The 221542-nt window shown below is 64.0% G+C and carries 212 protein-coding genes, 1 tRNA gene and 3 pseudogenes (1 of these 216 cut by a window edge); 118 read left to right on the plus strand and 98 right to left on the minus strand.

The features are described from left to right. The first annotated feature begins 234 nt into the window (after window positions 1-234). From ACFW0H_RS06030 to ACFW0H_RS06070, 9 genes are all read left to right on the plus strand, one after another. Window positions 235-1227 (plus strand): asparaginase, encoded by a 993-nt coding sequence (locus ACFW0H_RS06030; RefSeq protein WP_422912993.1) that lies wholly within the window; start codon window positions 235-237, stop codon window positions 1225-1227. Between the two features lie 331 nt (window positions 1228-1558). After that, on the plus strand, window positions 1559-2710 hold the full coding sequence (locus tag ACFW0H_RS06035) for a hypothetical protein (protein ID WP_422912994.1): 1152 nt from the start codon (window positions 1559-1561) through the stop codon (window positions 2708-2710). Window positions 2711-2767: 57 nt separating this feature from the next. After that, complete coding sequence (locus tag ACFW0H_RS06040) at window positions 2768-3655, plus strand: serine/threonine-protein kinase (protein ID WP_422912995.1); 888 nt, start codon at window positions 2768-2770, stop codon at window positions 3653-3655. A 27-nt stretch (window positions 3656-3682) separates the two neighbouring features. Next, complete coding sequence (locus ACFW0H_RS06045) at window positions 3683-4984, plus strand: hypothetical protein (protein WP_422912996.1); 1302 nt, start codon at window positions 3683-3685, stop codon at window positions 4982-4984. 27 nt (window positions 4985-5011) lie between these two features. After that, window positions 5012-7408, plus strand: a complete 2397-nt coding sequence (locus ACFW0H_RS06050; protein ID WP_422912997.1) for a hypothetical protein — start codon at window positions 5012-5014, stop codon at window positions 7406-7408. Between the two features lie 61 nt (window positions 7409-7469). Then, window positions 7470-8570, plus strand: a complete 1101-nt coding sequence (locus ACFW0H_RS06055; protein ID WP_422912998.1) for a hypothetical protein — start codon at window positions 7470-7472, stop codon at window positions 8568-8570. Window positions 8571-8643: 73 nt separating this feature from the next. Then, a complete protein-coding gene (locus ACFW0H_RS06060; protein ID WP_422912999.1) occupies window positions 8644-9528 on the plus strand; it encodes a hypothetical protein in 885 nt (294 codons plus the stop codon). Window positions 9529-9564: 36 nt separating this feature from the next. Beyond that, window positions 9565-10581: a DUF4438 domain-containing protein gene (locus ACFW0H_RS06065; protein WP_422913000.1), complete on the plus strand. Its 1017-nt coding sequence runs from the start codon at window positions 9565-9567 to the stop codon at window positions 10579-10581. Window positions 10582-10810: 229 nt separating this feature from the next. After that, complete coding sequence (locus ACFW0H_RS06070; RefSeq protein WP_422913001.1) at window positions 10811-11182, plus strand: response regulator transcription factor; 372 nt, start codon at window positions 10811-10813, stop codon at window positions 11180-11182. Between the two features lie 29 nt (window positions 11183-11211). Here the strand turns inward: ACFW0H_RS06070 and ACFW0H_RS06075 are convergent, their stop codons facing one another. Continuing rightward, window positions 11212-11508, minus strand: a complete 297-nt coding sequence (locus ACFW0H_RS06075; protein ID WP_422913002.1) for a hypothetical protein — start codon at window positions 11506-11508, stop codon at window positions 11212-11214. Between the two features lie 468 nt (window positions 11509-11976). On the opposite strand from ACFW0H_RS06075, the gene ACFW0H_RS06080 reads away from it, so the two are divergent. Beyond that, the gene (locus ACFW0H_RS06080; RefSeq protein ID WP_422913003.1) at window positions 11977-13311 is read left to right on the plus strand and encodes a D-serine ammonia-lyase; all 1335 of its coding nucleotides are present in this window, start codon (window positions 11977-11979) and stop codon (window positions 13309-13311) included. Between the two features lie 315 nt (window positions 13312-13626). Here ACFW0H_RS06080 and ACFW0H_RS06085 read toward each other — a convergent pair whose 3' ends face one another. From ACFW0H_RS06085 to ACFW0H_RS06160, 16 genes are all read right to left on the minus strand, one after another. Continuing rightward, window positions 13627-16029 (minus strand): S8 family peptidase, encoded by a 2403-nt coding sequence (locus ACFW0H_RS06085; RefSeq protein ID WP_422913004.1) that lies wholly within the window; start codon window positions 16027-16029, stop codon window positions 13627-13629. Further along, window positions 15984-17021, minus strand: coding sequence for an AAA family ATPase (locus ACFW0H_RS06090; protein ID WP_422913005.1), 1038 nt, complete (start codon window positions 17019-17021; stop codon window positions 15984-15986). Before ACFW0H_RS06090 ends, ACFW0H_RS06085 begins: the two co-directional genes overlap by 46 nt. A gap of 442 nt (window positions 17022-17463) precedes the next feature. Next, a complete protein-coding gene (locus ACFW0H_RS06095) occupies window positions 17464-18246 on the minus strand; it encodes a hypothetical protein (RefSeq protein WP_422913006.1) in 783 nt (260 codons plus the stop codon). Between the two features lie 423 nt (window positions 18247-18669). After that, complete coding sequence (locus ACFW0H_RS06100) at window positions 18670-20463, minus strand: DUF927 domain-containing protein (RefSeq protein WP_422913007.1); 1794 nt, start codon at window positions 20461-20463, stop codon at window positions 18670-18672. After that, entirely contained in the window at window positions 20460-21467 is a 1008-nt protein-coding gene (locus ACFW0H_RS06105) for a toprim domain-containing protein (RefSeq protein WP_422913008.1), read from the minus strand. The genes ACFW0H_RS06100 and ACFW0H_RS06105 overlap by 4 nt, the downstream gene beginning before the upstream one ends. Next, complete coding sequence (locus tag ACFW0H_RS06110) at window positions 21460-22392, minus strand: hypothetical protein (protein WP_422913009.1); 933 nt, start codon at window positions 22390-22392, stop codon at window positions 21460-21462. Before ACFW0H_RS06110 ends, ACFW0H_RS06105 begins: the two co-directional genes overlap by 8 nt. Beyond that, window positions 22389-22664, minus strand: a complete 276-nt coding sequence (locus tag ACFW0H_RS06115) for a hypothetical protein (RefSeq protein ID WP_422913010.1) — start codon at window positions 22662-22664, stop codon at window positions 22389-22391. Before ACFW0H_RS06115 ends, ACFW0H_RS06110 begins: the two co-directional genes overlap by 4 nt. Further along, on the minus strand, window positions 22657-22908 hold the full coding sequence (locus tag ACFW0H_RS06120) for a hypothetical protein (protein ID WP_422913011.1): 252 nt from the start codon (window positions 22906-22908) through the stop codon (window positions 22657-22659). The genes ACFW0H_RS06115 and ACFW0H_RS06120 overlap by 8 nt, the downstream gene beginning before the upstream one ends. Before the next feature lie 68 nt (window positions 22909-22976). Then, complete coding sequence (locus tag ACFW0H_RS06125) at window positions 22977-23156, minus strand: hypothetical protein (protein WP_422913299.1); 180 nt, start codon at window positions 23154-23156, stop codon at window positions 22977-22979. Between the two features lie 517 nt (window positions 23157-23673). Further along, entirely contained in the window at window positions 23674-23922 is a 249-nt protein-coding gene (locus ACFW0H_RS06130) for a hypothetical protein (RefSeq protein WP_422913012.1), read from the minus strand. After that, window positions 23919-24209 carry a helix-turn-helix transcriptional regulator gene (locus tag ACFW0H_RS06135; protein WP_422913013.1) on the minus strand — a complete coding sequence of 97 codons (291 nt, stop codon included), beginning with the start codon at window positions 24207-24209 and terminating at the stop codon, window positions 23919-23921. Before ACFW0H_RS06135 ends, ACFW0H_RS06130 begins: the two co-directional genes overlap by 4 nt. Continuing rightward, on the minus strand, window positions 24206-24445 hold the full coding sequence (locus ACFW0H_RS06140) for a helix-turn-helix transcriptional regulator (RefSeq protein WP_422913014.1): 240 nt from the start codon (window positions 24443-24445) through the stop codon (window positions 24206-24208). Before ACFW0H_RS06140 ends, ACFW0H_RS06135 begins: the two co-directional genes overlap by 4 nt. After that, window positions 24442-24789 (minus strand): ogr/Delta-like zinc finger family protein, encoded by a 348-nt coding sequence (locus tag ACFW0H_RS06145; RefSeq protein ID WP_422913015.1) that lies wholly within the window; start codon window positions 24787-24789, stop codon window positions 24442-24444. The genes ACFW0H_RS06140 and ACFW0H_RS06145 overlap by 4 nt, the downstream gene beginning before the upstream one ends. A 165-nt stretch (window positions 24790-24954) precedes the next feature. Next, entirely contained in the window at window positions 24955-26265 is a 1311-nt protein-coding gene (locus ACFW0H_RS06150) for a hypothetical protein (protein ID WP_422913016.1), read from the minus strand. Between the two features lie 26 nt (window positions 26266-26291). After that, window positions 26292-27530, minus strand: a complete 1239-nt coding sequence (locus tag ACFW0H_RS06155; protein WP_422913017.1) for a tyrosine-type recombinase/integrase — start codon at window positions 27528-27530, stop codon at window positions 26292-26294. A gap of 168 nt (window positions 27531-27698) precedes the next feature. Then, window positions 27699-27775: transfer RNA gene (locus tag ACFW0H_RS06160), tRNA-Arg, on the minus strand. A gap of 321 nt (window positions 27776-28096) precedes the next feature. On the opposite strand from ACFW0H_RS06160, the gene gabD reads away from it, so the two are divergent. The 3 genes from gabD (at window position 28097) to ACFW0H_RS06175 (ending at window position 33137) form a co-directional block, all read left to right on the plus strand. Further along, the gene (gene gabD, locus ACFW0H_RS06165; RefSeq protein WP_422913018.1) at window positions 28097-29548 is read left to right on the plus strand and encodes an NADP-dependent succinate-semialdehyde dehydrogenase; all 1452 of its coding nucleotides are present in this window, start codon (window positions 28097-28099) and stop codon (window positions 29546-29548) included. A 170-nt stretch (window positions 29549-29718) separates the two neighbouring features. Beyond that, window positions 29719-30996, plus strand: coding sequence for a 4-aminobutyrate--2-oxoglutarate transaminase (gene gabT, locus ACFW0H_RS06170; protein ID WP_422913019.1), 1278 nt, complete (start codon window positions 29719-29721; stop codon window positions 30994-30996). A 920-nt stretch (window positions 30997-31916) separates the two neighbouring features. Continuing rightward, window positions 31917-33137, plus strand: a complete 1221-nt coding sequence (locus ACFW0H_RS06175; RefSeq protein ID WP_422913020.1) for an HDOD domain-containing protein — start codon at window positions 31917-31919, stop codon at window positions 33135-33137. Here ACFW0H_RS06175 and ACFW0H_RS06180 read toward each other — a convergent pair. Together ACFW0H_RS06180 and ACFW0H_RS06185 are read right to left on the minus strand one after the other, a co-directional pair. Then, the gene (locus ACFW0H_RS06180; protein ID WP_422913021.1) at window positions 33134-33724 is read right to left on the minus strand and encodes a 2-hydroxychromene-2-carboxylate isomerase; all 591 of its coding nucleotides are present in this window, start codon (window positions 33722-33724) and stop codon (window positions 33134-33136) included. The genes ACFW0H_RS06175 and ACFW0H_RS06180 overlap by 4 nt on opposite strands. A gap of 163 nt (window positions 33725-33887) precedes the next feature. Further along, window positions 33888-34628, minus strand: coding sequence for an SDR family oxidoreductase (locus ACFW0H_RS06185; protein WP_422913022.1), 741 nt, complete (start codon window positions 34626-34628; stop codon window positions 33888-33890). 87 nt (window positions 34629-34715) lie between these two features. On the opposite strand from ACFW0H_RS06185, the gene ACFW0H_RS06190 reads away from it, so the two are divergent. Next, entirely contained in the window at window positions 34716-35288 is a 573-nt protein-coding gene (locus ACFW0H_RS06190) for a TetR/AcrR family transcriptional regulator (protein WP_422913023.1), read from the plus strand. Here the strand turns inward: ACFW0H_RS06190 and ACFW0H_RS06195 are convergent. Together ACFW0H_RS06195 and ACFW0H_RS06200 are read right to left on the minus strand one after the other, a co-directional pair. Continuing rightward, window positions 35277-36197 (minus strand): LysR family transcriptional regulator, encoded by a 921-nt coding sequence (locus ACFW0H_RS06195; RefSeq protein ID WP_422913024.1) that lies wholly within the window; start codon window positions 36195-36197, stop codon window positions 35277-35279. The genes ACFW0H_RS06190 and ACFW0H_RS06195 overlap by 12 nt on opposite strands. A 60-nt stretch (window positions 36198-36257) precedes the next feature. After that, window positions 36258-37160, minus strand: coding sequence for an EamA family transporter (locus ACFW0H_RS06200; protein WP_422913025.1), 903 nt, complete (start codon window positions 37158-37160; stop codon window positions 36258-36260). A 145-nt stretch (window positions 37161-37305) separates the two neighbouring features. Here ACFW0H_RS06200 and ACFW0H_RS06205 point away from each other — a divergent pair, with 145 nt between their 5' ends. Then, a complete protein-coding gene (locus ACFW0H_RS06205; RefSeq protein ID WP_422913026.1) occupies window positions 37306-38229 on the plus strand; it encodes an autotransporter outer membrane beta-barrel domain-containing protein in 924 nt (307 codons plus the stop codon). A 140-nt stretch (window positions 38230-38369) separates the two neighbouring features. On the opposite strand, the gene ACFW0H_RS06210 is transcribed toward ACFW0H_RS06205, so the two are convergent. Both ACFW0H_RS06210 and ACFW0H_RS06215 read right to left on the minus strand, forming a co-directional pair. Then, on the minus strand, window positions 38370-38534 hold the full coding sequence (locus ACFW0H_RS06210) for a rubredoxin (protein ID WP_028629154.1): 165 nt from the start codon (window positions 38532-38534) through the stop codon (window positions 38370-38372). Between the two features lie 96 nt (window positions 38535-38630). Next, window positions 38631-39704 carry a fatty acid desaturase gene (locus tag ACFW0H_RS06215; RefSeq protein ID WP_422913027.1) on the minus strand — a complete coding sequence of 358 codons (1074 nt, stop codon included), beginning with the start codon at window positions 39702-39704 and terminating at the stop codon, window positions 38631-38633. A 100-nt stretch (window positions 39705-39804) separates the two neighbouring features. On the opposite strand from ACFW0H_RS06215, the gene ACFW0H_RS06220 reads away from it, so the two are divergent. Beyond that, window positions 39805-40812 (plus strand): AraC family transcriptional regulator, encoded by a 1008-nt coding sequence (locus ACFW0H_RS06220; RefSeq protein WP_422913028.1) that lies wholly within the window; start codon window positions 39805-39807, stop codon window positions 40810-40812. Between the two features lie 44 nt (window positions 40813-40856). Here the strand turns inward: ACFW0H_RS06220 and ACFW0H_RS06225 are convergent, their stop codons facing one another. Next, on the minus strand, window positions 40857-41552 hold the full coding sequence (locus tag ACFW0H_RS06225; RefSeq protein ID WP_422913029.1) for a Crp/Fnr family transcriptional regulator: 696 nt from the start codon (window positions 41550-41552) through the stop codon (window positions 40857-40859). 84 nt (window positions 41553-41636) lie between these two features. Between ACFW0H_RS06225 and ACFW0H_RS06230 the strand changes: the two genes are divergently transcribed. Beyond that, window positions 41637-42161, plus strand: coding sequence for an Mpo1 family 2-hydroxy fatty acid dioxygenase (locus ACFW0H_RS06230; protein WP_422913030.1), 525 nt, complete (start codon window positions 41637-41639; stop codon window positions 42159-42161). Between the two features lie 152 nt (window positions 42162-42313). On the opposite strand, the gene ACFW0H_RS06235 is transcribed toward ACFW0H_RS06230, so the two are convergent. The 7 genes from ACFW0H_RS06235 to dibA all read right to left on the minus strand — a co-directional run bounded on the left by ACFW0H_RS06235 (window position 42314) and on the right by dibA (window position 49550). Then, complete coding sequence (locus tag ACFW0H_RS06235; RefSeq protein ID WP_422913031.1) at window positions 42314-43072, minus strand: hypothetical protein; 759 nt, start codon at window positions 43070-43072, stop codon at window positions 42314-42316. 173 nt (window positions 43073-43245) lie between these two features. After that, window positions 43246-44235 (minus strand): sulfate/molybdate ABC transporter ATP-binding protein, encoded by a 990-nt coding sequence (locus ACFW0H_RS06240; protein ID WP_422913032.1) that lies wholly within the window; start codon window positions 44233-44235, stop codon window positions 43246-43248. A 5-nt stretch (window positions 44236-44240) separates the two neighbouring features. Continuing rightward, a complete protein-coding gene (gene cysW / locus ACFW0H_RS06245) occupies window positions 44241-45113 on the minus strand; it encodes a sulfate ABC transporter permease subunit CysW (RefSeq protein WP_422913033.1) in 873 nt (290 codons plus the stop codon). A gap of 10 nt (window positions 45114-45123) precedes the next feature. Further along, entirely contained in the window at window positions 45124-45942 is an 819-nt protein-coding gene (gene cysT, locus ACFW0H_RS06250) for a sulfate ABC transporter permease subunit CysT (protein ID WP_422913034.1), read from the minus strand. 224 nt (window positions 45943-46166) lie between these two features. Continuing rightward, window positions 46167-47165 (minus strand): sulfate ABC transporter substrate-binding protein, encoded by a 999-nt coding sequence (locus ACFW0H_RS06255; protein WP_422913035.1) that lies wholly within the window; start codon window positions 47163-47165, stop codon window positions 46167-46169. Between the two features lie 127 nt (window positions 47166-47292). Further along, window positions 47293-47475 carry a sulfur starvation response protein OscA gene (gene oscA, locus ACFW0H_RS06260; RefSeq protein ID WP_422913036.1) on the minus strand — a complete coding sequence of 61 codons (183 nt, stop codon included), beginning with the start codon at window positions 47473-47475 and terminating at the stop codon, window positions 47293-47295. A 170-nt stretch (window positions 47476-47645) separates the two neighbouring features. Further along, window positions 47646-49550: a phosphodiesterase DibA gene (dibA, locus tag ACFW0H_RS06265; protein WP_422913037.1), complete on the minus strand. Its 1905-nt coding sequence runs from the start codon at window positions 49548-49550 to the stop codon at window positions 47646-47648. A gap of 172 nt (window positions 49551-49722) precedes the next feature. On the opposite strand from dibA, the gene desA reads away from it, so the two are divergent. Beyond that, the gene (gene desA, locus ACFW0H_RS06270) at window positions 49723-50907 is read left to right on the plus strand and encodes a delta-9 fatty acid desaturase DesA (protein WP_422913038.1); all 1185 of its coding nucleotides are present in this window, start codon (window positions 49723-49725) and stop codon (window positions 50905-50907) included. Between the two features lie 171 nt (window positions 50908-51078). Here desA and ACFW0H_RS06275 read toward each other — a convergent pair whose 3' ends face one another. From ACFW0H_RS06275 to ACFW0H_RS06285, 3 genes are all read right to left on the minus strand, one after another. Next, a complete protein-coding gene (locus ACFW0H_RS06275) occupies window positions 51079-52407 on the minus strand; it encodes an OprD family porin (RefSeq protein ID WP_422913039.1) in 1329 nt (442 codons plus the stop codon). Window positions 52408-52618: 211 nt separating this feature from the next. Then, window positions 52619-52825 (minus strand): hypothetical protein, encoded by a 207-nt coding sequence (locus ACFW0H_RS06280; protein WP_422913040.1) that lies wholly within the window; start codon window positions 52823-52825, stop codon window positions 52619-52621. A gap of 89 nt (window positions 52826-52914) precedes the next feature. Beyond that, complete coding sequence (locus tag ACFW0H_RS06285; RefSeq protein WP_422913041.1) at window positions 52915-53880, minus strand: LysR family transcriptional regulator; 966 nt, start codon at window positions 53878-53880, stop codon at window positions 52915-52917. A 151-nt stretch (window positions 53881-54031) separates the two neighbouring features. Between ACFW0H_RS06285 and ACFW0H_RS06290 the strand changes: the two genes are divergently transcribed. The 12 genes from ACFW0H_RS06290 (at window position 54032) to madM (ending at window position 65047) form a co-directional block, all read left to right on the plus strand. Continuing rightward, complete coding sequence (locus tag ACFW0H_RS06290) at window positions 54032-55093, plus strand: HlyD family secretion protein (RefSeq protein WP_422913042.1); 1062 nt, start codon at window positions 54032-54034, stop codon at window positions 55091-55093. After that, entirely contained in the window at window positions 55093-56121 is a 1029-nt protein-coding gene (locus tag ACFW0H_RS06295; protein ID WP_422913043.1) for a DUF2955 domain-containing protein, read from the plus strand. The genes ACFW0H_RS06290 and ACFW0H_RS06295 overlap by 1 nt, the downstream gene beginning before the upstream one ends. Before the next feature lie 75 nt (window positions 56122-56196). Beyond that, on the plus strand, window positions 56197-57168 hold the full coding sequence (locus tag ACFW0H_RS06300) for a GGDEF domain-containing protein (RefSeq protein ID WP_422913044.1): 972 nt from the start codon (window positions 56197-56199) through the stop codon (window positions 57166-57168). A 488-nt stretch (window positions 57169-57656) separates the two neighbouring features. Next, on the plus strand, window positions 57657-59318 hold the full coding sequence (gene mdcA / locus ACFW0H_RS06305) for a malonate decarboxylase subunit alpha (RefSeq protein WP_422913045.1): 1662 nt from the start codon (window positions 57657-57659) through the stop codon (window positions 59316-59318). Further along, window positions 59318-60169: a triphosphoribosyl-dephospho-CoA synthase gene (locus tag ACFW0H_RS06310; protein ID WP_422913046.1), complete on the plus strand. Its 852-nt coding sequence runs from the start codon at window positions 59318-59320 to the stop codon at window positions 60167-60169. The genes mdcA and ACFW0H_RS06310 overlap by 1 nt, the downstream gene beginning before the upstream one ends. A gap of 2 nt (window positions 60170-60171) precedes the next feature. Beyond that, window positions 60172-60471, plus strand: coding sequence for a malonate decarboxylase subunit delta (locus ACFW0H_RS06315; RefSeq protein WP_422913047.1), 300 nt, complete (start codon window positions 60172-60174; stop codon window positions 60469-60471). Beyond that, window positions 60464-61318 (plus strand): biotin-independent malonate decarboxylase subunit beta, encoded by an 855-nt coding sequence (locus ACFW0H_RS06320; RefSeq protein WP_422913048.1) that lies wholly within the window; start codon window positions 60464-60466, stop codon window positions 61316-61318. Before ACFW0H_RS06315 ends, ACFW0H_RS06320 begins: the two co-directional genes overlap by 8 nt. Beyond that, on the plus strand, window positions 61315-62097 hold the full coding sequence (mdcE, locus tag ACFW0H_RS06325) for a biotin-independent malonate decarboxylase subunit gamma (RefSeq protein ID WP_422913049.1): 783 nt from the start codon (window positions 61315-61317) through the stop codon (window positions 62095-62097). Before ACFW0H_RS06320 ends, mdcE begins: the two co-directional genes overlap by 4 nt. 172 nt (window positions 62098-62269) lie before the next feature. After that, on the plus strand, window positions 62270-62887 hold the full coding sequence (locus ACFW0H_RS06330) for a malonate decarboxylase holo-ACP synthase (RefSeq protein WP_422913050.1): 618 nt from the start codon (window positions 62270-62272) through the stop codon (window positions 62885-62887). After that, window positions 62884-63804: a malonate decarboxylase subunit epsilon gene (mdcH, locus tag ACFW0H_RS06335; protein WP_422913051.1), complete on the plus strand. Its 921-nt coding sequence runs from the start codon at window positions 62884-62886 to the stop codon at window positions 63802-63804. Before ACFW0H_RS06330 ends, mdcH begins: the two co-directional genes overlap by 4 nt. Window positions 63805-63864: 60 nt before the next feature. Continuing rightward, complete coding sequence (madL, locus tag ACFW0H_RS06340; protein ID WP_422913052.1) at window positions 63865-64281, plus strand: malonate transporter subunit MadL; 417 nt, start codon at window positions 63865-63867, stop codon at window positions 64279-64281. Between the two features lies 1 nt (window position 64282). Then, window positions 64283-65047: a malonate transporter subunit MadM gene (gene madM, locus ACFW0H_RS06345; RefSeq protein WP_422913053.1), complete on the plus strand. Its 765-nt coding sequence runs from the start codon at window positions 64283-64285 to the stop codon at window positions 65045-65047. 53 nt (window positions 65048-65100) lie between these two features. On the opposite strand, the gene ACFW0H_RS06350 is transcribed toward madM, so the two are convergent. After that, window positions 65101-66018: a LysR family transcriptional regulator gene (locus ACFW0H_RS06350; RefSeq protein WP_422913054.1), complete on the minus strand. Its 918-nt coding sequence runs from the start codon at window positions 66016-66018 to the stop codon at window positions 65101-65103. A gap of 228 nt (window positions 66019-66246) precedes the next feature. On the opposite strand from ACFW0H_RS06350, the gene ACFW0H_RS06355 reads away from it, so the two are divergent. Both ACFW0H_RS06355 and ACFW0H_RS06360 read left to right on the plus strand, forming a co-directional pair. Next, on the plus strand, window positions 66247-66828 hold the full coding sequence (locus ACFW0H_RS06355; protein ID WP_422913055.1) for an alpha/beta hydrolase: 582 nt from the start codon (window positions 66247-66249) through the stop codon (window positions 66826-66828). 69 nt (window positions 66829-66897) lie between these two features. Continuing rightward, window positions 66898-67818, plus strand: a complete 921-nt coding sequence (locus tag ACFW0H_RS06360) for a sigma 54-interacting transcriptional regulator (protein WP_422913056.1) — start codon at window positions 66898-66900, stop codon at window positions 67816-67818. Window positions 67819-67983: 165 nt separating this feature from the next. Here the strand turns inward: ACFW0H_RS06360 and ACFW0H_RS06365 are convergent, their stop codons facing one another. From ACFW0H_RS06365 to ACFW0H_RS06390, 6 genes are all read right to left on the minus strand, one after another. Beyond that, entirely contained in the window at window positions 67984-68358 is a 375-nt protein-coding gene (locus tag ACFW0H_RS06365) for a nuclear transport factor 2 family protein (protein ID WP_422913057.1), read from the minus strand. A gap of 378 nt (window positions 68359-68736) precedes the next feature. Next, window positions 68737-69927 carry an MFS transporter gene (locus tag ACFW0H_RS06370; RefSeq protein ID WP_422913058.1) on the minus strand — a complete coding sequence of 397 codons (1191 nt, stop codon included), beginning with the start codon at window positions 69925-69927 and terminating at the stop codon, window positions 68737-68739. A gap of 211 nt (window positions 69928-70138) precedes the next feature. Beyond that, window positions 70139-70885, minus strand: coding sequence for an L-cystine ABC transporter ATP-binding protein TcyN (gene tcyN / locus ACFW0H_RS06375; RefSeq protein WP_422913059.1), 747 nt, complete (start codon window positions 70883-70885; stop codon window positions 70139-70141). After that, the gene (gene tcyL / locus ACFW0H_RS06380) at window positions 70885-71553 is read right to left on the minus strand and encodes a cystine ABC transporter permease (protein ID WP_422913060.1); all 669 of its coding nucleotides are present in this window, start codon (window positions 71551-71553) and stop codon (window positions 70885-70887) included. Before tcyL ends, tcyN begins: the two co-directional genes overlap by 1 nt. Continuing rightward, window positions 71550-72347, minus strand: coding sequence for a cystine ABC transporter substrate-binding protein (tcyJ, locus tag ACFW0H_RS06385; RefSeq protein ID WP_422913061.1), 798 nt, complete (start codon window positions 72345-72347; stop codon window positions 71550-71552). The genes tcyL and tcyJ overlap by 4 nt, the downstream gene beginning before the upstream one ends. A gap of 110 nt (window positions 72348-72457) precedes the next feature. Next, window positions 72458-73459 (minus strand): D-cysteine desulfhydrase, encoded by a 1002-nt coding sequence (locus tag ACFW0H_RS06390; RefSeq protein ID WP_422913062.1) that lies wholly within the window; start codon window positions 73457-73459, stop codon window positions 72458-72460. A gap of 286 nt (window positions 73460-73745) precedes the next feature. On the opposite strand from ACFW0H_RS06390, the gene ACFW0H_RS06395 reads away from it, so the two are divergent. From ACFW0H_RS06395 to ACFW0H_RS06440, 10 genes are all read left to right on the plus strand, one after another. Further along, entirely contained in the window at window positions 73746-74528 is a 783-nt protein-coding gene (locus tag ACFW0H_RS06395) for a MetQ/NlpA family ABC transporter substrate-binding protein (RefSeq protein WP_422913063.1), read from the plus strand. Between the two features lie 237 nt (window positions 74529-74765). After that, on the plus strand, window positions 74766-75956 hold the full coding sequence (locus ACFW0H_RS06400; RefSeq protein ID WP_422913064.1) for a trans-sulfuration enzyme family protein: 1191 nt from the start codon (window positions 74766-74768) through the stop codon (window positions 75954-75956). Between the two features lie 253 nt (window positions 75957-76209). Further along, window positions 76210-76959 (plus strand): GntR family transcriptional regulator, encoded by a 750-nt coding sequence (locus ACFW0H_RS06405; protein ID WP_422913065.1) that lies wholly within the window; start codon window positions 76210-76212, stop codon window positions 76957-76959. After that, the gene (locus ACFW0H_RS06410; RefSeq protein ID WP_422913066.1) at window positions 76956-78683 is read left to right on the plus strand and encodes a fumarate reductase/succinate dehydrogenase flavoprotein subunit; all 1728 of its coding nucleotides are present in this window, start codon (window positions 76956-76958) and stop codon (window positions 78681-78683) included. Before ACFW0H_RS06405 ends, ACFW0H_RS06410 begins: the two co-directional genes overlap by 4 nt. A 190-nt stretch (window positions 78684-78873) precedes the next feature. After that, window positions 78874-79119 carry a 4Fe-4S dicluster domain-containing protein gene (locus tag ACFW0H_RS06415; protein ID WP_028629110.1) on the plus strand — a complete coding sequence of 82 codons (246 nt, stop codon included), beginning with the start codon at window positions 78874-78876 and terminating at the stop codon, window positions 79117-79119. Window positions 79120-79331: 212 nt separating this feature from the next. Further along, complete coding sequence (locus tag ACFW0H_RS06420) at window positions 79332-80741, plus strand: ABC transporter substrate-binding protein (protein WP_422913067.1); 1410 nt, start codon at window positions 79332-79334, stop codon at window positions 80739-80741. 108 nt (window positions 80742-80849) lie between these two features. Continuing rightward, window positions 80850-81629: an ABC transporter permease gene (locus ACFW0H_RS06425; RefSeq protein WP_459077287.1), complete on the plus strand. Its 780-nt coding sequence runs from the start codon at window positions 80850-80852 to the stop codon at window positions 81627-81629. Further along, window positions 81629-82483: an ABC transporter ATP-binding protein gene (locus ACFW0H_RS06430; RefSeq protein WP_422913069.1), complete on the plus strand. Its 855-nt coding sequence runs from the start codon at window positions 81629-81631 to the stop codon at window positions 82481-82483. The genes ACFW0H_RS06425 and ACFW0H_RS06430 overlap by 1 nt, the downstream gene beginning before the upstream one ends. Then, the gene (locus ACFW0H_RS06435; RefSeq protein WP_422913070.1) at window positions 82480-83445 is read left to right on the plus strand and encodes a HEAT repeat domain-containing protein; all 966 of its coding nucleotides are present in this window, start codon (window positions 82480-82482) and stop codon (window positions 83443-83445) included. Before ACFW0H_RS06430 ends, ACFW0H_RS06435 begins: the two co-directional genes overlap by 4 nt. Next, a complete protein-coding gene (locus tag ACFW0H_RS06440; protein WP_422913071.1) occupies window positions 83445-83753 on the plus strand; it encodes a DUF971 domain-containing protein in 309 nt (102 codons plus the stop codon). Before ACFW0H_RS06435 ends, ACFW0H_RS06440 begins: the two co-directional genes overlap by 1 nt. Window positions 83754-83893: 140 nt before the next feature. Here ACFW0H_RS06440 and tauD read toward each other — a convergent pair whose 3' ends face one another. The 6 genes from tauD to ACFW0H_RS06470 all read right to left on the minus strand — a co-directional run bounded on the left by tauD (window position 83894) and on the right by ACFW0H_RS06470 (window position 89953). Next, the gene (gene tauD / locus ACFW0H_RS06445) at window positions 83894-84727 is read right to left on the minus strand and encodes a taurine dioxygenase (RefSeq protein WP_422913072.1); all 834 of its coding nucleotides are present in this window, start codon (window positions 84725-84727) and stop codon (window positions 83894-83896) included. Window positions 84728-84826: 99 nt separating this feature from the next. Beyond that, complete coding sequence (gene tauC / locus ACFW0H_RS06450; protein WP_422913073.1) at window positions 84827-85660, minus strand: taurine ABC transporter permease TauC; 834 nt, start codon at window positions 85658-85660, stop codon at window positions 84827-84829. After that, window positions 85657-86439 carry a taurine ABC transporter ATP-binding subunit gene (tauB, locus tag ACFW0H_RS06455; RefSeq protein ID WP_422913074.1) on the minus strand — a complete coding sequence of 261 codons (783 nt, stop codon included), beginning with the start codon at window positions 86437-86439 and terminating at the stop codon, window positions 85657-85659. Before tauB ends, tauC begins: the two co-directional genes overlap by 4 nt. A gap of 55 nt (window positions 86440-86494) precedes the next feature. Next, entirely contained in the window at window positions 86495-87475 is a 981-nt protein-coding gene (tauA, locus tag ACFW0H_RS06460) for a taurine ABC transporter substrate-binding protein (RefSeq protein ID WP_422913075.1), read from the minus strand. A 277-nt stretch (window positions 87476-87752) separates the two neighbouring features. After that, window positions 87753-88985 carry an acyl-CoA dehydrogenase family protein gene (locus ACFW0H_RS06465; protein WP_422913076.1) on the minus strand — a complete coding sequence of 411 codons (1233 nt, stop codon included), beginning with the start codon at window positions 88983-88985 and terminating at the stop codon, window positions 87753-87755. Next, window positions 88985-89953, minus strand: coding sequence for an aliphatic sulfonate ABC transporter substrate-binding protein (locus ACFW0H_RS06470; protein ID WP_422913077.1), 969 nt, complete (start codon window positions 89951-89953; stop codon window positions 88985-88987). The genes ACFW0H_RS06465 and ACFW0H_RS06470 overlap by 1 nt, the downstream gene beginning before the upstream one ends. A gap of 393 nt (window positions 89954-90346) precedes the next feature. Here ACFW0H_RS06470 and ACFW0H_RS06475 point away from each other — a divergent pair, with 393 nt between their 5' ends. The 7 genes from ACFW0H_RS06475 (at window position 90347) to ACFW0H_RS06505 (ending at window position 97357) form a co-directional block, all read left to right on the plus strand. Beyond that, entirely contained in the window at window positions 90347-91678 is a 1332-nt protein-coding gene (locus ACFW0H_RS06475; RefSeq protein ID WP_422913078.1) for an OprD family porin, read from the plus strand. Window positions 91679-92464: 786 nt separating this feature from the next. Further along, window positions 92465-93103, plus strand: a complete 639-nt coding sequence (locus ACFW0H_RS06480; protein ID WP_422913079.1) for a peroxiredoxin — start codon at window positions 92465-92467, stop codon at window positions 93101-93103. A 99-nt stretch (window positions 93104-93202) separates the two neighbouring features. Beyond that, window positions 93203-94165, plus strand: coding sequence for a sulfonate ABC transporter substrate-binding protein (locus ACFW0H_RS06485; protein WP_422913080.1), 963 nt, complete (start codon window positions 93203-93205; stop codon window positions 94163-94165). Between the two features lie 110 nt (window positions 94166-94275). Continuing rightward, window positions 94276-95430 (plus strand): FMNH2-dependent alkanesulfonate monooxygenase, encoded by a 1155-nt coding sequence (ssuD, locus tag ACFW0H_RS06490; protein ID WP_422913081.1) that lies wholly within the window; start codon window positions 94276-94278, stop codon window positions 95428-95430. Window positions 95431-95440: 10 nt separating this feature from the next. Next, window positions 95441-96226 carry an aliphatic sulfonate ABC transporter permease SsuC gene (ssuC, locus tag ACFW0H_RS06495; protein ID WP_422913082.1) on the plus strand — a complete coding sequence of 262 codons (786 nt, stop codon included), beginning with the start codon at window positions 95441-95443 and terminating at the stop codon, window positions 96224-96226. Beyond that, window positions 96223-97032, plus strand: coding sequence for an aliphatic sulfonates ABC transporter ATP-binding protein (ssuB, locus tag ACFW0H_RS06500; protein WP_422913083.1), 810 nt, complete (start codon window positions 96223-96225; stop codon window positions 97030-97032). Before ssuC ends, ssuB begins: the two co-directional genes overlap by 4 nt. Before the next feature lie 109 nt (window positions 97033-97141). Continuing rightward, window positions 97142-97357 (plus strand): TOBE domain-containing protein, encoded by a 216-nt coding sequence (locus tag ACFW0H_RS06505; RefSeq protein ID WP_016490167.1) that lies wholly within the window; start codon window positions 97142-97144, stop codon window positions 97355-97357. Window positions 97358-97553: 196 nt separating this feature from the next. Here the strand turns inward: ACFW0H_RS06505 and aguA are convergent, their stop codons facing one another. The 5 genes from aguA to ACFW0H_RS06530 all read right to left on the minus strand — a co-directional run bounded on the left by aguA (window position 97554) and on the right by ACFW0H_RS06530 (window position 103204). Then, window positions 97554-98660, minus strand: coding sequence for an agmatine deiminase (aguA, locus tag ACFW0H_RS06510; protein ID WP_422913084.1), 1107 nt, complete (start codon window positions 98658-98660; stop codon window positions 97554-97556). Between the two features lie 85 nt (window positions 98661-98745). After that, window positions 98746-99624 carry an N-carbamoylputrescine amidase gene (aguB, locus tag ACFW0H_RS06515; protein WP_422913085.1) on the minus strand — a complete coding sequence of 293 codons (879 nt, stop codon included), beginning with the start codon at window positions 99622-99624 and terminating at the stop codon, window positions 98746-98748. A 199-nt stretch (window positions 99625-99823) separates the two neighbouring features. Further along, window positions 99824-100468, minus strand: coding sequence for a TetR/AcrR family transcriptional regulator (locus ACFW0H_RS06520; RefSeq protein WP_422913086.1), 645 nt, complete (start codon window positions 100466-100468; stop codon window positions 99824-99826). A gap of 143 nt (window positions 100469-100611) precedes the next feature. Further along, complete coding sequence (locus tag ACFW0H_RS06525) at window positions 100612-101670, minus strand: polyamine ABC transporter substrate-binding protein (protein ID WP_422913087.1); 1059 nt, start codon at window positions 101668-101670, stop codon at window positions 100612-100614. Between the two features lie 148 nt (window positions 101671-101818). Beyond that, a complete protein-coding gene (locus tag ACFW0H_RS06530) occupies window positions 101819-103204 on the minus strand; it encodes a glutamine synthetase family protein (RefSeq protein WP_422913088.1) in 1386 nt (461 codons plus the stop codon). A 278-nt stretch (window positions 103205-103482) separates the two neighbouring features. Here ACFW0H_RS06530 and ACFW0H_RS06535 point away from each other — a divergent pair, with 278 nt between their 5' ends. The 8 genes from ACFW0H_RS06535 (at window position 103483) to ACFW0H_RS06570 (ending at window position 112812) form a co-directional block, all read left to right on the plus strand. Beyond that, the gene (locus tag ACFW0H_RS06535; RefSeq protein WP_422913089.1) at window positions 103483-104235 is read left to right on the plus strand and encodes a gamma-glutamyl-gamma-aminobutyrate hydrolase family protein; all 753 of its coding nucleotides are present in this window, start codon (window positions 103483-103485) and stop codon (window positions 104233-104235) included. Between the two features lie 134 nt (window positions 104236-104369). After that, on the plus strand, window positions 104370-105728 hold the full coding sequence (locus ACFW0H_RS06540) for a glutamine synthetase family protein (RefSeq protein WP_422913090.1): 1359 nt from the start codon (window positions 104370-104372) through the stop codon (window positions 105726-105728). Between the two features lie 61 nt (window positions 105729-105789). Continuing rightward, entirely contained in the window at window positions 105790-107157 is a 1368-nt protein-coding gene (locus tag ACFW0H_RS06545) for an aspartate aminotransferase family protein (protein WP_422913091.1), read from the plus strand. Window positions 107158-107315: 158 nt separating this feature from the next. Beyond that, a complete protein-coding gene (locus ACFW0H_RS06550) occupies window positions 107316-108416 on the plus strand; it encodes a polyamine ABC transporter substrate-binding protein (RefSeq protein ID WP_422913092.1) in 1101 nt (366 codons plus the stop codon). A gap of 160 nt (window positions 108417-108576) precedes the next feature. Beyond that, on the plus strand, window positions 108577-109650 hold the full coding sequence (locus ACFW0H_RS06555; protein WP_459077290.1) for a polyamine ABC transporter substrate-binding protein: 1074 nt from the start codon (window positions 108577-108579) through the stop codon (window positions 109648-109650). A 141-nt stretch (window positions 109651-109791) separates the two neighbouring features. Continuing rightward, window positions 109792-110934, plus strand: coding sequence for a polyamine ABC transporter ATP-binding protein (gene potA / locus ACFW0H_RS06560; protein ID WP_422913093.1), 1143 nt, complete (start codon window positions 109792-109794; stop codon window positions 110932-110934). Continuing rightward, a complete protein-coding gene (locus ACFW0H_RS06565; RefSeq protein WP_459077288.1) occupies window positions 110931-111839 on the plus strand; it encodes an ABC transporter permease subunit in 909 nt (302 codons plus the stop codon). Before potA ends, ACFW0H_RS06565 begins: the two co-directional genes overlap by 4 nt. Before the next feature lie 73 nt (window positions 111840-111912). Then, window positions 111913-112812 carry an ABC transporter permease subunit gene (locus ACFW0H_RS06570; protein WP_422913094.1) on the plus strand — a complete coding sequence of 300 codons (900 nt, stop codon included), beginning with the start codon at window positions 111913-111915 and terminating at the stop codon, window positions 112810-112812. A 208-nt stretch (window positions 112813-113020) separates the two neighbouring features. On the opposite strand, the gene ACFW0H_RS06575 is transcribed toward ACFW0H_RS06570, so the two are convergent. Further along, window positions 113021-113773 carry an NRDE family protein gene (locus ACFW0H_RS06575; protein WP_422913095.1) on the minus strand — a complete coding sequence of 251 codons (753 nt, stop codon included), beginning with the start codon at window positions 113771-113773 and terminating at the stop codon, window positions 113021-113023. A gap of 160 nt (window positions 113774-113933) precedes the next feature. Here ACFW0H_RS06575 and ACFW0H_RS06580 point away from each other — a divergent pair, with 160 nt between their 5' ends. The 12 genes and pseudogenes from ACFW0H_RS06580 (at window position 113934) to ACFW0H_RS06635 (ending at window position 126033) form a co-directional block, all read left to right on the plus strand. Then, complete coding sequence (locus ACFW0H_RS06580) at window positions 113934-114716, plus strand: sulfite exporter TauE/SafE family protein (RefSeq protein WP_422913096.1); 783 nt, start codon at window positions 113934-113936, stop codon at window positions 114714-114716. Between the two features lie 9 nt (window positions 114717-114725). After that, window positions 114726-115526: a prolipoprotein diacylglyceryl transferase gene (lgt, locus tag ACFW0H_RS06585; protein ID WP_422913097.1), complete on the plus strand. Its 801-nt coding sequence runs from the start codon at window positions 114726-114728 to the stop codon at window positions 115524-115526. After that, a pseudogene (locus ACFW0H_RS06590) lies at window positions 115526-116041 on the plus strand (thymidylate synthase); the annotation flags it as partial. The gene lgt and the pseudogene ACFW0H_RS06590, both read left to right, overlap by 1 nt. A 134-nt stretch (window positions 116042-116175) precedes the next feature. Next, window positions 116176-117423 carry a tyrosine-type recombinase/integrase gene (locus ACFW0H_RS06595; RefSeq protein WP_422913098.1) on the plus strand — a complete coding sequence of 416 codons (1248 nt, stop codon included), beginning with the start codon at window positions 116176-116178 and terminating at the stop codon, window positions 117421-117423. Beyond that, window positions 117420-119771: a tyrosine-type recombinase/integrase gene (locus ACFW0H_RS06600; protein ID WP_422913099.1), complete on the plus strand. Its 2352-nt coding sequence runs from the start codon at window positions 117420-117422 to the stop codon at window positions 119769-119771. Before ACFW0H_RS06595 ends, ACFW0H_RS06600 begins: the two co-directional genes overlap by 4 nt. Next, complete coding sequence (locus ACFW0H_RS06605) at window positions 119768-121837, plus strand: tyrosine-type recombinase/integrase (protein ID WP_422913100.1); 2070 nt, start codon at window positions 119768-119770, stop codon at window positions 121835-121837. Before ACFW0H_RS06600 ends, ACFW0H_RS06605 begins: the two co-directional genes overlap by 4 nt. Then, the gene (locus ACFW0H_RS06610; protein WP_422913101.1) at window positions 121834-122340 is read left to right on the plus strand and encodes a hypothetical protein; all 507 of its coding nucleotides are present in this window, start codon (window positions 121834-121836) and stop codon (window positions 122338-122340) included. The genes ACFW0H_RS06605 and ACFW0H_RS06610 overlap by 4 nt, the downstream gene beginning before the upstream one ends. Then, window positions 122337-123170 (plus strand): thymidylate synthase, encoded by an 834-nt coding sequence (locus ACFW0H_RS06615; protein ID WP_422913102.1) that lies wholly within the window; start codon window positions 122337-122339, stop codon window positions 123168-123170. The genes ACFW0H_RS06610 and ACFW0H_RS06615 overlap by 4 nt, the downstream gene beginning before the upstream one ends. Window positions 123171-123408: 238 nt before the next feature. Then, window positions 123409-123552, plus strand: a pseudogene (locus tag ACFW0H_RS06620) (transposase); the annotation flags it as partial. Beyond that, entirely contained in the window at window positions 123521-123751 is a 231-nt protein-coding gene (gene tnpB / locus ACFW0H_RS06625; RefSeq protein WP_422913103.1) for an IS66 family insertion sequence element accessory protein TnpB, read from the plus strand. The pseudogene ACFW0H_RS06620 and the gene tnpB, both read left to right, overlap by 32 nt. 61 nt (window positions 123752-123812) lie before the next feature. Beyond that, window positions 123813-125345: an IS66 family transposase gene (gene tnpC / locus ACFW0H_RS06630; RefSeq protein WP_422913104.1), complete on the plus strand. Its 1533-nt coding sequence runs from the start codon at window positions 123813-123815 to the stop codon at window positions 125343-125345. 100 nt (window positions 125346-125445) lie between these two features. Next, window positions 125446-126033: a DUF2199 domain-containing protein gene (locus tag ACFW0H_RS06635; RefSeq protein WP_422913105.1), complete on the plus strand. Its 588-nt coding sequence runs from the start codon at window positions 125446-125448 to the stop codon at window positions 126031-126033. A 262-nt stretch (window positions 126034-126295) separates the two neighbouring features. Here ACFW0H_RS06635 and ACFW0H_RS06640 read toward each other — a convergent pair whose 3' ends face one another. From ACFW0H_RS06640 to ACFW0H_RS06650, 3 genes are all read right to left on the minus strand, one after another. Continuing rightward, a complete protein-coding gene (locus ACFW0H_RS06640) occupies window positions 126296-126856 on the minus strand; it encodes a nucleotidyltransferase family protein (protein ID WP_422913106.1) in 561 nt (186 codons plus the stop codon). Between the two features lie 300 nt (window positions 126857-127156). Then, a complete protein-coding gene (locus ACFW0H_RS06645; protein WP_422913107.1) occupies window positions 127157-127816 on the minus strand; it encodes a P-loop NTPase family protein in 660 nt (219 codons plus the stop codon). Between the two features lie 394 nt (window positions 127817-128210). Then, window positions 128211-128843: a helix-turn-helix domain-containing protein gene (locus ACFW0H_RS06650; RefSeq protein WP_422913108.1), complete on the minus strand. Its 633-nt coding sequence runs from the start codon at window positions 128841-128843 to the stop codon at window positions 128211-128213. Window positions 128844-129042: 199 nt separating this feature from the next. On the opposite strand from ACFW0H_RS06650, the pseudogene ACFW0H_RS06655 reads away from it, so the two are divergent. Both ACFW0H_RS06655 and ACFW0H_RS06660 read left to right on the plus strand, forming a co-directional pair. After that, window positions 129043-129147: pseudogene (locus ACFW0H_RS06655) on the plus strand (transposase domain-containing protein); the annotation flags it as partial. Window positions 129148-129203: 56 nt separating this feature from the next. Continuing rightward, window positions 129204-129809, plus strand: coding sequence for a hypothetical protein (locus ACFW0H_RS06660; RefSeq protein ID WP_422913109.1), 606 nt, complete (start codon window positions 129204-129206; stop codon window positions 129807-129809). A 274-nt stretch (window positions 129810-130083) separates the two neighbouring features. Here ACFW0H_RS06660 and ACFW0H_RS06665 read toward each other — a convergent pair whose 3' ends face one another. Together ACFW0H_RS06665 and ACFW0H_RS06670 are read right to left on the minus strand one after the other, a co-directional pair. Further along, a complete protein-coding gene (locus tag ACFW0H_RS06665) occupies window positions 130084-130290 on the minus strand; it encodes a hypothetical protein (RefSeq protein ID WP_422913110.1) in 207 nt (68 codons plus the stop codon). An 11-nt stretch (window positions 130291-130301) separates the two neighbouring features. Continuing rightward, window positions 130302-130547, minus strand: coding sequence for a hypothetical protein (locus ACFW0H_RS06670; RefSeq protein ID WP_422913111.1), 246 nt, complete (start codon window positions 130545-130547; stop codon window positions 130302-130304). 673 nt (window positions 130548-131220) lie between these two features. On the opposite strand from ACFW0H_RS06670, the gene ACFW0H_RS06675 reads away from it, so the two are divergent. The 4 genes from ACFW0H_RS06675 (at window position 131221) to ACFW0H_RS06690 (ending at window position 138269) form a co-directional block, all read left to right on the plus strand. After that, window positions 131221-131916: an SOS response-associated peptidase gene (locus ACFW0H_RS06675; protein ID WP_422913112.1), complete on the plus strand. Its 696-nt coding sequence runs from the start codon at window positions 131221-131223 to the stop codon at window positions 131914-131916. 443 nt (window positions 131917-132359) lie between these two features. Further along, window positions 132360-133916, plus strand: coding sequence for a type I restriction-modification system subunit M (locus ACFW0H_RS06680; RefSeq protein WP_422913113.1), 1557 nt, complete (start codon window positions 132360-132362; stop codon window positions 133914-133916). Next, the gene (locus ACFW0H_RS06685; RefSeq protein ID WP_422913114.1) at window positions 133913-135097 is read left to right on the plus strand and encodes a restriction endonuclease subunit S; all 1185 of its coding nucleotides are present in this window, start codon (window positions 133913-133915) and stop codon (window positions 135095-135097) included. The genes ACFW0H_RS06680 and ACFW0H_RS06685 overlap by 4 nt, the downstream gene beginning before the upstream one ends. Before the next feature lies 1 nt (window position 135098). Continuing rightward, window positions 135099-138269, plus strand: a complete 3171-nt coding sequence (locus tag ACFW0H_RS06690; protein WP_422913115.1) for a type I restriction endonuclease subunit R — start codon at window positions 135099-135101, stop codon at window positions 138267-138269. A 229-nt stretch (window positions 138270-138498) separates the two neighbouring features. Here ACFW0H_RS06690 and ACFW0H_RS06695 read toward each other — a convergent pair whose 3' ends face one another. After that, window positions 138499-139521: a DUF4238 domain-containing protein gene (locus tag ACFW0H_RS06695; RefSeq protein ID WP_422913116.1), complete on the minus strand. Its 1023-nt coding sequence runs from the start codon at window positions 139519-139521 to the stop codon at window positions 138499-138501. Between the two features lie 110 nt (window positions 139522-139631). Beyond that, window positions 139632-140192 (minus strand): hypothetical protein, encoded by a 561-nt coding sequence (locus tag ACFW0H_RS06700; RefSeq protein ID WP_422913117.1) that lies wholly within the window; start codon window positions 140190-140192, stop codon window positions 139632-139634. A 925-nt stretch (window positions 140193-141117) separates the two neighbouring features. Between ACFW0H_RS06700 and ACFW0H_RS06705 the strand changes: the two genes are divergently transcribed. From ACFW0H_RS06705 to ACFW0H_RS06725, 5 genes are all read left to right on the plus strand, one after another. After that, entirely contained in the window at window positions 141118-141702 is a 585-nt protein-coding gene (locus ACFW0H_RS06705) for a hypothetical protein (RefSeq protein ID WP_422913118.1), read from the plus strand. Window positions 141703-141775: 73 nt separating this feature from the next. Continuing rightward, window positions 141776-142915 (plus strand): hypothetical protein, encoded by a 1140-nt coding sequence (locus ACFW0H_RS06710; RefSeq protein ID WP_422913119.1) that lies wholly within the window; start codon window positions 141776-141778, stop codon window positions 142913-142915. Further along, window positions 142912-144675, plus strand: a complete 1764-nt coding sequence (locus ACFW0H_RS06715; RefSeq protein ID WP_422913120.1) for an ATP-binding protein — start codon at window positions 142912-142914, stop codon at window positions 144673-144675. The genes ACFW0H_RS06710 and ACFW0H_RS06715 overlap by 4 nt, the downstream gene beginning before the upstream one ends. Window positions 144676-144696: 21 nt before the next feature. Continuing rightward, window positions 144697-145239 carry a hypothetical protein gene (locus tag ACFW0H_RS06720; RefSeq protein WP_422913121.1) on the plus strand — a complete coding sequence of 181 codons (543 nt, stop codon included), beginning with the start codon at window positions 144697-144699 and terminating at the stop codon, window positions 145237-145239. 57 nt (window positions 145240-145296) lie between these two features. Further along, the gene (locus ACFW0H_RS06725; protein ID WP_422913122.1) at window positions 145297-145653 is read left to right on the plus strand and encodes a histone-like nucleoid-structuring protein, MvaT/MvaU family; all 357 of its coding nucleotides are present in this window, start codon (window positions 145297-145299) and stop codon (window positions 145651-145653) included. A gap of 86 nt (window positions 145654-145739) precedes the next feature. On the opposite strand, the gene ACFW0H_RS06730 is transcribed toward ACFW0H_RS06725, so the two are convergent. Genes ACFW0H_RS06730 through ACFW0H_RS06740 form a run of 3 tightly spaced genes read right to left on the minus strand, consistent with a single transcriptional unit; the run spans window position 145740 to window position 147261 of the window. Continuing rightward, window positions 145740-146237, minus strand: a complete 498-nt coding sequence (locus ACFW0H_RS06730; protein WP_422913123.1) for a hypothetical protein — start codon at window positions 146235-146237, stop codon at window positions 145740-145742. A gap of 6 nt (window positions 146238-146243) precedes the next feature. Then, window positions 146244-146843 (minus strand): antitoxin Xre/MbcA/ParS toxin-binding domain-containing protein, encoded by a 600-nt coding sequence (locus tag ACFW0H_RS06735; RefSeq protein ID WP_422913124.1) that lies wholly within the window; start codon window positions 146841-146843, stop codon window positions 146244-146246. Beyond that, window positions 146836-147261, minus strand: coding sequence for a hypothetical protein (locus ACFW0H_RS06740; protein ID WP_422913125.1), 426 nt, complete (start codon window positions 147259-147261; stop codon window positions 146836-146838). The genes ACFW0H_RS06735 and ACFW0H_RS06740 overlap by 8 nt, the downstream gene beginning before the upstream one ends. A 94-nt stretch (window positions 147262-147355) precedes the next feature. Between ACFW0H_RS06740 and ACFW0H_RS06745 the strand changes: the two genes are divergently transcribed. Further along, window positions 147356-147640 carry a helix-turn-helix domain-containing protein gene (locus tag ACFW0H_RS06745; RefSeq protein ID WP_422913126.1) on the plus strand — a complete coding sequence of 95 codons (285 nt, stop codon included), beginning with the start codon at window positions 147356-147358 and terminating at the stop codon, window positions 147638-147640. 538 nt (window positions 147641-148178) lie between these two features. On the opposite strand, the gene ACFW0H_RS06750 is transcribed toward ACFW0H_RS06745, so the two are convergent. Further along, on the minus strand, window positions 148179-148370 hold the full coding sequence (locus ACFW0H_RS06750) for a hypothetical protein (RefSeq protein WP_422913127.1): 192 nt from the start codon (window positions 148368-148370) through the stop codon (window positions 148179-148181). Window positions 148371-148587: 217 nt separating this feature from the next. Here ACFW0H_RS06750 and thyA point away from each other — a divergent pair, with 217 nt between their 5' ends. Both thyA and ACFW0H_RS06760 read left to right on the plus strand, forming a co-directional pair. Further along, on the plus strand, window positions 148588-148959 hold the full coding sequence (gene thyA, locus ACFW0H_RS06755) for a thymidylate synthase (protein WP_422913128.1): 372 nt from the start codon (window positions 148588-148590) through the stop codon (window positions 148957-148959). Window positions 148960-149009: 50 nt separating this feature from the next. Then, a complete protein-coding gene (locus tag ACFW0H_RS06760; RefSeq protein WP_422913129.1) occupies window positions 149010-150008 on the plus strand; it encodes a ribonuclease T2 family protein in 999 nt (332 codons plus the stop codon). On the opposite strand, the gene ACFW0H_RS06765 is transcribed toward ACFW0H_RS06760, so the two are convergent. The 3 genes from ACFW0H_RS06765 to ACFW0H_RS06775 form a co-directional block, all read right to left on the minus strand. Further along, window positions 150009-151379 (minus strand): GTPase/DUF3482 domain-containing protein, encoded by a 1371-nt coding sequence (locus tag ACFW0H_RS06765; protein WP_422913130.1) that lies wholly within the window; start codon window positions 151377-151379, stop codon window positions 150009-150011. Next, window positions 151372-152766: a DUF2868 domain-containing protein gene (locus ACFW0H_RS06770; RefSeq protein ID WP_422913131.1), complete on the minus strand. Its 1395-nt coding sequence runs from the start codon at window positions 152764-152766 to the stop codon at window positions 151372-151374. Before ACFW0H_RS06770 ends, ACFW0H_RS06765 begins: the two co-directional genes overlap by 8 nt. 97 nt (window positions 152767-152863) lie before the next feature. Beyond that, window positions 152864-154402 carry a nucleobase:cation symporter-2 family protein gene (locus ACFW0H_RS06775; RefSeq protein WP_422913132.1) on the minus strand — a complete coding sequence of 513 codons (1539 nt, stop codon included), beginning with the start codon at window positions 154400-154402 and terminating at the stop codon, window positions 152864-152866. A 309-nt stretch (window positions 154403-154711) separates the two neighbouring features. On the opposite strand from ACFW0H_RS06775, the gene ACFW0H_RS06780 reads away from it, so the two are divergent. Then, entirely contained in the window at window positions 154712-155224 is a 513-nt protein-coding gene (locus ACFW0H_RS06780; RefSeq protein WP_422913133.1) for a dihydrofolate reductase, read from the plus strand. A 146-nt stretch (window positions 155225-155370) separates the two neighbouring features. On the opposite strand, the gene ACFW0H_RS06785 is transcribed toward ACFW0H_RS06780, so the two are convergent. From ACFW0H_RS06785 to ACFW0H_RS06800, 4 genes are all read right to left on the minus strand, one after another. After that, on the minus strand, window positions 155371-155838 hold the full coding sequence (locus ACFW0H_RS06785) for a metallophosphoesterase family protein (RefSeq protein ID WP_422913134.1): 468 nt from the start codon (window positions 155836-155838) through the stop codon (window positions 155371-155373). Between the two features lie 39 nt (window positions 155839-155877). Continuing rightward, the gene (locus tag ACFW0H_RS06790; RefSeq protein WP_422913135.1) at window positions 155878-157254 is read right to left on the minus strand and encodes a nucleobase:cation symporter-2 family protein; all 1377 of its coding nucleotides are present in this window, start codon (window positions 157252-157254) and stop codon (window positions 155878-155880) included. Between the two features lie 212 nt (window positions 157255-157466). Then, window positions 157467-159305 (minus strand): dihydroxy-acid dehydratase, encoded by a 1839-nt coding sequence (gene ilvD, locus ACFW0H_RS06795; RefSeq protein ID WP_422913136.1) that lies wholly within the window; start codon window positions 159303-159305, stop codon window positions 157467-157469. A 238-nt stretch (window positions 159306-159543) separates the two neighbouring features. Continuing rightward, on the minus strand, window positions 159544-160569 hold the full coding sequence (locus ACFW0H_RS06800; RefSeq protein ID WP_422913137.1) for an Ldh family oxidoreductase: 1026 nt from the start codon (window positions 160567-160569) through the stop codon (window positions 159544-159546). A gap of 113 nt (window positions 160570-160682) precedes the next feature. On the opposite strand from ACFW0H_RS06800, the gene ACFW0H_RS06805 reads away from it, so the two are divergent. The 6 genes from ACFW0H_RS06805 to ACFW0H_RS06830 are packed head-to-tail and all read left to right on the plus strand — an operon-like array spanning window position 160683 to window position 165952. After that, entirely contained in the window at window positions 160683-161558 is an 876-nt protein-coding gene (locus ACFW0H_RS06805) for a MurR/RpiR family transcriptional regulator (RefSeq protein WP_422913138.1), read from the plus strand. Between the two features lie 30 nt (window positions 161559-161588). Next, window positions 161589-162347 carry an ABC transporter substrate-binding protein gene (locus ACFW0H_RS06810; protein ID WP_422913139.1) on the plus strand — a complete coding sequence of 253 codons (759 nt, stop codon included), beginning with the start codon at window positions 161589-161591 and terminating at the stop codon, window positions 162345-162347. A 53-nt stretch (window positions 162348-162400) separates the two neighbouring features. Next, window positions 162401-163120 (plus strand): ABC transporter permease, encoded by a 720-nt coding sequence (locus ACFW0H_RS06815; protein WP_422913140.1) that lies wholly within the window; start codon window positions 162401-162403, stop codon window positions 163118-163120. Continuing rightward, entirely contained in the window at window positions 163117-163821 is a 705-nt protein-coding gene (locus tag ACFW0H_RS06820; RefSeq protein WP_422913141.1) for an ABC transporter permease, read from the plus strand. The genes ACFW0H_RS06815 and ACFW0H_RS06820 overlap by 4 nt, the downstream gene beginning before the upstream one ends. 49 nt (window positions 163822-163870) lie before the next feature. Beyond that, the gene (locus tag ACFW0H_RS06825; RefSeq protein WP_422913142.1) at window positions 163871-165112 is read left to right on the plus strand and encodes an NAD(P)/FAD-dependent oxidoreductase; all 1242 of its coding nucleotides are present in this window, start codon (window positions 163871-163873) and stop codon (window positions 165110-165112) included. 60 nt (window positions 165113-165172) lie between these two features. Continuing rightward, window positions 165173-165952, plus strand: a complete 780-nt coding sequence (locus tag ACFW0H_RS06830; protein ID WP_422913143.1) for an amino acid ABC transporter ATP-binding protein — start codon at window positions 165173-165175, stop codon at window positions 165950-165952. Window positions 165953-166105: 153 nt separating this feature from the next. On the opposite strand, the gene ACFW0H_RS06835 is transcribed toward ACFW0H_RS06830, so the two are convergent. Next, on the minus strand, window positions 166106-167302 hold the full coding sequence (locus ACFW0H_RS06835; RefSeq protein WP_422913144.1) for a class I SAM-dependent rRNA methyltransferase: 1197 nt from the start codon (window positions 167300-167302) through the stop codon (window positions 166106-166108). A 153-nt stretch (window positions 167303-167455) separates the two neighbouring features. On the opposite strand from ACFW0H_RS06835, the gene ACFW0H_RS06840 reads away from it, so the two are divergent. From ACFW0H_RS06840 to ACFW0H_RS06860, 5 genes are all read left to right on the plus strand, one after another. Continuing rightward, complete coding sequence (locus ACFW0H_RS06840) at window positions 167456-168322, plus strand: HDOD domain-containing protein (RefSeq protein WP_459077289.1); 867 nt, start codon at window positions 167456-167458, stop codon at window positions 168320-168322. A gap of 42 nt (window positions 168323-168364) precedes the next feature. Then, on the plus strand, window positions 168365-169177 hold the full coding sequence (mutM, locus tag ACFW0H_RS06845; protein WP_422913145.1) for a bifunctional DNA-formamidopyrimidine glycosylase/DNA-(apurinic or apyrimidinic site) lyase: 813 nt from the start codon (window positions 168365-168367) through the stop codon (window positions 169175-169177). Window positions 169178-169239: 62 nt separating this feature from the next. After that, window positions 169240-169818: a lysophospholipid acyltransferase family protein gene (locus tag ACFW0H_RS06850; RefSeq protein ID WP_422913146.1), complete on the plus strand. Its 579-nt coding sequence runs from the start codon at window positions 169240-169242 to the stop codon at window positions 169816-169818. 72 nt (window positions 169819-169890) lie between these two features. Beyond that, the gene (locus ACFW0H_RS06855; RefSeq protein WP_422913147.1) at window positions 169891-170247 is read left to right on the plus strand and encodes a multidrug transporter; all 357 of its coding nucleotides are present in this window, start codon (window positions 169891-169893) and stop codon (window positions 170245-170247) included. Between the two features lie 127 nt (window positions 170248-170374). Then, the gene (locus tag ACFW0H_RS06860) at window positions 170375-172207 is read left to right on the plus strand and encodes a Na/Pi cotransporter family protein (RefSeq protein WP_422913148.1); all 1833 of its coding nucleotides are present in this window, start codon (window positions 170375-170377) and stop codon (window positions 172205-172207) included. A gap of 209 nt (window positions 172208-172416) precedes the next feature. Here the strand turns inward: ACFW0H_RS06860 and ggt are convergent, their stop codons facing one another. From ggt to ACFW0H_RS06890, 6 genes are all read right to left on the minus strand, one after another. Then, the gene (gene ggt / locus ACFW0H_RS06865) at window positions 172417-174120 is read right to left on the minus strand and encodes a gamma-glutamyltransferase (RefSeq protein WP_422913149.1); all 1704 of its coding nucleotides are present in this window, start codon (window positions 174118-174120) and stop codon (window positions 172417-172419) included. Window positions 174121-174123: 3 nt separating this feature from the next. Then, complete coding sequence (locus ACFW0H_RS06870) at window positions 174124-174375, minus strand: YfhL family 4Fe-4S dicluster ferredoxin (RefSeq protein ID WP_003455709.1); 252 nt, start codon at window positions 174373-174375, stop codon at window positions 174124-174126. Between the two features lie 109 nt (window positions 174376-174484). Further along, a complete protein-coding gene (gene coaD / locus ACFW0H_RS06875) occupies window positions 174485-174964 on the minus strand; it encodes a pantetheine-phosphate adenylyltransferase (protein ID WP_044871006.1) in 480 nt (159 codons plus the stop codon). A gap of 171 nt (window positions 174965-175135) precedes the next feature. Then, window positions 175136-176731 carry a GMC family oxidoreductase gene (locus ACFW0H_RS06880; RefSeq protein ID WP_422913150.1) on the minus strand — a complete coding sequence of 532 codons (1596 nt, stop codon included), beginning with the start codon at window positions 176729-176731 and terminating at the stop codon, window positions 175136-175138. A 47-nt stretch (window positions 176732-176778) separates the two neighbouring features. Further along, the gene (locus ACFW0H_RS06885; RefSeq protein ID WP_422913151.1) at window positions 176779-177324 is read right to left on the minus strand and encodes a twin-arginine translocation pathway signal protein; all 546 of its coding nucleotides are present in this window, start codon (window positions 177322-177324) and stop codon (window positions 176779-176781) included. A 28-nt stretch (window positions 177325-177352) separates the two neighbouring features. Further along, window positions 177353-178783 carry a coniferyl aldehyde dehydrogenase gene (locus ACFW0H_RS06890; protein WP_422913152.1) on the minus strand — a complete coding sequence of 477 codons (1431 nt, stop codon included), beginning with the start codon at window positions 178781-178783 and terminating at the stop codon, window positions 177353-177355. A 252-nt stretch (window positions 178784-179035) separates the two neighbouring features. Here ACFW0H_RS06890 and ACFW0H_RS06895 point away from each other — a divergent pair, with 252 nt between their 5' ends. The 5 genes from ACFW0H_RS06895 (at window position 179036) to ACFW0H_RS06915 (ending at window position 185711) form a co-directional block, all read left to right on the plus strand. Continuing rightward, entirely contained in the window at window positions 179036-179725 is a 690-nt protein-coding gene (locus tag ACFW0H_RS06895) for a TetR/AcrR family transcriptional regulator (protein ID WP_422913153.1), read from the plus strand. A gap of 115 nt (window positions 179726-179840) precedes the next feature. Beyond that, window positions 179841-181235, plus strand: coding sequence for a TackOD1 domain-containing metal-binding protein (locus tag ACFW0H_RS06900; RefSeq protein WP_422913154.1), 1395 nt, complete (start codon window positions 179841-179843; stop codon window positions 181233-181235). A 9-nt stretch (window positions 181236-181244) separates the two neighbouring features. Further along, window positions 181245-182573 carry a glycosyltransferase family 2 protein gene (locus tag ACFW0H_RS06905; RefSeq protein WP_422913155.1) on the plus strand — a complete coding sequence of 443 codons (1329 nt, stop codon included), beginning with the start codon at window positions 181245-181247 and terminating at the stop codon, window positions 182571-182573. Window positions 182574-182577: 4 nt separating this feature from the next. After that, the gene (locus tag ACFW0H_RS06910) at window positions 182578-184662 is read left to right on the plus strand and encodes a TolC family protein (protein WP_422913156.1); all 2085 of its coding nucleotides are present in this window, start codon (window positions 182578-182580) and stop codon (window positions 184660-184662) included. Window positions 184663-184670: 8 nt separating this feature from the next. After that, window positions 184671-185711 carry an HlyD family secretion protein gene (locus tag ACFW0H_RS06915; protein ID WP_422913157.1) on the plus strand — a complete coding sequence of 347 codons (1041 nt, stop codon included), beginning with the start codon at window positions 184671-184673 and terminating at the stop codon, window positions 185709-185711. Window positions 185712-185763: 52 nt separating this feature from the next. On the opposite strand, the gene ACFW0H_RS06920 is transcribed toward ACFW0H_RS06915, so the two are convergent. From ACFW0H_RS06920 to ACFW0H_RS06935, 4 genes are all read right to left on the minus strand, one after another. Continuing rightward, complete coding sequence (locus ACFW0H_RS06920) at window positions 185764-186774, minus strand: hydrolase (protein ID WP_422913158.1); 1011 nt, start codon at window positions 186772-186774, stop codon at window positions 185764-185766. Between the two features lie 77 nt (window positions 186775-186851). Continuing rightward, a complete protein-coding gene (rsmD, locus tag ACFW0H_RS06925) occupies window positions 186852-187469 on the minus strand; it encodes a 16S rRNA (guanine(966)-N(2))-methyltransferase RsmD (protein WP_422913159.1) in 618 nt (205 codons plus the stop codon). Continuing rightward, complete coding sequence (locus ACFW0H_RS06930; protein ID WP_422913160.1) at window positions 187469-188956, minus strand: M16 family metallopeptidase; 1488 nt, start codon at window positions 188954-188956, stop codon at window positions 187469-187471. The genes rsmD and ACFW0H_RS06930 overlap by 1 nt, the downstream gene beginning before the upstream one ends. Beyond that, entirely contained in the window at window positions 188949-190304 is a 1356-nt protein-coding gene (locus ACFW0H_RS06935; RefSeq protein WP_422913161.1) for a M16 family metallopeptidase, read from the minus strand. Before ACFW0H_RS06935 ends, ACFW0H_RS06930 begins: the two co-directional genes overlap by 8 nt. Window positions 190305-190447: 143 nt before the next feature. Here ACFW0H_RS06935 and ftsY point away from each other — a divergent pair, with 143 nt between their 5' ends. From ftsY to ACFW0H_RS06960, 5 genes are all read left to right on the plus strand, one after another. After that, complete coding sequence (gene ftsY / locus ACFW0H_RS06940) at window positions 190448-191872, plus strand: signal recognition particle-docking protein FtsY (protein ID WP_422913162.1); 1425 nt, start codon at window positions 190448-190450, stop codon at window positions 191870-191872. Beyond that, the gene (gene ftsE, locus ACFW0H_RS06945) at window positions 191869-192537 is read left to right on the plus strand and encodes a cell division ATP-binding protein FtsE (RefSeq protein ID WP_377691688.1); all 669 of its coding nucleotides are present in this window, start codon (window positions 191869-191871) and stop codon (window positions 192535-192537) included. Before ftsY ends, ftsE begins: the two co-directional genes overlap by 4 nt. Next, window positions 192537-193556: a permease-like cell division protein FtsX gene (gene ftsX, locus ACFW0H_RS06950; RefSeq protein ID WP_422913163.1), complete on the plus strand. Its 1020-nt coding sequence runs from the start codon at window positions 192537-192539 to the stop codon at window positions 193554-193556. The genes ftsE and ftsX overlap by 1 nt, the downstream gene beginning before the upstream one ends. A 112-nt stretch (window positions 193557-193668) precedes the next feature. Then, the gene (rpoH, locus tag ACFW0H_RS06955) at window positions 193669-194523 is read left to right on the plus strand and encodes an RNA polymerase sigma factor RpoH (RefSeq protein WP_422913164.1); all 855 of its coding nucleotides are present in this window, start codon (window positions 193669-193671) and stop codon (window positions 194521-194523) included. A gap of 60 nt (window positions 194524-194583) precedes the next feature. Continuing rightward, on the plus strand, window positions 194584-195186 hold the full coding sequence (locus ACFW0H_RS06960) for a hypothetical protein (protein ID WP_422913165.1): 603 nt from the start codon (window positions 194584-194586) through the stop codon (window positions 195184-195186). Window positions 195187-195213: 27 nt separating this feature from the next. On the opposite strand, the gene mtgA is transcribed toward ACFW0H_RS06960, so the two are convergent. Beyond that, window positions 195214-195906, minus strand: coding sequence for a monofunctional biosynthetic peptidoglycan transglycosylase (gene mtgA / locus ACFW0H_RS06965; protein ID WP_422913166.1), 693 nt, complete (start codon window positions 195904-195906; stop codon window positions 195214-195216). Between the two features lie 66 nt (window positions 195907-195972). Between mtgA and ACFW0H_RS06970 the strand changes: the two genes are divergently transcribed. From ACFW0H_RS06970 to ACFW0H_RS06990, 5 genes are all read left to right on the plus strand, one after another. Next, the gene (locus tag ACFW0H_RS06970; RefSeq protein ID WP_422913167.1) at window positions 195973-196350 is read left to right on the plus strand and encodes a DUF423 domain-containing protein; all 378 of its coding nucleotides are present in this window, start codon (window positions 195973-195975) and stop codon (window positions 196348-196350) included. 106 nt (window positions 196351-196456) lie between these two features. Continuing rightward, a complete protein-coding gene (thiS, locus tag ACFW0H_RS06975) occupies window positions 196457-196657 on the plus strand; it encodes a sulfur carrier protein ThiS (RefSeq protein WP_377691694.1) in 201 nt (66 codons plus the stop codon). A gap of 88 nt (window positions 196658-196745) precedes the next feature. Then, the gene (locus tag ACFW0H_RS06980) at window positions 196746-197540 is read left to right on the plus strand and encodes a thiazole synthase (RefSeq protein ID WP_422913168.1); all 795 of its coding nucleotides are present in this window, start codon (window positions 196746-196748) and stop codon (window positions 197538-197540) included. Between the two features lie 8 nt (window positions 197541-197548). Then, a complete protein-coding gene (trmB, locus tag ACFW0H_RS06985) occupies window positions 197549-198265 on the plus strand; it encodes a tRNA (guanosine(46)-N7)-methyltransferase TrmB (protein WP_422913169.1) in 717 nt (238 codons plus the stop codon). A 154-nt stretch (window positions 198266-198419) separates the two neighbouring features. Beyond that, on the plus strand, window positions 198420-199763 hold the full coding sequence (locus tag ACFW0H_RS06990) for a DUF1329 domain-containing protein (RefSeq protein WP_422913170.1): 1344 nt from the start codon (window positions 198420-198422) through the stop codon (window positions 199761-199763). Window positions 199764-199932: 169 nt separating this feature from the next. Here ACFW0H_RS06990 and ACFW0H_RS06995 read toward each other — a convergent pair whose 3' ends face one another. The 12 genes from ACFW0H_RS06995 to ACFW0H_RS07050 all read right to left on the minus strand — a co-directional run bounded on the left by ACFW0H_RS06995 (window position 199933) and on the right by ACFW0H_RS07050 (window position 209306). Then, window positions 199933-200187, minus strand: a complete 255-nt coding sequence (locus ACFW0H_RS06995) for a hypothetical protein (RefSeq protein WP_422913171.1) — start codon at window positions 200185-200187, stop codon at window positions 199933-199935. Between the two features lie 39 nt (window positions 200188-200226). After that, window positions 200227-200550 (minus strand): DUF3392 domain-containing protein, encoded by a 324-nt coding sequence (locus ACFW0H_RS07000; protein WP_422913172.1) that lies wholly within the window; start codon window positions 200548-200550, stop codon window positions 200227-200229. 58 nt (window positions 200551-200608) lie between these two features. After that, window positions 200609-201790, minus strand: a complete 1182-nt coding sequence (hemW, locus tag ACFW0H_RS07005) for a radical SAM family heme chaperone HemW (protein ID WP_422913173.1) — start codon at window positions 201788-201790, stop codon at window positions 200609-200611. Further along, the gene (gene rdgB, locus ACFW0H_RS07010; RefSeq protein ID WP_422913174.1) at window positions 201787-202380 is read right to left on the minus strand and encodes an RdgB/HAM1 family non-canonical purine NTP pyrophosphatase; all 594 of its coding nucleotides are present in this window, start codon (window positions 202378-202380) and stop codon (window positions 201787-201789) included. Before rdgB ends, hemW begins: the two co-directional genes overlap by 4 nt. After that, a complete protein-coding gene (locus ACFW0H_RS07015; protein ID WP_422913175.1) occupies window positions 202377-202796 on the minus strand; it encodes a DUF4426 domain-containing protein in 420 nt (139 codons plus the stop codon). Before ACFW0H_RS07015 ends, rdgB begins: the two co-directional genes overlap by 4 nt. Before the next feature lie 17 nt (window positions 202797-202813). Further along, window positions 202814-203434, minus strand: a complete 621-nt coding sequence (gene metW / locus ACFW0H_RS07020; RefSeq protein ID WP_422913176.1) for a methionine biosynthesis protein MetW — start codon at window positions 203432-203434, stop codon at window positions 202814-202816. Between the two features lie 3 nt (window positions 203435-203437). After that, window positions 203438-204577 (minus strand): homoserine O-succinyltransferase MetX, encoded by a 1140-nt coding sequence (metX, locus tag ACFW0H_RS07025; protein WP_422913177.1) that lies wholly within the window; start codon window positions 204575-204577, stop codon window positions 203438-203440. A 109-nt stretch (window positions 204578-204686) separates the two neighbouring features. After that, window positions 204687-206675, minus strand: a complete 1989-nt coding sequence (locus ACFW0H_RS07030) for a dynamin family protein (protein WP_422913178.1) — start codon at window positions 206673-206675, stop codon at window positions 204687-204689. 208 nt (window positions 206676-206883) lie between these two features. Continuing rightward, a complete protein-coding gene (locus ACFW0H_RS07035) occupies window positions 206884-207180 on the minus strand; it encodes a DUF167 domain-containing protein (RefSeq protein WP_422913179.1) in 297 nt (98 codons plus the stop codon). Continuing rightward, the gene (locus ACFW0H_RS07040) at window positions 207177-207770 is read right to left on the minus strand and encodes a YggT family protein (RefSeq protein ID WP_044871035.1); all 594 of its coding nucleotides are present in this window, start codon (window positions 207768-207770) and stop codon (window positions 207177-207179) included. The genes ACFW0H_RS07035 and ACFW0H_RS07040 overlap by 4 nt, the downstream gene beginning before the upstream one ends. 10 nt (window positions 207771-207780) lie before the next feature. Further along, window positions 207781-208599, minus strand: a complete 819-nt coding sequence (proC, locus tag ACFW0H_RS07045; protein WP_422913180.1) for a pyrroline-5-carboxylate reductase — start codon at window positions 208597-208599, stop codon at window positions 207781-207783. 20 nt (window positions 208600-208619) lie between these two features. Further along, window positions 208620-209306, minus strand: a complete 687-nt coding sequence (locus ACFW0H_RS07050; RefSeq protein WP_422913181.1) for a YggS family pyridoxal phosphate-dependent enzyme — start codon at window positions 209304-209306, stop codon at window positions 208620-208622. Between the two features lie 73 nt (window positions 209307-209379). Here ACFW0H_RS07050 and pilT point away from each other — a divergent pair, with 73 nt between their 5' ends. From pilT to ACFW0H_RS07075, 5 genes are all read left to right on the plus strand, one after another. Then, a complete protein-coding gene (gene pilT, locus ACFW0H_RS07055) occupies window positions 209380-210414 on the plus strand; it encodes a type IV pilus twitching motility protein PilT (RefSeq protein WP_422913182.1) in 1035 nt (344 codons plus the stop codon). Between the two features lie 39 nt (window positions 210415-210453). Then, window positions 210454-211599 carry a PilT/PilU family type 4a pilus ATPase gene (locus ACFW0H_RS07060; protein WP_422913183.1) on the plus strand — a complete coding sequence of 382 codons (1146 nt, stop codon included), beginning with the start codon at window positions 210454-210456 and terminating at the stop codon, window positions 211597-211599. A 127-nt stretch (window positions 211600-211726) separates the two neighbouring features. After that, on the plus strand, window positions 211727-212122 hold the full coding sequence (locus ACFW0H_RS07065; protein WP_422913184.1) for an NINE protein: 396 nt from the start codon (window positions 211727-211729) through the stop codon (window positions 212120-212122). 232 nt (window positions 212123-212354) lie between these two features. Next, window positions 212355-213734, plus strand: coding sequence for a pyridoxal-phosphate dependent enzyme (locus tag ACFW0H_RS07070; RefSeq protein ID WP_422913185.1), 1380 nt, complete (start codon window positions 212355-212357; stop codon window positions 213732-213734). After that, a complete protein-coding gene (locus ACFW0H_RS07075; protein ID WP_422913186.1) occupies window positions 213731-214915 on the plus strand; it encodes a trans-sulfuration enzyme family protein in 1185 nt (394 codons plus the stop codon). Before ACFW0H_RS07070 ends, ACFW0H_RS07075 begins: the two co-directional genes overlap by 4 nt. Before the next feature lie 159 nt (window positions 214916-215074). Here ACFW0H_RS07075 and ACFW0H_RS07080 read toward each other — a convergent pair whose 3' ends face one another. Continuing rightward, on the minus strand, window positions 215075-217453 hold the full coding sequence (locus tag ACFW0H_RS07080) for a penicillin acylase family protein (protein WP_422913187.1): 2379 nt from the start codon (window positions 217451-217453) through the stop codon (window positions 215075-215077). 109 nt (window positions 217454-217562) lie between these two features. Here ACFW0H_RS07080 and ACFW0H_RS07085 point away from each other — a divergent pair, with 109 nt between their 5' ends. Further along, complete coding sequence (locus ACFW0H_RS07085) at window positions 217563-218603, plus strand: AraC family transcriptional regulator (protein ID WP_422913188.1); 1041 nt, start codon at window positions 217563-217565, stop codon at window positions 218601-218603. Here ACFW0H_RS07085 and ACFW0H_RS07090 read toward each other — a convergent pair. Beyond that, complete coding sequence (locus ACFW0H_RS07090; protein ID WP_422913189.1) at window positions 218600-219169, minus strand: DUF6436 domain-containing protein; 570 nt, start codon at window positions 219167-219169, stop codon at window positions 218600-218602. The genes ACFW0H_RS07085 and ACFW0H_RS07090 overlap by 4 nt on opposite strands. Before the next feature lie 125 nt (window positions 219170-219294). Here ACFW0H_RS07090 and bipL point away from each other — a divergent pair, with 125 nt between their 5' ends. Beyond that, complete coding sequence (gene bipL, locus ACFW0H_RS07095) at window positions 219295-220236, plus strand: phospholipase BipL (RefSeq protein WP_422913190.1); 942 nt, start codon at window positions 219295-219297, stop codon at window positions 220234-220236. Window positions 220237-220397: 161 nt separating this feature from the next. Here the strand turns inward: bipL and ACFW0H_RS07100 are convergent, their stop codons facing one another. Then, window positions 220398-221153, minus strand: coding sequence for a hypothetical protein (locus ACFW0H_RS07100; RefSeq protein WP_422913191.1), 756 nt, complete (start codon window positions 221151-221153; stop codon window positions 220398-220400). Window positions 221154-221356: 203 nt separating this feature from the next. Here ACFW0H_RS07100 and ACFW0H_RS07105 point away from each other — a divergent pair, with 203 nt between their 5' ends. Then, on the plus strand, window positions 221357-221542 hold the beginning of the coding sequence (locus ACFW0H_RS07105) for a 2OG-Fe(II) oxygenase (RefSeq protein ID WP_422913192.1). The gene runs 432 nt beyond the window's last position; 186 of the gene's 618 nt are visible here — the first part of the coding sequence; it begins with the start codon at window positions 221357-221359; its stop codon lies beyond the right edge, outside the window.

Raw genomic sequence — 221542 nt, forward strand, 5'->3', positions numbered from 1 at the left:
CCCGAACTCAGCAGTGAAACGACGCATCGCCGATGGTAGTGTGGAGCTTCTCCATGTGAGAGTAGGTCATCGTCAAGCTTCTATCCCAAACCCCCGATACGCCCAGGCGTGTCGGGGGTTTGTCTTTGCGCGCGAGAAAATTCGGTTTACGAAATAACCCCGTAACGCCGGTAGGCCGGTGCAGCGAGCGGGATTAGGATGGCTGGGACTGCCTACAACAATAACGGAGAAACCATGTCCCCCTCCCGCAAGCTCCTGGTGCTCTATACCGGCGGCACCATAGGCATGCAGATGACCGACGCCGGTCTCGCACCTGCTTCCGGCTTCGAGCCCCGGCTACGCGCCGAACAGGCCGCCCACCCCGAGCGACAAGTGCCTGATTGGATATTCCGTGAGCTGTCGCCGCCCCTGGATAGCGCCAACATGACCCAGGCCAACTGGCTGGCCATGCGCGACGCCATAGTCGAAAGCGTGGAGCGGGATGCCTGCGATGCCGTACTCGTGCTGCATGGCACCGATACCTTGGCCTACAGCGCCGCGGCGCTGTCCTTCCTGCTCCTTGGTCTGCCGGTTCCGGTTGTGCTCACCGGCTCCATGCAGCCCGCAGGCGTGGAAGGCGGCGATGCCTGGCCCAACCTGTTCGGCGCCCTGGCGCTGCTCGCAGCAGGCGTCGCCCCTGGCGTACACCTCTACTTCAACGGCAAGTTGCTCAATGGCGTGTGCGTCACCAAGCGGAGGAGCGATACCTTCGATGCCTTCGCCGAGGCTGGGCGCCCACGCAATGGCCAGCGCGTGCAAGCCTTGCCCGTAGAACTCGACTACCGCAGGCCACGCCGGCCGGTAGGCCTCGCCGTGCAGCCGCTATTTCCCGGTCTCACCTCCACGCAACTGCGTGCTGTGCTCGACAGCGGTGTCCAGGGCCTGCTGCTGGAGTGCTATGGCAGCGGCACCGGCCCCTCGGACAACGCCGACTTCCTCGCCGCCCTCACGGAGGCCCATGCCCGTGGCGTGGTGCTGGCGGCCATCAGCCAGTGCCCGGAAGGCGCGGTGAAGTTCGGTGTCTACGCCGCCGCCAGCCACCTTGCCCGTGCAGGCTTGGCGTCATGCGCTGGCATGACCCGCGAAGCGGCGCTGGGCAAGCTCTTCAGCCTGCTGGGTGCCGGCCTGCCCCAAGCGGAGGTGGAACGCTGGCTGACGCTGGATCTCTGCGGCGAGATGGCCGGCTGATCCGAGCACGATGACTAGGCCCCGGCAACAAGCCGGGGCTGTCGCTGCACAATCACAACGCCTCGCGCGAACCCGCCAACAGTGCGGGTGAACACCGCGCGCCCAACGGCACCTCTGGACCCTCCGCCCCCTTCAGCCAACCGTCCAGGTCTCCCCGCCGTCACTCATTCCGCTACCCAGAACGAGCTACCCGGTTCGTGCTAGCGCGCCCGGACTACCGCGAACCGGCGATTGTTGCCCTCCACCCCCGCGACTAGAACTGACACAGCGGCCGCGCAAGGTCCGGCGCTCGCAGCCAGGCGGCATCCGCCGCAGCTACAGGAGGTTTTCCATGAGCCAACAGTTTGATGAGGACGTGATGGACGAACTCACCGCGGACATCCCGGCCGCCGCCGACGAATTGGACGAAGGCCTGGATATGGAGGGATTCGACGAAGGCGAAGCCTACGACGAGGCAATGGGCGATGCGTTGGAAGACGAAGCCGATTTTGCCGACGAAGCCATCGATGAAGCCTTTGCCCTGGACGAGTACGACGCCGCCGACGGTTTCGACGAAGGCGCCGACGAATATGACGAAACCGAGTTGATCGACGCCTTCGAGGATGTGATGGCCGATGCCCTGGATGCCGGCGACGCCGATGAATTCTTCGGTCGCCTGCTCGGTGGGGTCAGCCGGCTGGCCGGGCTGGTCGGGCGTGGTGCCCGGGGAGCTGGCCAGGTGGCGCGTACTGTCCGTGGCGGGGCCCGGCAGGTGGGTGGCATTGCCCGCACGGTCGGCCGCGCGGCAGGGCAGGTCGGCCGGGTGGCCGGGCGGGTCGGCCAGGTCGCCAATCGTGTCGGTGGCATCGCCGGGCGGGTGGGCAACATTGCCGGCCGTGCCGGCGGCATCGCCAGCCAGGTGGGCGGGATCGCCGGCAGCGTCGGACGGATCACCGGCCGCGCCGCGCAGTCGGCCGATCCTCTCGGCAGCCTGCTGCAGCAACTGGTGCCGATCCTGCAGCAGTACCAGGCGCAGGGTGTCGATGAACTGGATGCCTTCGAGGACATGGCCGACTGGCTGGCCGAAGAGGACTTCGACGGCGCCTTGCCAGTGCTCGGCGGTCTTGCTGCGCGTGTGCTGGTGCGCCCCGTGCTGCAGCGCGCGGCCGGCGCCGGTATCGCCCAGCCGCTGCGTCGGCAATTGGTGCGTAGCGCAACCCAGGCGGCACGGACCCTGGCCCAGCGCCGTGGCCCACAGGCAGTGCGGGCATTGCCGCGCCTGGCGCAGGGCGTAGCGCGCACCGCGCAGCGCCGCCAGACGCCGGCACGGGCGCTGCCCCGGGCGATCCGCCGCACTGCCAGCCAGGTGGCGGCGCGGCCGCAACTGGTTCGCCGCCTCACGCAGATAGGGATCACCGGCGGGCCCGCGGTGGGCGGCGCTGCCGGCCCCGTGCAACGGATAAGGCTGAACGGGCCGGTCGAGCTCGTCATTCATCGTCGGTGAACAGGATCCACGGCACGTTCGCGTGCTGAAACAACAGCGCAAGCGAAGGAGAACGCCATGAGCGACTTTGATACCGATGTGATGGAGGATCTGATGGATGCCGTGGAAGGCCCCGCGCGGCAGGCCTACGACGCATTCGATGAATACGATGAAGGCGATGAGTTCGACGAATATGACGAAGGCGATGGTTTTCTCGGCGGGATCGCCGGCCGGGGGCAGGCGGCCGACGATTTCGACGAGTTCGCCGACAGCTACGCGGAGGCGGGCTTCGACTCGCTGGAAGATGCCGTGGCCGATGCCCTGGAGGCGGGAGACGGTGATGAGTTCTTCAGGCGCCTGGGCAATATCGCGCGTACCGTCGGTCGCGGCATTGGCCGGGTCGCGCGCGTCGTAGCGCCCATCGCCAGTGCGATTCCGCTGCCCCAGGCGCAACTGGTCGGGCGCATCGCCGGCATGGCCGGACGCCTTCTCGCCGATGGCGCCGATGAGTTCGAGGCGATCGACGAACTGGTGGACAGCTATGACGACGACGCCATCGATGCTGCCGCGCCGATAGTCGCCGGCCTCGCGGTACGCCGCGCGGTGCCCAATGTCGCGCGCCTGCCGCAACAGCAGCGCCGGCAACTGGTACGCAGTGCGACCCAGGCCACGCGCACCCTGGTACGCCGCCAGGGTGCCCCGGCCGCCCGTGCGGTACCGCGCATCGTCACCACCGCGCAGCGTGCCGTACGCGCCCGCCGCGTGCCGGCGCGGGCCATGCCGCAGGTGGTGCGTCGCGTGACCCAACAGGTGCTCCGGCGCCCGGCACAAGTTCGCCAGCTGGCCCGGCCGCTGACCCGCGGCGCCACGCGGGTGGCCACGCGCGCGGCGGGCGGCGTTTGTCCGCACTGCGCCCATCGTCACCTGCGGATTCGCGGCCCGGTGACCATCCATATCGGACGCTGAACCCAGCACGGCAAGGAGGCGACGGTCATGGACATGCGGAAATTCCTGCGCACCAAGGTCTTGGGTTTGTCGGCACGGCTGTCACGGCTGGCGCGCATCGACAATGCCTTCGTCGGCCTGCGTGCCCAGGACCTGCCCTATGCACCGTCGCCTGCCCATGTGCAGGTCGCGAACCATCGCCTGGCCGCTATCGAGGCGAACATCAAGCGACGCTACCGGCACCTGGCCAATACCTGGGAACAGGCGCCGGCCAATCGCGTGCTGATCGACATCGCACTGGTGGAGCGTGAGCTGGACCGGGCACGGCGCGCCTTCGGCATGTTCTTCGAAGTGTTCGCCCAGCGCGGTACCAGCTTCGGTCCGGCGCTGGCGGCCCACGATGCCATCGCTGCCGATTGCTACGACGCGATCCGCCAGCATGCGCCACGCATCTTCGACGGCCCGCTGCTCAAGCCCGTGTGCTACATGGAGCACGGCTATTCGCCGGCGACCATGCGCCGTGGCGTGCAGCTCTCGCGCCTGTTGGGCGAGGCCAATCCGTTTCCGCTGATCCGTATCCCGTGGGATCGCGATCAGCCCTGGCAGGCCGTGTTCATGCACGAGGTCGCGCACAACCTGCAGGCGGACCTCGGCATCTGGCAGGAGAATCGCCAGGCGGTGGTCCGCCGGCTGCTCGGCCAATTGCGCGACCCCGCCATCGCCTCGGTCTACGCCCGCTGGCACAAGGAGATCTTCGCCGACCTGGCGGCGATCCTGCTCGGCGGGCCGGCTGCCGCCTGGGGCATGGCGGAGTTTCTCGCCCATCCGGCGCCGCGGGTCCTGACCTACAGGCCCGGGGCCCACCCCACCGGCTACCTGCGCATCCTGATCCTGGCGGAGATGTTGCGCCGGCTCGGCTTCCAGCGCGACGCCAGCCAGCTGACCCAGCTGTGGAACACCTTCTATGACCCGAAGCGTTTCCACCGGCTGCCGCCCCGCCTGCTCGGCAGCGCCGAGCGCACCATTCCGCTGGTGGTCGACGAAATCGCTTTCCAGACTCGGCGCAACCTGGCCCAACGCGCCCTGGTGGACATCCTGCCATTCGGCCGTGCCGACCAGGAGCGCATCACCGAAGGCGCGCGGCTGCTGACGCAAGGACGGGCATTGCAACTGACGCTGCCGCCGCGCCATGTCGTCAGCGCGGCGGCCTATGCGCTGGCGTCGGGCCGCATTGCCCCACGCGTCCTCGCCGGCCAGGTCACCGCGTACCTGAATGGCGAACCCGTTCCGCGAACCGAGAAGTCACGTCCACGCGTGGCGGCGCGACGTGAGCCCGTGTCTGTCGCCTAACGCTGCATCAAGGAGATGAGGTAGACCATGGTCACTTATTCGAGCACCACCGCTTCCCCTGCCGGCAGCGGCACCAACGCCGGGACACTGGAAAACCAGCAACGCACCCTGGCACTGGACAACCTGATCCGCCGCGAGCTGAAGGTGGGCGATCCGAGCGACCCGCGGCAGATCGCCACGGCGTTGCTCGACCGCTACAAGGCCGACCCGCGCGCCCATGCGATCGCTACCGAGGCCAAGGGGTTGCCCACCCAGGCCAACGGCTACGCGCCCGCCGTTGCGGTGCCGGCCACTACCTCCACCGATGCCGAATGGCAGCAGGCGCTCGACGACATCGAGCTCGACCTGCGCGAGCTGACCAGCAACGTCCTGGTCAAGGACATCGTGCCGGAGCTGCGAGGCTGGGCGCAGGCCATCCGCTCGGCGCTGAAGGAGGGTTACCAGGCCGCCCGCTTCGCCCTCGATGCCCGCCAGCGCGACAAGGTCTTCGGCATCCGCCGGCAGTTGAACGACTATGCGCGGCTGGCCCGGCTCATCGGCGTGCTGACGCCGTCCATTGCGCAGAACTACCGCAAGTTCGCCCAGAGCCTGGATGAAGCGGCGGCCGTGCTGCTGGTGATGATGGGCGAAGTGCTCGCCCAGATCGGCTTCGGCGGTGGCCGCTTCCTGCTCCAGGCGCCTTACTCCGAGCTGCAGGGACGTCGCGACGCGGTGATCTACGCACTGCGCAACCTGATCGGCTCGACCCAGGAAGCGTACGGGCAAAGCGAGTGGCCGCGTGGTGTGGATGCCTACCGGCGCCTGTTCAAGGCCCTGGAGGATCGTGGCCATGGCGACCTGCGCGCGCTGCTGGTGGAAAACGAACTGGCGCGGGTGATGGACGAGTTGCTGCAGCGCGCCTCGCAAGGCGAAAGCGAAGGGCTGCGGGCCCTCGGCTCGACCGCGCAGATCGATCTGGCGCGCTTCCGCCACCTGGTCGCGGTCAGCCGCAGCCTGGTGTCGCCGGAGTCGCCCTCGCTGACGGCCTTCCTCGAGGCGCTGCTGCTGTTCGCCGAAGCCTTCGACTCGGCCGGCGGCTTCCGCCTGCTGCGCATCGCCCGGCCGCCGATCCTGCTCTATGGCCTGTATGGCGCCCATGGCGACAACCAGCGCGCCGAAAGCCGCCTGCTGGAGCTTATCCATCAACGCGCGCTGCTCGCCCATCGTCTGGATTGCCTGGCCAATTGCGCCTGCGAGGGGGACGGAGTGAGCCGCCAGATTGTCCTCGACAAGGTGCTGTACGACGTCGACCGCGCCATCGACCTGTACGCGCTCGGCCGTCCGGAAGCCGACTTCGGCCTGCATGAGCAACGGGCTTCCGCCTACAGCTACATCATCGATGCGGCGTTGCTGGAGTGCGGCGTGTATGGCGGCGGCTCGCTCAAGCCGCGCGCGGAGCTGTTCATTTCGAGCAACGAGAAAGGGCAGTCCTTCATCGAGGTGCAGTGCGGCAAGCGCTCGGACCTCAACACCGCGGTCACACCGATAGAGGCCGGGCTGGAGCGCCTGAGGGGCCTGCTGCGCCCGACCTTCTACAGCGACGACAGCTGGTCCACGGATGCCAGTGTGCTCGCCGAAACGGGGCCAAAGGCCGCGCGACTCCAGGAGCTCTCCGTCGCCGGCCACCTGGAATCGAGATGGAGCGAAATGGTGGCCACCATGGCGCCTGGCTGCATCAGCCATCTGCGCATCTTCAATGGCGATGGCGTGCTGGTGCGCCTGATCAAGCGCGGCATCGTGCTCAGCAACAACGACTGGATGATGCACGTGAAGAAACATGGAAAGTCGGCGGTGCGGCTGCACGTCGGCAATAGCCTGAACACCCGGTCTGCCGAATTGAACAAGGTCATCGAGGCGCTGGACTCCGCGGTCGTAGGGGCTGCCGATTACGACGTGCTGGACATCGGCATGCCGCCAACCCTGGAAACCACGGCGGAGATGTTCGTCAGGGGTATCGAGCGCAGCGGGCTCAAGCGCGACGAGGTGGCCGAAGGCCCGAACATCGTCATACAGACGGAAGATCTCTCCCCCGATCCGGGCTCCTACCTGTCGAGCACCGCCACGGAGCCGGAAGCCGCCGTCGCCCTTGTCCAGCAACTCGGCATGACGCTGATGGAGGGCGCGCGGTCCGAGCAGTTCCTGGCCGGCGCGCAGAAGCTGGAAGAGGAGCGCGAGGTCCTGCTCGCCAGCGTGCCGAACATCAACGAGGCGGAAGCGCAGCGCATCATCGGCGAGCTCGCCGGCTATGCCAGGAGCCTGCAGGGCAAGGACGCGGACGCGTACATCAAGCGCAACCGCAACAAGCTGCAGGGCCAGGTCTACCGCCTGTTCGAACTGGCCGGCGGCGACTCCAGGCTGACCGAACAGGAATCCGCTGATGCCTAGGCGGCGATGAACGTAAGAGCAGCACCAACCAAGTCCAGGTGAACCTGCCGGGAGAGCGGCCATGAGTTTTCAAACGACGGAAGTCATTCAGCGCCTGTGGGAAACCTTTCTGCGCGACCAACTGGCCAATTTGCCACCCGAACAGCGACAGCAGTTCGAGGTGCAGTTCGAACAGCGTTTCGAACACTTGCTCAAGGGCGCCGCCAACGGCAACGGGCGCGACGGCTTTCTCGATCTGATCGGGTTCGGCAGCGAGGGCCCGGTGGATTTCGAGGACATCAGCTACCCCTATGTGCAGCCGGATTTCGACGATTCGGTGGTGCCGAGTCAGCTGCATGCCGCCGCCGAGCTTTACTTCATCTACCAGCATGAGCGCATGAAAGTGTTCCAGGTGGTGGACGTGCTGCAGCGGCTGTTCCGCCTCGGCAAGATGCGCATCCAGCGCGGACCGGGCGCCCGCGGGTTGTACCTGCTGGAGAAATGGAAGCCGCTGCGCTACACGGCGCGGGACCGCATGGTGGCCTACCGGCGCGCATTCAACTACGGCAATGCGCAGGCGCCGGCCGGGGCCATCGTCAACAAGAACTTCCATCGCCAGATGGTCGGCTTCATGGTGGCGGTCTCGCATTACTTCCGCGACCTGCTCATCGGCGAAGTGATTCGCGGCGGGCAATTGATCGACCAGCGTCCCTTCGGCTCGGTGGCGACCATCCAGCGCCTGGGCATCGACCTGCGCTACGCCCTGGATCGCTCCACCTACGGCAACATCTTCTCGCTGTCCATGGAAGTCGGGCACTACCTGCGCACGGTACTGGAGCTGCTCGATTCGCCGGACATCAAGAAGTCCTTCGATGCCAATACCAAGTGGGATGTCATCGAGATCGTCTCCAACCGCTACCTGGGCGGCATCGCCGAACCCTCGCAGCGCGCCAAGATGGCCGAGTCGGGACGGCGCCTGCTGCAGTTCATCGCCGACAACGACTTCAAGACGGCGATCGATCCGATCCTCTTCCAGTCGACCATACGGCCGCTGGGGCCGCATGCCGAAGCCTGGATCGCGGCGTATCGGATGACGCCGGATGGCCGCAGCTTCGCCGGCGTCACGCCCGCCCTCAAGGAAGCCGTCGGCCAGCGGCCGCAGACCTTGCGGGTCGTCGCCTGACGACCCGCGATGTCTCGCACGTTGTAGCGGCACCGGTTGTTCGGACGGCCGATAGCGGCAAGGGGTAAGCACCATGCTACAGCCCGATCTTTCCGTGACCCTGAGCCAGCGCCGCCGCAGCTGCGTCCTGGACCCCGCCCTTGCACTGGCCACGCCGTTCGGCCCGCAACTGGTCGAACGGCTGGCGCCCTGGCTGGAGCTGTGGATGGCGCGGGCCTTCTGGCACATCCTCGACAGCAGCGAGTTCTTCCTGAGCCGCCCTGAACAGCTGTTCGCCGACCTGCATGCCGACCCGGCGCAGCAGGTGAATGCCACGCAGTCGTTGCGGCTGTGGGAGCAGCGGCGCACGCAGACCGATTGCGCGAGCCTGCCGTTCCACTGGATCGGCGATTGCACCAGCGAATCGAGCCTGCCCAGTGCCTGGCAGAACGGCGCCGGCAGCGCCCTTATCCAGCGCTATGAAACGCTGCATATCAGCCTGGTCGAGCGGGAATGGCAGCGCGACGGCGGCGGTCGCTCGGAATTGCGCCTGGCGCGGCTCGACGCGCTGGCCCTGGCCGCAGCGCTCGGGCAGGCATTCGTGCTGACGACCCGAGCGGAGCACGGCCCGCAGCTCTGCGACGATGTCGCCGCGCTGAAGCTGGCCGAGAGTGCCGAGGCGCTGTCGCGTGGCACCTCCGGCGCCGCCCTGGCTGGCACCGAGCGCGAGTGGTTGTGCCAGTTGCTGGCGCAGGCCGGTGTGGCGCCGCTGGTGCTGGCCGGGCTGCCGCTGGCGGTGGTGCATGTGCTGGCGCCGGCTGCCAGCCTTCTCGAAGTCCACCCGGCGGAGGAGCCGCTGCCGGCCCTGGCCGAAGCCGACCCGGAACTGGACGCACTGCTGGAGGATGAACTGTCGACGGCACACGAGGCCGCGCTCGACCCCTGGGGCGATGCGCGGATTTTCTGGTACCCGCTTTAAGTCTCTCCCCCGTGCGGGAGAAGGGAGTCAATGGACATGTCAGAGAGCTTGCAGGAGTACCGGGAACCCAGGACCCTCGACCGCGCCGCCGATTCGGGGCGCCGACCGCGCCTGAACGAACGCGCCCTGGTGATGGTCAGCGTGGCGGGCCAGATCGCCCATCCGGTCGGACGGGCCAACCCCTACCGCATCGGCTATGACGGGGTACCGAGGGTGCTGCCGGCCACCGGCGGCATCGTCCTCAATCACCGCATCGGCGACCCCTGCATCGGCCTGGCCGGCGATCACATCGAGCCGGGCGTGGCGCTGCACAACAACGGCCGCGAAGTGGTCGGCCCGCGCGACGGCCCGAACACCGCGCTGATGACCTATGCCTGCATCGGCAACCACGCACGGGTGATCAGCGGGCCTTGCGCGGGGCAGGCGGGGGTCGTCACCGGCAAGCACGGCGGCATCAACCACGTGCTGGTGGACTTCCCGACCAAGGTGCTCAGCCGCCTGCAGATCGGCGATCGCATCCAGATCGTCAGCCACGGCCTCGGCGCGCGGCTGCTCGACTACCCCGATATCGAGCTGCTCAACTGCGCGCCACGGCTGCTCTGGCGCTGGGGCATCCAGGAGCGCGACGGCCGGCTGCTGGTGCCGGTCAGCCACCGGGTGCCCTCGGTGCTGATGGGCTCGGGCCTGGGCAAGAACAGCACCTGGCGCGGCGACTACGACATCCAGCTCGCCGATCGTGGCCTGCGCGAGCGCTACCGGCTCGGCAGCCTGCGCTTCGGTGACCTGGTGGCCATAGTCGACGCCGACAACCGGCGCGGTCCCTTGTACCGGCCGGGGCGGGTCACCATCGGCGTGATCGTGCATGGCGACAGCACCGTCAGCGGCCACGGCCCCGGCGTGACGCCCCTGCTGACCGGGCCCACCGCCCGTCTCGTGCCGCACCTCAACCCAAGGGCCAACCTCGCCGCGGTGCTGGATATTCGCGAGCCCGCTCCCTTGCGCGACTACCGGACCCTGATCGAGGCCAGCACGACCCGAGGGCGGACGAGATGACCGCAAGATGAAATTTCTTCAGCGTCCGGCACGGCGACAGGGGCTCAACTATGCTTGCACTCCCTGTTTTGGAACTACCCGCGCTGTTCGGATGGCACGGCGAGCCGCCGTAGGCGGGAGTGTGGGCGCTCGAAACCCGCCTGCTATTCCCGTGGTATGGAGTTCATGCGCTCGCCGGGTAAGGCTGCGGGTAGTGGTGTCGGCGCAACTGAGGCCAGGGAATGTCGATATGGAAGACAAACGGGAATGGCGCGCGGCCGATCCGACCGCGCTCGCCGAAAAGCTGAACCTGCTCCACCAACCGATGCGGTCGGGCATGGAACCGGAGATTCTCGCCAGAGGCGTCGACCCGTCGGACCGACTGCTGTTGCTGCTCACCGCACGCGAACTGCAGATCGCCACGCTGGTCTGCCTCGGCCGACTCAACAAGCAGATCGCGGCGCAACTGCGCATCAGCGAACACACCGTCAACACCCACCTGCGCCGCGTCTACTCCAAGCTGGGCGTGAACAACCGGGCGGCGATGGTCTTTCGATGTGCGGCCTTTCTCGAGCACGACTGCCAAATAGGGTTGCAACGCACATCCGACCGCGCCGGTTGAGTCCGAAGGGTCTGCGCTTGCGCGGGGCTTCAGCCCATCGCTTCCCGGCGCGCCGCCTTGCGCGCTGCGGCGAGCAGGTCGCAGGCATCGGTCAGCAACAGCTGGGCCGCATCGGCGAAGTGCACCAGGTCGCGCTCATCGGCTTGCCCCGGTGCCATCGACGCCAGGCTGTGCAGCAGGCCCCTGGCCGCATTCAGGCGCATATCGGCGCACTCCTGCAGGTCGATATAGGAACAGCTGCCGTCGAGCAGCAGCACGGGCGTAGTGCCTGCGTTACCGGTGAGGGGGACGAGTTCTGCGGAGGGGGTTGGGAAATCCGTGTGCATATGAAGCTCCAACTTGAGGTGAGAGCTACCACGCTTCGCGGCCAAGCGAAGTTGGGCGGCAGCTGTACGCGGGTTGGCCGACCGGAAAGTTGGCATCCGGCACACCCGAAGGTGTCCCACGTACAGCTGCCATGACACGGCATCGCATGCACAGAAAGCGCTGCGATGGGGGAGGCGCTGTACGCCAACTTCATCGACCGGCCAAGGTCGGCCACGGGATTGACCGTGACGGGCCGGACTATAGGCGGGGCGGGCGGGAATGAAAAGGGCTCGGCTGGCGATGGGGAGAGGATGGCTGATCAGCCTGGCGTTCAGGCTTCCAGCCATAGTTGATCCCAGTTCATCCATAGGCTGACGAACCATCGTTTGCCCGCAACAGGGCGTTGAAATCTAATCCATCAAAACAACATCGCACGGACGCGAGTCGCTACCACCTTTCTCACGCACAGACCGTCGATAGGAACCTCCATGATTCACGGCAAAACGCTCGATGCCTGGTACGCCAGCCACCCACTGATCGAGGATCTGGTCGCCCTGCGGGAGACCAGTTGGTTCAATCCGGCCATCGCCCCGGTCGCCACAGCCCTGGGGGATGTGGGGCTGGGCGCGGAGGATGTCGCGCAGGCCAGCGCACGTTTGCAGCGCTTCGCGCCCTATATCGCAAAAGTCTTTCCGGAAACCGCTGCGGCGGGCGGGATCATCGAATCGGGAATCGTGCCCCTGAACAAACTGCACAGCTTGTTGCTGAGCGAAGCGGGGCTACCCGGCAGTGGCTCGCTCTGGCTCAAGTCGGATAGCGATCTGCCCATTTCCGGGTCGATCAAGGCGCGCGGGGGCATCCATGAAGTGCTCAAGCATGCGGAGGATCTTGCCCTGCAGGCTGGGCTGATCAGCATCGGCGATAACTACGAAGCCCTGGCATCCGATGCGGCTCGCCAATTCTTCGGCCAGTACAAGATCGCGGTCGGCTCCACAGGCAACCTGGGGCTCTCCATCGGCATCATGAGTGCCAAGCTCGGCTTCCAGGCGACCGTGCACATGTCATCGGACGCGCGCCAATGGAAGAAGGACCGGCTGCGAGCCAATGGAGTGACGGTCGTTGAGTACGAGTCGGACTACAGCGTCGCGGTGGAGCAGGGACGCCGACAAGCCGCAGGCGACCCCACCTGCTACTTTGTGGACGATGAGAACTCGCCCCATCTGTTCCTCGGCTACGCAGTGGCTGCAGAACGACTGGTGCGTCAGTTCGAGCAGGCTGGAGTAGTGGTCGATGTGGATCACCCGCTGTTCGTCTACCTGCCTTGTGGTGTGGGTGGCGGCCCCGGTGGAGTGGCCTTCGGCCTCAAGCTGGCCTTTGGCGATACCGTGCACTGCATCTTCGCCGAGCCTACTCACTCTCCCTGCATGCTGCTGGGTGTGTACACCGGGTTGCACGATGACGTCAGTGTCCAGGAGTTCGGCATCGACAATGTCACGGCGGCGGACGGCCTGGCGGTTGGCCGGCCATCCGGATTCGTGGGCCGCGCGATGCAGCGGTTGATCGACGGTTACTACACCGTGACGGACGAAGAACTGTATCGCCTCCTGGCAATCGCCTATCAGGAGGAGCGGGTTCGTCTGGAACCCTCCGCGCTGGCCGGCGCACCGGGGATGGTGCGCGTCCTGCGGGACCAGGCCTATCTGGAGCGCATCGGCGTCACGTCGGAGCGGTTGGCCAATGCCACGCACCTCGTCTGGGGAACGGGAGGCAGCATGGTGCCGGCCGAAGAGTTCGCCGCGTATGTCGAGAAGGGGCGCGGCTAATAGCGCCAGGGCGCCACGGATGCCGGCGATAGACCGACCTGAAAATTCCGGAGGCGCTTTGAATTGAGGCAAGCTGCTCCGGCTGTGTCGGTTAGAGGTTTCCGAATGATGGGCTTCGTGCGTAAGGCATGGCCAATGCACCAGAGATGGCACAAGCCAAAAACAAAGGCCCCAGGATTGCTCCTGGGGCCTTGTCATATATGGCGCATCCGGCGTGCTTAAAACCAAAACGATAGGTTATTGATTTATATGGGTTTTTATGATTTGCCGTATATTGGGGATACATGCGGGGATACACCCCGCTCATGAGCCCGGTCACTGACGCACTCGGCCTCGAGCCTGTTGACGCACCCTTACAATCTCCCGTATTTCAACATAGAGGTTGGCTTCCATGTTCTCTCTGTCGGTTGCAGTAACAACCAGGGCGTAGGCTTCTTTTTCCATTGATAGTGCTTTTCCCCAGTCTCTATCTTGCCTCGTTACTACTACGAACCACTTCTCGTCAGGATTTCTGCGTTGGAACTTCCAGTATGATGACTGCACTGTTCCTTTGTCACGAATCTGGCTGCTAACAGTTCTGTTGGGGGCTGCATCATCGTTGCGGGTTTCATAGTCATCTTTGGTTAGCTTGTTGAAGTGTAGTTGGACTTCTTCTAAAGAAGATCCTTTTACCAAGCGAAAATTTATCCGGGTGGCGGTGTAGTCTAGTCGAGTTGTTCTGACTGCGGGGGTGTGTGCAAGAGTTACTCTGATTTCGCGCGTTGCATTTCCTCTTCGCAAGAAGCTCGCGGGCAGAGGTAGCTCAAAAAAGTGATGGGTGTCGTCCTCTATCACGTCCTCTGAGTATATTAAGACTGTGTTGTCTGAAGATCTGTAAAGAGCATCTTCATCAATCGCCCCATATCCTGCAATTTCTCTTGGGAGCTCTCTGTTGTTATTTGACTTGCTGTACTGCTTTCTCTCGGTTTCTGTAAACGTGCTAACGCACTCATGCGGTAGATTGCAGTGGTTTACCAGCATTGCTCGGAGCAGATTTGCAGAAGCATCCGGGTATTCGTTTAGGAGCCTGCCTGCTAAATGAGTGACATATGGGGCTGCGAAACTCGTCCCTGAAATCTCCTTGAGGAGTGTGCGGCCAACAAACTCGTTGTGTAGAGTAAGGACGCCTAAACCCCGTTTGTCCTGTTTCCATTGAGAGTCCGCATGTCGCATTGGAGATGCTAAGTTTCCACCTGGAGCAACTATTTCCGGTTTGATTGCGCCCCTGACTGACGGGCCATGTCTCGTGAATGGTGACGGCTGATTTTCAGATGCAGGCGATAAGGCGTTAATTTCCGGGTAGCGTTGCTCGTCAAAGTTCGAGTTGTGCCTTGCAAGGCTACCGACTGTTAAAACATTTAGTGCTGGTGCTGGGTCAATTATCACGCTGGCGTCGTCGATTAAGTAGCCAGGGTACTCAGCTTTCCAGCTGTTGGCGGGGATTTGAGGGCTCTCAGACCCTCCAAAGTTCCCAGCCGAAACAATGAATAATACGTCGAGCTTTCTCGCTAGGTTGTCGAGTATGTAGGCAATTCCTCGGATATGCCTGCCATCATATGGTGAGTTGAGATTGCCTATTGATAGATTGAAAATTCTGCAATTGTACTCCTTGTGGAAATATTCGACTGCGTGGATGAGTGTTGTTTCAATGGTGTCTATGTCGAATACGGTCTCCCCGTGTGGATCCTTGTAGAGGATCTTTCCGCTGAGGAGCCATAATTGAGGAGACCAATAGTTGCTTGATAAGCAAGCTTCAATGTCGCCGTATAGAGCAATCCCAGCGACTGCCGTCCCATGCCCTGAGTCATCTTCATTTGGCGACGGATTTTTCAAGAAGCTTTCGCTGGTTCCAATTGAGCTTTTTAGTAGCGGGTGGTTTGTGTTGATCCCACTGTCGAGTATGCAGACTCGGGCAGCTTTATCTGGAGGGGGAGCTATATTTCTTGGTATATCCTCAATGTCTACATTAAGCTGTTGGTAAGATATTCCTGTCTTGGGTGTTAGGTCGACTAATCTAACGTCTCGATGGTTGAGTAGAAGCTCGGCTTGTACTTTTGTGGCTTCAAGCCGATAGAGCAGTAAGCTATCAAGACTGACCTTGTCTATATTTTTTACGGACTCTGATGCGAGCCAAGATTCAAATGAGTTACAAAGGGCAAGCCGCTTTGGGTGCTTGCTTGTTTCAACTGGCCATAGCTCTACATCTAAAAGAAATTTTTCCTGGTTGGGAAGTCCGATGTTTTTGATTGCCCAGCTAGAGCGATCTTCTGCCGTCCAATTGTCTATGCCTTCGAGTGCTTCAAGGATTTGCCGGTAAGTCAGTGCAGAATCTGAGAGTCCAAGCAGTTCCAAGTGGTTCATGAAAGTTGCTAGTCCCCTTTCGTCAGAGAAGACAACGCACATTTGCTTGCCTTCTTGACTAAGGAACTGAACTCCGTGGGCATGAAGATGGGCGAAATCCAAACTTCCGATGTAATTCAGCTTGAGAATAAATCCATCTGAACTAGCGTTGGGTTGATTTAGCGCGGCTTTGGCTGCAGTAGATAATCCCGACATGAGGCGCTGAGCATGAGCCTTAATATCGCCCCTGTCGGCTCGGGGCAAGGTCATGTCTCGGGGGCGTCTGTCGTTACTTAGCTCTTCACGTTCAAACGAGAGGTGCTTGTACTCTTCCTGCATTTCTCTTCCTTAATAGTACTTCTATGCGTTTCCCTGCCTAGTGCTTTGCGTAGATCCTTAATGGTCAGGAACTCCTGGTTTCTTAGGATCATTTGCTTAATTGCTCTGCGGACAACGCGTTCGCAATCGGCGCCGCTTAAACCCTTAAAGCATTCCAGGAGATCTTGGTCGTCGACTTCGAACTGTCTGCGAATACCTCGAAGTTTGAGCTTGAGTATCTTAATTAACTCTTCGCGTCCAGGAAGCGGAAACTCAATGCTCTCGTCGAACCTGCGCCATATTGCAGTGTCGAGGATTTGTTCATGATTTGTGGCGGCAAGGAGAAGGCTTTTCCCTTGGTATGCATCCATCATCTGAAGCACGGCATTTACTACGCGGTGCAGTTCGCCATGTTCTTCTCTAATGCTTCTTTCTTTGCCGATTGCATCAAATTCATCAAAAAGCGCTACGGTCTCATTTTCGGAAATGAAGTCGAATATTTTTCGAAGGTTTGCTGCCGTTTCACCAAGATAGGAAGAGATAAGCGCGTCTAGCCTGATTATTACAAAGGGGCGGTCGAGCTCGAAAGCAAGTACTTCCGCTGCCAATGTTTTTCCGCAGCCCGGTGGCCCATAGAAAAGCACTTTGCCAGATGCTCTCATTCCATAGGTTCTGAGTACATCTTCTCTGCGGTGTTCTTCAAGAAGTTCTTCTAGCGCTGTGAGGCTGGTGTTGGCAAGAATTAATTCTTCTATTGATCTTTGAGGCTGGGTAATGCTTAAAAGCGGCAGTCCGCGTTCTTTGTCAGTCGGCGGATCGAAAGAAACAGAGCGAGGCTTTCTAAGGAATGCAGCACTTTCGCCATAAAGAATCTGCTCAAGATCATTGGCAAGCAAATGATGCTGCTTTTGTCTTTCTTCATTAATAACGCTCTCTGAGGCGCGGCGGAAAGCATCCATGTCGCCAAGCGCTCCCGCTTGAATTAGCTTCCGTAGTGTTTTTCCGCTTGCCATTTTCTTTCTCTTAAATTTGCATATTAGGCAGTGTGTCTATAGCACAACTGCTCGCGGCGTCAGCTCAGTGCGCTTTCTTAGCAGCTGAGCCTAGCCAAGAATTCTGTGGACCGCTCAAGACGACCTTGACCTTTTGGTCGCTATTTTCTCATCCCAGCTTCAAGCTGCTTTCTCCTTTTGTCGGAGCGTCATTGCAGGGATTTGAAGGTCCGGATCGCCATCGTGGCGCTTCCCAACAGTGGTGTCTAGCTGGCCTTTGCGAAGTTCAATTACTGCAGAAAAACCACCCTATCTAGCCCGCAGGCGTGGCGGGGGGACGACAGCGCGCGCCAGGAGATGGCGGCGGTGGCCGGGGTCGATGCTCACCAGGGGCGTTAGGCCGCTCGAGGGCGCACAAGAAAGCCGCCCGAGGGCGGCTTGAAGCGGAAGGAGTAGGGCAGCCTTACGCGACGTCTGCAGGCTGTTTCCGTTGGCTCAGTTGGGCCTCCAGTTCCTGGCGTCGGTGTGACCGGTTGAGGTGGCTGCCAATCTGCTCCTTCGGCAGCTCATGGTCGCCCAGTGCTTCCGGCTCGAGCTGTTGCCAGATCGGGTCGTTCTGGAGTTCCAGCGGATCGGCCGTGGCTTTCTGCACCAGGTCATTGAGTACCTGGCCCTGGCGGTGCTCGAGGGCTTCGCGGATCTGCTGCTGGGTCGGCGCGCGGGCGTCTGGCTCGTAGGCCGGGTGCTGGGCCAGCTCGCGGCGCATGGTGGGCTGATAGCGGGCCAGGGCGCTGAGGATGGCTTGGCCTTCGGGCAGGGCGAGCAGGGCTGCAGCGGCGCTGTCCAGGCAGTGGCGTGCGTACAGGTCGTGGGTGCTCTCCCGGTGCTGCTCGGCGTCCAGGAATGCCGCCGCCGTATCCAGCTGCATCAAACCGAATTCCGGCTCGAGCTCCGCCACCAGGTTGCCGTATTCCTCCGCCAGCTCGCGGGCGTCCAGCTCCTCCCGCTTGAGGTCGCGGATCTCCTTGGTCAGTTCGCCGTCGGCGGCATGAAACTTGGCGCGCCAGGCGTTGCCGGCCAGCTCGGATTGGGCCGTGGCTGCGGCTGCAGTCTTGCGGTGCTTCTCCAGACGGTCGCCGAGGCTCACCAGGCGCTCGCGCAGAGTGCGGTAATGGACCGTCGCTTTCTGGTGCAGCGCCAGGGCTTCGTGGATGGGTTCGGGCAGTGCCGAGGTGTGGTCGGTCATTTCTGATCTCCAGGTTGAATGGCCGAGGTTGCCGGCCAGGGGAAAGTGCTCGAGGAGGCGGAAGTGCCCCTCAAGCAGATGGCTTGTCAGAGGTGGTGTGGAACGAGCGTCAACAGCTGTGTCAACAAAAATCACTCACACCCCCCTTGTTCACACGTCTGATTTCGAAATCACTGGGAACGTGGCCCGACGGGAACAACCCAGTAACCATGCGGGTTTCAGAGGTGCGTTCTGTTCCCAGTGTTTTTTTGGTGGGAACAGAGAGGATGGATTGGCTATTAATTGAACAGAGTTGTGTTCCCGCGTTCCCACTCCTCTCTAATAGGTGGGAACAGCTGAAAGCCCCGCCGTTGCTGGCTTGTTCCCGCGTTCCCGCGTTCCCAGTGGAAATGCGGGCAATCGGGTAGTGCACCCTGCACCTTTTCATTGACTTTCTCCTTCCAACTCCAACCGCTCGGGATCGACGACGTAAAAGCGGGCACTGCCACCTCCTGGCAGGCGGTACTTTTTCGTGCGGCGGCCGCCCTTGGTTTCTCCGTCCGTTTTGGCCAGCGCGTTCGCCGTCACCAGGGCGCGCACGATGCGATCCGCGCCGAATCCTGGCGCCGCCTGCGCGAGTGCCGGCGAGTTGAGCAGGTAGAAGCGCCGGTCGAACTCCAGCTCGAAGTAGCCGGCGCGCTCGCGCACGGTGGTGTCGGCGACTTGGGCGTGAACGTTGGAGAAGCGACTGTCGCCGTGCAGGGCGATGAAGTCGGCGATGCCACGGAGGATCTGGCGATCCTCTGCGTTGCCGTCGCCCATCCTGGCGAGCCATTCGTTGAACAGCTGGCGGCACGCTTGCTCAGCCGTGCCGACGGGCCAGTCCAGGAGTTCTTGGGAGATGGCTATCTCCCCGGCCAGGGCCATGATGGCGAAGCGGTCGGCCACGCGACCGGCCTGCGAACTCTCGGTGTGGAAGCGCTCTCGCACCTGTTCGAAGGCCGCCAACAAGCCTCCTCGCTCCGGCTGCTCCACCAACTGCTCGACGAAGGCCGGGCCGAGGTGGCCATAGTGCTGGACCACCGTGTCGCTGAGCACGCGGTGGAACTCCTGGCCGGTCATGCCGTGCACCTCATCGAAGGCGCGAAAGGGGCGGGTGCCGGCGTTCACATCCACCAGGCGCAGCTCGGCGCCGGCGTGAGCGCTGTTGCCGCTGATGGCGGCGTGTTCGGAGAGCGAGCGCTCGCCGCTGGAGAGGGCGAGCACGCGCCAGGTGAGCTTGGCGCGGCCCTCGCGCTCGCGGGTCATGGTGCCTTTGCCCATGCCGTTGGCGATGGCGTAGGCCATCTCCTGGACGCGCTTGGGGTCGGCGCGCTTGATCTCGTCCAGGATCAGCACGGTGTCGTTGCGCGAAGCGGCCTCGATCTCCACGCCACCCTTGGATACGTCCCAAGATGCCGCGAAGGTGCCCGGATTGCCCCACACCGACGCCGCCACCAACTGCGCCAGCGACTTGCCGCTGGAGGAGTCGCCGACCAGGTGCACGCCGCCGCCGTTCACGCCCACCCTGGCGAGCAATGGCCCGGCTAGGGCACAGCAGACGGAGAGGATCAGCACCGGGTTGCCGAGGCAGTAGCGGCCCACCTCGGCGCGCCAGCCCTCGAGGGTGCCGCGGCTGGTGAACAGGTTCACCCCGCGGCCGGAGTCCTGGAAGCGCACGGTGTCGCCGCCAATTACCCGCGACGGCAGCACGAAGGCGCCGGACTCATGCCAGCCCGGGCGGGTGGTGGTGGCGATCACCAGTGCCGGCGAGTGCTGACTGGCCAGGTACGGCGCCACGTAGCGCCGTTGCTGGTATTCGATGGTCAGGCCCTGGCGCATCAGCGCCTTGAGCACCTCGTCGGCCTTGCCGGCCAGCGCCTCCATGGGCATCACCCACTCGATGCGCCGGCCGCGGTAGTGAAAGCTCAGCAGGCGGCCAATGCTGCCGTCCTCGCTGTTCACCGTCTCGGCCTCGATGTGCAGCGGGGCGCAGATCCAGTGATCCACCGGAATCGTCTTGTCGTCCGGGCCGTTCTGCCGCGCGCCGTGGTACCAGGTGCCGGCGCGGTAGTGCTTACCTTCGCGGTGCGTATCCTGGTCGTACACGGCAAAACAGGGGCGCTCAATCTTCTCGGGTGTTGGTGCGGAGGGCTCGCCCACCAGACTCAGATGAGGCTTGTGATCCTGGTCCTTCATGGCTGGCCCTCCTGGTACTTCCCACTGCGCCAGAGATGCAGGTCGTTGAAGTCGGACAACTCCAGCGGGGCGTTGGCCGGCCACTCCGGGTAGACAACCAGCGCATCGGCGGCCAGCGCCGCGCGGTTGGCCGCAATGCGGCCCGGGTTGCCCTTGCTCTGGCGGTCGTCGTCGCCGGCGATCACCAGGTCCACCTCCGGGCCATGGCGCACGCGCATGGTCATGGCCACCGCCTTGAGGTTGCCGGCGTTCATCGCGCACACCACCGGGCAACCGGTGTGGGCATGCAGGGTGGCGCCGGTGGCCCAGCCCTCACAGATGAACAACCGACAGCGGCCTTCGACACGGCCAAGGGGCGAGTAGGTGCCCTTCACGCGGCCACCAGTGAGGAAGCGCTTGGCGCCCTGGCCATCGATGAACTGCAGGTTCACTAGATGGCCATCCAGGCAGAGGGGCACCAGGAGGCGGCCGCCGCGCAGCTGGCGCAGGTTGCCGGGCACGACATCCTTGGCCAGCAGGTAGGGGTGTTGCGGATCGGCCGGCCGCGCCATCTCCCACAGCCGCGCCGCCTCGGTTGCCACGGCGCGGTGACGCTGCTCCAGGCGCTCGCGCTGTTCGCGTAGATGGGCCTCGCGGGCCAGTCGGTCGGCCTCGCTTTCCCGGGGAGGTGTGGCCGCACCGTTGGTGCGCTCGAACAGGCCCAGGGCGAGGCGCTGGTCGATGGCTTGTGCTGCCTCCAACTGGCCGCAGCCCTGCAGGTAGGCCAGCAGCGACACCAGGTCACCGCCGTGGGCGCTGGTGTCGGCGAAATCGTTCCAGCGGCCGCTGTCCAGGGACACGCCGAAGGAACCGGCGCACCGGTCCCCTCGGACGATGTTGCGCGCCACCCACTCGCGACCCTGGCGTGCGCCTTCCGGCAGCCACTCGGGCAGCAAGGTGTCGGCGGCGCGCAGGGCGTGGTCGGCCACGCGGCGAATCAACTCAGGAATGCTGGGCTTACTCATAGCGCCAGCCCTCCGTCTGCTGCAGGGCTGCGCTCAGTTGCCGGTAGCTCGGCACAGCGACGGCGCACGCCGCGCTGAGATGGTTCGCCCATGCCTGCAACATGGCGGCCTGCTCGCTCAACTCGAAGCGCACCTGGTCATGGGCGCCGTCGAAGTGCTGGGCGATCAGTGCAGGCCCGAAGCGCCCCGAGGCACCCAGCTCGGCACGGACAATCTGCGACGGTGCGCGGCCAAGCAGCCCGCTGTAGCCAAGCTGTTCCAGGAAGGCCTGCAGCTGCTCCGGTGCCAGGTTCGCGCCGTCGAATAGCGGGCCGTCCTGGCGCCGGGTGAAGGCCTGCAGCTCGAGCAGCAGACCGACTGCCTGATCTGGCAGCGGCGTGCAGTGCGGCGACGGTTCAGCTGGTTTGCGCCATACCTGCGCCTCGAGGTCGAACTCGGTCCAGTGCGCCCTGAACCAGGGCGCGGCGCTGGTGCCGGTGAACAACATCAGGCGCAACGCCAAGCCGGCGAGTTGCAGTGCGTTGCGTCGTTGGCGTGCTGGTCTGTTGAGCTGGCTGTTATCGCTGGTGCAGGAGGCAGACTGGGTGAGATGGCCATCGTCTTCCTCGAGCTGTGCGACTTCCTCTGACAAGGCATGTGCAAACGTGTCCTGCGCTTCAAAGGCAGCGGCGCGACAGGCGCGCACTCGCTGCTCCAGGCGCAGCAGCAGGCCGTCGCGGAATGCGGGCTGGGCGCTGGCCGGCGTGCGCTGCAGCCACTCTTCCTGGAGCGCCAGCAATGACTGTTGCCCCGGCTCTTCAAGCCAACGCTCGATGATGCGGGCGGCGCCGCTGAGCGCCTCCTGGAACGCGGCGCTATGAGCCGTGAGGATCTCCGACTGGCCGTCGGCGGCCGGCAGGATGGCGTGGGTGGCTGACCTGGTCATGGCTCACCTCCTTCGCGCAGCGCGGCTTGGCGGGCGGCCTGGAGCAGGTCACTGGCATCCTCCACCAGCAGGTAGGCGGCATCGGCCAGGTGGTTCACGTCCCTGCCGTCGGCATGGGTGATGACCATGGTCGACAGGCTCCAGAGCAGGTTCCGGGCGGTGCTCAGGCGTTGCTCGGCGCTTTCCTGGAGTTCGAGGTAGGGACGGCTGGCGTCGATAAGGAGCACCGGCGCATTGGTGGCGTTACTGGTGAGCGGAACGAGCTTAGTCATGGCGCACTTCCTCCATCAGCAGGCAGCGCAGGAACACCAGGGGCGCACCGTCGATGTGCAGCGCGCCCTGTTCGCTGGCATCGGCCACGGCGGCACGAAGCTCGGCCTTGGCCTGGGCGTTGTCGTTGAGGATCTCGAGGGCATCCATGAAGCGCTCGAGGGCAGGGCGGGGCACAGCTTCACCGGGTGCCCAGGTGCAGAAGGCTTCGATCAGGTGAGCGAAGGCGGGGATAAGGTCAGACATGGCTCACCTCCCTGGCCGGCAAGCGGCTTGCGGCAGGGTGTGAGATGGGGAGGCGGGCTGAGTGAGGACTAGGCATGACGCACCTCCTCGGCGACCTGCTCGGCGGCAGCGAGGCGGGCGAGGTGCATGTGGTGGTTGTAGCGGGCGAGACGGGTGGAAAGGCTGGAGTTTGCGCGGAGTGCAGCGAAGGCCATTGCCTTGTGTGCGGATGCGCGGGTGAAGCGTGAGGACGGATTGAGGGCGTGCAGAAGACGCATGGTGAGGCTCCAAGTTCGTAGATGGAGCTGCCACGAATCGTCGCCAAACAATTCAGGGTGGCAGCTGTGCGCGGGTTGGCGAACCGGAGAACTTGGAATCCGGCAGACCCGAAGGTCTCCCACGCACAGCTGCCATAACACGGCATTGCGGGCACAAAAAAAGCGCCTGCAATGGGGTATGGGCGCTCGTGCGCCAAGTTCTCAGATGGGTCGCCAAACCCACTCGCGGATTTTGCCGCGAGGTCGGGACTATAGGTCTGCTGGCTCAGGCTTGGCAAGGCTTCAGTGGGTTGCGGGTGAGCGTCAGACGTTTCTGATGCGCGTGCGTGCCGTTCGCCAAGCAGGCTGGAAATCCTGGTCGTCATGCTAGATTGCGGCGCGTGAGTTCTGCGGTAATCGGCCCTGGCAGCGTTGGCGCGCTTGCCGGGGCTTTGTCTTTTCTGAGGCATGAGAATCCCCTGGCCGCCCGGCGCGAGGCCGGGCAGCGGTTAGGCATGGAGTGGGCGGGTTAGCAGTCGGTGAGGATCTGGCCTTGCTGGCTCAGGTACTGGCGGCCGGCGGGCGGCGTCGGCGATTTCAAACGGCCGGGCGTGGCGCCCAGTTCCAGGGTGGCCGAGATGCGCCCCGAGACGGATTCACGAAACGCCTCGCGCCCTGGCTTGCGTGCCGCCTCGAGCATGACCGCCTCGAGGGCGGCGAAGTCTTCCAGGGTGAAGCGGATCGACTGGCCGTTGATGTTGAGGGTGTAGTGGTTCATGGCTGGATCTCCTGAGTGAGTCGAGAAGTGCGAGCCCCCCGCATCGCGCTTGCCCGGTTGCGTTCGGCCAGGCGGTCGGAGATCCACTGATCGACCTCCGCCTCCAGCCAGGCCACGCTGTTGCGCCCAATGGGCACCGGCTCCGGGAAGGTGCCGGCGCGGATCTCCGCATAGATCGCCGCGCGGCTCTTGCCCGTCTTCAACTCCACCTCGCGCCGGCGCAGCAGACGGTTGCCCAGTTGCAGGCCATGGTGGTGCTGGAAGGTTGCTGTACTGCTGCGGCTCATAGGCTCTGCCCCCGCGCCTCGATGCGACCCTGAATCCACGCCTGCACCTCGCTCAGCACGAACGCCACTGGCGCGTTACGCGCCTTGCTGTCGCTGAGCTTTACCGGTTTGGGAAAGGTCGGATCGCGCTTCAGCATCTTGTAGACCGTGGGCCGAGCCAGGCCGGTGAGCGACATCAACTCGGGCATACGCACCAGGGCGAGCAGCGGCACGGGTGCCTGCGGCTGGCCGTTCATGGCTCGACTCCTTGCGATGCTGGCAGGCCCATCAGCTCGGGCGCCTGGCTCTCCATTTCGCCCGGCAAACCCTGCTGCTCGAGCACGCCACGGCGGAGCGCGCTGGGTGCATAGGGCAGGGTGATCGCCGGATTCGGCCGGCTCGGCGGGCTCAGCCGATGGGTGATCTCGTCCACCCCGGTGAAGGTCGCGCCGCACACCGCATTGCTGCACACCAGGTAGGTGGTGGACATGAGCAGGTGCTTGCTCTCGGAGCTGCGCTTGACCAGCGACGCTCCGCAATCAGGGCAGCGTCGCTTGATGGTCCTGGTAGCCGGCTGGCGTTGGTCGAGTGGCTCGGTCATGAGCTGTGGGCCTCCGTTTTCTGGACGGCCCAAGCATCGTCAGGACTGGAGAGGAATGGAACGAGAGGGGGTTGTAAGCGAGCGCCTTACAAGGTGCGTGGATGGTGGAGGTGCACTCACGCCCCGATCAGAGATTGAAAGTCAGAACGCGCAGCGCCTACTGGATCAGGTGTGCTCAATTACGAAGATCCTGGAATAGCCACCCTTGATCCCGCCTTCGTATTGCTCAATTGCAAGAGATATATTCTTGCCGTCAGCAACAACTGTTATTGGGTTTAGGGCCTCAAGGCTGTCTTGGTCGTCAATTTCCAGGAAGGTTTGAGAGTTTTGCAAAAGCGTAAAGCATGCGAGTCTGAATGTTGCTTCAGCTTTCCTGCAATTTTTTGGGGAGTTGACGTTTAGCTTTACTTTCAACTCCTTTGCTGCTCTGTTGTTTCCCTTGATGTAGTAAGCGATGTTGTTCGGGGTTACATCGTCGCTTAGCTCAATAAGTTTTGAACTGGCATTCCATTCTTGTTCGAAGGATGGGTAATAGTCACTGGTAGGTATTCCCAGCTCTGCTAGGAAGTCTTTTGCGGTATAAGGCGACCATCCTTCTTTTCGGCTTATAAGTGGGGGGCTCTTTTCTAGCCTTCTGCGAGCCTTGACTGTGCGGATAGAGTGGTGAATATCTTCTCTTGTGGTCGGGCGCTTTAGGTTCAGGTCCCGCACCCAACGACGGAGCAGAGGTAAGTTGAAGCCGAATCTGAGCGCAGCTTCGATTTTTGCGTATCTTCTTAGGTCTGCGTCTTTTTCAAATCGCCAGTTGAAGCCTGCGAAAATCCGGTCGTAAGCAACAAGTACGCTGAATAGGTAAATGAAAGGCAAAAATGTAAGAGTGAGAATTATCGGTGTAGAGAATTCTCTGAGGTTTGATACGGTTGCAAATTTGTCGGGGTCTTCTAGCGCAACAGCTATGCTGTGATAGATAAATGCCGCGCCTGCGATGAGTAATATAAAGTTGCACAGCTTGTGTACTTTTTTGTGTTCTTCCTTTCTGCTGGACATTGCCTGCATCATCGAGACTGTTGCCAGTATGGGGAATATAATTAACTCAGCTATAAGGCTATATGAGTGCATTTCTGCTATAAAAGTGACGAGCGCCGTTACGTTTATAGTGTCTTTAATTGTTTGCTTGAAGTATGTGCTTTCTTTGTCTACTCGATTGATGTCCATTATTGATGTCAGAGCAAACGCAACACCCCAGATTAAAGTTGTCTTAAGGTTGTCTGTCGCCCACAGGCTCAAGGTGTGTAGCGCTAGGACGGATAGGCTCACCCAAAGCGTAGCGCTGCTCAGTATGATTACTATCCATTTCTGGAAAAAACAGCTGAGTAGGCTCAAGATTGCGCGTCTGACTTTTTCTTCTTTGAGGGTGTATAAAAACAAAAGTGAGAGCCAAAGTGCTGCTGCAGTTTCCCTATTGCTAAGTTCCATATGTGAATGTCCGTCGGTAAGGCTTATTAAGTGCGCGCTAGTCCGAAATCTACAGTCACGAGGTTGCCGTGCTCTAGTTTGTCCAGGTGGTCCGCATACCACTGCATCATTTCCCGCCGCTGCTCCAGGTAAATCGCCTTGTTGTAAACGCCCGATACACCCTCCTCGACGTGTGCGAGCTGGGCCTCCACATGCTCCCTTGGAAAACCGTGTTCACGCAAAGTCGTGGATGCGATGTGCCGAAAACCATGACCAGTCTGGCGCCCCTCATAGCCCATCCGGCGTAAGGCCATATTGAAGGCCATATTGCTGCGCGGCTTCTTGCGGTCGCTTCTGCCGGGAAAGAGGAGAGGGTAGCGTCCGGTCATCACATGCAACTGCTTGAGTGCTTCCAGTGCCTGGCGAGAAAGCGGTACCAGGTGATCGCGGCGCTTCTTCATCCTCGATGCGGGGATGCTCCAGAGGGCCTTGCGGAAATCGAACTCCTCCCATGGAGCCTCTCGCAACTCACTCGGCCGGACGCCTGTCAGTATCAGCAGGCGAAGGCCGAGTTGTACGTCCTGGGCGTGGGGATAGGCGCTGATGGCGCGCAGAAGCTCTGGCAGTTCGCGGGCCGTGACGTGTGCGTAGTTCTCGGCCGGTTTGGTCTGCAGAAAGCGATTGAGGCCTTCGAGCGGGTTGTGAATGGCGCGGCCGGTGACGCGGGCGAGGTCGTAGATCTCTTTGCAGGAGCGGCGCACGCGGCTCATCTGCTCGATGATGCCCTTCTGCTCCATGCCGCGGAGGAACTCCATCCACTCGATGGGCAGGATCTGCGCGAAGGGGCGCTTGCCGAAGACGGGGAAGACATGAAGCTCCAGGGCGCCGACTGTGCGAACAGTAGTGTTCTCTGCCCAGCCGGGTGTGCGGATATCTATCCACTCCCTGGCCAGTTTCTCGAACGTATTGGTTGCCGCCTCGAGCTCGGCTGCTTGCTGCTCCCTCTTCAGCTGTAAAGGGTCGTTGCCGTGGGAGACTTCCTTTCGTAGTTCGGCTGCCTTCTTCCTGGCCAGGGCAGGGCTGATGGCGGGGTATCCACCGAGGCCCAGCCAGCTCCATTTCCCCGCCTGATTCTTGTAGCGCAGCTGCCAGGACTTCTGGCCTTCCGGCTTCACCCGTAGGTAGAGGCTATTCCCGTCGTGCTCGCGGTACTCCCGCGTCTCTGGCTCCAGGGCGGCTACAGCCGTGTCGCTGAGCGGCCGACGCTTGATCTCTGATCGTTTCACAAGCTTGTATCCCTTCAGTTCGATTTATCCCCAGGGGTACACGAGGGGATACACCAAGACCGAGTATAGGGAGACACAAGAGGAGACAACCAGAAACGACAAAGCCCGCACTGGGCGGGCTTTTCCGAACGTTTCGTAGGCATCTGGAGACAACTAGAAACTATGTAATGGCGCATCCGGCGGGATTCGAACCCACGACCCCTGCCTTCGGAGGGCAGTACTCTATCCAGCTGAGCTACGGATGCGTATGGGGGCGCCATGATACCGATGTCGGGCCCCTGCGTCCATGCGCCAAGCTCTTGTTCGCAATGTTGAACGATGGTGCTGCGTCTGGTCATCTTTGATCAGGATTTCGACAAACAGCACCGACTTTTTGTTGATTTTATCGAACGGGCTATTGCCCTTCAGTTTCCCGAGCCCTAGGATTCGTTTGAGATTTCAAACGCCCCCTTGCCCCTCCATGAGCTGGGCCGTTCCAACCGACTCCGTGCCGGCCGATCGCGCATCGACCGAAGAACCACAACCTGCCCCGGCGCCCCTGTAGTGCCGGCGTGAAGGAGACCGAGATGCAATTGAAAGACGCCAAGCTGTTCCGCCAGCAAGCCTATATCGATGGCACCTGGCTGGACGCCGACAGTGGCCAGACCATCAAGGTCAACAACCCGGCCACTGGCGAAATCATCGGCACCGTGCCGAAGATGGGCACCGCCGAGACCCGCCGCGCCATCGAGGCTGCCGAGCGTGCTCTGCCGGCCTGGCGCGCGCTGACCGCCAAGGAACGCGCCAACAAGATGCGTCGCTGGTTCGAGCTGCTGATGGAAAACCAGGACGACCTGGGCCGCCTGATGACCATCGAGCAGGGCAAGCCGCTGGCCGAAGCCAAGGGCGAGATCGCCTACGCCGCTTCCTTCATCGAGTGGTTCGCCGAAGAGGCCAAGCGTGTCTACGGTGACGTGATCCCCGGCCACCAGCCGGACAAGCGCCTGATCGTGATCAAGCAGCCCATCGGCGTGACCGCTGCCATCACCCCGTGGAACTTCCCCGCCGCGATGATCACCCGCAAGGCCGGCCCGGCCCTGGCCGCCGGTTGCACCATGGTGATCAAGCCCGCGTCCCAGACCCCGTACTCCGCCCTGGCCCTGGTCGAGCTGGCCGAGCGTGCCGGCATCCCGAAAGGTGTGCTGAGCGTGGTCACCGGTTCCGCCGGCGAAGTCGGTGGTGAGCTGACCAGCAACCCGGTTGTGCGCAAGCTGTCCTTCACCGGCTCCACCGAAATCGGCCGCCAGCTGATGGCCGAGTGCGCCAAGGACATCAAGAAGGTGTCCCTGGAACTGGGTGGCAACGCACCCTTCATCGTCTTCGACGACGCGGACCTCGACGCCGCCGTAGAAGGCGCGCTGATCTCCAAGTACCGCAACAACGGCCAGACCTGCGTCTGCGCCAACCGCCTGTACGTGCAGGACGGCATTTACGACGCCTTCGCCGAGAAGCTGAAGGCCGCCGTGGCCAAGCTGAACATTGGCAACGGCCTGGAAGCCGGCGTCACCACCGGTCCGCTGATCGACGAGAAGGCCGTGGCCAAGGTCCAGGAGCACATCGCCGATGCCGTTTCCAAGGGCGCCAAGGTGGTTGCCGGCGGCAAGCCGCACGCCCTGGGTGGCACCTTCTTCGAGCCGACCATCCTGGTCGACGTGCCGAAGAGCGCCGCCGTGGCCAAGGAAGAAACCTTCGGCCCGCTGGCCCCGCTGTTCCGCTTCAAGGACGAGGCCGACGTCATCGCCATGGCCAACGACACCGAGTTCGGCCTGGCTTCCTATTTCTACGCCCGTGACCTGGGCCGCGTGTTCCGCGTGGCCGAGGCGCTGGAGTACGGCATGGTGGGTATCAACACCGGCCTGATCTCCAACGAAGTGGCGCCCTTCGGCGGCGTGAAGGCCTCGGGCCTGGGCCGCGAAGGTTCCAAATACGGCATCGAGGACTACCTGGAGATCAAGTATCTCTGCCTCGGCGGTATCTGATCCAAAGACGGGGCAAGGCGCGAAAGAGCGCGCGGCGCCCCAGCTCCAACCCTTGAAGAAAACGAGCCTCCGGCAAGCCCGCGCAGTCGATCATCGAATGCTGCGCCGGCCCCTACCGGGGGCATTCATCCTTGAGACTGCGCCGCCCGATGAGCGGCCGTGAGGAACTTATGAGCAAGAACGAATCCCTGCTGAAACGCCGTGCCGCTGCCGTTGCCCGCGGTGTCAGCCAGATCCATCCGATCGTCGCCGAGCGCGCCGAGAACGCCACCGTCTGGGACGTCGACGGCCGCGAGTACATCGACTTCGCCGGCGGCATCGCCGTGCTGAACACCGGCCACCTGCACCCGAAAGTGGTCGAGGCCGTCCAGGAGCAGCTGACCAAGCTGTCCCACACCTGCTTCCAGGTGCTGGCCTACGAGCCCTACATCGAGCTCTGCGAAGAGATCGCCAAGCGCGTACCGGGTGACTTCGCCAAGAAGACCCTGCTGGTGACCTCCGGCTCCGAAGCCGTCGAGAACGCCGTGAAGATCGCCCGTGCCGCCACCGGCCGCGCCGGCGTGATCGCCTTCACCGGCGCCTACCACGGCCGCACCATGATGACCCTGTCCCTGACCGGCAAGGTGGTTCCGTACTCCGCCGGCATGGGCCTGATGCCCGGCGGCGTGTTCCGCGCCCTGGCTCCGTGCGAACTGCACGGCATCAGTGAAGACGAGTCCATCGCCAGCATCGAGCGCATCTTCAAGAACGATGCCCAGCCCCAGGACATCGCCGCGATCATCATCGAGCCGGTTCAGGGCGAAGGCGGCTTCTACGTCAACTCCAAGCCGTTCATGCAGCGCCTGCGCGCCCTGTGCGACCAGCACGGCATCCTGCTGATCGCCGACGAAGTGCAGACCGGCGCTGGCCGTACCGGCACCTTCTTCGCCACCGAGCAACTGGGCGTGGTGCCTGACCTGACCACCTTCGCCAAGTCCGTTGGCGGCGGTTTCCCGATCTCCGGCGTGGTCGGCAAGGCCGAAGTCATGGACAGCATCGCTCCCGGCGGCCTGGGCGGCACCTATGCCGGCAGCCCGATCGCCTGCGCCGCGGCCCTGGCCGTGCTGAAGGTGTTCGACGAAGAGAAACTGCTGGAGCGCAGCCAGGCCGTGGGCGAGCGCCTGAAGGCCGGCCTGCGTGAAATCCAGGCCAAGCACAAGGTCATCGGCGACGTCCGTGGCCTGGGTTCGATGGTTGCCATTGAGCTGTTCGAAGGTGGCGACGAAAGCAAGCCGGCTGCCGAACTGGTTGGCAAGATCGTTGCCAAGGCACGCGAGAAGGGCCTGATCCTGCTCTCCTGCGGCACCTACTACAACGTCATCCGCTTCCTGATGCCGGTCACCATTCCCGACGCGCAACTGGACAAGGGCATCGCCATTGTCGCCGAGTGCTTCGACGAACTGGCCTGACTCCTCAGGTAGTGAAAAAAGACCCGCCTCGGCGGGTCTTTTTTTGCCTGGAAGAACGGGCAGGCCTTCGGCCTGCATCGCGAATGAATTCGCTCCTACAGGAAAAACGCCCAGCCAACCGCGGGCACGGACTGCCCCCTCTCCCTTCAGGGAGAGGGTTGGGGTGAGGGAAACCCCGGCGGCAGGGTGTCCCCAATGGTAGGCCTGCGGCCTGCTTGGCGAATGAATTCGCCCCCACAGGAAAAGCGCCCAGCCAGCCGCTGGCACGGACTGCCCCCTCTCCCTTCAGGGAGAGGGCTGGGGTGAGGGAAGGTCGGAGGCAGAGTGTTCCCCGGGCAGGCCTGCGGCCTGCATCGCGAATGAATTCGCCCCCACAGGGAAAGCGCCAAGCCCACCGACGGCACGGACTGCTCCCTCTCCCTTCAGGGAGAGGGCTGGGGTGAGGGAAGGTCGGAGGCAGAGTGTTCCCCGGGCAGGCCTGCATCGCGAATGAATTCGCCCCCACAGGGAAAGCGCCCAGCCCACCGACGGCACGGACTGCCCCCTCGCCCTTCAGGGAGAGGGCTGGGGTGAGGGAAAACCGGTGGCAGGGTGTTCCCAGTAGCAGGCCTGTGAGGGCCATCCACCACCCTGGTCTACACCACTACCCAGCGCCAAGGCCCCGGTTTAGACTGCGCGCCTTCAATTCTGACGACGCATTCGGCCTTCCCTTCGGCCCTATCCAGGCCATGTGCGGGGTTCGTCAGGGACGACCCTTCTGCCCGTCGAGGTATCCATGTCTGCCCCCGCCAAGGTCCCTACCCGCCCGGAATGGCCCGGCGCTTGGGCATTGACTAGTCTGCTGAAGGGCTTGCGCGTCGTGCGGGCCGCAAGGGAAATTTGCCGGGAGTTGCAACGGAGCCGGAAAGCCGAGGCCATGTATGGCTGATCTCGACCAGGCACCCAGGGTGCTGATTGCCGATGCCGATCGCTGGAGCGCCGACCTGCTCGTCGAGCTGGTGCGCAACGCGCGCTGCGACGCGCGTCTGGAGGTGCTGCAGGACAGCCACGGCGTGCTCGAGCATTGCCGCGACGGCTGGCCCGACCTGCTGATAGTGGACTATGGCCTGCCGGGCATCGGCGGGCTGGAGCTGTTGCGGGAAGTCCGGCGCCAGCGCCGACATCCCCAGGTGCCTTTCTTCCTCATCACCGACCGGGTGGATGCCGCCAGCGTCCGGGCCGCGCTGCCATTGGCGCCCACGGCCTACCTGGCCAAGCCCTTCAATGCCGAAGACCTGTTGCAGCGCCTGCGCAACCTGTTGCTGGCGCCGGGCCAGGAAGTGAGTTGTCCGTTGCCTTCCGCTTCGCCCCGGCAATCCCTGGAGGAGTACCTGGCCGAAGCGCGCGAGTCGGCCGCCGGTGCGCCGTTGCGCAGCAGCGTGCATCAGGCGCTGGAGAGGGCCCGGCAGGCCCATCGGCTCGAACTCGATGAACTGGAGCCGCTGTTCTACCGGGACCCGCAGCTCACCGGCCAGTTGATTGCCGCCGCCAACAGCGCCGCCCAGCACCTGGGCAACGCTTGCCAAACCCTGGCGCAGGCACTGGGCCGACTCGGCCCACGACACAGCCTCAACCTCGCCCTGGGCCTGGTCCTGCAGCGCAGTATCAACCTCAGCGATCCTTTGCTGCTGCCCTACGGTGAACGTCTGTGGAACCAGTCCCAGCGCACCGCCGAACTGGCGCGCCAGCTGGCGCAATGCCTGGAGGGGGACGCAGTGCGCTGCTACACCGCCGGGCTGCTGCATCTGCTGGGGGACCTGGCGGTACTGCGCAGCATCCAGAGCTGGCGCGACCTGGGAGGCGAGGCACTGACCGCCGAGCAGGTGGAGGCAGCCCTGCGCCAGCACGCCGCGCCATTCGGGTCGGCCCTGCGCACCCGCTGGCGCCTGCCGCTGGAACTGCGCCAGCTGATTGCCGCAGCGTTCCATCTCGACGGTGGCGTCTACTCGAAGGAGGGCCTCATCCTGCACTTGGCCAAGCTGGCCGCCGAATTGCCCGATGGCGAGGACGTCTGCCAACTGGCCAGGCACAAGGCGGCGCGCATGCTTGGCCTGGACGCCGGGTTGCTGGCGTCCCTGCCGCAGTTGGCGGTGAACGGCTAGGCCAGCGCCTCCGCGACGAAGTCCAGGCGGTCCTGGCCGAAGTACATCTCCGCCCCGACAAAGAAGGTAGGCGCGCCGAACGCTCCGCGCTTCACCGCTTCCTCAGTGGCTGCCTTGAGCGCTTCCTTCACCTCCGGATCGCTCACCAGGGCGAGGAAGCCCTGCGGGTCGAACCCGGCCGCGTCCAGGGTGGCGGCCAGCACGGCCGGGTCGCCGAGGTTGCGCTTGTCCTGCCAGAACGCCTTGAACACGGTCGCCAGATAGGCCTCGAAGCGTGCCGGCTGGCGCAGCTGGATGCCGATGGCACCGCGCATCAGGGTCAGGGTGTTGATCGGGAAATGGGGATTGAATTCGAGCGGGACGCCATAGCGCTGGGCGAAGCGCTGGAAGTCGATCAGGGTGTAGCGGCCCTTGGCGGGAATCTCGATGGGCGAGGCGTTGCCGGTGGCCTGGAACACGCCGCCGAGCAACATGGGGCGATACACCAGGCGGGCGCCGGCCTTGGCGCAAATGGCGGGCAGCTGGGTCCAGGCCAGGTAGGTGCTGGGGCTGCCGAAGTCGAAGAAGAATTCGACGGTCTTGGTCATGGTTTTTCCTTGCCGAGTGCGTGGCACGAGGTCGAGGCCGAGCGAGCCGCGTCCAGGCAAGGCGGCGTGGCCCTGAGAAAGCGGAGTTGGCTCCTGCCAATGAGCATTTCGCAGGGCCACGCCAACGCCGCATGGGCGTGGCGCAGCCGGCCGTTAGTAAGAACTACCAGCGTTCCATCCAGGGGCGGAGATCCAGTTCGAAGGTCCACGCGTCCCGCGGCTGGCTGTGCAGATACCAGTAACTCTCGGCGATGTGCTCCGGGTCGAGTATGCCGTCCTGGTTCTTCAGCGCGTAGCGCTCGGGGAAGGTTTCGCGGATGAACTCGGTGTCGATGGCGCCATCCACCACCACGTGGGCGACGTGGATGTTCCGTGGGCCCAGCTCGCGCGCCATGCTCTGGGCCAGGGCGCGGATGCCGTGCTTGGCGCCGGCGAAGGCGGCGAAGCCGGCGGCACCGCGCAGGCCGGCGGTGGCGCCGGTGAAGAGAATGGTGCCGCGTTCGCGGGTGACCATGCGCTTGGCCACCGCCTGGCTGGTGAGAAAGCCGGAGAAGCAGGCCATCTCCCAGATCTTGAAGTACTTGCGCGCGGTCTCTTCGAGGATGCTGCAGGGTACGTTGGCGCCGATATTGAAGACGAAGGCTTCGATCGGGCCGATATCCCGCTCGATGGTTTCCACCAGTTCCGCCACGTCCTCTTCCTTGCGTGCATCGGAGCCGAAGCCATGGGCCTCGCCACCCTCGGCGCGGATGGCGTCCACCAGCGGCTGCAACTTGTCGGCGTGGCGCCGGGTCACGCAGGCCACATAGCCCTCGCGGGCGAAGCGCCGGGCGATGGCGCCGCCCGTGGCGTCGCCCGCACCAATTACCAGTACGACTTTCTTGTTTTCGGTCTCGCTAGCCATGCTGTTCACCTTTACTGAACGATCGTTAGCTGAACGGACGTTATGCTATGCTCGCCAACGCGTCAAGCCAGTCCACCGGAGGTCGTCGTGCGTTATTCAGCCACCCACAAGGAAGAAACCCGGCAGAAGCTGCTGGAAAGCAGCGGCGCCATTGCCAAGCGAGGCGGCTTCGCCACCACGGGCGTCGACGGGCTGATGAAGGCCATCGGCCTCACCGGCGGCGCCTTCTACAGCCACTTCCCCTCGAAGAACGACCTCTTCACTGCCATCGTCCAGCGCGAGTTGTCCCAGAGCCTGATCGGCAATGTCGCCCGCGGCGAAGGCTTCTGCCGTGACAAACTGGAACGCTGCCTCGACCATTACCTGAGCATGGCCCATCTGCAGAACCCCGACAGTGGCTGCGCCATTCCCTCCCTCGGCGCGGAAATCGCCCGGGCCGACCTTGCCGTGCGCGAGGAGGCCGAGCACTGGATGCTGCAATTGCAGAGTGCCTGGGCGGAAATCCTGGAGGACGGCGAACTGGCCTGGGCGCTGATCGCCCAGTGCGTCGGCGCCCTGGTGGTGGCGCGCATGCTGGCCCGCGAAGAAACCCAGGCCGAGGTGCTGGCTGCGAGCCGGGAATTCCTCGGCCGGGCCTTGAACGATTGCCTAGAGAAGTGACTGTTCGGCGCAGACGCTGAGGATCTGCTCCCGCAGCCAGATGTTCGCCGGGTCCTGGTCGAAGGGCTGGGCCCAGAGCATTTCCAGGGAGAAGCTGGGCAGGTTGGGCAGCGGGCTCGCGCAGGTGCGGGGGTCGCCCAACCGCTCGTGCACCCGCGCCGGCAGCACCAGCAGCAGGTCGCTGGCGGGAATCAGCTGCAGGGCGGCCAGGTAGTTGTTGGTGCGTGCGGCGATCTGCCGGGAGCGGCCCTGCTGCTGCAGCCAGCCGTCGATCATGTTGCGGTCGGAATCCCAAGGTGTGGGGAACACCTGGCGCCGCGCACAGAAGGCATCCAGATCGTCGACCGGCGCGCTGCCGGCGTTGCGGATGCACAAGAGGTCGTCCTTCAACAGCGCGAGGCTGACCAGCCCGGGATGGGCGCGGTGCTGGTGCGGGCCGAAGCCCAGGGCCAGGTCCAGCTCGCCATGCAGCAGCGCTTCGGCAGGAATCTCCCGGCCCAGGCGCTGCACCACCAGGCTCACCGGATAACCTGCCGCGCTCAGGCGGCGCAGCAGCGGTGGCAGGATCAGCAGCTCGAAGTACTCCGGCGCGCAAAGGCGGAAGGTGCGCGGCGCCTGGCTGGGGTCGAAGGCGCTGGCCTCGCTGAAGCAGGCGTTCATCAGTTCCACCATGGTTCGGGCATGGTGCCGCATGGCCTGAGCCTTGCGGGTGGGCTGCATGCCGCTGCGGGTGGCGATGAACAACTCATCGGCGAAGCTGCCGCGCAGCTTTTTCAGGCTGTAGCTGACGCTGGAGGCGCTGAGGTTCAGCGCCTCCGCCACCTCGCCCAGATACTGGCGCTCGTAGATTTCGAGAAAGACCAGCAGGTCCTGGATATCGATCTTGCGCAATCCGTTGGCGATCAGCATGGCTGGGTTCCGATGGTGGGGAGCGCCATCAGAACCCGAGCCGGGCGGTGTGGCAAGCACTCAGGCGGTGGCCGTGCGCACCGGGCTCAGCCGTGCCAGCCAGAGCATGCCGAGGATGATCAGCATGGCACCGGCCCAGGCCAGTGGCGCCGGTGCCTGGTGCAGCCAGAAGCTCTGCAGCAGCAGGGCGAACAGGCCGCTCAGGTAGCTGTAGGCGATTACCGTGGCCGGCGGCAGCCAGTGGATGGCGCGGTGCAGCAGCCAGAAGGTGGCGAGGGTGGCGGTCAGGGCCAGATAAACCAGCCAGCCGAAGTCGCTCGGGGCGATGCCCTGCAGGCCGTCCCAGCGCGTGGCCAGGGTGCAGGCCAGGGCCAGCAGCAGGCCGCCGGCCAGCAGGTTGCCGCAGGCCAGGGAGGCGGCACTGCGCTCCGCGCCGAGCCACGGTTTGAGGCGCTGGCTGAGGGGGCCGTAAAAGGCCATCGCCAGGCAGCCGACGGCATAGAGGCCGTAGGCGTAGGCATCGAAGTGGGCGTTGTCGAGGCCGAGCAGGGCAAGTGCGCCGAGGGCGGCTGTCAGGGTCGGCCACAGCCGTTGCAGCACCGGCTTGCCCAGCACCAGGCGCTCGCCACCCAGGGTCAGCAGCGGCACGCTGACATAGAGCAGTGCGGTGTCCAGGGCCTTGGTGTGTTTCAGCGCCTCGAACAGGCTGCCGAAATAGAGGGCCAGCAGGCCGCCCAGCACGACGTGGGCCAGCAGCGCCCGTCCGCCGGGCAGACCGGGCCGGCGCAGCAGCAGAAAGGGCAGGAACAGGCTACCCGAGAGCAGCAGGCGCAGCGTGGTCAGGGGCAGGGCGTCGAGCGTCGGGTTCACCTCGGCGGCGGCGAAGAACGACAGCGCCACCAGCAGCGCCCAGAGCAGCATCGAGGCATGGGCGTTGAGGCCGCGTGCGAGGGGTTGGCGCATGGTGGGGCTCCTTGTGTGTGCAGGTGGCCATTGCGCCAGCTCGGCGAAACACCGGCAAATCAGAAACTCGTGGCTTGATTCGGGAAATTGAATTGCCCGGCTTCAGGCTAGAGTTATCCACATTGCCTGAATCGAGGTGCTCCCCATGGGCCCGTCTGTTTCGCCGCGTATCGCCTGGGCCGGCTTCTGCGGCTTGCTGCTGGCCGCTCCTGCCCTGGGCGATTCCCTGGCTGCCGCCAGCCGTGCGACCCTGCTGGAGGACAGTCACTTCCTGCGCGACGCCGCCTCCGAGCGCATCCAGCAAATCCGCTTCTCCTTCCGCGAACCGCCCCTGGACGAGGGGCAGATGCCGGCCTGGGCCCGTGCCTTCGGCAGCCACGGGTCGGCGGACGCCGACCATCGTGCGCCGCACCGGGAACGGGATATCGGTGGGCTGCTGCTGGGCAGCGAGGGCAAGCTGGGCACCTGGCTGGTCGGGGGAATGGGTGGCTATTCGGCGACCTCGGTGGACGTGCAGGGCGCCGACGCGGATATCCACAGCCTGCACCTGGGGGCCTATGCCGGCACCAAGATCTACAACCAGATCGGCGTGAAACTGGGCGCGGCCTGGAGCGGCCATGACGGCGACAGCCGCACGGCCGATGCGGACAGCGGCCAGGTATTCGGCGAGCTCAGCTACTCCCTGGATTACCGCGACTTCAGCGCCGAAGGCTTCGGCGAGCTGGCCTACGTGCGGCTGGACAGCGATTCGCTCGGCACCATCGGCAGCCAGCGCGACGAAATCGGCTACAGCACCTTCGGCCTGCGCGGCACCACGCGTATCGATCTGGAATCCGGCCGACGCCTGACCGCGCGCGTCAGCTCGGGCTGGCGCCATGCGTTCAGTGACAGTCGCCTGGAGGACGAAAGCGGCGCCGCCGTGGCCCTCACCGAAGACGCGATCCGCCTGGACATGGGCCTGGACTACCAGCTCACCGAGCAGGCCTACACCGGGCTCTTCTACAACGGCACCTACGCCGAGGATGCGCGGGACAACGGGGTGACGGCGCGGCTGAGCCTGAGGTTTTGAGTAATTCGGACGGTCACGGCATCTGTAGGGGCGATTTCAATCGCCAAGCGGACCGCGGGTTCGCCCAACGGACCGTTTGAGGGGCAGCTGCGCTGCCCTTGGCGAATGAATTCGCCCCTACAAGGTGTCTTCGAGCAGCCTCAGATTTCCTGCATATCGAAGTCGTTCTTGCCGACCCCGCAGTCCGGGCAGATCCAGTCGTCCGGCACATCGGCCCAGGGCGTGCCGGCCGGAATGCCCTCGTCGGGCCAGCCCTTGGTTTCGTCGTAGATCAGGCCGCAGACCACGCAGATCCAGGTTTTCATGTCGCTACCTCATGCTTGCAGCTGTGCTCGGGGAAGGCGCGCGCTGGCTGGCGCGCGGTGGCTCGATCATAGGGGCGCGGATGCGTCGTCCGGGCCCTAACCAAGGGTGGGTCGCGCCGGCTGCGCGGCGGGCTTTTCCTGCGGATGCCAGCGGTTGGCGCGGGCGAAGGTGCCGACGTCGTTGAAGCGTACGCCCATCTCACGCATCACCCGGTGGGCCACCGGTGCAGTCATCTGGCGGATGTAGAAGGGCTCCTTGACCACGAAGTGGTGGATGGCGTGGGTGCTGCCGAAGTTGAAGCAGAAAGCTTGCAGCGGCCACAGCCACCAGGGGTTGAGCACCTGGGTCTGCTGGATCACGTTGCCCGGCTCGACGTCGCCGTAGTAGTGCATGTTGGAACTGACGAAGTGCAGGCAGAAGGTGCGCAGGACGTTCGGCCCCACCAGCACCACCACTGCGATATCGACGACCTTCATCATCTCCAGGGTGCCGGCCGACCATGCGACGGGCGCGCCGAAGGCCGAGGCCAGGGCATCGATGCCGTGAAAGCCGAGGAAGACGTACCAGGTGCCCCAGTTCAGCAGCGCGAGCGGCGCGTATACCTTGAGGGTGCGCGCCAGGATGCTGCGCTTCTGTGCCCAGGTCTTCGCCCGCAGCATGCGGATCAGTGAGGACATCACGTTGTCCCCCACCATCAGCAGTCGCGCCAGTCCCCAGGGCTCACCATTGGTGATGGCGCGCTCCTCCAGGTCGGCCTCGGAGCCGGACACCTTGTGGTGGTTGAGGTGCAGGTGGCGGCGAACCCAGGGGTTGATGGTGCTCGGCCGCGCCAGCCAGACCAGCGCCATCATCAGGTTGTGCGGCACCCGGCGCTTGCGGAAGTACATGCTGTGGATCAGGTCGTGTTCCAGCTCGTGGGTGAGCGAGGCGAAAAAGGCGTTGAGCAGCAGGCAGGCCCACCAGGCGATCTGTTCGTTCAGGTAGAGCAGGGCGGAGCCGAGCATGCCGGCCAGGGCAAAGGCGAGGATGCCGGCACCGAGGGCGTCCTGATGGTTCAGTACGGGGTAGCGCTGGCGCAGCTCGTTGCCACGGGCCATCACCACTTCGCGAATATGGGCAGATCGCTGCTGGTCATTCAGCGTCCGGGGGCTTGCGGGTGTGTGGGACATGCTTCCATCCTCTTGTCGACGATGGCGCTACTCTGCCGCCCGAGGCCGGTACCGCGCCCGACCGAGCACGCCAACCTGTTGACCGGAAACGCCAACCTGCATGAGCGAACCCACCACCCTCGCCAGCTGGACCCGCGCCCTGCGCAAGCAGTTGGATGCGCTCGGCCTCGACAGCGCCGCCCTGTGCCGCCAGGCAGGACTGGACCCGGCGCTGATGGACGACCCCAACGCCCGCTACCCGCTGTCCGCCACCACGCGCCTCTGGGAGCTGGCGGTGGCGGCCAGCGGTGATCCGGCCCTGGGCCTGAAAATATCCACCTACGTCAGCCCCACCACGTTCCACGCCCTGGGCTATGCGCTGGTGGCCAGCGCCAGCCTGCGGGAAGTCTTCGAGCGCATCGTGCGCTACCACCAGGTGGTCAGCGATGCGGTGGAGCTGGAACTGCGTCGCGAAGGCGAGCGCTATCTGTTCCACCTGCGGGTGCCCGCCGCCGGCCCCGAGCCCGCACCGGAGGCGGTGGACGCCTTCGCCGCCATCTATGTGCGTACTTGCCGCAATCGCATCGGCCGTGATTACGCGCCGCTCGCCGTGCACCTTCGCCGCCCGCGGCCGGAAGACCCGCAGCCCTGGCACCAGGTGTTCCGTGCGCCCCTGTCGTTCGGCGCGAAAGAGAACCTGCTGGAATTCGCCGTCGAGGATTTCGAGCGACCGTTGGAGGATGCCAACCCGGAGCTGGCCGAGCACAACGAGGCGGTGCTCAAGCGCACCCTCGAACAGCTCCAGCAGCCCACCTGGGCGCGCAAGGTGCGCGCCTGCCTGGAGGCCCAGTTGCCCAATGGCGAACCTTCCGCAGAACGCATCGCCCAGTCGTTGCACCTGAGCCTGCGCAGCCTGCAGCGGCACCTGGCGGACGAAGGCTGCAGCTATGAACAACTGCTCGGCGACACCCGCCAGACCTTGGCCCTGGCGCACATGCGTGACCCCCGCTGCTCCATCAGCGAAATCGCCTACTTGCTCGGTTTCGCCGACACCAGCAGCTTCAGCCGCGCCTTCAAGCGCTGGACCGGGCAGAGCCCGAGCCAGTATCGGGAGAGCCTTCCCCGGTAGGGTGCGCCGTGCGCACCGGGAATCCCAGGTGCGCGTGGCGCACCCTACGATTTGCCCCTTGCGGCGCGGCGCAGCAGGTCCGGGTCGAGGATTTCGATCTCGCCGTAGTTCAGGCGCAAGGCACCCTGGGCTTCCAGCTCCTTGAGGATCTGGTTGGTGGTTTGCCGCGACACCGACAGCATCATCGCCAACTGTTCCTGGGCCAGCTGGAGCACCCGCCGCCGTTCGGCGAGGCCGCCGTAGCCTTCGGCGATCATCAGCAGCCGCCGCGCCAGGCGCTGGGGTGCCGGCAGCAGGCTTATCTCCTCCAGGGCGATGAAGGTCAGGCGCAGCTTCTGGCTCATCAGCAGGGCGAAGTTGCGCCAGTGTTCCGGCTTGCGCTTGAGCAGCGCCAGCAGCGGCGCCTGGGGCAGGTTGAGCAGGGTCGTCTGGCCGTCGGCGAAGGCGTCGTGGGTGCGCGGCTGGCCGTCGAACAAGGCGATTTCGCCGAACCAGTGGGGCGGCTCCACCAGCACCAGCAGCGCTTCCTTGCCGCTCTCGCTGACACTGCCGATGCGCATCGCGCCGTCCAGTACCGCATAGAGCCCGCAGGGCGAATCACCACGACGGAACAGCCGCTGGCCCGGCTCCAGCCGACGCAGCTGGGCCATGGCCAGGAGTTCTTCCCGCAGGGCGGCGGGCAACTGGCTGAACCAGTGGCCGGTGAGCAGGCGATCGCGGAGGTGCTTGAATTCGGTCATGGGCTTTGTCGGTTAGCTGACAGAGGTTGTCCTGGGCATGGCGCCATTATCGGCGCAATTGCCTGCAAACCCGAGGACACGACAATGAAAACCCTCATCGACCAACTTGGCCAGTACGCCGAGTACCATCGAGACCGCCGCAATATCGCCACCCATTTCGTCGGCATCCCGCTGATCGTGGTCGCCGTCGCTGTGCTGCTGTCGCGCCCGGGCCTGGAAGTCTTCGGTCTCTGGTTGTCCCCGGCAACGCTGGTCAGCCTGCTTTCGGCGCTCTACTACTTGCGCCTTGACCTGCGCTACGGCCTGGTGATGGCCGTGCTGCTCTGGCTCAGCCTCTGGGTGGGCGCAGCGCTCGCGGTACAGGGCACCGCGATCTGGCTCGGCGCCGGGCTGGGGCTGTTCGTGGTGGGGTGGGTGATCCAGTTCGTCGGCCATTACTACGAGGGGCGCAAGCCGGCCTTCGTCGACGACCTCATCGGGCTGATCATCGGGCCGCTGTTCGTGGTGGCCGAGCTGGGTTTTCTGCTCGGGATGCGCAAGGAAGTCGAGCGCGCCGTGGAAGAGCGGGCGGGGCGGACGTGTATTCGGGGGAAGAAGGCGGTGGTCTGAAGTGTCGCGTGACGCCGGGCACCCTCACCCCCGGCCCCTCTCCCTGAAGAGGAGAGGGGTGACTCGCGTCTGACGGTCCGGAGATCGCCGGAAGCGCGGAGCCTATCTGAAATGAGTGCTTGAACTGTGCACGGCCTGACTCCCCTCTCCCTTCAGGGAGAGGGGCCGGGGGTGAGGGCATCCAACGCCAGCAACTGCCCGCTCATCGACCGCGCATGGCGGTCCACCACCATCGGCGCGTAGGGCCGGCCGGAGGTGCTGACCAGGGCGTTGCTCTGGCTGTTCATGTCGCTCAGCGCGGCCTTCAGGAAGCTCCAGCGGGTCTTCAGCTTGGCCACCGTCGAGTCGGCCTTGTCGTCCAGCGGCGCCAGCTCCTGGTCGATGTCCGGCAGCAGGCGACGTTCGTCCTGGCCGATGTAGCTGTCGGCGTTCTCCCGGGAAATCTCGAAGCTGCCGATGTAAGACCGACTCAGGTACTGCACATTGAGGTACTCCACCTTGGCCGGCAATTCTTCCGCTCCGGCGCCGCCGCCCTGGGTGCGGGCGGCGATGAGGAAGTCGCGCAGGGCCTTGGCCAGTTCCTGGGGGTAGCGCCAGGGCACGTCGTTCTCCTTGTGGCCGAAGGAAACGCCACGGTCGAGCTGGGTAACGAGTTCGTCATGGGTCTTGCGCACTGCTTCGCTTGGCGCGGCGATGCGCGTGAAAGCGTCATCCAGCGCCTTGAGGTCGGCCCGCATGCGGGCCGAGTGGGCTTCCTGGAAGCCTTCGCCGCGGAACAGCAGCAGGCTGCTGGTAGCGCGGCAGGCGTGGACCTGCACCTGTTCCAGCGGTGGCAGTTCGTTGGCACGGGCGACGGCGGCGAAGCATAGGAGGAGGCTGAACAGCGGGTACAGCAGGACCTTGCGGATCATCTCGGGTGCTCCTGTTTTTGTTGTTCTGAGGAGTCGATGCGGTGCGCTCACAGCCTACTGCGAGCCGCCCCGAAGGCTATTACCCGAAAGAGTGATTTGTGCGCTGCGGGTGATTTCCGGCATTGCCGGCGGCGTCCTTGGAGGGGGCCGCGCAGGACCCCCTCCGCCCGATTTCAGAACCCCGCCGCCTTCTGCCAGGCCTTGGGCTTGAAGAACAGCGTTTCGCCGCGTACCAGGCCCACCAGGCTGTCGTGGTCCTTCACCACTTCCGCCTCGATCAGCTCGTCCTGGCCGTCCACCTTGAGGGTCACCCGAGTGATCGCACCCAGCGGGCGGATGTCGCGGACTTCGGCGGCGCGGTGCTCGGCCACTTCCTGGCGCGACAGCGAGACCTCATGGGGCCGGAACAGCAGGTGCTGGTCGTCACCCAGGTGGAGGCGGTTGGAGTCGCCGAGGAAGTGGTAGACGAAGTCGCTGGCCGGGTGCTCGTAGACCTCACCCGGTGCACCGATCTGCTCGATCACGCCCTTGTTCATCACCACGATGCGGTCGGCCACTTCCATGGCTTCTTCCTGGTCGTGGGTGACGAACACGGAGGTCAGGTTGATTTCCTCGTGCAGGCGCGCCAGCCAGCGGCGCAGCTCCTTGCGCACCTTGGCGTCGAGGGCACCGAAGGGTTCGTCGAGCAGCAGGATCTTCGGCTCCACCGCCAGGGCGCGGGCCAGGGCGATACGCTGGCGCTGGCCGCCGGAGAGCTGTTCCGGGTAGCGGTCGGCGAGCCAGTCCAGCTGCACCATGTTCAGCAGCTCGTGGACCTTCTCGGCGATCTGCTTCTCGCTCGGGCGCTCGCGCTTTGGCTTCATGCGCAGGCCGAAGGCGACGTTGTCGAACACCGTCATGTGGCGGAACAGGGCGTAGTGCTGGAACACGAAGCCGACGTTGCGATCGCGCACGTCATGCTGCGAAACGTCCTCGCCGTGGAACACGATGCTGCCCACGTCCGGGGTTTCCAGGCCGGCGATGATCCGCAGCAGGGTGGTCTTGCCGCAGCCGGAGGGGCCAAGCAGCGCCACCAGCTCGCCGCTGTGGATATCCAGGTTGATCGCGTTGAGGGCCTTGAAGGCGTTGAAGTTCTTGCTGACGTTGCGGATTTCAATGCTCACGGTGGTTACTCCTCATCAGCATTCGACTTGAGACGGGACAGACGCGACTCGCTCCACTGCTTGAGCAGAAGGATGAACAGGGCGAGCACCAGCAACAGGCTGGCGACGCTGAAGGCGGCGACGTGGTTGTACTCGTTGTAGAGGATCTCGACATGCAGCGGCAGGGTGTTGGTGACGCCGCGGATATGCCCGGACACCACCGATACCGCGCCGAACTCGCCCATGGCCCGCGCGGTGCAGAGCACCACGCCGTAGATCAGGCCCCATTTGATGTTCGGCAGGGTCACGTGCCAGAACATCTGCCAGCCGTTGGCGCCCAGCAGGCGCGCGGCTTCTTCTTCCTGGGTGCCCTGCTCCTGCATCAGCGGGATCAGTTCGCGGGCGACGAAGGGGAAGGTGACGAAGATGGTCGCCAGGACGATGCCGGGGACGGCGAAGACGATCTGGATATCGCGGTCCTGCAGCCAGGAGCCGAAGTAGCCCTGGGCGCCGAACAGCAGCACGTAGATCAGGCCGGCGATCACCGGGGAAACCGAGAACGGCAGGTCGATCAGGGTTACCAGCAGGCTCTTGCCAGGGAACTCGTACTTGCTCACGCACCAGGCGGCGGCCACGCCGAACACCAGGTTGAGCGGCACCGAGATGAATACGGCGATCAGGGTCAGCTTCAGCGCGGAGAGGGCATCCGGCTCGAAGATGGCGGCGAAGAAGGTACCCAGGCCCTCCTTCAGCGCCTCGCTCAGTACCACCAGCAGCGGCAGCAGGAGGAACAGGGCGAAGGCCAGCCAGGCGGCGGAAATCAGGAGCCGACGACCCCAGGCGCTGCCCCGGCGGGCGGCGTTGGCGGAGGACGCGGCGGTCAGGCTTGCGGTGCTCATGGCGTTCTCCTCACGGGGTCTCGATGCGGCGTTGCAGCAGGTTGATCAGCAGCAGCAGGACGAAGGCGACGACCAGCATCAGCACGCCGATGGCGGTGGCGCCGGTGTAGTCGTACTGGTCCAGCTTGACCATGATCAACAGCGGCAGGATCTCGGTCTTCATCGGCATGTTGCCGGCGATGAAGATCACCGAGCCGTACTCGCCCACGCCACGGGCGAAGGCCAGGGCGAAGCCGGTCAGCCAGGCCGGCAGCAAGGCCGGAACCAGCACGTGGCGGAAGATCTGCACGGGCTTGGCGCCCAGGCAGGCGGCGGCTTCTTCCACTTCTCGGGGGATATCGGCCAGCACCGGCTGCACCGTGCGCACCACGAAGGGCAGGGTGACGAAGGTCAGCGCCAGGGTGATGCCGAGCGGGGTGTAGGCGATCTTGAAGCCGAGGTCGGTGGCGAACTGTCCCACCGGGCCGGCCGGCGCATACAGGGCGGTGAGGGCGATGCCGGCGACCGCCGTCGGCAGCGCGAAGGGCAGGTCGACCATGGCATCGATCACCTTGCGGCCGAAGAAGTCGTAGCGCACCAGCACCCAGGCCAGCAGGGTGCCGATGATGCCGTTGATCACGGCGGCGGCCAGGGCGGTGCCGAAGCTCAGCTTGAGGGCGGCGAGCACGCGGGGGGCGCTGATGATGGCCCAGAACTGCTCCCAGGAGAGCTGCGTGGTCTTGAGGAACAGGGCACCCAGGGGAATCAGGACCAGCAGGCTGAGATACACCAGGGTGTATCCCAGGGTCAGCCCGAAGCCGGGTATGACCGGGGAGATGCGTCGTGACATGTTCTGTCCTTACTCTGCGTTGGAACGCTTGGTTTCTCCGGAGCCGGCCCCGTCGAGCCGCTTCCAGCAAACAGGCCCGATCCGTGGATCAGGCCTGGTTTCGCTCCTTCCCTGGAGCACCTCGATGGGTATCGCTTCGCTCCACCCATCCTACGAGGAGCACCGGAAGCCGTAGGATGGGTGGAGCTTGCGATACCCATCAAAAGCCCGCCGGCATGGGGCGCTTACTGCGCCTGGTAGATCTGGTCGAAGATGCCACCGTCGTTGAAGAACTTGGGTTGCGCCTCCTTCCAGCCGTTGAAGTCCTTGTCCACGGTCACCAGGTCGAGTTTCGGGAACTGCTTGGCGAACTCGGCCGCGACCTTCTCGTTACGCGGACGGTAGAAGTTCTTCGCCGCGATGCGCTGGCCTTCCTCGCTGTACAGGTACTGCAGGTAAGCCTCGGCGACCTTGCGGGTGCCCTTCTTGTCGACGTTCTTGTCGACCACGGAAACCGGCGGCTCGGCCAGGATCGACAGGCTCGGCGCGACGATCTCGAAGTTCTCGCCGCCCTGTTCCTTCAGGGCCAGGAAGGCTTCGTTCTCCCAGGCCAGCAGCACATCGCCGATCTGGTTGTTGACGAAGGTGATGGTCGAGCCACGGGCGCCGGTATCCAGCACCGGTACGTGCTTGTACAGCTCCTTCACGTATTCCTGGGCCTTGGCGTCGCTGCCGTACTGCTTCTTGGCCCAGGCCCAGGCGGCGAGGAAGTTCCAGCGGGCACCGCCGGAGGTTTTCGGGTTCGGGGTGATGACTTCCACGCCTTGCTTGGTCAGGTCGCCCCAGTCCTTGATGCCCTTGGGGTTGCCCTTGCGCACCAGGAACACGATGGTCGAGGTGTAGGGGGTGCTGTTCTGCGGCAGGCGCGCCTGCCAGTTCTCCGGGATCAGCTTGCCGATCTTTTGCAGCTCGTCGATGTCGCCGGCGAGCGCCAGGGTCACCACGTCGGCCTTCAGGCCGTCGATCACGGCGCGGGCCTGCTTGCCGGAGCCACCGTGGGATTGCTGGATCTTCACGTCATCGCCACCTTCGGCCTTCCAATGCTTGGCGAAGGCGGCGTTGTATTCCTGGTAGAGCTCACGGGTCGGGTCGTAGGACACGTTGAGCAGTTCGGAGGCGGCGGCGGCCGGGCCGGCGATCAGAGCGCTGGCGAGGGCGGCGAGGGCGAAACGGCGAATCGACATCATCAAGCTCCTGGGAATTGGATTTATAAGGTGTTGGCTAGGGCTGTAGTTCTGTGTTCGTCGATACGCCCTCCGGCTGTCCGGTCGGGCCTCAAGCACACTGTGGGCTTGGACGGAAATCGGTGAATCAGTTGTTACGGTTGGCCGGCTGCTGCAGGCGGAATTTTTCCTTGCGCTCGATCTGCACCACCTGGCCGTTGTGCACGGTGATCTCCACCGAGCCGAAACGCAGGCCATGCAGGGCGCTCTGGATTTCACGCAGGATGCTGGCTTCGTCCTGGCCTTCCAGGCTGCGGAGGGTTGCGCTCATGGTCGTGCTCCTGTTGATTGGGGCCCGCGGCGAAGGACGGGAGAGATTTTCCGCGTGGCGTGGAGCGCATCTTAAGCAGGCTTGTAATATTCTTAAAAATACTATTTAAGAATTTTTATATAACCAATGTGCTTGGTTTCGTGGTGTGCCCGGTGACCCAGGGGGAGCAGTCAGGCCGGGGCCCAGAGCTTCTCCACCGCGGCCACCGGCAGCGGGCGGCTGAACAGGTAGCCCTGGCCGTAGTCGCAGCCCAGGTCGCGCAGGAAGCTTGCCTGCTCGGCGCCCTCGATGCCTTCGGCCAGTACGCTGAGGCCGAGGCTGTGGCCAAGGGCGGTAACGGCACGGGCGATGGCGATATCGTTCTGGTCTCCCGGCAGCCCCCGGACGAAGCTCTGGTCGATCTTCAGCTTGTGCACCGGCAGGCGCTTGAGACGCTGCAACGAGGAGTATCCGGTGCCGAAATCGTCGATGGCCAGGCGCACGCCCAGCTCGCGCAGGCGGGTGAGCAGGGCTTCGGCGGTGTCCGGATCTTCCATCACCGCGCTTTCGGTGATTTCCAGCTCCAGGTGGTGCGGTGCCAGGCCGGTGCTGGCCAGGATCCGCTCGACGTCGCCGCCCAGCTCGGCGCGGCGGAACAGCCGGCACGACAGATTGACCGCGACGAAGGCCAGGTCGCGTCCCTGTTCCAGCCAGCACTGCATCTGCCGGCAGGCCTGTTCCAGCACCCAGGCGTCGATGCTGCCGATCAGCCCGCTTTCTTCGGCGACCGGCAGGAATTCGCCCGGCGGCACCAGGCCGCGCTCGGGATGTTCCCAACGCACCAGCGCCTCGAAACCGAACAGCCGGCCATCGGCCAGGCGCCGGATCGGCTGGTAGTGGACGCGGAGCTCGCCCTGGTCCAGCGCACGGCGCAGGGTGCTGACCAGCTCGACGCGCTGGTGCGCCTGCTCGGTCAGCTCCTGGCTGTAGAAGGCATAGGAGTCGCGTCCGGCGCTCTTGGCCTTGAACAGCGCCGAGTCGGCATTGCGCATCACCTGTTCGACCTGGTCGCCGTCAGTCGGGAACAGGCTGATGCCCAGGCTGGTGCTGATGAACAGATCGCGGCCGCCGAGATGGAAGGGCTTGGCCAGTTGCATGCGGATGCGTTCGGCCAGGTCCGCGGCCTGCTCGGCCTGGGAGCAGTCGTCCCAGAGCAGGCCGAACTCGTCGCCGCCCAGGCGCGCCAGGGTCATGCCGCCCCCCAGCAGCGACTGCAGGCGCACCCCGACCATCTTCAGCAGCAGGTCGCCCTGGGAGTGGCCGAGGCTTTCGTTGATGTGCTTGAAATGGTCCAGGTCGAGCAGCAGCACCGCGCCGCCCTGATTCTCGCGGTGGGCGCGCTCCAACACCTGCTCGACGCGCTCGGTGAACAGCAGGCGGTTGGGCAGGTTGGTCAGCGGGTCGTGGTGGGCGAGGAAATCCAGCTCGCGCTGGGATCGCTTGATTGCGCTGATGTCGGAAAACACCGCGACGTAGTGGGTCAATAGGCCCTCGTCGTCATGGATGGCGCGGATGTTCTGCCAGAGTGGGTAGATCTCGCCGTTCTTGCGCCGGTTCCACACTTCGCCGCTCCATTCCCGGCGATTCCCCAGGGCGTTCCACATGGCCTGGTAGAAGGCCGGGGCGTGGCGCCCGGAACTGAAGATGCGCGGGTTCTTGCTTAGCACCTCGGTTTCTTCGTAGCCGGTGATGCGGGCAAAGGCGCGATTGACGTGGACGATGCGGCTTTCGGCATCGGTGACCAGCACCCCTTCCTGGGTGGCGTCGAATACCGCGGCCGCCTGGCGCAGGCTGCTTTCATGGGCGCGGCGGGCGTCCAGGTAGCCCTTCAGGCGGCGCAGGTGCAGGCAGACCAGGGCGAACAGCAGCAGACTGGTGACCAGGACGAAGAGCAGGCCCTTCGTGGTCTGCAGCTCGGCGAGCTTTTCGGGGTCACCCACCAGGGCAGCGAGCACGTGGTCACTGAACAGCACCCACAGGCTGGCGAGGGTGAAATAGGGCAGCACCAGTCTGAGAGCGCTGAACTTGGAACGCATGGGCTCGGCCTTCCTGGCTGGGACAAACGCGAAGGAGCGCATTATAAGGGGCAACCGACGGCCGGGGGGCTTCTATCTAAAAGACGGGATGGTTTTCTGCAGGCGCTTTGTGATAATCGGGTCCTGGCTTGTTCGATGAGCCCCGATCACTTCACCCGAGGCAACACCATCCATGTGGTACAACGGTTTTCTCGACCTGTCGCCGTGGCAACTGGTGGCGGTCACCCTGGTGCTGACCCATATCACCATCGTCAGCGTCACTGTCTATCTGCATCGCTATTCCGCGCACCGCTCCCTGGAGCTGCATCCGGCGCTCAAGCATTTCTTCCGCTTCTGGCTGTGGATGACCACCGGCATGAACACCCGTGAGTGGACCGCCATCCACCGCAAGCACCACGCCAAGTGCGAAACCGTCGACGACCCCCACAGCCCGGTGGTCAAGGGGCTGTGGACCGTGCTGCGCAAAGGCGCCGAGCTCTACCAGGAGGAGGCGAAGAACGAGGAAACCCTGCGCATCTACGGCAAGAACTGCCCGGATGACTGGCTGGAGCGCAATGTCTATTCCCGCTACCCCATCGGCGGCGTGACGCTGCTGGCGCTGATCGACCTGGCGCTTTTCGGTGCCCTCGGTCTGACCGTCTGGGCCGTGCAGATGGTCTGGATCCCGTTCTGGGCCGCTGGCGTGGTCAATGGCCTGGGCCATGCCATCGGCTACCGCAACTTCGAATGCCGCGACGCCGCCACCAACCTGGTGCCCTGGGGCATCCTCATCGGCGGCGAGGAGCTGCACAACAACCACCACACATACCCCAACTCCGCCAAGCTTTCGGTGAAGAAGTGGGAGTTCGACATGGGCTGGGCCTGGATCAAGCTGTTCAGCGTGCTGGGCCTTGCCAAGGTGCAGCGCGTGGCGCCCATCGCCCACCGTGTGGAAGGCAAGGGCAACCTGGACATGGACACCGCCATGGCCATCCTCAACAACCGCTTCCAGATCATGGCCCAGTACCGCAAGTTGGTGATCGCACCGCTGGTGAAGCAGGAACTGGCCAAGGCCGACGAGTCGGTGCGCCATTTGTTCCGCCGCGCCAAGCGCCTGCTGTCCCGCGAGACCAGCCTGCTGAATGAAGGCCATCAGGCGCGCATCGCGGCGATGCTGGAGCAGAGCCAGGCACTGAAGGTGATCTACGAGAGGCGCCTGGCGCTGCAGCAGATCTGGGTGAAGACCAGCGCCAACGGCCACGACATGCTCGAAGCCATGAAGCAGTGGGTACACGAGGCCGAGGCCAGCGGCATCCAGTCCCTGCGAGAGTTCGCCGAACAACTGAAGACTTACTCCCTGCGTCCGGCTGCTGCCTGACGCGGCTTGCGCCCATGAAAAGGCCGGCAGAGATGCCGGCCTTTTTCATTTTGGGGAAGATTCCGGGGCAGCTGCGCTGCCCTTCGCGATTGAAATCGCTCCTACAGGTCGAGGTGTTGCGCTCGTCCTTGCAGGAGCGAATTCATTCGCGAAAACAGGCCGGCACCGGTCTCAGAACACCTCGATCGGGTAGTCCACGATCAGGCGCAGCTCGTCGACGTCGTTATCCACCGCGCCGTAGCCGTTGCCACCGCGATGGTTGGCCCAGCGGGCACGCAGCGCGAGGTCCTTGGCCGGACCGCCCTGCACCACATAGCGGATATCCAGGTCGCGCTCCCAGTGCTTGGCGTCGTTGCCGTCGGCATTGAACCAGTAGCCGTAGCCGGGGCTGTTCGGGTCGACCTTGGTCAGGTCCAGCTCGCCGCGGGAGTAGGCCGCCAGGGCGCTCAGGCCGGGGACTCCGAGACCGGCGAAGTCATAGGCGTACTGCAGCTTCCAGGATTTCTCGTTGGGGCCGTTGAAGTCCGAATACTGCTGGGAGTTGTCCAGGTAGATGCTGTCGCCCTGGTTGATGTAGTCGAAGGGAGTGTTGCCGTTGACCTTCTGGTAGACCGCCGTAATGGTGTGGTGGCCGATGCCCACGGCGAAATGCGCGCTCCAGGTGTTGTTGTCGATCTCGCCGAGCAGGGCATCGCCGCTGTCCTGGGTGCGGTAGTAGTTGATGCCGGGGTTCAGGCTCACCAGCTCGTCGAGCTGCCAGCGGTAGTCGAGATTGGCGTAGTACTGCTTCCACACGTCCTGCAGTTCGGCGGCGTAGAGGCTGCTGGACAGACCCTCGACGCCGTTCCAGCTGCCGCCCAGCCAGCTGATGTGGTGGCTCTGGCGATCATCCGGGAAGACGCCGTAGGAGGTATCGATACGGCGGTGGCCGCTCTGGTTGTAGGGCTTGGTGAAGCTCACCTGGCCGCCGTCCAGGCGCAGGTCGCGGATGCTCTGGTTGACCAGGCTCACGCCGCGGAAAGTCTGCGGCAGCATGCGGGTGGCGCCGCCGGCGATCACCGGGTTGCTGATGAACTGGTCGCCGAGTTTCAGTTCGGTGTCGAAGCCACGCAGCTTGAGCGCGCCGCCGCCGCTGGAGAAAGAGTCGGGCGCCTTGCCGAACTTCAGGCCTTCCTTGTCCGGCGCGGTGATCGGCAGGATGGAGGAACCGCCGGTACCGCCACCGCCATCCAGTTTCAGGCCGAGCATGCCGTAGGCATCCACGCCGACGCCGATCGGGCCCTGGGTGTAGCCCGAACTGAACAGGCCGATGAAGCCCTGGCCCCATTCCTGGCTGTTCTGCACCTGGGTGTCGCGGCGGTCGCGATTGAAGTAGTAGTTACGGGTCTGGATGGTCAGTTGGGAGCCCTCGACGAAGCCTTCGGCGGCGGCTTCTTCGGCCTGCGCGTTGGCGGCCAGCAGCGCGAGGGCGAGCGGGGGCATCAGATACTTGGCGTTCATGTTCTTATGGCTCCTTAGGTCTTGGCAGCGCAAGGGGAAAACGGCACGGCCTCCTCTGGCGGGTGGCTAGGCCGGTGGACCTTCAACCTCCTGGCGATCCCGGCGGACAACGCAAAAAAAGGCCGCTCATCGTGAGCGGCCTGAACAGGACGTCGATAAAGGAGCTGTCACGCATCAACGTCAGGAGGTGGAGAAACGGGAAGGGCCGGGATCAGCTGTCCTGGCGGGCGTCGGACTGTTTCTGCTGCTCGGCGGCTTGCTTGGCGACTTCCTGCTTCTTGGCGGCGGCTTCGGCGCGCTGCTCGGCCAGAGCTGCGTTACGCGCAACAAAGGCGCCGGATTCGCTGGCCAGGGTCAGTTGGGAGAAAAACAGGGAAACTACGGAGAAAACGGCGGTAAAAATCAGATTACGTTGCATATCTTGAACCTCTCGGATGGTTTCTTGCGAAACATGGCGCCATCTTAGGGAGGTCCAGATAGGGGAAAAATAGCGGTTTCAGTGAAGAACTATTTCCCTCTGCGCAACAATTTTGCGTTGATCGCCCAGTGCTTCGGATCTTCCAGCAGGGCTTCGTCCTGGGTCAGCAGGGGCGGCAGCTCGGCCTTGAGGAACTCCACCCAGGTCTTGATCTTGGCGTCGAGGAAGCGCCGCGACGGGTAGATCGCGTAGATGTTGCGCTCGCGCAGGCGGTACTCCGGCAGCAGCCGCAGCAGCTTGCCTTCGCGCACCGGCGGGCAGGCGACGAAGGAAGGCAGCAGGCAGACGCCCATGCCGGCCTGGGCGGCCTTGGCCAGGGATTCCGCGACATTGACCTGGAAGCTCTCCGCCGGCAGCACGTTGAACTCGCCGTGCTCGCCATTGAACACCCAACTGTCCTCATAGAGCGGGTCCAGCAGGCGCAGGTAACGGTGTTGTTGCAGGTCCGCCGGGTCGATGGGGACGCCGTGCTTCTTCAGGTACCCGGGCGCGGCGCAGAGCACGCTGAACATCGGCCCCAGCACCTGGGCCACCATCTGCGAGTCCGGCAGCTCGCGGGCGAAGGTGATGATCACGTCGTGGCCGTCTTCCAGCAGGTCGGGGGTGCGCTGGGACAGGGTCAGCTCCACCACCACCTCCGGATACAGCTCCGAGTAGCGCGCCACCAGGGTGGTGAGGTGCTGCAGGCCGAGGCCGGTCATGGTGTGCACGCGCAGGCGCCCGTGGGGCTTGAGGTGGGCGCCGCGGGCTTCGGCGGCGGCCTCGTCCACCTCGCCGAGGATCTGCCGGCAGCGCTGCAGGTAGCGCTCGCCCACCTCGGTCAGCGCCAGGCGGCGGGTGGTGCGGTGCAGCAGGCGCGCCTGGAGCTGCTGCTCCAGCTCCGACACCAGCCGCGACACCTGCGCGGTGGACAGGTCCATGGCCTGGGCGGCGGCGGTGAAACTGCCGGTGTCTATCACCCGCACGAATACCCGCATGCTGTGGAGCGTGTCCATTGTTACCCCTTGTGTAAGGCTGATTCTCGCTTTCAGCAGATTATCGACGAAATTTCCGAAAATATACTTTCCCCCATGAGCGGCAATGGCCGAGGGCTGGTCGTTCACGTCTTTCCCGCCCGCGTTTTCAGCGGGCCCCTTCGAGGTTCGCATGACTCCGGATCAGAGATTCGCCCGCCGGGTCCAGGTGGCCATCGCCCTGTTCGTCCTGCTGTTCGCCTACTTCCTTGCGGCGGACCTGTGGATGCCGATCACGCCCCAGGCCCAGCTGACTCGCCCGGTACTGCGCATCGCCCCGCGGGTGGACGGCCAGGTGCTGGACGTCGCCGTGGCCAACAACCAGCACGTCGAGGCCGGCCAGTTGCTGTTCCGCCTCGACCCGCAACCCTTCCGTCTCGCCGCGCGTTCCGCCGAGCTGGCGCTGGAACAGGCCGGGCAGGACAACCGCCAGCTCGATGCCGCCATCGCCGCCGCCCGCGCCGACCAGGCTGCCGCCCAGGCGTCGGCCAGCGAACTGCAGCGCGAAGTCGCGCGCCTGGGGCGCCTGGTGCAGAGCCAGCATGTGTCGCGCCAGCTTTATGAACAGACCGAGGCCCAGCGCCAGGCCGCGCAGGCCAAGCTGGCCGCGGCCGGTGCGCGCATCCGCGAGCTGACGGCCCAGCGCGGTGCTGCGGGCGACGACAACCTGCGCCTGCGCCAGGCGCGCAATGCCCTGGACCAGGCGCGCCTGCAGCTCCAATACAGTGAAGTCCGTGCCGAGCGTGCAGGCATCCTGAGCAACCTGCAGCTGTCCACCGGCGCCTTCCTGCACGCCGGCAACCCGGTGGCCGCGCTGGTGGCGGACGAGGCCGACATCAGCGCCGACTTTCGCGAGAAGGCCCTGCGCTACGTACGCCTGGAAGATGGCGCCTCGGTGGTGTTCGACGCCCTGCCAGGCCACATCTTCGAAGCGAAGGTCAGCGCCATCGATGCCGGGGTGAAAGAAGGCCAGCTGGACGCCAATGGCGACCTGGCCGCCCCGGCGGTGTCCGACCGCTGGGTGCGAGACGCCCAGCGCCAGCGGTTGCACGTCAGCCTCACCGAGACCCTGCCATTTGCCCTGCCCAGTGGCGCCAAGGCCACGGTGCAGCTCTACCCGCGCGATTCGCACCTGGCGGACCTGTTCGGCCGCCTGCAGATCGCCCTGATCAGCCTGCTGCACTACGTGTACTGATGCGCCGCAGGACAGCCCTTACCGAAAACGATCTGAGGCAGTGCCTGCGCCTGGCCGGCGGCGGCACCCTGGGGCTGTTCATCTGCAAGCTGATGGGCTGGGACAACGGCGCCTTCTTCTGCGTCTACCCCATGCTGCTGCTTGGCCTCACGCCGAGCATCAACGCCCACATCGTCCGCCAGTTCCTCCTGCAGGCGGTGGTGGTGAGTGCCGAGGTGCTGGTGATCTACGGCCTGTTCGGCGACCGCCCGCAGCTGATGGTGCCGCTGGCTTTCCTCGCCTTCCTCTGGCGGTTCCGCCTGATGGCCCAGGGATCGCTGTTCATGTTCGGTGCCCTGGGCAGCGTGTTCCTGTCCATGCAGCTGCACTTCGCCAGCTACCCGGATACCCACCTCTACGACCTGGTCACCAGCAACCTGGTGGCCGCCGGCCTGACGGTGCTGATCGCCTGGCTGATGTTCTGGCTGTTCCCCGACGCCGAGCCGCGCCCGCCGCGACAGATGCCGGCAAAGGACCTCCCGAGCCAGCGACACGAGGCGGTGCTCGGCGCGACCATCGCCACCCTGTCCTTCATGCTGTTCCAGAGCTTCGACCTGCGTGACTCGCTGTCGGCCCAGGTGGCGTCGATCCTGGTGCTCTTTCCCATGCACTGGAACGGCATCCGCTTCGCCGGTCGCATCCGTGCCCTTGGCACCCTGCTCGGCTGCGCCATCGGCCTGGCCCTGCAACTGGTGCTCTACAGCCATTACGACGTACTGCCGCTGGTCACCCTGATGTACTGGACCGCGGCCTTCTGCTGTGCCCGCCTGCACGTCCTGGAAGGCGCCCAGGGTATCGGCTTCGGCGCCCTCACCACCCTGGCCATCGTGTTCGGCCAGTACCTCACGCCCCAGCACGACGTGGTCTATTCCATCGCCTACCGCCTGAGTTCGGTGTGCGTGGCCGTGTTCCTCACCCTGGTGGTGGTGTTCGCCCTGCACCGGCTGCTCAACCGCTTCGACGCCTTCCGTCATGCCAGCCACGCCTGACCGTCGGTTGGCATGTGCGCCGCACTTTTACCTGCCTAATCTGTCGAAGGCAGGTCCTATGACGGTAGCGGTCGAATGGAAACGCCCCTCGAGTCCCCAAGCGAACTGGAAAAACTCACCCTCGCGCTGCTCCACAGCCGCGGCGAAGTGGAACGGCTGCGCGAGCGCGAGACCATCTACAGCAGCCTCCTGGGCAGCGTGAACGCCGTGCTCTGGGCCTTCGACTGGGAGGCCCAGCGGGTCATCTACGTGAGTCCGGCCTACGAAAACCTGTTCGGCCGTTCCGCCGCGCTGCTGCTGGCGGACTACGGCGAGTGGCGCAACTGCATCTACCCGGACGACGTGGACTATGCCGCCCAGAGTTTCGCCGAGGTGCTGGAGAAGGGTGCCATCGAGGCCCGCGAGTACCGCATCATCCGCGCCGACGGCCAACTGCGCTGGATCAGCGACAAGTGCTTCATCAGCCAGCGCGGGGGGGAGGGCCAGCCGACCATAGTGGTGGGCATAGCCGAGGACATCACCGAGAAGAAGCGCCTGGAGGGTGAACTGCATCGCCTGGCCACCACCGATGTGCTGACCATGAGCAGCAACCGCCGGCACTTCTTCGAATGCGCCCAGAGCGCGTTCGAACATTCGCTGCAGTTCGGCAGCCCGCTGGCCTTCATCCTGCTGGATATCGATGACTTCAAGCTGATCAACGACACCTACGGCCACCAGACGGGCGACCAGGTGCTGCAACGCATCGCCCAGTGCGGCGCCGATGCCCTGCGCCGGGACGACCTGTTCGGCCGCATCGGCGGCGAGGAATTCGCCGCCCTGCTGCCTGGCTGCCCGGCGGACCTGGCGTGGCAGATCGCCGAGCGCCTGCAGCGGGAGGTGCAGCGCCTGGGCTTCACCGTCGACGGCAAGAGCTTTGGCGTTACCGTCAGCCAGGGCCTGGCCAGCCTGCGCGACGACGGCAACCTGGACAGCCTCTATGCCCGCGCCGACGCCGCCATGTACCAGGCCAAGCGCGGCGGCAAGAACCAGATCGTGTTGGCGGAGTGAGCCAACCGCCGGTTCGGCTCCTGCAGGTTGGGCTGAGAGAAGCAATGCCCAGGATCGGCGTTCGGGCTCATTGGGCTTCGCACTACCCTACGGCGCGTTTCAATGCTCGCTCCCAGAGCACGATGAACTTCGCCCTCCATTCTGCCCGGTAGTGCGCCACCGTCCGCCTATGTTTCGGGACGCCTCCATGGCCCGCTGCAGCGTGTCTTCTGGCTTAGGTCAAATAGTTACTAAAAAATGAATTTTTAGTATTTGATAGACCTATCAGTTCGCGACTAACTTCGCCCCTACAGCTGGCGGTGACCGCCGCCCGCCGAACTTTTCGGCCGCCTCTCTTCAGGCAGGGGAGAGGCGGCCTTTTTATCCAGGAAGGAGTTGGCCGTGGGATCGTTAACCTCAGCGTAACTATCGCTCCCCCGGCTTGATTGATGCCCCACCACCCCGACTCCTAAGGTGGCTTCCACGACAGCGGACCTCGTGGAGCCACCATGACAACAAGACCCTCTCCCCCGCCGCAGTGGTCGCGCCGGCGCGCCGAAAAGCAGCGCCGCCTCGACCAGGTGCGCCACCTCGCCGACGGCGTGGTGCTGCCCAGCGAGCGCATCGTCGAAGCCCTGGAAGCGCTGATCGCCCCCGGCGACCGCGTGGTGCTCGAAGGCAACAACCAGAAGCAGGCGGATTTCCTTTCCCGCTCACTGGCCAAGGCCGACCCCGGCCGTCTTCACGACCTGCACATGATCATGCCCAGCGTCAGCCGCGCCGAGCATCTGGACCTGTTCGAGCGGGGCATCGCGCGCAAGCTCGACTTCTCCTTCGCCGGCCCGCAGAGCCTGCGCATCGGCCAGTTGCTGGAAGACGGCCTGCTGGAAGTCGGCGCTATCCACACTTACATCGAGCTTTACTCGCGCCTCTTGGTGGACCTCATCCCCAACGTCGCCCTGGTGGCCGGCTTCATGGCCGACCGCGACGGCAACATCTACACCGGCCCCAGCACCGAGGACACCCCGGCGCTGGTGGAGCCGACCGCCTTCAGCGATGGGCTGGTCATCGTCCAGGTCAACGAACTGGTGGACGACGTGCGCGACCTGCCGCGTGTGGATATTCCCGCTTCCTGGGTCGACTTCGTGGTGGTGGCCGACAAGCCCTTCTACATCGAGCCGTTGTTCACCCGCGACCCGCGCCACATCAAGCCGGTGCACGTGCTGATGGCGATGATGGCGATCCGCGGCATCTACGAGAAACACAACGTCCAGTCCCTCAACCATGGCATCGGCTTCAACACCGCGGCCATCGAGCTGATCCTGCCCACCTACGGCGAATCCCTCGGCCTGAAAGGCAAGATCTGCCGCAACTGGACGCTGAACCCGCACCCGACGCTGATTCCCGCCATCGAAACCGGCTGGGTGGAAAGCGTGCACTGCTTCGGCACCGAACTGGGCATGGAGGACTACATCGCCCAGCGTCCGGACGTGTTCTTCACCGGCCGCGACGGTTCCCTGCGCTCCAACCGCATGATGTGCCAGCTGGCCGGGCAGTACGCCGTGGACCTGTTCATCGGCGCCACCCTGCAGGTGGACGGCGACGGCCATTCCTCCACCGTCACCCGTGGCCGCCTGGCCGGCTTCGGCGGCGCGCCGAACATGGGCCACGACCCGCGTGGCCGCCGCCATGCAACGCCCGCGTGGCTCGACATGACCGAGCCGGTAACCATGCTCGAACGCGGCAAGAAGCTGGTGGTGCAGATGGTCGAGACCTTCCAGGAGGGCGGCAAACCCACCTTCGTCGAGACCCTGGATGCTGTCGACGTGGCGAAGAAGGCCGGCATGCCCCTGGCGCCGGTGATGATCTACGGCGACGACGTCACCCACCTGCTCACCGAGGAAGGCATCGCCTACCTCTACAAGGCGCGCAGCCTCGAAGAGCGCCGCGCGATGATCGCCGCGGTCGCCGGCGTCACCGCCATCGGCCTGCGCCACGACCCGAAAGACACCCTGCGCATGCGTCGCGAAGGGCTGATCGCATTGCCGGAAGACCTCGGCATCCGCCGTACACAAGCCACGCGGGAACTGCTGGCGGCGAAGAGCATCGCCGAACTGGTGGAGTGGTCCGGCGGCCTTTACAACCCCCCGGCCAAGTTCAGGAGCTGGTGATGAGCGCAGTTTCCCTACGCAATGCCGACCTGCCGCTGGCCGACTGGCTGGCGGACCTGGCGGTGGACGCCCTGATCGACGAAGCCGACCTCTCGCCCAAGCCAGCCCTGGTGGACCGGCGCGGCAGCGGCGCCCACTGCGACCTGCACCTGGGCCTGATGCATGCTTCGGCGCTGTCGCTCTGGCCCTGCTTCAGGCAGATGGCCGAGGCGGCGCAGGAGCACGGCGAAGTGGGCCAGCCGTTGCGCGAAGCCCTGGGCCGCATTGGCCGTGAAGGCGAAGCGGCGATGCTCGCCACCACCGGCGGGGTCAACACCCATCGCGGCGCCATCTGGGCCCTGGGCCTGCTGGTGGCGGCGCAGGCGCTGAAGCCGGACACCCGCGATGCCCATGCCATCGCCCTGCGCGCGGCGCGCATCGCCCTGATCGACGACCGCGCCGCGCCGCACAGCGACAGCCACGGCGCCCGGGTCGCCCGCCGGTATGGCGCCCGGGGTGCGCGGGAAGAAGCCCAGCTCGGCTTCCCTGCGGTGATCCAGCATGGCCTGCCGCAATTGCTCCGCAGCCGCGCGGCCGGCGCCGGCGAGCAGAACGCCCGCCTCGATGCGCTGCTGGCGATCATGACTACCCTGGCCGACACCTGCGTACTCTGGCGCGCCGGCCTGGAAGGCCTGACCGCCATGCAGCAGGGCGCCCGCGCGGTGCTGGATGCCGGCGGCAGCGCCAGCCTCGCCGGCCGCCGCCAGCTGCGCGCGCTGGATGCCCGCCTGCTGCAACTCAACGCCTCGCCGGGTGGTGCTGCCGACCTGCTGGCCGCCTGCCTGTTTCTCGATAAAGCCGGGAGCCTGTGACCATGGAAACCCTGTCCTTCCAATTCCCCGCCGGTCAGCCGGCCCGTGGCCGCGCCCTGGTGGGTTGCGTCGGCTCCGGCGACCTCGAAGTGCTGCTGGAACCCGGCACCGCCGGCACCCTGTCGATCCAGGTGGTGACCTCGGTGAACGGCAGCGGCCCGCGCTGGCAGCAGCTGTTCCAGCGCCTGTTCGACGGCCAGTCGCTGCCGGCCCTGAACATCGACATCCACGACTTCGGCGCAACCCCTGGCGTAGTGCGTCTGCGCCTGGAGCAAGGGCTCGAGGAGATTGCATATGACTGATACTGCACGCCTGCTCGCGGCCCGCAGCTTCGTAGAGCTCGGCGCCCGCCAGCGCGCCCGTGAGCTGCTGGATGCCGGCAGCTTCCGTGAACTCATCCAGCCCTTCGACCGGGTCATCTCACCCTGGCTGCCCCGGCAGGGCATCGTGCCCCAGGCCGACGACGGCGTGGTGGTGGCCAAGGGCAGCATCAACGGCCAGTCGGCGGTGATCGCAGCCATCGAAGGCGCCTTCCAGGGCGGCAGCATGGGCGAGGTGGGCGGCGCCAAGATCGCCGGCGCCCTGGAGCTGGCGGCGGAAGATAACCGCCAGGGCATTCCCACTTGCGCCGTGTTGCTGCTGGAAACCGGCGGCGTGCGTTTACAGGAGGCCAACCTGGGTCTGGCCGCCATCGCCGAGATCCAGGCGGCCATAGTCGAACTGCGGCAGCACCAGCCGGTGATCGGTCTGATCGCCGGGCCTGTGGGCTGCTTCGGCGGCATGTCCATCGCCGCCGGCCTGTGCAGCCACCTGATCGTCACCCGCGAAGCGCGCCTCGGCCTCAATGGCCCGCAGGTGATCGAGCAGGAAGCTGGAATCGAGGAATACGACTCCCGCGACCGGCCTTTCATCTGGAGCCTCACCGGCGGCGAGCAGCGCGCTGCCAGCGGCCTGGTGGACGCCTATGTGGCCGACGATATCGAGGCCATCCGCGAAACCCTGCAGGGCCTGCTGGCCCAGCCGGAGCAGGGCCAGCCGCGCAGCCGCCGGCACGCCTGGTTCCTCGAACGCCTGGTGCAACTGGGCGAGGACTGCAAACAACTGGACGCCGCCGCCGTGCGCGCCCTCTACCAGGGAGAACAGCAATGAGCCGTGGACTGAACTGGCTGCGCGGCCTGGCCGGCGGCGAAGCACTGGCCGGCTTCCCGGCCTCGGTGAAGGTGGTGGATGGCGAACTGGGCAACCGCGCCGCGCGCTTCCTGGCCGTGGTGCCGGATGCACAGAATCCCTTCCCCCGCGCCCGCAACGGCGAAGTGGGACTGCTGGAAGGCTGGGGCCTGGCCAAGGCGGTGGATCAGGCCATCGAAGCCGACCGACATGGCGCCAAGCGCGTGCTGGTGGCGCTGGTGGACGTACCGAGCCAGGCCTACGGCCGCCGCGAGGAAGCCCTGGGCATTCACCAGGCCCTGGCCGGCGCGGTGGACGCCTACGCCCGCGCCCGCCTCGCCGGACACCCGGTGATCGGCCTGCTGGTGGGCAAGGCCATGTCCGGCGCCTTCCTCGCCCATGGCTACCAGGCCCAGCGCCTTATCGCCCTGGACGACGCCGGGGTGATGGTCCACGCCATGGGCAAGGCCGCCGCCGCGCGCATCACCCTGCGCAGCGTGGAAGAGCTGGAAGTGCTGGCCGCCAAGGTGCCGCCGATGGCCTACGACCTGGAGAACTACGCCTCCCTCGGATTGTTGTGGGAGCGGGTTGCCGTGGGTGATGCAGAGCAGCCGGGAGCTGCCGACCTGGCCCGCGTACGCGACACCCTGGTCTGCGCGGTTGTGGATATCGGCGACAGCACCGACCTTTCCGGGCGGCTCGGTGCGGAGAATCGCGAGGCGTCGTCGCGTGTCAGGGAGATGTTAAGGGCGCAGTGGTAGTCCGTCGGCCCTCACCCCAACCCTCTCCCTGAAGGGAGAGGGGGCAGATCGGTGCTTTCGTTTCCCTCCGTGCCAGCCGGCGAAGTCCTTGCCTCCAGGCGCGTGTCACCCCTCTCCTCTTCAGGGAGAGGGGCCGGGGGTGAGGGTATCGCCCCGAACACAGGAGCCAATCATGAGCACCAACCCAAAACCCCACGATCTGCTCTGGGGCATGACCCCCGACCAGCTTCCGGCCGATGCCCCTGCCTGGGCGTGGCAGGTATTGGCCGCCGGCCATCCGGTGGTGGTGCGCCGTGCCCTCTGCGAGCCCGGTCTGGTCGCCGTGGGTATCCGTGGTGCGAGCCGCGACCAACGCCTCGCGGCGACTATGCCGATCCCTGCCATCCAGCGTCTGCTCAGCCCCGAACAACTGCGGCTTCGCACTGACACCGGTCTCCCCGCGCTGGGGGCTCTCGAAGCCGTCGCCCCGCTGCTCGACGCCACCAGCCTGCCCTGGGGCCCCACCGGCGGCGTTGGCTTCCAGCTGGCCACCGGCATCGCCGTACTGCACGAAGCCAGCGACCTCGACCTGCTCCTGCGTACCCCCACCCCCTTCAGCCGCCAGCACGCCCGCATGCTACTGGCGGCCCTGAACGAAGCGCCTTGCCGCATCGACCTGCAACTGGAAACCCCCAATGGCGCCGTGGCCCTGCGCGAGTGGGCCGGCGACTCCCGCCGCGTGCTGCTGAAAAGCCCGGAGGGCGCGCGTCTTGTGGATAACCCCTGGCTGCCCCTGGAGCGTGCGGCGTGAGCAGCCTGTTCGCCTTCCCCGGCCAGGGCGCGCAGCAAGTGAGCATGCTCCACCAGCTGCCGGCCGAATGTGCCGCCTGCCTGGAGGAGGCCAGCGATGCGCTGGGCGAAGACGTGCTGGCGCTGGACTCCGCTGAGGCCCTGCAATCCACCCGCGCCGTGCAGCTCTGCCTGCTGGTGGCCGGTGTCGCCTGCGCGCGATTGCTGCTGCAACGCAGCCCGGCGCCGGATTATGTGGCCGGGCTGTCCATCGGCGCCTATGCCGCCGCGGTGGTGGCCGGTTCCCTGGGCTTCGCCGATGCCGTGCGCCTGGTATCCCTGCGTGGCGAATTGATGCAGAAGGCTTATCCACAGGGCTATGGCATGACCGCCATCCTCGGTCTCGACCAGACCACCGTCGAGCGCCTGCTGGTCGAAACCAAGGGCCCGGTGTACCTGGCCAACATCAATGCCGACAACCAGTTGGTGATCGCCGGCAGCGATGCCGCCATGGCCGCCATCGCCGAGCGTGCGCGGGGCCTGGGTGCCGGTGCGGCGAAGCGCCTGACGATGAGCGTGCCCTCCCACTGCGAACTGCTGGACGCGCCGGCCCGCGAGCTGGCCGCTGCTTTCGCCGAGGTCGAACTGCGCCGCCCGGCGATCCGCTACCTCAGCGGTAGCACGGCGCGGCCGATCCTCGACCCGCAGCGGCTGCGCGACGACCTCGCCTGCAACATGTGCCGGGTCATCGACTGGCATGGCACCCTGCGCACCGCCTATGAGCGCGGGGTGCGCCTGCATATCGAACTGCCCCCCGGCGCCGTGCTCAGCGGCCTGGCGCGGCGGGTGTTCGAACAAGGTACGGTGATCGCCTTCCAGGGCGCCCGTCTGGATACGCTGGACGCCTTGTTGCGTGAGGAGGTAAGCCGGAACCGATAACCGCCGTGCGTTTCGAAGGACAACAACAAGCAACTTCGACCCAACCCGAGGGCAACAACAATGATCGTCTACGGTGTGGCCTTGCTGGCCGTCTGCACACTTGCCGGTGTCGTCATCGGCGACTTCCTCGGCGCCCTGCTGGGCGTCAAATCCAATGTCGGCGGTGTCGGCATCGCCATGATCCTGCTCATCTGTGCCCGGCTCTACATGCATCGCCATGGCGGCATGAGCAAGGAATGCGAATTCGGCGTGGGCTTCTGGGGCGCCATGTACATCCCGGTGGTGGTGGCCATGGCCGCGCAACAGAACGTGGTCACCGCGCTGCATGGCGGCCCGGTGGCGCTGATCGCGGCTGTGGGCTCGGTGCTGCTCTGCGGCGCCACCATCGCCCTGATCAGCCGCGCCGGCAAGGGCGATCCGCTGCCGGACGAGCCGGTGGAGCACAGCGCCTCCGCCGCTCCAGTGGGAGGTCGCTGACATGTGGGAACTCATCGAGAAAGCCCTCGAACACAACGGCCTGATCACCGCCTTCGCCGTGGTCGGCGGCATCATGTGGGTCTCGGTGCTGCTGTCGAAGTACCTGACCTTCGGCCGCGTGCACGGCTCGGCCATCGCCATCGTCATCGGCCTGGTGCTGGCCTGGGTCGGCGGCACCATCACCGGCGGACAGAAGGGCCTGGCCGACCTCGCGCTGTTCTCCGGCATCGGCCTGATGGGCGGCGCCATGCTGCGTGACTTCGCCATCGTCGCCACCGCCTTCGAAGTGCAGGCCACCGAGGCGCGCAAGGCCGGAATGATCGGCGCCGTGTCGCTGCTGCTGGGCACCGTGCTGCCCTTCATCGTCGGTGCGTCGGTGGCCTGGGCCTTCGGCTACCGCGACGCGGTGAGCATGACCACCATCGGCGCAGGCGCGGTGACCTACATAGTCGGGCCGGTGACCGGCGCTGCCATCGGCGCCAGCTCGGATGTGATGGCGCTGTCCATCGCCACCGGGCTGATCAAGGCGATCCTGGTGATGGTCTTCACCCCGGTCTCGGCACGCCTGCTGGCGCTGGACAACCCGCGCTCGGCGATGGTCTTCGGCGGCCTTGCCGGCACCGTCTCCGGCGTTACTGCCGGACTCGCCGCCACCGACCGCCGCCTGGTACCCTACGGCGCGCTGACCGCCACCTTCCACACCGGTCTCGGCTGCCTGATGGGCCCGTCGGTCCTTTACTTCTGCGTGCGCGGCCTGGTGGGCTGAGCCACCTCCTGCGGTACTTCACGCCCCGGCCGAATGGTCGGGGCGTTTTCCTTTCAAGCCTCGTTGCGCAGGCTGTACATGCGGCACTCGGCGACCAGTGCCAGCAGGTTCGGGTCGCGCTCGCGAGCTTTCAGGAAGACCACGCCTATGTGCTGCTGCAGGCGGTAGCGCGCCTGCAGGCGGATCAGCTTCACGCGGTTCTCGTAGACCGCTGCGATGCGTCCCGGCAGCAGGGCATAGCCCACGCCGGAACTGACCATGCTGAGCAGGGTGAAGATGTCGTTCACCTGCATCGCCACCTTGGGCTCGAAGCCGGCCTGCTGGAACACCCGCGCGCCGTCGCGGTGGGTGGCAAAACCCTGAGTGAGAGTGATGAAGGTGGAGTCGGCGAGGTCGGCGAGGTCCACCTCGTCCTGGTCGGCGAAGGGCGAGTCGGTGGGCACGGCGAGGAAGATATCGTCAGAGAACAGCGGCAGCTGCTCGCAGTCCGGGTCGTTCACGCTCTCGTCGAGGGATACCAGGATGGCGTCCAGTTCGAGGTTCTTCAGGCGGTAGAGCAGGTCGACGTTGGAGCCCAGGGTGAGGTCGATGTTCAGCTCGCTGCGGCGCAGCTTCAGGCCCATCACCAGTTGCGGCACTGTCCTCACCGTCAGCGAATAGAGCGCGCCCAGCTTGAAGCGCTCGGCGGAGAAGCCGGCCGCCTCGCGGGTCAGGCGCACCATCTCGACCGCGTCCTGGATCAGCTTTTGTGCTTTCTCTTCCAGCACGTAGGCACTCTCCAGCGGCGTCAGATTGCGCCCCTCGTGCTTGAACAGCGGGCAGCGCAATGCACTCTCCAGGGAGTGGATGGCGCGGTGCACGCTGACATTGCTGGTGTTCAGCTCCGCCGCCGCTCGCGACAGGTTGCCGCTGCGCATGAAGGCGAGAAAGGTTTCCAGCTTCTTCAGGGTCAGTTCTTCGTCGATCTGCATTGGCGCCCGGATGTCCTCCGTAGGATGGGTGGAGCAACGCGATACCCATCAACCCCGCCGATGGGTATCGCTCCGCTCCACCCATCCTACAGGGATGCCCGGTCCCATCGGACGCGACCTCTAGCGAATAAGCTAATAATGCATAAGCAAATAAATTCTTATTCCTTAACAGATATATGGCGAGCGCCTAGACTGCCCAGCATCGAAATTCAGCAAGGAGGGCTCGCCATGCGCAGCCAGGCCATTCGCTACCTGATCCTGCCGGGATGGCAGGGCTCGCCCGATGACCATTGGCAAAGCCATTGGCAGCGCAGCCTGCCCAATGCCAGCCGGGTCGAGCAGGCCGACTGGGACACCCCGGACCGCGAGTCCTGGGTGGCGGCGCTGGAGCGCGCCATCGATGCCGAACGTACGCCGGTGATCCTCATCGCCCACAGCCTGGGCTGCGTGACCGTGGCCCACTGGGCCGCGCAGTCCGACCCGGACGTGCTGCGCCGCGTGCGTGGCGCACTGCTGGTGGCGCCGGCGGATGTGCAGCGCCCCGGCTGCCCGGAGCCGCTCAAGGGCTTCGCGCCCATCCCGAAGGATCCGCTGCCGTTCCCGACGCTGTTGGTGGGCTCGGACAACGACCACGCCGCCAGCCCCCAGCGGGCCCTGGAGATGGCTCGTGACTGGGGCTCGGAAGCGGCCGTTCTCACCGGTGCCGGGCATATCAACGTGAAGTCCGGGCATCATCGCTGGGAACAGGGTTTCGCCCACCTCTATCGTTTGCAGGGTCGCGTCGAGCAGTTGGCTCGAATTCGAGCCTGATCCACCCCTTATCCAGCAATACGCCAGGGTCCGCTGCATCGCAGCCTGGGCCCGGCGGGAGATTTCGCCATGAGCAAGGAAAACCCCGGCCAGCCGCTGCTGAGCTTCGCCGATGCCGATCGCAGCCCGCTGAGCATCCGCGCCCGCGCACTGGTCTTCGTCGATGAGCGTTCGCGCCGGCTTCGCCTGGAAGTCGACCATCTGGCCCCCAGCGCATTGCCGGTGCTGATCCAGGGCGAGACCGGCACCGGCAAGGAACTGCTGGCGCGGCAGATCCATCGTTCCAGCGACCGCCCAGGCCTTTTCGTGGCGGTGAGCTGCGGTGCGATCAGCAAGGTCTATGCCGAGGCTGAACTCTTCGGCCACGCCCTCGGTGCCCACAGTGGCTCGGCCAGTAGTCGCGCCGGCTGGTTCGGTTCGGCCAATGGCGGGACCCTCTACCTGGACGAGATCGGCGACCTGCCGCTGCCCCTGCAGGCCAAGCTGCTGGCGGCACTGGAGAGCCGCGAGGTGATCCGCGTCGGCGCCCAGCAACCGACGCCGGTGGACGTGCGCCTGGTGGCCGCCACCAGCATCGACCTGGCCAAGGCGGTGCGCGCCGGCAAGTTCAACGCGCGGCTCTATCAGTACCTGGACGAAGGACGGGTGGAGCTGCCGCCGCTACGCGAGCGCCCGGCGGATATCCTGCCGCTGGCCGAGTATTTCCTCGGCATCTACGCCCAGCGCCTGGACCTGCCGCTGCCGCTGATCAGCCCTGCGGCCCAGGCAGCCCTGGAGGCCTATCCCTGGCCGGGCAATACCCGCGAGCTGGAGAACAGCGTGCACTTCGCGCTGTTGGTGAGCGAGGGCGACGAGATCCAGCCCCAGCACCTCAACCTGCCGCCGCTGCCGGGCTATGCCCAACTCGCTGTGCAACTGCGTCGGCTGGCGGCCAATGACGAGGAACGCGACCACCTGCGCCAGTTGTTCGCCGAAGTGTTGGCAGGGTAGGCGAGATGCGGACGTAGGGTAGGCCACGCTCACCGGTCCTCCATTCGGGGTTTCGGAGGGCGCCGTTGGTGGATGTGAAGAGCGACATCCACCCTACTCACGGGTCGAGCCCGGAGTAGGGTGGACCACGCTTCATCGGTCCACCATTCGAGATTTCAGCGGGCGCTATTCGTGCAGGTAGTAGAGCTTGTTGATGATGGACCAGCGGCCGCCGATCTTCAGCAATGACAGGTAGTCGGTGAAGCGCAGGTCGGCATAGTCGTCGACCACCTTTACCGATGCGGAGTCGCCGGTGATGTCCAGTGCCCGGATTTCCCAGACGGGCGTAGCGCCCTCCGGCAGCACCGGGCCAGCCTCGCGGATGGAGCCGGCGAAGTCGTCAACCGAGAGCCATTCGAGATTGCCCTGGAAGTGGCCGATGATGCGGCAGTCGGAGTGGAAGGCGCTGCGCAGGCGAGTCTCGTCGGCAAAGACCATGCCTTCGACATAGTCGCGCACGACGTGGTGGATGGCGTCCTGGTCAGTCTCGTAGCTAGTCATTTCACGCGCTCCCTGGGTATCGGCGAGTCAGCCAAGGCAAAGGCTAGCCCCGCTGGTGCGGGGCAAGTGATTCGTTGTGCATAAGGGCGCGGCGCTATTCTTCGTTTCGCTATCCAGTGACGTGAAACCCTGCGGCAGCTGTTCGCCGAGGTGCTGGCGGGGTGGACCCAGGCGTAGGGTGGACCACGTTTCATCGGTCCACCATTCGAGGTTCGGCCAGACTCCGTCGGGGGATAGGTCAGTAGGATGGGTGGAGCGGAGCGATACCCATCGAATGGACAGGCACGATGATGGGTATCGCTCCGCTCGCGGAACGCCGCCCGACCCATCCTACGAAAGCAGCCCTCACGGTGGGGGGCTTCAGTCCACCTGAGGCGATCAGTGAATCTGCCCGGTGGCCTTGAGGTGGTCCTTCACCGACCGCAGGCGCGGCAGCGGCAGGCAGACGAGGATGGTCAGGACCAGCACGCCCGCGCCCATCAACGGCAGATTGGCCAGGCCCATGCCGGTGCTCAGCCACAGACCACCGACGAAGGCGCCGCTCGCGTTACCCAGGTTGAACGCGGCGTGGCTCAACGTGGCGGCCAGGCTGGCCGATTCGCCGGCCTGTTCCACCAGCAGCAGCTGCAGCGGCGAGGAGATGGCGAAGCTGGCCACGCCCCAGAGGAACAGGCAGCCCAGCGCCAGTGCCGGAATCTGCGCGAACACGAACAGACCCAGCAGGCACAGCGCGCTCACCCCGAAGGCCAGCGGCAGTGAATGGCGGAAACCCTTGTCCGCCAGGCGCCCACCCAGCAGGTTGCCCGCCGTTAGGCCGATGCCGAACAGCAGCAGGGCGAAGTTGGCGTGTTCCGGGCTGAAGCCGGAGACGTCCCGCAGCAACGGGCTGATGTAGGTGAACACGCCGAACAGTGCCACCGACGAGAGGCTGCAGACGAACAGTGCATGCAGCACCGGACGCCGCAGGATGCCGTCCCAGGCACCGGCGGCGTTGGTTTGCGGTTTGGCCGTGGCGGGCAGCCAGAGGGCCTGGGCCAGCAACGTGAGCAAGCCCAGACCCGCCACCACCATGAAGGTTACCCGCCAGCTGGTGGCCTGGCCGAGCCAGGCGCCGGCCGGTACGCCGAGCACGTTGGCGATGGTCAGGCCGCTGAGCACCAGGGCCATGGCCGAGGCGCGGCGGTGCGGCGGCGCCAGTTCGGCGGCGAGCAGGGTGGCGCAGCCGAAGAAGCCTGCGTGGCTGAAGGCGGTGAACATGCGCATGGCCAGCAACCATTCGTAGTTCGGCGCCAGGGCGCAGCCGAGGTTGCCCAGGGCGTAGGCGCCCATCAGCCAGAGCAGGGCCTGGCGCCGCGGCAGGCGGCCGAGCAGCGGACCCAGCAACGGCGCGCCGATTACCACGCCCATGGCGTAGGCGCTGACCAGCAGGCCGGCGTCGGAGAGGCTGACCTGAAGGTCTTTGGCGACCTCGGGCAACAGGCCCATGATGATGAATTCGCTGCTGCCGACGACGAAGCCGCCGAGGGCCAGGGCCAATAGCGGCAGGGAGAGGAGGGTGCTCGGGTTCATGCGGGTTCCGGTGGCGGGGCTTTTTTGCGAGGGGCGCGGATTCTACGCCGATTTCCTTGCAGGAGGCTTACCGATGGAACCGGAGGCGGCGGACAACCTGTAGGGGCGAATTCATTCGCCAAGGGCAGCGCAGCTGCCCCCTGGACGCCCGAATGGCAGACCTGCGGCCTGCTTGGCGAATGAATTCGCCCCTACAAGAGCAACAGCCCTTTCAGCCCTGCAGGAACTTGCTGAGGAACTGCTTGGTGCGCTCTTCCTTCGGCGCACTGAACAAGGCCTTGGCGTCGCCCTGTTCGACGATCACACCCTTGTCGATGAAGATCGCGCGGTTGGCCACATCGCGGGCGAAGCTCATTTCGTGGGTGACGATCACCATGGTGCGCTTCTCTTCGGCCAGGCCGCGGATGGTGGCGAGCACTTCGCCCACCAGCTCCGGGTCCAGCGCCGAGGTGGGTTCGTCGAAGAGGATCACGTCAGGCTCCATGGCCAGGGCACGGGCGATGGCCACGCGCTGTTGCTGGCCGCCGGAGAGGCGCTTGGGGTAGGCGTCTTCCTTGCCCGCCAGGCCGACCTTGGTCAGCAGCTTGCGGGCCCGCTCGATGGCGCGCTCGCGGGGCTCCTTCTTGACCACCACGGGACCCTCGATGACGTTCTCCAGGGCAGTGCGATGGGGGAAGAGGTTGAAGTTCTGGAAGACGAAGCCGACGTGCTGGCGCAGTTTGCGAATCAGCCCCTGCTGGTGCTTCAGCGGCTTGCTGGCGTCGATGTCGATCTCGCCCACGCGGATATGGCCGCCGCTGGGTTCCTCCAGCAGGTTGAGGCAGCGCAGCAGGGTGGTCTTGCCGGAGCCACTGGGGCCGATGATGGCCACCACTTCGCCCGGCTCGATGGTCAGGTCGATGCCCTTGAGCACCTCCTGGCCCTTGAAGGACTTGGTCAGGTTACGGACGGTGATCATCAGGCGTCCCGCTCATGCTGGTTGACCCGCGCCTCGAGGCGGCCCTGGAAATGCGACAGCACGGTGGCCAGCACCCAGTAGAGCAGCGCGGCGGCTAGGTACATGGTGAAAATCTCGAAGGTGCGCGCGGTAATCAGCTGGGCCTGGCGGAACAGTTCGGGCACCTGGATGGTGGCAGCCAGGGCAGTGTCCTTGACCAGCGAGATGAAGCTGTTGCCCAGCGGCGGCAGCGCGGTGCGCGCGGCCTGCGGAAGGATGGCGCGCACCAGCGTCTGGGTGCGGCTCATGCCGATGCTGGCGGCGGCTTCCCACTGGCCCCGGTCGATGGAGGCGATGGCGGCGCGGAGGATTTCCGAGGTGTAGGCGGCCATGTTCAGCGAGAAGCCGATCAGCGCCGCAGGCAGCGGTTCGAGCTGGATGCCCAGCTGCGGCAGGCCGTAATAGATCATGAACAGCTGCACCAGCAGCGGCGTGCCGCGGAAGAAGGACACGTAGATCCGCGACAGCCAGCGCAGGGCGGTGAATCCGTAGAGGCGCATCAGGGCGAGGGCGAACCCCAGCAGCAGGCCGAAGAACATGCCGCCGAGGCTCAGTACCACCGTAAAAACCGCGCCCTTCAACAGGAAGGGCGCGGAATCCAGCGCAAGTTGCAGGCTGGTGTCGATCATTGGGTCACGTCAGCCTTGAACCATTTCTCGGAGAGTTTCTTCAGGGTGCCGTCGGCCTTCAGCTTGGCCAGGGCCTTGTCGAGAGCGGCGAGCAGTTCCGGGTTGCCCTTGCGCAGGGCGATGCCGGCTTCCTGGCGGGAGAAGGGTTCGCCGGTCACGGCCAGCTTGCCATTGGTCTTCTCGACCATCTCGAAGGCGGCCAGGCGGTCGACCAGGATGGCGTCGATGCGGCCGACGTTGAGGTCCTGGAACTTGGTGGGGTCGTCGTCGTAGGTGCGGATGTCGGCCTGTGGGACGTTGTCCTTCAGCCACTGCTCGTAGTTGGTGCCCAGGCCCACGCCGACCTTCTTGCCGGCGAGGTCCGCGGCGGTCTTGATGCCACCCTCGGTGCCCTTGCGCACCAGCGCCTGGATGCCGGAGACGGTGTAGGGGGTGGAGAAGTCGTACTTCTTCTTGCGCTCGTCGGAGATGGTCACCTGGTTGATCACCACGTCCAGGCGCTTGGACTCCAGGGCGGCGAGGATGCCATCCCACTTGGTCGGCTGGAACTCGGCCTTCACGCCCAGCTCCTTGGCCAGGGCCTCGGCCAGTTCCACTTCGAAGCCGGTCAGCTTGCCGCTCTCGTCCTGATAGTTGAAGGGCGGGTAGGTGCCTTCCAGGCCGACCTTGATGGCGCCCTTCTGCTGGATGTCCTGGAGCAGGTCGGCGGCGAAGCTGGTGCCGATTGAGCTGGCGCCGAGCACCAGGCTCAGGCTACCGAGGATGAACTGGCGACGCAGGGTTGCGAATGTCATATGGGCCTCACGGGGCAGGTGGCTAAAGGTGGGGCAACTCTAGGGATTTGGTTATATGCAATAAAATAATTAAAAAGTATCAATTGCTTAAAATATTGCATAAGCAGATGTCACGCGATACCCGCTGGATGATAGGCGAACAGCGCCGGGGAGCCACCGGTGTGCAAGAACAGCACCGGGCCATTGTCGGCGAAGGCACCTTTGGCGACGCCGTCCAGCAGGCCGGCGAAGGCCTTGCCGGTGTACACCGGGTCCAGCAGCAGCCCCTCGTGGCTGGCCACCAGGAGCACGGCGTCCAGGGTGCCGGCGTTCGGTTCGCCGTAGCGCGGGGCGAAGTATTGGTCCCAGAGTTCCACCTTGAGCCCGGCCGGGACTGGCACGCCGAGCAGGTCGGCGGTGCGCTGCAGCAGGCCTTCCACCTTGGGCCGCTGGGTGGCGTCCGGACGCGAGACGGTGACGCCCACCACCCGGGTGCCGGGCAGGGCGTGTTCCAGGGCCAGCGCCAGGCCCGCGTGGGTGCCGGCGCTGCCGGAGGCCAGCACCACGGCGGAGAAGGTCTCGCCGCTGGCCTTGATCTGCTCGGCCAGTTCCAGGCCGGCGCGCACGTAGCCAAGGGCGCCTAGTGCGTTGGAACCGCCGATGGGCACCAGGTACGGGCGCTTGCCGGCGGCGCGCAGGCGCTCGCCGGTAGCGGCGAGAAGCTCATCGGCGTTGTCCAGGTTGGGTACCAGCTCCACCTCGGCGCCGAACAGGTCCAGCAGCAGGCGATTGCCGTTCTCCAGGTAATTGCGGTCGGCGGTGCCGATGGGGTTTTCCAGCAGGGCCACGCAGGCCAGGCCCAGGCGTGCGGCGAGGGCCGCGGTCTGGCGCACGTGGTTGGACTGGATGGCGCCGGCGGTGACCAGGGTGTCGGCGCCCTGGGCTAGGGCATCGGCGGCGAGAAACTCCAGCTTGCGCACCTTGTTGCCGCCGAGGGCGAAGGGAGTGATGTCGTCGCGTTTGACAAAGACGCTGCGACCGAGCTTCTGCGAAAGCCGCGCCAGCTTCTCCAGCGGGGTGGGCGAGGGAACCAGTTCCAGGCGGGGGAAGCGGGCGAGGGCGGCGTTGAGCATGTCGGCGGCTCACAAGGCAGTTGCGAAGGCTGCCACTCTAGTGAGCCGTGGCGTTGCAGGCAATTCGCAGAGGCGACATGAAAGTACCGGTCAGTCAGGGTGTGAGCGTTATCACGCAATCGATTTCTATAAACAAAATGGAATATAAAAATAAAAAATCAGTATTTTGCTGTTATAAAAAATCGTCGTAGTTTCCCTTCCAACCCGGCGATACCCAGACCGGGTACCCCGACACCCGCTCGCGGCTGAAGATCCAGCCGGAGCCGCAGAATCGAGAAGGATCATCATGAAGAAGTCCCTGCTGCTGACCGCCCTGGCCGCTGCCCTGTCCGTCACCTTCGCCCACGCCGGCGAGAAGCTCACCGTCGCCGCCACCCCGGTGCCCCACGCGGAAATCCTCGAGCTGGTCAAACCCCAGCTGGCCAAGGAAGGGGTGGACCTGGAAGTGAAGGTCTTCACCGATTACGTGCAGCCCAACGTGCAGGTGGACGAGAAACGCCTGGATGCCAACTACTTCCAGACCAAGCCCTACCTGGACAACTTCAACAGCGGCAAGGGCACCCACCTGGTGATCGTCAAGGGTGTGCACGTCGAGCCCTTCGGCGGCTACTCCAGCAAGTACAAGTCCCTGAAGGAGCTGCCGGACGGCGCCACCATCGCCATCCCCAACGAAGGCAGCAACAGCGGCCGCGCCCTGCTCCTGCTGCAGAAGTCCGGCCTGCTGAAACTGAAAGATCCGAAGAACGCCCTGGCCACCCCCAAGGACATCGCCGAGAACCCGCACAACTTCAAGTTCAAGGAACTGGAAGCGGCCCTGCTGCCGCGCGTGCTGGACCAGGTCGACCTGGCCCTGATCAACACCAACTACGCGCTGGAAGCCAAGCTCAATCCGTCCAAGGACGCACTGGTGCTGGAAGACCGCACCTCGCCCTACGTGAACTACCTGGTGGCCCGTCCGGACAACAAGGACAGCGATGCCATCAAGAAACTCTCCGCCGCGCTGACCAGCCCGCAAGTGAAGGCCTTCATCGAGCAGAAGTACTCCGGCGCGGTGGTGCCGGCGTTCTGATCACAAGCTAGCCACGGTGGCGCACTGACCAGTGCGCCTCTCCTCACGCCGACGAGTCTCGACTATCGTCGGCGTTCTTTTTTCTGCTGCCGTCCCGTGGGGCAAGGAATGTTGTAGGGGCGAATTCATTCGCCAAGCAGTCCGCAGGACTGCCCTGCAGAGTCCGGGCCCGCTTCGCGGTCCTTGGCGAATGAATTCGCCCCAACAGGGAAAGCGGCTCTCCACCCGGAGCCCACCATGTCCGATCCCAAACCCGGCCTGTCCACCCGTTCCGTCCACAGCGGCAACGAGGTCGACCAGAAGATGGTCACCCGCCCCAAGAGCCTGCCGATCTACGAATCCTCGGTGTTCGTCTACGACTCCCTGGAACAGGTGGACGACTTCCTTGCCGGCAACCCCGATAACTACATGTACACCCGTATCGGCAACCCCAACCATGCAGCGCTGGAACAACTGGTGCGCGACCTGGAAGGCGGCGAGGCGGCGCTGTTTTCCGCCTCCGGCATGGCCTCGGTGAGTGCGGCGCTGCTGGGGCGGCTGAATGCCGGTGACCACCTGATCGCCAGCCGCGAGCTGTACGGCACCACCCAGAGCCTGATCGAGAAGGAGCTGGCGCGCTTTGGCATCAGCGCAACCCTGGTGGAGATCAACGACCTGGCGGCCGTGGAAGCGGCCATCACCCCGGCCACGAAAGTCATCTACACCGAAACCGCCTCCAACCCGCTGGTACGGGTCAGCGACGTGCCGGCGCTGGCGAGGCTCGCCAGGGCCCGTGGCCTGAAGCTGCTGGTGGACAACACCTTCCTCTCGCCGGCGCTCTACAACCCCCTGGCCGACGGCGCCGACCTGGTGCTGCACAGCACCACCAAGTACTTGAACGGCCACAGCGATGCCACCGGCGGCATCCTGGTCGGCGATGCCGAGTGGATCGCCCAGGCACGGCGCTTCCAGATCAACGCCGGTGGCAGCGCCAGCCCCTTCGAGGCCTGGCTGACCTTCCGCGGCGCCAAGACCCTGGCCCTGCGCATGAAGGCCCACTCGGCCAATGCCCAGGCCCTGGCCGCAGCGCTGGAAGCCCATCCGAAAGTGGCGCGGGTGTTCTACCCCGGCCTGCCCTCGCACCCGGACCACGCCCTCGCCCAGCGGCTGTTCCCCAAGGGCGCGTCGGGCATGCTGAGCTTCACCCTGCACGGTGGCCTGGCCGAGGTGGACAAGCTGATCCGCGCCCTGCGCAACACCGCTTTCGCGCCGTCCCTGGCCGGTGTCGCCAGCAGCATCACCCACCCCGGCAAGACCTCCCACCGCGCCCTGTCGCAGGAAGCACTGGCCGAGCTGGATATCCACGACGGCACCATCCGCGTGTCGGTGGGCATCGAGGATGCCGAGGACATAGTCGCGGACTTCCAGCAGGCGCTGGATAGGCTCTGAACTGAGGCGGGACTCACTTCTGTAGGGGCGAATTCATTCGCCAAGGGCGGCGCAGCTGCCCCTAGCGGGCCTTGCAGGGCAGACCTTCGGCCTGCTTGGCGAATGAAGTCGCCCCTACAGGAAAAGCACCGCCCGACGCGGGCGGCCCTCTTCTATCCTTATTCAATAACGGTATTTCCATCGCTGTTCTTATGCTCGCTATTCTCTCGCCACAACTTGTTATAACAAGTCAGGAATTCAAGCGAAGGACACCATGGCCGAACTGCTCCCCCTCTCCCCGGTACCGCTCTACAGCCAGCTCAAGGAGCTGCTGCGCGGGCGCATCCTCGACGGCGCCTACCCGCCCCACAGCCGCATGCCTTCGGAAAGCGAACTGGGCAAGGCCTTCAACGTCAGCCGCATCACCGTGCGCCAGGCGCTGGGCGACCTGCAGAAGGAAGGGCTGATCTTCAAGATTCATGGCAAGGGCACTTTCGTCGCCAAGCCCAAGGCCTTCCAGAACGTCAGCACCCTGCAGGGCCTGGCCGAGTCCATGACGCAGATGGGCTACGAAGTGCTCAACCGCCTGCGCAGCTTCCGCCATGTGCCGGCCAGCCCGCTGGTGGCGGCGCGCCTGCAGGTGGAGGAAGGCAGCCTGGTGACCGAGATCAAGCGGGTGCGCCTGATCAATCGCGAGCCGGTTTCCCTGGAACTCACCTGGCTGCCGAAGGTGGTGGGGGAGAAGCTGGAGAAGGCCGACCTCGCCACCCGCGACATCTTCCTCATCCTCGAAAACGACTGCGGCATTCCCCTCGGGCACGCCGACCTTGCCATCGACGCCGTGCTCGCCGACAGCGACCTGACCCAGGCGCTGGAGGTGGAGGAGGGCTCGCCGATCATGCGCATCGAGCGCCTGACCCACGCTGCCGACGGCACGCCGCTGGATTTCGAACACCTCTACTACCGCGGCGATGCCTTCCAGTACCGCCTGCGCATCGACCGCCAGAAGGGGCCCCAGGCATGAGCACCCAGCACCAGGATTACGACATCGTCGTCATCGGCGGCGGCACCGCCGGCCCCATGGCTGCGATCAAGGCCAAGGAACAGAACCGCGAGCTGCGCGTGCTGCTGCTGGACAAGGCCAACGTCAAGCGCAGCGGCGCCATCAGCATGGGCATGGACGGCCTGAACAACGCCATCATTCCCGGCCACGCGACGCCCGAGCAGTACACCAAGGAAATCACCATCGCCAACGACGGCATCGTCAACCAGGCCACGGTGCACGCCTACGCCACCCACAGTTTCGAGACGATCGAGCAGTTGGACCGCTGGGGCGTGAAGTTCGAGAAGGACGAGACCGGCGACTACGCGGTGAAGAAGGTCCACCACATGGGCGCCTACGTGCTGCCCATGCCGGAAGGGCACGACATCAAGAAGGTGCTGTACCGCCAGCTCAAGCGCGCAAGGGTGGAGATCAGCAACCGCGTGGTCTGCACCCGCCTGCTGCTGGACGGTGAAGGCGCCGCCTGCGGGGTGATGGGCTTCGACTGCCGTAGCGGCGAGTTCCGGGTGATCCGCGCCAAGGCGGTGATCCTCGCCTGCGGCGCCGCCGGCCGCCTTGGCCTGCCGTCCTCGGGCTACCTGATGGGCACCTACGAGAACCCCACCAACGCCGGCGACGGCTACGCCATGGCCTACCACGCCGGGGCGGAGCTGGCGAACCTCGAGTGCTTCCAGATCAACCCGCTGATCAAGGACTACAACGGCCCGGCCTGCGCCTACGTCACCGGCCCGCTGGGCGGCTACACCGCCAACGCCAAGGGCGAGCGCTTCATCGAGTGCGATTACTGGAGCGGGCAGATGATGTGGGAGTTCCACCAGGAGCTGGAAGGCGGCAATGGCCCGGTGTTCCTCAAGCTGGACCACCTGGCCGAGGAAACCATCCAGACCATCGAAGAAATCCTGCACAGCAACGAGCGCCCTAGCCGTGGCCAGTTCCACGCCAATCGCGGCACCGACTACCGCCAGCAGATGGTGGAAATGCACATCTCCGAAATCGGCTTCTGCTCCGGCCATTCGGCCTCGGGCGTGTGGGTCAACGAGAAGGCCGAGACCAGCGTGAAGGGCCTCTACGCCGCCGGCGACATGGCCGCCGTGCCGCACAACTACATGCTCGGCGCCTTCACCTATGGCTGGTTCGCCGGGGTCAACGCGGCGGACTACGTCGCCGAACGCGACTTCGCCGAGGTGGACGATGCGCAGGTGGAGCGCGAGCGGGCGCGAGTCTTCGCGCCGCTCGAGCGCGAGCACGGCCTGCCGCCGGCCCAGGTGGAGTACAAGCTGCGGCGCATGGTCAACGACTACCTGCAGCCGCCCAAGGTGACGAAGAAGATGGAGATCGGCCTGGCGCGCTTCGCCGAGATCGAACGGGACCTGGCGCAGATGAAGGCCAGCAACCCCCACGAGCTGATGCGCGCCATGGAAGTGGCGGTGATCCGCGACTGCGCCGAGATGGCCGCCCGCGCCTCGCTGTTCCGCGCCGAGAGCCGCTGGGGCCTGTACCACCACCGGGTCGACTACCCCGAGCGCAACGACGCCGAGTGGTTCTGCCACTGCCACCTGAAGAAGGGCGAGGACGGGCGCATGACCAGCTTCAAGAAAGCCGTCGAGCCTTACCTGATCCCGCTGGATGCCGAGGAGCAGCAGGCCTATGACCGGCTGCGTGTGAAGACCGAAGCCGCCGCGTGACGGACGCTTTTCGTAGGTTGGTGTTGAGCGAAGCGAAGCCCAACAACCGGTTCGAAGAGCCGGCCACCGCAAAAGATGGGAGCGCGTTGCGCTCCATGTTGGGCTTCGCAGGCTCAGCGCCAACCTACGCGAGGCTCGTTGGCAGCGACGAACCAGAACGTCGAGAGCCCAGACTCCAAGGAATCGTGAAATGGCCCATCAGCCCCAGGAAATCTTCTTCCGCAGCAGCGCGCCGGTGACCATCGACGAAGACAAGTGCATCGCCGAAAAGGGCTGCACCGTCTGCGTCGAGGTCTGCCCCATGGACCTGCTGGCCATCAACCCGGCTACGCAGAAGGCCTACATGGCCTTCGACGAGTGCTGGTATTGCATGCCCTGCGAAAAGGACTGCCCGACCGGCGCGGTGAAGGTGGAGATTCCCTACCTCCTGCGCTGAACCGCTCCGCGTGGGTATCGCTCCGCTCCACCCACCCTACGGTCCTCGTAGGATGTGGTGGAGCGAAGCGATACCCATCAATACCAAGCACCAGAAAGCAACTCGCCATCCGGCCCACCCCCGGACGCCTCACCCGAAAGCCCCTCGTTTCCCACCACCCAGCCCTGTGGCGGAGACGATTCCAACACTCAATGATTCGAGGGGAATTACCCATGCGCCTTCGTGCAACAGTCGCTGGCCTCGCGCTGGCCATCTCCAGCCTGTCCGCCTCCGCCGAGACCATCCGCATCGCCATCGGCACCCAGGACACCACCATCAACTGCGCCACCGGCGGCCTGCTCATCCGCGAGCTGGGCCTGCTGGACAAGTACCTGCCCCATGACGGCAAGTACAAGGACGCCGAGTACCAGGTGGAGTGGAAGAACTTCACCAGCGGTGCGCCGCTGACCAACGAGATGGTCGCCGGCAAGCTGGACTTCGGCGCCATGGCCGACTTCCCCGGCTCCTTCAATGGCGTCGCCCACCTGGACGCTGGCAAACGCAGCCTGTTCATCAGCGTGCTCTCCGGAAGTACCCAGGGCAGCGGCAACGGCATCGTGGTGCCGGCGTCGTCCGGCGTGCAGTCCCTGGCCGAACTCAAGGGCAAGACCATTTCCGTGCCCTTCGCCTCCACCGCCCACGGCATGTTGCTGCGCGCCATCGCCTCCCAGGGTTGGGACCCGGAGAAGGACGTGCGGATCATCGCCCAGCCGCCGGAAATCGCCGGCTCCGCCCTGCGTAGCAACCGCATCGAGGCCCACGCCGACTTCGTTCCCTTCGCCGAGCTGTTCCCCAACCGGGGCTTCGCGCGGAAGATCTACGACGGCTCCCAGGCCGCGGCGCCGACTTTCCATGGCGCCCTGGTGGATGCGACCTACGCGCAGAAGTATCCGGAAATCGTCACCGCCTACCTGCGCGCCAGCCTGGAGGCCGACCGCCTGTTCGCCGAATCGCCGGAGAAGTACAGCGAGCTGATCGAGAAGGTCACCGGCATCGAGGCCGAGGTGAACTACCTGTTCCACGGGCCCCTCGGCCTGCAGACCCGCGACCTGACCTGGAAGCCCGAGTACCGCAAGGCGGTGGCCACCTCCATCGACACCCTGAAGCTCTTGAAGAAGACCGACCGTGGCCTGGACACCGACCAGTTCATCGATGACCAGTACATCCGCGCCGCCTTCAAGCAGGCCGGGCAGGACTACGACAAGGCGCTGAAGAACTACGCCCAGCTGCCGCTGAAAGCCAACGACGCGCTGACCGGCAAACCCATCAGCGACTTCAAGCGCCTGGCGCAGATCTGGGTGCGCGGCGAGGACAAGGTGCGCCACTACGCCTCGCCGGAAGCCGCGCTGACCGCGTTGGCCCAGCTGGAAAAGGAAGGCAAGGACATCCGCGCCATCTACGCCCAGGCCGCCGACAGCGGCATCAAGCTGCTGGCCAACCAGGCCTGGTTCGTGCACAGCGACAAGGGCGAGCTGTCCGCCTTCCTGCTCAAGGAGCAGGCCGAGCAATACGCCCAGCGCAACGGTGGCACCGTGCTGGATTTCGTCAGCGCCAACCAGAAGCAGGCTCTCGCCAGCCGCTAGTCGCGATAACCGTAGGTTGGTGCTGAGCGCAGCGAAGCCCAACGTTTCCATGCCGAGCCATGCATCGTTGGGCCTCGCAGGCTCGGCGCCAACCTACAGGAGATGCTCATGACGCCTTTGTACCGCTGGCCCCTGCGCCTCGCCTCGCTGGCCGCCTGCCTGCTGTTCTGGCAGCTGGCCGCCACCGCGCGGCTGGACCTCGGCCTGTTCACCTTCACCTACGTGCCCACCCCCGCTGCGGTGCTCGACGCCGCCTGGCAACTGCTGCACTCCAGCAAGCTGCTGCCACATCTTTCCAGCAGCCTGTCACGAGTATTCGCCGGCTACTTCGCCGCCGCCATCCTCGGCGTGGCGCTGGGCCTGGCCATCGGCCGTTCGAAGTGGGCTGAGGACAGCTTGCTGCCGCCGCTGGAGGTGCTGCGACCGATCCCGGCGGTGGCCTGGATTCCCCTGGCGATCCTGATGTTTCCCTCGTCGGAACTGTCCATGGTGTTCATCACCTTCACCGGCGCGTTGTTTCCCATCCTGCTCAACACCGTGCATGGCGTCGAAGGCGTCGACCCGCGCCTGATCGCTTCGGCGCGCAGCCTGGGCGCCGGGCGCCTGGCCATCCTGCGCGAGGTGATCCTGCCCGGCGCGGCACCGAGCATCGTCACGGGGCTTGCCATCGGCATGGGTACCTCCTGGTTCTGCCTGGTCACCGCCGAGATGATCTCCGGGCAGTTCGGCATCGGTTACTACACCTGGGAGTCCTACGTGGTGCAGAACTACCCCGACATCATCGTCGGCATGTTGCTGATCGGCCTGCTTGGCATGGCCAGCAGCGGCCTGGTGAAGCGTCTCGGCGCCCTGGTCACCCCCTGGTACCGCGCGCGGAGGAGTGCTTGATGAGCGCCTTCGAACGAGCTGTCGAGCCCGGCCGCATCGAGGCGCGGGGCGTCTCCATCCGCCTGGGCCAGGGGCGTGACGCCTTCGAGGCGGTGCAGGCCCTGGATTTTTCCATCGCGCCGGGGGAGTTCGTCTGCATCCTCGGCCCCTCCGGCTGTGGCAAGTCCACCCTGCTCGGTGCCCTGGCCGGGCACCTGACCCCCAGCGCCGGCCGCCTGGAGGTGGATGGTCAACCGGTGGCCGGCCCCTCGCCCGAGCGTGGCATGGTGTTCCAGCACCACACCCTGCTGCCCTGGCGCAGCGTGTTGGACAACGTCGCCTTCGGCCTCAAGATGCAGGGCATCGGCAAGGCCGAACGACGCCGCCAGGCCGCCGAGTTCCTGCATCTGGTGGGCCTCGCCGACTTCGCCGGGCGCTGGCCCAGCCAGCTCTCCGGCGGCATGCAGCAGCGCGCGGAGATCGCCCGGGTGTTGATCAACCGACCGCGCCTCTTGCTGATGGACGAACCCTTCGGCGCCCTCGACGCGCAGACTCGTTCGCGCATGCAGGAACTGCTGTTGGATATCTGGACACGCATCCGCACCACGGTGGTGTTCGTCACCCATGACATCGACGAAGCGCTGTTCCTCGCCGACCGCATCCTGGTGATGAGTCCGCGCCCCGGCCGCTTCATCGAGGACCTGCGCCTGGACTTCCCGCGCCCGCGTCGTGCCAGCCTGCTCACCAGCCCCGGATTCACCCACTTGAAACGCCATTGCCTGGAACTGCTGCGCCACGAAGAAGGCCGCGAGCTGCCGCGCCTGACGCCCCTGGGCCTGCCCACCGACCACCCGCCACTGCGAATCGCCCTATGACTGACCGTGATACCGACAACTCCGACATCCTCGATCTGCTGCCGCGACTGTCCCATGCCGATGCCGGCGTGCGGCGCATCGCCCTGATCGAACTGGCCGATCTCGAAGACCCGGAAGGCCTGCCCTGGCTCACCGACGCGCTGGCCTCGGACGACGCCGCCGAGGTACGCGCCGAGGCCGCGCGCCTGCTGGAAGCCTGGGAGGAACCCGAGGTGGTGCAGGCGCTCTGCGCGGCCCTGGCCGATGGCGCCGAGCCCGTACGCCTGGCCGCGGCCCAAAGCCTCAGCGAGCTGAAGAGCCTGGAGGCGGGGCGACTGATCCTGCCCTGGGTGAACCATGCCGACGCCTTCGTCCGCAGTAGCGCCCTGCGTGCCTTGCGCGAGTTGCGCCTGGAGGAGGCGGCCAGTCCTGCGCTGCTGGCGCTGGACGACCCCGAGGCGCCGGTGCGCCGCGAGGCGGTGGGGATCCTCGGTTGGCTCAGGCACGAACCCGCTCTGCCGGAACTGGCGCGTTTGGCCAGCGACGACCCGGATACCGAGGTGCGCCGTGCCGCCACCGGCGCCCTCGGCCTGGCCCGTGACGCCCATGTTCTGCCGGCCCTGCATGCCGCCCTGCGCGACGACGCCTGGCAGGTGCGCGAGGAAGCCGCCACCACCCTCGGCAAGGTCGGCCTGGGCGAAGCGGGGCCGGCATTGGTGCGGGCCCTGGAGGATGACTACTGGCAGGTGCGCCTGCGCGCCGCCCGCGCCCTCGGCCGTCTGCGCCATCGCCCGGCCCTGGGCGAACTTGCCGCCCTGCTCGGCCATGGCATCGCCAACCTGCGCAAGGAGGCGGCCTTGGCACTGGGTGAGCTGGGGGATGGCGCCGCGCTGCCGGCCTTGCACGCAGCGGAAGCGGACGGCGACCCGGAAGTGCGCAAGGCGGTGCGCATCGCCCTGGCGCAACTGCAGGGGGCGGCCTGATGGATGCGCCCAGTGCCCTGCGCAATTCCCGCAGCCAGGCGCGCCTGAGCCTGGAGTGGGCCGATGGCGAGCGTCAGGAAATCAGCCATACCCGCCTGCGCGGCGCCTGCCCCTGCTCGCAATGCAGGGCGGCGCGGTTGCGCGGGGAGATCAGCGTGGTGGACGAAGGTGTGCGCCTGGAGCGCATCGCGCTGCAGGGGTATGGCGTGCAGCTGGTGTTCAGCGATGGGCACGAGCGGGGGATCTATCCCTGGGGGTTTTTGCGGGAGTTGGGCGCCGCTACCCTCACCCCCGGCCCCTCTCCCTGAAGAGGAGAGGGGTGACTCGCGCCTGCTGTTTTCGGAGTTACCGGAAACTCCGAGTCAAGCGGAGCGCCGTACTGAATCTCCGCACGGCCTGGCTCCCCTCGCCCTTCAGGGAGAGGGGCTGGGGGAGAGGGTGGCGAGGTTCAGAACGGCCTATCCCCCAAAATGGTCGCCCTGTGCATCACCCGCCGCTGCGGGCGGTAGTCGTCCACCGCGAAGTGCTGGGTGATGCGGTTGTCCCAGAAGGCCACGTCGTTTTCCTGCCAGCGCCAGCGGATGGTGAATTCCGGGCGGGTGGCGTGGGCGAAAAGGAAGCGCAGCAGCGCGTCGCTCTCCGCCGCCGACAGCTCGTTGATCCGGGTGGTGAAGCCCTCGTTGACGAACAGCCCCTTGCGCCCGGTGACCGGGTGGGTGCGCACCACCGGGTGGCTGCGTGGCGGGTGTTTGCGCTTGGCGTCTTCCAGGCGCTCGTGCTCCTGCGCGGTGAGGCTGAAGCGTTCCTCGGGGAAGGAGCGGGCCAGGTCGTGGGTGGCGGTGAGGCCTTCCAGCAGTTGTTGGATCGGCTTGGACAACGCGTCATAGGCCGCGCTGCTGCTGGCCCAGAGGGTGTCGCCGCCATAGGGCGGCAGCTGCTTGGCGGCCAGCACCGCGCCCAGGGCCGGGGTTTCCAGGAAGGTCACGTCGGTGTGCCAGAGCGCGTTGTCGCGCACGTCGGTGACGGCGGTGTCCAGTACCAGTACCTCGGGTTGCCCGGGGATGTTCGGGTAGATCGGATGGATGTGCAGGTCGCCGAAATTGCTCGCGAAAGCGGCCTGCTGTTGCGGGTTCAGCGGCTGCTCGCGAAAGAACAGCACCTGGTGGGCGAGCAGGGCGCTTTCCACGGCCTCGCGTTGCGAAGCGTCGAGGGGCTGGCTGAGGTCGAGGCCTTCGACCAGGGCGCCGAGGGCGGGGGAGAGCGGGGTGATGTGCAGGGGCATGGCGTTGTCTCGCGAGGATTCGTGGTGTTGGGCCTCGCTGCGCTCGGCACCAACCTACCCTGTAGGTTGGCGCTGAGCTTGCGAAGCCCAACGAATGGGTCAGTGGCTCTGCCCATGCCAGGGCACGAGCCTGCGTTGCAGGGCGCGCAGGCCCAGTTCTAGGGCGAAGGCGATCAGCGCGATGACGAGGATGCCGAGGATCACCACATCGGTGACCAGGAACTGCGCCGCCGACTGCACCATGAAGCCCAGCCCGCGGGTGGCGGCCACCAGCTCGGCGGCCACCAGGGTCGACCAGCCGACGCCGAGGCCGATGCGTACGCCGGTGAGGATGTCCGGCAGGGCGCTGGGCAGGATCACATGGCGGATCAGCTGCGCCTGGGTGGCGCCGAGGGACTGCGCCGCGCGCAGCTTCGCCGGGTCGACATTGCGCACGCCGGTGGCGGTGGCGATGGCGATGGGGGCGAAGATCGCGAGGAAGATCAGCAGCACCTTGGACAACTCGCCGATCCCGCACCAGATGACGATCAGCGGCAGGTAGGCCAGCGGCGGGATGGGCCGGTAGAACTCGATCAGCGGATCGAAGATGCCGCGTGCGATGCGGTTGCGGCCGATGGCGATGCCCAGCGGAATGGCGGTCAGCGCCGCCGCCAGAAGGGCCAGGCCGATACGCCCGAGGCTGGCACCCAGGTGCTGCCAGAGGCTGGCGTCCATGTAGCCCTGGGTCAGCAGCGTCCAGCCCTTGCGGGCGATGGCCTGGGGACTGGGCAGGAACAGCGGTTCGATCAGGCCGGCGGTGGTCACCGCCCACCACACCAATACCAGGCCGGCCAGGGTCAGCAGGCTGATGGACAAGGTGCTCAGCGAGCGGCGCGGACGCGCTGTCACGGTCGCTGCGGCTTTGGTGGCCAGGGGCAATTCGAGGCTGCTCATGCGCTTCTCCTCTGGCGTTCGGCGAAGACCTGGACGAGCACGTGCTCGCGGGTTTCGATGAAGCGTGGGTCGGATTTGATCGCCCGCGCGCTTTCCCCGGCGGCGTAGCGCTGGCCGAAGTCCAGGCGCAGGCGCTCGCTGATGCGGCCAGGGTTGGGCGACAGCAGGATGAGTTCGCTGGCGAGGAACACCGCTTCCTCGATGTCGTGGGTGATCAGGAACACCGGTTTGGCCGCGCGCCGCCAGACTTGCAGCAGCAGCTCCTGCATCTGTTCGCGGGTGAAGGCGTCGAGTGCGCCGAAGGGTTCGTCCATCAGCAGCACGCGCGGGTCGGCGGCCAGGGCGCGGGCGATGCCGACGCGCTGTTTCTGCCCGCCGGAAAGCTCCCAGATGCGGCGCCTGTCGAAGCCGGCGAGGTCCACCAGGGCGAGCATTTCACGGGCGCGGGATTCGCGTTCGGCGCGGGCCACTCCGGCCAGTTCCAGGCCGAAGGCGACGTTGCCGAGCACGTCCTGCCAGGGCAGCAGGGCGTCATCCTGGAACACCACGCCGCGTTCGGCGCCCGGTCCTTTGACGGGCACGCCGTCGAGGCTGATGCGCCCGGCGCTGGGGCTGACGAACCCGGCGATCAGGTTGAGCAGGGTGGTCTTGCCGCTGCCGGAGGGGCCGAGGACCACCAGCAGTTCGCCGGGGCCGAGGTCGAGGGAGATGTCAGTCAGCACCGGCTCGGCCGTGCCGGGGTACTGTGCGCTGATGCGCTCCAGTTGGAGTAAGGCCATTTTCTGCAGGTCTCGGAAGTGGCCTGCCCGGCGGTTCCGGGCAGGCGGGGGCGACTCAGTTGGTCACGTATTTGGCACTGACGTAGGGGGCGTAGTCGGGCAGCACGGCCTCGACCTTGCCCTGCTCCTTGAGGAAGCGCGCGGTCTCGCTGATGGCCTGGGTGGTGGGCGCGCCCAGGGCGGTGGCCTGGTCGGCGGCCAGCGGGAAGACGTTGCCCTGCAGCAGCAGCGGGATGTCCTCGGCCTTGGCGCCGGAGAGTTTCACCAGCTTGTCGATGTTGCCCTTGTCGGCCAGCCAGGCCTGCGGGTCCTTGCGGTAGTCGGTATAGGCATCGAGGGTCACCTTGGCGAAGGCGCGGACGACTTCCGGGTGCTTCTCGGCGAAGTCCTTGCGCACGATCCAGGCGTCGAAGGTGGGGGCGCCCACCTTGCTCAGTTCGGCGGAGCTGATCAGCACCTTGCCATTGGCCTTGGCGACGCCCAGGGCCGGGTCCCAGACGTAGGTGGCGTCGATGTCGCCGCGTTGCCAGGCGGCGATGATGGCTGGCGGCGCGAGGTTGAGGATGGTGACCTGCGTCGGGTCGATCTGCCAGTGCTTGAGGGCCGCCAGCAGGCTGTAGTGGCCCGTGGAAACGAAGGGCACGGCGATCTTCTTGCCGACCAGGTCTTCGGGCTTGGCGATGCCGGCGCCGTTGCGCGCCACCAGGGCTTCGGCGTCGCCGATCTGGGTGGCGATGAGGAAGGTCTGGATCGGCAGCTGGCGGGTGGCGGCGGCAGCCAGCGGGCTGGAACCGACATAGCCGATCTGCACGTCACCGGAGGCGACGGCGGTGATGACGTCCGCGCCGCTGTCGAACTTGCGCCAATCGATTTCGGACTTGCTGGCTTTCTCGTAGCTGCCATCGGCCTGGGCCACCTTGGCCGGGTCGACGGTGGTCTGGTAGGCGACGGTGAAGTCCGCAGCCTGGGCGCTCAGGGCCAGGCCGCCGAAGGTCAGTGCCGCCAGCAGGCGACGGGGGAACAGGGACGCGATCATGGGAGGCTCCTCAACGGGCTTGGGCCGGTCTTGGAGGCCGGGCCACGGGACAGGGATATTGCGTTCGGGGTGTCCGGTGGTCCGGTGAAGAGAATCTAAATGATCTAAAAAACGTCGAATAAATAATTTTTTGGCATGAGCTTAGGCTGTGAATGAAAAGTCGCCGAGCGAAAGTGAGGCCAGGCAAAAATCGGTGAGAAAGCGGAGTTAACGCCTGTTAATGAGCATTTCGAACCGATTTTTAACGACGCATTCACTGATGCGCAGGCAATTTTCATCAGGCGTAGATCGAGGGCGTCGGCAGCTGGTTATCGAGCAGCCAGCGGCCGATGTCGCGGTTCTTGTAGTCCAGCGGGTCATGCAGGCTGTGGACCCGCACGTTGCGCCAGAAACGGTCCAGGCCGTAGCGCGCGGAAGTGGCGCTGGCGCCCAGGTTTTCGAAGATCTGCGCGGTGATTTCCAGCGCCGCACGGGCGGAGACCACCTTGGCCTCGGCGATGGCCAGGGCCACCTCGCCGCGCTCGGCGGCGGTCAGCGCCGGGCGATCCCAGGCCGCCTGCAGGCGCTGCGCGGCCTCTTCGGCCAGCGGCAGGGCACTGCGATAACGCAGCCAGAGGTCACCGAAGCGTTGCTGCACATACGGGTCGTCGCTGGCGGCCAGCACCTCGGCCCCGGCCCGTGGCCGCGCCTGTTCGCGGGTATAGCGCAGGGCTGCATCCAGGGCGCCCTGGGCATTGCCCAGGTAGAGCTGCACCAGCACCAGTTGCGACAGGCAGGCGCGCAGGGTGCTGCGCGGGCTGGCGCCGCTGGGGCCGAGGAGTTCCTCGCTGTGCACGAAGACGTTCTCGAACTGCACGCTGCCACTGTCGGTCTGGCGCTGGCCGAAACCGTCCCAATCGTCGTTGATCGCCAGGCCTTCGCGCTGGGTCGGCAACACCAGGAAGACCCGGTCTTCGCTGCTGTGCCCGCGTGGCGCGCTGACGATCAGCGCATCGGCGCCCAGGGCCCCGGAGCAGAAGGATTTGCAGCCGTTCAGCTCGAAGTGCTCGTCGCGCCGGTTGAGACGCAGGCGGCGGTCGCGGCCATTGGTGGCATTGCCCCAGAACCAGCGTTCCTGCACGGTCCGGCCGAGCCAGTGGCGCTGCTGCACCGGGTTGCCGAAGAGCAGCAGGGTGGCCACCTGCAGGTGCTGGAAGGCAAAGAGGTGGGCGAGGGAGCTGTCCACTGCGGCGAGCTGGCGGACGATGCGGTAGATCAGCGGCCAGCCGGCGCCCTGGCCGCCATGGGCCAGGGGCACGGCCAGGGTGAGCAGGCCGCTGGCGCGCAGCAGTTCCCGCTCCTGCGTTGCACTGCCGCCCTGGCGGTCGCGCTCGATGGCGCTGGCGGCCAGTTGGCGGCTGAGGTGCTCGACGCGCTCGCCATAGGAGCCGAAGTCGACGGGGAACAGCCTCGGGTCGAAGAGCGGCCCGTCGCCGCGGCCGTCCAGGGGCACGCGCAATCCGGCGGTCATCAGCGTTTCTCCGGGCTCCAGATGGCCACCTTCAGGGCGTCCACCGGCTTGGGCAGCAGTCCGGCATTGAAGAAGGCGTCGGCGATCTTCTGCTGTTCCTTGAGGCTGTCGGCCCGTACCGCCTGTACCTGATAGCTGCGCTGGGCGTTGGCCTGCTCGACGATGGCCGGGTCCAGCCCGCCCCATTGCGGCGCGAGGATTTCCGCTGCCTCGCGCGGGTGGTCGCGCAGCCAGTCGCCGGCCTTCACCAACTCGGTGAAGACGGTGTCCAGCACCTCGGGGTGGGCTTTGGCGTAGGCGGTGCTGGTCAGGTAGTAACGCTGGTACTGGGCCAGGGCTGCGCCATCGGCCAGGGTGCGGGTGGGCAGCTGGTTGCGCGCAGTGCTGAGGAAGGGTTCCCAGGTCACCCAGGCGTCCACCTTGTGGTTCTCGAAGGCGGCACGGCCGTCGGCCGGGGTGAGGTAGGCCGGCTTGATGTCGCTGAACTTCAGTCCGGCCTTGGCCAGGGCGGCGATCAGCAAGTAGTGGCTGCCGGCGGCCTTGGTCACGGCGACGGTCTTGCCCTTGAGGTCGGCCGGGCCCTTCAGCGGCGAGTCCTGGTGCACCACGATGGCCTGGGCGGCGGGCGAGGGGGCTTCCAGGGCGAAATAGGCCAGTTGGGCGCCGGCCGCCTGGGCGAAGACCGGCACGGTGTCGGCGACGTCGGCGGAAAGGTCGATGTTGCCGACGTTGAGCGCCTCCAGCAGCGGCTGGCCGCTGGCGAATTCATGCCAGCTGATGCGGATGTCCTGTTCGCCGAGCTCGCGCTCCAGGGTGCCCTGGGCCTTGAGCAGGGTGATCAGCGTGGAGGATTTCTGGTAGCCGATGCGCAATTGGTTGGCGGCATCGGCCGGCAGGGCGCCGACCAGGCCGGCGGCCAGGGTGAGCGCAAGAAAGGTTCGGCGGCCGAAGGAAATCGAATGGGACATGGGGACCTCGTTGATTGCGCTGTCCGGCAATCAACGAGGCCGGGACAGGGGACGCTGGATGGGGTGTCAGGTCGTCCGGTGTTCCGGTTACGCAAAATTAACGATCTAAAAAATCGCTCTCAAATACTTTCTTGGAATTAGCTTAGAGAAGCTCCGACAGGGTTTTCGGATTCTTCTTATTTCAAAATGATCTTTGTATCTGAAAAATAATTCTTTTTGGAAATTAATGTTCCCCCCCTAGAGTGGCGGCCTGCCGAAAGCGGACCGCCGCATCGCACTCGCACCGGAGCCTGTGAAAACGACAGTGGCTTCGAAGGTCACGCAGCGGCGCATCGCGTCTGCTTCTGCTCCGGTCGCCCAACACCCTTTCAAGACCGCATTGGAGCATCGAGCATGAACAAATCGTCCCTCGCCCTGGCCGTCGCCCTCGGCGTGCTGGCCCAGCAGGCCGCCGCCGGCGGTTTCATCGAAGACAGCAAGGCCAGCCTGACCCTGCGCAACTTCTACATCAACCAGGACAACCGCCAAGGCACCGCCGCGCCGTCCAAGCAGGAGGAGTGGGGCCAGGGCTTCCTGCTCAACTACGCCTCCGGATTCACCGAAGGCACCGTCGGCGTGGGCGTCGACGCCCTCGGCCTGCTCGGCGTCAAACTGGATTCCGGCAAGGGCACCCACTTCAACCCGACCAGCGCCAACTACGGCGGCATCGTCTTCCCCACCGACGACGACGGCCGCGCCAAGGACGACTTCGGCAGCCTGGGGGTGACCGGCAAGCTGCGCTTCTCCAAGACCGAGGCGCGCCTCGGCACCCTGCTGCCGAAGCTGCCGGTGGTGACCTACAACGACGGCCGCCTGCTGCCGCAGACCTTCGAGGGCGGGCAGGTGACCTCCAGCGAGATCGCCGGCCTGACCCTGACCGGCGGCCAGCTGGAACACGCCAAGGGGCGCAACTCCAGCGACGCCCGCGGGCTGTCCATCGCCGGCGCGAACAACGCGCGCACCGGCCAGTTCGTCAACAAGTTCTACTTCGCCGGTGGCGACTACAAGATCAGCGACGCCCTGCTGGCGCAGTACTACTTCGGCAACCTGGAGGACTTCTACGAGCAGCACTTCGTCGGCCTGACCCACAACTGGGCACTGCCGGTGGGCGCGCTGAAGTCCGACCTGCGCTACTTCTACAGCGATTCGGACGGCAAGAACGCCAGCGCCGCCGGGCGTGCCGAGGGCTTCGTCAGCAGCGGCAACTGGGCGCGCAACGACCCCGCGCGCGGCGAGGTGGACAATCGCACCTGGAGCGCCTTCTTCACCTACAGCCTCGGTGGCCATGCGGCGAGCCTGGGCTACCAGCAGGTGTCCGGCGACAGCGCCTTCCCCTTCCTCAACCAGGGCGACGGCGCCACCGCCTACCTGATCACCGACCGCCAGATCGGCAAGTTCCTCAGCGCCGGCGAGCGCACCTGGGTGGCCGAGTACGGCTACGACTTCGCCAAGCTCGGCGTGCCGGGGCTGAAGGCGCAGGCCACCTACCTCAAGGGCGACAACATCGAGACCCAGGCCAGCGACCAGGGCGAGTGGGAACGCGATCTGCGCCTGGACTACGTGCTGCAGAGCGGCCCGCTGAAGGGCCTGGGGGTCTCCTGGCGCAACGCCGCGCTGCGCAGCGATGCGGTGCGCGACCAGGACGAGAACCGCCTGATCCTCAGCTACACCCTGACGCTGCTGTAAGGGGGGGTGGGCAGGTCTGCGGCCTGCCTGGTGCATGAATTCGCCCCTACAGGGACGGTAATTCCCGGCACGGATAGCTCCCCTCTCCCTTTGTGGCGAATAGGTGCGCTTTCGGAAGCACCGCTTCTGGCGCCTATGAGCGCCTGAGCGCGCAGCGATCAGGCCGGGGCGCAGAGCGGGGCTGGGGGTGAGGGAAGTTGAGCCCCCCGCGGTGTTGGCCATGTTGGGCATCGCTGCGCTCTGCCCAACCTACGGGGCCGCTGCGCGGCCCTTTCGCGAATGAATTCGCTCCTACAGGGATCGCGCCAGGGAGGGGGATTTTGGGTGCGGGCCGGGCTCAATCGTAGGGTGGATCACGCTTCACCGATCCACCGTCGGTGTCGAGCTTGGCCTCGCTGGTGCATGCAAAAAGCGACATCCACCCTACGGCTTGCGCGGCCCGTTTCGCGAATGAATTCGCTCCTGCAGGGATCGCGCCAGGGAGGGGGATTTTGGGTGCGGGCCGGGCTCAATCGTAGGGTGGATCACGCTTCACCGATCCACCGTCGGTGTCGAGCTTGGCCTCGTTGGTGGATGTAAAAAGCGACATCCACCCTACGGCTTGCTCCTGCAAGGGCGAGCGGTAACCAGCCGGGAATCTCATTCCAGAGGCCTTCCCGGCTTTTTCATGTCCGCAATTTAATAGATAAATAAGTAATAAATAAATCGTTATTTATTCTTTTTAATTTACAAAAGCCTTGCGCATAGTGAGCCCCACGGAACGACACCAGACACAGGAGCAGCACCATGAGTATCCGCCTCGGCGACATCGCCCCCGACTTCGAACAGGACTCCAGCGAAGGCCGCATCCGCTTCCACGAGTGGCTGGGTAGCAGCTGGGGCGTGCTGTTCTCGCACCCGGCCGACTTCACTCCGGTGTGCACCACCGAACTGGGTTTCACCGCCAAGCTGAAGGACCAGTTCGCCGCCCGTGGCGTCAAGGTGATCGCCTTGTCCGTGGACCCGGTGGACTCCCACCATCGCTGGATCGAGGACATCAACGATACCCAGGGCACCCTGGTGAATTTCCCGATCATCGCCGACGCCGACCGCAAGGTGTCCGACCTCTACGACCTGATCCACCCGAACGCCAACGACACCCTCACCGTGCGTTCGCTGTTCATCATCGACCCGAACAAGAAGGTGCGCCTGGTCATCACTTACCCGGCCAGCACCGGGCGCAACTTCAACGAGATCCTGCGGGTGATCGACTCCCTGCAGCTGACCGACAACCACAAGGTCGCCACGCCGGCCAACTGGCAGGACGGCGACGACGTGGTGATCGTCCCTTCGCTCAAGGACGAAGACGAAATCCGCCAGCGCTTCCCGCGCGGCTACAAGGCGGTCCGGCCCTACCTGCGCCTGACTCCGCAACCCAACCGCTGATCCACCCGGCGCATCCCGCGCTGCGAAATACCCCGCCTTACTCACCCGCCAACGGGCAGCAGGCAACGACATAAACAGCAAAGTCATGAGGAGAGCGCCATGCGCACCATCACTTTGCGTCGGAGTCTGGCTGCCCTCTTTACGGCTGCCCTGGCTTTCGGCGCCATCACCCAGGCACAGGCCGAGACCCTGCGAATCGGCTACCAGAAATACGGCACCCTGGTACTGCTCAAGGCCAAGGGCACGCTGGAGAAGCGCCTGGTCGAACAGGGCATCGACGTGAAATGGACCGAGTTCCCCGGCGGCCCGCAGCTGCTCGAAGGGTTGAACGTCGGCTCCATCGATTTCGGCGTCACCGGCGAGACCCCGCCGGTGTTCGCCCAGGCCGCCGGCGCTGACCTGCTCTATGTGGCCTTTGAACCGCCGGCGCCGCAGAGCGAGGCGATCCTGGTGCCCAAGGGCTCGTCCATCCAGTCGGTCAAGGAACTGGCCGGCAAGAAGGTCGCGCTGAACAAGGGCTCCAACGTGCACTACCTGCTGGTTCGCGCACTGGAAGAGGCGGGCCTGAAGTACAGCGATATCCAGCCCGTGTACCTGCCCCCGGCCGACGCCCGCGCCGCCTTCGAGCGCGGCAGCGTGGACGCCTGGGTGATCTGGGACCCCTTCCAGGCCGCCGCCGAGAAGCAGCTGGAAGCCCGCACCCTGCGCAATGGCGAAGGCATCGTGGACAACCACCAGTTCTACCTGGCGACCCGCGGCTACGCCCAGAAGCATCCGCAGGTGATCAGCACCCTGATCGAGGAAGTGCGCGCCGTGGGCGAGGACTCCAAGGCCGATCCGGACAAGGTCACCGAACAGGTGGCGCCGCTGCTGGGCCTGCCCAAGGACATCACCTCCGTGGCGGTGAAACGCCAGGGCTACGGCGCCCAGCCGCTGACCCCGGAAGTGGTCGCCGCGCAGCAGAAGATCGCCGACACCTTCACCGGCCTGAAGCTGATTCCGAAAAAACTCAGCATCGCCGATGTGATCTGGACGCCGCCGGCCAAGGTCGCGCAGCAGTAATCCCGAAACACCGGGTGAGACCGCGCCAAGCGAAGCAACCCTCATCCGAACGCGGCCCGCCCCGCCCCCTCTCCCAAAGGGAGAGGGGAGAATTTGAAGGAGACCACTCCATGAGCTTGAACATCTTCTGGTTCCTGCCGACCCACGGCGACGGCCACTACCTCGGCACATCCGAGGGCGCCCGCGCCGTCGACCACGGCTACCTGCAACAGATCGCCCAGGCGGCCGACCGCCTCGGCTTCGGCGGCGTGCTGATCCCCACCGGGCGTTCCTGCGAGGATTCCTGGCTGGTGGCCGCCTCGCTGATCCCGGTTACCCAGCGCCTGAAGTTCCTCGTCGCCCTGCGCCCCGGGATCATTTCGCCGACCGTGGCCGCGCGCCAGGCGGCAACCCTGGATCGCCTGTCCGGCGGCCGTGCCCTGTTCAACCTGGTGACCGGCGGCGACCCGGACGAACTGGCCGCCGATGGCCTGCACCTGAACCATGAAGAGCGTTACGAAGCATCAGTGGAGTTCACCCGCATCTGGCGCCGCGTGCTGGAGGGCGAGACTGTCGACTACGACGGCAAGCACATCCAGGTGAAGGGCGCCAAGCTGTTCTACCCGCCGCTGCAGAAGCCGCGTCCGCCGCTGTACTTCGGCGGTTCCTCCGAGGCCGCCCAGGATCTTGCCGCCGAGCAGGTGGAGCTGTACCTGACCTGGGGCGAGCCGCCGGCGGCGGTGAAGGAGAAGATCGAGCAGGTGCGCGCCAAGGCCGCCAAGCTGGGCCGCACGGTGCGCTTCGGCATCCGCCTGCACGTCATCGTGCGCGAGACCAATGAAGCCGCCTGGGCCGCCGCCGACCGTCTGATCGAGAACCTCGACGACGCCACCATCGCCAAGGCCCAGGCCGCCTTTGCCCGTTTCGATTCGGTGGGCCAGCAGCGCATGGCCGCCCTGCACAACGGCAAGCGCGACCAGCTGGAAGTCAGCCCCAACCTCTGGGCCGGCGTCGGCCTGGTGCGCGGTGGCGCCGGCACCGCGCTGGTGGGCGACGGTCCCACCGTGGCCGCGCGGGTGAAGGAATACGCCGATCTGGGCGTCGATACCTTTATCTTCTCCGGCTACCCGCACCTGGAAGAGTCCTACCGCGTCGCCGAGCTGCTGTTCCCGCACCTGGACCTGGCGCGTCCGCGCACCAATGACGGCCTGGGCTTCGTCAGCCCCTTTGGCGAGATGGTGGCCAACGAGGCGCTGCCAGAAGCCAAGTTGGCGTCGCAGAGCTGAGGGCGCAGGGATGACATTCAATTCCGTACTCCTGCGCCTGGCGCCCTGGGCACTGCCCGTGGCGCTGCTGGCGATCTGGCAAGGCGCGGTGGAAACCGGTCTGCTCTCCACCCGCATCCTGCCGGCGCCCAGCGCGGTGCTGGCGGCGGGATGGGACCTGTTGTCCAGCGGCGAGATCTGGACTCACCTGGCCATCAGCGGCTGGCGTGCCGGCATCGGCTTCGCCATCGGCGGCGGCCTGGGTCTCTTGCTGGGCTTCACCACCGGCCTGTCGAAGTGGGGCGAGCGCCTGCTGGACAGCTCGGTGCAGATGATCCGCAACGTGCCGCACCTGGCGCTGATCCCGCTGGTGATCCTGTGGTTCGGTATCGACGAGTCGGCGAAGATCTTCCTGGTCGCCCTCGGCACCCTGTTCCCCATCTACCTGAACACCTACCACGGCATCCGCAACGTCGACCCGGCGCTGGTGGAGATGGCGCGCAGCTACGGCCTGTCCGGCTTCTCGCTGTTCCGCCAGGTGATCCTGCCCGGCGCGTTGCCCTCGATTCTGGTGGGGGTGCGCTTCGCCCTCGGCTTCATGTGGCTGACCCTGATCGTCGCCGAGACCATTTCCGCCAGCTCCGGCATCGGCTACCTGGCGATGAACGCCCGCGAGTTCCTGCAGACCGACGTCGTAGTGCTGGCGATCCTGCTCTACGCCGTGCTCGGCAAGCTGGCCGATGTCGCCGCCCGTGGCCTGGAACGCGTCTGGCTGCGCTGGCACCCGGCCTACCAGGCCAAGGGAGGTGCAGCATGACCGTCCTGCAGACTCCGCAGCGCTTGAAACGCGGCATCCCGCTGGCGCTGCGCGGCATCGGCAAATCCTTCGGCGAGCGCGAGGTGCTCAAGGGTATCGACCTGCTGATTCCCGCCGGCCAGTTCGTCGCCGTGGTCGGCCGCAGCGGTTGCGGCAAGAGCACCTTGCTGCGCCTGCTGGCGGGCCTGGACAAGCCTTCCCGCGGCGAGCTGCTGGCCGGCTCGGCGCCGCTGGAAGACGCCCGCGAGGACACTCGCCTGATGTTCCAGGATGCGCGGCTGCTGCCCTGGAAGCGGGTGATCGACAACGTCGGCCTGGGCCTGACCGGTGACTGGCGCCCGCGCGCCCTGGAAGCCCTGGAAGCGGTGGGCCTGGCCGACCGCGCCAAGGAGTGGCCGGCGGCTCTGTCCGGCGGCCAGAAGCAGCGCGTGGCCCTGGCCCGTGCGCTGATCCATCAACCACGCCTGTTACTGCTGGACGAGCCCCTGGGCGCGCTGGATGCGCTGACCCGTATCGAGATGCAGCAGCTGATCGAGCGCCTCTGGCAGCAGCACGGCTTCACCGTGCTGCTGGTGACCCACGACGTGAGCGAGGCGGTGGCCGTCGCCGATCGGGTGATCCTGATCGAAGAGGGCGCCATCGGCCTCGACCTGCCGGTGGAGCTGGCGCGACCTCGGGCCCGTGGATCGGCGCGCCTGGCCGCCCTGGAAGCCGAAGTGCTGGACCGCGTGCTGGCCCTGCCAGCGGCGCCGCCGGAACCCGAACCCGTTTCCCCCCTGCCCACGCAATTGCGCTGGGCACTTTAAGAGCAGCGGCAAGCTTCAAGCCTCAAGCTGCAAGAAGAAGTCGGATGCTTTCACTTGCAGCTTGTCGCTTGCCACTTGCAGCTAATTTTCGACCCCAGGAGAAAATCGAATGACCATCAAAGCCATCAACGTCCGCAACCAGTTCAAGGGCACCATCAAGGAAATCATCGAGGGCCCGGTGCTCTCCGAGATCGACGTGCAGACCGCCGCCGGCGTCGTCACCTCGGTCATCACCACCCGCTCCGTGCGCGAGCTGGAGCTGGGTGTCGGTTCCGAGGTGATCGCCTTCGTGAAGTCCACGGAGGTGTCCATCGCCAAGCTGTGACGGTGGCTGCTGCAGGGGCGAATTCACTTGTAGGGGCGAATTCATTCGCCAAGCAGGCCGAAGGTCTGCCCTGCAAGGCGTCAGGGGGCAGCTGCGCTGCCCTTGGCGAATGAATTCGCCCCTACAGGGACATCATTCGCCGAACCCAAACGACAAACCCCCGCAATCGCGGGGGTTCGTTATATCAGGCTTTCGCTCAACGCTTTTGCGGCGCCGGCTGCTGCTGGGTGATGCAGTGGATGTTGCCGCCGCCGAGGAGGATCTCGCGGCCCGGCACCATCACCACCTCATGCTGCGGGAAGACGCGCTTCAGGATGGCTTGCGCGGTCGCGTCCTTCGCGTCGTCGAATTTCGGCGCGACGATGCCGCCGTTGACGATCAGGAAGTTCACGTAGGAGCCGGCCAGGCGGATCGACGGATCGCGCGCCTGGGTGCCTTCCACCAGGTCGACGCCGGCGCATTCTTCCTCGGTGGCGTAGATCGGGCCGGGGATCGGCATCTTGTGAACCACGAGCTGGCGACCCTTGGCGTCGCGGGCCTGCTCCAGCACCTTCATGGCCGACTGGCAGCGCGGGAAGTTCGGGTCCTCCGGGTCGTCGGTCCAGGCCAGCAGGACTTCACCCGGGCGCACGTAGCAGCAGAAGTTGTCCACATGGCCGTCGGTCTCGTCGTTGTAGAGGCCGTCCGGCAGCCAGATCACGGTTTCCACCGCCAGCTGCTCGCGCAGCACCGCTTCGATCTGTTCGCGGGACAGGTGCGGGTTGCGGTTCTTGTTCAGCAGACATTCTTCGGTGGTGATCAGGGTGCCTTCGCCATCCACATGGATGGAGCCGCCTTCCAGCACGAAGCCGTCGGTGCGGTAGCGCTTGCAGCCTTCGATCTCGAGGATTTTGCGCGCCACCTGGTCGTCGCGGTTCCAGGGGAAGTAGAGGCCGCCGTCGAAGCCGCCCCAGGCGTTGAAGGTCCAGTCCACGCCACGGACTTCGCCCTGGTCGTTGATCACGAAGGTCGGGCCGGTGTCACGGACCCAGGCGTCGTCGTTGGAGATTTCCACCACGCGGATATTCGGCTCGTCGAGGCGCGCGCGGGCGTTCTCGTACTGGCTCGCGGAGACGCAGACGGTCACCGGCTCGAAGCGGGCGATGGCCTTGGCCACGGCGGTGAAGGCGGTTTGCGCGGGCTTGCCGCCCAGGCGCCAGTTGTCGGGGCGCTCGGGCCAGACCATCCAGGTGCGGGTTTGGGGTTCCCACTCGGCCGGCATGCGGAAGCCGTCGTCGCGCGGAAGGGTGTTGAGAGTGTTCATCGATCCACCATCAGTCTGAAAGGGGCAGGGGCCAACCCGCTGGCGAACAGTGCATCGCCATCGGGCTGGCCCCTGTATTCGGGCATTACGACTCGAGGGAGCCGTCCAGGGTCTTGATCGGGGAGTATAGGTTCGGGCGGCGATCGCGGAACACACCCCAGGCGCTGCGCACGTGCTCGAGTTTGTCCAGGTCGAAGCTGTGCACCAGGATGCCTTCCTCGGTCTCGTTCAGTTCCTCGACCTTCTTGCCGAACGGGTCGGCGATGAAGGAGGAGCCGTAGAAGGTGATGTCGTAGCCGTCCTGCTCTTCCTTGCCGATGCGGTTGGACGCCACCAGCGGCATCAGGTTGGCGCCGGCATGGCCCTGCTGCACGCGCTGCCAGTGGTCACGGGAGGTGATGCTGGCGTCGTGCGGCTCGCTGCCGATGGCGGTGGGGTAGAAGAGGATCTCGGCACCCAGCAGCGCCATGCTGCGGGCGGCTTCCGGGAACCACTGGTCCCAGCAGATGCCGACGCCGATCTTCGCGTAGCGGGTGTTCCACACCTTGAAGCCGGTGTCGCCCGGGTTGAAGTAGTACTTCTCGTGGTAGCCGGGGCCGTCCGGAATGTGGCTCTTGCGGTAGACGCCGAGGTTGGAGCCGTCGGCATCGATGATCGCGATGCTGTTGAAGCGTGCGCGGCCGGCCTGCTCGAAGTAGCTGATGGGCAGCACCACCTCGAGTTCACGGGCGACGTTCTGGAAGTGCGCGATGGCTTCGTTGGTCTCGGTCGGGGTGGCCAGCTGCAGATAGTCCGGGTTCGGCTTCTGGCAGAAGTAGGGGGTCTCGAAGAGCTCCTGGATCAGGATGATCTGCGCACCCTTGGCAGCGGCCTGGCGGACCAGCTTCTCGGCGTTGGCGATATTCGCGCCGCGATTCCAGGAACAGGCCATCTGGGTGGCGGCGACGGTAACAATGCGGGACATGGAACACCTCGTCAGAACGAATTCGGACCGAATGCCGGATATCTATCGGCAAGCGGGGTATTTCCGTGCTGGCGGAATAGGGGGGCCGCCGGGCGGATGGCGACTTTATATCCGATAAAAATCTGCATTTGAAGCCAGATTTTTCTATCAGGGAAGGATTTCTGATTTATTTGCGGATAAATATCGGTTTTGTGCCGCTTCAGATCGGCAGGGCCGTGGTTCGCTTCGGCAGGTAGGGCGGCAGGTAGAGGCCGAGGTAGGCGTCGAACACGCGCATGCCTTCCTCGGCCAGGCGCGGGGTGATTTCGCCGTGCAATTGCACCGAGCGGGCGTAGACGCGGTCGCCCAGTTCCATGGCCAGGGCGAAGACGTCGACATCCTCGGGCAGCACCGGCAGTTCGAAGTGCCGCTCGAAGAGGGCGTGCATCAGGCGACCCAGTTCGATGTCGTGCTGGCGGTCGGCCTGGGTCACTTCTGTAAGGCCGTGCTGGGCGAGGATCAGCTGGCGCGCGGCGGCGTCGGCGGCGTAGATCGACAGCATGCGTTCTTCCACCAGCCGCGAAAGATCGTGCCAGTGGCGCAGGTCGTCATGCTCGATGGGCTGCTGCAGGCAGGCGCGAAAGGCGGCGTGGATGTCGGCGGTGAGGGCTTCGAGGATCGCCGGCACGCTGGAGAAGAAGTGGTAGACGGAGGAGGGCGGCATGTCCGCGCGCTCGGCGACACTGTAGATCGACAGGTTGGCCACGCCCTGTTCGGCCAGCAGGGCGCGGGCGGCGTCGAGGATGCCGGCGATGCGCAGCTGGCTGCTGGCGCGCGGCTTGCGGGCGGTGGCGGGACGCGGCATGGGAGGCTCCTTTCCGAAGAGCCGCTATTGGAATCCAGGCGGTGGGGTTGGGGCAAGCGCGTAGGTTGGGCTGAGGTACGAAGCCCGACATGGCGGCTGGCAGCGAAGCGTTGGGCCTCGCTGCTCTCGGCGCCAACCTACCGTTATCTGCCTTCGCGAAACGTTGTCCAGACCTCGTCGCGGGTGGCGCTGAGCTTCTCCGGCACCGGTTCGAGGGGGAACAGGCGGCGCTTGGTGTCCTGGTCCGGGTAGAGGCCGGGCTGGTTGCGCAGGGACTCATCCAGGAACTGGCGGGCATCGGCGTTGCCGCTGGGGTAGAGGGTGGCGCTGGTGACCTTCGCCGCCACTTCCGGGCGCAGCATGTAATCGATGAAGCGGTGCGCGAGGTCGGCGCGACTGGCGCTGCTTGGAATGGTCAGGTTGTCGATGAAGACCACCGAGCCTTCATCGGGAACCATGAAGGTTACCGGCTGGCCGGCCGCGGCGGCGTTCAGGGCGTCGCCGACCCAGGCCATGGCGATGCAGAGCTTGCCGGCGTTGAGGTCGGCGATGTAGCGCTCGCCGTCGATGTAGCGCAGGTGCGGGCGCAGGGCGCCGAGGGTCTCGGCGCTGCGCTTGAGCCGGCTCGGTGCGCTGCGCGCGAGGTTGTGCCCCTGGTAGTTGAGCAGCACGGCGAGGGTTTCGTCGGGGGCATCCAGCAGGCTGATGCCGCACTGGCCGAGGCGCGCGCTCTGCTCGGCGTCGAACAACAGGCTCCAGCTATGGGGCAGCGGGCCGCCGAAGGCCTTTTCCGCCTGCGGGGTGTTCACCGCCAGGCCGACGGCACCCCAGAGGTAGGGCACGGCGTGCTGGTTGTTCGGATCCATGGCGGCCAGCTTGCTCAGCAGTTGCTTGTCCAGATGCTGGCGGTTGGGCAGGCGGGAGAAGTCCAGGGGCTGCAGGCGACCTTCCTTGATCAACCGGGGCAGGTCGTTGTGGGACGGTACCGCGATGTCGATGGGCGCGCCGCTGGCCAGGGCCTTGCCCAGTTCATCGGCGCTGCTGAAGGTGTGGTACTCGACGCGGGTGCCGGTCTCCTTCTGGAAATCTTCGAGCACCTGGGGGGCGATGTAGTCGTTCCAGTTGTAGACCCGGATCAGGTCTTCGGCCTGGGCCAGCGTGGGGAGCAATGCGAGCAACAGCGGGGCGAGCAAGCGGGGCATGACGTCCTCCCTGGTAGAGCATGCGGATTCTGGTTGTTGTTATTCCGGGTGCAGCGAGGCACGGGCGGCCCTGCTGGACCGCCGCGCCGGTGTTGCCTGGGGTGCAGATACGACAACGCCGGCCCTGGGGCCGGCGTTGCGGACTCGCTTACACGGTGTGCAGGTACCAGTTGTACTCGAGGTCGGAGATGGAGTGCTCGAACTCCTCCAGCTCGCTTTCCTTGCAGGCGACGAAGATGTCGATGTAGTCCGGGCTGATGTACTTGTTCAGAACCTCGTTGTCGTCCAGCTCGCGCAGGGCATCGCGCAGGTTGTTCGGCAGGCTCTGTTCCAGCTGCTCGTAGGAGTTGCCTTCGATGGGCGCACCCGGCTCGATCTTGTTGGTCAGGCCGTGGTGAATGCCCGCCAGGATGGCCGACATCATCAGGTAGGGGTTGGCGTCGGCACCGGCCACGCGGTGCTCGATGCGCACGGCATCCGGGCTGCCAGTGGGCACGCGCAGCGCCACGGTGCGGTTGTCCAGGCCCCAGCTCGGTGCGTTCGGTACGTAGAACTGCGCGCCGAAACGGCGGTAGGAGTTCACGTTCGGGCAGAGGAAGCCCATGGACGCGGGCATGGTCTCGAGCACACCGCCGACCGCGTGACGCAAAGCGGCGTTCTGCTCGGGATCATCGGCGGCGAAGATGTTCTTACCGGTCTTCTTGTCGATCAGCGAGATGTGCACGTGCAGGCCGTTGCCCGCCTGGCCCGGATAGGGCTTGGCCATGAAGGTGGTGTCCATCTCATGGTCGTAGGCGATGTTCTTGATCAGGCGCTTGAGCAGGACTGCGTAGTCGCAGGCCTTGAGGGCGTCCTCGACGTGGTGCAGGTTGACCTCGAACTGGGCCGGGGCGCTCTCCTTGACGATGGCGTCGGCCGGGATGCCCTGGACCTTGGCGCCTTCGAGGATGTCCTGCAGGCAGTCGGCGTACTCGTCCAGGTCGTCGATCAGGTAGACCTGAGTGGACTGCGGACGTTTGCCGGAGATGGGCGAACGCGGCGGCTGCGGGCGGCCGTTGATGTTCTCCTGGTCGATCAGGTAGAACTCCAGCTCGAAGGCGGCGCAGATGGTCAGGCCGAGCTCGTCGAACTTCTCCACCACACGGCGCAGGACTTCGCGCGGGTCGGCGAAGAAGGGTTCGCCTTCGCCTTCGACCTCGTGCATGGTCATCAGCAGCTGCGCGGTCGGGCGCTTCTGCCAGGGTTCGTCGCTGAGGGTGTCGGGGATGGGATAGCAGATGCGGTCTGCGTCGCCGATGTCCAGGCCGAGGCCGGTGCTTTCGACGGTGGAACCGTTGATATCGAGCGCGAAGATCGAAGCGGGGAGGTTGATGCCTTTCTCGTAGACTTTGGTCAGGCTGGCGCGTTCGATTCGCTTGCCTCGTACCACTCCATTCATATCTGCAATCAACAGGTCGACGAACTGGACCTCAGGATGCTCCTTAAGGAATTCGTTCGCTTCTTGAAGCTGAACGGCACGCGGGGGTACCGACATGATGCAACACCTTTTTTGTTAAAAATATCAATCACGCTCTATCTAAGGTGTGAGTCAATCTGAATCACCCCTGGATGTCAAGCGAGGCCCATTTTGCCCCAAAAACGGGCTCGATGGCCAGTTTTGGGGCGTTTAAGGGCATCCGAACCTCTCTCTAGACCATGCTGGCTGCGGTGCTCAGCGGGGCGTGTTCAATTTTTTACATCCCTATTGTGTAAAAAAATGAACAACGCTAAGCTCGGTCGCAACCCATAACAGACAAATAAAACGGGTGTCTCATGTCTCGCCTGCCGCTGATCGGCGTATCCGCTTGCACCAGAGAGATCGGTCCTCAGACTTATCATATAGCTGGTGACAAGTATCTTCGTGCGGTGGCGGTCGGAGCCGGTGGTGTGCCGCTGGTGATTCCGGCCCTGGCTGAACTGATGGATCAAGCGACCCTCCTGGCCAGCCTGGACGGTCTGCTCTTCACCGGCTCCCCCTCCAATGTGGAGCCCCATCATTATCAAGGCCCCGCTTCCGCGCCGGGCACCCGTCACGATCCCGCCCGGGACCGCACTACCCTGCCGCTGGTCCGCGCGGCCGTCGACGCCGGGATTCCCGTTCTGGGCATCTGCCGTGGCTTCCAGGAAATGAACGTGGCCTTTGGCGGCACCCTGCACCAGCGCGTGCATGAAATAGAAGGACTCATGGACCACCGCGAGCCGGCCGACCAGCCCCTCGAGGTGCAATACGCTCTCCGTCATCCGCTGCAGGTGCAGCCGGGTGGCGTGCTCGACGGCATCGGCTTGCCGTCCGAGATTCAAGTCAACTCCATTCATGGCCAGGGCGTTGAACGTCTGGCGCCGGGCCTGCGTGTAGAGGCTCTGGCGCCCGATGGGTTGGTCGAGGCCTTTTCGGTCGAAGGCGCCAAGAGCTTTGCCCTGGGGGTGCAATGGCATCCCGAGTGGCAAGTGCGGACCAACCCGAACTATCTCGCCATCTTCCAGGCCTTTGGTGAGGCTTGCAGGGAGAAGGCGGGGAAACGCTGAGCGGGAGACTCTAATAAGGAAACCGGCGAAGTTGCCGTGTCGCGCAGATCGGACTGTACTTTCCGCGGCCGACCGCCTCGCAGGACGCGAACCTGTAGAAGCCTCCTAGTGAAGCTCTCAACCCTGAGGTCTTTATGACTACCAAGCTCGACCAGCTGACCAGCTGGCTGAAAGAACGCAAAATCACCGAAGTTGAATGCATGATCAGCGATCTTACCGGCATTGCTCGCGGCAAGATCTCGCCGACCAACAAGTTCCTGGACGAGAAGGGCATGCGCCTCCCCGAGAGCGTGCTGCTGCAGACCGTGACCGGCGACTATGTCGAAGACGACATTTATTACGAGCTGCTCGACCCGGCGGACATCGACATGTTCTGCCGTCCGGACCAGAGCGCCGTTTATCTCGTGCCCTGGGCCATCGAGCCCACCGCGATGGTGATCCATGACACCTTCGACAAGCAGGGCAACCCCATCGAGCTGTCACCGCGCAACCTTCTGAAGCGGGTGCTCAAGCTTTATGCGGATAAAGGCTGGAAACCCATCGTTGCCCCGGAAATGGAGTTCTACCTGACCAAGCGTTGCGACGACCCGGACTTCCCGCTGCAGGCCCCGCTGGGCCGTTCGGGCCGCCCGGAAACCGGCCGCCAGTCCTTCTCCATCGATGCGGCGAACGAGTTCGACCCGCTGTTCGAGGACATGTACGACTGGTGCGAAATGCAGGACCTGGACCTGGACACCCTGATCCACGAGGAAGGTCCGGCGCAGATGGAAATCAACTTCCGTCACGGCGATGCCCTGGAGCTGGCCGACCAGATCCTGGTGTTCAAGCGCACCATGCGCGAGGCCGCGCTCAAGCACAACGTGGCGGCGACCTTCATGGCCAAGCCGATCACCGACGAGCCGGGCAGCGCCATGCACCTGCACCAGAGCGTGATCGACATCAGTACCGGGAAGAACATCTTCTCCAATGATGACGGTTCCATGAGCGAACTCTTCCTGCACCACATTGGTGGCCTGCAGAAGTACATCCCCGAGGTGCTGCCGCTGTTCGCGCCCAACGTGAACTCCTTCCGCCGCTTCCTGCCCGACACCTCGGCGCCGGTGAACGTGGAGTGGGGCGAAGAGAACCGCACCGTGGGCCTGCGCGTGCCGGATGCCGGCCCGGAGAACCGCCGCGTGGAGAACCGCCTGGCCGGCGCCGACGCCAACCCCTATCTGGCCATCGCCGCCAGCCTGCTCTGCGGCTACATCGGCATGGTCGAGGGTGTGAAGCCCAGCGCCCCGGTCAAGGGACGTGGCTACGAGCGCCGCAACCTGCGCCTGCCGATCACCATCGAGGCGGCGCTGGAGCGCATGGAAGCCTGCCGGGACATCGAAAAGTACCTGGGCAGCAAGTTCGTGACCGGTTATGTGGCGGTCAAGCGCGCCGAGCATGAAAACTTCAAGCGGGTGATCAGCTCCTGGGAACGCGAGTTCCTGCTGCTCTCCGTCTGATCGTAAACGGAAGGCCGGCCCGGGGCCGGCCCTCCAGACGTGTGTCGATTGAGGTATGGAAATGAATAGCCAACTGACCAACCCCCAGACCCTTGAATGGCAAAAGCTCGGTCGCGAGCATCATTTGCCGCCGTTCACCGACTACAAGGCGCTGAACGCCAAGGGTGCGCGGATCATCACCAAGGCCGAAGGCGTGTACATATGGGACAGCGAGGGCAACAAGATCCTCGACGGCATGGCCGGCCTGTGGTGCGTCAACGTCGGCTACGGTCGCGAGGAGCTGGTCCAGGCGGCGACCCGGCAGATGCGTGAACTGCCCTTCTACAACCTGTTCTTCCAGACCGCGCACCCGCCGGCGGTGGAACTGGCCAAGGCGATCGCCGATATCGCACCGGAAGGCATGAACCACGTGTTCTTCACCGGTTCCGGCTCGGAAGCCAACGACACCGTGCTGCGCATGGTCCGTCACTACTGGGCGACCAAGGGCCAGCCGCAGAAGAAAGTCGTCATCGGCCGCTGGAACGGCTACCACGGCTCCACCGTGGCCGGTGTCAGCCTCGGCGGCATGAAGGCGCTGCATGAGCAGGGCGACCTGCCGATCCCCGGCATCGAGCACATCGCCCAGCCGTACTGGTTCGGCGAGGGCGGCGATATGTCGCCGGCCGACTTCGGCGTCTGGGCGGCCGAGCAGCTGGAGAAGAAGATTCTCGAAGTGGGCGAGGACAAGGTCGCGGCCTTCATCGCCGAGCCCATCCAGGGCGCGGGCGGCGTGATCGTGCCGCCGGAAACCTACTGGCCGAAGATCCGCGAGATCCTCGCCAAGTACGACATCCTGTTCATCGCCGACGAAGTGATCTGCGGCTTCGGCCGTACCGGCGAGTGGTTCGGCAGCCAGTACTACGGCAACGCCCCGGACCTGATGCCGATCGCCAAGGGCCTGACCTCGGGCTACATCCCCATGGGCGGCGTGATCGTGCGTGACGAGATCGTCGAAGTGCTCAACGAAGGCGGCGAGTTCTACCACGGCTTCACCTACTCCGGTCACCCGGTGGCGGCGGCGGTAGCCCTGGAGAACATTCGCATCCTGCGTGAAGAGAAGATCGTCGAGAAAGTGAAGGCTGAAACGGCACCTTATTTGCAGCAACGCTGGCAGGAGCTGGCCGACCACCCGTTGGTTGGCGAAGCGCGCGGGGTCGGCATGGTCGCCGCCCTGGAACTGGTCAAGAACAAGCAGACCCGTGAGCGTTTCGCCGGTGGCATCGGGATGCTGTGCCGCGAGCATTGCTTCCGAAACGGCCTGATCATGCGTGCGGTGGGTGACACCATGATCATCTCGCCGCCGCTGGTGATCAGCAAAGACGAAGTCGACGAACTGGTGACCAAGGCACGCAAGTGCCTGGACCTCACCGCGGCAGAAGTCAAAGGCTAAGAAAAAGAGGGCGCGCTTGCGGCATTTCGCTGTGGCGCCTGTTGTAAGCAAGCCCTCTCCCTTGCCAGACTTCGTCGGTGCGTTGGCCAGGCTCACCGAGTGGTGACGTATTCGGTACGACGCCACTCGGACACTTCAACAAAAATGGAGCTACCCGCATGATCAAAACCTTCGGCAAGACCCTGCTCGCCATGACCCTGGCGGGCGCCGCGGCCGGCCTGGTGCAGGCTGACGACAAGGTACTGCACGTCTACAACTGGTCGGACTACATCGCCCCGGATACCGTCGAGAAGTTCACCAAGGAAACCGGCATCAAGGTCGTCTACGACGTCTTCGACTCCAACGAGACCCTGGAAGCCAAGCTGCTGGCCGGCAAGTCCGGTTACGACATCGTCGTACCGTCCAACAACTTCCTGGCCAAGCAGATCAAGGCCAAGGTCTACCAGCCCCTGGACAAGTCCAAGCTGCCGAACTGGAAGAACCTGGACCCGAACCTGCTGAAGACCGTCGAAGTCTCCGACCCGGGCAACCAGCACGCCTTCCCCTACATGTGGGGCTCCATCGGCATCGGCTACAACCCGGACAAGGTCAAGGCCGTGCTGGGTGACAACGCCCCGGTGGATTCCTGGGACCTGCTGTTCAAGCCGGAGAACATCGAGAAGCTGAAGGCCTGCGGCGTGTCCTTCCTCGATTCGCCGACCGAGATCCTGCCGATCGCCTTGAAGTACCTGGGCCATGACCCGCTGAGCCAGGATCCCAAGCAGCTGAAGGAAGCTGAGGCGCTGTTCCTCAAGATCCGCCCGTACATCACCTACTTCCACTCCTCCAAGTACATCTCCGACCTGGCCAACGGCAACCTCTGCGTGGCAGTCGGCTACTCGGGTGACGTCTACCAGGCCAAGTCCCGTGCCGAAGAGGCCAAGGGTGGCGTGAAGGTGGCCTACAACATTCCGAAGGAAGGCGCCGGTACCTTCTTCGACATGGTCGCCATCCCGGCCGACGCCGCGAACCCGGAAGGTGCCTACGCCTTCATGAACTTCCTGATGAAGCCGGAAATCATGGCGGAGATCACCAACGAGGTGCAGTTCCCCAACGGCAACGCCGCCGCCACCCCGCTGGTGAACGAGGAGATCCGCAAGGACCCGGGCATCTACCCGAGCGCGGAGACCATGGCCAAGCTCTATGCCTTCCCGGACCTGCCGCCGAAGGTGCAGCGCGCCATGACCCGCACCTGGACCACCATCAAGTCGGGCAAGTAAGCACGACTGTCGGGCACGGCGGGCAATTGCCCGCCGGCGCCTGGACCCCGCGGCGAAGGACCGCCCGTTCAAATGTCCGGGTTGCGGGACAGACCTGGGCTTCTTCCGGCACTGCCGGACACAACGAGAGGACGATTCTGTGCACTTCCACATCCGCAAGATGATGATCACTGCAGCGGCCACCCTGACCCTGGTTTCCCAGGCCCAGGCGGACCAGACAGTGCATATCTACAACTGGTCGGACTACATCGGCGAGACCACGCTGGCGGATTTCCAGAAGGAAACCGGCATCAAGCCGGTGTATGACGTCTTCGATTCCAACGAGACCCTGGAAGGCAAGTTGCTGGCGGGCCGTACCGGCTATGACGTCGTCGTGCCGTCCAACCACTTCCTCGGCAAACAGATCAAGGCGGGCGCGTTCCAGAAACTCGACCGCAGCCAGCTGCCCAATTGGCAGAACCTGGACCCCAACCTGCTCAAGCAGCTCCAGCGCAACGACGCGGGCAACCAGTACGCCGTCCCCTACCTGTGGGGCACCAACGGCATCGGCTACAACGTCGAGAAGGTCAAGGCCGTGCTCGGCGTCGACAGCATCGACTCCTGGGCGGTGATCTTCGAGCCCGAGAACATCAAGAAGCTCAGCCAGTGCGGCGTGGCCTTCCTCGACTCGGCGGACGAAATGATCCCCGCCGTGCTCAATTACATGGGTCTGGACCCCAACAGCACCAACCCGGACGACTACAAGAAGGCCGAGGAGAAACTGCTGGCGGTGCGCCCCTACGTCACCTATTTCCACTCGTCCAAGTACATCGGCGACCTGGCCAATGGCGACATTTGCGTCGCCGCCGGTTTCTCCGGTGACATCTTCCAGGCCGCCTCGCGCGCCGAGGAAGCCGGCAAGGGCATCAAGATCGCCTACGCGATCCCGAAGGAGGGCGGCAACCTCTGGTTCGACATGCTGGCCATCCCGGCGGATGCGGCGAACACCAAGCAGGCCCATGCCTTCATCAACTATCTGCTCAAGCCCGAGGTGATCGCCAAGGTCAGCGATTACGTCGGCTACGCCAACCCCAACCTCAAGGCTGGGGAGCTCATGAATCAGGAAGTACGCACCGACGAGTCCGTCTACCCGCCACAAGCGGTGCTGGACAAATTGTATGTTTCGGCGGAGTTGCCGCCGAAAGTCCAGCGGCTGATGACCCGCAGCTGGACCAAGGTCAAGTCGGGCAAGTGATGCAAGGCCGGTGGTTCCCGCAGTGTTACGGGGCCACCGGATGAAACCTGGCGGGTCCGGGCAGGATGCCTCGTTCACGCTCATGCTGTATAAACGCGCCCGGCCGCGGTGGTCGGGTAGCAAATTCTGGGAGTTGTGGTAATGGCAATAGCCTCCGGTGCCTACAAGAAAGCCCTCGAGGGCAGCCAGCAACCCAAAGAGGTGCTGGTCAAGATCGACCGGGTGACCAAGAAGTTCGACGAGACGGTGGCCGTGGACGATGTATCCCTGACCATCAACAAGGGTGAGATCTTCGCCCTGCTCGGCGGTTCCGGTTCGGGTAAATCAACCCTGCTGCGCATGCTCGCGGGCTTCGAGCGGCCAACGGACGGGCGCATCATGCTCGACGGCGTGGACATCACCGACATGCCGCCCTACGAGCGCCCGATCAACATGATGTTCCAGTCCTATGCGCTCTTCCCGCATATGACTGTTGCGCAGAACATCGCCTTCGGACTTAAACAGGACAGGCTGCCGGCCGCCGAGATCGACGAGCGCGTCAACGAGATGCTCAAGCTCGTGCAGATGACCCAGTTCGCCAAGCGCAAGCCGCACCAGCTTTCCGGTGGCCAGCGCCAGCGCGTCGCCCTGGCCCGCTCGCTGGCCAAGCGTCCGAAGCTGCTGCTGCTCGACGAACCCATGGGCGCGCTGGACAAGAAGCTGCGCTCGCAGATGCAACTGGAACTGGTGGAGATCATCGAGCGCGTGGGCGTGACCTGCGTGATGGTGACCCACGACCAGGAAGAGGCCATGACCATGGCCCAGCGCATCGCCATCATGCACCTGGGCTGCATCGAGCAGATCGGCAGCCCGGTGGATATCTACGAGACCCCCATCAGCCGCCTGGTGTGCGAGTTCATCGGCAACGTCAACCTCTTCGACGGCGAAGTGGTGGAAGACGCCGAGGCCCATGCGCTGATCGCCTGCCCGCAGCTGGAGCGCCCAATCTACGTCGGCCACGGCGTGACCACCTCGGTGCAGGACAAGCGCATCACCTACGCCCTGCGTCCGGAGAAGCTGCTGGTGACCACCGAGCAGCCGAACTGCGAATACAACTGGTCGCGCGGCCGGGTCCACGACATCGCCTACCTGGGCGGTCATTCGGTCTTCTACGTCAAGCTGCCCAACGGCTCCGTCGTGCAGTCCTTCGTCGCCAACGCCGAGCGCCGCGGCGCCCGTCCGACCTGGGATGACGAAGTGTTCGTGTGGTGGGAAGACGACAGCGGCGTGGTACTGCGGTCATGAAAATTCCCCAACTGAAAAACCTGCTGCCGACCGGCCGGCACCTCGTCATCGGGGTTCCGTTCTTCTGGCTGTTCCTGTTCTTCATGCTGCCCTTCGCCATCGTGCTGAAGATCAGCTTCGCCGAAGCCGACGTGGCGATCCCGCCGTATACGGAGATCTACACCTGGGCGGACAACCAGATCCAGCTCATCCTCAACCTGGGTAACTACCTGATTCTCAACGAGGACGAACTGTACCTGGCGGCCTATCTGGGCTCGCTGAAGATCGCCTTCCTCAGCACCCTGATCTGCCTGCTGATCGGCTACCCGATGGCCTACGCCATCGCCCGCGCCAGCAAGGAAGCCCAGACCGTGCTGCTGCTGCTGATCATGATGCCGACCTGGACGGCGATCCTGATCCGCGTCTATGCCTGGATGGGCATCCTCAGCAACAACGGTCTGCTCAATGCCTTCCTGATGGGCATCGGGCTGATCGACGAGCCGCTGCAGATCCTCAACACCAACCTGGCGGTGTACATCGGCGTCGTCTATTCGTACCTGCCGTTCATGATCCTGCCGCTCTACGCCAACCTGGTGAAGCATGACCCGAGCCTGCTGGAGGCTGCCTCGGACCTCGGTTCGAGCACCTTCAACAGCTTCTGGAAGATCACCGTGCCGCTGTCGAAGAACGGCATCATCGCCGGCTCCATGCTGGTGTTCATCCCGGTGGTGGGCGAGTTCGTGATCCCGGAACTGCTCGGCGGCCCGGAGACCCTGATGATCGGCAAGGTGCTGTGGCAGGAGTTCTTCAACAACCGCGACTGGCCGGTGGCGTCCGCCCTGGCGGTGGTGATGCTGGCGATCCTGATCGTCCCCATCATCCTCTTCAACCGTAACCAGGCAAAAGAGCTGGAGGGCAAGGTATGAGCATTACTCTGTTGATCGCCCCCCCTTCTTTCCTCTTCAACCGTAACCAGGCCAAAGAACTGGAGGGCAAGGTATGAAGCGCTTCAGTTTCTCCAACCTGATGCTGTGGGCGGGCCTGCTGTTCATCTACCTGCCGATGGTCATCCTGGTCATCTATTCCTTCAACGCCTCCAAGCTGGTGACCGTCTGGGGCGGCTGGTCGGTGAAGTGGTACGTGGGCCTCCTGGACAACACCCAGCTGATGAACTCGGTGGGTCGTTCCCTGGAGATCGCCTTCTATACCGCGATCGCCGCCGTGGCCCTGGGCACCCTGGCCGCCTTCGTGCTGACCCGCATTCCGCGTTTCCGTGGCCGCACCATGTTCGGTGGCATGGTCACCGCGCCGCTGGTGATGCCCGAGGTGATCACCGGTCTGTCGCTGCTGCTGCTCTTCGTGGCCATGGCGCAACTGATCGGCTGGCCCCAGGAGCGTGGCATCGTCACCATCTGGATCGCCCACACCACCTTCTGCTCGGCCTACGTGGCCATCGTGGTGTCGGCGCGCCTGCGCGAGCTGGACCTGTCCATCGAGGAGGCGGCCATGGACCTGGGCGCGCGGCCGTGGAAGGTGTTCATCCTGATCACCATCCCGATGATCGCGCCGTCCCTGGCGGCGGGCGGCATGATGTCCTTCGCCCTGTCCCTGGACGACCTGGTTCTGGCCAGCTTCGTGTCCGGTCCCGGTTCCACCACCCTGCCGATGGAGGTCTTCTCCGCCGTGCGCCTGGGCGTGAAACCGGAGATCAACGCGGTGGCCAGCCTGATCCTGCTGACCGTGTCGCTGTTCACCTTCTTCGCCTGGTTCTTTACCCGTCAGGCCGAGGAGCGTCGCAAGCGCGCCATCCAGCAGGCGATGGAAACCATGGCCGAGGAGGCCGCTTCCTCCAGCTGGAAGCCGACCACCCCCACTCAGGCCGCCAGCCAGGCTGCCTGACCCGGCGCTGTAAAGCACAAAGGCCACCTTCGGGTGGCCTTTGTCGTTTCGTCTTGTAGGAGCGACTTCAATCGCGAATGAATTCGCTCCTACAAGGATGGTGAACCAGCCGTAGGGTGGATAACGCTCTTTTTATCCACCAGCAAGGCCAGGCATGAGGTCGGATGGTGGACAGAAAAGCGCTGTCCACCCTACATCGGTCCGTGCCTCAGTCCCGCAGTTCGAGGCGCACGTCCCCCAGCTTGGCGCCGTAGGGGCCGTAGCTGCGCTCCACCAGTTCCCGGCTGCCGTCGGCGCGGACGATCAGCGCCGAGCTCGCGCGGGTGCCGTAGGTGCGGGTGGCGATGAACACGCTGGAGAGCATGCGCTCGGTGTTCAGCCCCACGCCGGTCTCCGGCAGGATATGGTCCGGCGCCTGCTCGGGATCATGCAGCAGGTTCAGCAGGGCGTCGGTGGACGGCGGGTTCAGGCACTCGGCGATGGCCGCCTTGCCGCGCTCCACCTTGGGCCAGGGGGTGTCCAGGTCGGCGTTGGAGACGCCATAGATTCCCGGCCTGAGGTTGATCGGGCCGCCGCTGCGCGGGTTGAGGAACCACAGCTCGCGGTCGTCCCCCACCACCAGGTTGAAGCCGGAATAGTCGCCGGCGCGGCGCAGCGCGTCCTCGAGGAATTCGCCAGGCGACATGGTTCCGCGCAGGAACTGCACGCAGAGTTCGCCGCGGGTGCGGCCCACCGGGGGCGTTCGCGGGTCGCGGATATTGGTGAGGGCGGCGAAGCGGCCTCCGGGCCCGGCGCCAAGCCAGGTACCACCGGCCTCCAGGTCACGGCCGGCAATCACGCCGGGCGCGTCTTCCCATTTCGCCATGGGAAGGGTGGGACGTGCATAGAATTCATCGCGGTTTGCGGCGAGCACCAGCGGGACTTCGTGTCCGGGGCGCCATGCGAATACGATCAGGCACATGGAGTCGTCTCCTTTTTATGAGCCGGAGTGTAGCAGTCGGGAGGAAAACTAGATCGAGTTTTCTTCCGGGTTATCGGCAGCTTCCGGCAAGCGTCCATCGTCCCAGGTGGAGTGGGAATCGGCCTTCCGTTAACATGCCGCTTTGTTTTCGGGGGTGTCCATGGAATTCCTGCTCTACCTGGTGCTTGGCGCCTGTGCGGGCGTGCTGGCCGGGTTGTTCGGCGTTGGCGGCGGCATGATCATTGTGCCGGTGCTGGTGTTCAGCTTCACGGCCCAGGGATTCGACCCCGGCATCCTCACCCACCTGGCCGTGGGCACCTCGCTGGCGACCATCATCTTCACCTCGGTCAACTCGGTGCGCGAGCATCACCGCAGGGGTGCGGTGCGCTGGCCGATCTTCAGCTGGATGGCCGTCGGCATCCTCATCGGCGCTGGCCTCGGCTCCCTGACCGCGGCCGCTATCCAAGGCCCGATGCTGCAGAAGATCATCGGCGTTTTCGCCATACTTGTTGCAGTGCAGATGGGCCTGGACCTGAAACCCAAGGCCAGCCGCGATGTCCCAGGCAAGCCGGGACTGACCCTGGCCGGTGGGGCGATCGGCTGGGCTTCGGCGATCTTCGGCATCGGCGGCGGGTCGCTGACCGTGCCCTTCCTCACCTGGCGCAGCGTGCCCATCCAGCAGGCGGTGGCGACGTCCGCGGCCTGCGGCCTGCCCATCGCCGCGGCGAGCGCGCTGTCGTTCATGGTGCTGGGCTGGAACGATCAGCACCTGCCGCCCCATAGCCTGGGCTTCGTGTACCTTCCGGCGCTGGTCGGCATTGCCGCGACCAGCATGTTCTTTGCCCGCTTCGGCGCGCGCCTGGCCCACCGGCTGTCGCCGCGCCTGCTGAAGCGCCTGTTCGCCCTGCTGCTGTTGTCAGTGGGCCTGAACTTCCTGATCTAAGGAGCTGTGATGCTGGCTTATCCCCAGATCGACCCGGTAGCCATCGCTATCGGCCCGCTGAAGATCCACTGGTACGGCCTGATGTACCTGATCGGCATTGGTGGCGCCTGGTGGCTGGCCTCGCGCCGGCTGAAGGCCTTCGACCCGACCTGGACCAAGGAAAAACTCTCCGACCTGGTGTTCTGGGTCGCCCTCGGCGTGATCGCCGGTGGCCGTCTCGGCTACGTGCTGTTCTACGACCTGTCGGCCTATATCGCCAATCCCCTGCTGATCTTCGAGGTCTGGAAAGGCGGCATGTCCTTCCACGGCGGCCTGATTGGCGTGATGTTGGCCACCCTCTGGTTCGGCAAGCGCAACAACAAGAGTTTCTTCCAGCTGATGGACTTCATTGCGCCCCTGGTACCCATCGGCCTGGGCGCCGGCCGTATCGGCAACTTCATCAACGCCGAGCTCTGGGGCAAGGCCACCGACCTGTCCTGGGCGATGATCTTCCCCACCGACCCGGCCCAGCTGCCGCGCCATCCGTCGCAGCTGTACCAGTTTGCCCTGGAAGGCGTGGCGCTGTTCGTCATCCTCTGGTTCTACTCGCGCAAACCCCGTCCGACCATGGCGGTTTCCGGCATGTTCGCGTTGTTTTACGGCATTTTCCGCTTCGCTGTGGAGTTCGTCCGCGTACCTGACGCCCAACTCGGTTACCTGGCCTTCGGCTGGCTGACCATGGGCCAGGTTCTCTGCCTGCCGATGATCGTCGGCGGCATCGCCCTGATTGTCTGGGCCCATCGCCGCCAGGCCGCCCAAGGAGTCGTCTGATGAAACAGTATCTCGAGCTGATGCGCCGCGTGCGCGAGACCGGCACCTTCAAGAGCGACCGCACCGGCACCGGCACCTACAGCGTGTTCGGTCACCAGATGCGCTTCGACCTGGCCGAGGGCTTTCCCCTGGTGACCACCAAGAAGTGCCACCTGAAGTCGATCATCCACGAGCTGCTCTGGTTCCTGCAGGGTGATACCAACATCAGGTACCTGAAGGACAACGGCGTCTCCATCTGGGACGAGTGGGCCGACGAAGAAGGCAACCTGGGCCCGGTCTATGGCTACCAGTGGCGCTCCTGGCCGGCGCCCAATGGCGAGTCCATCGACCAGATCGCCAAGGTGGTGGAGATGATCAAGCGCAATCCGGATTCGCGCCGCCTGATCGTGTCGGCCTGGAACCCGGCCCTGGTGGACGAGATGGCGCTGCCGCCCTGTCACGCGCTGTTCCAGTTCTACGTGGCCGACGGCAAGCTCTCCTGCCAGCTGTACCAGCGCTCGGCCGACATCTTCCTTTTACGCCCCCTCCGGAAAAATGCACAGTACGTAATGGCTGCGTAAAAAAATTTGCCTTCCGACAGTGATTATTGTGCCACCTATAAAATGCACAGTGTGTATAGTCCCATGGTCAGTCGGAAGGATGGAAGTACATGAAGGTACTAGCAGTACAAGCAAAGACGCTTGATCTCAGTGAGTCACCAGTCCTAGAGGAAAGGGGGGTGGACCAGACTCAGCTTCAAGGCCAGCAGCGATTCACGGGTGCAGCTGTCTTTGACGACGATGAGCGGCTGCTTCCTCTGGCATCTGGTTTCCTGACTCATGGGCTCCAGAATGCTCTGATCTCGTATCAGTCCTGCCTGACGTACGGGAAAAACATCGGATACACCCATGACTTCCTCATAGGCCTCCGAGAGTTTGCCGATTGTGAGCGCGACTCGGCCTTTCTCGATGTCCGCACTTACGCCATCGAGGAATACTTCTCCCATTTGCGTGAAGATCAGGACCTGTCCACAAAAACGATACGTAACAGAGATTCGTCCTTGATGGCCTTCTTCAACAAATACCTGTGTCGGGGAGTGGATGACACCCCGGCCCCGAGAAGTGCCGCCAATCCTTACGCTGAGGGGCTTCTGTCGCCACGCCCGCTGAGAAATCTCGTTGCTGCTTGCTCAGTTGCAGACCTAAAGGAGCTGATGCTTTCGACCAAAAGTGAGCGAGAGCGATGTCTTCTCCAGTTTATCTTTGATACTGGGGTCAGGCGCTCTGAGGTTCCAAGGGTAACGCTGGCTGCGATTGATGATGCGTTGGATTTCCAGAACTCCCTCTTCATATCAGCAGGCGTGAGCGAGGCTATAAATGCTGATTACTGCCCACTCTACATTGCAGGCAGCAAGGGGCATTCGGACCAAATCAAGCCACGGACAACGCTCGTAAGCAGGGCGACATTGCAGCGCTTGAAGAAGTACCACAGCTCCCCGCTGTACAAAATGTACAGGAAGCAGTTTGGCAAAGCAGATGAGACCCCGGCGTTCCTGAATGCCGAAGGCACTGCATACACGCCGAATTCCGTCACCAAGCTCTTGGACAGGGTATCTACTCGGGCGCTGTCGAGCAGGAGAATCGCGAAGAAGATCTCGCCGCATAAGCTACGCCATGGAAATGCCTATGCAATGCTCCGAAGCCCAGACATAGGCACAGATCACCTCGACAGGTTAGTGGCAGTCCAGAAGACTTTTGGCCACTCAGACCTTTCGACCACAGAGGTCTATACCCACATCCCGTACGACCTCTACCAGAAACTTTTGCGTCCTGGTACTGAGACCAAAACCAAAGCAGGTGAGATGGAGGAGCTGGTCAAGCAAACGCGTCTTCGAATTGACATAGGAGACTCGAAGTGAAGCTCAGGCCTAGACCAGAAGAGGTCGATGCGATCATTGAGGCTTGGGTGGCTCGTGCTACTGAGAGCCGAGAGTCACTCCTTAACGTATCGTTGGGTAGGAAGGGATGCGCGCCAATTTTATCGAGCGATGCACTGATTGAGCAAACTGGGTTGAGCGCATCAACTGTAAACAATAGGAGCCATAAGTTTGCACCAGTATTGGATGCGATGCGCGCCCATGGAATTATTGTAGAGGGGCACTCTTCTACCGCATGCGAGTGGAGGCGGAAATTGCTCTGCTGGTACGAAGGCATGACTCCCGAAGCAAAAGCCATGATCCCTGTTGCCGGCAACACTATAAAAGCGCGCGGTTATCTTGACGACATAGACGAGCTTTCCGGGTTGCGTGGCGCTCGAACTCAGCACGAACTGGTTAGCGCAACCTTTGACGATATCCTCGAAGATCTTCGAAAGATCGGAGTGCTTGATGGTGAATATAAAACTGTCAAGCAGAGGATTGAATCAAAAGTAGTTCTGGAGAAGGGTAAGTCTTTAAAGGAAAAATTCATCGAGTTGCGGGGTCGTCGAGTCATTGTTTTGGCGGATATAGCTTCAGCCACTGAAGAGCCGTTCTATCATCTGCTGCACATTTTCAGCGTTTCCTCAATGAAGAGTAGTAGTGCTTCAGGGCAAGGCAACTTCATCGAATGCTTTAAAGCGATGCGTGACTGCTTAGAATCTTCGGGCTTCAGCGGCACTGAAGACATCAAGGAGCTAGTAACGGCATATTCGTTGCCCCGACTTCGTAATTATCTCCAAGAAAAGATCATTGAGGGAGTTTTCTCAACAAACCATTGCAGCACGCTAATGAGTGCGGCAAGAGCGGTGATGAAACGCGTTCTACAAATCGAGGGGTTCGGCCTAACCAGTTTCGTGGCATCGGGTGGATTCGACACAGAGCGAGAAACTGACATCTATAAGCCATACCCCGCCGCAGTTCGAAGCAATATCGCGAAAGCAATTCAACAAGAAATTGCGGAGACGAATCAGTTGGCTCAACCCTACGTGCCCAGTTTTGTTGGTCAAGACCCGTTTGATAGTGATGGCCGGATTCGCCGTGGGTACGCAACTATCGATAATGCGCGTTGGATATTTGAAAATAAATTGGGGTGTCTGCCAATAGGCTATGCAACTGCCGATAAGGACAATCGTTACCATAAAGCATTCTTATCGATAATTAATGTTGCGGCCGAGTCTATCGATCAGATTTATAGGAGTTGGGGCTGTCTTTATCAAGTTGACTCAAGAGTGCTGGCTCCCTACATGGCACGGCTTGCTCAGGTCACTGGTATAAATGCTGATTCCCTTAAAGGCTTAGAGCTTGATGACTTTGTTGAGAGTCACGACCTGACAGGTCGACCTTGTTTGCTCTATTGGAAAGAGAGGTCAAGTGGAGAAAAGCTTTATCATCTTGATCTGTTTCAAGCGGATATTTCTTGGTTGACCAGCTCGCAGGGTCGAGAGGTAAAGCAGATATTCGACGATGTGATTTATCTCACAAGGAATATCCGTGATCTGGCACCGGAGCCTGAGAAAAACAAACTATTTATCTACCAGTCCAGCTCTCGTCGAAAATTTGGTGTCGTGGACTCAATTCAAGCATCTACACCCAATTTGATGAATGAGATGTTTGCCAGCTTTTCTGCTGATCATGGTCTGCTGAACGAAGATGGCAGTCCGCTCAAGCTATCAGCGTCACGGTTTAGGCCAAGTTTCGTTAGTGAGCTGGTTGAGCGGGGCGTCTCAATTCGTGAAATACAAGTTTTGCTTGGGCATTCTGATATTTCTAAGACACTTGCATATCTTGATCGGATGGATTTCAACTTTACCGCAAGGAAGCTTCTGAACAAGGCCTTGCATGAGATGCACCAAGGTACGCTCAAAGATGAGCAAGCTGTTATACCAATAAACAACCTTGAAGCCCCCGCTGGCGGGATGTCTATTAGCAACGGCCTCGTGACATGCCGGAATATGTATGACCCTCCAGATTTCATTAAGAACCTAAAGAGCTATGACCCGAAGAGGCCTTGTACGCTTTTTAATAAGTGTCTGGCGTGCAGCAATAGCATCATTACGGTCTCGCACTTGCCTTCTCTTTTCGCAATGCGAAGGGATTACCAGCGAATGATTGAGGTGAATAGGGTGCTGGACACGCCCTATGGCGAGGTCATTCTGGAGAACTTAGACATTCTGAATAGTATCCTGGACCCGGAAACATCGGATTTCTCTGAGCATGAATTGTCAGAGGCAGAGCGCTTGTCAGAAAATTTGGATACGAATGTTTTGGTGGAGAAGGTGTTGCTATGACTGAGCGCATGATGCTGATAGTCAGAGAGTTCAGGAAATGGCGCAGCGTTCTACATCATCTCGCTGGAGGCTTTAACCAGGCGACAACACAAAATAGTGTTGAACTGCTTAAGGCTCTGGAGTGGTATGAGGGGCTATTAGCTCTGCCTGTGAGTAAAACCTCAAAAATCGGAGATCCGTTCTGGGATTTTAACGCCGACGAACCCCATGCAGCAAAGAACGTACAAGGTGCGAAGCTGCGCATCGACTTTAGGAAGTTTTCGGAGCTGAATCAGCTTGCTGTTCTTGAAGTTAAAATTGCGATGTATTGCTATTTGAAGATGCCCTCAAGCGTGAGGGGCGTTACGGTCAGCGGCAGGGTTTCCAAGTCCAATACCGTAATTGCTTGCTTCAAGGCCGGTATCAGTTTTATCAACACTATGTCACAGCAAGCTCGAAGCCTTCTAACAGATAGGTTTTTCGAAGATGGCTATCATGGTATCGCCTACTTCGATGCGGGGACATATCGTGAAGCGGCAGTAGTACATCCCTATTCGTTTGGGCCAGATCTCAAGTTGTTTTTTAAAATTCTGAGATCGCCTTTTTTAGAGGAACATGTATTTGGTTCTCCCTTGCCATATGTTGAGTTAGATGAGTTAACTTGGGGTAAGGTGCTTCAAAGTCCAGAGGAGTCAGAGAAAACCTATCGAATATTGCCGAATCCAGTATTCGAGAAGGCATCGCGAGAAGCATCGTTTGCAGTTGTCGATTTTCTTGATGCTTTAGGTGAAGAGATTCGAGATGCAGACACTCTAAGCCGACGCAACGTCAAAGAGTACTGTTTGGCTTCAGTCAATGGGTTAAACCGTGACAAACTTGAACTTTATACCGTGTTGCGTTTGCGTCGTAAGGGGTATGACACTTTCGGGGTTGAGTCTGTCCTTGGTAGCGTTAGCCAACGGCTGTATTCAGATCGGCTGCCGGGGGAAATTAGGTCGGCGTCAGATTTGAGGGATTACGCTGGGGCAGATATAGATAATAGTTTTAGATTGTACTTGAACTTTGTATCCTATAGTGCTTGCTATCTTGTGGCTCAATATACAGGCATGCGCCCATCTGAACTGTCCGGGATATTGGTTGATTCCTGTCTTGAGTCGGAGGGGGACTACTGGCTCATAATCAGCAATGTCATTAAGCATCGCCAGAATCTTTCAACGTTGTTTGACGACAAATGGATCGCAATCCCAATTGTGCGAGATGCAGTTCGGGTTGCTCAGTTGGTAGCGAAGATAAAGCAGAGTCCGTATCTGTTTTCCAATGTTGACACCGTCGATCAAAGTGGCGAGGCTAAATCGATGGGGTCTCAAGGGATTGCGCACCAGTTCGATTTGTTTTTCACGGAGATACTCACGGACGAAGAGTATACGTCTTTGGAGTTTTCTCCCTATACCCTTCGTCACACCCTTGCTTATCAGATGGCAAGGGCTGAGATTGGGCTGCCTTTCATTTCTTATCAACTCAAGCATTTCGGTAACTTGATTGGTTCCGCCGGCCAAAATAAATCCTTCAGTGCAGACACGCTCGGCTATGGCGCCATTGCGGACATCCTTTCTAAAGGCGGGCGGTCTAGTGGGCGGACTCCCCGCGAGTTGGCCGAATTGGAATACATAAAAAATTTTTGCGATCCGGATGGTAGTTTTGCCGGGCCGAATGCAGAAGGTCACCGGGCGCGAATAAAGAAAGTGTTTGAAGGATTCCTGGCCGCTGGGTACACAAAAGACCAGGTCTTTGACCAAATGGTAAAAAAGCGCCTTGCTGTCATTAACGTTGGCCAAGGGTTTTGCTATGGGGGCCGTAAAGAAGACTTCGATGAGTCACTCCCGTGTATTGGGTCGCTGCGATGCAACCCAAACCGCTGCAAGAACGCAGTGGTGACGAAGGCCAATGCGCCGAAGTGGAGGGAGATCTATACGCAAAATCTTATGGCCCTTAACACCACGGACTCTTCTGATCAGGAGGAATTACGAGCTGCGATGGATGAAGCCAAAGGAGTCCTGGAATACTTGGGTGAAGAGGTCGAAGTATGAGTGCCAATTCGTTTGATACTGCGAATCAGATCGATTTTGACAAAAATACTGAAGCGCTCACTCAAGGGCTGCTGCGGATTGCGTCAGATAAGTCACTGAAGCCAACCGCCGCCGAACTTAGCCGGATAACTGGAATTCATAGAAATACAATTCGGCAGCGTAAATGGCCAGTCGAGCGCTTAGAGGCTATTAAGGAAAACCGTCGGGCAGAGGTTATTGCTGAGAAGGTCAAGGCAGAGAAGAAAAAAGACCCAAAGAGCATATTGCTGGAAAGACTCGAAAAGAGCCGTTTGGAAGTCTTGTATTGGTTCGATAAATTTCAGCATTCCGAGAGTGTGATGTTCACACTTGAGAAGCGCTTAAATTCAATTCGCGAGTCAAGGGATTTCTATGTTAAAATGTATGAAGAAGAGCGTGTCAAAGTACAAGATCGAGAGGCTGAAATATTGAGGCTTCATAATGCGCTCCAATTAATCAGCTCTGGCTTAGAGGACTCAAAGTGAAGGCCTATCAAGATCTTCTTTCTGATGTGCTTAAAAATGGTGTTCAAAAAGGTGATCGAACGGGGACAGGTACGATTAGCGTATTTGGCCGTCAGTTTCGCCATAATTTAGAGGATGGCTTCCCTCTTCTTACGACCAAGAAGCTTCACTTTAAAAGTATCATCAATGAGATGATTTGGTTCCTAAATGGCGATACCAATACAAAGTGGCTAAAAGAACGCGGAGTAAGTATCTGGGACGAGTGGGCAACTGAGGATGGCGATCTTGGTCCGATCTATGGGAAGCAGTGGACAGCTTGGCCAACACGTGATGGAAAAACCATCAATCAGATCGACTATGTCGTAAATACCTTAAAGACTAATCCCAATAGTCGTCGTATTCTCTTTCATGGCTGGAATGTGGAATATCTTCCTGATGAAAGCTTGAGTCCTCAAGAAAACGCTCGCAATGGAAAGATGGCGCTTCCGCCGTGCCACTTGCTATATCAGTTCTATGTTGCCAACAATAAGTTGTCCACGCATTTATACATTCGTTCGAGTGATCTCCTGCTCGGGAATCCATACAATTTGGCTGGGGCTAGTTTTCTAACTCATATGCTTGCGCAGCAGTGTGATCTTGGGGTTGGCGAAGTTGTAATTACCATGGGGGACGCGCACATTTACCTGAATCATTTAGAGCAGGTGAAGCTTCAGTTGGCCCGAGAACCTAAGCCGCTTCCGAAACTGGTGATTAAACGAAAACCGGCGAGTATCTACGACTATACTTTCGAAGATTTCGAGATTGTCGGGTATGACCCACATCCGCATATCCCGGCCCCCGTGTCCATTTGACACGAGAGTTGGCGGAGGGGGGCGGTGTAGCATGCGCCCCGCTCATGGATACATTCAGCCTAAGGCTGGCCATCCCATCCATGCCCATGCATGAATGTCCTGGGGCGCTGAGCGCGCTCCTGATGGGGAGCCGGACTGTAAGCGTTCTGCAAAGGCACCTACCTGATCCCTGTATTAAGGGCGATGGTGTCCACCTATTTAAGTGGACACCATTTTTAGCTCCTGCAAGCGGATCGCCATGCGCCAACGAAACTCCTATCCAAAGCCGTTCAAATCCCAGGTCGTCCAGGAATGCCTGCAACCTGGTGCCTCGGTGGCCAGTGTTGCCCTGAGCCATGGCATCAACGCCAATGTCGTGCGCAAGTGGTTACCGCTCTACCGCGACCAACCGGATCAAGGTGCTGGTGCACGACGGTGTCGGGATCTGGCTCGCTGCCCGGCGATTGCACCAGGGGCGCTTCATCTGGCCGGGTCTCCGACATGGAACCGATATGGAGTTGGACGCCGAGCAACTTCAGGCTTTAGTGCTGGGTTTACCCTGGCAGCGTGTGGGTTCAGGCGGCTCAATCACAGTGCTGTAGCCCCCGCCATTAGCCCATCGATTCGTCGCCGCTGATTGCCCTCCCTGGCACAATCGCCGACATGACTTCCTCGCCCAACCTCGACCAGATGACCCCTGACCAACTGCGCGCACTGGCCGCGCAGTTGATGTCGCAAGTCGAGACGCTGGGCAAGAAGATCCAGCGCATCGAAACGGTCAACGAACAGCTGACCCACGAGATCGCTCTGCTCAAGCGGCACAAGTTCGCCAAGCGCAGCGAGCAGCTGAGCCCGGCCCAAGGCAGTTTGCTGGAAGACCTGATCGACACCGACATCGCCGCCATCGAGGCCGAGCTGAAGGCGGTAAACCCGCCGACCGTCCCGGCAGAGCCGCGCCAGCAGCCCAAGCGTGCGCCGCTGCCAGCGCAATTCCCGCGTACCGTGATCCGCCACGAGCCCGACAACACCCAATGCGCTTGCGGCTGCCAGCTTCAACGCGTCGGCGAAGATGTCAGCGAAAAGCTCGACTACACACCCGGCACCTTCACCGTCGAGCAGCATGTGCGTGGGAAATGGGCCTGCCGTAAATGTGAAACGCTGATCCAGGCACCGGTGCCGGCCCAGGTGATCGACAAGGGCATCCCCACCGCCGGGCTATTGGCCCACGTGATGGTGGCCAAGTTCGCCGATCACCTGCCGCTGTACCGGCAGGAGAAGATCTTCGGCCGTGCCGGCCTGGCCATCGCCCGTTCGACGCTGGCTCAGTGGGTCGGGCAAACCGGCGTACAACTTCAGCCGCTGGTCGATGCCCTGCGCGAAGCGGTACTGGCCCAGCGCGTGATCCACGCCGACGAAACCCCGGTACAGATGCTCGCGCCCGGAGAGAAGAAGACCCGCCGGGCCTACGTCTGGGCCTACAGCACCACGCCGTTTGCCGACCTGCGCGCCGTGGTCTACGACTTCAGCCCCAGCCCCAGCCGCGCCGGCGAGCATGCGCGCAACTTCCTTGGCCAATGGAACGGCAAGCTGGTCTGTGACGACTTCGCCGGCTATAAGGCCAGCTTCGAGCAAGGCATTACCGAAATCGGCTGCATGGCCCACGCCCGGTGCAAGTTCTTCGACCTGCACGCGGCAAACAAAAGCCAACTGGCCGAACAGGCACTGCACTCGATTGCCGGCCTGTACGAAATCGAACGGCAAGCCCGCGACTTGAGCGATGAGGATCGCTGGCGAATACGACAGGAGAAAGCAGCTCCCATCCTCGAAACACTGCATACCTGGATGCTGGCCCAGCGCGACTTGGTGCCTGAAGGGTCAGCGACTGCCAAGGCGCTGGACTACAGCTTGAAACGCTGGAGTGCGCTGACTCGATATCTCGAGGACGGCGCTGTGCCCGTGGACAATAACTGGGTCGAGAACCAGATCCGGCCATGGGCACTTGGACGCTCGAACTGGCTGTTTGCCGGGTCGCTGCGCAGTGGCAAGCGGGCGGCGGCGATCATGAGTTTGATCCAGTCAGCTCGGATGAATGGGCATGATCCGTATGCCTATCTCAAAGATGTGCTCACGCGGCTGCCGACGCAGCGGGCGAGTGAGATCGGCCAACTGTTGCCGCATCGGTGGGTGCCGGCTTAGCCTGCGCAAGGTTGGTGGGCAGACGGTTATGGTTGAAAGAGTGCTCGACGTGCTGCACCACGCTGCAAAGAAACTGAGCTTGCATTAAATGGGAGACCAGATGCCCAATGAGCAGGCCTTCTACGCATTCAACACAGTCAAGGAACTAGAAATGGCAGGGATTTTTGCCTTCCGATGTGGGTCTTGCGAGGAAATCCATGAGGGGTCTCCATCGTTTGGATTTAATGCCCCAGACCACTATGCATGTCTCACCGATGAGCAAAAGGCGGTGAATGCACGGATCACATCGGATCTATGCGAAATCACCTTCGAAGACCAGACAGATTTTTTCATCCGCGCGGTGCTTGAAATTCCCATTCACGGTGTGAGCGAGCCCTTTCTTTGGGGCGTCTGGGTATCTCTCTCGCAAAAAAGCTATGAGCGATACGTAGAGACCTACGACACCCCGGTAGAGGGCGATTGCTTTTTTGGATGGGTCTGCAACGCGATTCCGTGGTATCCCGAGGCTGGAAATCTGGCCACCGATGTCTATGTGCAAACGGACGGATGTCGGCCTCTGCTGCGTCTACATTCTGGCAGCACGGACGATCACCCGCTGATCCTGGATCAGGTGAATGGGATAACCGCAGCAAAAGCTCAGCAGATCGCTGAATTCGTTCTGCACACCCCTACCGCTACTGCAACCTAGGTGAGTTGTGCTGCTAGGCGAATGTCCGGTTCCGCCTGCCTGAGGCAAGGTGAGTTGGGCGTACGCTTACCAACGACAGCAAAGCCAAGAGCTTATGGTTCCTGCATGGGATCGAGTACCCGGAGGACTACCGGGACTGTTGAGTGTCGGGCCGACCGCACTGCGAATCTAGGCCTGGAAAGCGTCCTGTTGCCCCCCCTGCTTGCCGACCGGGCAATTCTGCCGGCTGCACGAAGGTGCTGCTACGTTTTCACTACTCAGTTCACCAAGTTTCGAAGAGCTTCAGACCGGGCCAGGTTGCGAGCCAGTTCTTTGAACGAAGCCGATCTTGATATACCTGCCGTTTCTCTGCCTGGAACTTCGTCGTGGGTCGGACGACAAGGTTGAAGAGGTCGTCCAGCCCCAGGGGCGCCGCGACTTCGATCTCGCCATTCACCCCCAACCGTACGGCTACCGCAGTGGCTGTTTCCGGCCAGCAGGTCATGGCGTCGGTGGCCGAGGCATAAGGAAGATCATCATTGCGAAGGTGCATGTGCGCCTGGTTCTTCACGGACCAATTCACCCTGTGATCCTTGCGCCGCAAGATGGACTCGAGGCGGGCATCCAGCTCCCGGGAGGTCTGCTCGCAGTCAAACCAGATGACATCGATGTCAGCCGGCAGCGGTGAAGCGCTTCGCTGATGCAGATGGTCCCATACCGCACTACGCACAAAGCCCGCCGCGACCCAGCAATCTGGAAGCTCCAGCTCTTGTACAAGCTGGAGAATCCGCCAACGCACCGGATCGCCAGCGATGATTGTCTGCACCTGTGATATCAGGCTCATAGGCGATTGCCTGGGCATCCATGTGAAGGGGCGGAGACTAGCATGATGTCTGCTACTGGCTGATTCTGTTGAAAGACTCCCTGCGCAATTTCAGATCACGAAAGTATGTCTCACGCTGAATCTGAGTCGTTGCGGACATCGGACCGGCTCCAGGCTTTTCGTGCAATCGCGCAAATTGGCGTTCTTGCGGCTCTGGGCAGGTGGAGCCGGACAATACCGCCTTTTTCAACAGAATCGGCCAAGAGCGGTCACCCGGGGGGCAATGGGGCTTATGCCAACACCCTGTCCCCCTGATCGCTGTCAGTCACGCTTGTGGCCCTGATATCTCCAGTTGTTTGGGTTCAGCTGAGTGGCCCGGTTGTTGGCCGTTGCTTTGTTCGCAGAGTTATTGGGGTTGAGCGTATTGCTCCGATCATCATTGCTCTGCGTTGTCAGATGCTCGTTGGGGTAATGGTCCCAGGTCGCCAGGCCGACAACCACGCGCTTCTCCCAAGCGGGGAATTCACGAGCAGGCTTGTTCAGATCGAACAAGTAGTTCCAAAAGTCGTGCTTATCACCGATGTCTAGTGCTACGCCCGCCTGCATTGCGGTGGCGAACGGGTCCAGCTGGCAGAAGCAAGGGTTTTCCGGGGTGGACCATTCGCAGGGCTGGCGAATGAAAAATGGGGTCGCGCCACCTAACGCTTCGCAGAGTTCAGAAACGGTATGTACCTTAATTAGCTTCTGGTCCCTGGTATGCACCCAAGTGAGCCGGTTCCGGTGTTTGGCCGGCAGCAATTGGCGATCTGGGAGGGAGGGCTTAGCAGCGAGTTCGGTGACCCGCTTCCAGTTCGAATAACCTGCCTGCGCTGCAACGTGGTCTAGCGCGGTCGCTAGATTGCAACCAGAGGCGTTTCGAAGAGACTTTGCTGCGCGCTTGAGTTTCTCGACAGCGGTAGCGGTGATCTGAGGGTGGTTCATGCGTGCTCCAAAAGTTGAAGCGGATAAATCCAGTGCCCACTGCTGAATTCCGCTAACTATGGAATCAACGCAAAGGTGAAGCTTCATCGTCCCGGCGAACCAGGTGAGCCGTAGATGGGCAGCACGCGTCGATGTGCGCGTACGTCGATAGTACACTCTTGAAATCGCGATGCGCTAGCCGTTTGAAGGACGAGATGGCTAAGTGGATAGCCCCTGTTTCTCTAGAGAGTTCAATACCTCGTTGTGAGGTCAACTCAGCCTAGCCTTGGTCGTCCGCTTCTGGCCGATTCTGTTGAAAAACTCGAATCCGAGCCTCGCCGTCCTATGACTACGTCGACGCCGGCCTAATCCACTGGCCCTGATCGATCTGTTCAATTTGGCGAGCTGAATCCGGTCAGTCGATGGAGCCATGAAGAGCCCAGATGTACCCGAAAGGATCAACAAGGACGCCAAGCTCCATTCCGTCTTCGGATTGATGCGTGAGTTGGTCACCTAACCTTTGAGATGCCCCTAGTTGTATCGCCCGATTCATGACGCCACAGAGGTCGTCGACCAGAACAGGGATCAGCGTGCTAACACCGCCGAGTCGCCTGGGGCTGTTCGCCCAGCCGTGCCGAGGAGTTGTTTCGACTCGGGGATTGACCGAGATGATGCGGAAAACGCCGTTGCCTATTCGAATATCGACCGACGGAGGACGAGACGGCTCGATAGAAGTCCAACGCTGAAGAACCTCGGCCCCGAATCCATTAACGTAGAAGTCTAGGGCTGCTACTGAGTTTGGGACGAAGATGCATAGGCTCACCCAATATCCTTGAGTTGCTGGTGCACTCGCTGCGATCAGGTCACTTGGAGTCAGATCGAACGCGGAGGCCAGGGCCATTTTCGATTCGGTGGAGCAGACTCCACTGCGCTCTATACGTTGAATAGTGCGAACACTGAGGCCTGAAATGGCTGCTAATTCATCCTGCGACCAAAATCGCTGCTGACGAAGCTGCCTGACCCTGGCTGTGTCGAATGTTGGTTGCATCCCTGACCTCCTTGGTATTCGGTGCCGAAAGGATCGCATAAGAGTCCCTTCGATAGGACGTCAGGCACACGACAGGGGCAATAGCGCGGCTGCCATGGAATTGGCTACCCCCTTAGTCCGCAGGCAGAATCGGTGAGTCGGCGGACATGAGGGCAGGCAGCATGATGGGGCAGTGTTCGCCAAGCGCAGCGAGCAACTTCCGTATGCCTATCTCTAGGATGTGCTGACACGACTGCCGACGCAGCGGGCGAGTGAGATTGGGCAACTGTTGCCGCATCAGTGGGTGGCGGGAATAACCACGTAAGCCTCCGAAGCTTTGGGATTTACAAGGATGGCGCAATCAAAGGAGCAGTCATAGCGATGATTCTGGTTGTTGAGGGGATTAGCGCCAGCGGGAAAACCACTTGGTGCGCTAAGCATGGAGGGCAACATGTCATTCCTGAAAACGGGCGCTTTGAAAACGAGCCGGATCGGCTAAAGGAACCAGTCGGAGCAGCAACCTTTTGGGCAGAGCGAAACGTGGATCGCTGGCAGAAAGCGGTGGCGATGGAAGACATCTCTTCGTGGGCCTTGTGTGACACTGACCCCCTCAAGCTCCACTACATCTGGAGCCTTTGGCAAATCGGCGAGGCGAGCGAACACGACTGGCGATTAGAGTTGGACGCCACTAGAGAAACGATCGCACAAGGGCGTATTGGCTTTGCTGACTGTTACATTGTTGGCCGCATCGATCCTCAGCTCGCGCGAGAAAGAGCCAAAGCAGACACGACCCGCCGACGGGGACGGTTTGAGCTACATGTGCGCCTCCAACAAGCTCTTTTGAGCTGGTACTCGGCTATGGATGAGGTGCTTCCCGGCAGAGTGCGATTCGGGTTTCCTTCAGAAATGCCCGCCGTGGAGAACCTTGATGGAAGATATTCGGTAACGGCCTTTGATCAAATGATCGCATCGCTCCCTGGAAAATAATCAGACCTCTTATCCGACGGGGATGTCAGAAGCTGATGCAGACACGTGAATTGACGTGAACGCGATGTACAGGTGTATTAACCAGCCGCTTACGCCGGACTGTCGATAAGCAAGAAAGACTCTCCTCCCAATCCAGTCGAAGCGTTCACTAGACCAGTGGGGGTAACCTGCTGCTGAGTTATTCGAGCCGGGAACTGGGGAAGATGCCGTTCTCCCGCTGGAGGTATTGCTCAAAGCGACATAGCGGAAAGGGGGCGTCCTTGCCCCAATGCTCCTAGGAGGTGTGGCAGGCTGCCGAGCAGAAGGCACAGCCATTGGAGCGGAGGTAATACTGCCGAGCGGCTACTACGGCGCCATAGCAGCTTCCGTGCATTCCCAGGTAAATCCGGTTCTCGGGCAGCGGCAGGAAGTAGCACCCGTCCTTGTGAACCTCATGGTCACCCTGCTTATCGGTGCCAGTGTGTACGTAGTAGTTATCCATGACCCACCTCCTCAGCGCTTCTTGTCAGACTGGGAAACAACGGAGCCCGCGAGGGTCTTGGTCGTCTCGCTGTACTTGTCGCTCTGAAGTGCCTTGGCGGCTTTCGTCTCCATATCGGCCCCGGTCTGCTTTCCAGTCGATGCTTGAGCCAGGGCCGAAGCGGCAAGGCTCTTAGCGATGGCCGAAGCGTTAGGGTCACGGAGGGTCTGGGACGCAAGCGATGCAACGTCTTGCGAAGTCTTCTTTGAATTGCTCATGGGAAGGATTCCTCTAGTTGAGCACTGATCTTTCGGCCTCAACTGGGAACCATTCGTCAAACTTCCGTTGACGTTTCCGCCAACGATTTGGCTGAATAGATACCCCAATCGGGCCACACGGTTTCCTGCCGTAGTGCGTCTGGTATGGAGCGGGTGATCGCGCTTCGGTCGCCAAACTTGACGTGATCACTCGCTAGCTTCCTTTCCTTCCGCCCATGCCTCATTCAAGGCCAGCAGGTCAGGCAATGACCCTTTGCTGCGTCTGGGCTTTGCCTTGTGCTCGAAGATATTGCCTCCTTTTGGGGATTGCAAGGCGACACACAGCATCTAGTCTGTGGATAACTTGTGGGTGATTTGTGGGTGATCTTTGATCAGAAGCCTGAAGGCTGCGCGGCAGTAAGCTTTCGCCGTTCGTCAGGCTCACATTCTGTGGATATCACATTTTTTCGAGGTCTCCCGCCTCTTCTGCCTACCACTAGATGTTGTGTTGCTGGCATTTGGCCGTCACATGGAGAGGGCGTCAGCAAGTCGATCATGTGCGCTTCTCGCGTCAAATTCGGTCGCACTAGCCAGGTGTCGAAACTTGCGATTGTCGTGCTGGGCTGAAGCCCTCTCTTCCCTTACCTTGGGATAACGACGTTCCTAGTAGGTCACGGCACGGTAGGGAAGCGCCATGTGTGGACGAGCTGTCACCCCATCAGATCGGGCCATCGAGGCGTATTGGCACATCGGAGCCCGAAATAGTGGCCGGTGGATACAGAGCTTCAATGCAGCCCCGACGGCAATCGTTCCAATGGTGAAGCTGGGAGACGATGGAGAGCCAGAGGTTGTCCCGGCCCGCTGGGGATTGATTCCGTTCTGGTGGAAGCAAGCGAAACTCCCGGCCCTCTCGTTCAATGCCAGGAGTGAAGAAGCAGCCAACAAACCCATGTGGCGCCAGAGCCTGCGTACCCACCGTTGCCTCATGCCCGTCGCTGGCTGGTACGAATGGAACGAGCATCAGCAAGTCAGGAGTCGATCAGGGCGACTGGTCAATCAGCCCTACTACCATCACGCCGCAGATGATGGCCTGCTAGCTATCGCTGGATTGTGGTCAACGTGGACAGCTCCTGATGGGAACGACGTGCTGTCCTGCGCTCTGCTGTCGAAAGAAGCGGCCCCATCCGTTGCCCACATCCACCATCGAATGCCGGTGATACTCAACCCCGAACAATGGGAATCCTGGCTGTCGCTCAAGACTCCCAGCGAGCAGGTTCAGTTGGCTATCGCCTTCCCGCGTGAAGACTTCGTAGCCCACCCTGTGAGCCCAGACGTAGGCAACACACGGAATGACTATCCGGAGCTGCTGGCGCCGGTAGAGGTCGCATGATGGGAGAGTGCAATGCCTTCCCTGCCATCTATTCTCTGGAATGTCCTAAAGGTGGACACCTAGGCTGCTACGGATGCTTTCCTTGCTGACCTCCCATACCCGAAGCACTGGCAAATCCGTAGCGGCCTTCTTCTCTTCCGCCCACTAATGAAGCGGTTGCTGTCGCGCTGCCAGCGTCTTAGCGGTAGTCATATGGATGGAGCCGCCCAGGTAAGTGGTTCACTCCAAGCGAGTCCAGTCGATGCCCTTGTCGTGGTAGAGGACTTCACCCGCTTGAAGCTTTATGTCGCGTTGACGTGCGCGGATGAACCCGCGCAGGGTCACGTCCTTTCGCGCGATGCAATGGAACCACCGAGTATCATATGCACGGCATTGATATAGTCGCTGGGTGCGTTAGTAGGAATTGGCTTATTAGGTGGTGTATGGCCACCCGGGGGTAAACATTGGTAGTCGATCTTCAAGACCTTTCTCGGCGCTTGTTTGCTACGGCGAACCAGCTTTGGACCAATACCGAGCTGAGGCCTGATCAGTATGCGCAGCCAGTATTGGCGCTGATTGCTCTGCGGCAGATGGAGGCGCGGTTCGATGTTGTCGATGCCGAGCTTCCCCGCGGGGGGCGACTCGGCAATCCCACGCCGCCGGATTACCATGCGAAGGGCGCAATATTCCTGCCGCCGCATGCACGCTTTTCCTATCTGCTTGGCCTGCCAGAAACAGAGAATCTGGCCGAGGCGCTGAACAAGGCGATGAAGGCCATCGCCGAGCACAATCCGGATCTCGCTGGTGTGCTGCCGCAGGGCTACGGCTCTCTGCCCAATTCGGTGCTGCGCGAGCTGCTGCGGCTGCTGCAACCGCTTGCGATTGCAGGCGACGCTTATGGCCTGATCTTCGAATATTTTATGGGCGAGTTCGCCTCCGCCTTCATGCAGAAGGGTGGCGAATATTTCACGCCCTCCAGCATAGTGAAGCTGATTGTCGAGGTGATCGAGCCTTTTCATGGCCGCATCCTCGATCCCGCCTGCGGCTCCGGCGGCATGTTCGTTCACTCCGCCGAATTCGTGAAGCGGCATAATGAAAACCCCGCCCGCGCCATCAGCGTCTATGGTGTGGAGAAGATGGCTGATACGCAGAAGCTGTGCCGGCTCAATCTCGCGGTCCATGGCCTTTCCGGTGATATCCGCGTTGCTAGTAGCTATTACGAAGACCCGCACCAGATGGTGGGCAAGTTCGATTTCGTGATGGCGAATCCGCCCTTCAACCAGAAAGAGGTGGATACCGCCCGCTTGGTGAATGAGGCGGGGCATGTGGACGCGCGCTTTTCGCTGGGTGTGCCCAGTGTCAACAACGCCAACTACCTGTGGATCGGTCTGTTCAATGCCGCGCTCAATGATCACGGCCGCGCCGGCTTCGTGATGGCCAATTCCGCTTCGGACGCGGGCGGTTCCGAGCGGGAGATGCGACGCAAGCTGATTGAGAGTGGGGCAGTGGATGTGATCATCTCCACCTCGCCCAATATGTTCTTCACCGTCACACTGCCGGTGACGCTGTGGTTCCTCGACAAGGGGAAGAAGGGCATCCCCCGCGAGGATCAGGTGCTGTTTATCGATGCGCGCCATATCTTCCGACAGGTCACACGTGCCCATCGCGACTTCACGCCTGACCAGATCGAGTTCCTGGGCAATATCGTGCGCCTGTGGCGTGGCGAGGGGGCGGAATTGACAGCGGGCAGCGGCACGGCGATGACCGCGTATTTCGAGGGTCAAGGCTACAAGGACATTGCCGGCCTGTGCAAAGTCGCCACCTGCGCCGAGATCGCCGCGCAGGACTGGAGCCTGAACCCCGGTCGCTATGTCGGGGTTTCTCCGGGCGAGCATTTCGAGGATGAGGATTTCCGCGAGCGGCTAGAGGCTTTGCAGGAGGAACTGGAAGGGCTGAGCGCCGAGGCGGTGAGGTTGCAGGCCGTGATCGCGGCGAATGTCGCTGAGGTACTGGCGATATGAATGGTTGGTCAACTCGCAGGCTTGGTGAACTCTGCACTGAAGTCACAGTCGGTTTCGTCGGGAAAATGTCCGATCAGTACGTAGATGCTGGCGTTCCATTTCTGCGGTCGCAGGACATCAAGCCTGGGCACATTGACACGAGCAGTTTGAAGTTCATTTCGCCTGAGTTCCACCACCGAATTCGCAAATCTCGGCTTTCACCGGGAGACGTTGCCATTGTGCGAACCGGCTATCCTGGAACCGCAGCGGTTGTTCCAGATAATTTGCCCGATGCCAATTGTTCCGATCTCGTGATTGCGAGGCCTGGCCCAAGTCTCAATCCACGCTATTTGGCCTTTGTCCTCAACAGCCCTTGGGGAAAAGGGCAAGTCAATGGTCGGCTTGTCGGTGCTGCGCAGCAACACTTCAACGTGAAGGTTGCGCAGGCATTGGAAATTCTCCTCCCACCCCTCGAAATCCAGCGCCGGATCACGGGAGTTTTGGGGGCTTATGACGATCTGATTGAGGTCAACCGGCGTCGGATCGCGGTGCTGGAGGATATGGCGCGCGGATTGTTCAGCGAATGGTTCATCCGACTACGCTTCCCCGGACATGAAGATGTGGCCAGCGAAGTTACCACCGATGGCCCCCTGCCGACGGGGTGGAGTTGGGGAACGCTTGGGGATTTCCTGACACTCCAACGTGGCTTTGATCTTCCTTCGGCTCAGCGCGTTGACGGGGCCTTCCCAATTGTTTCCGCCAGCGGTATTACTGGCAGTCATACTGAGAGTCGCGTGTCGGGGCCGGGGGTCGCAACGGGGCGCTCGGGCACTATCGGTCAAGTCCATCTTGTGTTGGGCGATTTCTGGCCGCTCAATACCGCCTTGTATGTCAAAGAGTTCAAAAAGGCCGGGCCTGCGTATGCGACCCTACTTTTGCGTCACCTGGACCTGTCCAAGCACAGCACGGGGGCGGCGGTCCCGACGTTGAATCGTAACCATGTTCACGGCGTCAAACTTGCAATCGCGCCATCACCTCTATTGAATCGCTTCGAGCAGGTCGCGATGGCCAATTTCAAAGCAATCGACGTAATTCGTCGTGAGTCTGAAACACTCGCCGCCGCGCGCGACCTGCTTCTCCCGCGTTTGATTTCCGGCCAGCTTTCGATCATGCAGGCCGAGTCGGAACTGGAGGTCGTCTGAGATGCTGCTGCCTTCACTCTCCAGCGAGTTTTCCGAAGACGACGCCGTGGAGCAGCCGGCACTAGCGTTATTGCAGCAATTGGGCTGGCAGCACGTGAACCTGATGGAGGAAAAGCCGGGGGCGGATAATCCTACTGGTCGCACGGGCTTCCATCAGGCATGGCTGCCCACGCGCCTTCGCACCGCCCTCGCCAAACTTAATCCCGGCCTTCCGGCGGAAGCGCTGAAGCTGGCCGAGGAGACGCTGGTGCAGGATCGCTCCGCTCTCTCTCCCATCGCCGCCAATCGCGAGCTGTGCCAACTGCTGCGCGATGGCGTCCGTGTGGAGGTGAAACGCCCCGATGACGGTAAGAGCGAAACCGTCACTGTCCGCGTGATCGACTGGCGCGATGTGGCGGCCAATGATTTTCTTGTCGCCAGCCAGGTCTGGATCGTGGGGCTGCTGCATAAGCGCCGGCCGGATACCATCGGTTTCGTCAACGGCTTGCCATTGCTCCATGCGGAATGGAAGGCGCTCTCCAAGCCGGTATTCAACGCCTACGACGAAAACCTACGCGATTATCGCGACACCATCCCGCAACTGTTCCCCTTCAACGGCTTTGTGGTCCTTTCCAACGGCCATGAATCGCTGATGGGTGGGGCGCATACTGATTTCGACTTCTTCGCACCGTGGAAACGACTCGATGAGGATGGTCCGGAAGACCCGAGCCTTGAGACGATGCTGCGCGCCACTTGCGAGCCGGCACGCTTCCTCGACCTGATCGAAAACTTCCTGCTGTTCGATGAGGCCAAGGGCGGCTTGCGCAAGGTGGTGGGCAAATACCATCAGGTGTTGGGCGTGAACCGTGCCATGGCGGCGGTAAAACATGTCGGCCAGAACAAGGGCAGGCTCGGCGTCTTCTGGCACACGCAGGGTTCGGGCAAGTCCCTCTCCATGGTGATGTTCGCCGAAAAGGTGCTGCGGCGCCTGGGCGGCAATTACACCTTCGTGATCGTGACCGACCGCACCGAGTTGGACGACCAGATCGCCGGGCAATTCGCCAGTGTCGGCGCGCTCACCAAGGATACGCAACAGGTGCAGGCGGGTAGCCGGGCGCATTTGCGGGAATTGCTGGCGGGGAACGAACGTTACGTCTTCACCCTGATCCAGAAATTCTCGACCGCTGATCGGGAGCCGATGCCGGTACTCTCCGAGCGTTCCGACATTATCGTGATTACGGACGAGGCGCACCGCAGCCAGTATGACCAGCTCGCCGCCAATATGCGCGCGGCGCTGCCCAATGCCGCCTTCATCGGCTTCACCGGCACGCCGCTGATCCAGGGCGAGGAAAGCCGCACTCGCGAGGTGTTTGGCGATTACGTTTCGGTCTACGACTTCGCCCAGTCCGTCCGCGATGGCGCGACGGTGCCGCTCTACTATGAGTCACGTAAACCCGAGCTTCAGCTCAATGCTGACGAGCTGAAGGCGGAGCTGGACGAGCTGCTCGATGAGGTGGAGTTGAGCGAGGAACAGGAGAAGAGGCTCCAACGCGAATTCGGCCGACAATATACGCTCATTACCAGTCCCGACCGGCTCGACAAGGTGGCCGACGATGTAGCGCTGCACTTCGCCATGCGCGGCTATCGCGGCAAGGCGATGTTCGTTGCCATCGACAAGGCGACTGCGGTTTCCATGCATGATCGCGTCAAAGCGGCGGTCGCCCGGCTGATCGCGGCGGATGAGAAGGCGCTCAAGACCGCGCATGAGGCGGAAGGCGCGGCTATTGCCGAGCGGCTCTCGTGGCTGCGCGAGTTGGATATGGCTGTGGTTGTCAGCCAGAGCCAGAACGAGATCGACGACCTCAAGAAAAAGGGCCTCGATATCCTCCCTCACCGCGACAGGATGCAGAAGGAAGACCTGGAGGAGAAGTTCAAGGACAAGAACGACCCGCTGCGGCTCGTCTTCGTCTGCGCGATGTGGATCACTGGCTTTGACGTGCCCAGTATCGGCACCGTCTATCTCGACAAGCCGATGAAGAACCACACGCTGATGCAAACCATCGCGCGCGCCAACCGCAACGCGCCGGGCAAAACCAGCGGCGTGATCGTCGATTACGTGGGCGTGTTCAACAATCTGCAAAAGGCGTTGGCGATTTATGCCGGTAGCGCGGGAGGCGCGGATAAGGACGAAACGCCGATCAAGGACAAGGAAGCCTTGGTGAAGGCGCTGGAAGAGGCGCTGGAGCAGGCGAAGAACTTCACTCAGCCGTTAGGCGTTGATTCCAATTCTATCATGGCGGCCGATGCGCTCTCCCGTCTCGGATTGATTGCCAAGGCCGTCGAGGTGCTGGTCGCGCCCGATGATCGGCGGAGGGAATTTGGCCAGCTTGCCGGGGCGGTCACCAAGGCCTACAAGGCGTTGCTGCCCGATGAGCGGGCCGCGCCCTATCTCAAGCCGGTTGCCGTGTTCCATATGCTGGCGGACGCGGTGAAGGCCAAGCTGGGGCCGGTCGATATATCGGCCATCCAGGCGAAAATTGCCGAACTGCTCGACGAGAAACTGGAAGGGGTTGCGATCCTGACGCCTATTGTTGAAGGTGCGGGCGCTGAGGGACGCGTCGATCTCTCCGGCATCGACTTTGACAAGCTGGCCAAGCTGTTCGAGACCAGCCCCAAGGTCGCTGCCGAACGCGTGCGGGAGGAGGCTGAGAACAGGGTCAAAAAGATGGCCGAGGCCAATCCCACTCGTGTCGATCTGGTCGGGAAGCTGGAAAAGCTGGTTGCCGAATACAACGCTGGATCTATCGACGCGGAGAAATTCTTCGAGGCGCTGAAAGAATTCGTCGCCGGCCTCTCCGAGGAAGAACAGCGTGCCACCCGCGAAGGACTGACTGAGGAGGAGCTGGCGATCTTCGACCTGCTTACCACCCCGGAGCCGAAGCTGACCAAGGCCGAGGAGACGGAGGTAAAGCGCGTGGCGAGGGCGCTGCTGGCCAAGCTCCACGAGCTAGTGGACGGCGTGGACTGGTTGCGCGGCCAGGAAACGCGCGGTGCGGTGTGGTCGGAAATCCGGCAGCGGTTGAACGAATTGCCGCAGGAACCCTATCCGGATGCCCTGTGGAATGCAAAGGTCAGCCAGGTGTGGGATTTCGTGATGCGGCGCTATGTCGGCGAGGGCTCGCGTATTCACTAATGCTGGCTCGGATAGCGGTTTGGTGTTCATGCAACTTGTGCTACATGCGGCCAGATAATGGCCGTCATGGGATAACTTGCCCTGTCGCCAGGCCTCAGACTCTTTGGCATAAGCTCCCGGAAACTGATGTGATTGCCTCCGGGAGTTTCTTGCCTGTGGTCTGCCCAAGTCAATTTGATACCTCGAATGCGACCTTCTTCATCTGGAAATCCAGATCACGTAGCACAATCTAGCGCAGTAGATTTATCTCTGCCTGGCATTGCTCGTGGTGCCAATTCTGCCATTCGGCCTGCTCATTCTTGTAGGTGTCTGGGCAAACCAGCCTGGGGCGAATCAAGTGAATATCACTTGGTTCTTGAGCGAATACATAGCGATCAGCGTGTTCAATTATTAATTTTCTTATTAGCTGAGCGGTTTCTTTATCAAGAGTAGTTCCTCGCTGTTTAGAGCGAGTTCCAATGCAGGTATAGAGGAGGTGCTTGGGGCTTAGCGGCAGAAGTACATCTCCATTCTTGACCCCCCAGCCGCCGCCAAAATCATATCGTTTTGAGTCTTGGAAATTTAATCGTATAAGTGGATTGTCTGACGTAGGCCAACACATGCCTGATGGTGCGTGCAAAATGGTCCATTTGTGTCTTGGCAATTTTCTCAGCGTTTCCGTCAGCAAATGTTTCATTTGCCAGATCCAGAGTCGCCTTCCAACAATGGTTTCTGTACGCACTCTCCCGCTACCATCTGGCTGCCTTTCAATGGAGACCTTTAGTGGAAAGGAGTTATCTCCGCCCACTGGGTTGGCCGGCAGTGATTCTCCCCTACTGGCCGCTTTTTCCAGCTTCATTATGGAGCGTTCAAGTGTTTCGTTCATTAATGTAGGCATCGTGTCGCTTTGCCGGCGGATAAACTCCCTAAGTCGAGCGGGGGTTCGTACGTCTAGCGCCACAGCGAATCGCACCAATCGTCGCCAATGCTCAGGGGAGAGGCGCCCCTCACAAACAACCCGATGAATTGCGTCTTCCGCAGGGTTTTCGAATTCACTGTCGAGCCAGCGCTCAAATTCATCTGTTTCTTCTTGTCCCGCTAAGTAGGTATAAAGATGCTGGTGAAAGGCGATTCCTTTCAGCGATTGCTCTTTCCATAGCGGAACATTGCTGCTGGGCACCAGTAGCCGGTATGTAGGGATCTTGCCGTTATGGGTCCACTGCTTTAGATACAACTTCGGAACGTAATGATTATCTTTTCTTAGTTGCTGCATCGTCAGAGCTGTCCTTCGCTATCAGTGTCCGGTTGGGGGCTTCTGTCCATTGTGATTGTCGGGTCTTCAACTAGAGCAGTCTATGGCTAATTTGCTCTGGTAGCCATGGATTACTCACGCCCCCACAACTGATCATTGATCCGTTCATGAAACTCATCGAGTTCGTCTCTAGCCTGACAAATAAAATCAACGTCGTTTTGGATGCGTGAAAGTTCGAACTTCCTGTAGCGATGAACGATGCCCTCTCGTTTCGATTGAGACTTAACACGCACGTACCGACCCTCCTTTATCCCAACCCAATCTGCATGCGCGTACTCGTTACGTCGCCTGGAGCACTCAAGCAGCTTATTTTCTAAGGCCACGAGATCTTGTTGCTTGAATTTGACTTGGCCTGTTTGAATGAGCTGGCCATACAGATGCATAAGCGACCGGCATTTCCCAGAGAACATCATTTCTGAGAGAAATACATCCATTCGCTCATCTTGATAAGGGTCATGTAGGATGGTTTCCCTTATACAGTGAGACACGCCATCCTCTAGCGAGTTGAAATAAATAATTATCCAGCCCACGTACGGGGCAAGTTCTTCTAAGTACTCAGAAAGCTCATCCTCAGAATATAATGGTTCCAACTCGTTTTCGGCTTCTCTAAGAGAAAGATGGCGATCTGTCATAACTGCCCAATTCCTAGCTCTCTTGATCCAGCAGTTCCCTGCCAGTGGTTTTTAGGGTGAACTACTGAATCTCACAGCCAATTCGTGCCGACAGGTGCCGATACAGGGTGGCTACCTACTTCAGCTCGCGGGCGGCTTTGAGCCCTCTGAAGGGGTATCGCAGTGGCCACCCCCACTGAGTCGCATTGGTGAGCGCCAAGCATCGCACGGCGCATCTACGGTCCGGGGTACGCAAGGAGGTTAATCACTCTGCGACATCCTAGCCGCTGACGGCAACGGTAACTCGCATCAAGTGGTATGCCCACGCTCTCCGTCAAGGCATGAAATTATCCACAGGGGCTCGCTGGGAGAACCAGAGACACGGGCCTCTGCTGAACCATCCCCATGACCGTAAATCGAGTCTTTCAGACGAGTAATTGGCGTTTGACTAGGCCATCTCGTTTGATCATATTAATCGCTAATAGAGCAGTAGGATCAGGGATGTCATGCCGCAGAAAAAAGGAAGAAATAAGCGTCGCAATCATTCGAGGATCAAAGGCCATAACTTTGACTCCTACTTAGAAACAAGCACTGCGCACGGGGGGCAAGCAAAGCTAAAAGGCTTGGACGAAAAGGCATACTGTAAAGAAATATATGACAGTAGCTATGCCTTGATGTCCACCTGCACTCATCGTTGTTTGGGGGCAGTGAAAGATGCAGTGTTAATCGCTTGTTTCAATCCCCTAAATATTCTTCTTAGCATACTGCGCAGTTCTCCATGCGTCCTCACTACTGTATTACCAAGCCAGATCAGGTTGACCAATATAATGCTTGACGTCTTTGGCGCAGAATTCCCAGCCATGAATCGTAGACCATACGAGGCGCCGGGAATCTAATTTCTCTCCGTAACAAAGCTTGGCGAGTTAATAATTCAAGGAGCTATGCAATGAATTTCGATGCCTTCATGACAGACACGATCACTGTGCGCAAAAAGAATGGGCAGACTTTTGAAGGGCTTAAAGCAGCTGTTCAGCCAGGAAAAATATTTCTAGATCGTTCTGACATATTAGTTGAGCCAAGCGATCTTATTGAGAGAAGAATGTCGAACGGCGGAATTGAAACATTTGACGTTATTGATCCAGGATTCCAAGAGGCATTCCAGGGATTCCCAGCCGGCTATCAAATGACGGTAAGGAAGCTTGGGCTTCCTGAGGCAAAGCAACGCATTCAATCAATCACCTACAACATTACGGGCAACAACGCCAGAGTCAACAACAACTCTGTCGACAATTCAAACAATTCGGTGACCATCTCTAGCGATCACAAAGACTATCTAGAGGTTCTACGTCAAATCGTCAACTCGCTAGACAACTTTGAACAAAAGAAAGGTGCGCACGAAATTATAGACTGCGTCGAACAACAACTCAGTAGCACAAATCCAAGCAAAGCTGTCGTTTCAACATTGCTAAATGCACTTCCTCATGTTGCTAGTATTAGCACGATTGTTTCAGCAATAGTCGGAACACTCTGAGCAAGAGTGCTATAGACAGGTCTAATGGCAGATCAGGCCGGAAGAAGAATTAGCGTCAGCGCAGGGAGCAAAAATGTTCGAATCGATTGATGCAATCGACATCTATAACAAAAATATCAATATTCTCATAGGCTCCGGCGCTTCAGCAGACCTATTCCCCACTCTCGGCCTCGCGATCACCAATGAAAATGATGAAACCGAAACCATAGAAACACTTGCAACACAATTCGCGCATGTCCCGAGCAAACACGCCGCTCTATTCATGCACTACTACAACACCTGCATACACCCTGTTCAAAACTATGACCCCATGCTTCTCGTCAGAGAACAGGAGACAAAAAATCAGGAGAACTATGAGTCGTTTATCAAAACACTTGTAGGTCTACTTGATAAGAAGAAAGGCCTCAGCAGAAAGATAAATATATTTACAACGAACTATGATGGGTGTCTATCTTTTGCTGCTGATTCCGTATTAATGAACGACACGCATAATTTTGTAGTGAATGATGGCGCATCAGGATTCCACACAAAGCACCTGCATATAAAGAACTTCAATTCATTCCAATGCCAGACCAGTGCCTTGGAGCGTCACAACTATGGAATTCCACAGCTCAACATAATAAATTTGCACGGTTCTGTGTATTGGTCAAAAAGCCGAGACAAGATCCAGGTCAACTACAACTCTAGCGCAAATAATTTCTTGCCTGCCGCTATACGAGAAAATCTCTACGATTATTCCAGCTACCTGGCAACTAAGGGGAACAAAACTAAAGATATCCCAGAAGTCCCCCTAAGCCAGGACGAAATCAGCAATTTCTGGGAGTCCTACAACCAGCTCCCAATTGTCAATCCAACGAAATGGAAGTTTCACGAAACGTTGTTTGAAGAGCATTACTACCAGATGCTCAGGCTTCTTAGTTACGAGCTTGAGAAGCCGAATTCCATACTAATTACGTTCGGATTCTCTTTCGCGGATGAGCACATATTGAAGTTAATTCAGAGGTCGTTAACCAATCCCTACCTTCAGGCTTTTGTGTGCTGTTATAGCGACTCTGGGGTTCTGAGAATTTCCGAGGAGTTTAGAGGCTGGAGCAATGTTTCCATCATAGGTCCGCCAAAGGGTGAAGTGCTCAACTTCACTAATTTCAATAAGTACGTATTCTCGCTTAGGCCAGAAAGGTACGTTGCCCCAGATGAGGATGAGGCAACATGACCATCGTCGTTGGTGAGGTGATAGCCGTTTCGGGAATAAATATCTCTCTGCGAATATTTGAAGATTCAAATCATGAGTCAATATTCTATAATGGGATAAAGTACCGTGGAATTTCGATACGAGAGCATATTACAATTCAGCGCGGCTTCATCGATATTGTTTGCTTTGTCGAGGGAGAATACTTAGACGAGCGCAATTCCGACGAAGATGGTGAAAAGATAATCTACACCAGAAAGGTGAATGTACGGCCTATCGGATATATAGTGGATGGCATATTTTACGAAGGCGTAAAGTATATGCCGATGATTCGCGATAAAGCCTCTCTACTAAGTGAGCCAGCTGTTGCAAAAATTTATGGGAAAGGTGAAGCGCACCCTTTTTCCATAGGTGTGATGCTAAAAGAAGATGTCCCCATATCGCTACCATGGTCTAGAATATTCAATAGCCATTTAGGGATCTTTGGAAATACAGGCAGCGGCAAATCCAACACGCTCGCAAAGCTTTATACCACTCTTTTTCGTCAGAAGGCTGATTCGCTTAAGCACAAGAGCAGCTTTATCATCATTGACTTCAATGGCGAGTACACAGAAGACCAGATTCTTCCTGCTGAAAAAAAGCGAATCACCATATTAAACCAGAAGAAACCTCAGGACAAACTGAAGCTGTACTCTTCGCACTTCTGGGACACGGAAACCCTCAGTCTTCTATTTCAAGCAACAACCAACACTCAACAGCCTTTCATTCGCAGAATACTAACCGGCAGAGATAAATTTAAACATCACCAGAATTCACTTGAAAACTTTATTCTGAAGACGTTCCAAAAGGCTTTCAGCTCCGCAGAGGCAAAGCCAGATGCTCTGGAGTTGTGTAGGGAAATAGCGAGAATCATTGGCTCCGAGGATCTTCTAGAGTTGCTCAAGGGCATTAAGTATTTAACAAATCATCGAGTATTCAAGAGCAATGATGGCCCCTTCTATAACTCTGACGGACAGGGTTTTGGTGAGAAATTTCTCCCCATACTCGAAAAACTAGATACAACTCAGCTAGACCAATTTGATGAGTTCCTCCTAAGAGCCTACTTGCAGTTGTGCTCAGATGTAATATTAGGTTATGCCCAGCATGAGCATATTCAGCCAGTGTTGGCTAGGGCCAAGTCATCCATCACTGAACTGCGCAAGGTTGTAGAGCTGGTAAACGCCCCACCGCCATCGGACCTTTTGCACATCATTTCATTAAAGAAGTGCAAGAACGACATCAAGAAGATTCTTCCTCTACTTATAGCAAAGAGTGCATACTCCAGGCACAAAGATACAGTAAAAAGTCCACCCAACAAGACTCTTCATCTAATCATTGATGAGGCGCACAACATTCTCTCCGAGCAATCCTCTAGAGAGCACGAAGTCTGGAAGGATTATAGGCTTGAGCTTTTTGAGGAAGTCATTAAAGAGGGCCGGAAATACGGTGCCTACCTGACTCTTTCCAGCCAGAGACCCGCCGATATTTCTCCAACAATAGTGTCCCAAGTGCATAATTTTTTTATCCATAGACTGGTTAATGATCGAGACCTTAAACTATTGGATAATGCCATTAGCACTCTGGATAACTCATCTAGGGCGCTCATCCCAACTCTTGCCAAAGGATGCTGTGTCGTTACCGGCACGGCTTTCGAATTGCCCATGATCATCAAGGTAGATCCATTACTTAAAGAGCATCGCCCTAGCAGTGATGACGTTGATCTAGAAAATCTTTGGAAAGATTAATAATCGCTATCACGAACTAAAATGCCATACATATATTTTGACGCCGAGCAATATGAAAAATACCAAGTCCTGACCGCTAATGATATCCAGGCACTAAAAAATGGCGCTACGCTGCTCTCTGTCGGCATAGGTCCAGGTGATTATGAGGAGTACTTGATAAAAAGCCTTGGCGTTCCTCCTTCTTCAATTCATTGCGCTGATCTCGCGCTGCACCAAAAATGGTCTAGCCATATTCATCACAGCTTTGACATCTGCGATCCTTGGCCTCCCCTAAAGCATCTATACGACTACATTTTGTTTGGGCAAGTAATTGGGATTTCTGCCCACGCCAGGGGATATACAAACTCCATTGCGATGGATAACCACGTTTGCAATGTAATCAACGAGGCTGCCCCTTGGTTGCAGTCCGGAGGACAGATCGTAGTTTTCGACACTACAATCCAAACAATGGCAGATCCATGGCACATCCCACAAGATCAACTCTGGAACAAAGTAGCGAACTCTATTAAAGGAAAGATCACCAGAAATCGAAAAGAGTGGTTCGTTGTGAATATAACTGTCTAATATCCCATTGGCCGTAGCTCTTGGAGCCATTGTCCCCGTCTATTCATTGGAGCCAAAATGTCTAAACTCGCGGAATATAAAGCCCTCGAAGCCAAGCTCGCCGAACAGCTTGCTCAGCTCGACGCGCTAAAAAACGATGAAGAACTGAAGCGCGAAATTGATTTCGAGCAGAAGCTGCGCTCTCTCCTTGCTGACTATGGCTTCTCGCTTCGTCAAGTCATCGCGATCCTTGATCCGAAAGCAACTCGTACAGGTACGCCCGTCCAGCCTTCCGGTCGAAAAGCACGTACGGTCAAGCGCTACAAGAACCCTCACACGGATGAGGTCGTTGAGACCAAAGGCGGCAATCACCGCGTCTTGAAAGAGTGGAAAGCCGAGTACGGTAGCGACACTGTCGAATCTTGGTTGCAGTGATAGGTAGGTAGCGAGGGCAGCGATTGCGCGGCATGGTCGCGCTTCCGCAGTGGAAGCGCGGCCCGTGTGGAAGGGAATTTGCGTGGCTAGAACCGGTCTGTGGAAAAACCGTACTGGCTCACCAGTTCGTCGATGGCCAAAGAGATCCTGTCCTCCTGCATTAACTCGCCCGGCGTGAAGCTCAAAGCTACGGCAACTGCCATCGCAAAGTCGCTAAGGCTGTTGGGGGCAAACGGCCAAATCTGAAGCTTCATCACTGAAGTATCCCTCGGCAGAAATTCCTCGACGAACTCAACCTGCTCCGCGATCCCCTGCCAAGCGTTGATCGAAATCGCATAGGTCTTCCGGTAGTCGTCAGCGAGCATTGTCCTCTCATCGAGGTAACTATCTCCCGCTACCGATAGCTCCAGATGAGTGAATGGTTTCACGTAGAAGGACATCAATCGTGGGGAGGAGACGAGGTTCCGCACGAGCTTAAGTTCTACTGGGCCACGCTCAAACTCCCAAGCCAGCGCACCTCGGATGTGTTCCAGCAGATGAGGGTGGTTTGCCATTACCACAGCGGTAGCTTTGATCGGCGCCATCTGACACTAAATTCCCACGCCAAACTTGAGTCGCTGGATCAGCGTTACGACCTCCATGCAGCCCACAGTTGTACCGAGGACTTCGTATGGGCGCTTGCCGCCCAAGGCCACGCTTGGTTGCTGCACCCATAGCACTGAGTTAGCGTTAAAGATAAAGAACGACATGAGCTGAGTGACGGTGTGCACGTACATTCTTATGTACTCCTCGCCCGACTCCCTCGGCTCGATCCCTGTTTGCTGCCACCCGACATGCTCGGGACAGCGAGCTTGGAGCCATCCCTCTCGGGCGGTGACTTCGCCTGGCCTACCGCAACACTCACAGACCGTCTCGGACACCAGCTCTGCGATATGCAATGCGGTATCTACGCACTCATCGCCCCCTCGCTGGTAGATACGCAGCTGGCCGAACTTCTCCTTCACCTGCACGACCCGCACCTCAATGTCTTGGTGCTCGGCATAGGTCCTAACGATTTCCAATGTCGCCTCGATCAGGTCGGACCAACCGTCCAGGCACTCGAATCCGAACAGTTCAATGTTGTGGCCAGGACGGCCAGACAACAGGCTGGCGAAGCGCGATGAAAGCTTTCTTTCGTTGAATTCATTCATCGGGCAGCCTTCCGTTCTGCCAGACGACATTCGCTGCGCTCATGCGCTCACGAAATTCAGCTGGGTAAATGCGGCCATTTTCCAATTCGTAGCCATAGCGGTTGCCTACCACGCGAATCGTTCGAATCGGCTCCATTAGCCACTGGCGGCTTTTGTTCAACCAGGGTGGGGACACCAACTGGATTTCCTTGACGAATGCCTGATCGGAATCTGTGGATGCCAACCCCAGGAGGATCGGGACGGTGGGAATCATAAGCTGCTGCTTGCTGCGGACCTCGGGATCTTCTTCCTGATGGGATTCATGCGTGACGAAGAACCACTCCTTATTGGAGGTCTGTGAGACGTATGCCCAGCGATGCGTCCCTTCCTCCAGCGAAAACAAGCTATGCACCCGCGCCTGTTCGTTAGTTTCGAACATATTATATATCCAATGTTAAATATGTAATGCGTACTATAGTACGCTGCTAAAAATAGCTCAATGTGGCTACATACTCTCTTTTGGAGAGAGCCGCATGCGGGATCTGAACGACGCATTTGGGAAGGCTTTGAGGGATCTGAGACTAGGTGCGAATCTGGCTCAGACAGATTTTCCGCCCAAGGTCAGCCGCGAGTACGTGAGCCTGCTGGAACGGGGCGTTCGCTCGCCCAGCCTGGAAACAATTGATGATCTAGCAGGCGTCATAGGGGTACACCCTCTAACGCTCGTGCTTCAGTGCTACCTAACACGTGAACCGGAAACCAACGTGAAGCAGCTGTTAGACGAGGTTCAGCGCGAGATCAGGCTTGAAATGATCTAGCACGCGTTCGGATTGGTTGGGGCATTGGTTGTCTGCTCGTGATTCGGGCAGTGCGTCCAAGGGATGAGCTACGTAGGCTCTAACGAATCAAGGCGCTATTCGGCAGGAAGGACGGAAGAAGGACGGCGTCAGCGTCCGGTTGAGTTTCAGCATCGCCGAATCCGAACAGAAAACATCAGAGCGGGAACCAATACTGCTGACCTTGCGGAGCAGTATTCCATTTGTCACCTACAAGATTGCACGTATACGTGTCTGTCTATGCTCACAATGTCCTCCCCCCAGGACAACTGCCGTCGCGCTTTCGTTGCCCATTTCGACGGGTGTGGTGGCAATTCTTGCTGGAACCATTCCGCCACAACGTATGTGCTCGCCGTTGTGGCTGCTTCTTTCCTTCTGGCGACCGTCACCCCCTAGGCTTGCCCCCGCAGGCGGGGTGTATCCTAGGGTTGTCCCGTAAGAAGGACAGAAAGCCATCGCACGTCCCTCCCCATCGGGCATATGGAACGCGGTGGCTTTCACATTTCGAGTCCGGGAGACGCTAGGGGAGGGTCATCGCCAGATAAAGCGCAAAGCAACCGGCAGTAGACATAACTCCAAGCAGAATGGCATTCACTAGCTTTACGCAGTGATCTTCGTCGCCATGGACGGTATAGCTGGTGACGACAATCAGACCCACGAGCATTAGCCAGATGGTGGCGCTCACCGCCGCGAGAACAAATTCCTTTTCCATCCCCATCCTATTTCTTGCTTTTGACGTTTGCATGCTATCAGGCCACGAGCAGGGAGCTTTGCGACGCGGCGTCGGCGAGTTGCTCCACTCGCTGAAGGTCGAGCGTGCACAATCAGGCAAGAGGTCGCGATTGTCAGAGAGGGCGACCCAATTCGCGTCCTCCATGGAGAAGAGCGCGAGTTGTCGCGGGGGATTGAAGAAAGATCTTGCATGCGGTATGTGCATTGTCTATATTGCACATGCTACATATTGCTCGGAAGGCCACATAATTCTGCGTAATGTGCAAAAAAGTGGGGCGGGGAGCTTCCTCGGCGTGCCTTTCAACATCGCCAGCTACGCCCTGTTGACCCTGATGGTGGCCCAGGTCTGCGACCTGCAGCCGGGCGAGTTCATCTGGACCGGCGGCGACTGCCACCTGTACGCCAACCACATCGAGCAGACCGACCTGCAGCTCACCCGCGAGCCGCTGCCGCTGCCGACCATGAAGCTCAATCCCGAGGTGAAGGATCTGTTCGCCTTCAGCTTCGAGGACTTCGAGCTGGTGGGCTACCAGTCCCATCCGCACATCAAGGCGCCGGTCGCCGTCTGATCCGCCGTGCCGGGGCGTCCTGCCCCGGCCGTTCCCCGCCAGGAGTGTTCATGAAAGTCCCGTTCGCGGTCCTGCTCGCGGGCCTTGTCGGTCTCTGCCCGTCCTTCGCCGCCTGGGCCGAGCCCGCCCAGGGCAGTTTCACCGCCAGCCAGCGCTGCGAGGCCTTCCAGTCCATTCGCAAGCAGAGCAACCCGGATGAGCTCGAGGTCCAGCCGGGCCAGCGCTATGAGGTGGTGGAAGTGAACAAGCGCGACTTCGACTGGTTGCGCATCCGGGTTCCGGGCAGCACGACGCCGCTGCGCTGGGTCGCCGCTGGCTGCGGCACGGTCGAGGGGCTGGTGTTCAATACCGGCAAGACTGAAAAGCCGGCGGCCGGCGGCGATATCTGCAGCCTGCCGGACCAGCACGATGGCTACGTGCTGGCCGCCACCTGGCAGCCGGGATTCTGCGAACACGCCTCCTACAAGGGCAGCAAGCCCGAATGCGAGGGCCTGGAATCGGGCGAGTTGCAGATTTCCCACCTGACCCTGCACGGCCTCTGGCCCAACCGCCAGTCCTGCGGCACGAGCTATGGCCATTGCGACGGCCCGGCGATGAAGCTCAGCGCCGATACCCTGGCCTATGTCCGCCCCTGGATGCCGAACTTCCGCTACGGCACCAGCTTCGGTCGCTACCAGTGGGACAAGCACGGGATCTGCCAAACGCAGATGGATGACGACGCCTATTTCCGTCGCGCCGCCGACCTGGTGCGCCAGCTGGACGCGTCGAAGGCCGGACAATACGTGGTCGCCAATATCGGCGGCGCCATCTCCAGGCGTGCCTTCTACCAGAAGGTGGAGGACGAGTTCGGCAGCACGGATGCGCAGAACAACTTCCTGCTCATCTGCAGCGGTCAGTACCTGCAGGAAATCCGCGTTTCCCTGCCCCGTGAGCTGAAAGCGGCCGACAGCCTGGTGGGCGTGGTCGATGGCCAGTTCGCCAGCCGCCGGCCGAACGACCGCAGCGAGTGTCGCGCCGACCGCATCCTGATCGAGGCCGGCGGCCGCTGATCAGGGCCGCAAGCCTTCCGCCAGGGCCGCGACCCAGCCCTGGCGCTCCGCCTGTTCCAGCTCGGCACCGGGGTTCAGCGACGACCATTCCGGATGGGCGCGGGCCTTGCCCAGCACCGCCGGCAGTTTGCCTTCGCGCCATTGCTTCTCTTCCGGCGTGCTCACCCGGATCGCTTCGAAAGCGGCGTGGCCACGGGCGTCCAGGGCCGCCAGCAACTGGCGCTGGCGCAGGGCGAGCAGGCGCAGGATGGCGTCGTCCACGGTCAGCTCGCGCTGTCCCTTGATCTTGCCCAGCAGCCGTTCGCCGTAATGGCCGAAGGTCTGCCAGGCGCCGCCGGCGAGGGCGCCGAGGGCCGCCGCGGCGCCCAGGGTCAGGCCGCCCACCAGCAGGTCGACGCCGGCACCGGCCGCGGCGCCCGCCGCCATGCCGCCGCCCAGGCGCACGCCCAGTTGCTTGAGGGTTTCCGGGTTGAACAGGTCGTCGCCCCAGCGGCCGCCCAACAGCGGCAGGTCACCGGCGGCGGCGTCCTCCCGGCCGAAGGCGTAGAGCCTCAGCAGGGCCTCCACGCAGCGCTGCTCGCGTTGGCGAACCTGCTGGCGCAGCGCCTCGGTGGCGGCCAGCAGGGCGGCTTCCTGGGCCGGCACGCTGCGTCGGCAGGCGGCCACGTCCAGCAGCAGTTCGGCGATCAGCCGGCTGCCGGATTCCAGCCGCAGGCGGCGCTGTGCCTGGTGATCGTCCACCAGCCGCTGCAGCTGCGGACGCGCCCGCTCCAGCAGCAGCGCCAGGCTATCGTAAAGGCGCTGCTCGCCATCCAGCGGCGGCGCCACGCTGTCGAAACGCACCAGGGCGTGCAGGCCGAGGCGGGCCAGGGCATCGCGCCAATCGGCCTCGCGGTGGCCTTCGCTGGCGACGAAGTTCAGCACCGGCAACAGCGGACGCCCGCACATGGCGAGCACCGCCAGCTCGTCGCGGTATTTGGCCAGTACCGGTTCCCGGGCATCGATCACATAGAGCCCGGCATCGGAGGCCAGCAACTGGCGCAGCACCTTGGCTTCCTGCTCGAAACGCTGGCGCGCCTCACTGCCGTCGAGGAAGCGGGCGAGCCGGGCCGGGCCATCCAGGCGTTCGCCAGGACGCTCCAGGCGTTCCAGGTGGTCGAGCAGGGCGATGGCATCTTCCAGGCCGGGGGTGTCGTAGAGCTCCAGCAGCGGGTCGCCCTCCACCGAGAGCCGCGCACCTTCCACGTGGCGGGTGGTGCTGGGGCGGTGGGACACCTCGCCGAAATCGCGGTCCCGCAGCAGGGTGCGCAGCAGCGAGGTCTTGCCGACGTTGGTATGGCCGACCACGGCCAGCTTCAGCGGCTTAGTCATGGCCGGTCTCCAACCAGTTCATCGGCGCGCCCTGGGCGTGGGGCAGCGCCAGGCGGTCCAGGGCCTGGTGCCAGTCCTCCAGGCGCTGCGCGTCCAGGGCTTCGCCGGGCGGCGCGGGGAGCAGCCAGATACGAGTCGCCGCGGCGCTGCGGGAGAGTTCGCCGATCAGCGCCAGGGTGCCGCGGTCCGGCGAGCGTCGTGGATCGCAGGCCACCGCCAGACGCTCCGGCGGAAAGCGGCTGAGCTGGTCCAGCAGGCGTTGGCGCTGCTCGCGGCTGTCCAGCACGCCGGCGTCGCCCACGCCCTTGGGCAGGGCGGGTGGCCAGGGACGGCGGTCGTCCAGTTCGATGGCCACCAACAGGGCACCCTGGCTGTCGCCATTCCGGTTGCCGGCGTGGGGTTCGGCCAGTTCGCTGGGCGCGGCATCGCAGACGCCGAGGCGTTCGCTGGCCGGCTGCAGGCGATCGCGCAGCAGGCTATAGCCGGGGAGGCCGAAGTCCAGCCCGAGGCGTGCGCGGCCCTGCAGCCAGCGCCAGAGGCAGAACAGGCCGAGCAGCAAGCGCGGCAGCAGGCCGTAGGTGAAGGTCACTCCCAACAGCCAGCCGGACCAGGCCTGGCGTGCGCCTTCCTCGGCCAGCGCGCTGCTGCTGGCGCGGATGGTCTGCGCGTCCGGCATGCTGAAGCCCAGCAGGGACGGCAAGGCGCCGAGGGCCTGGGTGAGGAAGACGAAGGTGTCGGCGCCGAGAATGGTGGTTTCCCAGACGAAGCCGTAGCGCCTGGTCGCCAGCAGCAGCAGGAGCACCACCAGGGCGCAGCCCAGGGTCAGCGACCAGAGGCCATGGACCAGGGTGCCCAGCGCCCAACGGGCCAGGCCCTGGCGTTGCAGCAGCAGGAGCAGGGCGGGCGCCAGGTGGGCGGCCTGGGCATCGCGCGCCAGTTTGCCGCTCGCCCAGAGCCAGAGGCGGCCGAGCAGGCTGGCGTTGCTGCCGAGGGCGAAGGTCAGGGCCCAGCCCAGCAGCATCAGCAGGTGCAGCCCGAGCAGGCTGCCCAGGGCCCAGAACAGGTTGACCGGACGCTGGCCGTCGCCCAGGGCGGCGACTGCCAGGCCGGCGCCGCTGACCAGGGCCAGGATCGCCAGCAGCAATCCGGCCAGGCGCGCGCCTTGGCGCCAGTGCTGCTGGGCTGGCAATTGGCCGTCGCGCTCGGCGAGCCAGAGCGCGCGGGCCTGGATGCGTTGTGCCAGGTCGCCGCCGGCGGCATTGGCGCGGCGATTGGCTTCCGCGTCTTCGAGGGGGCCGGCGTGTTCCTCGCGCAGGCGGATGGCTTCTGTCAGCCAGAGCCGGTCGAGGCGGGAGAGGGGGGTGGACAGGGGGTTGGGCTCGCTCACGAAGGGCCTCTTGGCCAAGGGTGAGCCCAGAGAATAACCGCTTGTGGCGGGAGCCATCGACAGAAGAAGGCCGGCGCATTGCGCCGGCCTTCTCGATTCACCCCGTGGTGGAGCCCGCCGCCACTTTGCTGCGCGGCGGTGCCGGTGGCGCACCGTGGTGGTCGTCGTGGCCGGTGATCTTCACTTCGTTGCCTTCGCAGTCGTAGAGCTTGCCGTCGCGGAAATAGTCGCCCTCGTGCAGGGCGGCGATGTCCTGGTAGCGCAGGGTGCGCTCGCTGGCGGCGACGAATACCGACTGCTGGTCGGAGTTGCCGGCCTTCAGGTGGTTGAAGATCAGGTTCAGCAGAATCGCCATGATCGCCGCCGAGCTGATGCCGGAGTGGAAGATGGTTTCGAACCAGGCCGGGAAGTGGTGGTAGAAGGTCGGCGCGGCGATCGGGATCATGCCGAAGCCGATGGAGGTGGCGACGATGATCAGGTTCATGTTGTTGCGGTAGTCCACCTGGGCCAGGGTGCGGATGCCCGAGGCGGCCACGGTGCCGAACAGCACCACGCCCGCGCCGCCCAGTACCGAGGTGGGCACCGCGGCGATCAGGCGGCCCATCACCGGCAGCAGGCCGAGGGTCACCAGGATCAGGCCGGCTGTGGCCACCACATAGCGGCTCTTCACACCGGTCACGGCCACCAGGCCGACGTTCTGGGCGAAGGCGCTCTGGGTGAAGGAACCGAACAGCGGTGCCAGGGAGCTGGAGATCATGTCCGCGCGCAGGCCATTGCCGAGGCGCTTGGAGTCGACCTTGGTGCCGATGATTTCGCCCACAGCGAGGATATCTGCCGAGGTTTCCACCAGGGTCACGATGATCACGATCAGCATCGACAGGATCGCGGCGATATGGAACTCCGGCATGCCGAAGTGCAGCGGAGTGGGCATCGCCACCAGCGGGCCTTCGAGCACCTTGGAGAAGTCCGCCATGCCGAAGAACACGGCCACCACTGTGCCGATCACCATGGCGAGCAGGATCGACAGGCGCGAGATGGCGGCACTGCCCAGCTTGCTCAGTAGCAGGACGGTGCCGAGGGTGAAGGCGGCCAGGCAGACGTTGGCCATGCTGCCGAACTCCGGCGACTGGCTGTTGCCACCCATGGCCCAGCGGGCGGCCACGGGCATCAGCGTCAGGCCGATGGTGGTGATGACGATGCCGGTGACCAGGGGCGGGAAGAACTTGGTGATGCGTGAGAACACCGGGGTGATCAGCAGGCCGATCAGCGAGGCGGCGATCACTGCCCCCAGCACTGCGGGGATGCCGCCCGCGCCGTTGCTGCCGATGATGGCGATCATGGTCGCCACGCCGGCGAAGGAGACGCCCTGGACCAGCGGCAACTGGCAGCCGAAGAACGGCAGGCCGATGGTTTGCAGCAGGGTGGCCAGCCCGCCGGCGAACAGTGAGGCCGCGATCAGCAGGCCGATGTCGGCGGGCGATAGCCCGGCCGCCTGGCCGATGATCAGGGGTACCGCGACAATTCCGCCATACATGGTCAGCACATGCTGCAGACCGTAGGCGAGGTTGGCTCCAATGCCGAGGTTTTCGTCTTCAGGGCGTTGCACCGGAGACGGACTTGCGGATGGGACTGTCATGGTGAGCACTCGGTTTTGTTATTGTGCTGGCAACTGTAGACAATTAATGCGCCTGTTGACTAGTGGTTTGTATACAATTTTTAAGGCGCGTTTTTTCGTCAATCTCCTGGTTAATGTCGGACAATTTCTCTGATATGTGGCAAGTCTGTAATTGACTGGTTGATCAGGAAAAGGTTTGACGACGAATGGCGCTGATACGCCCTGGCGTTCCCCGGTGCAATGTCCTTTGGGGGAGTCCGCCGGCCAGCTCCCGGGCGCCCAGCGTCCGTTGGCTTTCTCTGGACCACGCCAGCCGGTATCCTCGCCGCCATGAACAAGACCCTGCCCCTCTGCCTGATCGCAGCCCTCGCGCAGAACCGCGTGATCGGCCGCGACAACCAACTGCCCTGGCACCTGCCGGCGGACCTCAAGCACTTCAAGGCCATGACCCTTGGCAAGCCGATCATCATGGGCCGCAAGACCTGGGATTCCCTCGGTCGCCCGCTGCCCGGCCGGCTCAACCTGGTGGTCAGTCGCCAGAGCGACCTGGTGCTGGAGGGGGCGGAAGTCTTCCCCAGCCTGGAAGCCGCCATCGAGCGCGCCGAAGCCTGGGCCCGCGAAGTGGAGGTCGAGGAGCTGATGCTGATCGGCGGCGCCCAGCTCTACGCCGAAGGCCTGGCACTGGCCGACCGCCTCTACCTGACTCAGGTGGAATTGGCTCCGGAAGGCGATGCCTGGTTCCCGGAAGTATCGCAGCAGGACTGGCGCCTGGCCTCCAGCATCGAGCACGAGGCGACGGAACAGAGCCCCGCCTACGCCTTCCAGGTATGGGAGAAGCGCTGAGGCTTTGCCAGTTGCAGGCGGGGACACCCTGTAGGGGCGAATTCATTCGCCAAGCAGGCCGAAGGTCTGCCTTGAGGAGTCCCCGGGGCTGCTGCGCATCCCTTGGCGAATGAATTCGCCCCTACAGAGAGGCTTGCATTCCGCGGCTAGATCTCCAGTTCGAGCAACTCCGCCCGCACTTCGCTCCCCTCCACCGTCATTAATCCCACCGAAACCGGCAACTTGAAGCGCCGCGGCCCCGCGCTGCCCGGATTCACGTGCAGCAACCCGGCGCGCTCGGTGATCAGCGGCTTGTGGGAATGGCCGGTGACCACCACGGAAAAGCCGCGCTCGGCCAGGTCATCAGGAATATCGGCCTGGTCGTGAACCAGATAGAGGCCAACACCGCCCAGCTCCAGTTCCTCCGCCTCATTGATGCCATCCGCCCAGGCGTCGCGGTCGTTGTTGCCGCGTACGGCGGTGAGCGGCGCCAACTGGCGCAGGGCGTCGAGGATTTCCGGCTTGCCGATGTCGCCGGCATGGAGGATGCGGTCGCAGCCTTGCAGCGCGGCCAGGGCCTGGGGGCGGAGGAGGCCGTGGGTGTCGGAGATCAGGCCGATGCGAAGGGTGGACATGGGAAGGGCCCTGCCGGGAGACAGGGCCCATTCTGCCACTTAGCGGGACTGCGGGGTTTCCGGCAGGAACCAGTTCAGCAGCAGGGCGCAGAGGCCGCCGGTGGCGACACCGGATTCGAGGATATTGCGCAGGGCGGCCGGCACGTGCGCGAGGAACTCCGGCACCTGGGACACGCCCAGGCCCAGGGCCAGGGACACGGCGATGATCAGCAGGGCACGGCGATCCAGGGTGGTGCCGGCGAGGATATTGATGCCCGAGGCGGCCACCGCGCCGAACATCACCATGGCGGCGCCGCCCAGCACCGGTTCGGGAATGGCCTGGAGCACGCCGGCCACCGCCGGGAACAGGCCCAGCAGCACCAGCATCAGGGCGATCCATAGGCCGATATGGCGGCTGGCGATGCCGGTGAGCTGGATCACGCCGTTGTTCTGTGCGAACACCGAGCTGGGGAAAGTATTGAACAGGCCGGCGAGCAGAGAATTGGCGCCGTTCACCAGCACGCCGCCCTTGATCCGCTGCATCCACAGCGGGCCTTCCACCGGCTGGCGCGAGACCTTGCTGGTGGCCGTGACGTCGCCGATGGCCTCCAGGGACGTCACCAGGTAGATCACCAGCATCGGCACGAACAGCGACCAGGAAAAGCCCAGGCCGAAGTGCAGCGGCATCGGCACCTGCACCAGCGGCGCGTCGTGCAGGCCGCTGAAGTCCAGGCGGCCGAGCCAGGCGGCCAGGGCATAACCCACCAGCAGGGCGATGACGATGGCGCAGCTGCGCATCCAGACCACCGGGATGCGGTTGAGCAGCAGGATCACCGCCAGCACCGTGCCGGACAGCAGCAGGTTCTCACCGTTGGCGAAGCTGCCGTTGGCCATGGCGCCGAAGCCGCCGCCCATGCTGATCAGGCCCACCTTGATCAGGGTCAGGCCGATCATCAGCACCACGATGCCGGTCACCAGCGGATTGATCAGCCGCTTGATGAAGGGCAGCACGCGCGAGATGCCCATCTCGACGAAGGCGCCGGCCATCACCACGCCGAAGATGGCCGCCATCACCGCTTCCACCGGCGTGCCCTGCTTGACCATCAGTGCGCCGCCGGCGATCAGCGGGCCGACGAAGTTGAAGCTGGTGCCCTGGACGATCAGCAGCCCGGCACCGAAGGGACCGAAGCGCTTGCACTGCACAAAGGTGGCGATGCCGGAGACCACCAGGGACATGGAGACGATCAGGTTGGTATCGCGCGCCGACACGCCCAGCGCCTGGCAGATCAACAGGCCCGGGGTGACGATGGGGACGATGATCGCCAGCAGGTGCTGCAGCGCGGCGAGCAGGGCGGCCAGCGGGCGCGGCTTGTCTTCGAGGCCGTAGAGCAGCTCGCTGCGAGCGTCGGGAATAGGGGGCTTTTCCAGTGAAGTCATGGCGATCGACCGCAAAAAAGCGGCGATTCTACCTGAGTGGTCAAGTTTGGTGAGGGCGCTGGCTCTTGTAGGGGCGAATTCATTCGCCAAGGGCGGCGCAGCTGCCCCCTGAGATCTCGCAGGGCAGACCTGCGGCCTGCTTGGCGAATGAATTCGCCCCTACACAAAAGAAAGCCCGGCGCGGGGCCGGGCTTTCGTTGCAGCGGCTGTGATCAGTCGTCCAGCATCGCCTTGTTGCGCACCGCGCCCTTGTCGGCGCTGGTGGCGAGCAGGGCGTAGGCCTTGAGGGCAGTGGTCACGCGTCGCGCGCGCGGCGCGGCGGGTTTCCAGCCTTTCTTGTCCTGGGCGTGGCGACGGTGGGACAGTTCCTCATCGCTGACCAGCAACTGGATGGTGCGGTTGTGGATGTCGATGTGGATCTTGTCGCCGTCTTCCACCAGGCCGATGGCACCACCGGCAGCGGCTTCCGGAGAAGCGTGGCCGATGGACAGGCCCGAGGTGCCGCCGGAGAAGCGGCCGTCGGTGAGCAGCGCGCATTGCTTGCCCAGGCCCTTGGACTTCAGGTAGCTGGTGGGGTAGAGCATTTCCTGCATGCCCGGGCCGCCTTTCGGGCCTTCGTAGCGGATGATCACCACGTCACCGGCCTTCACTTCGTCGGCGAGGATGCCCTTCACCGCGGCGTCCTGGCTCTCGAAGATCTTCGCGGTGCCTTCGAACACGTGGATGGACTCATCCACGCCGGCAGTCTTCACCACGCAGCCGTCCAGGGCGATGTTGCCGTAGAGCACGGCCAGGCCGCCTTCCTGGGAGTAGGCGTGCTCGACGCTGCGGATGCAACCTTCGGCACGGTCGTTGTCCAGGGTCGGCCAGCGGGTCGCCTGGCTGAACGCGGTTTGGGTCGGGATGCCTGCGGGGCCGGCCTTGAAGAAGGTGTGGACGGCTTCGTCCTGGGTCTGGGTGATATCCCATTGGGCAATGGCATCGGCCATGCTCGGGCTGTGCACGGTGGGCACGTCGGTGTGCAGCAGGCCGCCACGGGCCAGCTCGCCGAGGATGCCGAAGACGCCGCCGGCGCGGTGCACGTCTTCCATGTGGTACTTCTGAATGTTCGGCGCCACCTTGCACAGCTGCGGCACGCGGCGCGACAGGCGATCGATGTCGCGCAAGTCGAAGTCGATTTCCGCCTCCTGGGCGGCGGCCAGCAGGTGCAGGATGGTATTGGTCGAGCCGCCCATGGCGATGTCCAGGGTCATGGCGTTCTCGAAGGCCTTGAAGCTGGCGACGTTTCGCGGCAGCACGCTGTCGTCGCCTTCGCCGTAGTAGCGCTGGCACAGCTCGACGGCCAGGCGGCCGGCGCGCAGGAACAGCTGTTCGCGGTCGGCGTGGGTGGCCAGGGTCGAACCGTTGCCCGGCAGCGACAGGCCGAGGGCCTCGGTCAGGCAGTTCATCGAGTTGGCGGTGAACATGCCGGAGCAGGAACCGCAGGTCGGGCAGGCGCTGCGCTCGTACTCGGCGACCTTCTCGTCGGAGCAGGAGTCGTCGGCGGCCACGACCATCGCGTCCACCAGGTCCAGGCCGTGGTTGGCCAGCTTGGTCTTGCCGGCTTCCATCGGGCCGCCGGAGACGAATACCACCGGGATGTTCAGGCGCAGGGCGGCCATCAGCATGCCGGGGGTGATCTTGTCGCAGTTGGAAATGCAGACGATGGCGTCGGCGCAGTGGGCGTTGACCATGTATTCCACGGAGTCGGCGATGATCTCGCGACTCGGCAGGGAATAGAGCATGCCGTCATGGCCCATGGCGATGCCGTCGTCGACGGCGATGGTGTTGAATTCCTTGGCCACGCCGCCGGCCTTCTCGATCTCGCGGGCCACCAGCTGGCCCAGGTCCTTCAGGTGCACGTGGCCGGGCACGAACTGGGTGAAGGAGTTGGCGATGGCGATGATCGGTTTCTTGAAGTCTTCGTCCTTCATCCCGGTGGCGCGCCAGAGGGCGCGGGCGCCGGCCATGTTGCGGCCGTGGGTGGAGGTTTTCGAGCGATAGTCGGGCATGGGGATTCCTGCGGCTGATACGGTTGCGAGTCCTGCACGACCCGCTTGTAAGAGTCATGTGCGTATGGAGCCCGGGGCGCGTGCAGGCGTGGTGATGGTCGCGTCTGCAGGGGGCCGGGGTAGCGGGGTCTCCGCGTGCCCGGCAGGGGCTCGTTCGGCCTGCCGAAGGGTAGCTGGCGAGGGATGCCCGATTCTAACCCCGGCCGCGCGGCACTGGAAAGGCGCGGGGGCGCGCCGCTCAGCGGTCGGCGAGTGCGCGCAGGCGCGCCAGCTCGGCCGCCGGCAGGGGGATGCCCTCGCGTGCGGCACGCTCGCGCTGGCGGTAGCGGCGATCGCCCGGCTGGCGCTCCTGGCCTGCCTCCACCATGCGGGCGATCAGGGCTTCGCAGCGCTCGGCGAAGGGGCGCGTGGCACCACGGTCCGGGTCGATGAGGATCAGCAGCTGGCCGGTCCAGGGCGTCTGCGCGCCGGGGTGGCCGGACCAGTCGAACTCGAAGGAGAAGTTGCCGCCGGTCAGCGCCGCGGCCAGCAGCTCCACCATCATCGACAGGGCCGAGCCCTTGTAGCCGCCGAAGGAGAGCAGGGCGCCACCCTCGAGGATCGCCTGCGGATCGCGGGTCGGCTGGCCCCGGGCGTCGACGCCGTAGCCTTCCGGCAGGGTCTTGCCCTCGCGGGCGGCGATCTGCACGTCGCCGTGGGCGATGGCGCTGGTGGCCAGGTCGAACACCAGCGGATGGCCGCCGGCGCGCGGCGCGGCGAAGGCGATGGGGTTGGTGCCGAACAGGGCGCTGTGGCCGCCATGGGGCACCACGCAGGTCATGCTGTTGACGAAGCTGAGGGCCACCAGGCCCTCGCGGGCGAAGGGCTCGACGTCGGGCCAGAGCGCGGCGAAGTGGTGGCTGTTGCGGATCGCCAGCAGCGCCATGCCGCTTGCCCGCACCTTTTCCATAACCAGCGTACGGGCTGCTTCCAATGCCGGCTGGGCGAAGCCGCCGCCGGCGTCCACGCGCACGAAGGAGGAACCCAGGTCTTCCACCCGGGGTTCGGCCTGGCCGTTCACCCAGCCGCTGGCCAGCGACGACAGGTAACCGGGGATGCGGAACACGCCGTGGCTGTCGGAGCCGTCGCGCTGGGCCGCGGCGCAGTTCTCGGCGAGGATGGCGGCCGTTCCCGATGAGGTGCCGTGACGCTCGAAGATGCCTGCGAGCAGGTCCCGCAGCTCATTGAAGGACAGGTGGACCGTGTCGCTGGAGTGGCTCTGCATGGATGGGCTCTCGTGGGTGGTCGATGGTTCCGCATCATAAGAATTGCAAGTTAACTGTCAAATATTGACTTGATGACAGAAAACAATCATTTTCCTCGCCACCGGAGGTCCCCATGAATCGATCCCTCAAAGAACGCCTGGAAGCCAGCCTGTCCGCCCGCACGGCGTCGTCGCGGGCGATTGCCAACTACATGCTGGCCAACCTGCAGGAGCTGCCCTTCGAGACCTCCGCCGCCATCGCCGAGAAACTCGGCATCAGCGAGTCCACGGTCGGGCGTTTCTGCCGCGCCCTGGGTTATGCCCACTTCAAGGCACTGAAGGCCGACCTCAAGGACGACCTGGGGGACAGCCCCTGGCTGATCGGCGACCGCCTGAAGGAGTTCCGCCAGCAGGAAGTCGCCGGCGAAGACGCCCTGTCGGCCAGCCTGCAGCGGGAAATGGCCGCCCTGGTGCGCGTCTACGAACACAGCCGCACGCCACAGTGGCGCACCGTCTGCGAGCGCCTGGCGAGCATTCCGCGGGTCTACGCCGCCGGCTTCCAGACCGAGCGCGGCGTCTCGGTGTCCTTCGTCCACCTGTTGCAGTACCTGCGCGACGGCGTCCAACTGGTCGATGGCGCCTCCGGCTACTTCGGCGACGTGCTGCTGTCCGCTCCCGGCCAGGCGGCGCTGGTGGTCTTCGAGGCGCGGCGCTATTCGCGCCATGCCCTGGTGCTCTGCCGCCAGGCCCGCGCGGCGGGCATCCCGGTGACCCTGGTCACCGACGACTACTGCGATTGGGCCGAGCAGAACGCCGATGAGGTCTTCCGCGTGCCCACGGACCTCGGCCTGTTCTGGGAGTCCACCGGCCCGATGCTCTCGCTGGTCAATCTCTTGCTCAACGACGTGTTCAAGTGCCTCGGCCCCGATGTCGAGCAGCGCCTGGAGTCCGTCGCCGCCCTGCATAACGAGTTTGTTGGCTACACCTCCTCACCCGGTTCACCCCGCTAGAACAACCCTAATAAGAAAGAGGCAGCACCGATGAAACGACTCACCCGCTTGGCATTGGCATCCCTGGCTCTCTGCGGCGTCGTCGCGACCGCCCAGGCCGAGACGATTCGCATCGCGACCGAGGGGGCCTATCCGCCCTTCAACTACGTGGATTCCAACAACCAGCTGCACGGTTTCGACGTGGACGTCGCCAACGCCTTGTGCGCGAAGATGCAGGTGGAGTGCACGCTGGTGGCCCAGGACTGGGACGGCATCATCCCCGCGCTGCTGGCCAAGAAATACGACGCCGTAGTCGCCTCCATGGTGATCACCGAAGAGCGCCAGAAGAAGGTGGCCTTCACCGACCGCTACTACCGCACCCGTCTCGCCGTGGCCGTGGCCAAGGGCTCGGCGCTGAAGGACACCAACCCGGAAAGCTTCAAGGGCCTGGTGGTCGGCGCCCAGTCCGCCACCACCCAGGGCATGTATGCCGAGGACATCTACGGCGCCGCTGGCGCCGAGGTGAAGCTCTACCCCTCCCAGGACGAGGCCAACGCCGACCTGAACACCGGCCGCCTCGATGCCCTGGTCCACGACAAGTTTCCCCTGCTCGACTGGCTGGCCAAGGACGGCAAGGACTGCTGCACCCTGCTCGGCGATATCCAGGGCACCGACGACGAGGTCGCCATCGCCGTGCGCCAGGACGACAACGCCCTGCGCGAGCGCCTGAACAAGGCCCTGGCGGAGATCATCAAGGACGGCACCTACCAGCAGATCGCCAGCCGCTACTTCCCCTTCGACATCTATTGATTGTCCGCCGCGTGCCCGGCCCCGGCCGGGCACCTCGATGCGAGGCCTGAATCATGTTCGAGCAGTTGGCTCTACTTTCCCTCGGCGAGGGCGGCTGGGGCATGGCCCTGCTGGCCGGCGCCCTGGTCACCCTGTCCCTGGCGCTGGCCTGCGTGCCCCTGGGGCTTTCCCTGGGGCTCATCGTCGCCCTCGGAGCCCGTTCGCCGCGCCGCTGGCGGCGCGGCCTGGCTTCGGCCTTCGCCACGGTGTTCCGTGGCCTACCGGAGCTGCTGACCCTGCTGATCGTCTACTACGGTTGCCAGATCGGCGTGCAGAAGCTGCTGGCCCACTTTGGTCATCACACCGAAGTCACCATCAACGCTTTCCTCGCCGCCATGGTCGCCTTCAGCCTGGTCTTCGCCGCCTTCTCCAGCCAGGTCTGGCTGGGTGCCTTCAAGGTGGTCGGCAAGGGGCAGTACGAAGCCGCCCAGGTCCTGGGCCTGTCGCGCGCCACCGCCTTCTTCAAGGTGATCCTGCCGCAGCTGACCCGCGTCGCGCTGCCAGGCCTGTCGAATAACTGGCTGAGCCTGCTCAAGGACACCTCGCTGGTCTCCACCATCTCCCTGGTGGATGTGATGCGCCAGACCAACCTGGCGGTCAGCGCCACCAAGGAGCCGATGCTGTTCTACGGCAGCGCCTGCCTGATCTACCTGTTCTTCTCGGCCCTGTCCGGCCGCGTATTCAGCTACGCCGAGAAGCGTTACAGCCTCGGTTACAGGAGTCAGCGCACATGAGCGAGTTCCTGCATTTCTTCGTCGATCCCGAACTGCTGGACCGCTATGGCCTGCGCCTGCTGGACGGCCTGCTGGTGACCGCCAAACTGGTGGCCATCTCCTTCACGCTGGGCATGTTGCTGGGGCTGCTCCTGGCCCTGGCGCGCAATTCGCGCAATCGGCTGCTGCGTGGCTTCAGCGGCGGCTACATCTACCTGTTCCGCGGCTCGCCGCTGCTGGCCCAGCTGTTCCTGCTCTACTACGGCGTGGGTTCCTTCCGCGAGTTCTGGCAGGACGCGGGGCTCTGGTGGTTCTTCCGCGATGCCTGGTACTGCGCGCTGGCAGCCTTCACCCTGAACACCGCCGCCTACCAGGCGGAGATCTTCCGCGGCAGCCTGCTGGCCATCGCCCCCGGCCAGTACGAGGCCGCCTCGGCGCTGGGCCTGTCGCGCAGCACCACCTTCTTCAAGGTGGTGCTGCCGCAGTCGCTGCTGGTGGCCATCGCGCCGCTGGGCAACGAGCTGATCCTGATGATCAAGGCCAGCGCCATCGCCTCCCTGGTGACCATCCACGACCTGATGGGCGTGGCCAAGGCCGGTTTCTCGCGCACCTTCGACTTCCAGCTCTACCTCTGGGCGGCGGTCCTCTACCTGGTACTGGTGGAGGTGATCCGGCGCGGCCTGCTGCTGGCCGAAGGGCGCCTCGGCCGCCACCTGAACTAGACCAACCCACATCCAGGCACCGCCAGGGTGCCCATCGAAGGATCCTTTCATGGACTGCGACATCCTTGTCCTGGGCGCCGGCATCGTCGGCGTTTCCACCGCCCTTCACCTGCAGGCGCGCGGCCGTGACGTCTGCCTGGTGGACCGCGCCGAGCCCGGCTCGGGCACCAGCCACGGCAACGCCGGCCTGATCGAGCGCTCCAGCGTGGTGCCCTACGCCTTCCCGCGCAGCTTTGCCGCGCTGCTGCGCTACGGCCTGAACCAGCAGCCGGACGTGCGCTACAGCCCGAGCTACCTGCCGAAGCTCGCACCCTGGCTGGCGTCCTACTGGCACAACTCTTCCGCGCGCCTGCTGGAGGAGGCGTCGCGGGCCATGCTGCCGCTGGTGGAACGCTGCGTGGAGGAGCATGACCAACTGGTGGAGGCCGCAGGCCTCGGGCACCTGATCCGCGCACGGGGCTGGATGGACGTCTACCGCAGCCGCGAGGCCCTCGACCAGGCCGTGGCGGAAGCCCGCGCGCTGGACCGCTTCGGCCTGCGCTTCGAGGTGCTGGACGCGGCCAGCCTGCACCAGCGCGAGCCACACCTGGGCAGGGTGGCGGCTGGCGGCATCCATTGGCATGACCCGAAGACGGTGCTCGACCCCGGTGCCCTGGTGCGCGGCTATGCCGAACTCTTCGTGCAGCGCGGCGGCCGCCTGCTCACGGGGGACGCCAAGGGCCTGCGCCAGCGCAACGGTGCCTGGTGCCTCGACGTGGATGGCGTGGAATTGCAGGCACCCGATGTGGTGGTGGCCATGGGGCCGCAGTCGGGCGATCTGTTCCGTGCCCTGGGCTATCGCATCCCGCTGGCGATCAAGCGCGGCTATCACATGCACTACGCGCCAGCGGAAGGCGCCGAACTGGGCCACTCCGTCTGCGATGCCCAGAGCGGCTATGTGCTGGCGCCCATGGCGCGCGGCATTCGCCTGACCACCGGCATCGAATTCGCCGCTCCCGAGGACCCGGCCAACGAGATCCAGTTGCGCCGTGCCGAACGCCTCGCACGCGAACTCTTCCCCCTGGGCCGCCGCCTGGACGCCGAGCCCTGGCTGGGGCGCCGACCCTGCCTGCCGGACATGCGCCCGGTGATCGGCCAAGCGCCGGACCATCCGGGCCTCTGGTTCAACTTCGGTCATGCCCACCACGGCCTGACCCTGGGCCCGGTCAGCGGCCGCCTGCTGGCGGAGATGATGACCGGCGCGCGCCCCTTCACCGACCCGACGCCCTACGGCGCCCAGCGCTTCCGCTGAGCGCCAGGGCGTTCCGACTTGCCGATACGCAACAAAGAGGACAACAAGATGTTATCGAGCATGAAAGCCGCCCCCGCCCAATCGCCTCACCTCAGCGCCGTACCGCAGACGCCGGCGGTGGTGATCGAGGGCCTCGAGAAGCAGTACGGCGACTTTGCCGTGCTCAAGGGCATCGATCTGGTGGTGCGGCCGGGCGAGCGCATCGTCCTGTGCGGGCCCTCGGGCTCCGGCAAGTCGACCCTGATCCGCTGCATCAACCGGCTGGAGACCATCAGCGGCGGGCGCATCCTCATCAACGGCTGCGACCCGCAGGCCGATCCCGCGCGCGGCGCCGCCGCATTGCGCGAGGTGGGCATGGTGTTCCAGCACTTCAACCTGTTCCCGCACATGAGCGTGCTGGACAACTGCACCCTGGCGCCGATGTCGGTGCGCGGCCTCTCCCGCGCCGAGGCGGAGGCGCGCGCCAGGGAGTTCCTGCGCAAGGTCGGCATCGAAAGCCACGCGCACAAGTATCCCAGCCAGCTCTCCGGCGGCCAGCAACAGCGCGTGGCGATTGCCCGGGCGTTGTGCATGGAGCCGAAGATCATGCTGTTCGACGAGCCCACCTCGGCGCTGGACCCGGAAATGGTCGGCGAGGTGCTGGACGTGATGGTGAAGCTGGCCGGCAGCGGCATGACCATGCTCTGCGTCACCCACGAAATGGGCTTCGCGCGGCAGGTGGCGGAACGGGTGCTGTTCCTGGAGGGCGGGCGCATCGTCGAGGACAGCCCGCCGGAAACCTTCTTCAATGCGCCGAAGAGCGAGCGGGCGAAGGCGTTCCTCGCGCAGATCCTGCATTGATCGGTGGGGCCGCAGGGCCGAGATGCGTAGGGTGGACAGCGCTTTTCTGTCCACCGGGCGATGCTCGGCTCGACTCCGCTGGTGGATAAAAGAGCGTTATCCACCCTACACGCTGTGGGGGCAGTTTCATTCGCCCCCACAGGTCCTGTGCCGTCAGCTGTTCGGCAGCAGGCGGCAGGTCAGGCTCTTGATGTAGCGGGTCTCGGGGATGGCCGGGTGCACCGGGTGGTCAGGGCCCTGGCCGCCGCGCTCCAGCAGGAGGATGTTGCGGTCCAGATGGCGGGCACTGCCGAGCAGGATGTTCTGCAGGTCGTCTTCCGGCAGGTGCATGGAGCAGGAGGCGCTGACCAGGATGCCGTCCTTGTTGAGCAGGCGCATGGCCTGCTCGTTGAGGCGGCGGTAGGCGGCCTCGCCGTTCTTCAGGTCCTTCTTGCGCTTGATGAAGGCGGGCGGGTCGGCGACCACCACGTCGAAGCGCTCCTCGGCGGCCTTGAGCTCCTTCAGGGCCTCGAAGACGTCGCCTTCCACGCAGGTGACCTGCTCGGCCACGCCGTTGAGGGTGGCGTTGCGCTCGACGCCGTCGAGGGCGAAGCCGGAGGCGTCGACGCAGAACACTTCGCTGGCGCCGAAGGCCGCGGCCTGCACGCCCCAGCCGCCGATGTAGCTGAACAGGTCGAGCACGCGCTTGCCCTTCACGTAGGGCGCCAGGCGCGCGCGGTTCATGCGGTGGTCGTAGAACCAGCCGGTCTTCTGGCCTTCCATCACCGGCGCTTCGAACTTCACGCCGTTCTCTTCCAGGGCGACCCATTCGGGGACCACGCCGAAGGCGGTGTCCACGTAACGCTCCAGGCCTTCGGCGTCACGGGCGCTGGAATCGTTCTTCCAGAGCACACCGCGGGGCTTGAGTACCTGCACCAGGGCGTCGAGCACGGCGTCCTTGTGGCGCTCCATGGCGGCGGAGGCCAGCTGTACGACCAGATGGTCGCCGAAACGGTCCACCACCAGTCCTGGGAGCAGGTCGGAATCGCCGTAGACCAGGCGGTAGAAGGGCTTGTCGAAGAGGCGCTCGCGCAGGCTCAGGGCGACGTTGATGCGGTGCACCAGCAGGGACTTGTCCAGCACGTGCTTGACGTCGCGGGACACCAGGCGGGCGCAGATCAGGTTGTTCGGGGAGAGCGCGACCACGCCCAGCGGCTTGCCGCCGGCGGCCTCGAGGATGGCCTGGTCACCGGGCTGGAAAAGGTTCAGCGGGGTGGCGACCACATCCACTTCGTTGCTGTAGACCCACAGGTGGCCGGCGCGCAGGCGTCGATCGGCGTTGGCTTTGAGGCGCAGGCTGGGCAGGGACATGTGTCGCTCTCCGGAAAAAAGGCCGGGATTATACCCTAGCCCGCAGCCGCGCCGGGGGCCGCCCGGCGGGCCTCGACTGCGGCCGGAAATCCCGCGCAATGGGCGCAAGCAACCGGGTAGACTGTCGCCTCGCTCAGAGGCTTCCCTGTCCCCATGGCTCAAGAACTTTCCGCAGATCAGATCCGCCAGGTGCTGCAGGGCATAAGCGTGCCCCCGCAGCCGCAGATCATGGTCGACCTGCAGATGGAGCAGGTCATGCCCAATCCGGACCTGAAGACCATTGCTCGCCTCATCAGCCAGGACCCGGGCCTGTCCGGCGCGTTGCTGAAGATCGTCAACTCGCCCTTCTTCGGCCTGACCAACCGCATCGCCTCGATCCAGCAGGCGGTGAACCTGCTGGGCTGCAACACCGTGATCAACCTGATCAACGCGCAGTCGATCAAGGGCGAGATGAGCGATGAGACCATCGTCACCCTGAACCGCTTCTGGGATTCCGCCCAAGACGTGGCCATGACCTGCCTGACCCTGGCCAAGCGCATCGGCTACCAGTCGGCGGACGAGGCTTATGCCCTTGGCCTGTTCCACAACTGTGGCATCCCGCTGATGCTCAAGCGCTTCCCCGATTACATGCTGGTGCTGGAAGAGGCCTACGCCTGCGCCGGCCCGGAGCGTCGGGTGGTGGATACCGAGAACCGGCTGCTGAACACCAACCACGCCGTGGTGGGTTATTTCACCGCGCGCTCCTGGCGGCTGCCGGAACACCTTTGCGAGGCCATCGCCAACCACCACAACGCGCTGTCTCTGTTCAGCGACGAGTCCGGCCGCGATGCCCCGCTCAAGACCCTGCTGGCGATCCTCAAGATGGCCGAGCACATCTGCGCCTCCCACCTGGTGCTGGGCAACCAGGCCGAGGATTACGAGTGGATGAGCATCCGCGTCCAGGTGCTGGACTATGTGGGGCTCTCGGAGTACGACTTCGAGAACCTCAAGGAAAGCATCCGCGAGCTGGGAGCGCACTGAAGCCCTCCCAACCCGTGTTACCGACCGATTCCAGAGAAACCGATGCCTGAACTACCCGAAGTCGAAACCACCCGCCGCGGCATCGCGCCCTTCCTCGAAGGCCAGCGCGTCAGCCGGGTGATCGTGCGCGAGCGCCGCCTGCGCTGGCCGATTCCCGAGGACCTGGACGTGCGCCTTTCCGGCCAGCTCATCCTGCACGTCGAGCGTCGCGCCAAGTACCTGTTGCTCGAAGCCGAGGCCGGTACCCTGATCAGTCACCTCGGCATGTCCGGCAGCCTGCGCCTGGTGGAGGCCGGACTGCCGGCGGCCAAGCACGAGCACGTGGACATCGAGCTGGAGTCGGGCATGGCGCTGCGCTATACCGACCCGCGCCGTTTCGGCGCGCTGCTCTGGAGCATTGATCCGCTGAACCACGAGTTGCTGCGCCACCTCGGCCCCGAGCCGTTGACCGACCTGTTCGACGGCGAGCGCCTGTATCAGCTCTCCCGGGGCCGCAGCATGGCGGTCAAACCCTTCATCATGGACAACGCCGTGGTGGTGGGGGTCGGCAACATCTACGCGGCGGAGGCGCTGTTCGCTGCCGGCATCGACCCGCGCCGCGAGGCCGGCTCCATCTCGAGGGCGCGCTACCTGAAGCTTGCCGGGGAGATCAAGCGCATCCTCGCCCAGGCCATCGAATGCGGCGGCACGACCCTGCGCGACTTCGTCGGCGGCGACGGCAAGCCGGGCTACTTCCAGCAGGAACTCTTTGTTTACGGACGCCCCGGCGAGTTCTGCAAGGTCTGCGGCTCGACCCTGCGGGAAATCCGCCTCGGCCAGCGGGCCAGCGTCTATTGCCCGCGCTGCCAGCGCTGAATCCGCGCCGGGGCGCCAGGCCCGGTGCCTGCCTGATAACGACAAGAAAGTGGATCATCCACATGTACGGTAACTACCTGCCCCGCAATCCCTTCGCCGAGGCCGTCGGCCACGGCACGCTCCGTCTGCTGGGCTGGCGCATCGAGGGGCGCCTGCCGGACCTCGACAAGTTCGTGGTGATAGGCGCCCACCACACTTCCAACTGGGATTTCGTGATCTTCCTCGCGGTGAAATTCGTGCTTCGCCTGAATGCCCGCTGGTTCGCCAAGCACAGCCTGTTCCGCTGGCCCTTCGCCAGGCTCCTGCAGCGCTGGGGCGGGGTGCCGATCCACCGCCACCTCAGGTTGAACATGGTGGAGCAGGCGGTGGAGCGCTTTCGCGAGAATCGCCAGTTCATGCTGGTGATTTCGCCGGAGGGGACGCGCAAGCGGGTGGAGCGCTGGAAGATGGGCTTCTATCACATCGCCCGTGGCGCCGGGGTGCCCATAGTCCCGGCGGCCCTGGACTACGCCAACCGCCGCGTGGTCTTCGGCCAGCCCTTTTACCCCACGGGCGACGAGCAGGGCGACCTGCGCGCGCTGCTGGCCTTCTACCGCCCCTACGTGCCGAAAAAACCGGACTACGCTTTCTATGGCGATTGAAGGCCGTCACGCTGTCAGACTGCCATGCGCTGTTATAGTTTTCCGCACACCCATTGCTGAAGGATCGTCCGCATGAACCTGTTCCGCACCACCGCTGCTGTCCTGGCGCTGACCACCGGCCTGCTGGCGCTGCCGGCAAACGCGGAAGTTGTGCAGGAGAACGTCAGCGGCGACCCGATGTACACCGCCGACGCCCCTACCGGCTACCGCATGGCCGGCGACATCCTCATCGCGCGGCCGCTGCTGATCGGCGCCACGGTGATCGGCGCCGGGCTGTTCATCATCAGCCTGCCCTTCTCCGCCCTGGGCGGTAACGTCGAGGAAGCCGCCAACGAGCTGGTTGGCGTGCCGGGCCGCGAGGCCTTCGTGCGCTGCCTGGGCTGCACCATCAGCGGTTACCAGCACGATACGTCCAGCGAAAGCTACTGAGTCCCCCTTCGCCAGAGCGACGGCCCCAGCCCTTCCCGGGCGGGGCCGTCGGCATTTCAGGGGGGCTTGCCGGCCGGTCGGCGCTTCGGGTAATAGCTGGGCGTGATCTGGTGAAGGAATACCGCCCGTGAAGCATTACTCCCGCATTCTCCTGCTCGTCCTGGCCGCCGTCGGGCTGGCCTGCAGCTTCTGGTTCAGCTCCGGCTGGCTGGAACTCTGCGCGGGGCTCGCGCTCTTCCTGTTCGGCATGCAGTGCCTGGAGGAGGGCCTGCGGCAACTGGCCGGGAGCAAGCTGGAGCAGTTGCTGGCGCGCAGCACGTCCACCTCCTTCAAGGGCCTGATGTTCGGCATTTGCGGCACCTTGCTGCTGCAATCGAGCACCCTGGTGTCGCTGCTCACCATCGCCTTCATCAGCGCCGGGCTGATCCAGCTGGCCGGAGGCATCGCGATTCTCTTCGGCGCCAACCTGGGCGCCACCAGCGGCATCTGGCTGCTGGCCATGGCTGGGCAGAACCTCAGCCTCAGCCCGCTGGCCCTGCCGCTGCTGGTGTTCGGCGTGCTCGGCGGTTTCGTCGGCGAGCGGAGCAAGGCAGCGGGGCGCATCGTCCTGGGCATCGCCTTCATCTTCCTCGGCATCGACCAGATCAAGGACGGCTTCGCCAGTTTCGGGGATGGCCTGGACCTCACCGCCTACCAGGCCGACGGCCTGCTGGGCAGCCTGCTGTTCGCCCTGGTCGGACTGCTGGTGACCGTGGTGCTGCAGTCCAGCCACGCCACCTTGATGCTGACGCTCGCCGCCCTGGCCGGTGGCCAGCTGGACCTCGCCCAGGGCTTCGCCATCGCCATCGGCTCCAATGTCGGCAGCAGCGTCACCACCGCCTTCGTCGGTTCCCTGGGTGGCAACCGCAGCGGCCAGCGCCTGGCCCTGGCCCATGTGCTGTTCAACGTGGTGACCTGCAGCCTGGCCTTCATCCTGCTCGGGCCCCTCGGCTGGCTGGTGGGGCGTATCGCCGGCCTGACCGGACTGGGCGACAACGAGCTGATCCAGCTGGCGATGTTCCACAGCCTGATCAATGCCATGGGCGTCCTGCTGTTCTGGCCGCTGCAGGAACGCCTCGCCCAGTGGCTGGTTCGCTGGCTGCCGGAGCGTGAGGAGCCCCAGGTGCTGATCACCGAGCTGGCCGCCGGCCCGGAAGTCCCCGAGCGCACCCGCGCGCGCTACCTCAACGAGCGCGCCCTGGACTCGGTGGACGCCGCCGCCAACGCCGTGGTGCGCGAGTTGCGCCACCTGGCGCGCCTGAGTCTCGAAGTGATCTGCCACGCCCTCTACCTGCCGGTGGACCAGTTGGCCAGGGCCCAGGGCGACGAGCGCCTGCTGCACGCGCGGCCGGAACGCCACCACCTGGATGCCGAGGCGCTCTACCAGCGGCATATCAAGGGCGTCTATGGCGACCTGCTGAGCTTCATGGGGCGGCTCGATCTGCCCCTGGACGAGGCGCATCAGCAGTTCTGGGTCAACAGCCAGCTCGTCGCCCTGCAACTGGTGGATGCGGTGAAGGACGCCAAGCACCTGCAGAAGAACCTCGGGCGCTACCTGGGAGAGACCCCGTCCCCCATCCGCGACGCCTATGTGGATCTGCGCCGGCACCTGCTGGCCATGCTCCATGAGCTGCGCGAGCTGGGCCGCTCCGACCTCCCCGAGGATGCCTGGAACCAGCGCCTGAACGGGCTGGACAAGAAGGCCGCGGCCTTTGACGGCGCCTTCCGCACCCGCCTGTTCAACGCTGTGCGCAGTGGCGAACTGGACGGCCTGCAGACCAGCTCGCTGATGAACGACCTGGGCTACGCCAGTCGCATCTTCCAGAGCCTGCGCAACGTATTGCTGCTGGGTGAAGGGCAACTGCTGTTCCGCGAGCTGCGGCGCCTGGAGCAGGAAGAGGAGTCGCTGATCGTCCTTTAGCGAGGTGCGTTTCGCAGTGTGGGGCCCCATGTAGGGTGCGCTGTGCGCACCGGGTGTCCGCGCGGCGTCTCTGGTGCGCACGGCGCACCCTGCCGGCCAGCCTCCGTGTAGGGTGGATAGCGCTTTTCTATCCACCATCGCGGCCCCAGGGAAATCCCATGGTGGACCGATGAAGCGTGGTCCACCCTACGGAGCGAACTAGCGCGCCCCTACCGGAGCTTTTCCACTTCGAGCACTTCGGAACGGCCCAGGCCGCGGGGGTCGCTGGCGGCTTCGAGGCTGCCCTTGGCCTTGTTCCAGTAGAGCACCTGCTGGTTGCCGTAGTTGCGCTCCAGTGGCTTGAGGCTGTAGCCGCGGGCTCGCAATTCGGCGCTTTCGGCGCTGCTGAAGGCGCCCGGCTCGTGCTCGATCTGGTCCGGCAGGTACTGGTGGTGGTAGCGCGCCACTGCCGGCCAGCGGCTGACCGGCTGGCCGTCCAGGTACTCCAGCACCGAGAGCAGCACCATGCTGGGAATCCGGCTGCCCCCCGGCGTGCCGAAGGCGGCGAATTCCTGTTCGCTCTCGATGAAGGTGGGGCTCATGGAGGACAGCGGGCGTTTGCCCGAACCCACCGCGTTGGCCTGGCTGGCGGCCAGGCCGTAGGTGTTGGCGCCTGCCGGGTTCGCGGCGAAGTCGTCCATCTCGTCATTCAACAGCACGCCGGTGCCGGGTACGGTGAAGGCGGCGCCGAAGGGCAGGTTGATGGACAGGGTGGCGGCCACCGCATTGCCGTCCTTGTCGATCACCGCGAAATGGGTGGTGTGGTCGCCTTCGCGCCAGGGCGGTGAGGGCGGCAGACTGCTGCTGGGGGTGGCGCGGCGGGCGTCGATGCCAGTGGCGAGGCTCTTCAGGTAGCTCTCGTCGAGCAGCTTCGCCTGGGGAATGGCAACGAAATCCGGGTCGCCCAGGAGTCCGCGGTCGCGGTAGGCGCGGCGCAGGGTTTCCACCACGTAATGGGTGCGTTGCACGCGGTCGGCCTTGCGCCAGGGCAGCTGCTGCAACATGGCCAGGCTCTGGGCCAGGGCGATGCCGCCGGCCGACGGCGGCGGGGCGCTGATCAGCTCGCGGCCTTCGGCCAGGCGGAAGCGGATCGGCTGGCGCTCCACGGTGCGGTAATCGGCGAGGTCGCGCAGGCTCCAGATGCCCCCGGCGGCATTTACCTCCCGCACCAGTTTCTCGGCCGTCGCTCCGCTGTAGAAGCCGGCCTTGCCGTAGCGGGCGATGCGTTCCAGGGTGTCGGCCAGTTCCGGCTGGCGCAGCAGGCTGAACTCTTCCGGAACCTCGCGCTTGTGGTCGAGGAACAGTCGCGCCGTCTCGGGGTCGTCGCGCAGCGCCGACAGGCGCCAGGTGGCGCGCTCGCGGTAGATGCGGTCCACCGAGATACCGTCGCGGGCCAGGCGGATGGCCGGGGTCAGGCTGTCGGCCAGGGGCAGGCGGCCGTAACGGCCGGCGAGATCCGCCAGGGCCGCCGGCAGGCCGGGGATGGCGGCGGCCAGGGGGCCATCCAGGGACAGGCGGGCGTCGGCCTTGCCATCGCGTACGTAGAGCCGCGGATGGGCGGCCAGCGGCGCGCGTTCGCGGGCGTCGAGGAAGCGATAGACGGGTTTGTCGCCGCCCTGGCGCAGGAGGAAGAAACCGCCGCCGCCCAGGCCCGACCCGTAGGGCTCGGCCACCGCCAGGGCGGCGCTGATGGCCACCGCGGCATCGAAGGCGTTGCCGCCCTGGGCCAGGGTTTCCAGGCCGGCTACCGTGGCCGAGGGGCTGGGTGTGGCCACCGCCGCGCGGCCCGGCTCGGCTGCCTGCAACGTGCTCGCACAGAGCAGCAGCGTCGCGAGCAGCGCACCACGGTACGCGCCGCGTTCCGGGCGGCCCATGGCTCAGGCCTTGCCGGTGAGCTTCAGGTACTTCTGCATCAGCTCATCCTTGCTTTCGACATGGGCCTCGTCGAGCGGGATGCAGTCGACGGGGCAGACTTGCTGGCACTGGGGTTCGTCGTAGTGGCCGACGCATTCGGTGCACAGGTTGGGGTCGATCACGTAGATCTCCTCGCCCTGGGAGATCGCGCCGTTGGGGCACTCGGGTTCGCAGACGTCGCAGTTGATGCAGTCGTCGGTGATCTTGAGGGACATGGGAACAACTCCTGCCGTCGCCATGGAAGCGGCGGCCTTGAACAGAAAATAGCGGAATTGTGCCGGATTGGGGCGATCGACGCACGCGTCGATCGCGACGGGACAGTCGTTAGCGCTTGAAGCGCTCAGCCAGAGCGGCGGCTACGGCGGGATGCACGAACTTGCTGATGTCGCCGCCCAGGGCTGCGATCTCGCGCACCAGGGTGGAGGAAATGAAGGAGTACTTTTCCGACGGAGTGAGGAACATGCTCTCCACGTCCGGCGCCAACTGACGGTTCATGTTGGCCAGCTGGAATTCGTACTCGAAGTCGGAGACCGCGCGCAGGCCACGGAGGAACACATTGGCGTTCTGTTCCTTGACGAAGTGCGCCAGCAGGCCGGAGAAGCCCACCACTTCCACGTTGGGCAGGTGCTTGGTGACTTCGCGGGCCAGCTCGACGCGCTGCTCCAGGCTGAACAGCGGATTTTTCTTCGGGCTGGCGGCTACGGCGATGATCACGGTATCGAACAGGCGCGCGGCGCGTTCGATCAGATCGCCGTGACCCTTGGTGATGGGGTCGAAGGTGCCCGGGTACAACACTCGGTTCATCGCGACGTCCTGGCAGGGGCTCGAAAGGGATTTGGATGGTAGCGCAGCGGGCCCCGGCGGCCAAGACGAGGGCTCATCCGGCCACGGCCGGCCGACGGACCGGCCAGAGGATCAGCGCCAGGTCCAGGCAGGCCAGGGCCACCCAATCGGTGTTCCTTACCGAGCGGTCCGTTACGCCTGGCCCAGCCGCTCGGCCAGGGCGCTGGCCAGTTTTGCCGTGAGCCCGTAGACCGACAACTGCGGATTGGCGCCGATGCTGGTGGGGAACAGCGAGCCATCGTGGATCGACAGGTTGCCCAGCTGATGATGGCGTCCCAGGCTGTCGGTGACCGCCTGCTGCGGGGCCTCGCCCATGGCGCAGCCACCCATCACGTGGGCGCTGCCCAGGCGGGCGCGGTACAGCTCCATGGGCAGGCCGTCGATCAGGCTGCGCGCCTCGGCCAGGGTTTTCACGTAGTCGGCGTCGCTGTGCAGTGGCAGCACGGCGCGGGCTCCGGCGGCGATCTGGATCTCGGCCATGACATGGAAGGCCCGGCGGATGCCGTCCCAGGTGTAGTCGGTCATGCGGTAGTCGAGCACCGGGCTGCCGTCGCCGCGCAGCTCCACCGTGCCTTCGGCGCTGTCCGGGTGGAAGCCGTCGCGCATCAGCGCCAGCATCACGTTGGTGTGGGGCAGTTGTTCCATGCGCAGGGCGTTGTCGACGCCGAAGCGGCCCAGCAGGGTGGTGGTGAGCGCGGGCTGCAGCGGCGGCACTTCCAGCTTGTAGGACATGCGCCCGGTGGCGCCGTCATCCCACTGGAAATGGTCGGAGTAGATGGACTGCGGGGCACCGTAGAAGGGGTTGATCACTCGATCGAACTGCGCGGCGGAGAAGTTCACCACGTGCAGGAAGGTGCGTTTGCCAACGCGCTTGTGCGGGTCCGGCGCGCCGGAGCGCAGGAGCAGGCCTGGGGTGTTGATGCCGCCGCCGGCGAGCACGTAGTGGCGTGCCTTCACCCTGATCTTGCGGCCGTTGGGCGCCACGCAGCGCTCGTCCAGCCCGAGGCACTCGATGCCGGCGACCTGGTCGCCCTCGATCAGCAGCTTCTCGGCGCGGGCCAGGTAGAGCAGCTCGCCGCCCTTGTCGAGGGTGGCGGGGATGGTGGTGACCAGCATCGACTGTTTGGCGTTGGTCGGGCAGCCCATGCCGCAGTAACCGAGGTTCCAGCAGCCGCGCACGTTGCGCGGGATGACTTTCCAGTGCAGCCCGAGTTTCTCGCAGCCCAGGCGGATCACGTCGTTGTTCGGGTTCGGCGGGATCGCCCAGGGTGCCACGCCCAGGCGCTGTTCCATCTTCTCGAACCAGGGCGCCATCTCGGCCGGCGACAGGCCCTTCACGCCGTGCTCGCGAGCCCAGTGTTCCAGGGTCGGCTCCGGCGTCCGGAAACTGGACGTCCAGTTCACCAGGGTGGTGCCGCCCACGGCGCGGCCCTGGAGGATGGTGATGGCGCCGTCCTTGGTCATGCGCCCGATGCCTTCCTGATAGAGGCTCGGGTAGGCCTCGGCCTCCTGCATCCTGAAGTCGGAGCTGGTCTTGAGCGGGCCTTCCTCGATCAGCAGCACCTTGAACCCTGCGGCGCTGAGGATTTCCGCGGTGGTGCCGCCGCCGGCGCCGCTGCCGACGATGGCGACGTCGGCTTCCAGGGTCAGGTCCTGCTCCAGGCGCGAGCCGTCGTGGGTTTTCCAGCCGCGGGCCAGGCCTCCGGCGAACAGATCGGGTACAGGCATGTCAGGGTCTCGGGCGAGTTCTTGTCGTTATCTGGGGTGTGCAGGAATCAGACGGCAGGCGGGCCGGGATAGCCGCAGTGCGCCCAGGACTCCGGGCGGCCGTACCAGGCCATCATCACCAGTTGCAGCAGGGAGGCATGGCCCATCTTCAGCAGGCCGATGGAACTGTTCTGCCAGCGTTCGAGGAATTCGCGGATGTCCTGGGCGCTGGCCTTTTCCCAGCTGCCCCAGATGCCGGTCAGCGGGCCGCGGGTGATCGGCAGGGCGAGCACGTCGAACAACTGCAGGGTCAGCTTGAGCATCTCCGGCGACAGGCGATGCAGGGCGTAGTCCAGGCTCTGCAGGGTGCCGTCCACGGCCCGGGACATCTTCTCGGCGGGCGCCGCGCCGTCCAGCATCACCGGCACCAGGGCGCGGAGGAAGGGCAGGTCGGATTCGCGCAGCACCGCAAAACCACCGGCCGGCACGCTGGCCGAGCAGCCGGTGAGGCTGGCGGTGACCCCGGCGGTGGCGAGGAAGGCCGAGCCGAACAGGCCGACCTTGAGCAGGTTGCGCCGGGACAGCCCCGGCGCGTCGAGGGTGGTTTCGCTCATTCTTGTTATCTGCCTGCGAAAGCCCGTCTCAGCGGACGAAGAGTTTATAGACCAACTTCTGGATGGCCCTGCCGTAGGGCGGGTAGATCATCTTCGCGGCATTGAAGCGCTGCTTGATGAACACGCCCTTGGCCTTGCTGAAGGTGAGGAAACCCTCCTGGCCGTGATAGTGGCCCATGCCCGAGGAGCCGATGCCGCCGAAGGGCATGTCGTCCTGGGCCACGTGCAACAGGGTGTCGTTCAGGCACACGCCGCCCGAGTGGGTCTCGTGCAGCACGCGCTGCTGCTCGGCCTTGCCGTAGCCGAAGTAGTAGAGTGCCAGCGGCCGCGGGCGATCGTTGATATAGGCGAAGGCATCCTCGATGCGGCGGTAGGGCACGACGGGCAGCAGGGGGCCGAAGATTTCCTCCTGCATCAGCTTCATCTCGTCGGTGGCGTTCAGCACCAGGGTGTGTGGCAGGCGCCGGCCCTGGGCCTCGGGGAACAGCGGCACCAGGCGCGCGCCCTTGGCTTGGGCGTCGTCCAGGTAACCCTTCAGGCGGCCCAACTGGCGCTCGTTGATGATCGCGGTGTAGTCGGGGTTGTCCGCCATTTTCGGGAAGAAGCCCTGCACGACCTGGCGGTAGGCTTCGATGAAACCCTCGATGCGATCCTCGGGCACCAGCACGTAGTCCGGCGCCACGCAGGTCTGGCCGGCATTGATGGTCTTGCCGAAGGCGATGCGCTCGGCGGCGTCGGCGAGCGGCACATCGGCGGAGACGATGGCCGGCGACTTGCCGCCCAGCTCAAGGGTCACCGGGGTCAGGTTCTCGGCGGCGGCGCGCATCACGTGCTTGCCGATGCTGGTGGCGCCAGTGAACAGCAGGTGGTCGAAGGGCAGGCGGGAGAAGGCCACGCCAACGTCCGCCTCGCCCAGGGCCACGGCCACCAGGTCCTCGGGGAAGATGCGCGCCAGCAGGTCCTTGACCAGCTGCGAGGTGGCCGGGGTGGATTCGCTCATCTTGAGCATCACCCGGTTGCCGGCGGCCAAGGCACCCACCAGGGGGCCGATGGCCAGGTACAGCGGGTAGTTCCAGGGCACGATCACGCCGACCACGCCCAGGGGCTGGTAGACCACCTTGGCCGAGGCGGGCTGGAAGGCCAGGCCGACGCCACGGCGGGACGGCTTCATCCATTTTTTCAGGCGTTTGGCTGCGTAATGGATGCCGTGGAGGCTGGGCATGATTTCGGCCAGCAGGGTTTCATCCGCCGAGCGGTTGCTGAAGTCCCGGGAGATGGCCGCGATCAGGGCGTCGCGCTCGGCGGAGAGCAACTCGCCCAGGCTGCGCAGCCACTGGATGCGTTGCTCGGCGCTGGGCATCGGGTGGGCGCGAAAGGCCTCGCGCTGACACTGGAAGAGGGATTCCAGCTGGCTGATCTGCTGCTGGCTCTGTTGCAGGTAGGCGATGTCGACGACCATGGCGCGGCTCCTCGGCGGGCTCCGGGGGAGTCGTCCGTACCCTTTGGATGGATGCGGCGGGACTCCGTTGTTAGCGTATCGCTGGATTTTTAGAGCAATTACTCTAACCTGTCAATTAGCTTGCCCGTCGGTCCGCCCCGTGGCAGCCCAACGAAAAGCTGGGCGGACCGGTGCCGGGTATCACTGGGTGTTTCCCGGCGCCCGAGCGGTGTACCTTTGCCGTGCCCCACCGATAGCAGGAAAGATTGTCCGATGGCCCAACGACCCAAGACCCGCGACCGCATCGTTCTGGAGAGCCTCGCGTTGTTCAACATCCAGGGCGAGCGCAACGTGACCACCAACCACATCGCCGCGCACCTGGGCATGTCGCCGGGCAACCTCTATTACCACTTCCGCAACAAGCAGGAGATCATCGCCGAGCTGTTCGGCCAGTACGAAGGCCGGGTGGACGGCTTCCTGCGCCTGCCGGAAGGGCGCGAAGTTACGGTGGAGGACAAGACCTTCTACCTGGAGTCCTTGCTGGCGGCCATGTGGGACTTCCGCTTCCTGCATCGTGACCTGGAGCATCTGCTGGAGTCCGACCCGGAACTGGCCGCGCGCTACCGCCAGTTCGCCCAGCGTTGCCTGGACCACGCCTATGCCATCTACCATGGCTTCGTCGCCGCCGGCATCCTGCGCATGAACGCGGCCCAGGTGGAGGCCCTGGCCCTCAACAGCTGGATCGTGGTCACCTCCTGGGTGCGCTTCCTCTGCACCACCCGGGGCGATACCGGCGATATCGACCAGGAAATGCTTCGCCGCGGCATCTACCAGGTGCTGGCGCTGGAGAGCGGCTACCTCGCGCCCGAGGCGAAGCCGTCGGTACAGGCGCTCTACGACAAGCTGCACGTGCCGCTGGAGCGGATATTTCCGGGTGAGGGTAGACGTACGCCGGATATTTGACATTCGAAGCTTGGCGGTTACGCTTTCCTTCGGGAAGGTGTCGAATAACCGCCATATCCCTAATTTCCCTGCGTTATAGTGGCACTTTGGTTAAGGACGACTTCCAAGGTTTTCGATGACTATCGCCTCGCCCCATGTCGCCGTTGTCGGCACGACGGCTTCCCACTTCGCCGGCAGCGAACTGGATCGCTTCAGCGACCTTGCCAGCCTGCAGGCGGCGCAGGCCTACGATGTGCTGCTTCTCGACCTGCCCGGCCCGCAGGCCGGCCAGGTGCTGCGCAGCCTGCGCATGGATCGGAAGTACCGCTTCGGCCTGATCTATTGCTGCCAGGACCAGGACCCCTGGTGCGTCGCCCTGGGGGACGGCCCGCCGCCGGCCGACCTCGGTGCCATCTCGCCGCTCTGGCGCCTCTGGCGCGAACGCTTCGGCCTGTTCAATCGCGGCGCCCCGCCGGAACGCTTCGAAGAGCGGGTGCTGGCCTGGCTCTGGTTGCGTTCCCGGGGTGAGGTCCACGCCGTGCGTGACTCCGCCGTGCCCCAGCACTACCGCTATCCGCTGCTGGAGGCGCTGGGGGATGGCGAAGTCGTCAACCAGTTCTCCTGGCTGCAGCTGATGGGCCAGCAAGGGTGGCTGGAGGAGGGCGAGCTGCTGGACCGGCTGCGCTTGTGCACCGGCTGCGGGTCGGGGCGCCTCAACTATGTGGATGTCTGCCCCGAGTGCCAGGCCCTGGACATCGGCCGCCAACCTTCGCTGCATTGCTTCACCTGCGGGCATGTCGGCCCCCAGGAGCACTTCCTCAAGGAAGGCCTGCTGCTCTGTCCGAACTGCCTGACCCGCCTGCGCCACATCGGCAGCGACTACGACCGGCCACTGGAGAACTACCGCTGTCGCGGCTGCCAGGCGTTCTTCGTCGACGCCGCGGTGGAGGCGCGTTGTCTGGATTGCGGCCTGTCCCATGGGCCGGACAAGCTGCGCGTGCGCGAGGTACGCCACTTCCGCCTGGCCGAGGCCGGGCGTCTGCGCTGCCGCGAGGGCTTCGGCGCCGGACCGGTGAGCATCGAGCGTTTCGGCAGCCTCAACCTGTTGCCGCGCCAGGCCTTCTTCGAACTGCTCAACTGGCAGCTGCAACTGACCCGGCGGCACCGGACGCCGCCCTTCTCCCTGCTCGGCCTGCGTTTCGTCAACCTGCTGGAAACCCTCGCCCAACTCGGCGAGATGCGCGGCCACGCACTGGTGGACGGGCTGGTGGAGCGCCTGCAGGAAGCCGTGCGCGAAACCGATCGCTGTTGCCGGGCGAGTGAGGAGGTGCTCTGGCTGATGATGCCCTACACCGATGCCGTCGGACTGGAGGTGGTGCGCAAGCGCCTGGTCAAGGGGGCAGAGCGCCTGACCGCCGAGCAGGCGGCGCCCATCGAGGTGCGGCTGGCCGTGTTCACCGCGCCGGACGATCAGCAGGATCAAGAGGATGCCGCCCTGCTGCTGGCGCGCCTGGGCGGACAACTGAGCTGAGCCGCGAGCATGGAAGCATTCTTCGAGCAGTGGCTGTTGCTGGTTGGTGAGCTGGCCAGGAGCGATGGGATCCTGGAGGGCGTGTTCAAGTTGCTGCCGGCCTTCCTGCTGCTGGAGGTGCCGCTCAACCTGCTGGTGCTGATCGGCGTGCTGCGCTGGTTCATGCGCAAACCCTTCGAGCTGCCACGGGACAACGGCTATCGCCCGCGGGTGTCCTGCATCATCACCTGCTACAGCGAAGGGCGCGACGTGCAGCAGACCCTGCGCAGCCTGTGCGAGCAGACCTACCCCGGCTACATCGAGATGATCCCGGTGGTCGACGGCGCCGCCGTGAACCGGCCGACCATGCAGGCGGTGCGAGATTTCCGCGTCGACCCGCTGCTCCATCCGCGGCGCCTGTTGCGACCCATCGCCAAGTGGCAGCGCGGCGGCCGGGTCTCCTCGCTGAACGCGGGCCTGGCGCACTGCACCGGTGAAGTGGTGATGGCCCTCGATGGCGACACGTCCTTCGACAACGACATGGTCAGCCGAATGGTCCGCCACTTCGCGGATCCGGACGTGCCGGCGGTGGCGGGCAGCCTGCGGGTGCGCAACGCCTGGGCCTCGTTGACCACCGCCATGCAGGCGCTGGAGTACCAGCTGTCGATCCACATGGCCAAGATCGGCCTCAGCGAATGGAACCTGGTGAACAACGTGTCCGGTGCATTCGGTGCCTTTCGCCGCAGTTTCCTCGACAAGATCGGTGGCTGGGACACCCACACCGCGGAAGACCTCGACATCACCCTGCGGATCAAGAACTACTTCGGCCGCCGGCCCCTGCGCATACCCTTCGAGCCTGCCGCCATCGGCCATACCGACGCGCCCGTGACCTTTCGCCAGTTCCTCATGCAGCGCCTGCGCTGGGACGGTGACCTGTACTTCCTCTATATCCGCAAGCATCGCCACAGCTTCAATCCGCGCCTGCTGGGCTGGCCGAACTTCCTGATGACCCTGATCACCGGCTTCTTCTTCCAACTGGTGCTGCCGTTCATCATCTTCGGCTACTGCCTGGCGGGGCCCCTGGTGCTGCCCTGGCCGCGCTTCCTGGCCCTGGCGGCGCTCATCTACCTGGTCTATCTGGGCATGACGCTGCTGCTCTACCTGGCCATGCTAGCCCTGGTGTCCGAGCGCCCGCGCCAGGACCTGCGGCTGTTCCCGGTGGTCTTCGTCTTCCCCCTGTTCATGCTGGTCATGCGCCTGTGGAGCGCGGTGGCCATGCTCAACGAGGCCCTGCGCCGCGGCCACGAGGAAACCAGCATGGCGCCCTGGTGGGTCCTGCGCAGGGCGAAGAGGTTCTGAATCCATGATCCGTTCCCTGCTTCTCTGTGCACTGCTGTCGGCGGTGGGCGTCGCCCGGGCCGAGGTGCTGCCGCTGGACCGGGTGCTGGAGCGCGCCGAGGAAGGCGCCGCGTTGCAGGCCAACGCCGCCGAACTGAGGGCGCTGGACGCCCTCAAGGAGCAGCGCGAGGCCGAGGCGGGCTGGCAATGGTTCGGCGCGGGCAGCACAGGGCGTTATCGCGAGCTGGTGACCGACGATCTGCGCGACGACTACTACGGTCGCGACCTGGCTCTCGGCCTGCGCCATCCCCTGCTCGGCAGCCTGCGCCGGCAGGTGCAGGCGGTGTCCGCGGTCGAACTCGAACAAGAGCGGCAGAAGGCCCGCCGCCTGTTGCGCCTGGCCGAGCAGCGGCTGGCCTTGCGCAGCGCCTACGCCGACTGGTGGCGCGCCGATCAGGAGGCGCGCTGGTGCGAGTCACTGCTGCCCGCTGCGGCGGTCGCCCGCGAACGCCTGGCCCGCCGCCAGCGCGAGGGCTGGCTGCTGCCGTCCCAGGCGCGGCTGCTGGATGGCCAGTGGCAGGGCCTGCAGCGCCGTTGCGCGCGTAGCGCACTGCTGGAGGAAGACACCCGCGCCAGCCTGGCCGGGTTGGCCGGCCTGGAGATCGCCCCCGGCCAGTGGGCCCGGGCGGAGCCGTTGTCCATGCAGGTCATGCCCGTGGCCAACTGGCGGCAGGCCATCGAGGGCCATCCGCGTCTGCAGGAGCGGCAAGACGAGGTGCGTCATGCCGAAGGCAATCGGCAATCGCCCTGGTATGCGAGCGTCGATTCCAGCTTCAGCCTGGCGCAGAGCTATGAAGACCGCAGTGGCGCCAGCAAGCGTGGCGATGGCCTGGTGGCCAGCCTCAGCCTGTCCGCTCCCTTCGATCTGCTGGCCTACGGCCAGGCTCGCGGGCGCGAGGGCGAGGCGCGGCATCAAGCCGCCGTGGCACAACTGGAGGCCGAGCGCCAGCAACTGCTGCAGTCCCTGGGCCAGACCCTGCAGTCGCAGCGCCAGGCGGTTGCCGATCTGGAGCGGGAGCGTGAGCAGCTCGCCGTTTCCGAGCAGGCCCTGCGGGAGCAGCGGCTGCGGGCCGAGCGCGCGGTGTCCGAGAATCCCGGTGAGGAGCTGGCCGTGGAGCTGGAGCGCTACAACACGGGATTGCGCCTGATCGCCGCCTGGCATGGCGCCTGGTTGCGCGAGGCGGCGTTGCGCCTGTTCGTCGACGACGACCAGGCATTGTCCTCCCTGCTCGGTCCGCAGCGGGTCGACTGGCAGGCCCTGGAAGCGGGCGAGGCGGCGCCCAAGGCACGTAGCCCGGCTTCTTGGAGCCAGGGCGTCTACCTGTGGAACAGCCATGCGCTGCTGCAGCCGGACAGCCGCCGCGCCGAGTTGGGCGAGTTGCGCCGTGCCGGCATGAAGCGGCTCTACCTGGGACTCGATGCCCGGCAGGTGGCGGACGTCCCGGCCCTGCGCAAGCAATTGCAGGACACGCTCGATGAGGCCCACGCCCAGGGCCTGGAGGTCGCCCTGCTGCTGGGCGATCCGGCCTGGCTGGAGCCCTCCGGACGCCAGGGGCTGCTGGACCTGATCGGCCGGCTCCAGGGGCTGCGCTTCGACGCCCTGCACCTGGACCTGGAAGTCGAGCAGGCCGGCTGGCCGGTGCCCGACAGCCGCCTGCAGGCCTGGCTGGATACCTTGGGCGCCGCGGCCGGGCGCTCGCCTTGGCCGCTGGAACTGTCCAGCCATCACCGCTGGTTCGCCGAGCCCGTCGCCGGCAGGACCTGCGTGCCTTGCGCCCTGCCGCAGCGCGGCGTGCGGCAGGTCAACCTGATGATCTATACCCGCGATCCCGCGCGCAGCGCCGAGCTGGCGGCATCTATCGCCCGGCGCTGGCCGGCGCTGCGCTTTCGCCTGGCGCAGAGCGTCGAACCGCAGCTGTCGGCCGAGGAGTCCTGGGCCGGCGCCTCGCGCGCGCAACTGCGGGAGCAGATGGAGCGCTGGCGCACGCGTTTGCAGGCGGTCGGCGTCGCCGGTGTCGACTGGCAGGACTGGACCCACTTCCCCCGTTGAGCCAACCCATGAAGATTCGATTCTCCAGCCCCAAGGAACAGCAGCCCACCCAGGACCAGGGCCTCAAGGTCCTCTATGCGCCGGGCAAGCGCCTGGCCTTCAAGCTGCGCTGGTACCTGATCCTGCTGGCCGTCACCAGCCCCCTGCTGTTTCTGGTCGGGCGTGAGTTCTTCGGCCTCTGGCTGATCGAGGCGCCGGTCCAGCTGCATCTGCCCTCCAGCGAACTGCGCGCGCGGGAGGCCGGGCAGGTGGAGCGTGTGCTGGTCCGGCCCGGCGAACGGGTGGAAGCCGGCCAGTTGCTGCTGCGGATGGACAACCCCGAATGGCGCGGGCGTCTTGCCTTGCTCGCCCAGCCTTCGACCCTGTCGCCGTCGTCTGCCGGGCAGCCGGCGATGCGGGAGCAGGAGCGCCAGGCCCTCCAGCGTCTGCTGGACAGCGCGGAATCCCGCCTCGGCCGCCTGCGCGGCCTGCTCGCCGCCGGCGCCGCCACCCGCGGCGAGCTGCAGCGGGCCGAGGACGAGCGCGACAGGCGCCTGCGCGAATTGCTGGAGTTTGATCGCCGCGAGTCGCTGCCGGCGGACGACACTCTGGAGCGCCAGCGCCGGCTGGAGAGCGACTGGCTGCAGGCGCGACTGCAGGGCCTGGAGCTGAAGGCCGGCGAGGCGGGGGTGATCAGCGAGGTGCTGGTGGGCGAGGGCGAGAACGTCGGCCCCGGCACCTTGCTCATGCGCCTGCAGCGCCTGGGCGACGCCGAGCTCTGGGTCTACCTCGATCCGCGCCATGCCGCCTATGCCACGCCGGGCCAGCCTTTCCGGCTGCGCCTGCCGGATGGCACCTGGCTGCCCGCGGAGGTGGTGCGCCTGGTGGAGGACGCCGTGCCCGTGCCCGTGGAGCTGCGTGAGGCATTCGGCGAGTCGAACCGCAACCTGCGCCTGCTGGCGCGGGTCAAGGGCGAATGGCCGGCGTTCTGGCGCGTGGATCGCCTGGGCCTCAAGGCGCGCTTCCCGCACCGCTGGAGCTGGTTCGATCGCTGGTTCGCCGAGGAATGAAGTCGAGCCGTCGTGGGCTCAGCTGAAAAAGCGTCCCTGCGGGCGCTCCGTCCTAGCAGCAGGTTGCCAGCCAGCCCGGAATCCGCCGCTCCAGGTAGTAGGCGGGGTTCTGCGGCGATCCTTCGACGAAGCCCACATGGCCGCCCCGTGCGTGGAGTTCCATGCGGGTGGTGGCGGAGAGTTCGTGGGCCTGCGGCAAGCTGTGGCGGAACACGAAGGGATCGTCGGCGGCGTGGATCAGCAGGGTGGGGATGCGGATGCCGCCCAGGTAGTAGCGGCTGGAGGCACGGCGGTAGTAGTCCTGGGCGTCGCTGAAACCGTGCAGCGGTGCGGTGATGCGGCCGTCGAATTCCCAGAAGGTATTCAGACCTTCCAGTGAGCCCAGGCGCTCCAGGGTGGACAGGTGTTCGGCCTGGCCCTGGTGGGCGAACAGACGCTGCTTGCTCTTCACATAGGCCACCATCTCGCGCATGAAGTGCGCCTGGTAGACCCGCGAGAAGCCGAGGGCGATGCGGTCGGCGCACTGGTCCAGGCGATAGGGCACCGAAACCGCCACCGCGCCTTCCAGGCCACAGTCTTCACCGGCCTCGCCCAGGTGCTTGAGCAGCACATTGCCGCCGAGGGAATAGCCCACGGCATAGAGCGGCGCCAGCGGACGGCTGGCCTTCAGGTGGTGGATGGCGGCGGCCAGGTCCTCGCTCACCCCGGAGTGGTAACCGCGGGGCAGTAGATTGGGCTCGCCCGAGCAGCCGCGCCAGTTGATGGCCACGCTGGCCCAGCCGCGGGTGGCGAGCTCCTGCTGCAGGCCAAGCACGTAAAGCGATGTGGACGACCCGGTCAGGCCATGGAGAACCAGCACCAGCGGTGAGCTGGCCTCGTGGGGGCCATGCCAGTCCAGGTCGAGGAAATCACCATCCTCCAGCCACAGGCGCTCGCGCCGACGTTCCAGCTGCGGCGGCGTGCGGCAGAAGGGCGACCAGAGGGTCTGCAGGTGCGGCCCGGGCAACCACCAGGCGGGCTGGTAGTCGATGCGGGGGGAGACCTGGGTGTGGAACTGGTTCATCGGTATAGCCGTCACTCAGGAGCCTGTTCACGTTCAACGCCGATGTTCCGACGCGCAGCTGATCGTGAACAGGTGCCTCAGGCGTCGGGGCTCTCTCCGACTGCGCGCTGCCACAGGGCGTAGTACACCTGGCCGGCTTTCTTCTCCCGGTGCAGGCGCCAGTTGCCCGGCAGGCCCAGCGTGGAGGGCGGGTTCTCGCTTTCGGTATAGACCCAGGCGCGGGGTGCCAGCCAGCCGCGATGTTCCAGAAGGTCGCAGACGGGCACCAGCAGGCCCTGGTTGAAGGGCGGATCGAGGAATACCAGGTCGAAGGCGCTGGGCGCCTGCGTCTGCAGGTAGCGCAGGGCGTCGCTTTGCAGCAGCTGGCCGTTGCTGCAGCGCAGCACGTCCAGGTGGCCGCGCAGGGCGGCCACCGAGTCGGGGTTGAGGTCCAGGGCCAGGCCTTCGGCTGCGCCACGGGACAGCGCTTCCAGATAGAGCGCGCCGCTGCCGGCGAAGGGGTCCAGTACGCGCGCGCCTTCCACATGGGGCGCCAGCCAGTTGAACAGCGTCTCGCGCACCCGGTCGGGGGTAGGACGCAGGCCAGGACCGTCGGGGAAGGCGAAGCGCCGCGAGCGCCATTCGCCGCCGATGATACGGAGTTGGCCCTGGCCGCCGTGGCTGGGTCGGGCAGGTTTGGCGGTTGGCTTGCGCATCAGTGCTCCGGTACGCCGCTGGGCATTTCAGCGGGTTTGTCGGTGGGGGGCGGCAGGTCCTTCTGGGTGACGGTCGGGCCGGCGGTGACGATGACGAACTGGTCGGGGTTCAGGTGCTTGGCCATGGCCGCCTTGACCTGGGCCACATCCAGCGCCTGGATCTTGGTCATGAAGTCTTCCAGGTAGGTCAGCGGCAGGTTGTAGAAGCCGATGGCGCCGAGCTGGCCGACGATGTCGGCGTTGCTCGCGGTGGACAGCGGGAAGCTGCCGGCCAGTTCGCGCTTGGCGTCGTCCAGTTCCTTCTGGGTCGGGCCGTCTGCCAGGTACTGGCGGACGATGTCCTGGATCAGTTTGAGGGTGCCCTGGCTCATCTCGGCGCGGGTCTGCAGGCCGATCATGAAGGGACCGCGCACCTGCATGGCGGTGAAGCCGGAGCTGATGCCGTAGGTAAGGCCGCGTTTCTCGCGCACCTCTTCCATCAGCCGGGTGCCGAAGCCGCCGCCGCCGAGGATCTGGTTGCCCAGGTAGAGCGCGGCGTAGTCCGGGTCGTTCCGGTCGATACCGAGCTGGGCCAGCATCAGGTGGGTCTGCTTGGACGGGAACTCGATGTGGTTGAGGCCGGGTTTGGGAGCCTCCGGTTCGGGCAGCTTGGCCAGCGCCGGGCCTTTCGGCAGGGCCCTGGACACCTGGCTGGCGATGGTTTCGGCATCAGCGCGGGACAGGTCGCCGACCAGGGCGATCACCACATTGCCGGCGGCGTAGGCCTTCTGGTGGAAGGCGCGCAGCTGGGCCACGCTGATGCCGGGGATGGATTTCTCGTCTCCGTCGCTGGGGTGCGCATAGGGGTGCTGGCCATAGAGCTTCTCGAACAGCTCCAGGCCAGCCAGCTTGCCGGGGTTCTGCTTCTGGTACTCGAAGCCGGCGAGCATCTGGTTCTTGATTCGCGCCAGGGAGTCTTCCGGGAAGGTCGGCGCGCCGATCACCTGGTTGAAGAGTTCCAGGGCGGGCTGGCGCTGCTCGGGCGCGGTCAGGCTGCGCAGGCTGGCGATGGCCATGTCGCGGTAGGCGCCGTTGCCGAACTCCGCCCCCAGGCTCTCGAAGCCTTCGGCGATGGCGGTGACGTCCTTGCCGGCCACGCCCTCATTGAGCATGGCGTTGGTCAGGGTGGCCAGGCCCGGTGTGCCCGCATCCTGGCTGCTGCCGGCGGCAAAGGTCAGGCGCAGGTCGAACATCGGCAGCTCGGGGGCGGCGACGAAGAGTACCTTGGCGCCTTCGGCGGTGGTCCAGCTCTGGATGTCCAGGGTGCGGCGCCCGGGCGCCTTGCCGCCCACCTCGGCCAGGGTCTGCAGGCCCTCGGTCGCTGCCGGGGCGACGGTGTCGGCGGTGGCGGTGCTGGACGGGCGGTCGACGATGACGCCCAGCACGCCGAGCAGGACGATCAGGACCAGGCCGAGCAGGCCGTAACGCAGGCCGTTGCGCTCACTCATTGCGGGCCTCCTCGGGCAGGATGTGGGCGACGCTCAGGCGGTCGCGGGTGAAGAAGGTCTTGGCGGCGGCCTGGATGTCGGCGGGGGTCACGGCTTCCAGGGCGGCGAGGTCCTGGTCCATCAGCTTCCAGGACAGGCCGACGGTTTCCAGCTGGCCGATGGTGGTGGCCTGGCTGGTGATGGAATCGCGCTGGTAGACCAGATCGGCGATCGCCTGGGCACGCACGCGCTTGAGCTCGTCGGCGCTGGGCGGGGTGTTCTTCAGGTCCTCCAACTGGTGCCAGATACCGGCCTCGGTCTGCTCCAGGGTCTTGCCCTTCTGCACGTTGGGGGTGGCACTGACGACGAACAGGCTGTCGCCGCGGGGGAATCCGTCGTACCAGGCGGAGGCGCCGCTGACCAGCTCCTCGCCGCGCTCCAGGCGGCTCGGCAGGCGTGCGCTGTAGCCACCGTCGAGCAGGGTGGAGATCAGCCGCAGGGCGTGGACCTGGCGGGCGTCCTTGGCGGTGGCCAGGCCCGGTACGTTGAAGCCCATCAGCAGGCTCGGCAGCTGGGTGCGGACGTGCAGGGTCAGGCGGCGCTCGCCGGGGGTGGCCAGCTCCAGGGGCTTCTTCGCGGGTGGCACTTCGCGCTTCGGGATGCCGGCGAAGAAGCGTTCGGCCAGGCCCTTGACCTCATCCACGGTGACGTCACCCACCACCACCAGGGTGGCGTTGTTCGGCACGTACCAGGATTCGTACCAGTGGCGCAGCTCCTCGACCTTCATGCGGTTGAGATCGGCCATCCAGCCGATGGTGGGGATGTGGTAGCCGCTGGCCGGGTAGGCCATGGCCTTGAAGCGCTCGAAGGCCTTGGCGGTGGGCTTGTCGTCGGTGCGCAGGCGGCGTTCTTCCTTGATGACCTCGATCTCGCGATTGAACTCCTCGGGCGGCAGCTTGAGGCTGGCGAGGCGGTCGGCTTCCAGTTCGAAGGCGACGCCCAGGCGATCGCGGGCCAGCACCTGGTAATAGGCGGTGTAGTCGTCGCTGGTGAAGGCATTCTCCTCGGCGCCAAGCTCCCGCAGGATGCGCGAGGCTTCGCCGGGCCCGAGCTTGCGGCTGCCCTTGAACATCATGTGTTCCAGGGCGTGGGAGAGGCCGGTCTGGCCGGACGTCTCGTAGCTCGAACCGACCTTGTACCAGAGCTGGGAGACCACCACGGGGGCGCGGTGGTCTTCACGGACCACGACCTTCAGGCCGTTGTCCAGGGTGAACTCGTGGGTGGGCTGGTTGTCTGCAGCCAGTGCCAGGGCGGGCAGACAAAGAGCGCAACACAGCAAGCCGGCGGCTTGTCGGGCAATGGCTTTCATCGATGTTCTTGACCTGTCGGACGGCCCCGGCGGTCGTACCGCCTGCGGGCGAAGAGGTGCTAGGATACCCCATCCTTTCCCGGGGCGGCGAAGCTGGCCGGCATAGAGCCAGCACGGCCGCTCCCTTGAGATGCAATCGACTCATGTTTGGTTCCAACGACGACAAGAAGGCTCCGGCGCAGGCCGGGGAAAAGAAATCCTTGTTCGGCTGGCTGCGCAGAAAGCCCCAGGAAACCGCTCCCGTCGCTCCGGCGGAGCCGGTGGCGCCTGTCGAGGCCGAGGCGCCGGCCGCCCCTGCGCCTGCAGCCGAAACTGTCCCGGCCGCCGAACCCAGCGCTGAGCGGGACGCTGCACCGATGGCGGCTCCCGCAGCCGCTCCGGCTCCGGAGCCCGCCCCCGCCCCCGCTCCGGTGGTGGTTGAAGCCGCACCTCCGGTAGTCGAGACACCCGCTCCGGCGCCGGTGATTGCCGAACAATCGGCAGTGATCGAGCCTGCTGCACCTGCACCTGCACCTGCACCTGCACCTGCACCTGCACCTGCACCTGCACCTGCACCTGCACCGGTCGCCGCTCAGCCTGTTCCTACGCCCGAGACCGTGCAGGTCGCACCGGTTCCCGCGTCAGTATCCGAACCCAAGACCGGCTTCTTCGCCCGCCTCAAGCAGGGCCTGTCGAAGACCAGCGCCAGCATCGGCGAAGGCATGGCCAGCCTGTTCCTCGGTCGCAAGGCCATCGACGACGACCTGCTGGATGAGATCGAGACCCGCCTGCTCACCGCAGACGTCGGCGTGGAAGCCACCAGCGCCATCGTCCAGAGCCTGACCCAGAAGGTCGCGCGCAAGCAGCTGGCCGACAGCGACGCCCTCTACAAGGCCCTGCAGGACGAGCTGGCCGCCCTGCTGCGTCCGGTAGAGCAGCCGCTGAAGATCGACGGCGGTCGCGCGCCCTACGTGATCCTGGTGGTGGGTGTGAACGGCGTCGGCAAGACCACCACCATCGGCAAGCTGGCCAAGAAGCTGCAACTGGACGGCAAGAAGGTGATGCTGGCCGCCGGCGACACTTTCCGCGCCGCCGCCGTGGAACAGCTGCAGATCTGGGGCGAGCGCAACAACATCGCCGTGATCGCCCAGCACACCGGTGCCGACTCCGCCTCGGTGATCTTCGATGCCGTGCAGGCCGCCAAGGCCCGTGGCGTCGATGTGCTGATCGCCGACACCGCCGGCCGCCTGCACACCAAGGACAACCTGATGGAAGAGCTGAAGAAGGTACGCCGGGTGATCGGCAAGCTGGACGACTCGGCTCCCCACGAAGTGCTGCTGGTGCTGGACGCCGGCACTGGCCAGAACGCCATCAACCAGGCCAAGCAGTTCCACCAGGCGGTCAACCTGTCGGGCCTGGCGCTGACCAAACTGGACGGCACCGCCAAGGGCGGGGTGATCTTCGCCCTGGCCAAGCAGTTCGGCCTGCCGATCCGCTATATCGGCGTTGGCGAAGGTATCGACGACTTGCGCACCTTCGAGGCCGACGCCTTCGTCAAGGCCCTTTTCGCCGAGCGGGAGTCCGCATGATTCGATTCGAGCAGGTCGGCAAACGCTATCCCAATGGCCATGTCGGCCTGCACGAACTGAGTTTCCGCGTTCGTCGCGGCGAGTTCCTCTTTGTCACCGGCCATTCCGGTGCCGGCAAGAGCACCCTGCTGCGCCTGCTGCTCGCCATGGAGCGCCCCACCAGCGGCAAGCTGCTGCTGGCCGGGCAGGACCTGTCGACCATCACCAACTCGCAGATTCCTTTCCTGCGCCGCCAGATAGGCGTGGTCTTCCAGAACCACCAGCTGCTGTTCGACCGCAGCGTGTTCGACAACGTGGCCCTGCCGCTGCAGATCCATGGCCTTTCCAAGGCGGAGATCGCGAAAAGGGTGAGCGTGGCGTTGGAGCGCGTGTCCCTGGCGGACAAGGCCGAGCTGTTCCCGGCCGACCTGTCCACCGGCCAGCAGCAGCGCGTCGGCATCGCCCGCGCGGTGGTGCACCGTCCGGCCCTGCTGCTGGCGGACGAACCCACCGGTAACCTGGACCCGCGCCTGGCCGCCGAGATCATGGGCGTATTCGAGGACATCAATCGCTTGGGCACCACAGTGCTGATCGCCAGCCACGACCTGGCGCTAATCGCGCGCATGCGTCACCGCCTGCTCACCCTGCAACGCGGTCGCCTGATCGGCGACGGGGAGGCGGTCTGATGAGCGCCAAGCAGATGCCGCCGCCAAAGCCGGCCGAACGTGTAGGCGCATCGCCCCGGCACGTCGAAGCGCCGGAGCAGGGCGACGAGGGGCCGGATTTCCGTACGCTGCTGCACGCCTGGCTGGAAAGTCACCGCGCCAGCCTGGTGGACAGCCTGCGCCGCCTCGGCCGCCAGCCCATCGGCAGCTTCTTCACCTGCCTGGTGATGGCCATCGCCCTCAGCCTGCCCATGGGCCTGTCCCTGCTGCTCAGCAACGTCGAGCGCCTGGGCGGTTCCTGGCAACGCGCGGCGCAGATTTCCCTGTTCATGAAGATGGACGCCAGCGAAGCCCAGGGCCAGAAGCTGCGCGACGAGATCGCCGGCATGCCGGACGTGGCCGAGGCCGAGTGGATCAGCCGCGAGCAGGCCCTGGCCGAGTTGCAACAGCAGTCCGGTCTCGGCGAGGCCCTCAAGGAGCTGCCGCAGAACCCGCTGCCGGGCGTGGTCCTGGTCACGCCCAAGGAAGTCGACAAGGCGGCCCTGGAAGCCCTGCGCCAGCGTCTCTCCGAGATGCCCGGCATCGAGCAGGCGCAACTGGACCTGGTCTGGGTCGAACGCCTGTCGGCGATCCTCAAGCTGGGCGAGCGCTTCGTCTTCGGCCTGGCGGTGCTGCTGATCCTGGCGCTGCTGCTGGTGATCGGTAATACCATTCGTCTGCATATCGAGAACCGCCGCACCGAGATCGAAGTGATCAAGCTGGTGGGCGGGACCGACAGCTACGTGCGCCGCCCCTTCCTCTATATGGGCGCGCTCTATGGCACCGGCGCCGGCCTGCTGGCCTGGCTGGTACTGGCCTCTGGCCTGGACTGGCTGAACGATGCGGTGGTGCGCCTGGCCGGCCTCTATGGCAGCGACTTCGCCCTCGCCGGAGTGCCGCTAGCCGATGGTCTATCCCTGCTTCTGGGGGCCGTGCTGCTGGGGTACATTGGCGCCTGGCTGGCCGTCGCCCGCCACCTGAGCGAGCTGGCGCCGCGCTAGAAGCGCCGGTTCTCGCGGGCCTTGCATGGGGTGTAACGAAACTTTTACGCCCCCTTGCAGTCAGATTGCCCAGTGCTACACTGCGCGAGCTTTAGTGAATCGGAGGATTCGCATGACCACTTCCCTGCAACCTGTCTATGCCCTGGCCCCCGGTGCGAACCTGGAGGCATACGTGCATGCGGTCAACGGCATCCCGCTGTTGTCCGTCGAGCAGGAGCGCGAACTGGCCGAACGCCTCTTCTACGAACAAGATCTGGAAGCGGCACGGCAAATGGTGTTGGCGCACCTGCGCTTCGTCGTGCACATCGCCAAGAGTTATTCCGGCTACGGCCTGGCCCAGGGCGACCTGATCCAGGAAGGCAACGTGGGCCTGATGAAGGCCGTCAAGCGCTTCAACCCCGAGATGGGCGTGCGCCTGGTGTCCTTCGCGGTGCACTGGATCAAGGCCGAGATCCACGAGTTCATCCTGCGCAACTGGCGCATCGTCAAGGTCGCCACCACCAAGGCGCAGCGCAAGCTGTTCTTCAACCTGCGCAGCCAGAAGAAGCGCCTGACCTGGCTGAACAACGACGAAGTCCACGCGGTGGCCGACAGCCTCGGTGTCGAGCCCCACGAAGTGCGCGAGATGGAAAGCCGGCTGACCGGCCAGGACATGGCGTTCGACCCGGCGGCGGATGCCGACGACGACACCGCCTTCCAGGCCCCGGCCCACTACCTGGAAGACCACCGCTACGACCCGGCGCGCCAGCTGGAGGAAGCGGACTGGAGCGACAGCTCCACCGCCAACCTGCACGAAGCGCTGGACGGCCTGGACGAGCGCAGCCGCGATATCCTCTACCAGCGCTGGCTGGCCGAGGAGAAGGCGACGCTGCACGACCTGGCGGCCAAGTACAACGTCTCCGCCGAGCGTATCCGCCAGCTGGAGAAAAACGCCATGAGCAAGCTCAAGGGCTTCATTCAGGCGTGACGCTGAAACTCGGAAAAGCCGCACCTTGGTGCGGCTTTTTTCTGCCTGGAGAAAACCGCCATGCCCATGCCGCCCCTGCGCTCGATCCATTGGCTGCTGTTCGCCGCGGTCGCCGTGCTGTTCTTCTCCCTGGCGATGTGGATGAGCAGGCAGTCCGACCGGGCCGAGCCGCTGGCCTGGCTGGTGGACTGGCAGGAGGCGGTAATCGAGCCCCTGGCCGAACAGGACCTGACCCTGAAGCAGCTGAACGAGCAGGCGCCGGGTGAGCTCTGGTTGCAGCCACGCGCTGAAGGTCCGCGTCTGGTCTATCGCTCCGAGCAGAGCCGCGATGAGGGTGTCTGGCGCCTGGAGGCGGAGCTGGAGCTCAGTGACAGCGAACAGGCCAGCCTGGCCACGGCCCTGGGCACGGGCACCGAGGAGCAGCCGCTGAGCGGCGAGATGCTCGAAGAGATGAGTGGTCATCGGGTGGCGGTGTTGAACATGGTGCCCATGGCCGAGGTCTCGGCGGCGCGCCTGGCTGCCAGCATCGGACCACCGCGACTGCGTCTGCGCACCGGCGAGGGCGAGGCCTGGGTCTACCCCCAGCAGGGGCTGAGCGTGCACCTGTCCGACGGCAGGCTGCAGTTGCTGCACCTGGTGCCGCGGGAAGCAATGAAGCACTGACGCGCGCGTAGGGGTCCGAGGCGGACCTCAGAGCTGCTGCAAGTACTGGCTGCCGCCCAACTGGTTCATCTGCCGACGGATCCAACCGGCGCGGCGGGCGACGTAGCTGCCGGGACGGGTGGGGCTCCACTGGCGCGGATTGGGCAGTACCGCCGCCAGCAAGGCCGCCTGCTGGCGTGACAGGCGCTCCGCCGGTACGCCGAAGTGCTGTCGCGCCGCAGCCTCTGCGCCGAACACGCCGTTACCCCATTCGACACTGTTCAGGTAGACCTCGAGGATGCGGTGCTTCGGCCAGAACAGCTCGATCAAGCCGGTGAACCAGACCTCCAGCCCCTTGCGCACCCAGTTGCGGCCGGACCAGAGGAACAGGTTCTTCGCCACCTGCTGGCTGAGGGTGCTGGCGCCCCGGATCGAGCCGCCGCGCTCGTTGTGGGCCAGGGCCTTGCGGATGGCGGGAATATCGAAGCCCCAGTGCTCGGCGAACTTCTGGTCTTCGGCAGCGATCACGGCGATCTTCAGGTCGTCCGGCAGCTCGTCCCAGGACACCCAGTCACGCTCGATGTCGATAGGCTTGCCGTCGATCCAGGATTCGATCTTGCGCTCGACCATCACCATCGAGCCCGGCGTCGGTATCCAGCGGAACAGGATCACCAGCAACACGGACGCCGCCGCGAACCAGAGCAGCAGTTTGAACAGGCGGCGGCGAATGGTGCTGAACATGCTGGCTTGGCCCGGGAAAATTTGCGCGCCATTATAGCGGCCGTCCGTTCCCTGTCTGGAGTCTCCATGGCGCGCCTGTTCCTGTTGCTGTCCGCATTCACCGGTTTCACCGGGGTGGCCCTCGGTGCCTTCGCCGCCCATGGCCTCAAGAGCAGGCTGACTCCCGAGTACCTTGCGGTGTTCCAGACCGGCACCCATTACCAGCTCATCCATGCCCTGGCGCTGTTCGGCGTCGCCCTGCTGGCGTTGCACGCCCCGGGACGGCTGGTGAACCTCGCCGGTGGCTTCTTCGCCCTCGGCATCCTGCTGTTTTCCGGCAGCCTCTACCTGCTGACGCTGTCCGGCATCGGCAAGCTCGGCATCATCACCCCTTTCGGTGGCCTGGCTTTCCTCGCCGGTTGGCTATGCCTGGGACTGGCGGCCTGGAATCTGGGCACTCGCTAACTTGACCCTGGCGTCAAATTGCGGGACGAATGGCGCCGTTTTGCCTTGGTCCGGCGCGGGTATCGGGCTAGAATGCCGTCCCCTTTCCAGTTGTGACCGACCCGTCATGCGCATTCAGTTGAACGGCGAATCCTTCGAGCTGCCCGATGGCCAGACTGTCGCGGACCTCATCGCCCGCCTGGATCTGACCGGCCGCCGCGTCGCGGTCGAACTCAACCTCGATATCGTGCCGCGCAGCCTGCACGCCGCCACCGCCCTCGCCGAAGGCGACCGCGTCGAGGTGGTGCACGCCATCGGCGGCGGCTAGTCGCGGGCCCCATGCCCAACCAGCCGCATCCACCTGCAGTACTCGTTCCGCACTTCGCGCAATTCCCTCTGCCCGCCAGGAGTCCAGCATGAGCCAAACGCCGATCGACAAGCCCTTCACCCTTGCGGGCCGTACCTATCAGTCGCGTCTGCTGGTGGGCACCGGCAAGTACAAGGACCTCGAGGAAACTCGCGATGCCATCGCGGCCTCCGGTGCCGAGATCGTCACCGTCGCCGTGCGCCGCACCAACATCGGCCAGAACCCGGGCGAGCCGAACCTGCTGGACGTGATCTCCCCGGACAAGTACACCATCCTGCCGAACACCGCCGGCTGCTATAACGCCGAAGAGGCCGTGCGCACCTGCCGCCTGGCCCGCGAGCTGCTGGATGGCCACAAGCTGGTCAAGCTGGAAGTCCTGGCCGACCAGAAGACCCTCTTCCCCAACGTCGTCGAAACCCTCAAGGCCGCCGAGCAGCTGGTCAAGGACGGTTTCGACGTCATGGTCTACACCAGCGACGACCCCATCATCGCCCGCCAACTGGCCGAGATGGGCTGCATCGCGGTAATGCCGCTGGCCGGTCTGATCGGCTCCGGCATGGGCATCTGCAACCCCTGGAACCTGCGCATCATCCTCGAGGAAGCCAAGGTTCCAGTGCTGGTGGATGCCGGCGTGGGCACCGCCTCCGACGCCACCATCGCCATGGAACTGGGCTGCGAGGCCGTGCTGATGAACACCGCCATCGCCCATGCGCAGAACCCCGTAATGATGGCCGAGGCCATGAAGCACGCCATAGTCGCCGGCCGCCTCGCCTATCTGGCCGGGCGCATGCCGCGCAAGCTCTACGCCAGCGCCTCGTCGCCGCTGGACGGTCTGATTCGCTGAGATAACCCATGACAGAACACCAGGACTCGCCGGCAGAAGCCGGCGAAGTGCGTCATCGCACCATCAAGAGTTTCGTGATGCGCGCCGGGCGCATGACCGAAGGCCAGCAACGCGGCCTCGACCAGGGCTGGCCGAAGTTCGGCCTGGAGCTGGCCGACGGTCCGCAGGACTTCGACGCCCTGTTCGGTCGCCGCGCGCCGCGCACCTTCGAGATCGGTTTCGGCATGGGCCACGCCACCCTGGAAATGGCTGCCGCCGCGCCGGAGCAGGACTTCATCGGTGTCGAAGTGCACCGTCCCGGTGTCGGCGCGCTGCTCAACGGCGCCATGACCCAGGGCCTCTCCAATATCCGCGTGTACAGCTGCGACGCCCTGGAGGTGCTGCGCGACTGCGTGGCCGACGCCAGCCTCGACCGCGTCCTGCTGTTCTTCCCCGATCCCTGGCACAAGTCCCGCCACCACAAGCGGCGCATCGTCCAGCCGGCCTTTGCCGAACTGGTGCGGCAGAAGCTCAAGGTCGGTGGCGTGCTGCACATGGCCACCGACTGGGAACATTACGCCGAGCACATGCTGGAAGTGATGAACGTCGCGCCCGGCTACCGCAACCTGGCCGAGGACGGCCGCTACGTCCCGCGTCCGGACGAGCGCCCGGTGACCAAGTTCGAGCGCCGCGGCGAGCGCCTCGGCCACGGCGTCTGGGACCTCAAGTTCCAGCGCATCGATTGACCGACCGCCGCTTGGCGGCGGCTCGGCAGACCAGACTAGACCGGGATCACCCGGCACCTCACCTGATCCGACGATAACAACGCCTGCCCATCGGGCGGGCGGCATAAGAATAAGAGCGACGTGGCAGCGCCTGCGTCGTGAGGAGAAGGCTGTGTTGTTGAGAACATTCGGATATCTGCTCCTGGCCGGCTGCACCCTGCAGGCCCAGGCCAAGGTCGACGCTACGCAGGCCGCCCGTCTCGGGCAGGAACTCACCCCGCTGGGCGGCGAACGCGCCGGCAATGCCGCCGGCACCATCCCGGCCTGGGATGGCGGCCTTGCCAGCCCGCCCGCCGGCTACCAGCCGGGTATGCACCACCCCGATCCCTATGCCGGCGAAGCTCCGCGCTTTGTCATCGATAGCAAGAACCTCGGCCAGTACGACAAGCTGCTGACTCCCGGCTACAAGGCCCTGCTGGTCGCGCATCCGGACTACAAGCTGCGGGTCTTCCCGACCCACCGCAGCGCCGCTGCCCCGCAGCGCATCTATGACGTGACCCGCCTCAATGCCGAGAACGGCACCCTGATCGCCGGTGGCAACGGCGTGGAAGGTGCCGCCGCGGGCGTTCCCTTCCCGCTTCCGGCCAACGGCCTGGAAGCCATCTGGAACCACATCCTGCGCTACCGTGGCGAGCAGGTCCATTTCACCACCAACCAGGCGGCGGTCCTCGCCAACGGCAGCTACAACCTGCTCAAGCTGGAACGGGACATCTACTTCGTCTACGGTCGCGATGGCATGACCCCGGGCAACCTGGAGAACACCCTGTTCTTCTACAAGTACCGCGTGGTGGCCCCGGCCAAGCTCTCCGGTTCTGCCCTGGTGGTGCAGGAGACCCTTGACCAGGTGTTGTCGATCCGCAAGGCCTGGCGCTTCAACAGGGGTGAGCGCCGCGTGCGCCGCCTGCCGATGCTGGCCTATGACACCCTGCAGCCAGACAGCAATGGCCTGGCCACCGCCGACGTGGTGGATTCCTACAATGGTGCGCCGGACCGTTATGAGTGGCAGCTGCTGGGCAAGCAGGAAATGCTGGTGCCGTACAACAGCTACGCAGTGCACCAGAAAGGCATCCCCTACGAGCAGATCCTCAAGGCCAGCTACGTGAACCCCGACCTGCTGCGCTACGAGCAGCACCGCGTCTGGGTGGTTGAGGCGAGCCTGCGCAAGGGTTTCAGCCATCCCTATGCCAAGCGGCGGTTCTATCTGGATGAGGACAGCTGGCAGATCCTCGCCGTCGACCTCTACGACAAGGACGGGCACCTGAGCGGCATGCAGGAAAGCCATCCGATCAGCTACTACGATGTACCCATGTTCGGCAGTACGTTGGAAACCATCTACGATTTCGTCGGGAATCGTTACTTCGTCGATGGCCTCGACAACAACGAACCCATGTATGATTTCAACGCCCCGCTCAGCCCAAGGGACTTCACGCCCCAGGCGCTACGACGCGAAGGCAACTGATTCCGGCCTGCCTGGCCATCCCAGCCGCCCTTCGGGGCGGCTTTTTAATGGGCGGGTGTTTTATGGCAAGCGGCAAACCGTAGGGTGCGCCGTGCGCACCGGAAAATCTGCGCGGGTCAACTGGTGCGCACGGCGCACCCTACCGTCGAGCCCTTTGGGGTCATACCGTTCAGTTGATCAGCTCCGCTCCGGTCAGAGTCGCCTCCGGCAATGTCGGCGGTGCCGGGCTGATCTGCAGGTACTTGATGCTTTCCCGGGGTATCAGCAGCAGGTCGCCATCCACTTCGATGCTGAGAAAGGGTGATTCCAGCTGGCGGCGCAGGCCACGGGCGACTTCCACCGGGTCGGCGGATTGCTGGGGGAAGCGCAGGGCCAGGCGCTGGCCATCCTGGAAGTACAGGTAGAGGTGCTTGATCGGCTTCATGGGCGTGCTCCCTGGATTGGCGGCCAGTGGCCGTCGGCCCTAGTTGCGGTCGGCGATGATGCCGATCACGAAGAAGACTAGTAGCAGGACGGGCGCCAGGGTGTAGTTGTTGAAGTAGTCCAGCCCCTTGGCCAGCCAGGGCGTGAGGTAGATCATCGCCAGGCCGTAGCCCACCGCGCACAGCAGTACGAAGAGCAGGGTGCGGAAGAGGAAGTTGAGGCTGCCGATGCGTTGCTGCACCCAGGCGTTGATGGTCGGGCCGAACAGCACCAGCAGGGTGGCCATGATGGCCAGGGCGATATCGTGCAGGTGGCCGCGGCTCCAGCGCGACAGGGTGGCGATCATGTCCAGTACGGCGTCCATCCGGGGTCCTTAGCGGTAGGGTTCGGGAGCAGACGATTCCAAATCCACGGCCCGCCCGTCAAGGCAGGAAATGCTGCAACAGGTCGTTGAGGAACAGTTGGCCTTCGGCGGTGGCCACCAGCCGTTGCGGGTCCTTCTGCAGCAGGCCGCGGGCTTCGGCCTCGCTACGGGCCGCCGCGAGACTGGCCAGCGGCATGCCGGTGCGCTGGGTGAACAGTGCAGCGGGCACGCCGTCGGTGAGGCGCAGCACGTTCATGAGGAATTCGAAGGGCAGCTCGTCCTGGTCCAGGTGGCGCTCGCCGGCCTGGAAGTGCTTGGCCGGGTCCAGGTAGTCCTTCGGCAGGCGGGTCTTCCAGCTGCGGATGATCCGCCCCTCCGGACTGCTCAGCTTGGCGTGGGCACCGGCGCCGATGCCGAGGAAATCGCCGAAGGTCCAGTAATTGATGTTGTGACGCGCGCGCAGGGCGCCCCGGGCGTAGGCGGATACCTCGTACTGGGCATAACCCTGCTCGGCGAGCAGGGCCTGGCCGGCTTCCTGGATGTCCCAGAGGATGTCGTCTTCGGGCAGCTCGGGCGGCTGGCTCCAGAACACCGTGTTCGGCTCCATGGTCAGCTGGTACCAGGAGAGGTGCGTCGGGCCCTGGGCGATGGCGGTGCGCAGGTCTTCCAGGGCGTCCTCGATGGATTGCTCCGGCAGGCCGTGCATCAGGTCCAGGTTGAAATTATCGAAGCCGGCGCGGCGCGCCATGTCGGCGGCGCGGACGGCTTCCTCGCCATTGTGGATACGCCCCAGGGCCTTGAGCTTGGCCTCCTGGAAGCTCTGCACGCCGATGGACAGGCGATTGATGCCGAGCTTGCGGTAGGCGGCGAACTTGGCCTGCTCGAAGGTGCCGGGGTTGGCTTCGAGGGTGATCTCGATGTCGCGGGCGAAGGGTACCTGCTGTTCCACGCCGTCCAGCAGCCGGCCGATGGCGTTGGCGCTGAACAGGCTGGGGGTGCCGCCGCCGAAGAAGATCGACGTCAGTTCACGACCGTGGACGTGGCCCAGGTCCTGCTCGAGGTCGGCCAGCAGGGCATCGATATAGGCCTCTTCAGGCAGCTCGGAGCCGGCGGCGTGGGAGTTGAAATCACAATAGGGGCATTTGCGCACGCACCAGGGAATATGGACGTAGAGCGCCAGGGGCGGCAGCTGGAAGCCCAGTTCGCTTCCAGCCGCCGGGTGCGGGCTTGCGGCTTTCATATCCCCAGCCGCTGTTTGAGCAGGGCCATGGCGCGGGCGCGGTGGCTGAGCCGGTTCTTGTCGATGGGGGAGAGTTCGGCGCTGGAGCATTCGCATTCGGGGACCCAGAACAGCGGGTCGTAGCCGAAGCCGTGATCGCCACGGGCCTCGAACAGGATGCGACCGCGCCAGATGCCCTCGCAGAGGATCGGCAGCGGGTCGTCGGCGTGGCGCAGCAGGGCCAGGCTGCAGATGAACTGGGCGCCACGCTCCACCTCGGGGACGTCGCGCAGTACATCCAGGAGCTTGGCGTTGTTGGCCGCATCGCCCTTGCCATCGGCATAGCGCGCCGAGTAGATGCCGGGCGCGCCGCCGAGGGCATCCACCGCCAGGCCCGAGTCGTCTGCCAGTGCCGGCAGGCCGGATAGCCGCGCCGCGTTGCGTGCCTTGAGGATGGCGTTCTCGACGAAGGACAGACCGGTCTCTTCCGGCTCCACATCACTGAACTCGGCGATGGAGCGCACCTTCACGCTGTCGCCGAGCATGGCCTGGAGTTCCTTGAGTTTGCCGGCGTTGTGGCTGGCCAGCACCAGTTCTTTGAAAGGCATCATTGGTCGGGGAAGAATTCCTGGTCGAAGCTGAAGCTGTGCGGCGCTTCGTCACCGCGCTGCACGTTGAGGGTGAAGTTCAGCACCTCGCGCTCGTCGAAGGGGAACTGCGCCAGATAGTAGATGGCCTCGCCTTCGTTCACCTGCTTGAACTTGAGCGCGGTGACCTGGCCCATCAGGTTCTTCACCTGGCCACTGACCTGCGCGGTGCTGGCCTTGCCAGCCTTGAGCACGGCAACGTTGACCACGCCCTGGGTCTTGCTGCGGGTCAGGCCGACCGCGGCGGCGATGTCCGGCTGCAGGAAGCTGGAGTTGAAGGCGTTGTAGTGCACGTCCAGGTCGCCGAAAGTCTGCTTGCGCTCGGCGGCCGCCGGCAGGGCAAGGCAAAGGGCGAAGAGGAGCAGGGCTAGACGACGCATGGTGGGTCTCCTTTGATTCAGACCGCGACGCGGTGGTCCGCAAGTCCCGGGCCGCTGACGCGATAGATGCCGATCTCACCCAACAGATTAGGCCAAACCCGGCTCGGCAGGTTGTGCCGGTGCGCGTTGTCCACGGCGAGGCGATCGAGGACCCTCACCTGCATCTCGCGGCACAGTGCCTCGAAGTCCTTGAAGGTGCAGAAGTGGATGTTCGGCGTGTTGTACCAGGTGTAGGGCAGGAACTCCGACACCGGCATGCGCCCGTAGCGCGCCAGGTACCAGCGGCAACGCCAGTGGCCGAAGTTGGGGAAGGTGATGATGCACTCGCGGCCGACCCGCAGCATTTCCTTGAGGATGCGGTCGGGGTAGTGCACGGCCTGCAGCGCCTGGGTCATCACCACCACGTCGAAGCTGTTGCTGGCGAAGTTGCCCAGGCCCTTGTCCAGGTCCTGTTCGATCACGTTGATGCCACGGTCGATGCAGTGGGCGATGTTTTCCGGGTCGATCTCCAGGCCGTAGCCGCTGACCTGCTTGTGGTCGCGCAGCCAGGCCAGCAGTTCACCACGGCCGCAGCCGAGGTCGAGTACCCGGCTGCCAGCTGGAATCCAGTCCTGGATGATGTCGAGGTCGGCACGCATGGGTTACACCGCAATCCTGTTCATGTAGCTGCTGAAGGCCTGGAGGTAGCGCGGGATCGGCATGAGGAAGGCATCGTGGCCCTGGGGCGCATCGATCTCCAGGTAGCTGACGTTCTTTCGCGCGGCCATCAGGGCGTCGACGATTTCCCGCGAGCGCGCCGGGGAGAAACGCCAGTCGGTGGTGAAGGACAGCACGCAGAAGTCCGCCTTGGCTGCCGCCAGGGTGCGTGCCAGGTCGCCGTCATCGGCGGCGGCCGGATCGAAGTAATCCAGGGCCTTGGTCATCAGCAGGTAGGTGTTGGCGTCGAAGCGACCGGAGAACTCCTCGCCCTGGTAGCGCAGGTAGCTTTCCACCTGGAATTCCACGCTGTGGAAGTCGTAGTTGAGCTTCTCGCTCTTCAGGCCGCGGCCGAATTTCTCACCCATGGCGTCATCCGACAGGTAGGTGATGTGGCCCACCATGCGCGCCAGCATCAGGCCGCGCTTGGGGATCACGCCCTGTTCCTGGAAGTGTCCGCCGTGGAACTCCGGGTCGGTGAGGATGGCCTGGCGCGCCACCTCGTTGAAGGCGATGTTCTGCGCCGAGAGCTTGGGCGCCGAGGCGATGGCCAGGCAGTGGCGCACGCGCTCCGGGTAGCTGATGGTCCACTGCAGGGCCTGCATGCCGCCGAGGCTGCCGCCCACAACGGCGGCCCACTGCTGGATGCCGAGGGTATCGGCCAGGCGCGCCTGGCTGTTGACCCAATCCTCCACCGTCATCACCGGGAAGTCGGCGCCGAAGGGCGCGCCGGTGGCCGGGTTGATGCTGGAAGGGCCGGTGGAGCCGTTGCAGCCGCCCAGGTTGTTCAGGCTGACGACGAAGAACTTCAGGGTATCGATGGCCTTGCCCGGGCCGATGCAGCTGTCCCACCAGCCGGGCTTGCGGTCTTCCATGCTGTGGTAGCCGGCCGCGTGGTGGTGGCCGGACAGCGCGTGACAGATCAGCACCGCATTGCTGCGGGATTCGTTCAGCTCGCCGTAGGTTTCATAGACCAGTTCGTAGTCGGCCAGGCTGCGGCCGCAGGCCAGTGCCAGCGGCTCGCTGAAGCGCTGCACCCGGGGGCTGACCAGGCCGACGGAATCTGCGGGAATGGCGGTGGGCATCGCGACCCTGCTCTCTATTTTGGAAGGGCGCCAGTCTAAAGAGCGCCGTCCCCAGCGGCAAGCGCGCGGGGAGGCGGCCAAGACGTCGAATAATCAGCTGCTGCGGGGGTCAGGCAGACTCGCCGCCACGTTGTATGCGGGGGGGCAGGGGCAGGTTGACCACTTTGGCCATGCGCTGGATCGGCGAGGGGCGGCGGAAGGTGCGGAGCATCTCGTTGGCCTCGGCGATCTGCTGCTCCAGTTCCTCGGCGTAGCGCTCCAGCTGCTGGCCGCGCTGGCGGGTCAGCTGGGTTTCCTGGGCCAGGGCCTTGAGTCGCAGCATGTGGGTTTCCAGCAGCTGCTTGTGCTCCAGGGTGTGTTGCATCAACGGCATCAGCGCGTCGCTGGCCCATTGGATGACTTCCTGGCGCAGGCGCTGGTGCATGCCGATCACTTCCTGCACCAGGGTCTCGAAGAAGCGCTTGCCCAGCAGGCGCTGCTCGGTCAGCAGGGTCTTGGGATGCAGGCGGAACTGGTCGGCCTTTTCACGCAGCTGGGCGATCTCGCGCAGGTAGCGCTGCGCATTGAACTGCGGCCCGTCGACGCCGTGCAGCGGGTTTTCATCGTTGTGCCGGCGGTAGATGGCCGCGACCATCTTGTTGGCCATGTCCGCTTCGTGCTCCAGGCTGTGCAGGTCGTGCTCCAGCGCGCGGAAGAAATGCAGGATGGCCTGGTTGATGCCCAGGGTGGTCCAGCTGCCGGTGAGTTCGCGGCGCAGGCGTGCCAGGTGTTCATCCAGGCGCTCCTGGCGGGCGGCGTTGCGCAAGTTATCGCCCTGGCGCTTGAGCAGGCGCTGGTTGGTCTTCAGGCCGAGCAGGCGACGGTGGTGCCGGGCGTGGTCTTCCTTGGTGCGGGCGGTCAGCTCGAAGAGCATCTGGCCGTTGTCCTGCTGGTGGCTGTCGAGCATCGCCTGCTGTTCGCGGACCTTTTCCAGGCGGAGATTGAGCACATGCAGGCTGTTCTGCAGCAGCGCCATCATCTGGTGGGCCACGTTGTCTTCGATCAGCCGTTCCTTCTGGGTGACGATGCGCTCGCAGAGCAGTTCTTCCAGGGCGCCGATCTGACTGCGGGCAAGCAGTTCGTCGTCGTTGCGCACCTTGGCCAGCAGCGCCTGCTTGGCCGAGAGCGGCAAGATATCCTCCCGGCGAATGCCGAGCTGGCGCGCAGTGGTTTCCTGGATGCGGGTGATGGCGTTCTGCACGAAGCTGTCGCCGGCCAGGTCGTCCCAGAGGACGTCGATCTTGTTCAGCACGGCGAACAGGTGGGTCTGGGCGTCCCCGTCCAACTGGCGGATGTGTTGTTGCCAGACGCCCATGTCGCTGGCGGTGACGCCGGTATCGGCCGAGAGCAGGAAGACGATGGCCTGGGCGCTGGGCAACATCGACAGGGTCAGCTCGGGTTCGCTGCCGAGGGCGTTCAGTCCGGGGGTATCGAGGATACGCAGGCCCTGGCGCAGCAGCGGGTGGTCGAAGTTGACCATGGCGTGGCGCCAGGCCGGCACCAGCACTTCGCCGGGGCGGCCGGTGGCGTCGAGCATGTCCGGGTGGAAGCCCAGCTGGATGGCTTGTTCCACCGGCATGGGTTTGGTCCGTGCCACCTGGGTGAAGGCCTGGATCATGTTGTCCGGGTCGCTCGGGTCCAGCGGGATGTTCACCCAGTGGCGCGGCGCGCGCTTGAACTGCGCCACGCTGGCGGAGGCGGTGCGCGACTCGATGGGCAGCAGGCGGATGTAGGAACGCTCGGAGCGGGGGTCGTAGAACAGTTCGGTGGGGCACATGGTGGTGCGCCCCGCCTGGGAGGGCAGCATGCGCTGGCCGAATTCGGAGAAGAACAGGCAGTTGATCAGTTCGGTCTTGCCGCGGGAGAACTCGCCGACGAAGGCCAGGGTGATGTGGTCGGTGCGGAGCAGGCGCTGGGCGCGTTCCAGCTTGGCGCAGAGCGCGTCGGAATTGAGCCGGTTGTGTTCGAGCCAGCTTCTATAGCGGGTGATCTCCCGCAATAGCTCGCGCTTCCAGGCAACGTATGCGTCGACTTGCTGACTGAGACGCTCCATGCTCATTCAGGCTCTCCTCGTAATCACGCATCCTGCGTACGGGAACGGACGAACTTCAAATTGGACTGCCGACGATGCTGGCGGTTGCACACCCCCCTCAGGAAATTTTCCCGGAGCAAGTACAGGCACAGTGCCAGCTAGTCATTGCTGGGCATTATCCGCCTTGGTCACCGTCAGTCAATCGCCGGTACGACAACGCCCGCCTTAAGGTCGGTCATGGCCGCCGAGCGGTCAGTCCGGGCAGGTCGGGGAGGATTCGCGGGCGCTGGATACGCACCCGCTTCTGACGGTTCAATTCGCCGCTTTCCAGGCTCACCTGGCTCTTGGCGACGCCGAAGGCCGCCGCCAGGAAGGCCATGAGATGGGCATTGGCCTTGCCTTCCACCGGTGGCGCGGTGAGGCGGATCTTCAGGCGCTCGCCGTGCAGCCCGGCGAACTCGTCGCGGCTCGCCTTGGGCTGCAGGTGGCAGTCGAGGATCAGGTCCTCGCCCGCCCAGCGGTACCAGCTCACAGGAAGGGGCTGAGGATCTGCGGCATGCCGGTCATGGCGGCGAGATTGCCGATCACCAGCATATCCAGCAGTTTCAGCGCAATGAAGGCGAAGATCGGCGAAATATCCAGGCCGCCGAGGTTCGGCAGCAGCTTGCGGAACGGCATCAGCAACGGTTCGCAGATCTGGTTCACCAGCTGGGCGCCGGGGTTGTAGCTGCCCGGGGCGACCCAGGACAGGATCACGCTGATGATCAGGGCGAAGAAGAACACCTTCAGGAACAGCGAGGTGACGCCGATGATCGACCAGATCAGCAGCTGCAGCAGGTAGCCGCCGACACCGTAGCCCATCAGGGTCAGGGTGACGATCATCAGCAGCAATTGCACCAGGATGGCCAGCACCAGGGAGGCCAGGTCGAGGCCGCCGAAGCCGGGAATGATCTTGCGCAGCGGGTTGAGCAGCGGCTTGGTGGCGCGTACCACGAACTGGCTCAGCGGGTTGTAGAAGTCGGCGCGCACCAGTTGCAGGATGAAACGCAGCAGGACAATCAGCAGGTAGAGGCTGCCGAGGGTCTGGATCACATAGATGGCGGCGGTGTTGAGTCCGGTCATCGAAAGCTCCTTATTGGCCCAGTTGTTCGGCCAGTTCGGCCGAGCGCCGGTCGGCGGCGTCCAGGGCCTGTTGCACCAGGGCTTCGAAGCCGCCGGCCTGGAAAGTCTTGATCGCCGCTTCGGTGGTGCCGTTGGGCGAGGTCACGCGGCGGCGCAGCTCGGCGGCGTCGACGTCGCTGGAAACCGCCATGCGCGCCGCGCCAAGGGCGGTCTGCAGGGTCAGTTGCTCGGCGGTGGCGCGAGGCAGGCCGAGTTTCTCGCCGGCGGCGGTCATGGCCTCCATCAGCAGGAAGAAGTAGGCCGGGCCGCTGCCGGACACGGCGGTGACGGCATCGATCAGCTTCTCGTCATCCAGCCAGAGGGCGATTCCCACGGCGGACAGCAGTTGCTCGGCTTGCTTGCGCTGGGCGGCGCTGACTTCGGCGTTGGCGTACAGGCCGCTGGCGCCCTGGCCCACCAGCGCCGGGGTATTGGGCATGCAACGCACGATCGGGCGCGGGCCGAGCCAGGCGGCCAGACTGGCGCAGGGGATGCCGGCGGCGATGGACACCACCAGTTGACCATCCTTCAGGCTGGGCGCCAGGGCCTGGCAGACGCTCTTCATGACCTGCGGCTTGGTGGCCAGGACCACCACGTCGGCGCCGTTCACGGCGTCGGCGTTGCGCTCCACCACCTCGATGCCGTGCTCGGCGGCGATCTTCGCGCGCTGCTCGGCGCCGGGGTCGCTGGCGCGGATGTGGTCAGCGGCGACGCCCTGGGCGCGCAGGCCGCCGATCAGGCTGGCGGCCATGTTGCCGGCGCCGATGAATGCAATGCGGGGAGTGCTCATGAATGCTTCCTTTATAAATGCTAGGGCTGGCCGTAGTCGCGGGCGCCGAACAGCGCGGTGCCGATACGCACCCAGGTGGCGCCTTCGGCGATGGCCGCTTCGAGGTCATGGCTCATGCCCATGGACAGGGTGTCCAGGGAGGGGTTCAGTGCCTCCTGCAGCTGGCGCAGGCGGGCGAAGGCGGCATGCTGCTCCGCCGGGTCTTCGGTGGGCTCGGGGATCGCCATCAGCCCGCGCAGGCGCAGGTTGGGCAGCTCGGCCACGGCGGCGGCCAGCTCTGGCAGCTCCTCGGGCGCGCAACCGGACTTGCTGGCTTCACCGCTGACGTTCACCTGCAGGCAGATGTTCAAGGGCGGCAGATGCGCCGGACGCTGGGCCGAGAGGCGTTCGGCGATCTTCAGGCGATCCACCGAGTGCACCCAGTGGAAATGTTCGGCAATGGCTTTGGTCTTGTTCGACTGGATCGGACCGATGAAATGCCAGGTCAGCGCCAGGTCGGTGAGTTCGGTCTGCTTGGCCAGGGCTTCCTGCAAGTAGTTCTCACCGAAGTCGGCGACGCCGCAGGCGAAGGCTTCACGGATCGCTCCAGCGGGTTTGGTCTTGCTCACGGCCAGCAGGCCGATGCTTGAAAAATCTCGCCCGAAGGCTTGCGCCGCCTCACGGATACGCGCGCGAACCTTTGCAATATTGTCTGCTATCGTGGACATTACCTGCGCTCTACAGCCCGGCCTGAGTGGGGTCTGCGGCATTCTAACCGCTTGATGTGAATTGGGGAGTCCCATGGACATTACTGAGCTGCTTGCCTTCAGCGCCAAGCAGGGCGCTTCGGACCTGCATCTCTCCGCCGGGCTGCCGCCCATGATCCGTGTCGACGGCGATGTACGTCGGATCAACCTGCCGCCGCTGGACCACAAGCAGGTCCACGCGCTGATCTACGACATCATGAACGACAAGCAGCGCAAGGATTACGAAGAGTTCCTCGAGACCGACTTCTCCTTCGAAGTGCCGGGCGTCGCGCGCTTCCGGGTCAACGCCTTCAACCAGAATCGCGGCTCTGGCGCCGTGTTCCGGACCATTCCCTCCAAGGTGCTGACCATGGAGGACCTCGGCATGGGCGAGATCTTCAAGAAGATCTCCGACGTGCCCCGCGGCCTGGTGCTGGTCACCGGCCCCACCGGCTCGGGCAAGTCCACCACCCTGGCGGCGATGCTCGACTACCTGAACAGCACCAAGTACCACCACATCCTCACCGTGGAAGACCCGATCGAATTCGTCCACGAATCGAAGAAGTGCCTGATCAACCAGCGGGAAGTGCACCGCGACACCCTGGGCTTCAACGAAGCCCTGCGTTCGGCCCTGCGGGAAGACCCGGACATCATCCTGGTGGGTGAGATGCGTGACCTGGAAACCATCCGCCTGGCGCTGACCGCCGCGGAAACCGGCCACCTGGTATTCGGTACCCTGCACACCACCTCCGCGGCCAAGACCATCGACCGGGTAGTCGACGTGTTCCCCGCCGAGGAAAAGGCCATGGTCCGCTCCATGCTCTCCGAATCCCTCCAGTCGGTGATCTCCCAGACCCTGCTGAAGAAGATCGGCGGCGGCCGGGTGGCGGCCCACGAGATCATGATCGGCACCCCGGCCATCCGTAACCTGATCCGCGAGGACAAGGTGGCGCAGATGTACTCCGCCATCCAGACCGGCGGCTCCCTCGGCATGCAGACCCTCGACATGTGCCTCAAGGGCCTGGTCAGCAAGGGCCTGGTCAGCCGCGAGAGCGCGCGGGAGAAGGCCAAGAGCCCGGAAAGCTTCTGACACGCCTGAACGGCACCGTACCCGAACAGCGAGAAAGCCATGGAATTCGAGAAACTGCTGCGCCTGATGGTGGAAAAAGGCGGTTCGGACCTCTTCATCACGGCCGGCGTAGCGCCGTCGATGAAGGTCAACGGCAAGATCATGCCGGTGACCAAGAACCCCATGTCGCCGGAAATGACCCGGGAAACCGTACTGGGCGTGATGAACGAACAGCAGCGCCGCGAGTTCGCCGAGAACCACGAGTGCAACTTCGCCATCAGCGCCAGGGGCATCGGCCGCTTCCGCGTCAGCGCCTTCTACCAGCGCAACCTGGTGGGCATGGTGCTGCGCCGGATCGAGACCAACATCCCCACCATCGACGAGCTCAAGCTGCCGGAGATCCTCAAGAAGCTGGCGCTGACCAAGCGCGGCCTGGTGCTCTTCGTTGGCGCCACCGGCACCGGCAAGTCCACCTCCCTGGCGGCGATGATCGGCCACCGCAACAAGAACAGCAGCGGCCACATCATCTCCATCGAAGACCCGATCGAATTCATCCACCAGCACCAGAGCTGCATCGTCACCCAGCGCGAGGTGGGGATCGATACCGAGTCCTTCGAGGTGGCCCTGAAAAACACCCTGCGCCAGGCGCCGGACGTGATCCTGATCGGCGAGGTGCGGACCCGCGAGACCATGGACCACGCCATCGCCTTCGCCGAGACCGGCCACCTGTGCCTGGCCACCCTGCACGCCAACAACGCCAACCAGGCGCTGGACCGTATCATCAACTTTTTCCCGGCCGACCGGCAGCAGCAGGTGTGGATGGACCTGTCGCTGAACCTCAAGGCCATCGTCGCCCAGCAGCTGGTGCCCGCGCCCGATGGCAAGGGGCGCCGCGCGGTGATCGAGGTGCTGATCAACACCCCGCTGGTCGCCGACCTGATCCGCAAGGGCGAGGTACACGAGCTCAAGCCGTTGATGAAACGCTCCACCGAGCACGGCATGCAGACCTTCGACCAGGCGCTCTACAACCTCTATTCCCAGGGCGAGATTACCTACGAGGACGCGCTGCTCTACGCCGACTCGGCCAACGACCTGCGCCTGATGATCAAGCTCGGCTCGGAAACCGACGGCGAACACCTGCAGCACATGAGTGACGGCCTGTCGCTGCAGGTTTCCGAAGAAAACCCCGGGCGCCGCTTCCGCTAGCCCGCCGCCCCTGAACAAGCCCGCTTCGGCGGGCTTGTTCATGTTCGGTTGCAGAGCGTTGGTTGGCGCCGAGCAAAGCTAAGCCCGACAATAGGCGCCGTCCCTTTCACACCCTGCAGGAGGCAACATGGACGCACGTCTGGACACCCACAGCAAGGTCATCGGCTACCTGCTGTGGATCTTCGGATTTCTCGGTTCCCACCGCTTCTACTATGGCAAGCCGATCACCGGCACCCTCTGGTTCTTCACCCTCGGCCTGTTCTTCATCGGCTGGATCATCGACCTCTTCCTGATCCCGTCCATGGACCGCGAAGCCTCCCTGCGCTTCAACCCCGGCCAGTACGACTACAACGTCGCCTGGATACTGCTGACCTTCCTCGGTGTCTTCGGCGTGCACCGCATGTACCAGGGCAAATGGATCAGCGGCATCCTCTACCTGCTCACGGGTGGCTTCTTCCTGGTCGGCGTGCTCTATGACTTCTGGACCCTGAACACCCAGATCTCCGTGCTCAACGCCCGCTAGGGCGCTTTGACTTGTAGGGGCGAATTCATTCGCCAATCGGACCGACAGGTCCGACCAGCGATACCCGTCGGGGGCGCTGCGCACCCCTTGGCGAATGAATTCGCCCCTACAGAGAATCCCTGGATCTGTTTCCCCTTCGTCGGAACCCATGGCGGGCCCGCGACTCGCGGCCTATGTTGCTGCGTGGGGCGACCGCTTCGCCCCCTGCCTGGTCGCGCAAGGAGGTGACGCCATGAACAGCGCCAAAGATGTCCGCCCCGCCGTCCTCGACCTGATCGGCAATACCCCGCTGGTGCGGGTCACCCGTTTCGACACCGGCCTGTGCACGCTCTTCCTCAAGCTGGAATCCCAGAATCCCGGCGGCTCCATCAAGGACCGCATCGGTATCGCCATGATTAACAGTGCCGAGCGTGACGGCCGGCTGAAGCCCGGCGGCACGATAGTCGAGGCCACCGCCGGCAATACCGGCCTGGGCCTGGCGCTGGTAGGACGCGCCAAGGGCTACCGGGTGGTGCTGGTGGTGCCGGACAAGATGTCCACCGAGAAGGTGTTGCACTTGAAGGCCATGGGGGCGGAGGTCCACATCACCCGCTCCGATGTCGGCAAGGGCCACCCCGAGTACTACCAGGACCTGGCCGGCCGCCTGGCCGCGCAGATTCCCGGCGCCTTCTTCGCCGACCAGTTCAACAACCCGGCCAACCCCCTGGCCCACGAATGCACCACCGGGCCGGAAATCTGGCAGCAGACCAGCCAGGACGTGGACGCCATAGTGGTCGGCGTCGGCTCTGCCGGCACCCTGACCGGCCTGACCCGCTATTTCCGCCGGGTGCAGCCCGACCTGGAAATGGTCCTGGCCGATCCGGTGGGGTCCATCGTCGCCGAGTACACCCGCAGCGGCACCCTCGGCACGCCCGGCTCCTGGGCGGTGGAGGGCATAGGCGAGGACTTCATTCCAGGCATCGCCGACCTTTCCAGCGTGCGCTGCGCCTACTCCATCAGCGACGAGGACAGCTTCGGCCATGCCCGCGAGCTGTTGCGACAAGAGGGCATACTCGGCGGCTCTTCCACCGGCACCCTGCTGGCTGCGGCACTGCGTTACTGCCGCGAGCAGAAGACGCCCAAACGGGTGGTCAGCTTCGTCTGCGACACCGGCACCCGCTACCTGTCGAAGATCTACAACGACCAGTGGATGACCGACCAGGGGCTGTTGGCGCGCAAGCGCTACGGCGACCTGCGCGACCTGATTGCGCGGCGCTTCGAGGATGGCCGGGTGATCAGCGTCGGCTCGGACGATACCTTGCTCACCGCCTTCCAGCGCATGCGCCTGGCCGACGTCTCGCAGTTGCCGGTGCTGGATGACGGGCACCTGGTCGGGGTGGTCGACGAGTCCGACATCCTGCTCGGCGTGCACGCCGACGCCACCCACTTCCGCCAGCCGGTGTCCAGCGTCATGACCACCCGTCTGGAGACCCTGGCGCCGGATGCCAGCCTGGCCGAACTGCAGGCCGAACTCGACCGCGGCCTGGTTGCGATCATTGCCGACGCTTCGGGCTTCCACGGCCTGATTACCCGTTTCGACCTGCTCAACCACCTGCGGAGGAGCCTTCCATGAGCCAGCGGGATGACAACAGCAATCGGGCCTTCGCCACCCGCGTCATCCACGCCGGCCAGGCCCCGGACCCCTCCACCGGCGCCATCATGCCGCCGATCTACGCCAACTCCACCTACGCCCAGGCCAGCCCCGGCGTGCACAAGGGCCTGGACTACGGTCGCTCCCACAACCCCACGCGCTGGGCCCTGGAGCGCTGCGTGGCCGACCTGGAAGGCGGCGCCCAGGCGTTCGCCTTCGCCTCCGGCCTGGCGGCCATCGGCACGGTGCTGGAGCTGCTGGACAGCGGCGCCCACATAGTCGCCAGCAATGACCTCTACGGCGGCACCTTCCGCCTCTTCGAGCGGGTGCGCCGGGCCAGTGCCGGGCTCCGCTTCAGCTTCGTCGATTTCAGCGACATCGCCACCATCAAGGGCGCGATCCAGGACGATACCCGCATGCTCTGGGTGGAGACGCCGAGCAACCCGCTGTTGCGCCTGGCCGACCTCGAGGCCATCGTCGAGCTCTGCCAGGGACGCGGCATCATCCTGGTGGCGGACAACACCTTCGCCAGCCCCTGGGTGCAACGGCCGCTGGAGCTGGGATTCGACCTGGTGGTGCATTCCACCACCAAGTACCTCAATGGCCACTCCGACGTGATCGGCGGCATCGCCGTCGTGTCCGGCGACGGCCGTTGCGAGCCGTTGCGTGAACGCCTGGGATTCCTGCAGAACGCCGTGGGGGCCATCGCCGGTCCGTTCGACGCCTTCCTCACCCTGCGCGGGGTGAAGACCCTGGCCCTGCGCATGGAACGTCACTGCAGCAACGCCCTGGAGCTGGCCTACTGGCTGGAACACCAGCCACAGGTGGCGCGGGTCTACTACCCCGGCCTGCAGTCCCATCCGCAGCACGCGCTGGCGCGACGGCAGATGCACGGCTATGGCGGGATGATCTCCCTCGACCTGAAGGCGGACCTGGCCGGCACCAAGCGCTTCCTCGAAGCGGTGGGCATCTTCACCCTGGCGGAAAGCCTGGGCGGGGTTGAAAGCCTGATCGAGCACCCGGCGATCATGACCCACGCCAGCATCCCGGCGGAGATCCGCGCCGAGCTGGGCATCGGCGATTCGCTGGTGCGGCTGTCGGTGGGCGTGGAGGACGTGGAAGACCTGCGCGAGGACCTGGCGCAGGCGTTGGAGCGGGTCTGACGGTTCTGGATCACTACCGCGCAGCCTGGTGAGTATCCCCCTCTCCCCAGCCCTCTCCCTGAGGGAGAGGGAGCGGTCCGTGCAGGATGGTCGGCCCTGAGTCACCCCTCTCCCGCTTGCGGGAGAGGGGCCGGGGGAGAGGGCAGTCCCCCGCGTGCCTCAGTTGCCAGGCACCAGTTTCAGCACCTCGCGGCTATTGGCCTTCACCTCGTCCTCGGCAAAGTGCATCGGCACGTATTCGCCGCGCAGGTAAGCCTCGGCCTGGTCCTTGTAGTGGCGATCGAAGGGCACGCCGCTCTGGCCTACCGGGTTGATGCCCAGGGCGTGTTCGGCATCGGCCAGGTCCACCAGGCGGCGGGTGGAGGGGCCATAGAACACTTCCCAGGGCGCCGGGCCGACGCGGTTGGACAGATTGTTGGGCACTTCGTGACCACCCGGCGCGGCGAAGGGGCCGACATTGAACAGCAGGTTCAGCGGCTTCTGCTGGCCCAGCGCGTGGATGTGGGTCAGGGGGTGGGCGTTGCCCCAGAGCCATTTCGCGCTGTCATCTCCCAGCGTCTGCTTCAGGTGCGCCAGGCTGGCCTGCCAGGCGGCCTTGACCACCTCGGCGCGGCTTTCCTTCTGCGGGGTGTCGCGCTTGTCCCACCAGGGCGAAGTGGCATCGGCGGCCAGGCGCGGCAGGGCGGCGTCGAGCACGCGGGTCTGCAGCAGGCTGTCGAAGAAGGCGTTGCCCAGTTCGTCGTGCATGGCGGCCTTGGCCAGCTCGTAGATGAGCTGGTTGAACAGGGTGGCGGCGATGGAGTCCAGCTTGTGCTCACCGTCCCAGCCGGCCAGTTGCTCCACCAGGGCCTTTTCCCGGTCATCAGCCGCCGCGCGCAGCTCGTCCAGCAGCGGGGCCAGCAGGCGCGGGCCATAGCCGGTGCCGGTGTCCAGCTGTAGCGCCTGGCTGTTCTGTACATCCCATTTCACCCCGGGCTGGGCCAGGCGCTCATTCAGGCGCTGGCCGCGGTCCGGCAGGTTGTAATAGCCGGGAATGGCGGCGCCGGTGGGCGACAGCGGCTGGTAGTTGGCCGAGACGATGTAGCCGCGTTCCGGATTCTCTTCCTGGGGGTTGGCGCTGAAGGGCAGGAAGCCGGGCTTGTCTGCCTCGCTGGTGCTGCCGTCGAGGATGAAGGTCGGATTCACGCCTTCCGGGCGTTGCGGCAGCTTGGCCGCGGCCCACCAGCCGATATCGCCACCGGCGTTGGCCCAGACGACGTTCAGCCCCGGGGCGTGGATCTTCTCGGCGGCGGCGCGGGCCTTGACCAGGCTGTCGGCGCGGTTGAGCTGGTAGAAGGCGTCGAGGATGGGGTTCTCGGTCTCCAGGAACGCCCACCACATGGCGATGGGCGTCTTGCCGGCGGCCGCGCCCAGGGCATCGTTGATGATGGGGCCGTGGGGCGAGCGGCGCAGGGTCAGCTTCACCGGTTCGCCATCCTTGACCTGGATGGTTTCTTCGCGGCTCTGCAGGTTCACCCACTGGCCCTGGTACCAGACCTGGTCGGGGTTGTCCGGGTTGCTCTTCTCGGCGATCAGGTCGAGGTCGTCGTTCTGGAACATGGTCAGGCTCCAGGCGAACTGCCGGTTGTGGCCCAGGGAGGCGACCGGGTTGAGGGCTTGGTGGTGGCCATAGAGTTCGAAGCCCGGATAGGAAAGCTGCGCCTCGTACCAGACCGCCGGCACGGCGAAGCGGATGTGCGGGTCGCCGGCCAGCAGCGGCTTGCCGCTGGCGGTGCGGCTGCCGGAGACGGCCCAGGCGTTGCTGCCCTCGAACTGCGGCAGGCCGGCTTCCACCAGCGCCTGCTGGCTGAGCTGCGCCAGGCGGTTGAGGTCCTGCCAGTCGGCGCTGGCCAGGGGCTGGCTGATCACGCCTTCGGGGTGCCAGTCGAGGTCGAAGGCTTTCAGGTAGTCGGCGCCGAGTTCGTCGCGCACATAGGTCATCACCGGCTCGGTGCGGAAGGCGGCGGCGAAGCTGTAGGCCATGTAGCCGGCTACCGAGAGGGTGTCGGCGACGGTGAAGGGGCGCTTCTCGATGCCCAGCAGATCGAACTCCACCGGCGCCGGCCGGCTGTCCTGGTATTGGTTGATGCCGTCGAGGTAGGCGGCGAGGGCCTTGGCCGCCGGGCTGTTCATGTCCATCTTGCCGGCGTATTCGTCGGCGTGGGCGCGGATGCCGAGGGTGCGGAACAGGCGGTCGGTATCCACCAGACGGGCGCCGAGAATTTCCGCCAGCTCGCCACGGGCCAGGCGGCGCAGCATTTCCATCTGGAACAGGCGGTCCTGGGCATGCACGAAGCCCAGGGCGCGGTACAGGTCGGTTTCGTTGGCGGCCTGGATATGCGGCACGCCGCGTTCGTCGTAGCGCACCGTCACCGGGGCCTGGAGATGGGGCAGGGACAGCTCGCCGCTGCGCAGCGGCTTCTTGCTCTCGCTGTACCAGGCGGCGCCCGCGGCAGCCGCCGCGACGATGACGGCCAGGACGGTCAGGGTGCGTTTCATGCACGGTTCTCCTTGTTGTGGTCGCGGCATTCTCTCCAAGCTGACCTTTTCGGGCATTGACCAGAGACTTCATGGCTGGAAGTCTTCGGTCAATTTCGTGGAGCCAGTCATGTCCAACGCCGAGCCCGATGCCGCCGCCCTTGCGCCCCTGACCCATTCCGCCACCCTGCGTCGCCTGCTTTACGAAGCCTTGGCGGAGCTGGGCCTGGACCCCGGGCAGGTCTACCTGGGCGTCAACCAGCATCGTCGCCGGGGAGCGCCACCAGTGGACGGCCGCCTGCGCCACGACGATGCGCCGCAGTTCTGGCTGGCTGCCGACGGCTTGACCGGCGACCCGGATATCGGCCTGCATCTGGGCGAAGTGATGAAGCCGCGCCTGCTCGATGTGGTGGGTTACCTGCTGCTGGCCAGCCGCGACCTGGGCGAGGCGCTGGCGAGCTTCCTGCGTTTCCAGCACATCCTCTCCGGTGGCTTCGTCGCCCAGCTGCGGATCGACGGAGCCCGGGCATGCCTGGTGATTGACCTCAACTACCTGGGTTTTTCTTCCCTGCGCCAGCAGATGGAGTGCCTGGCCCTGCTGTTCGCCAAACTGTTGGGATCAATCACCGACGGCGAGTTCCGCCTGGACGGCGTGCAATTCCGCCATCCCCGGCCGGCACGGGTGAGCGAACACCTGCGCTTGTTCGGCCTGCTGCCCGAATTCGGCTGCGAGCATGATGCGTTGCTGTTCCCGGCAGCCTTGCTGAGACGTCCCGCGCGCACCGCCAATCCGGAGCTGCACGAGCTGCTCTGGCGGCATGCCGAGACGCAGTTGGCGGCGCTGGCGGGCAACGACCTGTTCAACCGCCTGCGCTACCTGCTGGGTGTGCGTCTGGGTCAGGCCGATTGCTCGCTGCAAGCCTGCGCCGTCGAGCTGGGCTTCAGCGCCGGGGGCCTGCAGCGTGCCCTTGCCGCGCAGGGCAGCAACCTGCGGCAGCTGCGTGAAGCGGTACAGCAGGCCCTTGCGGTGGAGCTGCTGAAGGAGGGCAAGGCGATGCGCGAGGTGGCCCGGGCCTGCGGTTTTGCCGAGCTGTCACCCTTCTACCGGGCCTTTCGCCGCTGGCATGGCATGCCGCCGGAGGCCTACCGGGCGCGCCTCGGTGGCCGCTAGGACGGTTCCCGCCAGGCGCAGAAGCAGCCCGCCGCCAGCGTGCTGCCGGCGCTGACCGGTCGGTTGTCGAGCAGGGCTTCGAGTATGGGCTCGATGAAGCTGTTGGCCGAGTTGCATACCGCCCCTTCGCTGTAGGGGCCGAAGTAGGCCAGGTGGCCGTCGCGGTCCCAGATGCCGACGGCGGGTACTGCGGGCAGTCCCTCGGCTCCGGGCACCTCGGCCAGCGGCTGAAGGGCCTCCAGGCCGGGCGGCAGCTGACCCTTGCTGCCGGGCTTCTGCAGGGCGTGGAAGGTCACGCCCTGGGGCGCGAAGCGCTGGACCAGCTCGGCCAGATGCTGCTGGTTGCCCGCATTGCAGGGGCAGGCTGGATCCCAGAAATGCACCAGGCGTATCGGTCCCGGGCCTGCGAGGTTGGCCGGCAGGCGCAGCTGCTCGCCGGAAAATACCGTGGCCTGGGCGTTGAAGGGGCGGATGTAACGCGTTTCGTACCAGCGATAGGCGAAGGCCAGGGCGGTCGCGCAGGCAAGGACGAACAGGCTGATCAGCAGGGTTCTGGGCTTGGGCATGCACTGGGGACGTTCGTTGCGGGGGCGCGTAGCTTGCCACGTTGCGCCGGGCAGCAGAATATCGGCAGCCGGCCAGGGACCCAGGCGGTCCCGTGGCGATCTCCGCTTCATCCAGGGAAAGCCCGATGTCAGACCACTTCCAGCCCGAACTGCTGCGCTCCTTGCTGCGACCCTTGGCCGCAGGCGCCGCCGACCTGCGCCAGGCGCAGACCTATCGGGCCTTCTACCGGCTGGATTTCTCCACGCGCCATCCGGGCGTTTCGACACGCCTGGGCTGTATCGAAGCGGCCGGCTATACCCTGGTCAGCCAGCTCTGGCTGCCCCCCGAACCCCGCGCCAGCCTGGTGATGCTGCACGGCTACTACGACCACATGGGGCTCTACGGCCATCTGGTGGACTGGGCGCTGGGCATGGGCTATGCAGTGATTGCCTGTGACCTGCCGGGGCACGGGCTGTCCAGCGGAGCTCGGGCCAGCATCGGCGACTTCGCCGAGTACCAGGCCACCCTCGAAGCCCTGCTGGGCGAGGCCGCGTCCCTCGATCTGCCGCGGCCCTGGCATCTGGCGGGGCAGAGCACTGGCGGCGCCATCCTGCTGGACTACCTGCTTAACGGAACGCCGCGCCCGGAGTTGGGTGAGACGCTGCTCTTCGCTCCGTTGGTGCGGCCACGCGCCTGGGGATGGTCGAAGTTCAGCTACCAGCTCCTGCGGCATTTCGTCGAAGGCATTCCGCGCCGCTTCAGCGTCAACTCCGGCGACGCCGCGTTCATCGAGTTCGTCCAGCACAAGGACCCGCTGCAACCGCAGACCCTGCCCACCGCCTGGGTCGGCGCCCTGGCGCGCTGGGTGCCGCGTATCGAAAAGGCGCGGCGCAGCACCAGGCGCCCCCTGGTGATCCAGGGCGATGGCGACATGACGGTGGACTGGCAGCACAACCTGCGAGTGCTGGAGGAGAAGTTCGACCGGCCGGAGGTGCTGATGCTGCAAGGGGCCGGGCACCATCTGGTGAACGAGGTGCCGGCCTACCGGGAGCGGTATTTCGGGTTCCTGCGGGAGCGGTTGGGGTAGGGATTCAGCCGCTCTTCGCGAATGAATTCGCTCCTACAGGTCCTGCTCCATCGGCCGTGTAGGGTGGATAGCGCTTTTCTATCCACCAGCAAGTCGTGCAAGACACCGAGGGTGGAAATCCCCAAAGGGATTTCCACCCTGCGGAGACAGTGCTCGACGGCTCAGAGGCCCTGCTGTGCGGAGGCGTCCTGGCCGACGGCGAGGCCGGCGCGCACGGCGGCCAGCGCGGCCTGGTAGTAGGCCTTGCCGTCAGCCGACTCGGCGAAGGTGACGAACTCTTCCAGCTCCGGATCGGACAGGTCGCGATAGACATAGAGCAGGGTGTTGTCGAGGTCGTTGCCGATCTGCTCCATCAGGCGCTGGCGCTGGCCGTCGATCATGCCCTGCGCGCTGCCGCCGCTCAGCAGGCCGGGAAGCATCTGGCTCAGGCTGTCGGCGGCGACTCCGGCCAGGGCCAGGCTGACTTCGGCACCGGCCTCGCGGGCCGGGATGGCCTGGGCCAGGTGGCGGATCAGCAGGCGGCGGGTGGCGTCGGCCTCGATGCGCGGCAGGCCGTTGGCGTGCTTGGCCAACTGGTCGCGGCGGGTGGCCAGGGTTTCGGCGGCGATGATCTTGCGCCCCAGGGGCGACTGGAAGAAGGCCAGGGCCGGGTGCGGATCGTTCAGCTGGCCACGCAGGGCGGTCTGGGCGCGCTGGTCGATGGCCTGGGGCTGGAAGCGCCGGTTGCTGTTCTCCACCAGCGCCTGGTAGACCGCCGGCGGCAGAGTCTTCTGGTAGCGCTGCTGGGCCGCGATGAGTGCGTCATTGAAGTGGGCGCGCTGTTCCGACCAGCCGGCCACCTGGTAGAGGTTGCTGTGGTCATCGGCCAGGGCGGGAAGTCCGAGGAACAGGAGGGTGGCGGCGAAGAGCAGGCGCATGGAGTCTCCTTGGTAACGCAGTCCGCTGTTCGTATCGGACCCACTCGTACGGCATCGGTTCGGCGGGGCAAAGCGGTGGCGGGCGGGCAGTGCGGGGTTGAGCGTGCGGCTATTCTCTGCGGACTCGGGCGTTATTGTCGAGGCTTAGGAAGTGGCCTCAATTCATGTAGGAACAATCCTGCGCGCTGGTAGAATGCGCCATCATGAATGCACCTGCCGAATCCCTACAACTCGCTTCGATCGTCGACGATCTGGCCAACCGGGGCTGGTCCCATCAGCGCCTCGCGCTGCCCGTCGAACTCAGCTGCGCCTTGGCCGGGGAGTGCCGTTCCCGCGCCGCCGCCGGGAACCTGGCACCGGCCTCCGTGGGCCGTGGCGACGGCCAGCAG

It is taken from the genome of Metapseudomonas cellulosilytica, assembly GCF_049334135.1.
Classification (GTDB): domain Bacteria; phylum Pseudomonadota; class Gammaproteobacteria; order Pseudomonadales; family Pseudomonadaceae; genus Metapseudomonas.

What these genes read in the sequence shown, in the direction of transcription:
- ACFW0H_RS06320 (WP_422913048.1), top strand. Translation starts at nt 60,464, where the DNA reads ATGACTGATACTGCACGCCTGCTCGCGGCCCGCAGCTTCGTAGAGCTC.
- ACFW0H_RS06890 (WP_422913152.1), bottom strand. Translation starts at nt 178,783, where the DNA reads ATGGTCGTCGACATCGCCTACCTGCAACAGAGCCAGCAGCAGATCAGC.
- ACFW0H_RS06090 (WP_422913005.1), bottom strand. Translation starts at nt 17,021, where the DNA reads ATGGCAAGCGGAAAAACACTACGGAAGCTAATTCAAGCGGGAGCGCTT.
- ACFW0H_RS07060 (WP_422913183.1), top strand. Translation starts at nt 210,454, where the DNA reads ATGGAATTCGAGAAACTGCTGCGCCTGATGGTGGAAAAAGGCGGTTCG.
- ACFW0H_RS06405 (WP_422913065.1), top strand. Translation starts at nt 76,210, where the DNA reads ATGGCCGAACTGCTCCCCCTCTCCCCGGTACCGCTCTACAGCCAGCTC.
- ACFW0H_RS06970 (WP_422913167.1), top strand. Translation starts at nt 195,973, where the DNA reads ATGGCGCGCCTGTTCCTGTTGCTGTCCGCATTCACCGGTTTCACCGGG.
- ACFW0H_RS06855 (WP_422913147.1), top strand. Translation starts at nt 169,891, where the DNA reads ATGAACCTGTTCCGCACCACCGCTGCTGTCCTGGCGCTGACCACCGGC.
- ACFW0H_RS06580 (WP_422913096.1), top strand. Translation starts at nt 113,934, where the DNA reads ATGGAATTCCTGCTCTACCTGGTGCTTGGCGCCTGTGCGGGCGTGCTG.
- ACFW0H_RS06410 (WP_422913066.1), top strand. Translation starts at nt 76,956, where the DNA reads ATGAGCACCCAGCACCAGGATTACGACATCGTCGTCATCGGCGGCGGC.
- ACFW0H_RS06430 (WP_422913069.1), top strand. Translation starts at nt 81,629, where the DNA reads ATGAGCGCCTTCGAACGAGCTGTCGAGCCCGGCCGCATCGAGGCGCGG.
- ACFW0H_RS06230 (WP_422913030.1), top strand. Translation starts at nt 41,637, where the DNA reads ATGAAAACCCTCATCGACCAACTTGGCCAGTACGCCGAGTACCATCGA.
- ACFW0H_RS06775 (WP_422913132.1), bottom strand. Translation starts at nt 154,402, where the DNA reads ATGACAGTCCCATCCGCAAGTCCGTCTCCGGTGCAACGCCCTGAAGAC.
- ACFW0H_RS06760 (WP_422913129.1), top strand. Translation starts at nt 149,010, where the DNA reads ATGAAAGTCCCGTTCGCGGTCCTGCTCGCGGGCCTTGTCGGTCTCTGC.
- ACFW0H_RS06175 (WP_422913020.1), top strand. Translation starts at nt 31,917, where the DNA reads ATGGCTGATCTCGACCAGGCACCCAGGGTGCTGATTGCCGATGCCGAT.
- ACFW0H_RS06880 (WP_422913150.1), bottom strand. Translation starts at nt 176,731, where the DNA reads ATGCCTGTACCCGATCTGTTCGCCGGAGGCCTGGCCCGCGGCTGGAAA.
- ACFW0H_RS06980 (WP_422913168.1), top strand. Translation starts at nt 196,746, where the DNA reads ATGAGCCAAACGCCGATCGACAAGCCCTTCACCCTTGCGGGCCGTACC.
- tauA (WP_422913075.1), bottom strand. Translation starts at nt 87,475, where the DNA reads ATGATCGCGTCCCTGTTCCCCCGTCGCCTGCTGGCGGCACTGACCTTC.
- tcyJ (WP_422913061.1), bottom strand. Translation starts at nt 72,347, where the DNA reads ATGACATTCGCAACCCTGCGTCGCCAGTTCATCCTCGGTAGCCTGAGC.
- ACFW0H_RS06505 (WP_016490167.1), top strand. Translation starts at nt 97,142, where the DNA reads ATGACCATCAAAGCCATCAACGTCCGCAACCAGTTCAAGGGCACCATC.
- ACFW0H_RS06060 (WP_422912999.1), top strand. Translation starts at nt 8,644, where the DNA reads ATGCTACAGCCCGATCTTTCCGTGACCCTGAGCCAGCGCCGCCGCAGC.
- ACFW0H_RS06285 (WP_422913041.1), bottom strand. Translation starts at nt 53,880, where the DNA reads ATGGACACGCTCCACAGCATGCGGGTATTCGTGCGGGTGATAGACACC.
- mtgA (WP_422913166.1), bottom strand. Translation starts at nt 195,906, where the DNA reads ATGTTCAGCACCATTCGCCGCCGCCTGTTCAAACTGCTGCTCTGGTTC.
- ACFW0H_RS06145 (WP_422913015.1), bottom strand. Translation starts at nt 24,789, where the DNA reads ATGACCGAGCCACTCGACCAACGCCAGCCGGCTACCAGGACCATCAAG.
- ACFW0H_RS06275 (WP_422913039.1), bottom strand. Translation starts at nt 52,407, where the DNA reads ATGAACGCCAAGTATCTGATGCCCCCGCTCGCCCTCGCGCTGCTGGCC.
- ACFW0H_RS06420 (WP_422913067.1), top strand. Translation starts at nt 79,332, where the DNA reads ATGCGCCTTCGTGCAACAGTCGCTGGCCTCGCGCTGGCCATCTCCAGC.
- thyA (WP_422913128.1), top strand. Translation starts at nt 148,588, where the DNA reads ATGTGCATTGTCTATATTGCACATGCTACATATTGCTCGGAAGGCCAC.
- ACFW0H_RS06140 (WP_422913014.1), bottom strand. Translation starts at nt 24,445, where the DNA reads ATGAACGGCCAGCCGCAGGCACCCGTGCCGCTGCTCGCCCTGGTGCGT.
- ACFW0H_RS06185 (WP_422913022.1), bottom strand. Translation starts at nt 34,628, where the DNA reads ATGGCTAGCGAGACCGAAAACAAGAAAGTCGTACTGGTAATTGGTGCG.
- ACFW0H_RS06365 (WP_422913057.1), bottom strand. Translation starts at nt 68,358, where the DNA reads ATGACTAGCTACGAGACTGACCAGGACGCCATCCACCACGTCGTGCGC.
- ACFW0H_RS06465 (WP_422913076.1), bottom strand. Translation starts at nt 88,985, where the DNA reads ATGACCGCCGGATTGCGCGTGCCCCTGGACGGCCGCGGCGACGGGCCG.
- ACFW0H_RS07085 (WP_422913188.1), top strand. Translation starts at nt 217,563, where the DNA reads ATGTCCAACGCCGAGCCCGATGCCGCCGCCCTTGCGCCCCTGACCCAT.
- ACFW0H_RS06530 (WP_422913088.1), bottom strand. Translation starts at nt 103,204, where the DNA reads ATGTCGGTACCCCCGCGTGCCGTTCAGCTTCAAGAAGCGAACGAATTC.
- ACFW0H_RS06810 (WP_422913139.1), top strand. Translation starts at nt 161,589, where the DNA reads ATGAAACGACTCACCCGCTTGGCATTGGCATCCCTGGCTCTCTGCGGC.
- ACFW0H_RS06765 (WP_422913130.1), bottom strand. Translation starts at nt 151,379, where the DNA reads ATGACTAAGCCGCTGAAGCTGGCCGTGGTCGGCCATACCAACGTCGGC.
- ACFW0H_RS06750 (WP_422913127.1), bottom strand. Translation starts at nt 148,370, where the DNA reads ATGGAAAAGGAATTTGTTCTCGCGGCGGTGAGCGCCACCATCTGGCTA.
- ACFW0H_RS06470 (WP_422913077.1), bottom strand. Translation starts at nt 89,953, where the DNA reads ATGTCCCATTCGATTTCCTTCGGCCGCCGAACCTTTCTTGCGCTCACC.
- ACFW0H_RS06085 (WP_422913004.1), bottom strand. Translation starts at nt 16,029, where the DNA reads ATGCAGGAAGAGTACAAGCACCTCTCGTTTGAACGTGAAGAGCTAAGT.
- potA (WP_422913093.1), top strand. Translation starts at nt 109,792, where the DNA reads ATGGCAATAGCCTCCGGTGCCTACAAGAAAGCCCTCGAGGGCAGCCAG.
- ACFW0H_RS06370 (WP_422913058.1), bottom strand. Translation starts at nt 69,927, where the DNA reads ATGAACCCGAGCACCCTCCTCTCCCTGCCGCTATTGGCCCTGGCCCTC.
- tnpB (WP_422913103.1), top strand. Translation starts at nt 123,521, where the DNA reads ATGTCGTGCGCAAGTGGTTACCGCTCTACCGCGACCAACCGGATCAAG.
- ACFW0H_RS06330 (WP_422913050.1), top strand. Translation starts at nt 62,270, where the DNA reads ATGAGCACCAACCCAAAACCCCACGATCTGCTCTGGGGCATGACCCCC.
- bipL (WP_422913190.1), top strand. Translation starts at nt 219,295, where the DNA reads ATGTCAGACCACTTCCAGCCCGAACTGCTGCGCTCCTTGCTGCGACCC.
- ftsY (WP_422913162.1), top strand. Translation starts at nt 190,448, where the DNA reads ATGTTTGGTTCCAACGACGACAAGAAGGCTCCGGCGCAGGCCGGGGAA.
- ACFW0H_RS06425 (WP_459077287.1), top strand. Translation starts at nt 80,850, where the DNA reads ATGACGCCTTTGTACCGCTGGCCCCTGCGCCTCGCCTCGCTGGCCGCC.
- ACFW0H_RS06850 (WP_422913146.1), top strand. Translation starts at nt 169,240, where the DNA reads ATGTACGGTAACTACCTGCCCCGCAATCCCTTCGCCGAGGCCGTCGGC.
- ssuC (WP_422913082.1), top strand. Translation starts at nt 95,441, where the DNA reads ATGACATTCAATTCCGTACTCCTGCGCCTGGCGCCCTGGGCACTGCCC.
- ACFW0H_RS07070 (WP_422913185.1), top strand. Translation starts at nt 212,355, where the DNA reads ATGAACAGCGCCAAAGATGTCCGCCCCGCCGTCCTCGACCTGATCGGC.
- ACFW0H_RS06205 (WP_422913026.1), top strand. Translation starts at nt 37,306, where the DNA reads ATGGGCCCGTCTGTTTCGCCGCGTATCGCCTGGGCCGGCTTCTGCGGC.
- ACFW0H_RS06900 (WP_422913154.1), top strand. Translation starts at nt 179,841, where the DNA reads ATGACTATCGCCTCGCCCCATGTCGCCGTTGTCGGCACGACGGCTTCC.
- tcyL (WP_422913060.1), bottom strand. Translation starts at nt 71,553, where the DNA reads ATGATCGACACCAGCCTGCAACTTGCGCTGGATTCCGCGCCCTTCCTG.
- ACFW0H_RS06640 (WP_422913106.1), bottom strand. Translation starts at nt 126,856, where the DNA reads ATGAGCCTGATATCACAGGTGCAGACAATCATCGCTGGCGATCCGGTG.
- ACFW0H_RS06670 (WP_422913111.1), bottom strand. Translation starts at nt 130,547, where the DNA reads ATGAGCAATTCAAAGAAGACTTCGCAAGACGTTGCATCGCTTGCGTCC.
- ACFW0H_RS06930 (WP_422913160.1), bottom strand. Translation starts at nt 188,956, where the DNA reads ATGAGTGAGCGCAACGGCCTGCGTTACGGCCTGCTCGGCCTGGTCCTG.
- ACFW0H_RS06065 (WP_422913000.1), top strand. Translation starts at nt 9,565, where the DNA reads ATGTCAGAGAGCTTGCAGGAGTACCGGGAACCCAGGACCCTCGACCGC.
- metX (WP_422913177.1), bottom strand. Translation starts at nt 204,577, where the DNA reads ATGCCCACCGCCATTCCCGCAGATTCCGTCGGCCTGGTCAGCCCCCGG.
- ACFW0H_RS06120 (WP_422913011.1), bottom strand. Translation starts at nt 22,908, where the DNA reads ATGTCTGACCTTATCCCCGCCTTCGCTCACCTGATCGAAGCCTTCTGC.
- ACFW0H_RS06150 (WP_422913016.1), bottom strand. Translation starts at nt 26,265, where the DNA reads ATGGAACTTAGCAATAGGGAAACTGCAGCAGCACTTTGGCTCTCACTT.
- ACFW0H_RS06805 (WP_422913138.1), top strand. Translation starts at nt 160,683, where the DNA reads ATGAATCGATCCCTCAAAGAACGCCTGGAAGCCAGCCTGTCCGCCCGC.
- ACFW0H_RS06735 (WP_422913124.1), bottom strand. Translation starts at nt 146,843, where the DNA reads ATGAATGAATTCAACGAAAGAAAGCTTTCATCGCGCTTCGCCAGCCTG.
- ACFW0H_RS07075 (WP_422913186.1), top strand. Translation starts at nt 213,731, where the DNA reads ATGAGCCAGCGGGATGACAACAGCAATCGGGCCTTCGCCACCCGCGTC.
- ACFW0H_RS06820 (WP_422913141.1), top strand. Translation starts at nt 163,117, where the DNA reads ATGAGCGAGTTCCTGCATTTCTTCGTCGATCCCGAACTGCTGGACCGC.
- ACFW0H_RS06660 (WP_422913109.1), top strand. Translation starts at nt 129,204, where the DNA reads ATGATTCTGGTTGTTGAGGGGATTAGCGCCAGCGGGAAAACCACTTGG.
- ACFW0H_RS06115 (WP_422913010.1), bottom strand. Translation starts at nt 22,664, where the DNA reads ATGACTAAGCTCGTTCCGCTCACCAGTAACGCCACCAATGCGCCGGTG.
- tauD (WP_422913072.1), bottom strand. Translation starts at nt 84,727, where the DNA reads ATGCCCCTGCACATCACCCCGCTCTCCCCCGCCCTCGGCGCCCTGGTC.
- ACFW0H_RS06100 (WP_422913007.1), bottom strand. Translation starts at nt 20,463, where the DNA reads ATGAAGGACCAGGATCACAAGCCTCATCTGAGTCTGGTGGGCGAGCCC.
- ACFW0H_RS06035 (WP_422912994.1), top strand. Translation starts at nt 1,559, where the DNA reads ATGAGCCAACAGTTTGATGAGGACGTGATGGACGAACTCACCGCGGAC.
- ACFW0H_RS07065 (WP_422913184.1), top strand. Translation starts at nt 211,727, where the DNA reads ATGGACGCACGTCTGGACACCCACAGCAAGGTCATCGGCTACCTGCTG.
- ACFW0H_RS06610 (WP_422913101.1), top strand. Translation starts at nt 121,834, where the DNA reads ATGAGTGCCAATTCGTTTGATACTGCGAATCAGATCGATTTTGACAAA.
- ACFW0H_RS06080 (WP_422913003.1), top strand. Translation starts at nt 11,977, where the DNA reads ATGATTCACGGCAAAACGCTCGATGCCTGGTACGCCAGCCACCCACTG.
- ACFW0H_RS06830 (WP_422913143.1), top strand. Translation starts at nt 165,173, where the DNA reads ATGAAAGCCGCCCCCGCCCAATCGCCTCACCTCAGCGCCGTACCGCAG.
- tcyN (WP_422913059.1), bottom strand. Translation starts at nt 70,885, where the DNA reads ATGATCACCGTCCGTAACCTGACCAAGTCCTTCAAGGGCCAGGAGGTG.
- ACFW0H_RS06825 (WP_422913142.1), top strand. Translation starts at nt 163,871, where the DNA reads ATGGACTGCGACATCCTTGTCCTGGGCGCCGGCATCGTCGGCGTTTCC.
- ACFW0H_RS06695 (WP_422913116.1), bottom strand. Translation starts at nt 139,521, where the DNA reads ATGCAGCAACTAAGAAAAGATAATCATTACGTTCCGAAGTTGTATCTA.
- ACFW0H_RS06235 (WP_422913031.1), bottom strand. Translation starts at nt 43,072, where the DNA reads ATGATCCGCAAGGTCCTGCTGTACCCGCTGTTCAGCCTCCTCCTATGC.
- ACFW0H_RS06815 (WP_422913140.1), top strand. Translation starts at nt 162,401, where the DNA reads ATGTTCGAGCAGTTGGCTCTACTTTCCCTCGGCGAGGGCGGCTGGGGC.
- ACFW0H_RS06535 (WP_422913089.1), top strand. Translation starts at nt 103,483, where the DNA reads ATGTCTCGCCTGCCGCTGATCGGCGTATCCGCTTGCACCAGAGAGATC.
- ACFW0H_RS06180 (WP_422913021.1), bottom strand. Translation starts at nt 33,724, where the DNA reads ATGACCAAGACCGTCGAATTCTTCTTCGACTTCGGCAGCCCCAGCACC.
- ACFW0H_RS06545 (WP_422913091.1), top strand. Translation starts at nt 105,790, where the DNA reads ATGAATAGCCAACTGACCAACCCCCAGACCCTTGAATGGCAAAAGCTC.
- ACFW0H_RS06960 (WP_422913165.1), top strand. Translation starts at nt 194,584, where the DNA reads ATGCCCATGCCGCCCCTGCGCTCGATCCATTGGCTGCTGTTCGCCGCG.
- ACFW0H_RS06935 (WP_422913161.1), bottom strand. Translation starts at nt 190,304, where the DNA reads ATGAAAGCCATTGCCCGACAAGCCGCCGGCTTGCTGTGTTGCGCTCTT.
- cysT (WP_422913034.1), bottom strand. Translation starts at nt 45,942, where the DNA reads ATGTCACGACGCATCTCCCCGGTCATACCCGGCTTCGGGCTGACCCTG.
- mdcE (WP_422913049.1), top strand. Translation starts at nt 61,315, where the DNA reads ATGAGCCGTGGACTGAACTGGCTGCGCGGCCTGGCCGGCGGCGAAGCA.
- ACFW0H_RS06355 (WP_422913055.1), top strand. Translation starts at nt 66,247, where the DNA reads ATGCGCAGCCAGGCCATTCGCTACCTGATCCTGCCGGGATGGCAGGGC.
- ACFW0H_RS06050 (WP_422912997.1), top strand. Translation starts at nt 5,012, where the DNA reads ATGGTCACTTATTCGAGCACCACCGCTTCCCCTGCCGGCAGCGGCACC.
- ACFW0H_RS06390 (WP_422913062.1), bottom strand. Translation starts at nt 73,459, where the DNA reads ATGCTCAACGCCGCCCTCGCCCGCTTCCCCCGCCTGGAACTGGTTCCC.
- ACFW0H_RS06690 (WP_422913115.1), top strand. Translation starts at nt 135,099, where the DNA reads ATGCTGCTGCCTTCACTCTCCAGCGAGTTTTCCGAAGACGACGCCGTG.
- ilvD (WP_422913136.1), bottom strand. Translation starts at nt 159,305, where the DNA reads ATGCCCGACTATCGCTCGAAAACCTCCACCCACGGCCGCAACATGGCC.
- ACFW0H_RS06870 (WP_003455709.1), bottom strand. Translation starts at nt 174,375, where the DNA reads ATGTCCCTCAAGATCACCGACGACTGCATCAACTGCGACGTCTGCGAA.
- ACFW0H_RS06705 (WP_422913118.1), top strand. Translation starts at nt 141,118, where the DNA reads ATGAATTTCGATGCCTTCATGACAGACACGATCACTGTGCGCAAAAAG.
- ACFW0H_RS06475 (WP_422913078.1), top strand. Translation starts at nt 90,347, where the DNA reads ATGAACAAATCGTCCCTCGCCCTGGCCGTCGCCCTCGGCGTGCTGGCC.
- ACFW0H_RS06605 (WP_422913100.1), top strand. Translation starts at nt 119,768, where the DNA reads ATGACTGAGCGCATGATGCTGATAGTCAGAGAGTTCAGGAAATGGCGC.
- ACFW0H_RS06280 (WP_422913040.1), bottom strand. Translation starts at nt 52,825, where the DNA reads ATGCAACGTAATCTGATTTTTACCGCCGTTTTCTCCGTAGTTTCCCTG.
- ACFW0H_RS06710 (WP_422913119.1), top strand. Translation starts at nt 141,776, where the DNA reads ATGTTCGAATCGATTGATGCAATCGACATCTATAACAAAAATATCAAT.
- ACFW0H_RS06480 (WP_422913079.1), top strand. Translation starts at nt 92,465, where the DNA reads ATGAGTATCCGCCTCGGCGACATCGCCCCCGACTTCGAACAGGACTCC.
- ACFW0H_RS06555 (WP_459077290.1), top strand. Translation starts at nt 108,577, where the DNA reads ATGATGATCACTGCAGCGGCCACCCTGACCCTGGTTTCCCAGGCCCAG.
- ggt (WP_422913149.1), bottom strand. Translation starts at nt 174,120, where the DNA reads ATGGGCCGCCCGGAACGCGGCGCGTACCGTGGTGCGCTGCTCGCGACG.
- madM (WP_422913053.1), top strand. Translation starts at nt 64,283, where the DNA reads ATGTGGGAACTCATCGAGAAAGCCCTCGAACACAACGGCCTGATCACC.
- ACFW0H_RS06310 (WP_422913046.1), top strand. Translation starts at nt 59,318, where the DNA reads ATGAGCGCAGTTTCCCTACGCAATGCCGACCTGCCGCTGGCCGACTGG.
- ACFW0H_RS06650 (WP_422913108.1), bottom strand. Translation starts at nt 128,843, where the DNA reads ATGCAACCAACATTCGACACAGCCAGGGTCAGGCAGCTTCGTCAGCAG.
- tauB (WP_422913074.1), bottom strand. Translation starts at nt 86,439, where the DNA reads ATGGCCTTACTCCAACTGGAGCGCATCAGCGCACAGTACCCCGGCACG.
- thiS (WP_377691694.1), top strand. Translation starts at nt 196,457, where the DNA reads ATGCGCATTCAGTTGAACGGCGAATCCTTCGAGCTGCCCGATGGCCAG.
- ACFW0H_RS06525 (WP_422913087.1), bottom strand. Translation starts at nt 101,670, where the DNA reads ATGCCCCGCTTGCTCGCCCCGCTGTTGCTCGCATTGCTCCCCACGCTG.
- ACFW0H_RS06070 (WP_422913001.1), top strand. Translation starts at nt 10,811, where the DNA reads ATGGAAGACAAACGGGAATGGCGCGCGGCCGATCCGACCGCGCTCGCC.
- ACFW0H_RS06485 (WP_422913080.1), top strand. Translation starts at nt 93,203, where the DNA reads ATGCGCACCATCACTTTGCGTCGGAGTCTGGCTGCCCTCTTTACGGCT.
- ACFW0H_RS07080 (WP_422913187.1), bottom strand. Translation starts at nt 217,453, where the DNA reads ATGAAACGCACCCTGACCGTCCTGGCCGTCATCGTCGCGGCGGCTGCC.
- coaD (WP_044871006.1), bottom strand. Translation starts at nt 174,964, where the DNA reads ATGAACCGAGTGTTGTACCCGGGCACCTTCGACCCCATCACCAAGGGT.
- desA (WP_422913038.1), top strand. Translation starts at nt 49,723, where the DNA reads ATGTGGTACAACGGTTTTCTCGACCTGTCGCCGTGGCAACTGGTGGCG.
- ACFW0H_RS06195 (WP_422913024.1), bottom strand. Translation starts at nt 36,197, where the DNA reads ATGCTGATCGCCAACGGATTGCGCAAGATCGATATCCAGGACCTGCTG.
- hemW (WP_422913173.1), bottom strand. Translation starts at nt 201,790, where the DNA reads ATGAAAGCCGCAAGCCCGCACCCGGCGGCTGGAAGCGAACTGGGCTTC.
- ACFW0H_RS06290 (WP_422913042.1), top strand. Translation starts at nt 54,032, where the DNA reads ATGACTCCGGATCAGAGATTCGCCCGCCGGGTCCAGGTGGCCATCGCC.
- mdcA (WP_422913045.1), top strand. Translation starts at nt 57,657, where the DNA reads ATGACAACAAGACCCTCTCCCCCGCCGCAGTGGTCGCGCCGGCGCGCC.
- ftsX (WP_422913163.1), top strand. Translation starts at nt 192,537, where the DNA reads ATGAGCGCCAAGCAGATGCCGCCGCCAAAGCCGGCCGAACGTGTAGGC.
- ACFW0H_RS06995 (WP_422913171.1), bottom strand. Translation starts at nt 200,187, where the DNA reads ATGAAGCCGATCAAGCACCTCTACCTGTACTTCCAGGATGGCCAGCGC.
- ACFW0H_RS06730 (WP_422913123.1), bottom strand. Translation starts at nt 146,237, where the DNA reads ATGGCGCCGATCAAAGCTACCGCTGTGGTAATGGCAAACCACCCTCAT.
- ftsE (WP_377691688.1), top strand. Translation starts at nt 191,869, where the DNA reads ATGATTCGATTCGAGCAGGTCGGCAAACGCTATCCCAATGGCCATGTC.
- tnpC (WP_422913104.1), top strand. Translation starts at nt 123,813, where the DNA reads ATGACTTCCTCGCCCAACCTCGACCAGATGACCCCTGACCAACTGCGC.
- rdgB (WP_422913174.1), bottom strand. Translation starts at nt 202,380, where the DNA reads ATGATGCCTTTCAAAGAACTGGTGCTGGCCAGCCACAACGCCGGCAAA.
- lgt (WP_422913097.1), top strand. Translation starts at nt 114,726, where the DNA reads ATGCTGGCTTATCCCCAGATCGACCCGGTAGCCATCGCTATCGGCCCG.
- ACFW0H_RS06645 (WP_422913107.1), bottom strand. Translation starts at nt 127,816, where the DNA reads ATGAACCACCCTCAGATCACCGCTACCGCTGTCGAGAAACTCAAGCGC.
- ACFW0H_RS06350 (WP_422913054.1), bottom strand. Translation starts at nt 66,018, where the DNA reads ATGCAGATCGACGAAGAACTGACCCTGAAGAAGCTGGAAACCTTTCTC.
- ACFW0H_RS06055 (WP_422912998.1), top strand. Translation starts at nt 7,470, where the DNA reads ATGAGTTTTCAAACGACGGAAGTCATTCAGCGCCTGTGGGAAACCTTT.
- ACFW0H_RS06130 (WP_422913012.1), bottom strand. Translation starts at nt 23,922, where the DNA reads ATGAACCACTACACCCTCAACATCAACGGCCAGTCGATCCGCTTCACC.
- ACFW0H_RS06675 (WP_422913112.1), top strand. Translation starts at nt 131,221, where the DNA reads ATGTGTGGACGAGCTGTCACCCCATCAGATCGGGCCATCGAGGCGTAT.
- ACFW0H_RS06220 (WP_422913028.1), top strand. Translation starts at nt 39,805, where the DNA reads ATGAGCGAACCCACCACCCTCGCCAGCTGGACCCGCGCCCTGCGCAAG.
- ACFW0H_RS06110 (WP_422913009.1), bottom strand. Translation starts at nt 22,392, where the DNA reads ATGACCAGGTCAGCCACCCACGCCATCCTGCCGGCCGCCGACGGCCAG.
- ACFW0H_RS06095 (WP_422913006.1), bottom strand. Translation starts at nt 18,246, where the DNA reads ATGACCGACCACACCTCGGCACTGCCCGAACCCATCCACGAAGCCCTG.
- ACFW0H_RS06885 (WP_422913151.1), bottom strand. Translation starts at nt 177,324, where the DNA reads ATGAGCGAAACCACCCTCGACGCGCCGGGGCTGTCCCGGCGCAACCTG.
- ACFW0H_RS06435 (WP_422913070.1), top strand. Translation starts at nt 82,480, where the DNA reads ATGACTGACCGTGATACCGACAACTCCGACATCCTCGATCTGCTGCCG.
- ACFW0H_RS07040 (WP_044871035.1), bottom strand. Translation starts at nt 207,770, where the DNA reads ATGACCGGACTCAACACCGCCGCCATCTATGTGATCCAGACCCTCGGC.
- ACFW0H_RS06400 (WP_422913064.1), top strand. Translation starts at nt 74,766, where the DNA reads ATGTCCGATCCCAAACCCGGCCTGTCCACCCGTTCCGTCCACAGCGGC.
- ACFW0H_RS07015 (WP_422913175.1), bottom strand. Translation starts at nt 202,796, where the DNA reads ATGCGTCGTCTAGCCCTGCTCCTCTTCGCCCTTTGCCTTGCCCTGCCG.
- ACFW0H_RS06720 (WP_422913121.1), top strand. Translation starts at nt 144,697, where the DNA reads ATGCCATACATATATTTTGACGCCGAGCAATATGAAAAATACCAAGTC.
- ACFW0H_RS06075 (WP_422913002.1), bottom strand. Translation starts at nt 11,508, where the DNA reads ATGCACACGGATTTCCCAACCCCCTCCGCAGAACTCGTCCCCCTCACC.
- ACFW0H_RS06200 (WP_422913025.1), bottom strand. Translation starts at nt 37,160, where the DNA reads ATGCGCCAACCCCTCGCACGCGGCCTCAACGCCCATGCCTCGATGCTG.
- ACFW0H_RS06785 (WP_422913134.1), bottom strand. Translation starts at nt 155,838, where the DNA reads ATGTCCACCCTTCGCATCGGCCTGATCTCCGACACCCACGGCCTCCTC.
- ACFW0H_RS06920 (WP_422913158.1), bottom strand. Translation starts at nt 186,774, where the DNA reads ATGAACCAGTTCCACACCCAGGTCTCCCCCCGCATCGACTACCAGCCC.
- ACFW0H_RS06550 (WP_422913092.1), top strand. Translation starts at nt 107,316, where the DNA reads ATGATCAAAACCTTCGGCAAGACCCTGCTCGCCATGACCCTGGCGGGC.
- rsmD (WP_422913159.1), bottom strand. Translation starts at nt 187,469, where the DNA reads ATGCGCAAGCCAACCGCCAAACCTGCCCGACCCAGCCACGGCGGCCAG.
- mutM (WP_422913145.1), top strand. Translation starts at nt 168,365, where the DNA reads ATGCCTGAACTACCCGAAGTCGAAACCACCCGCCGCGGCATCGCGCCC.
- ACFW0H_RS06540 (WP_422913090.1), top strand. Translation starts at nt 104,370, where the DNA reads ATGACTACCAAGCTCGACCAGCTGACCAGCTGGCTGAAAGAACGCAAA.
- tauC (WP_422913073.1), bottom strand. Translation starts at nt 85,660, where the DNA reads ATGAGCAGCCTCGAATTGCCCCTGGCCACCAAAGCCGCAGCGACCGTG.
- ACFW0H_RS06665 (WP_422913110.1), bottom strand. Translation starts at nt 130,290, where the DNA reads ATGGATAACTACTACGTACACACTGGCACCGATAAGCAGGGTGACCAT.
- gabT (WP_422913019.1), top strand. Translation starts at nt 29,719, where the DNA reads ATGAGCAAGAACGAATCCCTGCTGAAACGCCGTGCCGCTGCCGTTGCC.
- ACFW0H_RS06745 (WP_422913126.1), top strand. Translation starts at nt 147,356, where the DNA reads ATGCGGGATCTGAACGACGCATTTGGGAAGGCTTTGAGGGATCTGAGA.
- ACFW0H_RS06215 (WP_422913027.1), bottom strand. Translation starts at nt 39,704, where the DNA reads ATGTCCCACACACCCGCAAGCCCCCGGACGCTGAATGACCAGCAGCGA.
- ssuD (WP_422913081.1), top strand. Translation starts at nt 94,276, where the DNA reads ATGAGCTTGAACATCTTCTGGTTCCTGCCGACCCACGGCGACGGCCAC.
- ACFW0H_RS06910 (WP_422913156.1), top strand. Translation starts at nt 182,578, where the DNA reads ATGATCCGTTCCCTGCTTCTCTGTGCACTGCTGTCGGCGGTGGGCGTC.
- pilT (WP_422913182.1), top strand. Translation starts at nt 209,380, where the DNA reads ATGGACATTACTGAGCTGCTTGCCTTCAGCGCCAAGCAGGGCGCTTCG.
- ACFW0H_RS06800 (WP_422913137.1), bottom strand. Translation starts at nt 160,569, where the DNA reads ATGCAGAGCCACTCCAGCGACACGGTCCACCTGTCCTTCAATGAGCTG.
- ACFW0H_RS06395 (WP_422913063.1), top strand. Translation starts at nt 73,746, where the DNA reads ATGAAGAAGTCCCTGCTGCTGACCGCCCTGGCCGCTGCCCTGTCCGTC.
- ACFW0H_RS06780 (WP_422913133.1), top strand. Translation starts at nt 154,712, where the DNA reads ATGAACAAGACCCTGCCCCTCTGCCTGATCGCAGCCCTCGCGCAGAAC.
- ACFW0H_RS06295 (WP_422913043.1), top strand. Translation starts at nt 55,093, where the DNA reads ATGCGCCGCAGGACAGCCCTTACCGAAAACGATCTGAGGCAGTGCCTG.
- ACFW0H_RS06595 (WP_422913098.1), top strand. Translation starts at nt 116,176, where the DNA reads ATGAAGGTACTAGCAGTACAAGCAAAGACGCTTGATCTCAGTGAGTCA.
- ACFW0H_RS06740 (WP_422913125.1), bottom strand. Translation starts at nt 147,261, where the DNA reads ATGTTCGAAACTAACGAACAGGCGCGGGTGCATAGCTTGTTTTCGCTG.
- dibA (WP_422913037.1), bottom strand. Translation starts at nt 49,550, where the DNA reads ATGCGTTCCAAGTTCAGCGCTCTCAGACTGGTGCTGCCCTATTTCACC.
- aguA (WP_422913084.1), bottom strand. Translation starts at nt 98,660, where the DNA reads ATGAACACTCTCAACACCCTTCCGCGCGACGACGGCTTCCGCATGCCG.
- ACFW0H_RS07090 (WP_422913189.1), bottom strand. Translation starts at nt 219,169, where the DNA reads ATGCCCAAGCCCAGAACCCTGCTGATCAGCCTGTTCGTCCTTGCCTGC.
- ACFW0H_RS06300 (WP_422913044.1), top strand. Translation starts at nt 56,197, where the DNA reads ATGGAAACGCCCCTCGAGTCCCCAAGCGAACTGGAAAAACTCACCCTC.
- ACFW0H_RS06040 (WP_422912995.1), top strand. Translation starts at nt 2,768, where the DNA reads ATGAGCGACTTTGATACCGATGTGATGGAGGATCTGATGGATGCCGTG.
- ACFW0H_RS06415 (WP_028629110.1), top strand. Translation starts at nt 78,874, where the DNA reads ATGGCCCATCAGCCCCAGGAAATCTTCTTCCGCAGCAGCGCGCCGGTG.
- trmB (WP_422913169.1), top strand. Translation starts at nt 197,549, where the DNA reads ATGACAGAACACCAGGACTCGCCGGCAGAAGCCGGCGAAGTGCGTCAT.
- ACFW0H_RS07100 (WP_422913191.1), bottom strand. Translation starts at nt 221,153, where the DNA reads ATGCGCCTGCTCTTCGCCGCCACCCTCCTGTTCCTCGGACTTCCCGCC.
- gabD (WP_422913018.1), top strand. Translation starts at nt 28,097, where the DNA reads ATGCAATTGAAAGACGCCAAGCTGTTCCGCCAGCAAGCCTATATCGAT.
- aguB (WP_422913085.1), bottom strand. Translation starts at nt 99,624, where the DNA reads ATGTCCCGCATTGTTACCGTCGCCGCCACCCAGATGGCCTGTTCCTGG.
- ACFW0H_RS06840 (WP_459077289.1), top strand. Translation starts at nt 167,456, where the DNA reads ATGGCTCAAGAACTTTCCGCAGATCAGATCCGCCAGGTGCTGCAGGGC.
- ACFW0H_RS07050 (WP_422913181.1), bottom strand. Translation starts at nt 209,306, where the DNA reads ATGTCCACGATAGCAGACAATATTGCAAAGGTTCGCGCGCGTATCCGT.
- ACFW0H_RS06105 (WP_422913008.1), bottom strand. Translation starts at nt 21,467, where the DNA reads ATGAGTAAGCCCAGCATTCCTGAGTTGATTCGCCGCGTGGCCGACCAC.
- ACFW0H_RS06225 (WP_422913029.1), bottom strand. Translation starts at nt 41,552, where the DNA reads ATGACCGAATTCAAGCACCTCCGCGATCGCCTGCTCACCGGCCACTGG.
- ACFW0H_RS06635 (WP_422913105.1), top strand. Translation starts at nt 125,446, where the DNA reads ATGCCCAATGAGCAGGCCTTCTACGCATTCAACACAGTCAAGGAACTA.
- ACFW0H_RS06915 (WP_422913157.1), top strand. Translation starts at nt 184,671, where the DNA reads ATGAAGATTCGATTCTCCAGCCCCAAGGAACAGCAGCCCACCCAGGAC.
- ACFW0H_RS06700 (WP_422913117.1), bottom strand. Translation starts at nt 140,192, where the DNA reads ATGACAGATCGCCATCTTTCTCTTAGAGAAGCCGAAAACGAGTTGGAA.
- ACFW0H_RS06790 (WP_422913135.1), bottom strand. Translation starts at nt 157,254, where the DNA reads ATGACTTCACTGGAAAAGCCCCCTATTCCCGACGCTCGCAGCGAGCTG.
- ACFW0H_RS06905 (WP_422913155.1), top strand. Translation starts at nt 181,245, where the DNA reads ATGGAAGCATTCTTCGAGCAGTGGCTGTTGCTGGTTGGTGAGCTGGCC.
- proC (WP_422913180.1), bottom strand. Translation starts at nt 208,599, where the DNA reads ATGAGCACTCCCCGCATTGCATTCATCGGCGCCGGCAACATGGCCGCC.
- ACFW0H_RS06440 (WP_422913071.1), top strand. Translation starts at nt 83,445, where the DNA reads ATGGATGCGCCCAGTGCCCTGCGCAATTCCCGCAGCCAGGCGCGCCTG.
- ACFW0H_RS06030 (WP_422912993.1), top strand. Translation starts at nt 235, where the DNA reads ATGTCCCCCTCCCGCAAGCTCCTGGTGCTCTATACCGGCGGCACCATA.
- ACFW0H_RS06565 (WP_459077288.1), top strand. Translation starts at nt 110,931, where the DNA reads ATGAAAATTCCCCAACTGAAAAACCTGCTGCCGACCGGCCGGCACCTC.
- metW (WP_422913176.1), bottom strand. Translation starts at nt 203,434, where the DNA reads ATGCGTGCCGACCTCGACATCATCCAGGACTGGATTCCAGCTGGCAGC.
- madL (WP_422913052.1), top strand. Translation starts at nt 63,865, where the DNA reads ATGATCGTCTACGGTGTGGCCTTGCTGGCCGTCTGCACACTTGCCGGT.
- ssuB (WP_422913083.1), top strand. Translation starts at nt 96,223, where the DNA reads ATGACCGTCCTGCAGACTCCGCAGCGCTTGAAACGCGGCATCCCGCTG.
- ACFW0H_RS06570 (WP_422913094.1), top strand. Translation starts at nt 111,913, where the DNA reads ATGAAGCGCTTCAGTTTCTCCAACCTGATGCTGTGGGCGGGCCTGCTG.
- ACFW0H_RS06715 (WP_422913120.1), top strand. Translation starts at nt 142,912, where the DNA reads ATGACCATCGTCGTTGGTGAGGTGATAGCCGTTTCGGGAATAAATATC.
- ACFW0H_RS06315 (WP_422913047.1), top strand. Translation starts at nt 60,172, where the DNA reads ATGGAAACCCTGTCCTTCCAATTCCCCGCCGGTCAGCCGGCCCGTGGC.
- ACFW0H_RS07000 (WP_422913172.1), bottom strand. Translation starts at nt 200,550, where the DNA reads ATGGACGCCGTACTGGACATGATCGCCACCCTGTCGCGCTGGAGCCGC.
- ACFW0H_RS06210 (WP_028629154.1), bottom strand. Translation starts at nt 38,534, where the DNA reads ATGAAAACCTGGATCTGCGTGGTCTGCGGCCTGATCTACGACGAAACC.
- ACFW0H_RS06685 (WP_422913114.1), top strand. Translation starts at nt 133,913, where the DNA reads ATGAATGGTTGGTCAACTCGCAGGCTTGGTGAACTCTGCACTGAAGTC.
- ACFW0H_RS06725 (WP_422913122.1), top strand. Translation starts at nt 145,297, where the DNA reads ATGTCTAAACTCGCGGAATATAAAGCCCTCGAAGCCAAGCTCGCCGAA.
- ACFW0H_RS06895 (WP_422913153.1), top strand. Translation starts at nt 179,036, where the DNA reads ATGGCCCAACGACCCAAGACCCGCGACCGCATCGTTCTGGAGAGCCTC.
- ACFW0H_RS06575 (WP_422913095.1), bottom strand. Translation starts at nt 113,773, where the DNA reads ATGTGCCTGATCGTATTCGCATGGCGCCCCGGACACGAAGTCCCGCTG.
- oscA (WP_422913036.1), bottom strand. Translation starts at nt 47,475, where the DNA reads ATGAGCGCAACCCTCCGCAGCCTGGAAGGCCAGGACGAAGCCAGCATC.
- ACFW0H_RS07030 (WP_422913178.1), bottom strand. Translation starts at nt 206,675, where the DNA reads ATGAGCATGGAGCGTCTCAGTCAGCAAGTCGACGCATACGTTGCCTGG.
- cysW (WP_422913033.1), bottom strand. Translation starts at nt 45,113, where the DNA reads ATGAGCACCGCAAGCCTGACCGCCGCGTCCTCCGCCAACGCCGCCCGC.
- ACFW0H_RS06520 (WP_422913086.1), bottom strand. Translation starts at nt 100,468, where the DNA reads ATGCCGCGTCCCGCCACCGCCCGCAAGCCGCGCGCCAGCAGCCAGCTG.
- ACFW0H_RS06835 (WP_422913144.1), bottom strand. Translation starts at nt 167,302, where the DNA reads ATGTCCCTGCCCAGCCTGCGCCTCAAAGCCAACGCCGATCGACGCCTG.
- ACFW0H_RS06135 (WP_422913013.1), bottom strand. Translation starts at nt 24,209, where the DNA reads ATGAGCCGCAGCAGTACAGCAACCTTCCAGCACCACCATGGCCTGCAA.
- rpoH (WP_422913164.1), top strand. Translation starts at nt 193,669, where the DNA reads ATGACCACTTCCCTGCAACCTGTCTATGCCCTGGCCCCCGGTGCGAAC.
- ACFW0H_RS06255 (WP_422913035.1), bottom strand. Translation starts at nt 47,165, where the DNA reads ATGTCGATTCGCCGTTTCGCCCTCGCCGCCCTCGCCAGCGCTCTGATC.
- ACFW0H_RS06045 (WP_422912996.1), top strand. Translation starts at nt 3,683, where the DNA reads ATGGACATGCGGAAATTCCTGCGCACCAAGGTCTTGGGTTTGTCGGCA.
- ACFW0H_RS06360 (WP_422913056.1), top strand. Translation starts at nt 66,898, where the DNA reads ATGAGCAAGGAAAACCCCGGCCAGCCGCTGCTGAGCTTCGCCGATGCC.